This window comes from Paraburkholderia sp. Clong3 (genome assembly GCF_050436485.1).
GTDB classification, from domain to species: domain Bacteria; phylum Pseudomonadota; class Gammaproteobacteria; order Burkholderiales; family Burkholderiaceae; genus Paraburkholderia; species Paraburkholderia tuberum.
This window is the reverse complement of sequence record NZ_JBNDMH010000002.1, coordinates 3,381,683-3,608,008: the sequence shown is the minus strand read 5'-3', so window position 1 is coordinate 3,608,008 and position 226,326 is coordinate 3,381,683. Positions and strand designations below refer to the sequence as shown.

210 protein-coding genes, 9 tRNA genes, 6 rRNA genes, 4 pseudogenes and 1 riboswitch (1 of these 230 running past the window's edge) are annotated in these 226,326 nt (G+C 63.0%); of the genes and pseudogenes, 66 read left to right on the top strand and 163 right to left on the bottom strand.

What is annotated here, in order from left to right; translation table 11 throughout:
• Positions 1 to 115: 115 nt before the first annotated feature.
• The gene (zapD, locus tag OKW30_RS20800) at positions 116 to 871 is read left to right on the top strand and encodes a cell division protein ZapD (protein ID WP_008921182.1); all 756 of its coding nucleotides are present in this window, start codon (positions 116 to 118) and stop codon (positions 869 to 871) included.
• A 123-nt stretch (positions 872 to 994) separates the two neighbouring features.
• Complete coding sequence (yacG, locus tag OKW30_RS20795; protein WP_090801947.1) at positions 995 to 1,198, top strand: DNA gyrase inhibitor YacG; 204 nt, start codon at positions 995 to 997, stop codon at positions 1,196 to 1,198.
• Between the two features lie 87 nt (positions 1,199 to 1,285).
• On the opposite strand, the gene OKW30_RS20790 is transcribed toward yacG, so the two are convergent.
• The 4 genes from OKW30_RS20790 to secA form a co-directional block, all read right to left on the bottom strand.
• Positions 1,286 to 1,732: an NUDIX domain-containing protein gene (locus tag OKW30_RS20790; RefSeq protein WP_184066897.1), complete on the bottom strand. Its 447-nt coding sequence runs from the start codon at positions 1,730 to 1,732 to the stop codon at positions 1,286 to 1,288.
• Positions 1,729 to 2,598 (bottom strand): ATP-binding protein, encoded by an 870-nt coding sequence (locus OKW30_RS20785; protein ID WP_090801949.1) that lies wholly within the window; start codon positions 2,596 to 2,598, stop codon positions 1,729 to 1,731. Before OKW30_RS20785 ends, OKW30_RS20790 begins: the two co-directional genes overlap by 4 nt.
• 37 nt (positions 2,599 to 2,635) lie before the next feature.
• Positions 2,636 to 3,877: a bifunctional glutamate N-acetyltransferase/amino-acid acetyltransferase ArgJ gene (gene argJ, locus OKW30_RS20780; protein WP_429347473.1), complete on the bottom strand. Its 1,242-nt coding sequence runs from the start codon at positions 3,875 to 3,877 to the stop codon at positions 2,636 to 2,638.
• Between the two features lie 153 nt (positions 3,878 to 4,030).
• On the bottom strand, positions 4,031 to 6,847 hold the full coding sequence (gene secA / locus OKW30_RS20775; RefSeq protein WP_429347472.1) for a preprotein translocase subunit SecA: 2,817 nt from the start codon (positions 6,845 to 6,847) through the stop codon (positions 4,031 to 4,033).
• Between the two features lie 285 nt (positions 6,848 to 7,132).
• On the opposite strand from secA, the gene OKW30_RS20770 reads away from it, so the two are divergent.
• Positions 7,133 to 7,615 (top strand): DciA family protein, encoded by a 483-nt coding sequence (locus OKW30_RS20770; RefSeq protein ID WP_090801953.1) that lies wholly within the window; start codon positions 7,133 to 7,135, stop codon positions 7,613 to 7,615.
• 64 nt (positions 7,616 to 7,679) lie between these two features.
• Here the strand turns inward: OKW30_RS20770 and lpxC are convergent, their stop codons facing one another.
• The 18 genes and pseudogenes from lpxC to coq7 form a co-directional block, all read right to left on the bottom strand.
• Complete coding sequence (gene lpxC / locus OKW30_RS20765) at positions 7,680 to 8,597, bottom strand: UDP-3-O-acyl-N-acetylglucosamine deacetylase (RefSeq protein ID WP_090801955.1); 918 nt, start codon at positions 8,595 to 8,597, stop codon at positions 7,680 to 7,682.
• A 286-nt stretch (positions 8,598 to 8,883) separates the two neighbouring features.
• A complete protein-coding gene (locus OKW30_RS20760; RefSeq protein ID WP_429347471.1) occupies positions 8,884 to 9,387 on the bottom strand; it encodes a peroxiredoxin in 504 nt (167 codons plus the stop codon).
• A 281-nt stretch (positions 9,388 to 9,668) separates the two neighbouring features.
• On the bottom strand, positions 9,669 to 10,871 hold the full coding sequence (gene ftsZ, locus OKW30_RS20755) for a cell division protein FtsZ (protein WP_184006597.1): 1,203 nt from the start codon (positions 10,869 to 10,871) through the stop codon (positions 9,669 to 9,671).
• 116 nt (positions 10,872 to 10,987) lie between these two features.
• Positions 10,988 to 12,220: a cell division protein FtsA gene (gene ftsA / locus OKW30_RS20750; protein WP_008921172.1), complete on the bottom strand. Its 1,233-nt coding sequence runs from the start codon at positions 12,218 to 12,220 to the stop codon at positions 10,988 to 10,990.
• A gap of 27 nt (positions 12,221 to 12,247) precedes the next feature.
• The gene (locus OKW30_RS20745) at positions 12,248 to 13,000 is read right to left on the bottom strand and encodes a cell division protein FtsQ/DivIB (RefSeq protein WP_184066903.1); all 753 of its coding nucleotides are present in this window, start codon (positions 12,998 to 13,000) and stop codon (positions 12,248 to 12,250) included.
• A gap of 23 nt (positions 13,001 to 13,023) precedes the next feature.
• Complete coding sequence (locus tag OKW30_RS20740) at positions 13,024 to 13,965, bottom strand: D-alanine--D-alanine ligase (protein ID WP_090801962.1); 942 nt, start codon at positions 13,963 to 13,965, stop codon at positions 13,024 to 13,026.
• Between the two features lies 1 nt (position 13,966).
• On the bottom strand, positions 13,967 to 15,370 hold the full coding sequence (gene murC / locus OKW30_RS20735) for a UDP-N-acetylmuramate--L-alanine ligase (RefSeq protein WP_184066906.1): 1,404 nt from the start codon (positions 15,368 to 15,370) through the stop codon (positions 13,967 to 13,969).
• Positions 15,367 to 16,492 (bottom strand): annotated as a pseudogene (gene murG / locus OKW30_RS20730) (undecaprenyldiphospho-muramoylpentapeptide beta-N-acetylglucosaminyltransferase). Before murG ends, murC begins: the two are co-directional and overlap by 4 nt.
• Positions 16,489 to 17,754 (bottom strand): putative lipid II flippase FtsW, encoded by a 1,266-nt coding sequence (gene ftsW / locus OKW30_RS20725; RefSeq protein WP_184066909.1) that lies wholly within the window; start codon positions 17,752 to 17,754, stop codon positions 16,489 to 16,491. The pseudogene murG and the gene ftsW overlap by 4 nt, the downstream one beginning before the upstream one ends.
• Positions 17,751 to 19,289 carry a UDP-N-acetylmuramoyl-L-alanine--D-glutamate ligase gene (gene murD, locus OKW30_RS20720; RefSeq protein ID WP_429347470.1) on the bottom strand — a complete coding sequence of 513 codons (1,539 nt, stop codon included), beginning with the start codon at positions 19,287 to 19,289 and terminating at the stop codon, positions 17,751 to 17,753. Before murD ends, ftsW begins: the two co-directional genes overlap by 4 nt.
• Before the next feature lie 25 nt (positions 19,290 to 19,314).
• Complete coding sequence (mraY, locus tag OKW30_RS20715; RefSeq protein ID WP_184066915.1) at positions 19,315 to 20,484, bottom strand: phospho-N-acetylmuramoyl-pentapeptide-transferase; 1,170 nt, start codon at positions 20,482 to 20,484, stop codon at positions 19,315 to 19,317.
• Positions 20,485 to 20,501: 17 nt separating this feature from the next.
• Positions 20,502 to 21,914 carry a UDP-N-acetylmuramoyl-tripeptide--D-alanyl-D-alanine ligase gene (locus tag OKW30_RS20710; protein ID WP_184066918.1) on the bottom strand — a complete coding sequence of 471 codons (1,413 nt, stop codon included), beginning with the start codon at positions 21,912 to 21,914 and terminating at the stop codon, positions 20,502 to 20,504.
• Positions 21,911 to 23,473, bottom strand: coding sequence for a UDP-N-acetylmuramoyl-L-alanyl-D-glutamate--2,6-diaminopimelate ligase (locus tag OKW30_RS20705; RefSeq protein ID WP_429347469.1), 1,563 nt, complete (start codon positions 23,471 to 23,473; stop codon positions 21,911 to 21,913). Before OKW30_RS20705 ends, OKW30_RS20710 begins: the two co-directional genes overlap by 4 nt.
• Entirely contained in the window at positions 23,470 to 25,335 is a 1,866-nt protein-coding gene (locus tag OKW30_RS20700; RefSeq protein ID WP_184066924.1) for a peptidoglycan D,D-transpeptidase FtsI family protein, read from the bottom strand. Before OKW30_RS20700 ends, OKW30_RS20705 begins: the two co-directional genes overlap by 4 nt.
• Entirely contained in the window at positions 25,332 to 25,682 is a 351-nt protein-coding gene (gene ftsL, locus OKW30_RS20695; protein WP_090801975.1) for a cell division protein FtsL, read from the bottom strand. The genes OKW30_RS20700 and ftsL overlap by 4 nt, the downstream gene beginning before the upstream one ends.
• The gene (rsmH, locus tag OKW30_RS20690; protein WP_184066927.1) at positions 25,679 to 26,632 is read right to left on the bottom strand and encodes a 16S rRNA (cytosine(1402)-N(4))-methyltransferase RsmH; all 954 of its coding nucleotides are present in this window, start codon (positions 26,630 to 26,632) and stop codon (positions 25,679 to 25,681) included. Before rsmH ends, ftsL begins: the two co-directional genes overlap by 4 nt.
• A gap of 15 nt (positions 26,633 to 26,647) precedes the next feature.
• On the bottom strand, positions 26,648 to 27,076 hold the full coding sequence (gene mraZ, locus OKW30_RS20685) for a division/cell wall cluster transcriptional repressor MraZ (protein WP_013090620.1): 429 nt from the start codon (positions 27,074 to 27,076) through the stop codon (positions 26,648 to 26,650).
• Positions 27,077 to 27,532: 456 nt separating this feature from the next.
• Positions 27,533 to 28,171, bottom strand: coding sequence for a 2-polyprenyl-3-methyl-6-methoxy-1,4-benzoquinone monooxygenase (coq7, locus tag OKW30_RS20680; RefSeq protein ID WP_429347468.1), 639 nt, complete (start codon positions 28,169 to 28,171; stop codon positions 27,533 to 27,535).
• Between the two features lie 304 nt (positions 28,172 to 28,475).
• Here coq7 and OKW30_RS20675 point away from each other — a divergent pair, with 304 nt between their 5' ends.
• A complete protein-coding gene (locus tag OKW30_RS20675; RefSeq protein WP_184066933.1) occupies positions 28,476 to 29,645 on the top strand; it encodes a porin in 1,170 nt (389 codons plus the stop codon).
• A gap of 125 nt (positions 29,646 to 29,770) precedes the next feature.
• Here the strand turns inward: OKW30_RS20675 and OKW30_RS20670 are convergent, their stop codons facing one another.
• Positions 29,771 to 31,444: a long-chain fatty acid--CoA ligase gene (locus OKW30_RS20670; RefSeq protein ID WP_184066936.1), complete on the bottom strand. Its 1,674-nt coding sequence runs from the start codon at positions 31,442 to 31,444 to the stop codon at positions 29,771 to 29,773.
• 147 nt (positions 31,445 to 31,591) lie between these two features.
• Entirely contained in the window at positions 31,592 to 33,670 is a 2,079-nt protein-coding gene (locus OKW30_RS20665) for a molybdopterin-containing oxidoreductase family protein (RefSeq protein WP_429347467.1), read from the bottom strand.
• A gap of 187 nt (positions 33,671 to 33,857) precedes the next feature.
• Between OKW30_RS20665 and OKW30_RS20660 the strand changes: the two genes are divergently transcribed.
• Both OKW30_RS20660 and OKW30_RS20655 read left to right on the top strand, forming a co-directional pair.
• Complete coding sequence (locus OKW30_RS20660) at positions 33,858 to 35,054, top strand: M20 aminoacylase family protein (RefSeq protein WP_429347466.1); 1,197 nt, start codon at positions 33,858 to 33,860, stop codon at positions 35,052 to 35,054.
• Positions 35,055 to 35,156: 102 nt separating this feature from the next.
• Positions 35,157 to 35,715, top strand: a pseudogene (locus OKW30_RS20655) (transposase); the annotation flags it as partial.
• A 120-nt stretch (positions 35,716 to 35,835) separates the two neighbouring features.
• On the opposite strand, the gene rrf (OKW30_RS20650) reads toward OKW30_RS20655, so the two are convergent.
• The 6 genes from rrf (OKW30_RS20650) to OKW30_RS20625 all read right to left on the bottom strand — a co-directional run bounded on the left by rrf (OKW30_RS20650) (position 35,836) and on the right by OKW30_RS20625 (position 42,575).
• A 5S ribosomal RNA gene (gene rrf / locus OKW30_RS20650) occupies positions 35,836 to 35,949 on the bottom strand.
• A 227-nt stretch (positions 35,950 to 36,176) separates the two neighbouring features.
• Positions 36,177 to 39,162 (bottom strand): 23S ribosomal RNA (locus OKW30_RS20645).
• 344 nt (positions 39,163 to 39,506) lie between these two features.
• Positions 39,507 to 39,582: transfer RNA gene (locus OKW30_RS20640), tRNA-Ala, on the bottom strand.
• Between the two features lie 53 nt (positions 39,583 to 39,635).
• Positions 39,636 to 39,712, bottom strand: a tRNA-Ile gene (locus OKW30_RS20635).
• A 75-nt stretch (positions 39,713 to 39,787) separates the two neighbouring features.
• Positions 39,788 to 41,320, bottom strand: a 16S ribosomal RNA gene (locus OKW30_RS20630).
• Together the 16S, 23S and 5S rRNA genes with 2 tRNA genes alongside form the textbook arrangement of a ribosomal RNA operon.
• A gap of 478 nt (positions 41,321 to 41,798) precedes the next feature.
• Positions 41,799 to 42,575 (bottom strand): enoyl-CoA hydratase, encoded by a 777-nt coding sequence (locus tag OKW30_RS20625; RefSeq protein WP_184036005.1) that lies wholly within the window; start codon positions 42,573 to 42,575, stop codon positions 41,799 to 41,801.
• Between the two features lie 135 nt (positions 42,576 to 42,710).
• Between OKW30_RS20625 and paaN the strand changes: the two genes are divergently transcribed.
• The 4 genes from paaN to paaK all read left to right on the top strand — a co-directional run bounded on the left by paaN (position 42,711) and on the right by paaK (position 47,249).
• Complete coding sequence (gene paaN, locus OKW30_RS20620; RefSeq protein ID WP_184070514.1) at positions 42,711 to 44,411, top strand: phenylacetic acid degradation protein PaaN; 1,701 nt, start codon at positions 42,711 to 42,713, stop codon at positions 44,409 to 44,411.
• Between the two features lie 166 nt (positions 44,412 to 44,577).
• Positions 44,578 to 45,369 carry a 2-(1,2-epoxy-1,2-dihydrophenyl)acetyl-CoA isomerase PaaG gene (gene paaG / locus OKW30_RS20615; protein WP_184070516.1) on the top strand — a complete coding sequence of 264 codons (792 nt, stop codon included), beginning with the start codon at positions 44,578 to 44,580 and terminating at the stop codon, positions 45,367 to 45,369.
• Position 45,370: 1 nt separating this feature from the next.
• A complete protein-coding gene (paaI, locus tag OKW30_RS20610; RefSeq protein WP_184070518.1) occupies positions 45,371 to 45,832 on the top strand; it encodes a hydroxyphenylacetyl-CoA thioesterase PaaI in 462 nt (153 codons plus the stop codon).
• Between the two features lie 112 nt (positions 45,833 to 45,944).
• Positions 45,945 to 47,249 carry a phenylacetate--CoA ligase PaaK gene (gene paaK / locus OKW30_RS20605; protein ID WP_429347465.1) on the top strand — a complete coding sequence of 435 codons (1,305 nt, stop codon included), beginning with the start codon at positions 45,945 to 45,947 and terminating at the stop codon, positions 47,247 to 47,249.
• A gap of 188 nt (positions 47,250 to 47,437) precedes the next feature.
• Here paaK and mltA read toward each other — a convergent pair whose 3' ends face one another.
• Entirely contained in the window at positions 47,438 to 48,556 is a 1,119-nt protein-coding gene (mltA, locus tag OKW30_RS20600; RefSeq protein WP_429347464.1) for a murein transglycosylase A, read from the bottom strand.
• Between the two features lie 28 nt (positions 48,557 to 48,584).
• Between mltA and OKW30_RS20595 the strand changes: the two genes are divergently transcribed.
• Positions 48,585 to 48,746, top strand: a complete 162-nt coding sequence (locus OKW30_RS20595) for a hypothetical protein (RefSeq protein ID WP_429347463.1) — start codon at positions 48,585 to 48,587, stop codon at positions 48,744 to 48,746.
• A 145-nt stretch (positions 48,747 to 48,891) separates the two neighbouring features.
• On the opposite strand, the gene apaG is transcribed toward OKW30_RS20595, so the two are convergent.
• Positions 48,892 to 49,266: a Co2+/Mg2+ efflux protein ApaG gene (gene apaG / locus OKW30_RS20590; protein ID WP_184009102.1), complete on the bottom strand. Its 375-nt coding sequence runs from the start codon at positions 49,264 to 49,266 to the stop codon at positions 48,892 to 48,894.
• 328 nt (positions 49,267 to 49,594) lie between these two features.
• Between apaG and rpe the strand changes: the two genes are divergently transcribed.
• The 8 genes from rpe to OKW30_RS20550 all read left to right on the top strand — a co-directional run bounded on the left by rpe (position 49,595) and on the right by OKW30_RS20550 (position 56,954).
• The gene (gene rpe / locus OKW30_RS20585; protein WP_262421717.1) at positions 49,595 to 50,278 is read left to right on the top strand and encodes a ribulose-phosphate 3-epimerase; all 684 of its coding nucleotides are present in this window, start codon (positions 49,595 to 49,597) and stop codon (positions 50,276 to 50,278) included.
• Positions 50,279 to 50,291: 13 nt separating this feature from the next.
• The gene (locus OKW30_RS20580; RefSeq protein WP_184052422.1) at positions 50,292 to 51,008 is read left to right on the top strand and encodes a phosphoglycolate phosphatase; all 717 of its coding nucleotides are present in this window, start codon (positions 50,292 to 50,294) and stop codon (positions 51,006 to 51,008) included.
• A 376-nt stretch (positions 51,009 to 51,384) separates the two neighbouring features.
• On the top strand, positions 51,385 to 52,878 hold the full coding sequence (gene trpE / locus OKW30_RS20575) for an anthranilate synthase component I (protein ID WP_184070522.1): 1,494 nt from the start codon (positions 51,385 to 51,387) through the stop codon (positions 52,876 to 52,878).
• A 13-nt stretch (positions 52,879 to 52,891) separates the two neighbouring features.
• Complete coding sequence (locus tag OKW30_RS20570) at positions 52,892 to 53,509, top strand: aminodeoxychorismate/anthranilate synthase component II (protein WP_184065689.1); 618 nt, start codon at positions 52,892 to 52,894, stop codon at positions 53,507 to 53,509.
• A gap of 19 nt (positions 53,510 to 53,528) precedes the next feature.
• On the top strand, positions 53,529 to 54,560 hold the full coding sequence (gene trpD, locus OKW30_RS20565) for an anthranilate phosphoribosyltransferase (protein WP_184070524.1): 1,032 nt from the start codon (positions 53,529 to 53,531) through the stop codon (positions 54,558 to 54,560).
• Positions 54,561 to 54,578: 18 nt separating this feature from the next.
• Positions 54,579 to 55,364: an indole-3-glycerol phosphate synthase TrpC gene (trpC, locus tag OKW30_RS20560; RefSeq protein ID WP_429347462.1), complete on the top strand. Its 786-nt coding sequence runs from the start codon at positions 54,579 to 54,581 to the stop codon at positions 55,362 to 55,364.
• A gap of 62 nt (positions 55,365 to 55,426) precedes the next feature.
• Positions 55,427 to 56,053, top strand: a complete 627-nt coding sequence (locus OKW30_RS20555; protein WP_090802018.1) for a CYTH domain-containing protein — start codon at positions 55,427 to 55,429, stop codon at positions 56,051 to 56,053.
• Between the two features lie 85 nt (positions 56,054 to 56,138).
• Positions 56,139 to 56,954: a uracil-DNA glycosylase gene (locus OKW30_RS20550; RefSeq protein WP_429347461.1), complete on the top strand. Its 816-nt coding sequence runs from the start codon at positions 56,139 to 56,141 to the stop codon at positions 56,952 to 56,954.
• Between the two features lie 126 nt (positions 56,955 to 57,080).
• Here OKW30_RS20550 and OKW30_RS20545 read toward each other — a convergent pair whose 3' ends face one another.
• The 5 genes from OKW30_RS20545 to OKW30_RS20525 all read right to left on the bottom strand — a co-directional run bounded on the left by OKW30_RS20545 (position 57,081) and on the right by OKW30_RS20525 (position 62,514).
• A complete protein-coding gene (locus OKW30_RS20545) occupies positions 57,081 to 57,677 on the bottom strand; it encodes an FMN-dependent NADH-azoreductase (RefSeq protein ID WP_018420121.1) in 597 nt (198 codons plus the stop codon).
• A gap of 191 nt (positions 57,678 to 57,868) precedes the next feature.
• Positions 57,869 to 59,659 (bottom strand): M61 family metallopeptidase, encoded by a 1,791-nt coding sequence (locus OKW30_RS20540; protein ID WP_429347460.1) that lies wholly within the window; start codon positions 59,657 to 59,659, stop codon positions 57,869 to 57,871.
• Between the two features lie 146 nt (positions 59,660 to 59,805).
• Positions 59,806 to 60,531 (bottom strand): DsbC family protein, encoded by a 726-nt coding sequence (locus OKW30_RS20535; RefSeq protein WP_429347459.1) that lies wholly within the window; start codon positions 60,529 to 60,531, stop codon positions 59,806 to 59,808.
• 205 nt (positions 60,532 to 60,736) lie between these two features.
• Positions 60,737 to 61,909 (bottom strand): UbiH/UbiF family hydroxylase, encoded by a 1,173-nt coding sequence (locus OKW30_RS20530; protein ID WP_429293997.1) that lies wholly within the window; start codon positions 61,907 to 61,909, stop codon positions 60,737 to 60,739.
• Positions 61,910 to 62,145: 236 nt separating this feature from the next.
• Complete coding sequence (locus OKW30_RS20525) at positions 62,146 to 62,514, bottom strand: hypothetical protein (protein WP_260336551.1); 369 nt, start codon at positions 62,512 to 62,514, stop codon at positions 62,146 to 62,148.
• 268 nt (positions 62,515 to 62,782) lie between these two features.
• Here OKW30_RS20525 and ychF point away from each other — a divergent pair, with 268 nt between their 5' ends.
• Entirely contained in the window at positions 62,783 to 63,880 is a 1,098-nt protein-coding gene (ychF, locus tag OKW30_RS20520) for a redox-regulated ATPase YchF (RefSeq protein ID WP_429347458.1), read from the top strand.
• Between the two features lie 351 nt (positions 63,881 to 64,231).
• Here the strand turns inward: ychF and OKW30_RS20515 are convergent, their stop codons facing one another.
• Together OKW30_RS20515 and OKW30_RS20510 are read right to left on the bottom strand one after the other, a co-directional pair.
• Positions 64,232 to 65,002 (bottom strand): hypothetical protein, encoded by a 771-nt coding sequence (locus tag OKW30_RS20515; protein WP_429347457.1) that lies wholly within the window; start codon positions 65,000 to 65,002, stop codon positions 64,232 to 64,234.
• Positions 65,003 to 65,168: 166 nt separating this feature from the next.
• Entirely contained in the window at positions 65,169 to 66,464 is a 1,296-nt protein-coding gene (locus tag OKW30_RS20510) for a hypothetical protein (RefSeq protein WP_429347456.1), read from the bottom strand.
• An 11-nt stretch (positions 66,465 to 66,475) separates the two neighbouring features.
• On the opposite strand from OKW30_RS20510, the gene OKW30_RS20505 reads away from it, so the two are divergent.
• The gene (locus tag OKW30_RS20505; RefSeq protein ID WP_429347455.1) at positions 66,476 to 66,697 is read left to right on the top strand and encodes a hypothetical protein; all 222 of its coding nucleotides are present in this window, start codon (positions 66,476 to 66,478) and stop codon (positions 66,695 to 66,697) included.
• 245 nt (positions 66,698 to 66,942) lie between these two features.
• Here OKW30_RS20505 and OKW30_RS20500 read toward each other — a convergent pair whose 3' ends face one another.
• Entirely contained in the window at positions 66,943 to 67,419 is a 477-nt protein-coding gene (locus OKW30_RS20500; RefSeq protein ID WP_429347454.1) for a hypothetical protein, read from the bottom strand.
• A 414-nt stretch (positions 67,420 to 67,833) separates the two neighbouring features.
• On the opposite strand from OKW30_RS20500, the gene ugpB reads away from it, so the two are divergent.
• From ugpB to OKW30_RS20470, 6 genes are all read left to right on the top strand, one after another.
• A complete protein-coding gene (ugpB, locus tag OKW30_RS20495) occupies positions 67,834 to 69,159 on the top strand; it encodes a sn-glycerol-3-phosphate ABC transporter substrate-binding protein UgpB (protein WP_184070536.1) in 1,326 nt (441 codons plus the stop codon).
• Positions 69,160 to 69,231: 72 nt separating this feature from the next.
• Entirely contained in the window at positions 69,232 to 70,116 is an 885-nt protein-coding gene (ugpA, locus tag OKW30_RS20490) for a sn-glycerol-3-phosphate ABC transporter permease UgpA (protein WP_184070538.1), read from the top strand.
• On the top strand, positions 70,113 to 70,958 hold the full coding sequence (gene ugpE, locus OKW30_RS20485; protein WP_184070540.1) for a sn-glycerol-3-phosphate ABC transporter permease UgpE: 846 nt from the start codon (positions 70,113 to 70,115) through the stop codon (positions 70,956 to 70,958). Before ugpA ends, ugpE begins: the two co-directional genes overlap by 4 nt.
• A gap of 51 nt (positions 70,959 to 71,009) precedes the next feature.
• On the top strand, positions 71,010 to 72,098 hold the full coding sequence (locus OKW30_RS20480) for a sn-glycerol-3-phosphate import ATP-binding protein UgpC (RefSeq protein ID WP_429347453.1): 1,089 nt from the start codon (positions 71,010 to 71,012) through the stop codon (positions 72,096 to 72,098).
• A 215-nt stretch (positions 72,099 to 72,313) separates the two neighbouring features.
• The gene (gene ettA / locus OKW30_RS20475) at positions 72,314 to 73,978 is read left to right on the top strand and encodes an energy-dependent translational throttle protein EttA (RefSeq protein WP_184052399.1); all 1,665 of its coding nucleotides are present in this window, start codon (positions 72,314 to 72,316) and stop codon (positions 73,976 to 73,978) included.
• 156 nt (positions 73,979 to 74,134) lie between these two features.
• Entirely contained in the window at positions 74,135 to 75,259 is a 1,125-nt protein-coding gene (locus tag OKW30_RS20470; protein WP_184070545.1) for a DUF748 domain-containing protein, read from the top strand.
• Between the two features lie 14 nt (positions 75,260 to 75,273).
• Here OKW30_RS20470 and OKW30_RS20465 read toward each other — a convergent pair whose 3' ends face one another.
• From OKW30_RS20465 to OKW30_RS20455, 3 genes are read right to left on the bottom strand one after another with little or no spacing between them, the layout of a single operon-like run.
• Entirely contained in the window at positions 75,274 to 75,897 is a 624-nt protein-coding gene (locus tag OKW30_RS20465) for an HAD family hydrolase (RefSeq protein WP_184070547.1), read from the bottom strand.
• A gap of 35 nt (positions 75,898 to 75,932) precedes the next feature.
• On the bottom strand, positions 75,933 to 77,747 hold the full coding sequence (locus OKW30_RS20460) for an aminopeptidase P family protein (protein WP_429347452.1): 1,815 nt from the start codon (positions 77,745 to 77,747) through the stop codon (positions 75,933 to 75,935).
• A gap of 18 nt (positions 77,748 to 77,765) precedes the next feature.
• The gene (locus tag OKW30_RS20455; RefSeq protein ID WP_184009140.1) at positions 77,766 to 78,044 is read right to left on the bottom strand and encodes a hypothetical protein; all 279 of its coding nucleotides are present in this window, start codon (positions 78,042 to 78,044) and stop codon (positions 77,766 to 77,768) included.
• Positions 78,045 to 78,273: 229 nt separating this feature from the next.
• Here OKW30_RS20455 and OKW30_RS20450 point away from each other — a divergent pair, with 229 nt between their 5' ends.
• The 7 genes from OKW30_RS20450 (at position 78,274) to OKW30_RS20420 (ending at position 84,437) form a co-directional block, all read left to right on the top strand.
• Positions 78,274 to 78,984 carry a response regulator transcription factor gene (locus OKW30_RS20450; protein ID WP_184070551.1) on the top strand — a complete coding sequence of 237 codons (711 nt, stop codon included), beginning with the start codon at positions 78,274 to 78,276 and terminating at the stop codon, positions 78,982 to 78,984.
• Between the two features lie 79 nt (positions 78,985 to 79,063).
• On the top strand, positions 79,064 to 80,350 hold the full coding sequence (hemA, locus tag OKW30_RS20445; RefSeq protein ID WP_184070553.1) for a glutamyl-tRNA reductase: 1,287 nt from the start codon (positions 79,064 to 79,066) through the stop codon (positions 80,348 to 80,350).
• A gap of 120 nt (positions 80,351 to 80,470) precedes the next feature.
• The gene (prfA, locus tag OKW30_RS20440) at positions 80,471 to 81,553 is read left to right on the top strand and encodes a peptide chain release factor 1 (RefSeq protein ID WP_184070555.1); all 1,083 of its coding nucleotides are present in this window, start codon (positions 80,471 to 80,473) and stop codon (positions 81,551 to 81,553) included.
• Between the two features lie 10 nt (positions 81,554 to 81,563).
• Complete coding sequence (prmC, locus tag OKW30_RS20435) at positions 81,564 to 82,451, top strand: peptide chain release factor N(5)-glutamine methyltransferase (protein WP_429347451.1); 888 nt, start codon at positions 81,564 to 81,566, stop codon at positions 82,449 to 82,451.
• Positions 82,452 to 82,563: 112 nt separating this feature from the next.
• On the top strand, positions 82,564 to 82,875 hold the full coding sequence (gene grxD, locus OKW30_RS20430; RefSeq protein ID WP_018420101.1) for a Grx4 family monothiol glutaredoxin: 312 nt from the start codon (positions 82,564 to 82,566) through the stop codon (positions 82,873 to 82,875).
• A 39-nt stretch (positions 82,876 to 82,914) separates the two neighbouring features.
• A complete protein-coding gene (locus OKW30_RS20425; protein WP_184052382.1) occupies positions 82,915 to 83,517 on the top strand; it encodes a UbiX family flavin prenyltransferase in 603 nt (200 codons plus the stop codon).
• A gap of 134 nt (positions 83,518 to 83,651) precedes the next feature.
• Positions 83,652 to 84,437 carry a DODA-type extradiol aromatic ring-opening family dioxygenase gene (locus tag OKW30_RS20420; protein WP_184070559.1) on the top strand — a complete coding sequence of 262 codons (786 nt, stop codon included), beginning with the start codon at positions 83,652 to 83,654 and terminating at the stop codon, positions 84,435 to 84,437.
• Positions 84,438 to 84,554: 117 nt separating this feature from the next.
• Here the strand turns inward: OKW30_RS20420 and OKW30_RS20415 are convergent, their stop codons facing one another.
• Positions 84,555 to 86,150, bottom strand: coding sequence for an APC family permease (locus tag OKW30_RS20415; protein WP_187628784.1), 1,596 nt, complete (start codon positions 86,148 to 86,150; stop codon positions 84,555 to 84,557).
• Between the two features lie 430 nt (positions 86,151 to 86,580).
• Between OKW30_RS20415 and OKW30_RS20410 the strand changes: the two genes are divergently transcribed.
• Entirely contained in the window at positions 86,581 to 86,784 is a 204-nt protein-coding gene (locus tag OKW30_RS20410; protein ID WP_007180251.1) for a cold-shock protein, read from the top strand.
• Positions 86,785 to 86,919: 135 nt separating this feature from the next.
• Here OKW30_RS20410 and OKW30_RS20405 read toward each other — a convergent pair whose 3' ends face one another.
• Complete coding sequence (locus OKW30_RS20405; protein WP_184070563.1) at positions 86,920 to 88,170, bottom strand: Hsp70 family protein; 1,251 nt, start codon at positions 88,168 to 88,170, stop codon at positions 86,920 to 86,922.
• A 188-nt stretch (positions 88,171 to 88,358) separates the two neighbouring features.
• On the opposite strand from OKW30_RS20405, the gene OKW30_RS20400 reads away from it, so the two are divergent.
• Positions 88,359 to 89,852, top strand: coding sequence for an MFS transporter (locus tag OKW30_RS20400; RefSeq protein ID WP_429347450.1), 1,494 nt, complete (start codon positions 88,359 to 88,361; stop codon positions 89,850 to 89,852).
• A 103-nt stretch (positions 89,853 to 89,955) separates the two neighbouring features.
• Here the strand turns inward: OKW30_RS20400 and OKW30_RS20395 are convergent, their stop codons facing one another.
• Together OKW30_RS20395 and OKW30_RS20390 are read right to left on the bottom strand one after the other, a co-directional pair.
• Entirely contained in the window at positions 89,956 to 90,549 is a 594-nt protein-coding gene (locus tag OKW30_RS20395) for a nitroreductase family protein (protein WP_184070567.1), read from the bottom strand.
• 192 nt (positions 90,550 to 90,741) lie between these two features.
• Positions 90,742 to 92,025 carry an MFS transporter gene (locus tag OKW30_RS20390; RefSeq protein WP_429347449.1) on the bottom strand — a complete coding sequence of 428 codons (1,284 nt, stop codon included), beginning with the start codon at positions 92,023 to 92,025 and terminating at the stop codon, positions 90,742 to 90,744.
• 153 nt (positions 92,026 to 92,178) lie between these two features.
• Between OKW30_RS20390 and OKW30_RS20385 the strand changes: the two genes are divergently transcribed.
• Together OKW30_RS20385 and OKW30_RS20380 are read left to right on the top strand one after the other, a co-directional pair.
• The gene (locus tag OKW30_RS20385) at positions 92,179 to 92,826 is read left to right on the top strand and encodes a TetR/AcrR family transcriptional regulator (protein ID WP_184065627.1); all 648 of its coding nucleotides are present in this window, start codon (positions 92,179 to 92,181) and stop codon (positions 92,824 to 92,826) included.
• A gap of 58 nt (positions 92,827 to 92,884) precedes the next feature.
• The gene (locus tag OKW30_RS20380) at positions 92,885 to 93,439 is read left to right on the top strand and encodes a DUF1415 domain-containing protein (RefSeq protein WP_429347448.1); all 555 of its coding nucleotides are present in this window, start codon (positions 92,885 to 92,887) and stop codon (positions 93,437 to 93,439) included.
• A gap of 20 nt (positions 93,440 to 93,459) precedes the next feature.
• Here OKW30_RS20380 and OKW30_RS20375 read toward each other — a convergent pair whose 3' ends face one another.
• Positions 93,460 to 94,302, bottom strand: coding sequence for a class I SAM-dependent methyltransferase (locus tag OKW30_RS20375; protein WP_429347447.1), 843 nt, complete (start codon positions 94,300 to 94,302; stop codon positions 93,460 to 93,462).
• Between the two features lie 388 nt (positions 94,303 to 94,690).
• On the opposite strand from OKW30_RS20375, the gene OKW30_RS20370 reads away from it, so the two are divergent.
• A complete protein-coding gene (locus OKW30_RS20370; RefSeq protein ID WP_090802066.1) occupies positions 94,691 to 95,011 on the top strand; it encodes a DNA-binding protein in 321 nt (106 codons plus the stop codon).
• 135 nt (positions 95,012 to 95,146) lie between these two features.
• Here OKW30_RS20370 and OKW30_RS20365 read toward each other — a convergent pair whose 3' ends face one another.
• Positions 95,147 to 95,356, bottom strand: coding sequence for a DUF1059 domain-containing protein (locus OKW30_RS20365; RefSeq protein WP_090805487.1), 210 nt, complete (start codon positions 95,354 to 95,356; stop codon positions 95,147 to 95,149).
• A gap of 442 nt (positions 95,357 to 95,798) precedes the next feature.
• On the opposite strand from OKW30_RS20365, the gene OKW30_RS20360 reads away from it, so the two are divergent.
• Positions 95,799 to 97,070, top strand: coding sequence for a TIGR03862 family flavoprotein (locus tag OKW30_RS20360; protein ID WP_429347446.1), 1,272 nt, complete (start codon positions 95,799 to 95,801; stop codon positions 97,068 to 97,070).
• A 15-nt stretch (positions 97,071 to 97,085) separates the two neighbouring features.
• Here the strand turns inward: OKW30_RS20360 and OKW30_RS20355 are convergent, their stop codons facing one another.
• From OKW30_RS20355 to OKW30_RS20320, 8 genes are all read right to left on the bottom strand, one after another.
• Positions 97,086 to 98,210, bottom strand: a complete 1,125-nt coding sequence (locus OKW30_RS20355) for a methyltransferase (RefSeq protein ID WP_184070579.1) — start codon at positions 98,208 to 98,210, stop codon at positions 97,086 to 97,088.
• A gap of 429 nt (positions 98,211 to 98,639) precedes the next feature.
• Positions 98,640 to 98,715 (bottom strand) — tRNA-Thr (locus OKW30_RS20350).
• 19 nt (positions 98,716 to 98,734) lie between these two features.
• A complete protein-coding gene (locus OKW30_RS20345; RefSeq protein WP_184070581.1) occupies positions 98,735 to 99,232 on the bottom strand; it encodes a ClpXP protease specificity-enhancing factor in 498 nt (165 codons plus the stop codon).
• A gap of 66 nt (positions 99,233 to 99,298) precedes the next feature.
• Entirely contained in the window at positions 99,299 to 99,910 is a 612-nt protein-coding gene (locus tag OKW30_RS20340; protein ID WP_006052302.1) for a glutathione S-transferase N-terminal domain-containing protein, read from the bottom strand.
• A gap of 95 nt (positions 99,911 to 100,005) precedes the next feature.
• Entirely contained in the window at positions 100,006 to 100,761 is a 756-nt protein-coding gene (locus OKW30_RS20335) for a cytochrome c1 (protein ID WP_184070583.1), read from the bottom strand.
• Between the two features lie 23 nt (positions 100,762 to 100,784).
• Positions 100,785 to 102,164 carry a cytochrome b gene (locus OKW30_RS20330; RefSeq protein WP_184070585.1) on the bottom strand — a complete coding sequence of 460 codons (1,380 nt, stop codon included), beginning with the start codon at positions 102,162 to 102,164 and terminating at the stop codon, positions 100,785 to 100,787.
• On the bottom strand, positions 102,164 to 102,784 hold the full coding sequence (petA, locus tag OKW30_RS20325; protein ID WP_090802072.1) for a ubiquinol-cytochrome c reductase iron-sulfur subunit: 621 nt from the start codon (positions 102,782 to 102,784) through the stop codon (positions 102,164 to 102,166). Before petA ends, OKW30_RS20330 begins: the two co-directional genes overlap by 1 nt.
• A gap of 220 nt (positions 102,785 to 103,004) precedes the next feature.
• On the bottom strand, positions 103,005 to 103,751 hold the full coding sequence (locus OKW30_RS20320) for a Nif3-like dinuclear metal center hexameric protein (RefSeq protein WP_090802074.1): 747 nt from the start codon (positions 103,749 to 103,751) through the stop codon (positions 103,005 to 103,007).
• A 19-nt stretch (positions 103,752 to 103,770) separates the two neighbouring features.
• On the opposite strand from OKW30_RS20320, the gene OKW30_RS20315 reads away from it, so the two are divergent.
• Positions 103,771 to 104,991, top strand: coding sequence for a Do family serine endopeptidase (locus OKW30_RS20315; protein WP_184070588.1), 1,221 nt, complete (start codon positions 103,771 to 103,773; stop codon positions 104,989 to 104,991).
• A 90-nt stretch (positions 104,992 to 105,081) separates the two neighbouring features.
• Here OKW30_RS20315 and tatC read toward each other — a convergent pair whose 3' ends face one another.
• The 28 genes and pseudogenes from tatC to OKW30_RS20175 form a co-directional block, all read right to left on the bottom strand.
• The gene (gene tatC, locus OKW30_RS20310; protein ID WP_184065597.1) at positions 105,082 to 105,867 is read right to left on the bottom strand and encodes a twin-arginine translocase subunit TatC; all 786 of its coding nucleotides are present in this window, start codon (positions 105,865 to 105,867) and stop codon (positions 105,082 to 105,084) included.
• A 34-nt stretch (positions 105,868 to 105,901) separates the two neighbouring features.
• Positions 105,902 to 106,444, bottom strand: a complete 543-nt coding sequence (tatB, locus tag OKW30_RS20305) for a Sec-independent protein translocase protein TatB (RefSeq protein WP_184070590.1) — start codon at positions 106,442 to 106,444, stop codon at positions 105,902 to 105,904.
• A gap of 48 nt (positions 106,445 to 106,492) precedes the next feature.
• Positions 106,493 to 106,738 carry a Sec-independent protein translocase subunit TatA gene (tatA, locus tag OKW30_RS20300; protein WP_018420076.1) on the bottom strand — a complete coding sequence of 82 codons (246 nt, stop codon included), beginning with the start codon at positions 106,736 to 106,738 and terminating at the stop codon, positions 106,493 to 106,495.
• 268 nt (positions 106,739 to 107,006) lie between these two features.
• Positions 107,007 to 107,372, bottom strand: a complete 366-nt coding sequence (locus OKW30_RS20295) for a histidine triad nucleotide-binding protein (RefSeq protein ID WP_429347445.1) — start codon at positions 107,370 to 107,372, stop codon at positions 107,007 to 107,009.
• A gap of 99 nt (positions 107,373 to 107,471) precedes the next feature.
• Complete coding sequence (locus OKW30_RS20290) at positions 107,472 to 107,861, bottom strand: DUF4870 family protein (RefSeq protein WP_429347444.1); 390 nt, start codon at positions 107,859 to 107,861, stop codon at positions 107,472 to 107,474.
• Between the two features lie 90 nt (positions 107,862 to 107,951).
• Positions 107,952 to 108,348 (bottom strand): annotated as a pseudogene (locus OKW30_RS20285) (phosphoribosyl-ATP diphosphatase).
• Positions 108,345 to 108,755, bottom strand: coding sequence for a phosphoribosyl-AMP cyclohydrolase (gene hisI, locus OKW30_RS20280; RefSeq protein WP_090802086.1), 411 nt, complete (start codon positions 108,753 to 108,755; stop codon positions 108,345 to 108,347). The pseudogene OKW30_RS20285 and the gene hisI overlap by 4 nt, the downstream one beginning before the upstream one ends.
• Position 108,756: 1 nt before the next feature.
• Positions 108,757 to 109,530, bottom strand: coding sequence for an imidazole glycerol phosphate synthase subunit HisF (gene hisF, locus OKW30_RS20275; protein WP_429347443.1), 774 nt, complete (start codon positions 109,528 to 109,530; stop codon positions 108,757 to 108,759).
• Positions 109,531 to 109,776: 246 nt separating this feature from the next.
• Positions 109,777 to 110,529 (bottom strand): 1-(5-phosphoribosyl)-5-[(5-phosphoribosylamino)methylideneamino]imidazole-4-carboxamide isomerase, encoded by a 753-nt coding sequence (gene hisA, locus OKW30_RS20270; protein WP_090802089.1) that lies wholly within the window; start codon positions 110,527 to 110,529, stop codon positions 109,777 to 109,779.
• Between the two features lie 181 nt (positions 110,530 to 110,710).
• Positions 110,711 to 111,352 carry an imidazole glycerol phosphate synthase subunit HisH gene (gene hisH, locus OKW30_RS20265; RefSeq protein ID WP_184035773.1) on the bottom strand — a complete coding sequence of 214 codons (642 nt, stop codon included), beginning with the start codon at positions 111,350 to 111,352 and terminating at the stop codon, positions 110,711 to 110,713.
• A gap of 161 nt (positions 111,353 to 111,513) precedes the next feature.
• Positions 111,514 to 112,101, bottom strand: coding sequence for an imidazoleglycerol-phosphate dehydratase HisB (hisB, locus tag OKW30_RS20260; RefSeq protein ID WP_184070599.1), 588 nt, complete (start codon positions 112,099 to 112,101; stop codon positions 111,514 to 111,516).
• Positions 112,102 to 112,216: 115 nt separating this feature from the next.
• Positions 112,217 to 113,287 carry a histidinol-phosphate transaminase gene (hisC, locus tag OKW30_RS20255; RefSeq protein ID WP_429347442.1) on the bottom strand — a complete coding sequence of 357 codons (1,071 nt, stop codon included), beginning with the start codon at positions 113,285 to 113,287 and terminating at the stop codon, positions 112,217 to 112,219.
• Positions 113,288 to 113,530: 243 nt separating this feature from the next.
• On the bottom strand, positions 113,531 to 114,865 hold the full coding sequence (gene hisD / locus OKW30_RS20250; RefSeq protein WP_184070603.1) for a histidinol dehydrogenase: 1,335 nt from the start codon (positions 114,863 to 114,865) through the stop codon (positions 113,531 to 113,533).
• Between the two features lie 58 nt (positions 114,866 to 114,923).
• Positions 114,924 to 115,625 (bottom strand): ATP phosphoribosyltransferase, encoded by a 702-nt coding sequence (hisG, locus tag OKW30_RS20245; RefSeq protein ID WP_184035753.1) that lies wholly within the window; start codon positions 115,623 to 115,625, stop codon positions 114,924 to 114,926.
• Positions 115,622 to 116,884, bottom strand: a complete 1,263-nt coding sequence (gene murA, locus OKW30_RS20240) for a UDP-N-acetylglucosamine 1-carboxyvinyltransferase (RefSeq protein WP_184070605.1) — start codon at positions 116,882 to 116,884, stop codon at positions 115,622 to 115,624. The genes hisG and murA overlap by 4 nt, the downstream gene beginning before the upstream one ends.
• A gap of 111 nt (positions 116,885 to 116,995) precedes the next feature.
• Complete coding sequence (locus OKW30_RS20235) at positions 116,996 to 117,235, bottom strand: BolA family protein (protein WP_008918725.1); 240 nt, start codon at positions 117,233 to 117,235, stop codon at positions 116,996 to 116,998.
• A gap of 15 nt (positions 117,236 to 117,250) precedes the next feature.
• Positions 117,251 to 118,015, bottom strand: coding sequence for an ABC transporter permease (locus OKW30_RS20230; RefSeq protein ID WP_184052306.1), 765 nt, complete (start codon positions 118,013 to 118,015; stop codon positions 117,251 to 117,253).
• On the bottom strand, positions 118,012 to 118,944 hold the full coding sequence (locus OKW30_RS20225; RefSeq protein WP_184070609.1) for an ABC transporter ATP-binding protein: 933 nt from the start codon (positions 118,942 to 118,944) through the stop codon (positions 118,012 to 118,014). Before OKW30_RS20225 ends, OKW30_RS20230 begins: the two co-directional genes overlap by 4 nt.
• Positions 118,945 to 119,135: 191 nt before the next feature.
• On the bottom strand, positions 119,136 to 119,456 hold the full coding sequence (locus OKW30_RS20220; protein WP_184065569.1) for an STAS domain-containing protein: 321 nt from the start codon (positions 119,454 to 119,456) through the stop codon (positions 119,136 to 119,138).
• Positions 119,453 to 120,085, bottom strand: coding sequence for an MlaC/ttg2D family ABC transporter substrate-binding protein (locus OKW30_RS20215; protein WP_184070613.1), 633 nt, complete (start codon positions 120,083 to 120,085; stop codon positions 119,453 to 119,455). Before OKW30_RS20215 ends, OKW30_RS20220 begins: the two co-directional genes overlap by 4 nt.
• Before the next feature lie 115 nt (positions 120,086 to 120,200).
• Positions 120,201 to 121,181: an MlaA family lipoprotein gene (locus OKW30_RS20210; protein WP_184070615.1), complete on the bottom strand. Its 981-nt coding sequence runs from the start codon at positions 121,179 to 121,181 to the stop codon at positions 120,201 to 120,203.
• 19 nt (positions 121,182 to 121,200) lie between these two features.
• Positions 121,201 to 121,731, bottom strand: a complete 531-nt coding sequence (gene mlaD, locus OKW30_RS20205; protein WP_187612918.1) for an outer membrane lipid asymmetry maintenance protein MlaD — start codon at positions 121,729 to 121,731, stop codon at positions 121,201 to 121,203.
• 90 nt (positions 121,732 to 121,821) lie between these two features.
• The gene (gene mlaE / locus OKW30_RS20200; protein WP_018420057.1) at positions 121,822 to 122,589 is read right to left on the bottom strand and encodes a lipid asymmetry maintenance ABC transporter permease subunit MlaE; all 768 of its coding nucleotides are present in this window, start codon (positions 122,587 to 122,589) and stop codon (positions 121,822 to 121,824) included.
• Entirely contained in the window at positions 122,586 to 123,410 is an 825-nt protein-coding gene (locus tag OKW30_RS20195) for an ABC transporter ATP-binding protein (protein ID WP_221307828.1), read from the bottom strand. The genes mlaE and OKW30_RS20195 overlap by 4 nt, the downstream gene beginning before the upstream one ends.
• A gap of 91 nt (positions 123,411 to 123,501) precedes the next feature.
• A complete protein-coding gene (thiE, locus tag OKW30_RS20190) occupies positions 123,502 to 124,605 on the bottom strand; it encodes a thiamine phosphate synthase (protein ID WP_429347441.1) in 1,104 nt (367 codons plus the stop codon).
• Positions 124,602 to 125,417, bottom strand: coding sequence for a thiazole synthase (locus OKW30_RS20185; RefSeq protein WP_429347440.1), 816 nt, complete (start codon positions 125,415 to 125,417; stop codon positions 124,602 to 124,604). Before OKW30_RS20185 ends, thiE begins: the two co-directional genes overlap by 4 nt.
• A 107-nt stretch (positions 125,418 to 125,524) precedes the next feature.
• Positions 125,525 to 125,722: a sulfur carrier protein ThiS gene (thiS, locus tag OKW30_RS20180; RefSeq protein ID WP_026225709.1), complete on the bottom strand. Its 198-nt coding sequence runs from the start codon at positions 125,720 to 125,722 to the stop codon at positions 125,525 to 125,527.
• Between the two features lie 59 nt (positions 125,723 to 125,781).
• Complete coding sequence (locus tag OKW30_RS20175; RefSeq protein ID WP_090802108.1) at positions 125,782 to 126,918, bottom strand: FAD-dependent oxidoreductase; 1,137 nt, start codon at positions 126,916 to 126,918, stop codon at positions 125,782 to 125,784.
• A 221-nt stretch (positions 126,919 to 127,139) separates the two neighbouring features.
• Positions 127,140 to 127,263, bottom strand: a riboswitch (TPP riboswitch).
• A 431-nt stretch (positions 127,264 to 127,694) separates the two neighbouring features.
• Here OKW30_RS20175 and OKW30_RS20170 point away from each other — a divergent pair.
• The 5 genes from OKW30_RS20170 to OKW30_RS20150 all read left to right on the top strand — a co-directional run bounded on the left by OKW30_RS20170 (position 127,695) and on the right by OKW30_RS20150 (position 132,503).
• Entirely contained in the window at positions 127,695 to 129,446 is a 1,752-nt protein-coding gene (locus OKW30_RS20170; RefSeq protein WP_429347439.1) for an ABC transporter ATP-binding protein/permease, read from the top strand.
• The gene (locus tag OKW30_RS20165; protein WP_429347438.1) at positions 129,443 to 130,246 is read left to right on the top strand and encodes an SDR family NAD(P)-dependent oxidoreductase; all 804 of its coding nucleotides are present in this window, start codon (positions 129,443 to 129,445) and stop codon (positions 130,244 to 130,246) included. Before OKW30_RS20170 ends, OKW30_RS20165 begins: the two co-directional genes overlap by 4 nt.
• 205 nt (positions 130,247 to 130,451) lie before the next feature.
• On the top strand, positions 130,452 to 130,925 hold the full coding sequence (locus tag OKW30_RS20160; protein ID WP_184070624.1) for a hypothetical protein: 474 nt from the start codon (positions 130,452 to 130,454) through the stop codon (positions 130,923 to 130,925).
• 64 nt (positions 130,926 to 130,989) lie between these two features.
• On the top strand, positions 130,990 to 131,658 hold the full coding sequence (locus OKW30_RS20155) for a hypothetical protein (protein ID WP_429347437.1): 669 nt from the start codon (positions 130,990 to 130,992) through the stop codon (positions 131,656 to 131,658).
• Between the two features lie 101 nt (positions 131,659 to 131,759).
• Complete coding sequence (locus tag OKW30_RS20150; protein ID WP_429347436.1) at positions 131,760 to 132,503, top strand: response regulator; 744 nt, start codon at positions 131,760 to 131,762, stop codon at positions 132,501 to 132,503.
• Between the two features lie 94 nt (positions 132,504 to 132,597).
• On the opposite strand, the gene OKW30_RS20145 is transcribed toward OKW30_RS20150, so the two are convergent.
• The 4 genes and pseudogenes from OKW30_RS20145 to OKW30_RS20130 form a co-directional block, all read right to left on the bottom strand.
• Positions 132,598 to 133,269, bottom strand: coding sequence for a flagellar basal body L-ring protein FlgH (locus OKW30_RS20145; protein WP_429347435.1), 672 nt, complete (start codon positions 133,267 to 133,269; stop codon positions 132,598 to 132,600).
• Positions 133,270 to 133,390: 121 nt separating this feature from the next.
• Positions 133,391 to 134,066 (bottom strand): annotated as a pseudogene (locus OKW30_RS20140) (hypothetical protein).
• Between the two features lie 3 nt (positions 134,067 to 134,069).
• The gene (locus OKW30_RS20135) at positions 134,070 to 134,228 is read right to left on the bottom strand and encodes a DUF6726 family protein (protein WP_041734448.1); all 159 of its coding nucleotides are present in this window, start codon (positions 134,226 to 134,228) and stop codon (positions 134,070 to 134,072) included.
• 54 nt (positions 134,229 to 134,282) lie between these two features.
• Positions 134,283 to 134,474, bottom strand: a complete 192-nt coding sequence (locus tag OKW30_RS20130; protein WP_429347434.1) for a hypothetical protein — start codon at positions 134,472 to 134,474, stop codon at positions 134,283 to 134,285.
• 392 nt (positions 134,475 to 134,866) lie between these two features.
• Between OKW30_RS20130 and OKW30_RS20125 the strand changes: the two genes are divergently transcribed.
• On the top strand, positions 134,867 to 135,607 hold the full coding sequence (locus OKW30_RS20125; RefSeq protein WP_184035675.1) for a response regulator: 741 nt from the start codon (positions 134,867 to 134,869) through the stop codon (positions 135,605 to 135,607).
• Positions 135,604 to 136,911: an ATP-binding protein gene (locus tag OKW30_RS20120; protein ID WP_429347433.1), complete on the top strand. Its 1,308-nt coding sequence runs from the start codon at positions 135,604 to 135,606 to the stop codon at positions 136,909 to 136,911. The genes OKW30_RS20125 and OKW30_RS20120 overlap by 4 nt, the downstream gene beginning before the upstream one ends.
• Positions 136,912 to 137,103: 192 nt before the next feature.
• On the opposite strand, the gene OKW30_RS20115 is transcribed toward OKW30_RS20120, so the two are convergent.
• Complete coding sequence (locus OKW30_RS20115; RefSeq protein WP_187616827.1) at positions 137,104 to 137,979, bottom strand: tyrosine-protein phosphatase; 876 nt, start codon at positions 137,977 to 137,979, stop codon at positions 137,104 to 137,106.
• A gap of 354 nt (positions 137,980 to 138,333) precedes the next feature.
• Here OKW30_RS20115 and OKW30_RS20110 point away from each other — a divergent pair, with 354 nt between their 5' ends.
• Both OKW30_RS20110 and OKW30_RS20105 read left to right on the top strand, forming a co-directional pair.
• Complete coding sequence (locus OKW30_RS20110) at positions 138,334 to 139,593, top strand: MFS transporter (RefSeq protein ID WP_187628810.1); 1,260 nt, start codon at positions 138,334 to 138,336, stop codon at positions 139,591 to 139,593.
• Positions 139,594 to 139,620: 27 nt separating this feature from the next.
• Positions 139,621 to 140,886, top strand: a complete 1,266-nt coding sequence (locus tag OKW30_RS20105) for a D-amino acid dehydrogenase (protein ID WP_184035667.1) — start codon at positions 139,621 to 139,623, stop codon at positions 140,884 to 140,886.
• 197 nt (positions 140,887 to 141,083) lie between these two features.
• Here the strand turns inward: OKW30_RS20105 and OKW30_RS20100 are convergent, their stop codons facing one another.
• The 3 genes from OKW30_RS20100 to OKW30_RS20090 form a co-directional block, all read right to left on the bottom strand.
• Positions 141,084 to 142,553 (bottom strand): glutamate synthase subunit beta, encoded by a 1,470-nt coding sequence (locus OKW30_RS20100; RefSeq protein ID WP_184035664.1) that lies wholly within the window; start codon positions 142,551 to 142,553, stop codon positions 141,084 to 141,086.
• Between the two features lie 104 nt (positions 142,554 to 142,657).
• On the bottom strand, positions 142,658 to 147,361 hold the full coding sequence (locus tag OKW30_RS20095) for a glutamate synthase-related protein (RefSeq protein WP_429347432.1): 4,704 nt from the start codon (positions 147,359 to 147,361) through the stop codon (positions 142,658 to 142,660).
• Positions 147,362 to 147,713: 352 nt separating this feature from the next.
• Positions 147,714 to 148,421 carry a transposase gene (locus tag OKW30_RS20090; RefSeq protein WP_013090727.1) on the bottom strand — a complete coding sequence of 236 codons (708 nt, stop codon included), beginning with the start codon at positions 148,419 to 148,421 and terminating at the stop codon, positions 147,714 to 147,716.
• A 187-nt stretch (positions 148,422 to 148,608) separates the two neighbouring features.
• Here OKW30_RS20090 and OKW30_RS20085 point away from each other — a divergent pair, with 187 nt between their 5' ends.
• Both OKW30_RS20085 and OKW30_RS20080 read left to right on the top strand, forming a co-directional pair.
• Complete coding sequence (locus OKW30_RS20085) at positions 148,609 to 149,334, top strand: OmpW/AlkL family protein (RefSeq protein WP_187628813.1); 726 nt, start codon at positions 148,609 to 148,611, stop codon at positions 149,332 to 149,334.
• A 367-nt stretch (positions 149,335 to 149,701) separates the two neighbouring features.
• Positions 149,702 to 150,082: a DUF883 family protein gene (locus tag OKW30_RS20080; protein WP_184070650.1), complete on the top strand. Its 381-nt coding sequence runs from the start codon at positions 149,702 to 149,704 to the stop codon at positions 150,080 to 150,082.
• Between the two features lie 103 nt (positions 150,083 to 150,185).
• On the opposite strand, the gene OKW30_RS20075 is transcribed toward OKW30_RS20080, so the two are convergent.
• The 7 genes from OKW30_RS20075 to pilM all read right to left on the bottom strand — a co-directional run bounded on the left by OKW30_RS20075 (position 150,186) and on the right by pilM (position 157,600).
• Positions 150,186 to 151,388 (bottom strand): deoxyguanosinetriphosphate triphosphohydrolase, encoded by a 1,203-nt coding sequence (locus OKW30_RS20075; protein WP_311540332.1) that lies wholly within the window; start codon positions 151,386 to 151,388, stop codon positions 150,186 to 150,188.
• 144 nt (positions 151,389 to 151,532) lie between these two features.
• On the bottom strand, positions 151,533 to 152,609 hold the full coding sequence (aroB, locus tag OKW30_RS20070) for a 3-dehydroquinate synthase (RefSeq protein ID WP_429347431.1): 1,077 nt from the start codon (positions 152,607 to 152,609) through the stop codon (positions 151,533 to 151,535).
• Between the two features lie 8 nt (positions 152,610 to 152,617).
• Positions 152,618 to 153,169 carry a shikimate kinase gene (locus OKW30_RS20065; RefSeq protein ID WP_090802131.1) on the bottom strand — a complete coding sequence of 184 codons (552 nt, stop codon included), beginning with the start codon at positions 153,167 to 153,169 and terminating at the stop codon, positions 152,618 to 152,620.
• A gap of 114 nt (positions 153,170 to 153,283) precedes the next feature.
• Positions 153,284 to 155,002, bottom strand: coding sequence for a type IV pilus secretin PilQ (gene pilQ / locus OKW30_RS20060; protein WP_429347430.1), 1,719 nt, complete (start codon positions 155,000 to 155,002; stop codon positions 153,284 to 153,286).
• A complete protein-coding gene (locus tag OKW30_RS20055; RefSeq protein ID WP_429347429.1) occupies positions 154,999 to 155,931 on the bottom strand; it encodes a hypothetical protein in 933 nt (310 codons plus the stop codon). Before OKW30_RS20055 ends, pilQ begins: the two co-directional genes overlap by 4 nt.
• A complete protein-coding gene (locus OKW30_RS20050) occupies positions 155,928 to 156,614 on the bottom strand; it encodes a fimbrial assembly protein (protein ID WP_429347428.1) in 687 nt (228 codons plus the stop codon). The genes OKW30_RS20055 and OKW30_RS20050 overlap by 4 nt, the downstream gene beginning before the upstream one ends.
• Positions 156,611 to 157,600, bottom strand: coding sequence for a pilus assembly protein PilM (gene pilM / locus OKW30_RS20045; RefSeq protein ID WP_429347427.1), 990 nt, complete (start codon positions 157,598 to 157,600; stop codon positions 156,611 to 156,613). Before pilM ends, OKW30_RS20050 begins: the two co-directional genes overlap by 4 nt.
• Positions 157,601 to 157,870: 270 nt before the next feature.
• On the opposite strand from pilM, the gene OKW30_RS20040 reads away from it, so the two are divergent.
• Complete coding sequence (locus tag OKW30_RS20040; RefSeq protein ID WP_429347426.1) at positions 157,871 to 160,267, top strand: penicillin-binding protein 1A; 2,397 nt, start codon at positions 157,871 to 157,873, stop codon at positions 160,265 to 160,267.
• A gap of 94 nt (positions 160,268 to 160,361) precedes the next feature.
• On the opposite strand, the gene cyaY is transcribed toward OKW30_RS20040, so the two are convergent.
• On the bottom strand, positions 160,362 to 160,682 hold the full coding sequence (gene cyaY, locus OKW30_RS20035; RefSeq protein WP_090802140.1) for an iron donor protein CyaY: 321 nt from the start codon (positions 160,680 to 160,682) through the stop codon (positions 160,362 to 160,364).
• Between the two features lie 35 nt (positions 160,683 to 160,717).
• Between cyaY and lptM the strand changes: the two genes are divergently transcribed.
• Complete coding sequence (lptM, locus tag OKW30_RS20030) at positions 160,718 to 161,062, top strand: LPS translocon maturation chaperone LptM (protein WP_184070668.1); 345 nt, start codon at positions 160,718 to 160,720, stop codon at positions 161,060 to 161,062.
• Between the two features lie 9 nt (positions 161,063 to 161,071).
• The gene (gene lysA / locus OKW30_RS20025) at positions 161,072 to 162,334 is read left to right on the top strand and encodes a diaminopimelate decarboxylase (RefSeq protein WP_429347425.1); all 1,263 of its coding nucleotides are present in this window, start codon (positions 161,072 to 161,074) and stop codon (positions 162,332 to 162,334) included.
• A 111-nt stretch (positions 162,335 to 162,445) separates the two neighbouring features.
• On the opposite strand, the gene msrQ is transcribed toward lysA, so the two are convergent.
• The 5 genes from msrQ to OKW30_RS20000 form a co-directional block, all read right to left on the bottom strand.
• Positions 162,446 to 163,147, bottom strand: coding sequence for a protein-methionine-sulfoxide reductase heme-binding subunit MsrQ (msrQ, locus tag OKW30_RS20020; protein WP_429347424.1), 702 nt, complete (start codon positions 163,145 to 163,147; stop codon positions 162,446 to 162,448).
• 10 nt (positions 163,148 to 163,157) lie between these two features.
• Positions 163,158 to 164,153 (bottom strand): protein-methionine-sulfoxide reductase catalytic subunit MsrP, encoded by a 996-nt coding sequence (msrP, locus tag OKW30_RS20015; protein ID WP_184070675.1) that lies wholly within the window; start codon positions 164,151 to 164,153, stop codon positions 163,158 to 163,160.
• A 206-nt stretch (positions 164,154 to 164,359) separates the two neighbouring features.
• Entirely contained in the window at positions 164,360 to 165,571 is a 1,212-nt protein-coding gene (gene ccsB, locus OKW30_RS20010) for a c-type cytochrome biogenesis protein CcsB (protein WP_090802147.1), read from the bottom strand.
• A gap of 4 nt (positions 165,572 to 165,575) precedes the next feature.
• Entirely contained in the window at positions 165,576 to 167,786 is a 2,211-nt protein-coding gene (locus OKW30_RS20005; protein ID WP_429347423.1) for a cytochrome c biogenesis protein ResB, read from the bottom strand.
• Between the two features lie 118 nt (positions 167,787 to 167,904).
• A complete protein-coding gene (locus OKW30_RS20000) occupies positions 167,905 to 168,558 on the bottom strand; it encodes a c-type cytochrome (RefSeq protein WP_429347422.1) in 654 nt (217 codons plus the stop codon).
• A gap of 220 nt (positions 168,559 to 168,778) precedes the next feature.
• On the opposite strand from OKW30_RS20000, the gene yihA reads away from it, so the two are divergent.
• Both yihA and hemB read left to right on the top strand, forming a co-directional pair.
• Positions 168,779 to 169,441 (top strand): ribosome biogenesis GTP-binding protein YihA/YsxC, encoded by a 663-nt coding sequence (gene yihA, locus OKW30_RS19995; protein ID WP_184070682.1) that lies wholly within the window; start codon positions 168,779 to 168,781, stop codon positions 169,439 to 169,441.
• Positions 169,442 to 169,719: 278 nt separating this feature from the next.
• Positions 169,720 to 170,718, top strand: a complete 999-nt coding sequence (gene hemB / locus OKW30_RS19990; RefSeq protein ID WP_429347421.1) for a porphobilinogen synthase — start codon at positions 169,720 to 169,722, stop codon at positions 170,716 to 170,718.
• Between the two features lie 123 nt (positions 170,719 to 170,841).
• On the opposite strand, the gene dsbD is transcribed toward hemB, so the two are convergent.
• From dsbD to OKW30_RS19710, 56 genes are all read right to left on the bottom strand, one after another.
• Positions 170,842 to 172,722: a protein-disulfide reductase DsbD gene (gene dsbD, locus OKW30_RS19985; protein ID WP_429347420.1), complete on the bottom strand. Its 1,881-nt coding sequence runs from the start codon at positions 172,720 to 172,722 to the stop codon at positions 170,842 to 170,844.
• Positions 172,715 to 173,041: a divalent-cation tolerance protein CutA gene (cutA, locus tag OKW30_RS19980; protein ID WP_184070687.1), complete on the bottom strand. Its 327-nt coding sequence runs from the start codon at positions 173,039 to 173,041 to the stop codon at positions 172,715 to 172,717. The genes dsbD and cutA overlap by 8 nt, the downstream gene beginning before the upstream one ends.
• 189 nt (positions 173,042 to 173,230) lie before the next feature.
• Entirely contained in the window at positions 173,231 to 173,623 is a 393-nt protein-coding gene (gene rplQ, locus OKW30_RS19975) for a 50S ribosomal protein L17 (RefSeq protein ID WP_013090750.1), read from the bottom strand.
• Between the two features lie 195 nt (positions 173,624 to 173,818).
• Positions 173,819 to 174,796: a DNA-directed RNA polymerase subunit alpha gene (locus OKW30_RS19970; protein ID WP_007730697.1), complete on the bottom strand. Its 978-nt coding sequence runs from the start codon at positions 174,794 to 174,796 to the stop codon at positions 173,819 to 173,821.
• 124 nt (positions 174,797 to 174,920) lie between these two features.
• Positions 174,921 to 175,544, bottom strand: a complete 624-nt coding sequence (gene rpsD / locus OKW30_RS19965; protein ID WP_013090752.1) for a 30S ribosomal protein S4 — start codon at positions 175,542 to 175,544, stop codon at positions 174,921 to 174,923.
• Positions 175,545 to 175,691: 147 nt separating this feature from the next.
• Complete coding sequence (gene rpsK, locus OKW30_RS19960) at positions 175,692 to 176,096, bottom strand: 30S ribosomal protein S11 (protein ID WP_006052224.1); 405 nt, start codon at positions 176,094 to 176,096, stop codon at positions 175,692 to 175,694.
• Between the two features lie 28 nt (positions 176,097 to 176,124).
• On the bottom strand, positions 176,125 to 176,490 hold the full coding sequence (gene rpsM / locus OKW30_RS19955) for a 30S ribosomal protein S13 (protein WP_013589830.1): 366 nt from the start codon (positions 176,488 to 176,490) through the stop codon (positions 176,125 to 176,127).
• A gap of 41 nt (positions 176,491 to 176,531) precedes the next feature.
• The gene (rpmJ, locus tag OKW30_RS19950) at positions 176,532 to 176,648 is read right to left on the bottom strand and encodes a 50S ribosomal protein L36 (RefSeq protein WP_004199844.1); all 117 of its coding nucleotides are present in this window, start codon (positions 176,646 to 176,648) and stop codon (positions 176,532 to 176,534) included.
• 20 nt (positions 176,649 to 176,668) lie between these two features.
• The gene (infA, locus tag OKW30_RS19945; protein WP_004521905.1) at positions 176,669 to 176,887 is read right to left on the bottom strand and encodes a translation initiation factor IF-1; all 219 of its coding nucleotides are present in this window, start codon (positions 176,885 to 176,887) and stop codon (positions 176,669 to 176,671) included.
• A gap of 8 nt (positions 176,888 to 176,895) precedes the next feature.
• Entirely contained in the window at positions 176,896 to 178,242 is a 1,347-nt protein-coding gene (secY, locus tag OKW30_RS19940; RefSeq protein WP_013090753.1) for a preprotein translocase subunit SecY, read from the bottom strand.
• Between the two features lie 46 nt (positions 178,243 to 178,288).
• Complete coding sequence (gene rplO / locus OKW30_RS19935; protein WP_018420156.1) at positions 178,289 to 178,723, bottom strand: 50S ribosomal protein L15; 435 nt, start codon at positions 178,721 to 178,723, stop codon at positions 178,289 to 178,291.
• A gap of 29 nt (positions 178,724 to 178,752) precedes the next feature.
• Positions 178,753 to 178,935, bottom strand: coding sequence for a 50S ribosomal protein L30 (gene rpmD / locus OKW30_RS19930; protein WP_008923335.1), 183 nt, complete (start codon positions 178,933 to 178,935; stop codon positions 178,753 to 178,755).
• Between the two features lie 11 nt (positions 178,936 to 178,946).
• Positions 178,947 to 179,465, bottom strand: a complete 519-nt coding sequence (rpsE, locus tag OKW30_RS19925; RefSeq protein ID WP_075303262.1) for a 30S ribosomal protein S5 — start codon at positions 179,463 to 179,465, stop codon at positions 178,947 to 178,949.
• Between the two features lie 14 nt (positions 179,466 to 179,479).
• Positions 179,480 to 179,845, bottom strand: coding sequence for a 50S ribosomal protein L18 (rplR, locus tag OKW30_RS19920; protein ID WP_008923336.1), 366 nt, complete (start codon positions 179,843 to 179,845; stop codon positions 179,480 to 179,482).
• A gap of 12 nt (positions 179,846 to 179,857) precedes the next feature.
• Entirely contained in the window at positions 179,858 to 180,388 is a 531-nt protein-coding gene (rplF, locus tag OKW30_RS19915; protein ID WP_018420154.1) for a 50S ribosomal protein L6, read from the bottom strand.
• Positions 180,389 to 180,406: 18 nt separating this feature from the next.
• On the bottom strand, positions 180,407 to 180,802 hold the full coding sequence (gene rpsH, locus OKW30_RS19910) for a 30S ribosomal protein S8 (RefSeq protein ID WP_006052216.1): 396 nt from the start codon (positions 180,800 to 180,802) through the stop codon (positions 180,407 to 180,409).
• 14 nt (positions 180,803 to 180,816) lie between these two features.
• Positions 180,817 to 181,122, bottom strand: a complete 306-nt coding sequence (gene rpsN, locus OKW30_RS19905; RefSeq protein WP_090802162.1) for a 30S ribosomal protein S14 — start codon at positions 181,120 to 181,122, stop codon at positions 180,817 to 180,819.
• Positions 181,123 to 181,129: 7 nt separating this feature from the next.
• Complete coding sequence (gene rplE / locus OKW30_RS19900; RefSeq protein WP_090802163.1) at positions 181,130 to 181,669, bottom strand: 50S ribosomal protein L5; 540 nt, start codon at positions 181,667 to 181,669, stop codon at positions 181,130 to 181,132.
• Positions 181,670 to 181,685: 16 nt separating this feature from the next.
• Positions 181,686 to 181,994 carry a 50S ribosomal protein L24 gene (rplX, locus tag OKW30_RS19895; protein ID WP_184035555.1) on the bottom strand — a complete coding sequence of 103 codons (309 nt, stop codon included), beginning with the start codon at positions 181,992 to 181,994 and terminating at the stop codon, positions 181,686 to 181,688.
• A 9-nt stretch (positions 181,995 to 182,003) separates the two neighbouring features.
• Positions 182,004 to 182,372 (bottom strand): 50S ribosomal protein L14, encoded by a 369-nt coding sequence (gene rplN, locus OKW30_RS19890; RefSeq protein WP_006998478.1) that lies wholly within the window; start codon positions 182,370 to 182,372, stop codon positions 182,004 to 182,006.
• Between the two features lie 290 nt (positions 182,373 to 182,662).
• The gene (rpsQ, locus tag OKW30_RS19885) at positions 182,663 to 182,935 is read right to left on the bottom strand and encodes a 30S ribosomal protein S17 (protein WP_184052225.1); all 273 of its coding nucleotides are present in this window, start codon (positions 182,933 to 182,935) and stop codon (positions 182,663 to 182,665) included.
• A complete protein-coding gene (rpmC, locus tag OKW30_RS19880; RefSeq protein ID WP_007180130.1) occupies positions 182,932 to 183,126 on the bottom strand; it encodes a 50S ribosomal protein L29 in 195 nt (64 codons plus the stop codon). Before rpmC ends, rpsQ begins: the two co-directional genes overlap by 4 nt.
• A 10-nt stretch (positions 183,127 to 183,136) precedes the next feature.
• On the bottom strand, positions 183,137 to 183,553 hold the full coding sequence (gene rplP / locus OKW30_RS19875) for a 50S ribosomal protein L16 (RefSeq protein WP_008923342.1): 417 nt from the start codon (positions 183,551 to 183,553) through the stop codon (positions 183,137 to 183,139).
• 2 nt (positions 183,554 to 183,555) lie between these two features.
• Positions 183,556 to 184,362 (bottom strand): 30S ribosomal protein S3, encoded by an 807-nt coding sequence (gene rpsC, locus OKW30_RS19870; RefSeq protein ID WP_012434570.1) that lies wholly within the window; start codon positions 184,360 to 184,362, stop codon positions 183,556 to 183,558.
• Positions 184,363 to 184,373: 11 nt separating this feature from the next.
• Positions 184,374 to 184,703, bottom strand: a complete 330-nt coding sequence (gene rplV, locus OKW30_RS19865) for a 50S ribosomal protein L22 (RefSeq protein WP_004199272.1) — start codon at positions 184,701 to 184,703, stop codon at positions 184,374 to 184,376.
• 12 nt (positions 184,704 to 184,715) lie between these two features.
• Complete coding sequence (gene rpsS / locus OKW30_RS19860; protein WP_006998484.1) at positions 184,716 to 184,991, bottom strand: 30S ribosomal protein S19; 276 nt, start codon at positions 184,989 to 184,991, stop codon at positions 184,716 to 184,718.
• Between the two features lie 10 nt (positions 184,992 to 185,001).
• Positions 185,002 to 185,829: a 50S ribosomal protein L2 gene (rplB, locus tag OKW30_RS19855; protein ID WP_018420149.1), complete on the bottom strand. Its 828-nt coding sequence runs from the start codon at positions 185,827 to 185,829 to the stop codon at positions 185,002 to 185,004.
• 2 nt (positions 185,830 to 185,831) lie between these two features.
• Positions 185,832 to 186,146, bottom strand: a complete 315-nt coding sequence (gene rplW, locus OKW30_RS19850) for a 50S ribosomal protein L23 (RefSeq protein WP_008923345.1) — start codon at positions 186,144 to 186,146, stop codon at positions 185,832 to 185,834.
• Positions 186,143 to 186,763 (bottom strand): 50S ribosomal protein L4, encoded by a 621-nt coding sequence (rplD, locus tag OKW30_RS19845; RefSeq protein ID WP_090802165.1) that lies wholly within the window; start codon positions 186,761 to 186,763, stop codon positions 186,143 to 186,145. Before rplD ends, rplW begins: the two co-directional genes overlap by 4 nt.
• A complete protein-coding gene (gene rplC, locus OKW30_RS19840) occupies positions 186,763 to 187,422 on the bottom strand; it encodes a 50S ribosomal protein L3 (protein WP_090805499.1) in 660 nt (219 codons plus the stop codon). The genes rplD and rplC overlap by 1 nt, the downstream gene beginning before the upstream one ends.
• A gap of 201 nt (positions 187,423 to 187,623) precedes the next feature.
• Positions 187,624 to 187,935 (bottom strand): 30S ribosomal protein S10, encoded by a 312-nt coding sequence (gene rpsJ / locus OKW30_RS19835; protein WP_006998489.1) that lies wholly within the window; start codon positions 187,933 to 187,935, stop codon positions 187,624 to 187,626.
• 128 nt (positions 187,936 to 188,063) lie between these two features.
• Entirely contained in the window at positions 188,064 to 189,254 is a 1,191-nt protein-coding gene (gene tuf / locus OKW30_RS19830) for an elongation factor Tu (protein WP_129958904.1), read from the bottom strand.
• A 48-nt stretch (positions 189,255 to 189,302) separates the two neighbouring features.
• Positions 189,303 to 191,405, bottom strand: coding sequence for an elongation factor G (gene fusA, locus OKW30_RS19825; RefSeq protein WP_090802169.1), 2,103 nt, complete (start codon positions 191,403 to 191,405; stop codon positions 189,303 to 189,305).
• 131 nt (positions 191,406 to 191,536) lie between these two features.
• Positions 191,537 to 192,007: a 30S ribosomal protein S7 gene (rpsG, locus tag OKW30_RS19820; protein ID WP_006053291.1), complete on the bottom strand. Its 471-nt coding sequence runs from the start codon at positions 192,005 to 192,007 to the stop codon at positions 191,537 to 191,539.
• A 180-nt stretch (positions 192,008 to 192,187) separates the two neighbouring features.
• Positions 192,188 to 192,568: a 30S ribosomal protein S12 gene (rpsL, locus tag OKW30_RS19815; RefSeq protein ID WP_006053290.1), complete on the bottom strand. Its 381-nt coding sequence runs from the start codon at positions 192,566 to 192,568 to the stop codon at positions 192,188 to 192,190.
• A 217-nt stretch (positions 192,569 to 192,785) separates the two neighbouring features.
• Positions 192,786 to 194,633 (bottom strand): DNA helicase RecQ, encoded by a 1,848-nt coding sequence (recQ, locus tag OKW30_RS19810; RefSeq protein WP_184070691.1) that lies wholly within the window; start codon positions 194,631 to 194,633, stop codon positions 192,786 to 192,788.
• 224 nt (positions 194,634 to 194,857) lie between these two features.
• Positions 194,858 to 199,096: a DNA-directed RNA polymerase subunit beta' gene (gene rpoC, locus OKW30_RS19805; RefSeq protein WP_184070693.1), complete on the bottom strand. Its 4,239-nt coding sequence runs from the start codon at positions 199,094 to 199,096 to the stop codon at positions 194,858 to 194,860.
• 21 nt (positions 199,097 to 199,117) lie between these two features.
• Positions 199,118 to 203,224 carry a DNA-directed RNA polymerase subunit beta gene (gene rpoB / locus OKW30_RS19800; protein WP_184040838.1) on the bottom strand — a complete coding sequence of 1,369 codons (4,107 nt, stop codon included), beginning with the start codon at positions 203,222 to 203,224 and terminating at the stop codon, positions 199,118 to 199,120.
• Between the two features lie 369 nt (positions 203,225 to 203,593).
• Positions 203,594 to 203,971 (bottom strand): 50S ribosomal protein L7/L12, encoded by a 378-nt coding sequence (gene rplL, locus OKW30_RS19795; protein ID WP_018420143.1) that lies wholly within the window; start codon positions 203,969 to 203,971, stop codon positions 203,594 to 203,596.
• A 63-nt stretch (positions 203,972 to 204,034) separates the two neighbouring features.
• Positions 204,035 to 204,538, bottom strand: a complete 504-nt coding sequence (gene rplJ / locus OKW30_RS19790; RefSeq protein WP_062129470.1) for a 50S ribosomal protein L10 — start codon at positions 204,536 to 204,538, stop codon at positions 204,035 to 204,037.
• Between the two features lie 303 nt (positions 204,539 to 204,841).
• Positions 204,842 to 205,540, bottom strand: a complete 699-nt coding sequence (rplA, locus tag OKW30_RS19785) for a 50S ribosomal protein L1 (RefSeq protein WP_184070695.1) — start codon at positions 205,538 to 205,540, stop codon at positions 204,842 to 204,844.
• Entirely contained in the window at positions 205,541 to 205,972 is a 432-nt protein-coding gene (gene rplK / locus OKW30_RS19780; RefSeq protein WP_008922976.1) for a 50S ribosomal protein L11, read from the bottom strand.
• 161 nt (positions 205,973 to 206,133) lie between these two features.
• Positions 206,134 to 206,691: a transcription termination/antitermination protein NusG gene (nusG, locus tag OKW30_RS19775; RefSeq protein WP_013090767.1), complete on the bottom strand. Its 558-nt coding sequence runs from the start codon at positions 206,689 to 206,691 to the stop codon at positions 206,134 to 206,136.
• 1 nt (position 206,692) lies between these two features.
• Positions 206,693 to 207,073, bottom strand: coding sequence for a preprotein translocase subunit SecE (secE, locus tag OKW30_RS19770; protein WP_184040841.1), 381 nt, complete (start codon positions 207,071 to 207,073; stop codon positions 206,693 to 206,695).
• A 34-nt stretch (positions 207,074 to 207,107) separates the two neighbouring features.
• Positions 207,108 to 207,183: transfer RNA gene (locus OKW30_RS19765), tRNA-Trp, on the bottom strand.
• Between the two features lie 64 nt (positions 207,184 to 207,247).
• Positions 207,248 to 208,438, bottom strand: a complete 1,191-nt coding sequence (gene tuf / locus OKW30_RS19760) for an elongation factor Tu (RefSeq protein ID WP_129958904.1) — start codon at positions 208,436 to 208,438, stop codon at positions 207,248 to 207,250.
• A gap of 62 nt (positions 208,439 to 208,500) precedes the next feature.
• Positions 208,501 to 208,575, bottom strand: a tRNA-Thr gene (locus OKW30_RS19755).
• A 16-nt stretch (positions 208,576 to 208,591) separates the two neighbouring features.
• Positions 208,592 to 208,665, bottom strand: a tRNA-Gly gene (locus OKW30_RS19750).
• 40 nt (positions 208,666 to 208,705) lie between these two features.
• A tRNA-Tyr gene (locus OKW30_RS19745) sits at positions 208,706 to 208,791 on the bottom strand.
• A 156-nt stretch (positions 208,792 to 208,947) separates the two neighbouring features.
• Positions 208,948 to 209,061 (bottom strand): 5S ribosomal RNA (gene rrf / locus OKW30_RS19740).
• Positions 209,062 to 209,288: 227 nt separating this feature from the next.
• Positions 209,289 to 212,274: ribosomal RNA gene (locus tag OKW30_RS19735) — 23S ribosomal RNA — on the bottom strand.
• A 344-nt stretch (positions 212,275 to 212,618) separates the two neighbouring features.
• Positions 212,619 to 212,694: transfer RNA gene (locus tag OKW30_RS19730), tRNA-Ala, on the bottom strand.
• A gap of 53 nt (positions 212,695 to 212,747) precedes the next feature.
• A tRNA-Ile gene (locus tag OKW30_RS19725) sits at positions 212,748 to 212,824 on the bottom strand.
• Between the two features lie 76 nt (positions 212,825 to 212,900).
• A 16S ribosomal RNA gene (locus OKW30_RS19720) occupies positions 212,901 to 214,433 on the bottom strand.
• Positions 214,434 to 214,794: 361 nt separating this feature from the next.
• Positions 214,795 to 216,075 carry an SGNH/GDSL hydrolase family protein gene (locus tag OKW30_RS19715; RefSeq protein WP_184073510.1) on the bottom strand — a complete coding sequence of 427 codons (1,281 nt, stop codon included), beginning with the start codon at positions 216,073 to 216,075 and terminating at the stop codon, positions 214,795 to 214,797.
• 113 nt (positions 216,076 to 216,188) lie between these two features.
• Positions 216,189 to 217,811: an NAD(P)/FAD-dependent oxidoreductase gene (locus OKW30_RS19710; protein ID WP_429347419.1), complete on the bottom strand. Its 1,623-nt coding sequence runs from the start codon at positions 217,809 to 217,811 to the stop codon at positions 216,189 to 216,191.
• A 247-nt stretch (positions 217,812 to 218,058) separates the two neighbouring features.
• Between OKW30_RS19710 and paaA the strand changes: the two genes are divergently transcribed.
• The 8 genes from paaA to OKW30_RS19670 all read left to right on the top strand — a co-directional run bounded on the left by paaA (position 218,059) and on the right by OKW30_RS19670 (position 224,451).
• On the top strand, positions 218,059 to 219,060 hold the full coding sequence (gene paaA, locus OKW30_RS19705) for a 1,2-phenylacetyl-CoA epoxidase subunit PaaA (RefSeq protein WP_184056337.1): 1,002 nt from the start codon (positions 218,059 to 218,061) through the stop codon (positions 219,058 to 219,060).
• Between the two features lie 36 nt (positions 219,061 to 219,096).
• Positions 219,097 to 219,381, top strand: coding sequence for a 1,2-phenylacetyl-CoA epoxidase subunit PaaB (gene paaB, locus OKW30_RS19700; protein WP_018418671.1), 285 nt, complete (start codon positions 219,097 to 219,099; stop codon positions 219,379 to 219,381).
• A gap of 8 nt (positions 219,382 to 219,389) precedes the next feature.
• Positions 219,390 to 220,202, top strand: coding sequence for a 1,2-phenylacetyl-CoA epoxidase subunit PaaC (gene paaC / locus OKW30_RS19695; protein WP_429347418.1), 813 nt, complete (start codon positions 219,390 to 219,392; stop codon positions 220,200 to 220,202).
• A 7-nt stretch (positions 220,203 to 220,209) separates the two neighbouring features.
• A complete protein-coding gene (gene paaD, locus OKW30_RS19690) occupies positions 220,210 to 220,794 on the top strand; it encodes a 1,2-phenylacetyl-CoA epoxidase subunit PaaD (protein ID WP_429347417.1) in 585 nt (194 codons plus the stop codon).
• A 1-nt stretch (position 220,795) separates the two neighbouring features.
• Positions 220,796 to 221,884, top strand: a complete 1,089-nt coding sequence (gene paaE / locus OKW30_RS19685; protein WP_184034674.1) for a 1,2-phenylacetyl-CoA epoxidase subunit PaaE — start codon at positions 220,796 to 220,798, stop codon at positions 221,882 to 221,884.
• A gap of 175 nt (positions 221,885 to 222,059) precedes the next feature.
• Positions 222,060 to 222,875, top strand: coding sequence for a DUF1835 domain-containing protein (locus tag OKW30_RS19680; RefSeq protein WP_184073518.1), 816 nt, complete (start codon positions 222,060 to 222,062; stop codon positions 222,873 to 222,875).
• A 17-nt stretch (positions 222,876 to 222,892) separates the two neighbouring features.
• Positions 222,893 to 223,504: a TetR/AcrR family transcriptional regulator gene (locus tag OKW30_RS19675; protein WP_184073520.1), complete on the top strand. Its 612-nt coding sequence runs from the start codon at positions 222,893 to 222,895 to the stop codon at positions 223,502 to 223,504.
• A gap of 278 nt (positions 223,505 to 223,782) precedes the next feature.
• Positions 223,783 to 224,451 (top strand): GNAT family N-acetyltransferase, encoded by a 669-nt coding sequence (locus tag OKW30_RS19670; protein WP_429347416.1) that lies wholly within the window; start codon positions 223,783 to 223,785, stop codon positions 224,449 to 224,451.
• A gap of 99 nt (positions 224,452 to 224,550) precedes the next feature.
• Here OKW30_RS19670 and OKW30_RS19665 read toward each other — a convergent pair whose 3' ends face one another.
• On the bottom strand, positions 224,551 to 225,048 hold the full coding sequence (locus tag OKW30_RS19665) for an Lrp/AsnC family transcriptional regulator (RefSeq protein ID WP_184034682.1): 498 nt from the start codon (positions 225,046 to 225,048) through the stop codon (positions 224,551 to 224,553).
• A 188-nt stretch (positions 225,049 to 225,236) separates the two neighbouring features.
• Here OKW30_RS19665 and hppD point away from each other — a divergent pair, with 188 nt between their 5' ends.
• Positions 225,237 to 226,326: the 5' portion of a 4-hydroxyphenylpyruvate dioxygenase gene (hppD, locus tag OKW30_RS19660; RefSeq protein ID WP_429347415.1), read on the top strand. 8 nt of this gene lie beyond the right edge of the window; the window shows 1,090 of its 1,098 coding nt (coding positions 1–1,090); the start codon lies at positions 225,237 to 225,239; the stop codon falls past the right edge of the window.

The following is a 226,326-nucleotide window of genomic DNA, read 5'->3' as shown; positions in this document are numbered from 1 at the left end:
GAACTCACAAAAAAGTTGCGAAAGCGCGCAGAAAAAGTGCGTGATTGCCTGGGTAGTCCCACGGCATTAGAATGTTTTGCATTCCTGTCACCGACCACGCCCGAGGCGAGCCCGCTTGATCCTTTACGAGTACCCCTTCAATGAGCGAATCCGGACGCTGTTGCGGCTCGAAGATCTGTTCGAGCGCTTCACGTTCTTTCTGACTCAGGAAGACGCGCGGGAACATCACGTCGCACTGACAACGCTGTTCGAAATCTCCGAAGTGGCGGGCCGCGCGGATCTGAAATCGGATCTGATGAAAGAGCTCGAGCGGCAGCGGCAAACGCTCGCGCCATTTCGCGGCAATCCGGGCATCGAGCAGAACGCGCTCGAAGCGGTGCTCGGCGAAATCGAGCAGACGCTTGCGGGGCTCACGCAGATGCAAGGCAAGACCGGCCAGCATCTTGCAGACAACGAGTGGCTCGCGAGCATTCGCAGCCGCGCAATCATCCCCGGTGGTACCTGCAAATTCGACCTGCCCTCGTATTACGCGTGGCAACAGTTGCATCCCGATCAGCGTCGCCAGGACATCGCCAAGTGGGTGACACCGCTTTTGCCGCTGCGCGACGCGGCCACCATCGTGCTGCGGCTCGCGCGTGAGTCGGGCCAGGCGTCGAAGGTGATGGCGATGCAAGGCAGCTATCAGCAAATGCTGTCGGGCCGCTCGTATCAATTGATGCAGGTTCGCGTCGCTCCCGAATTGCGCGTGATTCCCGAAGCGAGCGCCAACAAGTACATGCTGTGGGTGCGCTTTACGGTGCAGGACGGCGATCTGCGGCCGCGCGCGGTCGACGTCGACGTGCCGTTCCAACTCACGCTCTGCAGCCTGTAATCGCCTGTCAATCACCGCCGCATTGAGCAGCGCACACCGGATTTGACCGAACGCGCCTTTGAACCGGCGCGAAATAGCCCTATATTCGTTACTTGTTCCGTTTGCGATTGACCGTCCGACCGTATGCCTACCGTCGTCAAATGTCCTACCTGCGGTAAAGATGTCCGCTGGACCTCCGAGAGCCGCTTCCGTCCGTTCTGCTCCGAGCGCTGCAAACAGATCGATCTGGGCGCATGGGCCGCCGAAAAATACAGGATTGGCGGCAACGAACAGGAAGGATCTTCGTCCGAAGAGGAAACGCCGCGCGGCGACTACAACCCGCACTGAGCGAGTCAGTAAAAAAGCCACGCGAACCGGCGCTGCCGATACAGCGCCCGCTACCGCGTGGCTTTTTCAGTCCTTGCCTTCAATCAATCACTTCTTCTCAGCCGCGAGCCACTCCAGCACCGGGATCGTGGCCGGCAGCAACGGCGAGACATCCGCAGGCAAGCTCTGCCAGACGAAGGCCTGGCCTTCACGCCCGTGCGGCTCGCCCGACCAGTGCGTCACCTTGCAGAAGAAGAGGCGCACATAGGCGTGCGGATAATCGTGTTCGAGCGTATGCCACAGATGGCTCGCCTCGACCTCGATTCCCAGCTCCTCGTGCAGCTCGCGCGCGAGCGCGGCCTCGACCGATTCGCCCGCTTCGAGCTTGCCGCCCGGAAACTCCCAGTAGCCCTCGTACGGCTTGCCCGTCGGACGCTGCGCGAGCAGATACCGCCCATCCGGCTGCACCAGCACGCCGACCGCGACTTCGGTGACCGGACGGCCAGCGCCGTTGGCGCCGACGCTATTGCCGGCGCTTTTGTTAGCGGCGCTCATGCCGGCGTCTTACGGCCGGACCAGTCGCGCGCGAACTGCCATGCGACCCGTCCCGAGCGCGAGCCACGTTCGAGCGCCCACACGAGCGCATCGCCGCGCGCCGATTCGATCTCGGCGTCGTCGCAACCGAAATGGCGCAGCCAGTGCGCGATGATCGTCAGGTAGTCGTCCTGCTTGAACGGATAGAAGCTGACCCACAGCCCGAAACGCTCGGACAGCGAAATCTTCTCTTCGACCAGTTCACCCGGATGAATCTCGCCGTCCGAAGTGTGCTTGTACGTCTCGTTGTCGCTCATGTACTCGGGCAGCAGATGGCGGCGGTTCGACGTCGCATAGATCAGTACGTTGTCGGACTGCGCGGCCACCGAGCCGTCGAGCGCGACCTTCAGCGCCTTGTAGCCCGACTCGCCTTCTTCGAACGACAGGTCGTCGCAGAACACGACGAAGCGCTCCGGCCGCTTCGCGATCAGATCGACGATGTCGCCGAGGTCGTGCAGATCGTCCTTGTCCACTTCGATCAGGCGCAGGCCGTCTTTCGCATACGCGTTCAGGCACGCCTTGATCAGCGACGACTTGCCGGTACCGCGCGCGCCCGTCAGCAGCACGTTGTTGGCCGGCTGACCGCGCACGAACTGGCGCGTGTTCTGTTCGATCAACCCCTTCTGGCGATCGATGTTCTGCAGGTCGTCGAGCGTGATCGGCGAAATGGCATGCACCGGCTGCAAGTAGCCGCGACCCTGGCGCTTGCGCCAGCGGAAAGCGACCGCGGCCGACCAGTCGATGTCCGGCGCGGCGGGCGGAAGCATCGCTTCCAGGCGGCCGAGCACGGCTTCGGCCCGGTTCAGAAACTGTTCGAGTTTGTCCATGGTGAGTAGGCGGCCCGTGGCCGCGCTTTGAAGCTGATTACGAGCGGTAGTCGGCGTTGATGCTCACGTAGTCGTGCGACAGATCGCAGGTCCAGATCGTGGCTTGCGCATTACCGCGGCCGAGCACGACGCGAATGCCGATCTCGCTTTTTTTCATCACGCGCTGGCCGTCTTCTTCGCGGTAGGCCGGGTTGCGGCCGCCGGCAGTCGCGACCAGCACGTCGTCCAGATACAGATCGATCTTGCCGACGTCGAGATCGTCAACGCCGGCATAGCCGATGGCCGCAAGAATACGGCCGAGGTTCGGGTCCGATGCATAGAAGGCCGTCTTGACGAGCGGCGAGTGGCCGATCGCGTAGGCGATCTGGCGGCATTCGCCGACGCTCGAGCCGCCTTCGACATGCACGGTCATGAATTTGGTCGCGCCCTCGCCGTCGCGCACGATCAGTTGCGCGAGGTTCTGCGCGACCTCGGTCACCGCGTCGCGCAGCGCTCCATAAGCGGGCGAATCGGTGGACGTGATCGCGGGCAGGCTCGATTTGCCCGACGCGATCAGGATGAACGAATCGTTGGTCGACGTATCGCCATCGATCGTGATGCAGTTGAACGAGCGATCCGCGACGTGCTTCACGAGCTCGTCGAGGACCGGCTGCGCGACGGCTGCGTCGAACGCGAGGAAGCCGAGCATGGTCGCCATGTTCGGCTTGATCATGCCGGCGCCCTTGCTAATGCCGGTCAGCGTGACGGTATGACCGCCGATCGTGACCTGGCGCGAGCTCGCCTTCGGCAGCGTGTCGGTCGTCATGATCGACTGCGCCGCGTCGTACCAGTTCGCTTCCTTGCGGTTCGCGAGCGCGGCCGGCAAGCCCGCCTTCAGACGATCGACCGGCAGCGGTTCGAGAATCACACCCGTCGAGAACGGCAGCACCTGTTCGGGCGCGATGTCGGCGAGACGCGCGAGTTCCGCGCAGGTTTCGCGCGTCGCCGCGAGGCCCGGCTCACCCGTGCCCGCGTTCGCGTTGCCGGTGTTGATCACCAGCGCGCGAATCGGCTTGCCGCCCGCGCGCACGCGCTGCAGGTTCTCGCGGCAGACCGTGACGGGCGCCGCGCAGAAGCGGTTCTGCGTGAACACGCCGCCTACCGTCGCGCCTTCGTCGACGGAAATGACGAGCACGTCCTTGCGGTTCGGTTTGCGGATATTCGCTTCCGCCCAGCCTAGCGTGACGCCGGCGACGGGGTGGAGTTGAGCGGGATCGATCGAGGGAAAGTTGACAGCCATGGTCGCGACCTGTCGAAGAAAATGCCGGCGGACGCCGGCATCGGGGAAACGGAACTGATGACCCGGGTGTGTTGCCGGGTCACCCGCGAAATCAAAACGGCCAAACGGCGCTTAAAAACGACACGGCGCGCCCGGAAGCGCGCCGCATCGCCATCAGGCGATCTTGCCGTGGCACTGCTTGTACTTCTTGCCGCTGCCGCACGGGCACGGGTCGTTGCGGCCGACCTTCGGCACGTTGTCGGCATTCATGTGCACGGCCGCCTGCGGCGCTGCGCCGTGGCCGTGGCTCATCGCGTCGCCGATCATCGCGGCGGTGGCCGCTTCGGCCGCGACCGGCGCGGCGGCGCCGGCTTCCGCGAACTCGGCATGACGGAACTCGACGTTCTCCAGATGACCGCCCTGCTCTTCCATCTGCTCCGCGGCCGCTTCGAGCTGCTCCGGCGACTGGATCTGCACGTTCATCACGATGCGCGTGACTTCGAGCTTCACGGCGTCGAGCATCGCGGCGAACAGTTCGAACGCCTCGCGCTTGTATTCCTGCTTCGGGTTCTTCTGCGCATAGCCGCGCAGATGGATGCCCTGACGCAGATGATCGAGCGCGGCCAGATGCTCGCGCCACGCGCGGTCGAGCGTCTGCAGCATGATCGAGCGCTCGAACGCGCTGAACGATTCGCGGCCGACCAACTGGACCTTCGCCTCGTACCCTTCGTCCGCGGCGGCCTCGACCGCTTCGAGAATCTCTTCCGCGCTGATCGAGTTCGACTCGTTGATCATTTCCTGAATCGCGAGGTCGAGCTGCCATTCGTTGCGCAGCACTTCCTCGAGCTCGGGCACGTCCCACTGCTCTTCGATGCTGCCCACCGGCACGAACTGATGCACGATGTCGCCGACCACGCCGTGACGCATCGCGCTGATGGTCTCGGTGATGTCGTTCGCTTCGAGCAGTTCGTTGCGCTGCTGGTAGATCACCTTGCGCTGGTCGTTCGATACGTCGTCGTATTCGAGCAATTGCTTACGAATATCGAAGTTGCGCGCCTCGACCTTGCGTTGCGCCGATTCAATCGAGCGCGACACGATGCCCGCTTCGATCGCCTCGCCTTCCGGCATCTTCAGGCGGTCCATGATCGCGCGCACGCGGTCGCCCGCGAAAATGCGCAGCAGCGGATCTTCCAGCGACAGATAGAAGCGCGACGAACCCGGGTCGCCCTGACGACCCGCACGGCCGCGCAGCTGGTTGTCGATCCGGCGCGACTCGTGACGCTCGGTGCCGATGATGTGCAGACCACCCGCGGCCTTCACCTGATCGTGCAGCGTCTGCCATTCGTCGTGCAGCTTCTGGATGCGGCGCCGCTTTTCGTCGGCGGCGAGCGTTTCGTCCTGCTCGATGAACGACGCCTGCTTCTCCGCGTTGCCGCCGAGCACGATGTCCGTACCACGGCCGGCCATGTTGGTCGCGATCGTGATGCGCTGCGGACGGCCCGCTTCGGCGACGATCTCCGCTTCGCGCGCGTGCTGTTTCGCGTTCAGCACTTCGTGCGGCAAGCTGACCTGCTTCAGCAGATGCGACAGCAGCTCCGAGTTCTCGATCGACGTCGTGCCAACCAGCACCGGCTGACCTCGTTCGAAGCACTCGCGAATGTCGCGGATCACCGCGTCGTAGCGTTCCTTCGCGGTCTTGTAGATCTGATCCTGCTTGTCGATCCGCTTCGGCGGACGGTTGGTCGGGATCACGACCGTTTCGAGACCGTAGATCTCGTTGAATTCGTACGCTTCGGTGTCGGCCGTGCCGGTCATGCCGGCCAGCTTCGCGTACATGCGGAAGTAGTTCTGGAACGTGATCGATGCGAGCGTCTGGTTCTCGCTCTGGATCTTCACGTGTTCCTTCGCCTCGACCGCCTGGTGCAGACCGTCAGACCAACGGCGGCCGGCCATCAGACGGCCGGTAAATTCGTCGACGATGATCACTTCGCCGTTCTGCACGACGTAGTGCTGATCCTTGAAGAACAGCGTGTGCGCGCGCAACGCCGCGTACACGTGGTGCATCAGCGTGATGTTCTGCGGCGCGTACAGGCTTTCGCCGTCGCCGATCAGGCCCCACTCGGAGAGCAGGCGCTCGGCCTTTTCGTGGCCCGACTCGGTCAGGAAGACCTGACGGCCTTTTTCGTCCAGCGTGTAGTCGCCCGGCTTCTCGACGCCGGTGCCGTCCGCCTTCTCTTCGCCGATCTGGCGCTCGAGCAGCGGCGGCAGCGCGTTCATGCGCACGTAGAGTTCGGTGTGATCTTCGGCCTGGCCGGAGATGATCAGCGGCGTACGCGCTTCGTCGATCAGGATCGAGTCCACCTCGTCGACGACCGCGAAGTTCAGGCTACGCTGCACGCGCGCGTCGGTCTCGTAGACCATGTTGTCGCGCAGGTAGTCGAAGCCGAATTCGTTGTTGGTGCCGTAGGTGATGTCGGCGGCGTAGGCTTGCTGCTTCGCCGTGTGCTCCATTTGCGACAGGTTGATACCGACCGACAGACCGAGGAAGTTGTAGAGACGCGCCATCCATTCGGCGTCGCGCTGCGCGAGGTAGTCGTTGACCGTGACCACGTGGACGCCGCGGCCCGACAGCGCGTTCAGGTAGACCGGCAGCGTCGCGACGAGCGTCTTGCCCTCGCCGGTGCGCATTTCGCTGATCTTGCCGTAGTGCAGCGCCATACCGCCGATCAGCTGCACGTCGAAGTGGCGCATCTTCAGCACCCGCTTGCTGGCCTCGCGGCAGACCGCGAACGCTTCCGGCAGGATCTTGTCGAGCGATTCGCCGCTCGCGACGCGCTGGCGGAATTCACCCGTTTTGGCGCGCAGTTGGTCATCCGTCAATTGCTCGATCTGCGGCTCGAGCGCATTGATCGCCGCGACGGTCCTTTGATATTGCTTGACTAGCCGCTGATTACGGCTGCCAAAAATCTTCTGTAGAAAACCGGTGGTCATCGGATCGGTGTCTGCGTCGCGGCTTCGGCTGGCTCGCGGTATGCACTATGCGCATACCGCGCCTGGGTCGGAAAATCCTCGGCGGCTTAGTCCAAGAGTGAATTCGAATCGGGCATTTTAGCACGCGCCTCCGGCCGCGCTCGTGTCGCAGGCGTGACGGCGCCGGCCTCCGCCAGCCCCGCCCGGCAACCTCCGGCGCGGCGCGGACCGACTTCGCAAGCTGCCCGCGCGGTACAATCGCGGCGTGAGCGCGCATGGGGCGAGCTCACGTCGTCAATCCCAAACATGAGCCGTTTTTCGTCCTTTTCAAGGCCGCCGAAGCAGTTCGATCGGCGCCGTCCGCAACCGCTTGCCGAGGTACTCGGCCGCACGGACGCGTTCGCTGCGCTGCGCGCAGGCGTCGAGCAGATCGCCGCGCTCGAGAAGGATCTGCGCGAGCTGCTGCCCGATTATCTGGCGACGAGCGTCGAGCCTGGCTTCATCAAGGAGGGTGTGCTGGCCCTGTTCGCCGCGCACAACGCGCTCGCGGCGCGTCTGCGGCATCTGGAGCCGCGGCTGCTGGCGGATTTGCAGCAGCGCGGCTGGCCCGTGCAGGCGCTGAAGATTCGCGTGCGGCCGCAGCCGCTGAAAGAGCCGCCGCCCGTAAAACAGGCGCGCATGACGCCGGCCGGCGCCGCCGCGCTGCAGGCGTTGAGCGAATCGCTCGAGCCTTCGCCGTTGCAGGAGGCGCTCGCGCGCATGGCCGCGCGGCATCGGCGCAATCGCTGAACGCTCGACGAAAAAAAACAGCCCCGAGGGGCCGTTTTTCATTTGCTTGCCTGTTACGCTGGCTTTATGCGAACGCAGTCTGCGTCTCGTACGCGAAGCCGCGCGGGGCCTTCTGCGTGTCGTCGAAAGTGACGATTTCGTACGAGTCTTCGTGCGCGAGCAGCTCACGCAGCAACGCGTTGTTCAGACCGTGGCCCGACTTGTACGCGGTGTACGACGCGAGCAGCGGGTGGCCGACCACGTACAGGTCGCCGATGGCGTCGAGCATTTTGTGCTTGACGAACTCGTCGTCGTAACGCAAGCCGTCGTTGTTCAGGATGCGATATTCGTCGAGCACGATCGCGTTGTCCATGCTGCCGCCGCGCGCGAGGCCGAGCTCACGCATCATTTCCACTTCATGCGCGAAGCCGAACGTGCGGGCACGTGCGATTTCGCGCACGTACGACGTGTTGGCGAAATCCACTTCCAACGCCTGACCGGTTTTGTCCACGGCCGGGTGACGGAAGTCGATCGTGAATTTGAGCTTGAAACCGAAGTACGGATCGAGGCGCGCGAACTTGTCGCCGTCACGGATTTCGACCGGCTTCGTGACCTTGATGAATTTCTTCGGCGCGTTCTGCTCTTCGATACCCGCCGACTGGATCAGGAACACGAACGAACCCGCGCTGCCGTCCATGATCGGGATTTCCTCGGCGGTGACGTCGACGTAAAGATTGTCGATGCCAAGACCGGCGCAGGCGGACATCAGATGCTCGATGGTCGACACGCGCGCGCCGTCTTTCTGCAACACGGAAGCCAGACGCGTATCGCCAATCGCCAGCGCGGACGCGGGAATGTCCACCGGCGTGGGCAAATCCACGCGCGAAAACACGATGCCAGTGCCCGGCGCCGCCGGGCGGAGCGTCAGATTGACTTTACGGCCGGAGTGCAGCCCGATGCCGACAGTCTTGACGATCGATTTAATTGTGCGCTGCTTCAACATGGTGGCATTCTGTTCGATTGAAAATCCTAATCAGGATTTTTTATTCCATAGAGCGAATTATACTCCAATCCCCAGACCAGCGTCTTTGCGGGGAACGTGACAATCTGTTTCGCTGCATTACCCACTGAGCTCAGCGAGGGAAAGCGTGACGGGCCGATGCCCCGGAACGGAGGCGTTTCCGGTCATCGGCCCGCGTAACGGCCTGTCACAAAAGCGTCGTAATCACCGTTGCCGTAACGCCACGCGGCATAAGCGCAGGGTCGCGACGAAGGTGCGACGTCAGCAACTAGCTCAACGTGGCGAGAATACTCGCTGCATCGCTGACTTCGAATTTGCCGGAAGCCTCGACGTTCAGCGTCTTGACCACGCCGTCGTCGATCACCATCGCGTAGCGCAGGGAACGGATCCCCATGCCGCGCGCCGCCAGATCCTGCTCCAGACCAAGCGCCCGTGTGAAAGCCGCACTACCGTCCGCCATCATGCGCACCTTGCCCGAGGTGTGCTGATCGCGTCCCCACGCGCCCATGACGAACGCGTCGTTGACGGACACGCACCAGATTTCGTCGATGCCGGCAGCGCGCAACTGCTCGGCATGCTCGACATAGCCCGGTACATGTTTGGCCGAACAGGTCGGCGTGAACGCGCCGGGCAATCCGAAGATCACCACGCGCTTGCCCGCCGTCTGCTCGTGCACGTCGAAACTGTTCGGTCCGATCGTGCAGCCCGCCCGGTCGTCTTCGACGTACTCGAAGAGCGTCGCGTCGGGCAGCTTTTCACCTTCCTTGATCATGCTCAGTCCTTTGCATCGATGCGAAGCACGCTCGCACGTCCTCGTGTCGCAGTGAATTTCGGTTCGGCCCATTCAGCTTTCGGCCCATTCAGCTATAAGCCAACGCCGTTCGGCGGCAGCCACTTCGTCCGCTTCGCGAATCCGCAGAGGGCAGTTGCCCCTGCCGCGAATCAGACGATAAGCGACCTGCTTGCCGTTCACCCGCCACGCTCGTGCATTCGTCCGCCAGCGCTGCATCTGCGACCTTACTCGCAACGCGGCAACGAAGCCTGCCCGTGCGCTCAGTCCGCCTGCTTGCGCAGGAATGCCGGAATGTCGTACGTATCGACGCCCTTTTCCTGCAGCGCCTGCACGTGCGAGGCCGCCGTGTCGCGCGAGGTGCGCCACACTGCCGGCGTATCGAGCGCGCCGTAGTCGGCCGTGCTGGCGTGGCCTGCCGCCGGTGCGTACGCCGCATGCGCCATCGCGCCGATCGGCTGGTTGTCGGTGCCGGTGCGCAGCAGCGTCATCGGTGCAGATTGCTGCTTCTTCGCCGCGCGGCCGAGGCCCGTCGCAACGACCGTCACGCGCAGCGCGTCGCCCATCGCGTCGTCGTACACGGCGCCGAAGATCACCGTGGCATCTTCCGCGGCATAGCTCTTGATCGTGTTCATCACTTCGCGCGTTTCCGACAGACGCAGCGAGCGGCTCGACGTGATGTTGACCAGCACGCCACGCGCGCCCGACAGATCGACGCCTTCCAGCAGCGGGCTCGCGACGGCCTGTTCGGCCGCAAGACGCGCGCGATCGACGCCGGCAACCGTCGCCGTGCCCATCATCGCCTTGCCCTGCTCGCCCATCACGGTCTTCACGTCTTCGAAGTCGACGTTGACGAGACCGTCGACGTTGATGATTTCCGCAATGCCCGCGACCGCGTTGTTCAGAACGTCGTCAGCGCACTGGAAGCACTTGTCCATCTCGGCGTCGTCGCCCATCACCTCGAACAGCTTGTCGTTTAGCACGACGATCAGCGAGTCGACGTGATCCTCCAGTTGCTGCGAACCGGCTTCCGCCACGCGCATACGCTTGCCGCCTTCGAATTCGAACGGCTTGCTGACGACGCCAACGGTCAAAATACCCATTTCCTTCGCGATCTGCGCGACGACCGGTGCCGCGCCCGTGCCGGTACCGCCACCCATGCCGGCGGTGATGAACACCATGTGCGCGCCGCGCAGTGCGTCGGCGATACGCTCGCGTGCTTCTTCAGCAGCGGCGCGGCCCATTTCCGGCTTGGCGCCCGCGCCCAGACCCGTGTTGCCGAGCTGGATCACCGCGGTGGCACGCGAACGCGACAGCGCCTGCGCGTCCGTGTTCATCACGATGAAGTCGACGCCTTGCACGCCTTTGTTGATCATGTGCTGAACGGCATTGCCGCCAGCGCCACCGACTCCGACGACCTTGATGATCGTGCCGCTCGTTTCGGTTTCCAGCATCTGGAATTCCATGTTGCCTCCGTCAAGATAAAAAGTTACCGCCACTCGGCGTTATCCGGCAGGAGATCGGGCAACCCCCTGTCGCGCGCCGGCCGCCGGCACCAGCGCGAATTTCTCGAAACCCGTAGTCAGAAGTTGCCGAGGAACCAGTCCTTCATGCGCGAGAACACCTGTCCCATCGACCCCGACTGCACCGCAACCTTGCGCCCGCGCATACGCTGCGAGCGTCCTTCGACGAGCAGACCCATCGCCGTCGAATAGCGCGGATTGCGCACGACGTCGGCGAGACCGCCCGCATACTCCGGCACGCCGATGCGCACCGGTTTCAGGAAAATGTCCTCACCGAGCTCGACCATGCCGATCATCATCGACGCGCCGCCCGTCAGCACGACGCCCGAGCTCAGCAGTTCCTCATAACCCGACTCGCGCACCACTTGCTGCACGAGCGAAAACAGTTCTTCGACGCGCGGCTCGATCACGGCCGCCAATGCCTGGCGCGACAGCGTGCGCGGCCCGCGCTCGCCGAGACCCGGCACTTCGATCATCTCGTCCGGATCGGCGAGCGCCTGCTTGGCGATGCCGTAGTCGACCTTGATGTCCTCGGCATCCGGCGTCGGCGTTCGCAGCGCCATCGCGATGTCGCTCGTGATCTGGTCGCCGGCGATCGGAATCACGGCCGTGTGGCGAATCGCGCCTTCGCTGAAGATCGCGATGTCCGTCGTGCCGCCGCCGATATCGACCAGCACCACGCCCAGTTCCTTTTCGTCTTCCGTCAGCACCGCAAGCGACGACGCGAGCGGCTGCAGAATCAGGTCGTTCACTTCGAGGCCGCAGCGACGCACGCACTTGACGATGTTCTGTGCCGCGCTCACGGCACCGGTCACGATATGCACCTTCACTTCGAGGCGGATGCCGCTCATGCCGATCGGCTCGCGCACGTCTTCCTGACCGTCGATGATGAATTCCTGCGTGAGGATATGCAGCACCTGCTGGTCGGTCGGAATGTTGATCGCCTTCGCGGTTTCGATTACGCGCGCGACATCGGCCTGCGTGACTTCCTTCTCCTTGATCGCGACCATGCCGCTCGAATTGAAGCTGCGGATATGGCTGCCGGCGATCCCGGTGAACACGTTCGTGATCTTGCAGTCGGCCATCAGCTCGGCTTCCTCGAGCGCGCGCTGAATCGACTGCACGGTGGCTTCGATATTCACCACCACGCCCTTCTTGAGCCCCTTCGATTCGCTCTGGCCGAGACCGATCACCTCGTAGTGACCCTCGCCCTTCAACTCGGCGACGATGGCCACTACCTTCGACGTTCCGATGTCGAGGGCGACCAGCAGATCTTTATAGTCTTTACTCATAGCGTGCTCAGTGCGTGTGATGTCCGTTTACTTCTTGCCCTTGTCGGGTTCGCTGATGAAGCGCATGCCAGTGGCACGAATCGCGAAACCGTTCGGATAGCGCAAGTCCGCATTCTCGATATCCTTTCCCCAACGTTGCGTCACCGCGCTCCATGCCGCGGTCAGGCGCTTGCTGCGATCGGCCAGCGTGTCCTGATTGCGTTCGCGGCCCAACTCCACCTGCGTGCCGTTCGACAGCTTCACCGTCCACGCGTAGCGCGGCGACAGCGTCACTTCCTCGGGCGTCTCGTGGATCGCCGCGAACCACTTCTGGAAGTCGTGATAACGCGCGACGACTTCCTTCGCCGTACCGTCCGGGCCGTCGAACGCCGGCAGGTCTCCGTCGAGCTCGCCCTGGTTCGCGGTGAACAGTTCGCCGTCGACGCTCACCAGCTGATCGCTGCCCCACGTCCCAAGCGGCTTGTACTCCTCGAGCGTGACAGCCAGTGCATTCGGCCACACGCGCCGTACGCTCGCGTGACGCACCCACGGCATCTGCTCGAACGCCTGCCGTGCGGCGTCGAGATCGACCGTGAAGTAGTTGCCCTTCAGTCGCCCCACCACGCCAGCGCGTACCGTCGGCGAATTGATGTGCTCGGTATCGCCGTCGATCCGGATCTCGCGCAGCGCGAAATTCGGGCGCTGGATCAGCCAGTAAGCGCCCGCCGCCAGCAGCACGAGCACCAGCAACGCGTGCAACGCGTTGGTGGTGAGATTGAGCTGGCGAACGTTGTTCCACATGGTGTCGCTTGCGGTTGCCTTGGTTAATCCTGCAGCGTCAGCGCCAACACGCCGACCACCAGTTCCTGATAGCTGATGCCGACCGCGCGCGCCGCTTTCGGCGGCAGCGAGTGATCGGTCATGCCGGGCGCCGTGTTCACTTCGAGGAAGTACGGCTTGCCTTCGCCGTCGAGCATGAAGTCCGCGCGGCCCCAGTCGGTGCAGCCGAGCACATCGAACGCGCGGCGCGCGAGCACCTTCAGGCGCGCTTCCTCTTCGGCGCCGAGACCGCACGGAATCAGATACTGCGTGTCGTTGGCGACGTACTTCGCGTGGTAGTCGTAGAACTCGCCGGCCGGCACGATGCGGATCACCGGCAGGTCCAGATTGCCGGCGATGCACGCGGTGTACTCGCCGCCGCCTTCGATGCTCTTCTCGACCACGACGATACGGTCGTGCTTCACGGCTTCGATCAACGCGGCCGGCAGCGCGTCCGCGCTCTTCACCTTGATCACGGCGACACTCGAACCTTCGCTCGCCGGCTTCACGAACAGCGGCAGACCGAGCTTCGCGACGATCTCCTTGGCGCGCGCTTCGTAGTCGTCACCGCGCAGCACCGCTTCGAACGGCGGAGTCGGAATGCCGAGCTGCTGCCACACGAGCTTGGTGCGGAACTTGTCGAGACCGAGCGCCGAGCCGAGCACGCCGCTACCGGTGTAACGGATGCCATAGAAATCCAGCGCGCCCTGGATCTGGCCGTTCTCGCCGTAGCCGCCATGCAGCGCGTTGAACGCGCGCACGAAGCCTTCATCCTTCAACGCGGACAGCGGACGCTCGGCCGGATCGAACGGATGCGCGTCGACGCCCGCGTCACGCAGGCCTTGCAACACCAGGCGCCCGGAATTGAGCGACACCTCGCGCTCGGCGGAATTACCGCCGAGCAGCACTGCCACCTTGCCGAATTGTTTAGGGTCGATACTGCTCATCTCACACCTTCTGTTCCTGAGCGAGTCGAACCGGCACACCGCCGATCGAACCCGCGCCCATCGTAATCACCACGTCGCCGTCGCGCACCACCGTGGACAGCGCGTCCGGCACTTCATCCACCGTATCGACAAACACCGGCTCGACCTTGCCCGCGACGCGCAGCGCGCGCGCCAATGCGCGGCCGTCGGCGGCGACGATCGGCGCTTCGCCGGCCGCATAGACTTCGGTCAGCACGAGCGCGTCGACGGTCGACAGCACTTTCACGAAATCCTCGAAGCAATCACGCGTGCGCGTGAAGCGGTGCGGCTGGAACGCCAGCACCAGACGCCGGCCCGGAAATGCGCCGCGCGCCGCCGCCAACGTGGCGGCCATTTCGACCGGGTGGTGACCGTAGTCGTCCACCAGCGTGTAGGAGCCCGCGGCCTGGCCGTCGCTGAGAACCGGCACTTCGCCATAGCGTTGGAAGCGTCGGCCGACGCCGTTGAAATCCGCGAGCGCTCGCTGGATATCGGCATCTTTCACTTCAAGTTCAGTCGCAATTGCAATTGCGGCCAACGCGTTCTGCACGTTGTGCTCGCCCGGCAGGTTCAACGTCACGTCGAGCGGCGCCGCGTCTTCGCGCATCACGGTGAAATGCATGCGGCCTTCGCGAGCTTCGACGTTGACCGCGCGCACCTGCGCATCGGCCGCGAAACCGTAGCGGATGATCGGCTTCGACACGAACGGCAGGATCTCCTTCACGTTCGGATCGTCGACGCACAGCACCGCGATGCCGTAGAACGGCAAACGGTGCGTGAATTCGATGAAGGCCTGCTTCAGACGCGCGAAGTCGTGACCATAGGTGTCCATATGATCGGCATCAATGTTCGTGATGACCTCGATCACCGGGAACAGGTTAAGGAACGACGCGTCCGATTCGTCCGCCTCGGCGACGATGAAGTCGCCGGTGCCGAGGCGCGCATTCGCGCCCGCGCTGATCAGCCGGCCGCCGATCACGAAGGTCGGATCGAGCCCGCCCGCGGCGAGCACGCTCGCGACCAGCGACGTGGTCGTGGTCTTGCCGTGCGTGCCGGCAATCGCGATGCCCTGCTTCAGACGCATCAACTCCGCGAGCATCACCGCGCGCGGCACGATCGGAATGCGGCGATGACGCGCGGCCAGTACTTCCGGGTTGTCGCTGCGCACCGCGGTCGATACCACCACCGCGTTCGCGCCTTCGATGTTCTCCGCCGCGTGCCCGATCGAAATGCGCGCGCCGAGCCCGGCGAGGCGCTCGGTGACCGCGTTGCCCGACAGGTCCGAGCCGCTCACCTGATAGCCGAGATTGACGAGCACTTCGGCGATGCCGCTCATGCCCACGCCGCCGATGCCGACGAAATGAATGTGTTTGACGATGTGTTTCATTGCTTTCCTTCTGGGCTCACGCCCGCCATCGAACCCGCAGCCGCCACCGTCGCGCAGATCTGCGCGACCTGTTCGGTGGCATCCGGTTTCGCGAGCGAGCGCGAACGCTCCGCCATTTCCGCGAGACTTTCCCGCGTCTGGCTGCGCAACCAGTCGGCGAGCTTTTCCGCCGACAGATCGCGTTGTTGCACGACCAGCGCCGCGCCGTTGTCGGCGAGGAACGCTGCATTAGTGGTCTGGTGATCGTCGACCGCGTACGGGAACGGCACGAACAGCGCCGCGACGCCGACCGCCGAGATCTCCGACACGGTCATCGCGCCCGAGCGGCAGATCACCAGATCGGCTGCTTCGTAGGCGCTCGTCATGTCGTCGATGAACGGCACGAGCGAGACATCCGCACCAGCCTGCAAACCAGCCGCCGCGTAGTTCTCGCGCAGAGCGTCGATATGCTTCGCGCCCGCCTGATGCACGATGCGCGGTCTCTCGTTGGAGCCAAGCAGCGCGAGCGCGCGCGGCACGACTTCGTTCAACGCCGCGGCGCCGAGACTGCCGCCCACGACGAGCATGTTCAGCGGACCATTACGCTGCGCGTAGCGTGCTTTGGGTGGATTCGCCCGCGCAAGTTCCTCGCGAATCGGATTACCGGTCCATTCGCTGTGCGGCAGCGCATTCGGAAATGCGACCAGCACGCGCTTCGCGAGCTTCGCGAGCACCTTGTTCGCGAGACCCGCGATCGAATTCTGTTCGTGCAGCACGAGCGGCCGGCCCGCTCAGCGCGGTCATCAGACCGGCCGGGAACGTGATGTAGCCGCCCATGCCGAGCACGACGTCGGGCTTCACGCGACGCAGCACGCTCAAACTCTGCGTGCACGCGCGCAGCAGATTCACCGGCAGCATCAGCTTGGTCTTCAGGCCCTTGCCGCGCACGCCGCCGAAGCGCAGGTACTCCATTGGAATGCCGTGCTTCGGTACCAGCGTCGCTTCCATGCCCGCGGGGTTGCCGAGCCACACGACTTTCCAGCCCCACGCCTGCATCAGATGTGCGACCGCGAGCCCCGGGAACACATGTCCCCCGGTGCCGCCGGCCATCACCATCACCGTGCGTTGTGGCAGAGCCGTCATACCTTGCCCCCGCGCATCAACACCCGGTTCTCATAGTCGACCCGCATCAGCACCGCGATCGCCACGCAGTTCAACAAAATGCCCGAGCCGCCGTAACTGACGAGCGGCAACGTCAGGCCCTTGGTCGGCAGTAGGCCGAGGTTCACGCCCATGTTGATGAAGGTCTGCGCGCCGAACCATATGCCGACGCCCTTCGCGACCAGACCCGCGAACGTGCGATCGAGCGCGAGCGCCTGGCGGCCGATCTCGAACGAACGGCGCACGATCCAGTAGAACATCAGGATCACGACGAGCACGCCGACGAAACCCAGCTCCTCGCCGATCACCGCGAGAATGAAGTCGGTATGCGCTTCCGGCAGATAGTTGAGCTTCTCGACGCTGCCGCCGAGCCCGACGCCGAACCACTCGCCGCGCCCGAACGCGATCAGCGAGTGCGTCAGCTGATACGCCTTGCCCTGCGCGTAGCGATCGTCCCACGGATCGAGGTAGGCGAAGATCCGCTCACGACGCCACGGCGACGCCCACACCAGCAACGTGAACGTGCCCACCGCGGTCGCGACGAGGCCGCCGAACAGCTTGCCGTTCACACCGCCGAGGAACAGCACGCCCATCGCGATCGCCGCGATCACCATGAACGCGCCCATGTCCGGCTCGAGCAGCAGCAGCATGCCGACGAGACCGACCGCGACGGCCATCGGCAGAAAGCCCTTGGCGAAGCTGTGCATGTATTCCTGCTTGCGCACCGTGTAGTTCGCCGCGTAGATCGTCACCGCGAGCTTCATGATTTCCGACGGCTGCATGTTCGTGATGCCGAGCGGAATCCAGCGGCGCGCGCCGTTCACGCCCTTGCCGACGTGCGGGATCAGCACGATCACGAGCGCGACGAGCGAGATCAGGAAGAGCTTCGGTGCGTACTTGTCCCACGTCGAAATCGGAATGCGGAACGACGCGACGCCGACCGCCGCGCCCATCAGCACGAAGATGATCTGGCGCACGAGGAACGCCCAATCGCGATACGACGCGTACTTCGGCGAATCGGGCATCGCGATCGACGCCGAGTACACCATCACGACGCCGAGCCCGAGCAGCGCGACGACGACCCACAGCAGCGAGTGGTCGTAGTCGAGCATGCGCGAGCGCAGCGGCCGCACGCCGTTGACCGCGCTCGCGAGACCGCTGCCGCCCGTGCGGGTGGACGTGCGCGCCGCGGCGCCGTTGCCGCCGGAGGGTTCGCGCGAGCCGAAACGTTCCGACCAGCTCATATCATCGTCCCCCGTTCGGCCGCGATATCTTCGACCGTGCTGCGGAATACCGCCGCGCGGTGTGCGTAACCCTTGAACATGTCGAAGCTCGCGCACGCGGGCGACAGCAGCACCGCGTCGCCGGGCTGCGCGAGCGCGGTGGCCGCGCGCGTCGCGTCTTCAAGAGTCGCGTGATCGGTCATCGCGACGCCGCAATGTTCGAGCGCCACGCGAATCTGCGGCGCATCGCGGCCGATCAGCATCACCGCGCGGCACCAGCGCATCACCGGTGCGGCGAGCGGCTCGAACTCCTGACCCTTGCCGTCGCCGCCGGCGATCAGCACGACGCGCTGCGCGAGACCGTCGAGCGCGGCGACCGTCGCGCCGACGTTGGTGCCCTTGCTGTCGTCCACATAGTCGATGCCGTCGATCGACGCGATCAGTTCCACGCGATGCGGCTCGCCGCGATATTCGCGCAGGCCGTGCAAAAGCGGCGCGCCGGGCAGGCCGATCGCGCGTGCGAGCGCGTACGCGGCCAACGCGTTGGCGGCGTTGTGCAGGCCACGGATGCGCAGTGCGTCGGCGGGCATCAGACGCTTCAACGCGATGTCGGGCGTTGCGGCTGCTTCGTTCTTGCGACGGCGCTTCGGCGTCGGCGCCCCGAAGGAAGTCCCCTTGGGGGACTCGTCGCTCGCGTCGCGATCTTGCGCTTCGACGAGCCACACCATGCCGTTGTCGCGCAGGAGGCCATAGTCACCGTCGTTCTTCGGCTCGGTCACGCCGAACGTGACGACCTCCGCGTCGCCGCTGGCGGGCGCGAGCGCGATTACGCGTGCGTCGTCGCGGTTCAGCACGCGCACCGTCCGTGTACCGAAGATGCGGCCCTTCGCGGCTGCGTACGCATCGAGTCCGCCGTGCCAGTCCAGATGATCCTGCGTGATGTTGAGCACGGCGGCCGCGTCCGGCGTAAACGTATGCGAGGTCTCCAGCTGGAAGCTCGACAGTTCGAGCACCCACACGTCGGGCAGCGCGGTCTGGTCGATCGCTTCGGAGAGTTTGTCGAGCAGCGACGGGCTGATGTTGCCCGCCACCGCGACCTTCTTGCCCGCGCGTTCGCACAGCAGGCCGGCGAGACTCGTCGTCGTGGTCTTGCCGTTCGTGCCGGTGATCGCGATCACCTTCGGCGCGTAGCCGGACTCGCCGAGCGTGCGCAGCGCCTGCGAGAACAGTTCGAGTTCGCCCCACACCGGGATGCCCTGCTCGCGCGCCGCCGTGATCAGCGGCAGCAGATCGGCGGCCAGCGGCGACAGTCCCGGGCTGATCGCGACCAGCTCGACGCCTTCGAGCAGCACCGGCGAAAACGGACCGCCGACGAAATCGGCATCGACGCCATGCGCTTCGAGCGCGGACAGATTCGGCGGCACTTCGCGCGTATCGGCCACGCGCAGCCGACAGCCGTGCCTGGCGCACCAGCGCGCCATCGCGAGACCGGATTCACCCAGTCCCAGCACGAGCACCATCGGCTTTTGCCGATCCCGAAACTTCTCGCCGAACATCGCCTGCTTCCTTAAATACTGCTGCTTAACGCAATTTGAGCGTGGACAAACCGAACAGGCACAACATCAACGTGATGATCCAGAAACGCACGACCACCTGCGTTTCCTTCCAGCCCGACAATTCGAAATGGTGATGCAGCGGTGCCATCTTGAAGAACCGCCGCCCTTCGCCGTAACGGCGCTTCGTATATTTGAACCACGTGACCTGCAGCATCACCGACAGCGTTTCCGCGACGAAAATGCCGCCCATGATGAACAGCACGATTTCCTGACGCACGATCACCGCGACCGTGCCGAGCGCACCGCCGAGCGCGAGCGCGCCGACGTCGCCCATGAACATCTGCGCCGGGTGCGTGTTGAACCAAAGAAACGCAAGACCCGCGCCGCCCATCGCCGAACAGAAGATCAGCAATTCGCCCGCGCCGGGGATGTGTGGGAACAGCAGGTATTTCGAGTAGACCGAGCTGCCCATCACGTACGCGAACACGCCGAGCGACGCGCCGACCAGCACGACCGGCATGATCACGAGGCCGTCGAGGCCGTCGGTCAGATTCACCGCGTTGCTCGCGCCGACGATCACCAGATACGTGAGCACGATGAAGCCCCACACGCCGAGCGGATAGGTCATCGACTTGAAGAACGGCAGCAGCAGGTCGGCGCGCGCGGGCAAGCCCATCGACAGACCGCTGCGCACCCACGCCATGAACAGGTCGAACACGCGCACGTTGCTCGCCTCGGACACGCTGAACGCGAGATAAACCGCCGCGAACAGGCCGATCACCGATTGCCAGAAATACTTCTCGCGCGATGACATGCCGCGCGGGTCCTTGTAGACGACCTTGCGGTAATCGTCGACCCAGCCGATCACGCCGAAGCCGAACGTGACGAGCATCACGATCCAGATGAAGCGGTTGGTCAGATCGGCCCACAGCAGCGTGGCCACGGCAATGCCGAGCAGGATCAGCACGCCGCCCATCGTCGGCGTGCCCGATTTGACGAGGTGAGTTTGGGGGCCGTCCTTGCGAACGGCCTGGCCGACCTTCATCGCGGTCAGCTTGCGAATGACCGCCGGGCCGCAGACGAGCCCGATCAACAACGCGGTGATGGTCGCCATCACCGCGCGAAACGTCAGATAACTGAACACGCGCAAGAAGCTTGCGTCATTCTGCAGCCATTGCGCCAGCGCCAGTAGCATGCCTGGATCCTTCTATTTCAATGTGCAGCGGGCGTCATGCCCGCGGCGTTGGGTTGTGGACTCGTAACGGCGTCCACCACGCGCTCCATCTGCATGAAGCGCGAGCCTTTCACGAGAAGCGTTGCGGCAGCGCCGAAGCCGGCCTGCTGCAGTTGCGCGACCAGCGCGCCGACATCGGCGACGTGGTGCGCACCCGCGCCGTATGCGGTGCAGGCGTCGCGCGAGGCGTCGCCCATCGCATACAGCGCGTCGATACCGCGCTCTTTCGCATACGCGCCGATTTCGCGGTGAAACGCCGGGCCGTTGTCGCCGACTTCGCCCATGTCGCCCATCACGAGCACACGCGGCGATTCACGTGACGCGAGCACGTCGATCGCGGCGCGCATCGAATCGGGATTCGCGTTGTAGGTGTCGTCGATCACGGTTGCGCCCGCGAGCGTGCCGAGCACGGCCTGCTTGACCTGCAGACGGCCCTTCACCGCGCCGAACGATTCGAGGCCGCGCTGGATCGCGTCGAGCGACACACCCGCTGCCAACGCCGCCGAGGCCGCCGCGAGCGCGTTGTGCGCGTTGTGATTGCCGAGCACCTGCAGCGTGACGTCGAGATGGCCTTGCGGCGTGTCGATAGACAGACGCTTGCCGTCGAACCTGCCCTTCACCGCGGCTTCGGTCGTGCGCTCCGCGCTGTTCAACGCGAAATCGATGATGCGACTGCCGGTCGCGGCGACGCGCCAGATGCTCGCGTATGCGTCGTCGGCGGGGAATACCGCCGTGCCTTCCGGCGACAGCGCGTGAATCACGCTCGCGTGTTCGAGCGCGACCGCCTCGACGCTCGCCATGAATTCCTGGTGCTCGCGCTGCGCGTTGTTGACGACGGCAACCGTCGGCTCGGCAAGCTTCGCGAGCTGTTCAGTTTCGCCCGGATGGTTCATGCCGAGTTCGACCACGGCGAGCCGATGCGCGGCATGCAGACGGAAAAGCGTGAGCGGAAGGCCGATGTCGTTGTTGAAATTGCCCGCGGTCGCAAGACGCGCATCCGCGCCGACCGCGGCCGCGAAGATCGAGGCGATCATTTCCTTGACCGTGGTCTTGCCGTTGCTGCCCGTGACCGCGACGAGCGGCAGCTCGAACTGACGACGCCAGCCGCGCGCGAGCGCGCCGAGCGCTTCGCGCGTATCGGCGACGCGGATCGCGGGCACGCTCCAGCTATCCGGCGTGCGCGCGACGAGCACCGCCGCGACGTTGCGCTCGGCCACTTGCGGCAGGAAGTCGTGCGCGTCGAAACGGTCGCCCTTGATCGCGATGAACAGATCGCCGGGGCCAGCGCTGCGGCTGTCGGTCGACACGCGCTCGAAGCGCACGCTGTCGTCGCCGGTGACGCTCGCGCCGGGGATCTGCGCGGCGGCTGCACGTAGCGAGAACATGTTCATTCGCCACCTCCGCGTGTTTGTGTGGCGCGCGCGGCGAGCGCGAGGCGGGCGTGGTCCTGATCGGAGAAAGCGCGTTTCTTGCCCATGATTTCCTGTGTGGCTTCGTGCCCCTTGCCGGCCAGCACGATCACGTCTTCGCGCGCGGCGCCGCGGATCGCCTGCAGGATCGCGCTCGCGCGGTCCTCGATGCGGCGCGCCTTCGACGCTTCCTGCATGCCCGCGGCAATTTGCTCGATGATCGCGAGCGGATCTTCGCTGCGCGGGTTGTCGCTCGTCACGACGACGTTGTCCGCCAGCCGCTCGGCGATCGCGCCCATCAGCGGACGCTTGGTCGCATCGCGGTCGCCGCCGCAGCCGAACATGCAGACGAGTTCGCCGCCGCGCGCGGTCGCGATCGGCCGCAGTGCTTCGAGCGTTTTTTCGAGCGCGTCGGGTGTGTGCGCGTAGTCGATCACGACGAGCGGCTCGTCGTTCTGCAGACGGCCGCCCAGACGCTGCATGCGGCCGTTCACCGGTTCGAGCTTCGCGAGTTCGGCGAGCGCAGCGTCGAACGGCACGTCGGCGGCGAGCAGCACGCCGAGCACCGCGAGCAGATTGCCGACGTTGAAGAGGCCGAGCGTTTGCACTTCGACTTCGGCGTTGCCCCAGTCCGAGGTGCTCAGATGAAACGCGGTGCCGGTCGCGGTGGCACGCACGTTCGATGCAGTGAGCCACGCGTCGGCTTGCGGTGTGCCGTCAGCGTCGGCGTCGCCATGCTCGCCCTCGATGCCATACGCGATCGTGCGCGCGTGACTACGCGTGCTCGCGAGCAAACGCCGGCCGGCGGCATCGTCGCGATTGATCACGGCCGCGCGCAGCTCGGGCCAGGCGAACAGACGCGCCTTGTCGGCTTCATAGGCCTCGAACGTGCCGTGATAGTCGAGATGGTCCTGCGTCAGGTTCGTGAACACCGCGATGTCGAAAGCGGTGCCGTTCACGCGCCCCTGGTGCAGCGCATGCGACGACACTTCCATCGCCACCGCCTGCGCGCCCGCGTCGCGCAATTGCGCGAGGCTGCGTTGCAATTGCGGTGCGTCGGGCGTCGTGAAGCCGGTGTGCACGAGCTGGCCGACGAGCCCAGTGCCAAGCGTGCCGACGATCGCACAGCGCGTGCCGCGCGCGGACAGCGCCGCGGCGACCCACTGGCTGCACGAGGTCTTGCCGTTCGTGCCGGTGATGCCGACCGCGAGCATCGCGTCGCTCGGATCGCGATACCACGCGCTCGCGATCGTGCCGGCGAGTTCGTTCAACGCCGGCACCGCATGTGCGGCGGCCGCGTCGAGCGTGCCGCTGAAACCTTCGGGTTGCACGAGCACGGCGGCCGCACCGCGCTTGATGGCCGCGTCGATGAATGCGCGGTTGTCCGCGCCATCGACCGCGTACGCGAAGAACGCGTCGCCGGCCGCGAGCGAGCGCGTGTCGGCGTGCAGATGCGCGCCTGGCTGCACGTGCGCGTGCAGCCAGGCGAGGGCGTCGGCGATCTGCCGGTGCGCTGGATGTTGCTCGCGCAGCGCGCTCATCGCTCGACTCCTGGATGATTTTTCGGGTTGGCGGAAATGGTCATCTTCTTCACGCCGGGGCTCGTCGACAGCTTCTTCACCACGGGCGGCGTGGCCGGCGCGCCGGGCGCGGGCGGCGCCGAATCGTCGGACACGACCATCTGCTTGACGGGCATGTCGGGCGGCACGTTCAGCGCGCGCAGCGTATCCCCGGCGATGCCCGAAAACACCGGGCCCGACACCTGGCCGCCGAAGTGGCTACCGGCCGTCGGCTCGTCGACCGACACCGCAACGACGATGCGCGGATTCGGCATCGGCGCCATGCCGACGAACGAGGCGCGATATTTGGAGTGGTCGTAGCCGTGCGGACCGTGCTTGTACGCGGTACCGCTCTTGCCGCCGACGCGATAGCCGGGCACCGCCGCATCCGGCGACGTGCCTTGCGGCGACACCACGGTTTCGAGCATCGCGCGCACTTCACGCGCGGTGGTCGGCGAGAAGATCTGCGGACCGGTGGCCGGCGGGTCGCCCGGCGTGTGGAAAATCGTCACCGGCATGATTTCGCCGTCGTGCGCGATCGCGGTGTACGCGCGGCCGAGCTGGAACAGCGACACCGACAGGCCATAGCCGTACGACATCGTCGCCTGCTCGATACGGCGCCAGCTCTTCCACGGACGCAGACGGCCCGCCGCCGCGCCCGGAAAGCCGACCTTCGGTGCCTGGCCGAGACCGATGCTGGTGTACATGTTCCACATCTCTTCGGGCCGCAACTGCATCGCGATTTTGGTCGCGCCGATGTTGCTCGACTTCTGGATCACGCCGCCGACCGTCAGCACGCCGAAGCCGCTGTCGTCGGTAATCGGCGCGCCGTCGAGTACGAAGTGGCCGTTGCCCGTATCTACCAGTGTAGTCGGCGTCACCCGGTGCAGATCGAGCGCGAGCGACACCGTGAACGGCTTCATGATCGAACCCGGCTCGAACGTGTCGGTCAGGATGCGGTTGCGCAGCTGATCGCCGGTCAGGTGCGAGCGGTCGTTCGGGTTGTAGGTCGGGTAATTGACGAGCGCGAGCACTTCGCCGGTGCGCACGTCGATCACCATCGCCGCGCCGGCCTTCGCCTTGAATTTCTCGACGGCCGCTTTCAGGTTCGTATAGGCGATGTACTGGATCTTGCTGTCGATCGACAGATCGACGTCCTTGCCGTTGTGCGGCACGACCTGTTCGTCGACGTCCTCGATGATGTGGCCCATCCGGTCCTTGATCACGCGACGGCTGCCCGACATGCCCGCGAGGAGCTTCTGGTCGCCGAGCTCGACGCCTTCCTGGCCCTCGTCCTCGACGTTCGTGAAGCCGATCAGGTGAGCGGTGATCTCGCCTTCCGGATAGAAGCGCTTGTACTCGTCGCGCGAGTAAATGCCGGGGATCTCGAGCGCCGCGACTTTTTCTGCGACGTCGACCGGCACCTGGCGCTTCACGTAGACGAAGGTCTTGTCTTCCGACAGCTTCGAGCGCAATTCCTTAGTGGTCATGCCGAGCAGTTTGCCGAGCGCGTCGAGCTTGTCGGCGCCGAGGTCGTCGGGCACCGATTCGGGAATCGCCCAGATTGCACGCACCGGCAGACTCGTGGCGAGCACGAGACCGTTGCGGTCGAGAATCTTGCCGCGCGTGGCCGGCATGTCGATGCGGCGCTGATAGCGGATCTCGCCCTGCTTCAGATAGAACGCGTTGCCCGGCCCCTGAATCCAGAACGCGCGCGCGGCGAGCGCGACGAACGCCATGAACAGCAGAAACACGACGAGCTTCGAGCGCCACATCGGCAGGCGCACCGACAGAATCGGATTGGCCGAAAACGCAACGCTCTTGTGGGCCGACGATTTTTTCATCGCGTGGCTCCGCGACGGGTCGCGACCGGCGCCGAGGCCGGCGCGGAAGTCGGAATGGGTGCGTCGATCGCCGTCGCGGCGCCCGGGGCGAGCGTCAGGTACTGGGTGCGGCCCGTGGTGACCGACTGCATCTTCAGCGAGGCGGTGGCGAGCTGCTCGATGCGCGACGTTTTGGACAGCGCGCTCTGCTGATATTGAAGCTGCGAATAGTCCTGCTGCAGCTGACGCTCCTGCGACTGCGCGCGCTGCAGCTGGATAAAGATCTGACGCTGCTGATTGGTCGCGTTGACGACCGACAAGGCACAGCCCATCACGATGATCAGCAGGAAAATATTGAGGCGGTTCATGGCGCGATCCGCTCCGCCACGCGCATCACGGCAGAACGGGCGCGCGGGTTGCCGGCGACTTCAGCGTCGCTCGCGAATACGCGGCCGATGATCTTGAGCGGAGGGCTCGGCAGGTCGACCGCGCGGATCGGCAGACGGCGATCCACCGCCGGCGTGCTCGCGTGCGCCTGCATGAATCGCTTGACGATCCGGTCCTCGAGCGAATGAAAGCTGATGACCACCAGCCGCCCCCCTTGCTCCAACAACGACAACGCTGCTGCTAGAACGACTTGCAGCTCCGCAAGCTCTTGATTGACGTGAATCCGTATAGCCTGAAAGGTGCGGGTTGCCGGGTCCTTGCCCTTCTCACGGGTTTTGACGACGTTAGCCACGATTTGGGCAAGCTCGCCCGTGCTGACGAGAGGCCCAAGACGGTCGGACTCTGCCCGGCGAGCAACAAGCGCCTTTGCAATCTGAAAAGCAAACCGTTCTTCCCCATAATCTCGTATCACCTCCGTCAATTCCTGCACCGTGGCCCGCGCGAGCCAGTCAGCGGCGGACTCGCCGCGCGTCGGGTCCATCCGCATGTCGAGCGGGCCGTCGGCGCGGAAGCTGAAGCCCCGCTCCGGATCGTCGACTTGCGGCGACGACACGCCCAGATCCAGCAACACCCCCGACACACGCCCTACCCCGCGCTCCGCCATCGCGGCGCGCAGTGAAGCAAAACTCTCGTGGACGATGGCAAAGCGCGGATCGGCGATCTTCTGCGCCGTCGCGATCGCGAGCGGATCTTTATCGAACGCGATCAGCCGCCCTGCTTCACCGAGCCGTTCCAGCACGAGGCGGCTATGGCCGCCACGGCCGAACGTGCCGTCCACATACGTGCCGTCGGCGCGCGTGACCAGCGCATCGACCGCTTCGTTCAGCAGCACCGTGCGATGCTGCAATTCGTTTCCCATCGCAGGTGCCATATAAATAAGCCGCGATCAGAACGTGAAATCTTTCAACGCGTCGGGCATGCCCTCGGCGATCGCCGCCTGTTCCTTCGCGGCGTAGATCTGTGCATCCCACAGCTCGAAATGGCGGCCCATGCCGAGCAAGGTCACTTCTTTCTCCAGCGAGCCAGCCGCTCGCAACTCCGGCGACACGAGCACACGGCCTGCGCCGTCCATATCCACATCCATTGCATTGCCGAGAAAAATGCGTTTCCACCAGGCGGCGTTCATGGGCAGCTTGTCGACCTTGTCACGGAAGATTTCCCATTCGGGGCGCGGAAAGAGCAACAGGCAGCCGTCCGGGTGCTTGGTGATCGTCACCCGGCCCTCTGCCTGTGTTTGCAGCGCATCCCGATAACGAGAGGGAATCGACATCCGCCCTTTCGCATCGAGCGTCAGCGCCGACGCCCCTTGGAACACTTCGCTCTCCCCTATTGCGGCGCTGTTTGCGCCGCCCGCCCGGTCCGTGAAAATCTACCCGAAAGTGGTGCCGAGAACACACAAAAATACACTTTCTCACACTGTCTCCCACTTTAGAGGAACGCTAAACACGGGTCAAGGGAGCGGCGCGCTTTTCGAGCGGATTTTGTTTGCTAGAACAAGGACTTAGCGCGACTCTTTCACGTCCAGCATAAAACAGAAAACCGTTATAAATGAAAGGGCTAGTGCAACTTGTGAAGGTGATACGTGAAAAGTGCGAGGAAACAGCGCGAATTGAAAGAGATCGTCAAGGGATTCTGAAAGGGAAGAGGCGGCGTCGCCCGGGCCGACGACGAACGAGGCGCGCGGCGCCGTCTCGCTTGCGGAAATGCGGTCAGCGATGGCTGAGGCGATACGTGCGGTGCTCCGGCTAGCGAAGCGAAGCGGGTGAAACGCTCATATGTAATAGGCGGTGCGCGTCATCACCTTCGACATCGCACGCATCAACGCGCGTGCAGGAAACGGCAACTCGATGCCGCCCGCGTCCATCGCGGCCTTGCCGTGCTGCGCTTCATCGACGCGCATCTGTTCGACGATCGCGCGCGATTCATGGTCCGCGGCGGGGAGCTGATCGAGATGACTGTCGAGATGCTGCTCGACCTGGCGCTCCGTTTCGGCCATGAAGCCAAGACTCACGCGATCGCCGAGACGCCCCGCGGCGAGACCGATCGCGAGCGCGCCGGTGTACCACACCGGATTGAGCAGACTCGGACGCGAGTCGAGCGCCTGGAGGCGTTTGGCGGTCCACGCCAGATGATCCTCTTCTTCCGACGCGGCGTGATCGAACATGGCGCGCAATGAAGGTGAGTTGGTGGCGAGTTTCTGCGCCTGGTAAAGCGCCTGCGCGCACACTTCGCCGACGTGGTTCACACGCATCAAACCCGCCGCATGCGCGCGCTCCGCGGGCGAGAGTTCGGGAGCTTCGGCCGTCGCCGCGGAAGCCTGCGGAAGCGGCAGCGGACGGCTCATCCGCGAGACCCCCGTCAGTGAGCGTAAACCCCGATCAAACTCGCCAATCAACTCGTCCAGCAACATAAAGCGCTCCCTGATTCGATAACCGCCGCATCGTTCCGGAAGGTCCGTGCGACAAGGCTTCGCGACGCGAAACCCGTGGCCCGACAGGCACCAATCCGCATGAAATGGGCGGTTAATTTGCGATTCTAGACCATGTTGCGTAAACGAAACAGCAGCCTTCCGGAGCGACTCCTTTTTCTTTGTTCCATGTATGCCTTTTGTTACATTACGTGGCAACTTCTCGCGAAGTTAGACAGCAAGGCCCTCTGCACTAACTAAATATTTCGCCTTGTACAAAAGATTCGTATTCCTTGGAGATCATTCGATGAAAAAGTCGCTTCTCGCTCTTGCAGCACTGGGCGCATTCGCAGGCGTCGCTCATGCGCAGAGCAGCGTGACCCTGTACGGCATCGTTGACGTTGGTATCAACATGAACACCAACTCGGGCGGTAAGCATCTGTACAACATGTCCAGCGGCGTCCTGCAAGGCTCGCGTTTCGGCCTGCGTGGCACTGAAGATCTGGGCGGCGGTCTGAAGGCCCTGTTCGTGTTGGAAAACGGCTTTGACGTGACCAACGGCAAGCTCGGTCAAGGCGGCCTGATGTTCGGTCGTCAGGCATATGTCGGTCTGTCGAGCCAGTTCGGCACGGTCACGCTGGGTCGTCAGTACGACTCCGTCGTCGACTACGTGGGTCCGTTCGAATCGGGTGATCAGTGGGGCGGCTACATCGCCGCTCACCCGGGCGATATCGACAACTTCAACAACGCGTATCGCACCAACAACACGGTCAAGTACACGAGCACCAACTACAACGGCCTGACGTTTGGCGGCACGTATAGCTTCGGCGGCCAGGCAGGTAACTTCACCGGCAACCAGATCTGGTCGTTGGGTGCTGGCTATAACAATGGTCCGCTGCAATTGGGCGTTGGTTACCTGAACGCGCGTACGCCGTCGGCGACGGGCGGTCTGTTCAACAACGGCGGCACGACGACGGCTGCCGGCGCAGCTGTGACGACCCCGATCTACGCTGGCTTCGCATCGGCTAACACGTACCAGGTCATCGGCGCAGGCGGTGCGTACACGTTCGGCGCGGCAACCATCGGCCTGACGTATTCGAACATCCAGTTCGCTAACCTCGGCAAGACGTTCGCGTCGCCGTTCACTGGCCAGAAGGCAACGTTCAACAACGGCGAAATCAACTTCAAGTATCAGTTGACCCCGGCACTGCTGGTCGGCGCAGCGTATGACTACACGCGCGGCCAGCAGATCGAAGGCAACTCGCGTGCTCAGTACCATCAGGGCGCGCTGGGCGTGGACTACTTCCTGTCCAAGCGTACCGACGTGTACCTGGTCGGCGTGTACCAGCACGCTTTGGGCGACACGGTCAACGCAACGGGTCAGGTGGTCGCAGCAACGGCAGGCATCAACGGCCTGACCGGTTCGTCGAGCAGCAACCAGTTCACGGCTCGTATCGGTATCCGTCACAAGTTCTAATAAGTCGTAAAAAAACGCAGTTTGTCTCAAAGGCGCCTTCGGGCGCCTTTTTTTATGCGCGGATTTTGTACGGGCAACAAAAAGCCCGGGCACTTTCGTGCGCCGGGCTTTTGTTCTTCGCTCGCTTAAGCCCTGCCGTCGCGCAACTCGCGGCGCAGGATCTTGCCGACATTGCTCTTCGGCAACTCGGTGCGGAATTCGACGACCTTCGGCCGCTTGTAGCCGGTCAGTTGCGTTTTGCAGTATGCGAAGATCTGTTCGTCGGTCAGCGACGGATCCTTTTTCACGACGAACAGCTTCACTGCCTCGCCGGAATGCTGATCCGGTACACCCACCGCCGCGACTTCGAACACACCCGGCAGCTTTGCGACGACGTCCTCGACTTCATTCGGATACACGTTGAAGCCGGACACCAGAATCATGTCCTTCTTGCGATCGACGATCTTCACAAAGCCGTCCGCGCCCATGATGCCGACGTCGCCTGATTTAAAGAAGCCGTCCGCCGTCATCACCTTGGCGGTTTCGTCGGGCCTGTTCCAGTAGCCCGCCATCACCTGCGGGCCGCGGATGCAGATCTCGCCGGACTGGCCGGGCGGCACTTCGTTGCCTTCGTCGTCGCGGATGGAGACTTCGGTCGACGGCAGTGGCAGACCGATCGTGCCGTTGTATCCGGTGGCGGTGACGGGATTGCAGGTCACGCACGGCGACGTTTCCGACAGCCCGTAGCCCTCGACGATCGGCGTGCGCGTCAGCTCGAACCAGCGCTTCGCGACCGCCTCCTGCACCGCCATGCCGCCGCCGTTCGCGGTCAGCAGCTTCGAGAAGTCGAGCTTGTGGAAGTCGGGGCTGTTCAACATCGCGTTGTAGAGCGTGTTGACCGCGGGAATCGTCGTGATCGCATACCCCTCGAGCGACTTGATCATGCCGGGGATATCGCGCGGATTCGGAATCAGCACGCCGAGACCGCCGGTGCGGATCGTCAGCAGCCCGCACACGGTCAGCGCGAACACGTGATACAGCGGCAACGCGACGACCGTAACGAACTGATCGATATCCGTGCGGTTCGCGCGCACCGGATTGAGCCAGACCTCCGACTGCAGCACGTTCGCGATCAGGTTCCGGTGCAGCAGCGTCGCGCCCTTGGCCACGCCGGTGGTGCCGCCCGTGTATTGCAGGAACGCGATATCGTCGGGCTCCTGCTGGACCGGCTTGAACGTCAGACGTGCGCCCTCCGAGACCGTGTCGTTGAACTTGACGTGCCCAGCCAGGCTCCACGCCGGCACCATCTTCTTGACCTTGCGCACGACGAAGTTCACGAGCGGGCCTTTGATGCCCATCAGGTCGCCCATCGCCGCGACGACCACATGCTTGACCGGCGTATTGCGCACGATGGCCTGCAAGGTCCCCGCGAAATTCTCGAGCAGAATGATCGCCTCAGTGCCGCTGTCCTTCAGTTGGTGCTCGAGTTCGCGCGGCGTGTACAGCGGATTCACATTCACGACCACATAGCCCGCGCGCAGAATCGCGGCGAGCGCGACTGGATACTGCAGCACGTTCGGCATCATGATCGCGACACGCGAGCCGCGCGTGAGCCCTTTCGACTGCAGCCACGCTGCAAGATTGCGCGAAAGCTCGTCGAGTTCACCGTAGCTGATCTGCTTGCCCATGCACACGAACGCCGGCTTTGCGCGGTGTTCGCGAAAGGCTTCCTCGAGCAACTCGGCCACCGACGAATAGCGTGTCGGGTCGATCTCTGCTGGAACGCCGGGCGGATAAGATTTCAGCCAGATTTTCTCCATGCAGCGTCTCCTGAATTATTTTCGAATGGTCGTGCTAAAAACGCATCGTAGCATGGGCATATTGCGGCCAATGGGCAAAGCGATGAGGTTAGACGGCAGCCTCGAACTTGCGAGGCTGGGCGCCAGCTTCAATGTGCGGCGCGGCTTTCAGGCCCGCTCGACTTCGACGAGACAGTCGTAAAACGTCGCCGAACCGCCGAGATCGGTGAGTGCCTGGCTCGTCAACTGGTTCGCGTTGCGGCCGTCCGGCGCGAGTTTCTTCCACCAGATCGACAACCCGACGACCAGGCCTTCGCGCGCCCGGTCGGTCACGCGGGCACGCGCTCGCATCGAGCCGCGGTCGTTGAAGATGCGCACCTGATCGCCGTCGCCGATGCCGCGCGCGTGCGCGTCGGCAGGGTGGATGTCCAGATGCGGCTCGCCTTCCGTCGCGCGCAGACTCTCGATGTTCACGAAGGTGCTGTTCAGGAAGTTGCGCGCGGGCGGTGAAATCATCGCGAGCGGATAGCGGGCCGCCAGTTCGGGCGCGCCGTCGGCCGATTCGTAGGGTGGCAGGTAGTCCGGCAGCGGGTCGAGGCCCTGTTGCGCAAGGCGCTCGCTGTAGAACTCGCACTTGCCGGATGGCGTGCGAAAACCACCGTCGGCAAATGGCGCGTCAGGCAGATTGAGACGGGCCCAGCCGGCTTGCTTCAGCATCGGCCAGTCGACACCGTCCAGCGTCTTGTCGTCCCAGCGAAATGCGGCTTGCGCGACGGCTTCGTCGCTGTCGAAGAGCGCCGGTTCCGTCATGCCCATGCGGCGCGCGAGGCTGCGGAAGATCTCGGTATTCGGCCGTGCGTCGCCGAACGGCGCGATGGCGGGCAGGTTGACCATCACGTGCGTGTGACCGTACGACTTGTGCACGTCGAGATGCTCGAGCTGCGTCGTGGCAGGCAACAGCAGGTCGGCGTAATCCGCGGTGTCGGTCTGGAAATGCTCGAGCACGATCGTGAACAGATCCTCGCGCCCAAAACCCGCCGCGACGCGTTCGGAGTCCGGTGCGACCGCGACCGGATTCGAGTTGTAGACCACGATCGCCTCGACCTTGGGGCCGAACGTCGCGTCGCCCGGATGCAGCAACGCGTCGCCGATCGCATTCATATTGATCACGCGGCTCGGCTTCGACGGCCAACCGGGCATCAGGTCGGGACGCTGCAACGCGTGCGAGTCGACCGGTGCCCAACCGCTCGACGACAGCAGCGCCCCGCCCGCGCGCTCACGCCATGCGCCGGTCAGCGACGGTAGACACGCGATCGCGCGCACCGCATTGCCGCCGCCACGCACCCGCTGCAGACCGTAGTTCAAGCGGATCGCGGCTTTCCGCGTGCTGGCGTAAAGTCGCGCAAGATCGGCGATTTCCTCTTCTTCGACGCCACAAATTTCACTAACCCGAGACAATGGATAGCTGAGCGCACGCACCTTCAAGTCGGCGAAGCCCAGCGTGTGCGCCGCGATGTACTCGTAGTCGAGCAGATTCCCGGTAATCAGGACGTTCATGATGCCGAGCGCGAGAGCGCCGTCTGTGCCTGGCTTCAGCGCGATGTGTTGATGGCATTTCTCCGCGGTAAGCGAGCGATACGGATCGATTGCGATCAGCCGGGCGCCGCGACGCTTGGCTTCCTGCGCGCGCGTCCAGAAATGCAGATTCGATGCGATCGGATTCGCTCCCCAGATCAGGATCACCTCGCTCTCGGCGAAAAACTCGGTGTGCATACCGATGCCGGCGCCGTACGTGTATTTGAGGCCGGCAGCGCCGGCCGCCGCGCAAATCGCGCGATCCAGCTGCGATGCGCCGAGCTTGTGGAAAAAGCGTTGCGCGATGCTATCGCCCTGCACCAAGCCCATCGTGCCCGCGTAGCTGTAGGGCAGAATCGCTTCCGGCGCGCGACGGACAATCTCGCCGAGGCGGCTTGCGGCAAGGTCGAACGCTTCGTCCCAGTTGATTGGCTCGAAACGGCCCTCGCCCTTGCGGCCGACACGCTTCATGGGCGTCGTCAATCGGTTCGGATGGTATACACGCTCCGCGTAACGACTGACCTTTGTGCACAGCACGCCCTGAGTCGGCGGATGGTCGGGATCGCCGGCGACCTTGATCGCCCGTCCATTGTCGATGGTCACGCGCATCGCGCAGGTGTCTGGGCAATCGTGCGGGCACACGGCGCGCGCGAATTCGATCGGGGCGTTCATCGGCAATGTGTCCTGGCGAGCAGTAAGCGGTCGCGCAAAGTGGAATTTTATTACGTCTATCGGCCGCCGACCTCGGTGGCGCCACCGAAAATGCCTTCGGCGTAGAATGAACTATCCGCAGTGCCCGGGCCGACGTGGTCCGCGGCGATCTCATGCTCGTCAAGCACAAACGCATAATCACTCCATCATGAAACTCATCCCCGAAATTCAGGCCGCTCGCGGCGAAATCCAGACCCTTCGACGAACCATCCATGCCCACCCGGAGCTGCGCTACGAAGAGACGGCGACTGCTGATCTCGTCGCGCGTTCGCTCGAGTCCTGGGGCATCGAGACCCACCGTGGTTTCGGCAAGACGGGCGTGGTCGGCGTATTGAAGCGAGGTAACGGCTCGCGCGCGATTGGCCTGCGAGCCGACATGGACGCGCTGCCGATCCAGGAGCTCAACAGCTTCGATCATCGGTCGACGAACGACGGCAAGATGCACGCGTGCGGGCACGACGGACATACGGCGATGCTGCTCGGTGCCGCGCACTACCTGGCCAAACATGGTGCTTTCGACGGCACGATCGTGTTCATTTTCCAGCCGGCTGAAGAAGGCGGCGCCGGCGCGAAGGCTATGATGAACGACGGCTTGTTCAACAAGTTCCCCGTGGACGCCGTGTTTGGCATTCACAACTGGCCGGGCATGCCGGCGGGCCACTTCGGCGTGACCGAAGGCCCGATCATGGCGTCGAGCAATGAATTTCGCATCGAAATCAAGGGCGTCGGCTCGCATGCAGCGCTACCGCACAATGGCCGTGATCCGGTCTTTGCGGCGGTGCAAATTGCCAACGGGCTGCAAAGCATCATCACGCGAAACAAAAAGCCGCTGGATACTGCGGTATTGTCGATAACGCAGATACATGCGGGCGATGCGGTCAATGTAGTACCGGACGACGCATGGATCGCGGGGACCGTTCGGACCTTCACTACAGAAACGCTCGACCTGATCGAGTCACGCATGCGCAAGATCGCGCACAGTACAGCCGAAGCATACGATTGCTCCGTTCAGATCCAATTCCACCGGAACTATCCCCCGACGATCAACAGCAGCGAGGAAGCGCGTTTTGCGGCGTCGGTCATGAAAGAGATCGTTGGCGCGGAAAATGTCGATGACGCGGTTGAACCGACCATGGGTGCCGAAGATTTTTCGTTCATGCTGCTGGCGAAACCGGGTTGCTATGCGTTTTTGGGCAACGGCGATGGCGGCCACCGCGAGGCGGGCCACGGCGCGGGCCCTTGTATGCTGCACAACGCGAGTTATGACTTTAACGACGAGTTGTTGCCGGTGGGATCGACGTATTGGGTCCGACTGGCGCAGAAGTTTCTGGCGCAAGGGAAGTAGAGAGTTGATGGAGCGGCCCCCTGAATCGCCGGACACAGTTCCCCACTTAAAATAGCGGGTAGGCATACGACTGTGGTTTTGACTAACAACAAACAAGAAGTGATGGAAGTGTTGATGGGACCGGAACGCCGGCGGCGGTGGTGAGAGAGAGTTTCGAGCCGGGCAAGTCGGTCTCGATGGTTGCACGCCAGCACGGCGTGAATCCGAACCAGCCGTTTCACTGGCGCAAGCTGTATCAGGATGGCAGCCTGTCGGCTGTCAGTGCCGGCGAGGAAGTCGTACCAGCGTCGGAGCTGAGCGATGCGCTGAAGCAAATCAGGGAACTCCAGCGACTGCTCGGCAAACTCCAGCGACTGCTCGGCAAAAAGACAATGGAGAACGAGATTCTCCGTGAGGCGGTGGAGGTGGCGAAGTCGCGAAAATGGATTGCGCGCTCACCCTCATTGCCGGGGGACGAGCAGTGAAGCAGGTCTGCGACGTTCTCGGCGTAGCGCGCTCAAACGTGGCGGCAAGGCTTGCACGTCCAGCCGACTGGCAGGATGGACGCAGCGCCAGGAAGACGGACGATGCCGGGCTGGTCGAAGAAATACGGCTGACCGTCACTGACCTGCCGAGCTATGGTTATCGCCGGGTCTGGGGTATATTGCGTCGGCAGCGGGAGAACGAGTTGAAAAGCGTTGAGGCGGGCGGAGGTGTCGCTTGCTTCAATGCTGTTTGTTAATTTTGGCCGCGTAAACGCAGAAACCCCACCGCGGCGGGTGGGGTTTCTGACTGGGGGGGAGCCTGACGATTACCTACTTTCACACGGGCAATCCGCACTATCATCGGCGTGGAGTCGTTTCACGGTCCTGTTCGGGATGGGAAGGGGTGGGACCGACTCGCTATGGTCATCAGGCATGACGGGTTGCTGCGTCGCAGGGTTGGAGTCAACCGGTTGCGCCGCAGCCAATCGGGAAGAAGCGTAAAGGATTCGAGTGTGGGGGGTTGTGTTGTTTCTGGCACAACACTGAATCCCAACCGTGCGTTTCTGTTAGCTCCCGCGGGAGTTCACACCAATCCCCTTCGGGGATCGGACCGGCGTCAGTGCTCAGGCACTAACGCCGGTCGAGACACACCTGTTATAGGATCAAGCCTTACGGGCAATTAGTATCAGTTAGCTCAGTACATTACTGTACGTGCACACCTGACCTATCAACGTCCTGGTCTTGAACGACCCTTCAAGGGGCTCGAAGCCCCGGGGATATCTCATCTTAAGGCGAGTTTCCCGCTTAGATGCTTTCAGCGGTTATCTCTTCCGAACATAGCTACCCGGCGATGCCACTGGCGTGACAACCGGTACACCAGAGGTTCGTCCACTCCGGTCCTCTCGTACTAGGAGCAGCCCCCTTCAAATATCCAGCGCCCACGGCAGATAGGGACCAAACTGTCTCACGACGTTTTAAACCCAGCTCACGTACCTCTTTAAATGGCGAACAGCCATACCCTTGGGACCGGCTACAGCCCCAGGATGAGATGAGCCGACATCGAGGTGCCAAACACCGCCGTCGATATGAACTCTTGGGCGGTATCAGCCTGTTATCCCCAGAGTACCTTTTATCCGTTGAGCGATGGCCCTTCCATACAGAACCACCGGATCACTATGACCTGCTTTCGCACCTGTTCGACTTGTCAGTCTCACAGTCAAGCACGCTTATGCCATTGCACTATCAGCACGATTTCCGACCGTACCTAGCGTACCTTCGTACTCCTCCGTTACACTTTGGGAGGAGACCGCCCCAGTCAAACTGCCTACCATGCACTGTCCCCGACCCGGATCACGGGCCAAGGTTAGAACCTCAAACAGATCAGGGTGGTATTTCAAGGACGGCTCCATTGAGACTGGCGTCCCAACTTCATAGCCTCCCACCTATCCTACACAGACCGGTTCAAAGTCCAATGCAAAGCTACAGTAAAGGTTCATGGGGTCTTTCCGTCTAGCCGCGGGGAGATTGCATCATCACAAACACTTCAACTTCGCTGAGTCTCGGGAGGAGACAGTGTGGCCATCGTTACGCCATTCGTGCAGGTCGGAACTTACCCGACAAGGAATTTCGCTACCTTAGGACCGTTATAGTTACGGCCGCCGTTTACCGGGACTTCAATCAGGAGCTTGCACCCCATCATTTAATCTTCCGGCACCGGGCAGGCGTCACACCCTATACGTCCACTTTCGTGTTTGCAGAGTGCTGTGTTTTTATTAAACAGTCGCAGCCACCAGTTTATTGCAACCCTTTCACCCTTCTGGCGCAGGCCAGTCAGGCTATGAGGGCGTACCTTATCCCGAAGTTACGGTACCAATTTGCCGAGTTCCTTCTCCCGAGTTCTCTCAAGCGCCTTAGAATACTCATCTCGCCCACCTGTGTCGGTTTGCGGTACGGTCACTGTGAAACTGAAGCTTAGAGGCTTTTCCTGGAACCCCTTCCAGTTGCTTCGCCACCGAAGTGGCTCGCCTCGCACCCTTGAATTGCGCGCCCGGATTTGCCAAAGCGCCTTCTCCAATGCAAGGACCGGGACTTCCAACACCCGGACAACCTTCCGCGATCCGTCCCCCCATCGCATTTCACAATGGTGCAGAAATATTAATCTGCTTCCCATCAGCTACGCATTTCTGCCTCGCCTTAGGGGCCGACTCACCCTACGCCGATGAACGTTGCGTAGGAAACCTTGGGCTTACGGCGAGGGGGCCTTTCACCCCCTTTATCGCTACTCATGTCAGCATTCGCACTTCCGATACCTCCAGCACACTTTCCAGTGCACCTTCGCAGGCTTACGGAACGCTCTCCTACCATGCACATTACTGTGCATCCGCAGCTTCGGTATATGGCTTAGCCCCGTTACATCTTCCGCGCAGGACGACTCGATCAGTGAGCTATTACGCTTTCTTTAAAGGGTGGCTGCTTCTAAGCCAACCTCCTGACTGTTTTAGCCTTCCCACTTCGTTTCCCACTTAGCCATATTTGGGGACCTTAGCTGGCGGTCTGGGTTGTTTCCCTCTTGACACCGGACGTTAGCACCCGATGTCTGTCTCCCGTGATTGCACTCTTCGGTATTCGGAGTTTGCTATGGCGTAGTAATCCGCAATGGACCCCACAACCATGACAGTGCTCTACCCCCGAAGGTGAGACACGAGGCACTACCTAAATAGTTTTCGGAGAGAACCAGCTATTTCCAGGTTTGTTTAGCCTTTCACCCCTATCCACAGCTCATCCCCTAACTTTTCAACGTTAGTGGGTTCGGTCCTCCAGCACGTGTTACCGTGCCTTCAACCTGGCCATGGATAGATCACCTGGTTTCGGGTCTACACCCAGCGACTGGACGCCCTGTTCGGACTCGCTTTCGCTACGCCTGCCCTAATCGGTTAAGCTCGCCACTGAATGTAAGTCGCTGACCCATTATACAAAAGGTACGCCGTCACCCCGCTTTAAGCGCTCTCGCGCTTAAATCCACTTCAAGCGCGCAGTGGTCATGTTTCAGACTTGATGTCTTTTGACGCATTCATTTCATGAATGCGCCGAAAGCGCTTAAAGCGGGGCTCCGACTGTTTGTATGCATGCGGTTTCAGGATCTGTTTCACTCCCCTCCCGGGGTTCTTTTCGCCTTTCCCTCACGGTACTGGTTCACTATCGGTCGATCACGAGTATTTAGCCTTGGAGGATGGTCCCCCCATCTTCAGACAGGATTTCACGTGTCCCGCCCTACTTCTCGTACACCCAGTTCTTCCATGCTGTTTTCGTCTACAGGGCTATCACCTGCTATGGCCGCACTTTCCAGAGCGTTCGACTAACAATACGGATAACGTGTACCGGCTGATCCCATTTCGCTCGCCACTACTCTGGGAATCTCGGTTGATTTCTTTTCCTGCGGTTACTTAGATGTTTCAGTTCACCGCGTTCGCTTCACGTAGCCTATGGATTCAGCTACGGATACTCCATTAGGAGTGGGTTTCCCCATTCGGACATCTCCGGATCAATGCTCGTTTGCCAGCTCCCCGGAGCTTTTCGCAGGCTACCGCGTCCTTCATCGCCTGTGATCGCCAAGGCATCCACCACATGCACTTGTTCGCTTGACCCTATAACGGGTGTGTCTCTGTGTCGACCCACGTTAGCGCTTTAGCGCTTACGTGGGTCCCATCCCCGGAGGGGATAGACGCACTCGCTACAGGTTGAGTATTCGTGTTGCGCCGTATTCCAAGGCAATCTTTCGATCACCTTTAAAATACATCGATACAATCACAACCCTGATTCACCTACTCAGCACCCATCTCCAGGTGCCTTTCGTGAATCTCTTTACTACTTCTTCCTGATTGTTAAAGAACGGCAGCCGGTATGAAGCCTGTGCCTCATACCGCTCTGACTGGCTCAATCGCCAATGCGCAACGCTCTGCCTTCAGGCAGAACCCTGCGCATTGAGGATTGGTGGAGGATGACGGGATCGAACCGACGACCCCCTGCTTGCAAAGCAGGTGCTCTCCCAGCTGAGCTAATCCCCCAGTCCCACAGATATTCCAGCGGCCCCAGCCCTTCAGCTCACCAGACAAGACCGTGGTGGGTCTGGATGGATTCGAACCATCGACCCCCGCCTTATCAAGACGGTGCTCTAACCGGCTGAGCTACAGACCCCTGCGTCTGCCTGCGTTTCTTCTAACCACAGCCGATAAGCGTGAGCACTTGAGTGCAATGAATGCACAGCTCTGGAAAGGAGGTGATCCAGCCGCACCTTCCGATACGGCTACCTTGTTACGACTTCACCCCAGTCATGAATCCTACCGTGGTGACCGTCCTCCTTGCGGTTAGACTAGCCACTTCTGGTAAAACCCACTCCCATGGTGTGACGGGCGGTGTGTACAAGACCCGGGAACGTATTCACCGCGGCATGCTGATCCGCGATTACTAGCGATTCCAGCTTCACGCACCCGAGTTGCAGAGTGCGATCCGGACTACGATCGGTTTTCTGGGATTGGCTCCACCTCGCGGCTTGGCAACCCTCTGTTCCGACCATTGTATGACGTGTGAAGCCCTACCCATAAGGGCCATGAGGACTTGACGTCATCCCCACCTTCCTCCGGTTTGTCACCGGCAGTCTCCCTGGAGTGCTCTTGCGTAGCAACTAGGGACAAGGGTTGCGCTCGTTGCGGGACTTAACCCAACATCTCACGACACGAGCTGACGACAGCCATGCAGCACCTGTGTTATGGCTCCCTTTCGGGCACGCCCGCCTCTCGGCAGGATTCCATACATGTCAAGGGTAGGTAAGGTTTTTCGCGTTGCATCGAATTAATCCACATCATCCACCGCTTGTGCGGGTCCCCGTCAATTCCTTTGAGTTTTAATCTTGCGACCGTACTCCCCAGGCGGTCAACTTCACGCGTTAGCTACGTTACCAAGCCAATGAAGGCCCGACAACCAGTTGACATCGTTTAGGGCGTGGACTACCAGGGTATCTAATCCTGTTTGCTCCCCACGCTTTCGTGCATGAGCGTCAGTATTGGCCCAGGGGGCTGCCTTCGCCATCGGTGTTCCTCCACATCTCTACGCATTTCACTGCTACACGTGGAATTCCACCCCCCTCTGCCATACTCCAGCGCTGCAGTCACCAATGCAGTTCCCAGGTTAAGCCCGGGGATTTCACATCGGTCTTACAGCACCGCCTGCGCACGCTTTACGCCCAGTAATTCCGATTAACGCTCGCACCCTACGTATTACCGCGGCTGCTGGCACGTAGTTAGCCGGTGCTTATTCTTCCGGTACCGTCATCCCTCACGGATATTAGCCACGAGGTTTTCTTTCCGGACAAAAGTGCTTTACAACCCGAAGGCCTTCTTCACACACGCGGCATTGCTGGATCAGGCTTGCGCCCATTGTCCAAAATTCCCCACTGCTGCCTCCCGTAGGAGTCTGGGCCGTGTCTCAGTCCCAGTGTGGCTGGTCGTCCTCTCAGACCAGCTACAGATCGTCGGCTTGGTAGGCCTTTACCCCACCAACTACCTAATCTGCCATCGGCCGCCCCTTGAGCGCGAGGTCCCGAAAGATCCCCCGCTTTCCTCTCCCGAGCGTATGCGGTATTAATCCGGCTTTCGCCGGGCTATCCCCCACTCCAGGACACGTTCCGATGTATTACTCACCCGTTCGCCACTCGCCACCAGACCGAAGTCCGTGCTGCCGTTCGACTTGCATGTGTAAGGCATGCCGCCAGCGTTCAATCTGAGCCAGGATCAAACTCTTCAGTTCAAACCTGTTACTGTGTTCGGGCTCTCTCGAACCCGGTCGCTCACTCAACGTACTGACGATGATTGATCCGTCTTGCGACAGACAAACCTTCCTCTAATACTGTGTGAGGCTTCTGATACTTCTGCCTGACAGCAGACTCCGGAGAATCCGCCGCCGCATTCCGCATCAAGCGCCCACACTTATCGACTGTTAGTTTTTAAAGATCGGTCCGCCAAACCCGCCGTGCCTGAACCACCTGAACCACCACTACCCGGCACCGCTTCGTTTGCGTCGCTGCGTCTGCAGCAGAGAAACGAGATTATGGAGAGCTTCCGTCGGATCGTCAACAGGTTTTTATCACTCGCTTAACCTGCCCACGCCGCTGAAGCCCACGCCATCAAAGGCTTCCCGCTTCTCCGCACCCCGGCGTCCGGAGCGCGAAAGAGCGGAATTCTAGTCGCCGACATCGGGACTTGCAAGCGATATTTTGACAAGCGTATTAACGGTGCTTGAAAACCGGTTTGCGCTTCTCCACGAACGCGGCCATGCCCTCTTTCTGGTCTTCGGTGGCGAAGAGCGAATGGAACAGGCGGCGCTCGAAATGCACGCCCTCCGCGAGCGTCGTTTCAAAGGCTCGGTTGACTGACTCCTTGACCATCAGCACCGCCGGCAGCGGGAATTCCGCAATGGTGGCGGCCGCGCCGACCGCTTCGTCAAGCAGCGATGCCGCCGGGATCACGCGCGAAACCAGTCCGGCGCGCTCCGCTTCGGCGGCATCCATGAAACGGGCGGTCAAACAGAGGTCCATCGCCTTCGCTTTTGACACCGCCCGCGGCAAGCGCTGCGTGCCGCCCGCGCCCGGCATGATCCCGAGCTTGATTTCCGGTTGACCGAACTTCGCCGTGTCGGCGGCGAAAATGATGTCGCACATCATCGCCAGTTCGCAGCCGCCGCCGAGCGCGAAGCCCGCCACCGCGGCAATGATCGGCTTACGGATCGAGCGAACCGTTTCCCAATTGCGCGTGATGTAGTCGCCCTTGTAGACATCCATATAGGAGTACGACGCCATCATCCCGATGTCCGCACCGGCCGCGAACGCTTTCTCGCTGCCCGTCACGACGATTGCGCCAATCGACTCGTCGCCGTCGAACTCGCGCAACGCTGCGCCTAGTTCGTCCATCAGCGCGTCGTTCAGTGCATTCAGAGCCTTCGGACGGTTGAGCGTAATCAGTCCGACCCGTCCCCGCGTCTCAACCAGAATGTTTTCGTAAGCCATGCCGCCTCCATAAGGGTTAATCGCACGCGAAAAACGCTTCGCGCATCGTCTGTGGTGATGCTACCATTCCCCAACCAACCGGTCGGTCAATTATTCGACAGGTATTTCCCCAACGTACAGCCGAGCCTCTTTGCCATGACACATCCGCTATTCACCAAGCACGAAGACACGCTGCACAAAGCGCTCGCCGCGCTCGAAACGCGCGGCTACTGGAGCCCGTTCGTCGAGATGCCCAGTCCGAAAGTGTACGGGGAAACAGCCAACGCGGACGGCGAAGCCGCGTTCAAGGCGCTTCTAGACAAAACGTTCGACCTGGACCAACCGTCGACGGGAGAGACCGTCGGCGCAGAGGTTTCGCCGTTCGGCTTCCAGCTCGGCGTGCGTTACCCGAAAGCCGACCCGAGCGCGCTCATCGCCGCATCTGCCGCGGCGCAACGCGATTGGCGCGCCGCCGGCTCGCAGGCATGGATCGGCGTGAGCCTCGAAATCCTCGCGCGCCTGAATCGCGCCAGCTTCGAGCTCGGCTACAGCGTGATGCACACGACCGGTCAGGCGTTCATGATGGCCTTCCAGGCAGGGGGCCCACACGCGCAGGATCGCGCGCTCGAAGCGGTCGCGTATGCCTGGGATCAGCTGCGCCGTATTCCCGCCGACGCGCACTGGGAAAAGCCGCAAGGCAAAAACCCGCCGCTCGCGATGCACAAGCGCTACACCGTCGTGCCGCGCGGCATCGGCCTCGTGCTCGGCTGCTGCACATTCCCGACGTGGAACGGCTATCCGGGCCTGTTCGCCGATCTGGCCACCGGCAACACGGTGATCGTCAAGCCGCATCCGGGCGCGATCCTGCCGCTCGCGCTGACCGTGCGCATCGCGCGTGACGTGTTGCGCGAAGCGGGCTTCGATCCGAACGTCGTCACGCTGCTGGCCACCGCCCCGAACGACGGCGCCCTCGTCCAGCAACTGGCCCAGCGCCCCGAGATCAAACTGATCGACTTCACGGGCAGCACCCAGAACGGCACCTGGCTCGAGCGCAACGCGCACCACGCGCAGGTCTACACCGAAAAAGCTGGCGTCAATCAGATCGTCATTGACTCGGTCGACGACATCAAGGCGGCCGCGCGCAACATCGCGTTCTCGCTGGCGCTCTACTCAGGCCAGATGTGCACCGCGCCGCAAAATATCTACGTACCGCGAGACGGCATTCGCACCGCGGAAGGCACGCTCAGCTTTGACGATGTCTCCCAGGCGCTTGCCGGTGCGGTGCAAAAGCTCGTCGCCGATCCGGCCCGCGCCGTCGAACTGCTCGGCGCGATCCAGAACGAAGGCGTCGTGCAGCGCATCGACGAAGCCGCCGGGCTCGGCCGCGTTCTCGTCGCGAGCCAGACGCTCGACCATCCGTCCTTTCCGGGCGCTCGCGTGCGCACACCGCTCGTATTGCAACTCGACGCCTCGACCGACCGCGCCCAGTTCACGAGAGAATGGTTCGGGCCGATCTCGTTCGTCATCGCGACGGACTCGACCGCGCAGTCACTCGACCTCGCTGGCGACATTGCTGCCGAGCACGGCGCGCTAACGCTGGCGGTCTACAGCACGGACGACGCCGTGCTCGACGCCGCGCACGAAGCGTCGATTCGCGGCGGCGTCGCACTGTCGATCAACCTGACCGGTGGCGTGTTCGTCAACCAGTCCGCGGCTTTTTCGGACTTTCACGGCACCGGCGCCAACCCGGCCGCGAATGCCGCGCTTGCCGATGCCGCTTTCGTCGCCAACCGCTTCCGTGTCGTTCAAAGCCGCGTTCATGTTGAACCGAAAGCGGCGCCCGCGGTAGCTGGCTGAACGGCATAAGAAGGCTTCAGCACAACGCACGACTTCGTCCTATGCCGTTCGGCGGATGGACCGAGTCGTGCGCTCTGACTAACATCAGACATCGGATCGGCATCACGCGCCGACGCTAGTCGAGCGACCGTGCCCATCGGCCAAAGAGAGTTTGAGGAGACACCCCATGTCATATGAAGCGATCCGGCTGGACATCGACTCATCGAGCCACGTCGCCATCATCACGCTGAACCGCCCGGACAAGCTCAACAGCTTCACGCGCGCGATGCATCAGGAACTCGGCGCGGCACTCGACCAGGTCGAAAAGTCCGGCGCCCGTGCGCTCGTGCTCACCGGCGCGGGACGCGGCTTCTGCGCCGGCCAGGATCTCGCCGACCTCGATTTCACGCCCGGCGCGATGACCGACCTCGGCGCCGTGATCGATGAATACTTCAATCCGTTGATCCGCCGTCTGCAAGCGCTACCGTTTCCGGTGATCGCCGCGGTCAACGGCACGGCCGCCGGCGCGGGCGCCAATCTCGCGTTGGCCTGCGACCTGGTGCTCGCAGCTCGCTCCGCGAGTTTCATCCAAGCGTTCGTGAAGATCGGCCTCGTGCCGGATTCGGGCGGGACGTGGTTCCTGCCGCAACGCGTTGGCATGGCACGCGCGCTCGGCCTCGCGATCACCGGCGACAAGCTCAGCGCCGACACAGCCGAAAGCTGGGGCTTGATCTGGCAAGCGCTCGACGACGCCGAACTGGCTCCGGCCGCGGCAAAACTCGCTGCCCAGCTTGCCCAGCAACCGACGCGCGCGATCGCCGCGATCAAGCAGGCGATGCGTGCCGGCACGACGCAAACGCTCGACCAGCAGCTCGATCTCGAGCGTGATCTGCAGCGCCAACTAGGCGCCTCGCACGATTACGCGGAAGGCGTGCAGGCATTTATCGAAAAGCGCGCGCCGCGCTTCGAGGGGCGTTGAGATGTCCACGCAAACCACCCGCCCCGACCAGATGACTGCCGACGAACTCGCCCGCGCGACAGCTGCCGCGATGTACGAAAGCGACGCCTGCAGTCGCGCGCTCGGGCTCGAGATTCTCGAAGTGCGCCCCGGCTATGCGCGGCTGCGCATGGCGGTGCGCGACGACTTCCTGAACGGCCATCAGATCTGCCACGGCGGCCTGATCTTCACGCTCGCCGATTCGACCTTCGCGTTCGCCTGCAACACCTACAACATCAATACGGTTGCCGCCGGCTGCTCGATCGAATACCTCCGGCCGGTCTACGGCGGCGACGTGCTGAGCGCCGAAGCGGTCGAGCAGACATCGAGCGGGCGCACTGGCATCTACGATATTCGCGTCACGAATCGCGCCGGCGAGACCGTCGCGATGTTTCGCGGCAAGTCGGCGCAAATCAAGGGCAACCTGATTCCCGCCGGCGACTAACATTGAGCGGCGGCAAGCCAGAGCCGCCCTCGCGGACAACTGTCTGCGCGGCTCTCTGACGCCAACGCGTTACATATCAGACTCAGATACTGAGGCAGCAAGGAGACATTCGATGAGCACCGCTCTTCCGCTCGATCCGATCGAGACCGCCAGCCGCGACGAGCTCGCCGCGCTCCAACTCGAACGGCTCAAATGGTCACTCACCCATGCGTATGAAAATTCGCCGGTGTACCGGCGCAAGTTCGACGAAGCCGGTGTTCATCCGGGCGATGTCAAGTCGCTCGCGGACCTCGCGCGCTTTCCGTTCACGACGAAGAAGGATTTGCGCGACAACTATCCGTTCGGCATGTTCGCGGTGCCGCAGGAGCAGATCTCGCGAATCCATGCATCGTCTGGGACGACCGGCAAGCCGACCGTCGTCGGCTATACGGCGCGCGACATCGACACGTGGGCGAATCTTGTCGCCCGTTCGATACGCGCCGCCGGCGCGAAGCGCGGCGACAAGGTGCACGTGAGCTACGGCTACGGCCTCTTCACGGGCGGCCTCGGCGCGCATTACGGCGCCGAGCGCGCGGGGCTCACCGTGATTCCGTTCGGCGGTGGCCAGACCGAAAAGCAGGTGCAGTTGATCCAGGACTTCCGGCCGGACATCATCATGGTGACACCGAGCTACATGCTGTCGATCGCCGACGAACTCGAGCGCCAGGGTATCGACCCGGTTAGCTGCTCATTGCGCATCGGCATCTTCGGCGCTGAGCCGTGGACCAACGAAATGCGCGAGGCGATCGAAAAACGCATGGGCATCGACGCGGTCGACATCTACGGTCTCTCCGAAGTGATGGGGCCGGGCGTCGCCTCGGAGTGCGTCGAGACCAAAGACGGCCCGACGATCTGGGAAGACCATTTCTATCCCGAGATCATCGACCCCGAAACGGGCAAGGTGCTGCCCGATGGCGAACTCGGCGAACTCGTGTTCACGTCGCTGACGAAAGAAGCGCTGCCGATCATCCGCTACCGCACGCGCGATCTCACGCGCCTGCTGCCGGGCAGCGCCCGCACGATGCGGCGTATGGAAAAAATCACGGGCCGCTCGGACGACATGATGATCGTCCGTGGCGTCAATGTGTTTCCGACGCAGATCGAAGAGTTGCTGCTCAAGCAGCACGCGCTCGCGCCGCACTATCAGATCGTACTGACGAAGGAAGGGCCGCTCGACGTGTTGACGCTGAACGTCGAACCGTGCCCCGAAAGCGCGCCGGATACTTCCGCGCTAACCACCGCGAAAAACGCGCTGGCGTACGACATCAAGGCGCTGATTGGCGTAAGCGCGGTGGTTAACGTGCTGGCCGTGAATGGAATCGAACGCTCGGTGGGCAAGGCACGGCGGGTGGTCGACAAGCGCAGATCGGGGCTCTAAGTCAGGCAACCGGCAACGACGCGCAGCGTAAGAGCCCAACAAAAAACGGCGTCACGCACGGATCCTGATCCGAACGTGACGCCGATTTCCACGACTTCTATTGACGGCTTCGCGGCAGCCTCCAACCCGCCTCCCGAAAACCGCCGTAACTCAAACGGCAGTCACGCTTCCGCCTGCGCCCCACCGCCTCACGAATTCGGCAGCAGCAACCACATCCGGCCACCCTGCTTCATCTTGCCAGCCAGATCACCGGCATCGTCGCCGAGGCCCCAGAAGTAGTCGGCGCGCACGCCGCCTTTGATCGCGGTGCCCGTGTCCTGCGCGAACACGAGGCGGTTCATCGGCGAGTTCGTCAGCGGCCGTGTGGTCTGCAGGAACACCGGCGTGCCGAGCGGAATCGCGCTCGGGTCGACCGCAATCGAGCGCTCCGGCGTCAGCGGCACGCCGAGCGCGCCGATCGGACCGTCCGCGCCGCCGCTCGGCATACTTTCGGCCGACGGCATCTCGCGAAAAAACACGAAGCGCGGATTGGTGTCGAGCAATCCATCGACGCGCGTCGGATTCGCGCGTGCCCATGCCTTGATGCCCTGCATCGTCGCCTGCGCGGGTGTGACCTCGCCATGATCGAGCAGCCAGCGTCCGATCGACTTGTATGGCTGATCGTTGGTACCGCCAAAGCCGACGCGCATCACACTGCCGTCTTCCATCACGATGCGCCCGGAGCCCTGCACCTGCAAAAAGAATGCTTCGATCGGGTCGTCGACCCACACGAGTTCGTTGCCGCTGAGCGCGCCCGAGCGTTCGAGCTGGGCGCGCGCCGGCAACGGCGCCCCCGCGCGATAGCCGGCGGGCCAGCGGTACAGCGCGGTCTGATATACCCCATGCCGCGTGCGCGAGCCCCGCAGCAGGGGCTCGTAGTAACCGGTGACCAGACCGTCGAGCGTGCCGTCGCTATTCGCGAGCTGGAACGGCGTGAAGTAGGCTTCGAAGAAGGCGCGCGCACCGGTGACGTCGAGATCGTCGATTTGCGCGGCGGCCGCGCATGCACGCGACCAGTTCGGCTGACGCGCGAGCCTCGTGCAGTTTTGCCGCAACGCGGCCGTCGCGCCGATCAGCGAGTCGTCCTGCCAGCCCGGCACCTGCTGCCACGCAACCGCGGTCAAGCGCGACGACGCGATCTGGCCGGGGATGATCGCCGCGCCGCTCGGCGGCGAAGGCCGGAGCGCGCCGCCGCCGCCGCAGGAGGCAAGCAACACCGCAACCGACAATGCACCGACCCACGCGCCGGCTCGGCGGACAAAACGCATACAATGTTCGTTCTTGATGGAAACCGCCATGTCTGATTTGTTCGACGAATACCCGATGCTCATCTTCGCGCTGGAATCGCTGCTCGCGCTGTTCCTGCTCGTCTTTATCGTTGTGTGGACGTCGTCTGGCAAGAAAAAAGCGCGACGTGCCAAGCCGGCGGAACGGTCCCAACAGCAAAAGCGGCAGTGACCCCGGCCGGCGGGTTGCATACAGAACCGGGCAACCCCTCGTGCATCAAGCGCTCGTCTGAGCGCTCATCCAACCACCCACTCAACTGCCCGCTGCGCCGCGCGCCGATACGAACTCATTAAAGACCGCGCAACACCGCGCCGGTTCAATGCAACGTTCGCGGCATGCGCAACACGAACTCCGGCACCGGCGCCTCGAAGCGCTCACCATCCTCCGCCACGCAGAAGTAATCGCCGCGCATCGTGCCGACCGGCGTCGCGATCACTGCCCAACTCGTGTATTCGAAATGCTCGCCCGGCTTGAGCAGCGGCTGATGACCGACCACGCCCAGGCCTTTGACTTCCTGGACGGTGTTTTCGCTGTCGGTGATGATCCAGTGACGCGCGATCAACTGTGCGGGCACCTGGCCGGTGTTACGGATGGTCAGCGTGTAGGCAAAGGCGTACTGGCGACGCTCCGGGTCCGATTCTTCGGGCAGGTAGTGCACCTGCGCCGAGACGCTGAATTCGTACTGGCTCATCCTGATTCCGATCTGATCAAACGGGCTGTGAAAAATCGTGGAAGGCCCGAACGCCAATGGTCTGCGGGTGCAGCGGCGATGCGGCGCTCATGGAATGGCATTCTGCTTGATGCGCGGCATGGCCGCAACCGGATACGCCTTTCGGCCAGCTGTGTCTAAGACGTTGGGACAAGGCTGCTTTGCCGCGCCCAGTCTCCATGTCGTTTTTGCGCCGGCACTTTGCGAAGTTTCATCGCGCGATTCCGCCACGCCAACCGCGGCCAGCGCCCCGGTCTGCACGCGCAAAACCGGTAAAATGGCGCTTTCCCGCTTGCATCGGCCCCCTGTCATGACGCAATTTCGCATCGCCCCCAGCATTCTCTCCGCCGACTTCGCCCGCCTGGGCGAAGAAGTCCGCAACGTCGCCGCCGCCGGCGCCGACTGGATCCACTTCGACGTGATGGACAACCACTACGTGCCGAACCTGACCATCGGCCCGCTCGTATGCGAAGCGATCCGCCCGCACGTGGACGTGCCAATCGACGTGCACCTGATGGTGCATCCCGTCGACCGCATCGTGCCGGACTTCGCGAAAGCCGGCGCGAACCTGATCAGCTTTCACCCGGAAGCGTCGGATCACATCGACCGCACGCTGTCGCTGATCCGCGACCACGGCTGCAAGGCCGGCCTCGTGTTCAATCCGGCGACGTCGCTGAACTATCTCGATCATGTGATGGACAAGGTCGACCTCGTGCTGATCATGTCGGTGAATCCGGGCTTCGGCGGCCAGTCGTTCATCCCCGAGGCGCTCAACAAGCTGCGCGAAGCGCGCAAACGCATCGACGCGTACACCGAGCGCACCGGCCGCGACATCCACCTCGAAGTGGACGGCGGCGTGAAGGTCGACAACATCGCGGAAATCGCGGCGGCCGGCGCGGACACGTTCGTGGCCGGCTCGGCGATCTTTGGCCAGCCCGATCACAAGGTCGTGATCGACAAGATGCGCGCCGCCCTCGCGACCGTCCAGCGTTAAAAACCAGCGCCTCATGACCACTCCGTATCCCGCCCCGACGTTTACCGGCCCGCGCCTCGAAGCCGCGATCATCGACCTCGACGGCACGATGATCGACACGGCCGACGACTTCACCGCCGGCCTGAACGGTATGCTCGCTCAGCTCGACGCGGAGGAAACGACGCGCGAGGAAGTGGTCGGCTACGTCGGCAAGGGTTCGGAGCATCTGATCCGCAGCGTGCTTGCGCCGCGCTTCGAAGCCGAGCACGCGCAAGAGCGCTTCGACGAAGCGCTCGCGATCTACCAGGCCGAGTACGCGAAGATCAACGGCGTGCACACGCGGCTTTATCCAGACGTCGAGGCCGGTCTGCGCGCGCTGCGCGACGCGGGCCTGAAGCTCGCCTGCGTGACCAACAAGCCGCACCGCTTCGCGCTCGAATTGCTGCAGCAGTACCGGCTTGCACCGTATTTCAGCGTCGTGCTCGGCGGCGACAGTCTCGCGAAAAAGAAACCAGACCCGCTTCCGATGCTGACCGCCGCCGCGCAGCTCGGCGTCGAGCCGAGCGCCACGGTGGCGATCGGCGACTCGGAAAACGACGCGCTGGCGGGCCGCGCGGCCGGCATGGCGACGCTGACCGTGCCCTACGGGTACAACCACGGCCAAGCTATACAAACGATAAAATCCGATGGTATAGTTGCCTCGCTGCTCGACGCCGCCAGGGCGATCGCAGCGCATCAATCCACGACTTAACAGTCCTTCATCCTCATGTTTCTGAATAAAAAACGGAGTCTGATTAGCATCGACCGGGGAGCCTGGCCCTGGCGTCGCTGGTCGCGCTAACCTCGCCTGAGGTACGCTGAAGCTCGACTTCGGCAACCGTTTTTTACTTCGCTGCGCTCACGCGCTTTTTCCATCGATCTGTTTTTGCGCAGCTGCATCGGCTGATTGAGCCTGCGCGTACCCGCAAGGTACCGTTGCTCACCCGCACCGCTCGCACGCGCCGATGGAAGACCCGCGCCGGTCGGTATCATTGTGTCGAGAACGTCGACCCACGCCCCGACCGAAGGCGCTTAGCCCCGCTTTGCCCGACGCTTGCTGCCGCCGGACCACCGTACAGGATCGGAACATGACCGAACTCGAATTCCAGTCCCTCGCCAACGAGGGTTTCAACCGCATCCCGCTGATCGCCGAAGCGCTCGCCGACCTCGAGACGCCGCTGTCGCTGTACCTGAAGCTCGCGCAGACCGAGCGCAACGGCGCGAACTCGTTCCTGCTGGAGTCGGTGGTCGGCGGCGAACGCTTCGGGCGTTATTCGTTCATCGGCCTGCCGGCGCGGACTCTCATGCGCACGCGCAACGGCGTGTCGGAAGTGGTCCGCGACGGCAAGGTCGTCGAGACGCACGACGGCGATCCGCTCGCGTTCATCCAGCAATTCCAGGCGCGCTTCAAGGTCGCGCAACGCCCGGGGCTGCCGCGCTTCACGGGCGGTCTCGCCGGCTATTTCGGCTATGACGCCGTGCGCTATATCGAGAAGAAGCTCGCGCACAGCGCGCCGAAAGACGACCTCAATCTGCCCGACATCCAGCTGCTGCTGACCGAGGAAGTCGCCGTCATCGACAACCTCGCCGGCAAGCTCTATCTGGTGGTCTACGCCGACCCGACCCAGGCTGAGGCCTACACGAAAGCGAAGCACCGTCTGCGCGAACTGCGCCAGCGGCTGCGCGTCACCGTCGAGCCGCCTGTCGTGTCGGCCAGCGTACGCACCGAGATCTACCGCGAGTTCGCGAAAGACGATTACCTGGCGGCCGTGCGCAAGGCGAAGGAATACGTCGCCGCCGGCGAACTGATGCAGGTGCAGGTCGGCCAGCGCCTGATCAAGCCGTACCGCGACAACCCGCTGTCGCTGTATCGCGCGCTGCGCTCGCTGAATCCGTCGCCGTACATGTACTACTACAACTTCGGCGACTTCCACGTGGTCGGTGCGTCGCCGGAGATTCTGGTGCGCCAGGAAAAGCGCGGCGAGGACCGTATCGTCACGATCCGCCCGCTGGCCGGCACCCGTCCGCGCGGCAACACGCCCGAGCGCGATGCCGCGCTCGCTACCGAGCTGCTGAACGATCCGAAGGAAATCGCCGAGCATGTGATGCTGATCGACCTCGCGCGCAACGACGTCGGCCGCATCGCGCAGATCGGCTCGGTGGTCGTGACCGACAAGATGGCGATCGAGAAGTACTCGCACGTGCAGCACATCGTCAGCTCGGTCGAAGGCAAGCTCAAGAACGACATGACCAATTTCGACGTGCTGCGCGCCACCTTCCCGGCCGGCACGCTGTCGGGCGCGCCGAAGGTCCGCGCGATGGAACTGATCGACGAGCTCGAGCCCGTCAAGCGTGGCCTGTACGGCGGGGCGGTCGGCTATCTGTCCTTCACCGGCGAGATGGATCTGGCCATCACGATCCGCACCGGCGTGATCGCCAACGGCAATCTGTATGTGCAGGCGGCCGCGGGCGTGGTCGCCGATTCGGTGCCGGAATCCGAATGGCAGGAGACCGAGAACAAGGCACGCGCGGTAATGCGCGCCGCCGAGCAGGTCCAGGACGGCCTCGATAGCGACTTCTGACCGGAGACACACCATGCTGCTCATGATCGACAACTACGACTCGTTCACCTACAACCTGGTGCAGTACTTCGGCGAACTCGGCGAAGACGTGCGCACCTACCGCAACGACGAAATCACGCTCGATGAAATCGCCAGGCTGAACCCCGAGCGCATCTGCCTGTCGCCGGGCCCGAGCAATCCGCAACACGCGGGCATCACGCTCGACGTGCTGCGCGAATTCGCCGGCAAGACGCCGATTCTCGGCGTGTGCCTCGGCCATCAGGCGATCGGCGAGGCGTTCGGCGGCCGCGTCGTGCGCGCGCAGACCATCATGCACGGCAAGGTCAGCACGATCGAAACCGACTGCAAGGGCGTATTCGAAGACCTGCCGAAGCACTTTACGGTAACGCGCTACCACTCGCTCGCGATCGAACGCGAATCGCTGCCCGACTGCCTCGAAGTATCGGCATGGACTGAAGACGGCGAAATCATGGGCGTGCGCCACAAGGAACTGGCCGTGGAAGGCGTGCAGTTCCACCCGGAATCGATCCTGTCCGAACACGGCCACGCGCTGCTCGAAAACTTCGTCAAGCAGTCGAAGCTCGCCGTCGCCGGCAAGGCCTCGCATCACGCGGCGCCGCGCAATGCCTGACACAAGGAGAGACGAGATCATGTCCATTACGCCCCAGGAAGCCTTGCAGCGGACCATCGAGCACCGCGAGATTTTTCACGACGAAATGCTGCACCTGATGCGCCTCATCATGCGCGGCGAACTCTCGCCCGTGATGTCGGCGGCGATCATCACCGGCCTGCGCGTCAAAAAAGAGACCATCGGCGAAATCACCGCGGCCGCCACGGTGATGCGTGAATTTGCGCGGCACGTCGACGTGCAGGACAACTCGAACTTCGTCGATATCGTCGGTACCGGCGGCGACGGCGCGCACACGTTCAACATTTCCACCGCGACGATGTTCGTGTCGGCCGCGGCGGGCGCGAAGGTCGCAAAGCACGGCAATCGCGGCGTATCGAGCAAGTCGGGCAGCGCGGACGTGCTCGAAGCGCTCGGCGTCAACATCGATCTGCAGCCGGAGCAGGTCGCGGCATCGATTGCGGAAACGGGCATGGGCTTCATGTTCGCGCCGAACCATCATCCGGCGATGAAAAACGTCGCGCCGGTACGCCGGGAACTCGGCATCCGCACGATCTTCAATATCCTCGGGCCGCTCACCAATCCGGCCGGCGCGCCGAATCAGCTGATGGGCGTGTTTCACCCCGACCTCGTCGGCATTCAGGTGCGCGTGATGCAGCGCCTCGGCGCCAAACACGTGCTCGTCGTGTACGGGATGGACGGCATGGACGAAGTGTCGCTCGGCGGCGCCACGCTGGTCGGCGAGTTGCGCGACGGCGAGATCCGCGAGTACGAGATCCATCCGGAAGACTTCGGCATGCAGATGGTGTCGAACCGCACGCTCAAAGTCGCCGACGCGGGCGAGTCGAAGGTCATGCTGCTCGACGCGCTCAGCAACAAGCCCGGCGTCGCGCGGGAAATCGTCACGCTGAACGCCGGCGCGGCACTCTATTCGGCGAACGTCGCGGCCACGATCGCGGACGGCATCGAGCTCGCGCGCGAAGCGATCGCGAGCGGCAAGGCACGCGCGAAGGTCGACGAACTGGTGCGCTTCACCCAGCAATTCAAGCAGTAATCACGTAGCGAGACATTTATGAGCGACATCCTCGACCGCATCATCTCGGTCAAACGCGAAGAAGTCCGGGCGGCCGAGCAAAGCGTGCCGCTCGAAGAACTGCGGCTCGAAGCGTCGTCGCGCGATCTCCGCGACTTCGTCGGCGCATTGCGCGCCAAGCACACGGCGGGTCTCGCCGCGGTGATCTCCGAAGTGAAGAAGGCGAGCCCGTCGAAGGGCGTGCTGCGCGAGCACTTCGTGCCGGGCGACATCGCGCGTTCGTATGAGAAGCACGGCGCGGCGTGTCTGTCCGTGCTGACCGACGTGCAGTTCTTCCAGGGCAGCGTCGCCTATCTGCAGCAAGCGCGCGCCGCGTGCCAGTTGCCGGTGATACGCAAGGACTTCATCGTCGATCCGTATCAGGTGGTCGAAGCACGCGCGATGGGGGCCGACGCGATCCTGCTGATCGCCGCCGCGCTCGAAACCGCCGAGATGCAGGACCTCGAAGCGCTCGCGCATTCGCTGGGGCTCGCGGTGCTCGTCGAAGTGCACGACAGCGATGAACTCAAGGAAGCGCTGACGCTGAAGACGCCACTGATCGGCATCAACAACCGCAATCTGCGCACCTTCGAAACCTCGCTCGACACGACGCTCGGCATGCTCGACGCGATTCCCGACGATCGCATCGTCGTGACCGAATCGGGCATCCTGTCGCGCGACGACGTCGAGCGCATGCGCGCGCGGAACGTGCATACCTTCCTTGTCGGCGAAGCGTTCATGCGCGCGGACGAGCCGGGCGTGGAACTCGCGCGGATGTTTTTCTGAGCGTCGTATCGACGTATCGGCGTATCGGGCGCAGAGAAATCCACGCAACAAGGACACCCAGCATGGGCATGGAACGCGAAATCAAGCTGGCGCTGCCGGCTTCGCAGGTGCAGGCGGCGACGCAGTGGTTCGCCGCGCGCGCCGGCAAGAACGGACGCGCGATCAAGCTCGTGAACATTTACTTCGATACGCCGCAGTTGACGCTGGCGTCGTCAAAGAGCGCGCTGCGTCTACGGCAGACCCCGGACGGCTGGCTGCAGACCTTCAAGACGGTCGGCACGGCGACGAACGGCTTGCATAGCCGGCACGAATGGGAATTGCCGGTCGCGGGCGCGAAGCTCGAAATCGAATCGTTGCTGAGCGCTTGCGACGAACCCGCCGCCGCGGATGCACTGAAACAGGCCGCGCCTGCGCTGATCGAGCTGTTCCACACCAATTTCACGCGCACGCTATGGCTGCTCGACTCCGACGGCGCTCAGATCGAGGCGGCGATCGATCAGGGCGACGTGCTTGCCGAAGTCGACGATGAAGCGCGCCGCGCGCCGATCTCGGAGATCGAGCTCGAACTGAAATCGGGCGACGAAGCGGCGCTTCACACGCTCGCCGCCGAACTCGGCAAACGGATTGCCGGCCTCGCGCCGGATGACATCAGCAAGGCGCAGCGCGGGTATCGGTTGCGCGCCAGGTGAGCGCGTTGCCCGAAACCCGCGGCACCTCATGCGCTCGCTTGCCGCAACTTGAGCTAGTCCGCGTTTGCTGCGACACTTCCCCGCCATGACCTCCGCTTCCCGCACCCGCTCCAGTTTGCCGCAGGCATCGCTGTTCGACGATGTCGCCCCCGCCGCAGCCTCCGCCGACCCCAGCGCCGCCCCGCCCACGCTTGAAGCACAATTCGCCGCGCTACCCGCGGCCTGGCGCGCACACCTGAAACCCTTCATCGACAGCGACACCTACGCGCCGCTGTGCCGCTTCGTCGACGGTGAGCGTGCCGCCGGCAAAACGATCTATCCGGCCGACGTGTTCCGCGCGCTCCGCCTGACGAGCCCCGACGAAGTGAAAGTCGTAATCCTCGGCCAGGATCCGTACCACGGCGAAGACCGCGGCACGCCGCAGGCGCACGGTCTCGCGTTTTCGGTCGCGCCGCACGTGCGGCCGCCACCGTCGCTGCGCAACATCTTCAAGGAAATCGCCGCGAGTCTCGGTCACCAGACGCCGCAGCACGGTTGCCTCGACAGCTGGGCCAAACAGGGCGTGCTGCTGCTGAACACGGTGCTGACCGTCGAGCGCGACAGCGCCGCGAGCCACGCGAAACGCGGCTGGGAGAAATGTACCGACACGCTGATCCACGAACTCGCGACGCGGCATCAGAACCTCGTGTTCATGCTGTGGGGCGCGCATGCGCAGGCGAAGCGCGCGCTACTCGGCGGCAAGTCGCACTATGTGCTGGAGGCGCCGCATCCGTCGCCGCTGTCCGCGCATCGCGGCTTTCTCGGTTGCGGGCATTTCGCGAAGGCGAACGAGTATCTGTTGCAGCACGGCCGGGAGCCGATCGACTGGCGTCTACCGGACGACGCGCAAATGCTTGCGTGAGAGCGTCGTCGTCAGAAGATTGCGATACACAACGAAAACGCCACGGAGGATGAACCCATCCGTGGCGTTATTCTTTTCACCGCTCGCGCCGCATCGAAGCTGCGCAATGCGGCAGGACAAACCCGCTTAAACCGCGGCGATCGCTTCGCGTGCCGAGCTCAGCGCGGCGTTCGCGGCGTCCGGGCCCAGGTTCAGGCCTTCGGCGTAGATGAAGTTCACGTCGGTCATGCCGAGGAAGCCGAGGAAGCTCTTCAGATACGGCGTCTGGCTATCGTTCGGCGTGCCGAGATACTTGCCGCCGCGCGCCGACACGACGTGGACCTTCTTGCCCGTCACGAGGCCTTCCGGGCCGTTCGCGGTGTAACGGAACGTGATGCCCGCACGTGCGATGAAGTCGAAGTACGTCTTCAGTTGCGACGAGATGCCGAAGTTGTACATCGGCGCACCGATCACGATGACGTCGGCGGCTTGCAGTTCGGCGATCAGCGCTTCGCTGCGTGCGGCGATCGCGGCCTGTTCCGGGGTGCGCTGGTCGGCCGGCGTGAAGAACGCGCCGAGCACGGCGTCGTCGAGGTGCGGCAGCGGTTCGGCTTGCAGGTTACGGACGACGACTTGCGCGCCCGGATTCGACTGTTGCAGCTTTTCCGTCAGCTCGTTGACGAGAAGCGTCGAGTTCGCGCCTTGCGAACGGGCTGCCGAGTTGATTTGCAGGATCGTGGTCATGGTTGACTCCAGTAGGGGCGCGCAGTGTTGCGCGAGTGAAGTCATTGTGTTTTTTTACCGGCCGGCGAAAAAGCCGTCCGGCGGCGAAGGATTGTTGCATGGATAGAACAATCAACCGTCCTCCTCCACCGATTGACGACGGGACAGGCGACGATCGGTGGACCGCCCGGTGCGGCCCACCACCACGCCGATCACTTCGTCAGCCAGCGCTCAAGGGCTTTGCGCGCGGCGGGACGGTGATCGCTGACCGTGAGCTTGTAGCGGGCCACTTCGGGGCCGTCGAGCTTCACCTGCGTGACGCGCAGCTCGTCGCGACGGAACGCGTGCACCTCGACCTTCGCACCCGGCTGATAGCGCGTCAGCAGAGCATCGATATTCCCGCCGGTCACGCGCAGACCATCGATCGCGATCAGCACGTCGCCAGCGGAGAGGCCCGCCTTCTGCGCGGCGCTGCCCTCGTGCACGGTCGCGAGCGCGCAATCCGCGCCGCCGCGTAGCCGCACGCCGAGCGACGGCTTGCCGTTTTTGTCGACGTCCGGCGCGAGCGCCACGCCGAACGGCGCGAGCAGCGCGTCGAGCGGCAGATCGCGCGTGCCGCGCACGCCCTCGGCGAACAGTTCGGCCAGTTGCGCGCCGCTCGCTTCCGCGAAAATCGCCTCGATCTCGCTTTCGTCGACGCCGACCGGCTTGCCTCGATAAAAGTCACGGCCGAAGCGCTTCCACAGCAGACGCATCACGTCGTCGAGCGATTTCTGGTTGCCGGTCTGCGCGCGGATCGTCAGGTCGAAGGCGAGCGCGATCAGCGAGCCCTTCGTGTAATAGCTGACGATCGCGTTCGGCGCGTTCTCGTCCTGCCGGTAGTACTTGACCCACGCATCGAACGAGCTTTCGGCGACGCTCTGCTTGAGGCGCCCGCTGCCGCGCTGCACCCCGCCGATCACCTTGCCGAGCAGGCCGAAATAGTCGTCCTGCGAGATCACACCGCTGCGTACGAGAATCAGGTCGTCGTAATACGACGTGAAGCCCTCGAACAGCCACAGCATCGACGTGTAGTTTTCGACGCCGAGGTCATACGGCGCGAACACGGCCGGCTTGATCCGCTTCACATTCCACGTGTGGAAATACTCGTGGCTGCACAGACCGAGATAGGTCCGGTAGCCCTCGCTCATCGGCTCGCGGCCCTGCACCGGCAGATCGGTGCGATTGCAGATCAGCGCGGTCGATGCGCGATGCTCGAGCCCGCCGTAACCGTCGGTGACAGCCTGCGTCATGAACACGTAGCGCTCGACCGGCGCCTTCTTCGACTTCGGTTCGAACATCGCGATCTGCGCTTCGCAGATGCGCTTCAGGTCCTTGCACAGACGCTCCATGTCGAGCCCGATCACGCGACCGCCGATCACGACGTCGTGCGGCACGCCGTGCGCCTTGAACGTCGCGAGCGCGAATTCCCCGAGCGTCACAGGATGGTCGATCAGTTCGTCGTAGTTCTGCGCGCGGTATTCGCCGAAGCCGTAGCGCTTCGTGCCGCGCGCTTCCGGCAGCGCGGTCGCGACGCGCCAGCCGCGATACGCGGCGCCCTGCGGCTTCTGGATATCGACCACGCACTGCGCGTCCTCATGGCCGAGCGGCGACAGGAACACGCTGGTGCCGTTGAAAAAGCCGATCGTGTCGTCCAGATGCGCGGCGCGCACCGACAGGTCCCATGCGTACACCTCGTAGCGCAGCGTCAAGGCTCCCTTGACCGGCGCGGCCTGCCACGTGTGCTTGTCGATCTTCTCGACGCGCACCTTGCGGCCCGCGTCGTTCACCGCGCGCAGCGTGACGATGTTGCGCGCGAACTCGCGCACCATGTAGCTGCCCGGAATCCACACCGGCAGCATGAAACGCTGGCCGGCCGGATCGGGATCGGCGACGGTCACGGTGACTTCGAACAGGTGGGCGGCGGGGTTACCCGGAACGATGGTGTAGCGGATCGGCTTCATCGGCGGTGCTTGGGAGTGTCAGGAGAGTGAGGCGGAGAAGTTCGGGGCTCGATGCGAAAGGAGGCGCTGCGTGCGCCTCCTTCAGTTTGAACGTTGCATCTGTTGCGCGCCCGGGGCGGGCGTGGCGCTGTGGCGCTGCGCGCTGTTCAGTGCACGGCCGACAGTTCCTTGTCGAGCCGATCTGCCGGCACCGCGCCGGGCAGGCGGCGACCGTCGGCGAGAAACACCGTCGGCGTGCCTTCGACGTTCATCGCACGGCCGAGCGCGAGGTTCTTGTCGATCGCGGCGGTGTCGCAGGTGGCGGCGGCGGTCGGCGCCTGACGGTCCTGCATCCACGATTCCCACGCCTTCGCGCGATCGGCCGAGCACCAGATCGACTTCGACTTGGCCGTCGAATCGGGCGACAGCACCGGGTACAGGAACGTGTAGACCGTCACGTTGTCGATCGACAGCAGCGTTTTTTCGAGCTGCTTGCAGTACGGGCAGTTCGGATCGGAGAACACCGCGATCTTGCGCGCGCCGTTGCCGCGCACGACCTTCACCGCGTTGCCGAACGGCAGGCTCGCGAAGTCGATGCGGTTGGTTTCCGACAGGCGTGCCTCGGTCAGATTCTTGCGCGTCTTCGAGTCGACCATATCGCCGAGCATCAGGTAGTCGCCGCTCGCATCGCTGTAGACGATCTGCGTGCCAAGATTCACTTCGTACAGGCCCGCGATCGGCGTCTTCGACACGCTTTTGATCGTCACGTCGGAAAGACGGGTTTGCAAGGTGGCCTTGAGCTTGTCGGTGGTCTGGTCGGCCTGCGCCGAGCAGCCGAGCACAGCGGCACCGATCGCGAGCGCGGCGGCGGCGATGCGGAAGGTCTTGTTCATGCTGGAGTCCTGGAGTCAGTCGCGCACCTGCGCGTTTTTTACGTTACGGCCGCGAGTTTCGGCCGCCTATCTGTTCAATCAGGCTCGATCAGGTTCGATCGGGGGTCGGATAAGGGGCGGATCGCAGCGCTTCGATCCGGTCATGATACCTGTCCCGGGCGCCGGCGACCGGCCATCGGCTATCCGCCCGACGCCTCGTTGCGGTTTACCCCAGCGCGGCCGACACGAGCCAGCGCTTGATGAATGGCTGCGCGCCGACGAACGCCATGCCGGTATTGCGCACGGCGCGCGCGAGCGGACCGGGCACCGAGAACAGTTTCTGCAGACCGTCGGTGGCGATCATCAGCGCGCGAATGTCTTCGCGGCGCGCACGTTCGTAGCGACGCAGCAGCACCATGTCGCCGAGATCGCGGAACGACTCCTTGCCGCCGATCGTGCTCGCGAGCGCGGCGACGTCGCGCAAGCCGAGGTTCATGCCCTGTCCTGCCAACGGATGGATCAGATGCGCGGCATCGCCGACCAGCGCGACCCGCGGGGCGACGAGCCGGTCCACGGTCTGCAACGCGAGCGGGAAGCCCTGCGCGGGCGTCACGCAGTCGAGCGCACCGAACTGTTCACCGCTCACGTGCTCGACTTCGGCGGCGAGCCGCTCGGGATCGAGCGCGAGCAACTGCTCGGCGTGTTCGGTGCGCGCCGACCAGACCAGCGACACGTGGCCGTCCGGCATCGGCAGCAACGCGATGATCTCGCCGTCGCGGAACCACTGATACGCGGTTTCGCCGTGCGGCTTCGCAGCCTTGAAATTGGCGACCACACCGATCTGTCTGTAGTCGCGGCGCACCATCTTGGAGCCGATCTGCGCGCGCACCCACGAGTGCGCGCCGTCCGCGCCGACTACCAGATCCGCTTCGAGCACGCTGCCGTTCGCGAGGCCGACGCTCGCGTTGTCGACGGAGAAATCGAGCGCCTGCGCGCGCGCGTCGAACCACGTGAGATTCGGCTGGAAGCGCAGCGCGGCATCGAGCGCGCGCTCGATCACCGACGACTCGACGATCCACGCAAGCTGCGGTACCGATGCCTGAAACGCCGAGAAATGCAGCTCGGCGTGCGCGTCGCCGTAGACGCGCATATCGTAGACGGGACCGAGCCGTGTGTGATCGAGCGCCTGCCAGACCCGCAGCCGCTCGAGCAAGGCCTGCGAACTCGACGACAACGCATAGACGCGCGAGTCGAAGACAGCACCGGCGGGCAGCACCGCGCAAGGCTGCGCGAGCAGTGCGACGCGCAGTCCGGCTTGCGTGAGCGCGAGCGCCGCGGTCTTGCCGACGAGCCCGCCGCCGATCACGGCGGCATCAAAGGTCTGGTGGTGTGCGTTCATGCGCGCATTATAGCCGCGGGGGTTGCGGGGGACGGATCGACGGGCGCGGCCGTTGAGCGCTGTGCGCGGGGCCTCGCGGGCTCGTGCCGGACATGGTGTCTGGGGGCAGAGCCTGAGGTTGTCGGCGGGACTGTGCGAGTCTGATGCCGACCGCTCGCGCAACCCGCACTTCATGCGTTGGCGGCCACGCGCATTTGAGTCCCGGGCCGGTGGCCGCGCGGCCTCGATGCGTCGTGCTAATGCGTCGCGGCGCTTGCCGCGAGCGCCGCGTTCGCCTCGCGCATGCGCAAGAAGTCGCGATTGGACGAGAGGTTGCGCCACGCGGCCGCCTCGAGTTCCGCCTTGCGATCGCGCTGATCGCTGCGTACCGCGCAGTCGGGGAACACGCGGTCGAACACGCGCCATAGCGAGTCGTAGTCGTTCTTATCGGCGAACCGCGCGATGTCGGCGTGATCTTCGTGCGACAGGTGGGTCGTCAAACAATCGATGGTCTGCCGGTCCGTGGTGGCCTGCGCTTCGTCGAAATTCGGCGCGACCCATGTCGCGACCGAGCCCACCACGACCGCGGCGACCACGCCGATCCCAACCCATCTGATGATTCCCACGCTGCTCCCCCGGAAATTGAGCTCTGCGGGCTCTGAACTGACGATTCTACAGTGGCTTCGCGCCAATGCGCCGGCGGGTCCGCGCGGGCGAACGGGTTACAATTGCGCTTTCCGTGAAAACTCGCACTCAATCGTCGAGCCAACGCCCCGATTCGGTGTCTTGTCCGCTCCGCTGAGCCTGCCGCGCCCCACCTTGCGCGAAGGCTTTCCGAATCCGCGCGCAGCGTCGAGCGCATCACGCAACCTACTGATTCACTGAAGGATTTCCATGAGCCTCAAATGCGGCATCGTCGGCCTGCCCAACGTCGGCAAGTCCACCCTGTTCAACGCGCTGACCAAGGCGGGAATCGCCGCCGAAAACTATCCGTTCTGCACGATCGAGCCGAACGTCGGCATCGTCGAGGTGCCGGACGCGCGGCTGAAGGCGCTCGCCGAAATCGTCAAGCCGGAGCGCATCCTGCCGGCCGTGGTCGAGTTCGTCGACATCGCCGGTCTGGTGGCCGGCGCGAGCAAGGGCGAAGGCCTCGGCAACCAGTTCCTCGCGAACATCCGCGAAACCGACGCGATCACGCACGTCGTACGCTGCTTCGAAGACGACAACGTGATTCACGTCGCGAACAAGATCGATCCGTTGTCGGACATCGAGGTGATCAACACCGAGCTCGCGCTTGCCGACCTCGCCACCGTCGAGAAGGCGCTCGCGCGCTATTCCAAGGCGGCCAAGTCGGGTAACGACAAGGAAGCCGCGAAGAACGCGGCGGTGCTGGAGAAGGTTCGCGCGCAGCTCGACCAGGCGAAGCCGGTCCGCGCGCTCGATCTGACCGATGAAGAAAAGGCCACGCTCAAGCCGTTCTGCCTGATCACCGCCAAGCCCACGATGTACGTCGCCAACGTGAAGGAACACGGCTTCGAGAACAACCCGCACCTCGACGCGATCACGAAGTTCGCGGCTGCTGAAGGCGCGCCGGTCGTGGCCGTGTGCGCGGCGGTCGAAGCGGAAATCGCCGACCTCGACGAAGCCGACATGGAAGTCTTCCTCGCCGACATGGGCATGCATGAGCCGGGCTTGAACCGCGTGATCCGCGCGGGCTTCAAGCTGCTCGGCCTGCAGACCTACTTCACGGCCGGCGTGAAGGAAGTGCGCGCGTGGACGATCCACGTCGGCGATACGGCGCCGAAGGCGGCCGGCGCAATCCACACCGACTTCGAGCGCGGCTTCATTCGCGCGCAGACGATCAGCTTCGACGACTACATCACCTACAAGGGTGAACAAGGCGCGAAGGAAGCCGGCAAGATGCGCGCGGAAGGCAAGGAGTACGTCGTGCATGATGGCGACGTGATGAACTTTTTGTTCACCCCGAAGTAGAGAATATGGACATGCCACCCCGACGTTGCAGGTCCTATGGACATGCTTCGACGAATAAGAAGCAGTTTTGACGCGCAGCGCCTTGCCCTCACATACCTCTCGGTTGATTCGAAGAGGTCGGCGTTAGGTGCTTTTTGTCTTCCGGTTTTAAGCCGCCGCAGGCGGCGCCCCCCATCTTGAAGCTGGGCCTCAGGCAACCCATACGCTGAAAGCAAAACCGCCAAATCACGCAGTCGAAACGTGCTATCTGCTAGGTCGATGACAGTGGAATGAGAAAGGCGGTTTGCCCGAATATTTGCGGAGGCGGCGTAGGAGGAGCCGACACGCTCGCCCCCTTAGTGCCGCAGTTCACTACGCGCGACAAAAATCGCTTAGTTCAATCACTTCGACCGGAACTCCAAGGAGGCTATATATGGCCTTGGCTTTCTTTACGAGCTTCTTGTCGGCGGATACGAAAACATCACAATACGCACCGTATATGATGTGCGAAACATCATGGAGGCGCGCTCTGTATTTATCTTCCTTCTCTCGATAGTAACCAAGCTTCTCGAGGATGTTTGCAGAAAGATTTACATATGCCTCGAAGACGCTGAATCTGCCTTTCAAATCCGCGAAGGTCCATCTTAAGCTCCCAACCTCCTCGCTCTCGTCGATGTACCCTTTGGACGACAGACGCAAAGCGATTAGCTCCCGATAGACGATTGGAGTAAGAATGTCTTCCGGCGCTATATTATTCATTTCCCGTGGGGCGCCGGCTGGATTGCGATTGGCATCAGCGACGACCGCACTCTCGATTTCCTCGGCATCGTCGTTTTTCCCGTACTGGTCGATGACGCGCGCGTAGCAATCTTGCGGAGCTTCGTCATATAGGACAACATCGTCTCGGGTCACGGGGCGGAGAGCATGCCGCTTTGCAATCTTATGGAGAAATTCGATTTCCTCATCAATCATCTTCGCATCCGTATTGTCGCGCATCGCGGATGCAGCAATATCTTCCAAATGGGCCGGACTGAAAACGACTATGTCGTTGGAAGAAAACTGCGCAAATCGTGCGTTAAGTTCGAGATTCGACCCGCTCCTTAGGTAACTTAAAACGTTTGTGTCGAAGTAAATTTTTTTCATATTGAATTTATCTATGGGTTAAACGCTGTAGGTAGAAGCATAACCAGACAACCTGGGGCCCATAAGTTGAGAAAATTTATGGGTCTTTTTATTGATAGCGGGGGTCATGGATAACTTGTCGACGCGTTGGTGTCTCGAGGCCTTGACGATAAACGCCTCGCGCAGGCTATCGCGGAAACGGTGACGTATCGTTGGATTCATCGCCTTGTATGATGCGAGCGATTGTGTAGAGGGTGCCGACAAACGCGTCAAGAATTTGAAATCCCTGTTTAACGGTCGGCGCCCCTGTATCTACGCCTGCCCGGGAAAAGGCGCTGCTGAGGTCACTCGTTGCGAGGTGGGCATCGGCTAAGCGCAAGTCGTAGATTCCGAAGAGCGGAGCCATCACGTCGTGAGCTTCCTCGTCACCGACGGAGAGCGAGACAATTGCTTCCAGCGACTTTAACGATTTCAGCATCTGCTTCTCATCTCTCTTCAGGACAGTTTGCAGATTTCTCGCATCTATACTGTCAGCGCTCAATCGCGCAAGGTCCTTAGCCAGAGAGAGAATACCTTGTGGTTGAATGGCGCGGAATCGATGACAACTCGCGATAATCCGAGTTACATCCGCGTGTTCGCGAAAGACCGTCGTACCGTACCGTGATTGCGTTGTACGGTTAACCAAATCGAGCCCCGACCGAACGAACTTCTCAGGCGCTTGGGTGTCGGCCGGTACCGCGTACATCTGCGCTTTCCATAGTTCAGCAGATACGCGACCATCGGGAGCGACGTTGTGGGCGGCCCAGACCCTCTGTTGCCAATCGTCGAGCTGACCGATATCTTTCGCATAGACGTTCATCAGGCCGATATCGTTGAGGCCAAAATGAACTGTAGAGCGTTCGTCGAAACCAGCGCTACCCGTGGTACGCGTGTGCCAAGACAGCCGTCCATCGCGATATTGGAGCAGCGCATTTACTACGTCTGGCTTGAACCATAGCCATTGCCCCTTTTGGCCTAGCGTTAGGTAGCTTTCTGTTTTGCCGGAGCCATCGGTGATGAAAAAGGCGGTGGGGCGTACCTGGTCGCCGCGCACACGAGGACTATTGTCACCGGGAGGAATCCATTCGTTGCGCCAAAGCTCGCCAATCACGCGATAAAGTTTGTCGCCAGTAGCCTGCACCGACCATGTCTGGCTAGTTGCACCCAAAGCTGGCAGGTCAAACTTCGGGACGTCCTCCGCATGGTCAACGCCCTCATTCGAGACGTGAAATACGCTTGTACTGCTACCAAACGGCTCACCGCCACCTCGATGAATAGGCAAGATTCTTCCTTCCCAAGAGCCTGACGGTGTTTCGTCTTCGCGGTTTCCTTCCCAGTTGATGTGCGCAGCATCCGCAAGGATTGCGTCCCGCTCGAAGAAGCTCGCCGTCTGCAGCCCCATGTCGCGCGCAGCGAGATAATCCTTCAGATGCTCGGTGCGCACGAGCAGTTCAATTGGATGAGGCGACGGCCAAAAGCCTTGACCAGCAATGCAGTCAGGCCATCGAATGGTGGCGCACGCTTACCGAATCGGGTGGAGAGGGAATGGTGGTCAAGCCGCTTGAATTCATCGCACGCGGAAAGAAGGGACTACTGCAGCCCGCCATCAAATGCCGTGGTCCCGAGTATCTCCGCGAATTGAATCTGGCGCGGCTAAGGTCAATGAACACTCCATGATGGGCCTCCATTTCTGTTCTCGAGATGGACGCCGGTTCCTCGACATCGTGTGCAGTTGAGCGGAAGCGTTGGTGAGAATGCTCTTCCCAGGTCGAAAGCCGTGGGATGCTTTATTTGTTCTGTTGGTAAGCTTTTCGATATCAGAAATGCATTCTTCCAGTGCGGTCGCCAGCTTCCGCTGCAGTGACTTCAATTCCGAGATGGGGGCAAAAATATCGCGGCTTGCGGGCTTTTTTGTTTGCGCGCTACGACTTCCGCAACGCGTCGAGACAACGGGCCTTGATGTGCGGATTTGCAGTCGTGACCGCCGAAACAGCGCGCAACGCTTTGGCCTTGTCGTTTTTCGGCGCATCGTCAATAAACGGAATGCCGCACACACGCGATACCGCGAGAATGTGACTGTCGCCTTCGACAGGGTCTACGACCTTCAGCACAGCTGCAGGATTTCTCGGCAACGCATAGGCAAGAGCGATTCCCAAACCTTCCGCGTTCGCGCCGTCGGCCCCTATGGCCAGTTTGGGCGCAAGTGCAACCCAATCTGCGCGGCCTGTCCCGATCCGCTCGAAACGCCTATCGACAACTGCTTCGTCCAGCGACCTGAAAAACGCGCTTGCCCCTTGCCGGCGGATCGCCGCCGATACCTCAGCAGGCGTGTTGCCAGGCACGGCCCCCACTGCTTCTGACGCGCACACCAAGATCAGCGGCGCAAGGAATTTTTTCATCGTTCCACCCGAAGCACCATTGCCCGAGTATCCGCGAGCGACCAGGTTGCCGTCTCGGGACAGGTTTCCCGAAGTCTGGCGATACCTCCAGCTCATGTTGGACACCTCAATATCAGGTCGCTCGATCGAGCGATCGAGCGATCGAGCGATCGAGCTTACGGTATCGCCAGATGGGCGAACGTCAAAAGTGGTAATGGTCGCGGAAGCACATCGATGCGACACCTCGCCATGACCTGCATCACCCGCAATCTTCCCGATTCGCCTCCCGTTTATTTCTTTTCCCTGACAGCCAATGCTAAATTTCGGCTTCCGGCGCGCCGCCACCCTTGGTCCGCGCCGCCGCCGGAATGTCATCGAACACAACTAGAATCGCGCGATTCGCGTCCGCGCCCCTTCCGAACCGGAGACAAATCGATGAATTACAAGCCGCTGTTCCGTTCACTTTCCGTCGCCGCTGTATTGAGCATCGGCGTCAGCCAGGCGGCTCACGCCGCGACCGAAATTCAGTTCTGGCACGCCATGGAAGCCGCACTGGGTGAACGTCTGAACGACATCGCGAACGACTTCAACAAATCGCAAAACGACTACAAGATCGTACCCGTGTTCAAGGGCACCTACGACCAGACCCTCGCCGCCGGCATCGCCGCCTATCGCAGCGGCAATGCGCCGGCCATCCTGCAGGTCTACGAGGTCGGCACCGCGACGATGATGCAGGCGAAGAAAGCCATCGTCCCGGTCACGCAGGTATTCAAGGACGCGGGCCTGCCGCTCGATCAGAAAGCCTTCGTGCCGACCATCGCGAGCTATTACAGCGACTCGAAAACCGGCGAACTGATCTCGATGCCGTTCAACAGCTCGACGCCGGTGCTGTACTACAACAAGGATGCGTTCAAGAAGGCTGGCCTCGATCCCAACCAGCCGCCGAAGACCTGGGCCGAGTTGCACGCCGATGCGCAGAAGCTGAAGGCCTCGGGCATGTCGTGCGGCTACTCGTCGGGCTGGCAAAGCTGGATTCAGCTCGAGAACTACAGCGCGTGGCATGCGGCGCCGTTCGCGTCGCGTAACAACGGCTTCGACGGCATGGACGCGCAGCTCGAATTCAACAAGCCGCTGCAGGTCGCGCACATACAGTTCCTGCAGAACATGGCGAAGGACGGCACGTTCACTTACGTCGGCCGCAAGGACGAACCGGTGTCGAAGTTCTATAGCGGCGACTGCGGCATCGTCACGAACTCGTCAGGCTCGCTCGCGACGATCAAGAAATACGCGAAGTTCAACTTCGGCACCGGCATGATGCCGTACGACGACAGCGTGAAGGGCGCGCCGCAGAACGCGATCATCGGCGGGGCGAGCCTGTGGGTGCTGTCGGGCAAGGACCCGGCCGTCTACAAGGGCGTCGCGAAGTTCCTCGCCTATCTGGCCACGGCGCCAGTCGCCGCGAAGTGGCATCAGGACACCGGCTATCTGCCGATCACGACCGCCGCGTATGACCTGACGCGCCAGCAGGGCTTCTACGACAAGAACCCCGGCAGCGACACCGCGATCCGCCAGATGCTGAACAAGCCGCCGCTGCCGTTCACGAAGGGCCTGCGTCTGGGCAACATGCCGCAGATCCGCACCGTGATCGACGAAGAACTCGAACAGGTGTGGGCGGACAGGAAGACGCCGCAACAGGCGCTCGACTCGTCCGTCGCGCGCGGCGACGACCTGCTGCGCCGCTTCGAAAAGGCCGGCAACTAAGCATCGCCTGCAGGCAGGGTTCCGGCGCTCCCGCGCGGGAACCCGTCGTTGCAGCACACTCTGGACATTCCGATGGAAAAGCGCTCCTACTTCGGCACCAGCGCGCTGCCCTACCTGCTCGTCGCGCCGCAGCTGCTCATCACGCTCGTGTTCTTCCTGTGGCCGGCGGGCGTCGCGCTCTGGCAATCGACGCAAACCCAGGACGCGTTCGGTACGTCGAGCGAGTTCGTCGGACTCGCGAACTTCAAACAGCTGTTCGCCGACCCGCTGTATCTGGCGTCGTTCAACACGACGATCGTGTTCTGCACGCTCGTCACCGTGTCGGGCCTCGTGGTCTCGCTGCTGCTCGCGGTCTGCGCGGACCGCGTGACGCGCGGCGCGAAGGCCTATCAAACGCTGCTGATCTGGCCGTACGCGGTCGCGCCCGCGATCGCCGCGGTGCTGTGGTCGTTCCTGTTCAACCCGAGCATCGGCCTCGTCACGTATGCGCTCGCGAAACACGGCATCGTGTGGAATCACGCGCTGAACCCCGGTCAGGCGATGTTCCTCGTCGTGCTCGCGTCAGTCTGGCAGCAGATCAGCTATAACTTCCTGTTCTTCTATGCGGGCCTGCAGGCGATTCCGCGCTCGCTGATCGAAGCGGCCGCGATCGACGGCGCCGGTCCGGTGCGCCGCTTCTTCGGCATCGCCCTGCCGCTGCTGTCGCCGACCACGTTCTTTCTGCTGGTGATCAACATCACCTACGCGTTCTTCGACACCTTTCCCGTGATCGACGCGGCGACCGGCGGCGGCCCAGGCCAGGCCACCCGCACGCTGATCTACAAGATTTTCGCCGAAGGCTTCCAGGGGCTCGACATCGGCAGTTCGGGCGCGCAGTCGGTCGTCCTGATGATCATCGTCGTGGCACTGACCGTCGTGCAATTCCGCTTCATCGAACGCAGGGTTCAATACTCATGATCGAGAACCGACGCGGTTTCGACCTGTTCTGTCACGCGGTGCTGATCATCGGCGTCGCGCTGGTGGTGTTTCCGGTGTACGTCGCGTTCTGCGCGGCGACGATGAGCGAGCACGAGGTGTTCACGGTGCCGCTGTCGCTCGTGCCGAGCACGCATCTGTTCGAGAACATCGTCACGATCTGGACGCAGGGCACCGGCAACGCCGCGGCGCCGTTCAATCGCATGCTGTTCAACAGCCTCGTGATGGCGCTCGTCATCGCGATCGGCAAGATCGCCGTGTCAATGATCTCCGCGTACGCGATCGTCTACTTCCGCTTTCCGTTTCGCACGCTCGCGTTCTGGCTGATCTTCATCACGCTGATGCTGCCGGTCGAAGTGCGGATTTTCCCGACCGTGCAGGTGGTGTCGTCGATGCATCTGAGCAATACGTACACCGGTCTGACGCTGCCGCTGATCGCGTCGGCGACCGCGACGTTCCTGTTCCGCCAGTTCTTCAAGACGCTGCCGGACGAGCTGATGGAAGCCGCGCGCATCGACGGCGCGGGCGCGCTGCGCTTCTTCTGGGACGTCGTGCTGCCGCTGTCGCGGACCACGATGGCGGCACTCTTCGTGATCACGTTCATCTACGGCTGGAACCAGTATCTGTGGCCGATCCTGATCACCAGCCAGCAGTCGCTGATCACCGCGGTGATCGGCATCAAGGGAATGATCGCCTCGGGCGATACCGCGACCGAATGGCATCTGGTGATGACGGCCACGCTGCTCGCGATGCTGCCGCCGCTCGCCGTCGTGCTGACGATGCAGCGCTGGTTCGTGCGCGGCCTCGTGGATTCGGAAAAATGATCCGGTATGGCGGACAGCGACAAGCACTCAAAAACAAAAGGCTAGAACGGCATGGCTGCACTGACTCTGCAAAGCGTTAAGAAAACCTACGACGGCAAACAGTTCGTGTTGCACGGCATCGACGTCGACGTCGCCGACGGCGAATTCGTCGTCATGGTCGGCCCGTCCGGCTGCGGCAAATCGACCTTGCTGCGGATGGTCGCCGGGCTCGAGCGCATCTCCGACGGCAGCATTTCGATCGCCGGCAAGGTCGTCAACGAGCTGGAGCCGAAGGATCGCAACATCGCGATGGTGTTCCAGAACTACGCGCTGTATCCGCATATGAGCGTGGCCGAGAACATGGGTTACGCGCTGAAGATCGCGGGCGTCGATCGTGCGCAGATCGCGAAACGCGTCGAAGCCGCCGCGCAGATTCTCGAGCTCGGCGCGCTGCTGCAGCGCAAGCCGCGCGAGTTGTCGGGCGGACAGCGGCAGCGCGTCGCGATGGGCCGCGCGATCGTGCGCGAGCCGGCGGTGTTTCTGTTCGACGAGCCGCTGTCGAATCTCGACGCGCGTCTGCGCGTGCAAATGCGCCTCGAAATCCAGCGTCTGCATGCGCGCCTCAAGACCACGAGTCTGTACGTCACGCACGATCAGATCGAAGCGATGACGCTGGCGCAGCGCGTGATCGTGATGAACCAGGGCCACGCCGAGCAGATCGGCGCGCCGACCGAAGTCTACGAGCGGCCGGCCACGCTGTTCGTCGCGAGTTTCATCGGCTCGCCGGGGATGAACCTGCTCGAAGGCCGTGTCGCGGACGACGGCTCGACCTTCGACGTCGCCGGCAACGGCCCGAAGCTGCCGCTCGCGGGCGTGCCGTCGATCGGCCGCGAAGTCGCGACAGGCCGCGAGTGGATGCTCGGCATTCGCCCCGAGCATCTGAGCCCGGGCACGGCCAAAGCACCGTTCGCGACACTGAGCGTCGATTCTTGCGAAATTCTCGGCGCGGACAATCTCGCGCACGGCCGCTGGGGCAAGCACGATGTGACCGCGCGGCTGCCTCACGCGCATCGTCCCGCGGCCGGCGAGGCGCTGCAGGTCGTGCTGCCCGCGCAGCATCTGCACTTCTTCGATCCGGCGACTGGACGGCGCGCGAACTGAGACGCCCGCGGAGCGCCGCGACGGCGGCCCGCCGCCGGACTCCCCTGCCGCCCGGCCCTCGCCGCGAAGTACAATGCCACCTGAACCACATGCCGCGCGCGGCAGCGTGCGCCGGCCGGCGCCGGGTGTTCCGCCCGGCCCTCACACCGATTACCCATTCACCCCCGACTGCCCGCCCGCACGCGGCCGGCGTCGTCAACGTCCACTGCAAGCAAATGGCCCAATACGTTTTCACCATGAACCGGGTCGGCAAAATCGTGCCGCCCAAGCGCCAGATCCTGAAAGACATTTCGCTATCGTTCTTCCCCGGCGCGAAGATCGGCCTGCTCGGCCTGAACGGCTCGGGCAAGTCGACCCTGATCCGCATCATGGCCGGTGTGGACACGGAGATCGAAGGCGAAGCGACACCGATGCCGAACCTGAACATCGGCTATCTGCCGCAGGAGCCGCAACTCGATCCGCAGAAAACCGTGCGTGAAGCGGTCGAGGAAGGCCTCGGCGACGTGTTCAACGCGCAGAAGAAGCTCGACGAAGTCTACGCGGCCTACGCGGAGCCGGACGCCGACTTCGACGCGCTGGCCGCCGAGCAGGCGAAGTACGAAGCGATCCTCGCAACGACCGACGGCAGCGCCGAGCAGCAGATCGAAATCGCCGCCGACGCACTGCGCCTGCCGGCATGGGACGCGAAGATCGAGCATCTGTCGGGGGGCGAAAAGCGCCGCGTCGCGCTGTGCAAGCTGCTGCTGCAAAAGCCCGACATGCTGCTGCTCGACGAGCCGACCAACCACCTCGACGCGGAATCGGTCGAATGGCTCGAGCAGTTCCTGACGCGCTTCCCGGGCACCGTGGTCGCCGTCACGCACGATCGCTACTTCCTCGACAACGCCGCCGAGTGGATTCTCGAACTCGACCGCGGTCACGGCATTCCGTGGAAGGGCAACTACAGCAGCTGGCTCGATCAGAAGGAAGAGCGTCTGAAGCAGGAAGAAGCGTCGGAGTCCGCGCGCCAGAAGGCGATCAAGAAGGAACTCGAGTGGGTGCGCCAGAACCCGAAGGGCCGCCAGGCGAAGTCGAAGGCGCGTATCGCGCGCTTCGAGGAACTGAACAGCCAGGACTACCAGAAGCGCAACGAAACGCAGGAAATCTTCATTCCGGTCGGCGACCGCCTCGGCAATGAAGTGATCGAGTTCAAGAACGTCAGCAAGTCGTACGGCGACCGGCTGCTGCTCGATAACGTCAGCTTCAAGATCCCGGCCGGCGCGATCGTCGGCATCATCGGTCCGAACGGCGCCGGCAAATCGACGCTGTTCCGTATGCTGACCGGCCGCGAGCAACCCGATTCGGGCGAAATCGTGCAGGGTCCGACCGTCAAGCTCGCGTACGTGGACCAGAGCCGCGAAGCGCTCGCAGGCACCAAGACCGTGTTCGAGGAAATCTCCGGCGGCGCGGACGTGCTGACGGTCGGCAAGTACGAAACGCCGTCGCGCGCGTATATCGGCCGCTTCAATTTCAAGGGCGGCGACCAGCAGAAGATCGTCGGCAATCTGTCCGGCGGCGAGCGCGGTCGTCTGCATCTGGCGAAGACGCTGATCGCGGGCGGCAACGTACTGCTGCTCGACGAACCGTCGAACGACCTCGACGTCGAAACGCTGCGCGCGCTCGAAGACGCGCTGCTCGAATTCGCGGGCTCGGTGCTCGTGATTTCGCACGATCGCTGGTTCCTCGATCGCATCGCGACGCATATCCTCGCGTTCGAAGGCGACTCGCAAGTCACGTTCTTCGACGGCAACTACCAGGAATACGAAGCGGACAAGCGCGCGCGTCTCGGCGAGGAAGGCGCGCGGCCGAAGCGCCTGCGCTACAAGCCGATCTCGCGTTAGGAAGCGGGCGGACGACGGCCCGTCCGGCGCGATGCCGGACGGGCCGCGGGGCATGCGCGTTGCTAACCATCGCTAGATGGAGGCGCGCGTGAAAGTCTCGCGCACGCGACAGACGGTCAACACAGCGCCGCGCGACGCGGCGACGAGGAGACAGGCATGGCGATGTCGAAGGGCAGGCGCTGGATCGTCATCGTGGGGGCAACGCTTTTGGCGTTGGTTCTGATCGCGATCGGCGCGATGCGATTCGCGCAACAGGAAGTCAAGAATCGCGTCAGCGCGGCGCTCGGGCCGCTCGGCAGCGCCGACAGTATCGACGTCGGCCTCACCTCGGTACGCCTCACCCACGTCGTGCTAAAAGCGCCGCCTGGCTGGCCAGCGGGTGAACCGCTACGCGCCGACGAAATCACGATCACCCCCGACGTGCGCGATCTGATCGCGCGGCGCATGCATATCCGCGAGGTCGTCGTGCGCGGCTTCGACATGGCCGTGTTACGCACGAAGGACGGCTCGCTGAATCTGCTGCCGAACCTGCGCGAATCGCTGAACCGCGGCGATCAGCCGGGCAACGCCGGCACGGCGCCGCCGATCCCGCGCGAAAAGCTGGTCGACCATGTCCGCTTCGAACACGGCAACTTCCATTTCTACGACATGACTGTCGGGCCGCCGCCGTTCAAGGTCACGGTCAGCGACGCGAACGCGAGCGTCGACCATCTGCATCTGCCGGCGCTTACCGAACCGACCCATGTCAGCGTTCGCGGCTCGATGAAGGGGCCGGCGCATACGGGCACCGTGACGTTCGACGGCTGGATCAAAATCGCCAGCCGCGATTCGCAGACGACGAGCACGCTGCACGGCGTCGATATTGCGATGCTCGATCAGTATCTGCTGAAGAAGGCCGGCACGCGCGCACAGGTGACGGGCGGCACCGTCGATCTGACGATCGAATCGACGGTGCGGAACTATCATCTCCATGCGCCCGGCACGATGACAGTCCACAATCTGCAGCTCGCCGAATCCGACAATCCGCTCGAGACGTTCATGTCGATTCCGACCCGCGCCGCCGTCGCGGCGCTGAAGACGCATAACGGCAATATCACGCTGCATTTCGTGCTCGACGGCGATCTGCGCGATCCGAAGTTCTCGGTGCGCGAAGGGATCCTCACGCGCATCGGCGCCGGGTTTGCGCAGGCGCTCGGGGTCAGCGTCGAGGGCGTCGCGAAGGGTGCGGGCGAGACCGTCAAGGGTCTCGGCAATGCGCTGAAGAATCTGCTGGGGCAGTAGCGGCGGCGGTCAGCTCAAACCGGCAAGCCCAACTCGCGCAGCTCGGCTTCCGTTTGCGCGGCGCTCGTGTGATGCACGCCGTGCCAGCCGAGCGCCGTCGCGGCTTCGGCGTTCTTCGCGTTGTCGTCGATGAAGACGAGTTCGGCCGGCTCGACACCGGGCATTTGCAGTTCGATGCGCCGACGCATCTCCGCGAAGATCGCCGGGTCGGGCTTCACGAGTTTCACGCGCCCCGACACGACGACGTCGCGAAACCGCCGCAGCACCGGATAGTGCTCCCACGCGTACGGAAACGTCTCGGCTGACCAGTTGGTCAGCCCGAAGAGCGGCACCTCGGCCGCTTCGAGCTTTTCCATCAGCGCGATGCCGTCGTCGAGCACACCCGCCACCATCTGGTGCCAGCGCTCATAGAACGCGCGGATCAGCGGTTCGTGATCGGGAAACCGCGCGATCAGCTCGTCGGTGGCTTCGACGATCGGCTGACCGCCATCCTGGCGGATCACCCAGTCCATCGAGCAGACGTGCGTGAGGAACCAGCGGCGCTCGACTTCGTCGGGAATCAGCTCGCGGTACAGGTACTCGGGACTCCAGTCGATCAGCACACCGCCGAAATCGAACACCACTGCCTTGATCGCCATGCACCACGCTCCTTTGGAAGGTCGTCGCTATGCTCTCAGATGGGTTGCGTGCGCAGTTCCAGCCACGCTTTCGCGTCGCCCGATACATGCGGCGCGAGGCGCGCGCGCACCGTCTCGTGATACGCGTTGAGCCACGCGCGCTCGTCGTCGCGCAGCAGCGACAGCTCGATGCAGCGCGCGTCGATCGGGCACAGCGTCAGCGTTTCGAACTTCAGGAAGTCGCCGAATTCAGTTTTTTCCGCCGCCACGTTCAGCACGAGGTTTTCGATTCGCACGCCCCACTTGCCCGGCCGATACAGACCCGGCTCGTTCGACGTGATCATGCCCTCCTCCATCGCGGTCCACGGTTCGGCCGGCGCGTAGTGCGAGATCACCTGCGGGCCTTCGTGCACGTTCAGGAAGTAGCCGACCCCGTGACCGGTGCCGTGGCCATAGTCGGCGCCGGCCTGCCAGATCGGCGCGCGCGCGATCGCGTCGAGCATCGGCGAGCGGATGCCGCGCGGGAATTGCGCGCGTGACAGCGCGATCATGCCTTTCAGCACGACGGTGAAATCGCGGCGCTGTTCGCTGCCCGGCGTGCCGACCGGGACGACGCGTGTGATGTCGGTCGTGCCGCTCAGATACTGGCCGCCCGAATCGATCAGCAGCAGGCCGTTGCCTTCGATCACCGCATGCGACTCCTCGGTCGCGCGATAGTGCGGCATCGCGCCGTTCGCATTGAAGCCCGCGATCGTCGCGAAGCTCAGCGACACGAATCCGGGACGGCGCGCGCGAGCTGCCGTCAGACGCTCGTCGATCGTCAGCTCGGTGATGCGCTCGCGGCCGAGCGCGCTTTCGAACCACGCGAAGAATTCGGCGAGCGCGGCGCCGTCCTGCTCCATCGTCTCACGCACGTGCGCGGCATCGGCGGCGGTCTTGCACGACTTCAGGAAAGTGGAGGGATTGACCGCCTCGACCACCTTGACCGACGACGGCACCGCCTGCAGCGAGCCGTACGTGATGCGGCGCGGATCGATCAGCAGCATGCTGCCGGCTGGCAGCGCGGCAAGCGCGTCGGCGGTTTTCGCGTACGGCTCGACGCCGATGCCGTCGCGCGCGAGCACTTCGGCGAGCGCCGGCGACACCTTGCCGTCGGCGATAAATAGCGACACCCGATCCACGCCGATCAGCGCGTGCGCGACGAACACCGGGTTGTAGCTGACGTCGGCGCCGCGCAGATTCAGCAGCCAGGCGAGGTCGTCGAGCGTCGAGATGAAGTGCCACTGCGCGCCTTTCTCGACCATCGCGCGACGCACCTGCGCAAGCTTGTCCGCCCGTGTGACGCCCGCTTGCGGCGCGGCGTGCTCGAAGACGGCGTCGGCGGGCAGCGCCGGGCGCTGCGCCCAGATCGCGTCGAACAGGTCGAGGTCGGTGCGCAATTGCACGCCGCGCGCGTTCAGTGCGGCGCTCAACGCGCGCGCGGCCGCGACACCCAGCACCGCGCCGTCCACACCGACCGTGCCGCCGCTCGCGACGTTCTGCGCGAGCCATTCGAAATGCGGCGTCGTGAGCTGGCCGCCGGTCATCTTCATCAGCTCGACACCGCTGCCGGCGAGCTGCGCACTCGCCTGCTCCCAGTAGCGGCTGTCGGTCCAGACGCCGGCGAAATCGGCGGTGACGATCAGCGTGCCGGCCGAGCCGGTGAAGCCCGACAGCCACTGGCGGCCTTGCCAGCGCCCTGGCAGATACTCGGACAGATGCGGATCCGCCGACGGCACGAGGTAAGCGGCAATGCCTTCGCGCGCCATCGCGGCGCGCAGGCTCGCGAGGCGCTCGGGAATGGAGGAGGTTTCGGGAAGTCGGGCGTTCATGGAGTTACCTGCAAGGATTCATCGACGGATTGACCGGCGCGTTGATTGACGCGACAAAAGGCCGACCGTCACGGCGACGGCGATGAGCGCGACGGCGGTGCATACCGGCCATTCGAGCATGTCGCCGTCATGGAAGAGACTTGTCACATTGCCGGCCATCCGCGCGACGCTCGTGCCGAGCACACCGGCCAACAGGGCGGCCCACCAGCGGGCGCGGCTCGCGCGGCGCTGCGGATGCAACCACCAGCCCGCGAGGCCGATCACCGCGCCGAGTACGAGAATGCCTGGCCAACCCATCAGGCGTCGACTCCAGACTGGGCGCTCAAACACGGCAAGATCAATTTCGGATTCGTCTCATAGGCGAAAGGAGCCGCCAACGCTAGCATTTTTGCCTCCTCAACTATACAAGTTCAGCACGGCGCTTTCCGCATAGCGGTTGAGTTTAGGGATCGGGGTGTGCTTAGGCAAGTTGTAAGTCTGACGAAAACCCCTCATGCTTCGCCCGTTGCCAGGCTGACGCAGCGCCATGCGCATCGCCCTTATCGAACCCGACGTGCAACACGCCAAACTGGTTGACCGGCTCATTTTCGCCGGCGGCCACGCGTGCCAGCACTTCACCACTAGCGCCACGTTCCTGCAGCGCGCTACCGACGAATTTTTCGACCTGTTGATCACCGAAAGTTGGGCCGGCGACCATTGCGCCGAAGACGTGATCCCGCGCGCGCGCTCCATTCTGCCGGGCCTGCCCATCATGATGCTGCTGAGCGCACCGCGCGAATGCCAGATCGTCGCCGCGCTGCATGCCGGCGCCGACGACTGTCTCAGCAAGCCAGTGCGCGGCCCCGAAATGCTCGCGCGTGTCGAGGCGCTGCAGCGCCGTGCGGGCCTGCGGCGGCCGCCCAACCGTCGACGCGACGTGATCGGCGGCTATACGTTCGACGCGGCGAATTTGGCCGTGACATTCCGCGACCTGACCGTGATCCTGACGCCGAAGGAATTCCGCCTCGCGCTGGTGCTGTTCAACAATCTCGCGCGGCCGGTGTCGCGCGCGCATATTCTCGAAACCGTGTGGGCCCGCCGTCGCGACGTAAAGTCGCGCACCATCGACACCCACGCGTCGCGCGTGCGCAGCAAGTTGCAACTGCGCCCGGAGCTTGGCTACACGCTGACGCCGGTCTATGGTTACGGTTACCAGCTCGACGCGATCCCGCCGGAGAGCCTGACAGGCGCGAACTGACGCATGCGGGATATATGGCGGGCAGAATGTGAGTATCGTGGAAACGCTATAATATATGGCTGAACGATAGCTTCCCCAAATGCAGCTTCTAACGATCGGAATCAACCATCACACTGCGCCTGTCGCCTTGCGCGAACGCGTGGCGTTTCCGCTCGAACAGATAAAGCCCGCTCTGGATACGTTCAAAGGCATCTGGCTGGGCCACATGGCCCCCAACGCGCCCGAGGCGGCAATTCTGTCCACCTGCAACCGCACCGAACTCTACTGCGCGACCGACGACCTCGCCGCGCGCGAAGCCTCGGTGCAGTGGCTGTCGAAGTACCACAACCTCCCGATCGATCAACTCGCGCCGCACGTCTATGCGCTGCCGCAGTCCGAAGCCGTGCGCCATGCGTTCCGCGTCGCGTCGGGGCTCGATTCGATGGTGCTCGGCGAAACGCAGATCGTCGGACAAATGAAGGACGCGGTGCGCACCGCCTCCGAAGCCGGCGCCCTCGGCACCTACCTGAATCAGCTATTCCAGCGCACCTTCGCCGTCGCGAAGGAAGTGCGCAGCACCACCGAGATCGGCGCGCAGTCGGTGTCGATGGCCGCCGCCGCGGTACGCCTCGCCCAACGCATTTTCGACAAGATCGCGAACCAGCGCGTGCTGTTCATCGGTGCTGGCGAAATGATCGAGCTTTGCGCGACGCACTTCGCGGCGCAGCATCCGCGGGAACTCGTCGTCGCGAACCGAACCGCCGAGCGCGGCATGCGGCTCGCCGAGCGCTTCAACGGCCGCGCCATTCCGCTCTCCGAGCTCCCCGCGCGGATGCACGAATTCGACATCATCGTGTCGTGCACGGCGTCCACGTTGCCGATCATCGGTCTTGGCGCGGTCGAGCGCGCGGTCAAGGCGCGCCGTCACCGGCCGATTTTCATGGTCGACCTCGCGGTGCCGCGTGACATCGAACCCGAAGCCGGCCAGCTCGAAGACGTGTTCCTGTACACCGTCGACGACCTCGGTGCGATCGTCCGCGAAGGCAATGCGTCGCGCCAGGCCGCGGTCGCGCAGGCCGAAGCGATCATCGAAACGCGCGTACAGACCTTCATGCAGTGGCTTGATGCGCGCAGCATCGTGCCGGTGATCCGCCACATGCACACACAGGCCGACACGCTGCGCCGCGCAGAGGTCGAACGCGCGCAGAAAATGCTCGCGCGCGGCGACGATCCGGCCGCAGTCCTCGAGGCACTGTCGCAATCGCTCACCAACAAGCTGATCCATGGTCCTACGCACGCGCTGAATCGCGCGAGCAGCGACAACCGCGACAAGCTGATCGAGCTGATGAGCGGCTTCTACAAACACCCCGGCTCGACCGAGCGTTAGCGGCGCAGTGCTCGCCGCACCCCGCGCGCCACCGCCGTGGCTCGCAAAGTGCTTCCGCCCCGGGCATTCGCCCATTCCCCTGGCCGCATCCATTCCGGAGTCCGCTCCGCTACCCGCCCGATGAAAACGAGCATGCAACGCAAGCTCGACCAGCTGACCACCCGGCTGGCCGAACTGAACGACCTGTTGAGCCGCGAGGACATCACCGCCAACCTCGACCAGTACCGCAAGCTGACGCGCGAACACGCGGAGCTCGGCCCGGTCGTCGAGCATTATGGGCTGTGGCGCCAGGCGCAGAACGACGCCGCCACCGCGCAGGAACTGCTCGCCGACGCGTCGATGCGCGATTTCGCCGAAGAGGAAATCCGCGCAGCACGCGATCGTATGGAGACGCTCGGCGTCGAACTGCAGAAAATGCTGCTGCCGAAAGACCCGAACGACGAGCGCAACATTTTCCTCGAAATCCGCGCGGGCACCGGCGGCGACGAATCCGCACTGTTCGCGGGCGATCTGCTGCGCATGTATCTGCGCTATGCCGAGCGCAACCGCTGGCAGGTCGAGATGATGTCGGCGAGCGAATCGGACCTCGGGGGCTATCGCGAAGTGATCGTGCGAATTGCCGGCGATGCCGCGTATTCGAAGCTGAAGTTCGAGTCGGGCGGGCATCGCGTGCAGCGCGTGCCGGCCACCGAAACGCAGGGCCGCATCCATACCTCGGCGTGCACGGTCGCGGTGATGCCGGAAGCGGACGAGATCGGCGAAGTCGAGATCAATCCGGCCGATCTGCGTATCGACACGTTTCGCGCGTCGGGCGCGGGCGGCCAGCACATCAACAAGACCGACTCGGCGGTGCGCGTGACGCACTTGCCGACGGGCATCGTCGTCGAATGTCAGGACGACCGCTCGCAGCACAAGAACAAGGATCGCGCGCTGAAGGTGCTCGCCGCGCGCATCAAGGACAAGCAGGCGCACGAGCAGCAGGCGAAGGAAGCGGCGACGCGCAAGAACCTGATCGGCTCGGGCGACCGTTCGGAGCGCATCCGCACGTACAACTTCCCGCAGGGGCGCCTCACCGATCACCGCATCAACCTGACGCTGTATCGCCTCGACGCGATCATGGACGGCGATCTCGAAGAACTGATCGCGGCGCTCGTCAGCGAGCATCAGGCCGAACTGCTGGCTTCGCTCGGCGACGCGGACTAACGCCCCGACAATGACCGACGCCTCCCCGGCTCCGCTCGACCCCACCGGTCTGCCCCCCACGGCCGAGGCGCTATTGCGCGCATCGCCGCTGCCGCCGCTCGAAGCGCGGATTCTGCTCACGCATGTGCTCGGTTGGCGGCGCACGCAGCTGATCACGCGCGGCGAGGAGCCGCTCGAACGCGCAAGCGTCGAGCGTTATCGCACGTTCGAGGCGCGGCGCATGGCCGGCGAGCCGGTCGCGCAGCTCGTCGGTGCGCGCGAGTTCTTCGGGCTCGAATTCGAAGTGACGCCGCACGTGCTGATTCCGCGTCCTGAGACCGAGCTGCTGGTGGAGACCGCGCTCGCGGCGATCGAACCTCGGCCGCGCCCACGTGTGCTCGATCTCGGCACCGGGACCGGCGCAATCGCGGTGGCAATCGCGTCGATGCGGCCCGACGCGCAGGTCTGGGCGCTCGACCGCTCGGCCGACGCGCTCGCCGTCGCCGCGCGCAACGGCGCGCGCCTGCTCGACGTGAATCGCCCGGGGGGCGCCGTCGTTTTCCTGCCCAGCGACTGGTACGGCTCGCTCGACGCCGCGTTGCGCTTCGATGCGATCGTCAGCAATCCACCGTATATCGCGAGCGGCGACCCGCATCTGCGTGAGGGCGATCTGCGCTTCGAGCCGCGCGGCGCGCTCACCGACGAGGCCGACGGCCTCAGCGCGATCCGCGCGATCGTTGCCGGCGCCCCCGAGCGTCTCGCTGCCGACGGCACGCTTTGGATCGAACATGGCTACGACCAGGCCGAAGCCGTGCGCGCATTGTTGAGCGAACGCGGTTTCGCCGAGGTCCGCTCGGCGCGCGATCTCGCCGGCATCGAGCGGATCAGCGGCGGCGTGCTGCGCGCCGCTGCGGCCTGAGCGCGGTCGCCGAGGCTAAAACCCCAGGCGCGACGTGGCTGCGGCCGCCCGTAGCGAAATCCGCTATCATTTCAGCCTATTCCCATCCTTTATCGGAACCGCAAGGTCAGTCATGGATACGCAACAACGCATCAAGCAAATCGTCGACGGCAACAACGTCGTTCTCTTCATGAAGGGCACGGCCCAGTTCCCGATGTGCGGTTTTTCCGGCCGCGCCATCCAGATCCTGAAGGCGTGCGGTGCCGGTGAAATCAAGACCGTCAACGTGCTCGAAGACGACGAAATCCGTCAGGGCATCAAGGTGTTCTCGAACTGGCCGACCATTCCGCAGCTGTACGTGAAGGGCGAATTCATCGGCGGCTCGGACATCATGATGGAGATGTACGAATCGGGCGAACTGCAGCAGCTGTTCGCCGCGGCCTGAGCGTTCTACGCTTCGTTCGCTTCATCAGGCGCCGCAGCCATGCAGCAAGCACGCACCGCGGTGCCTCGCCGGCTGATCGTCGCGATCACCGGCGCCACCGGCGCCATCTACGGCATCCGGCTGCTCGAGACGCTGCGGCGGCTCGGCGGCGTCGAGAGCCACCTGCTGATTTCGAGCGCGGGTTGGCTCAACATCCAGCATGAACTCGAGTTGGGCAAGGAAGACGTGCATCCGCTCGCGGATGTCGTCCATTCGGTGCGCGATGTCGGCGCGAGCATCGCGTCCGGCTCGTTCGCGACCGACGGCATGATCGTCGCGCCCTGCTCGATGAAAACACTCGCGAGCATCGCGCACGGTTTCGCCGACAACCTGATCACCCGCGCCGCCGACGTCACACTGAAGGAGCGTCGCCGTCTCGTGCTGCTGGTGCGCGAAACGCCGTTCAATCTCGCGCATCTGCGCAACATGACGGCCGTCACCGAAATGGGCGGAGTGATCTTCCCGCCGCTGCCCGCGTTCTATAACCGGCCTGCTTCGATCGACGAGATGGTCGACCACACTGTCGCACGCGTGCTCGATCTGTTTGCGCTGGGGCCGGCGTTGTCGCCGGCGTGGGAAGGATTGCGGGGCGCGCAGGATTAACCGCGACAACGCGGATTAACAACGGCCGCGACGCAATCAATTCCCGCCGAACCCATTTATCAAGCCGGCGTGCGGGCCTATATTGGTAGCAACCCAATTTCTCCGTGCCGTGCTTACACGGCCGTGTTGCTGTCATGAACCGCTTACCTTCGCTTTTCCTGTCTCACGGCGCACCCACGTTGCCGATCGATCCGTCGATGCCGTCCGCCGAGTTCGGCGCGCTCGGCACGCAATTGCCGCGTCCCGAGGCAATCCTGATGTTGTCGGCGCACTGGGGCACCGCACAGCCACTCGCGAGCATCGCGACGGCGCCTGAAACCATCCACGATTTTTATGGTTTTCCGCGCCAGCTCTATGAAATCCAATATCCGGCGCCGGGCGCGCCCGACATCGCACGTAGCGCCGCCGCGCTGCTCGGCGCGAGCGGCATCGTCGCGGACGTGCAGCCGCACGGACTCGACCACGGCGCATGGGTGCCGATGCTGCTGATGTTTCCGCGAGCGGACGTGCCAATCGCGCAACTGTCGATCCAACCGCACAAGGACGCCGCGCATCATTTCCGCGTCGGCCGCGCGCTGCGCGCGCTAAAAGACGAAGGCGTGATGGTGATCGGCTCCGGCCAGATCACCCATAACCTGCGCGCCGCCGATTTCTCCGCGCGCCCGGAAGACGCCGATCCGCGTGTGGCCGAATTCACCGACTGGTTCGAGGACAAGCTCGTCGCGCGCGATATCGACGCGCTGCTCGACTATCGCCGCCAGGCGCCGCACGCGGTGTTGATGCATCCGACCGACGAGCATCTGCTGCCGGTATTCGCCGCGCTCGGTGCCGCCGACGACGACTATTCACTCGCGATCCAGTCGCTCGGCACCTACCAACGCTCGCTCGCGATGACGAACTACGTGTTCGGGACCGCCTGATCCGGCGCGGGGTCGCGCACAAAGGTCAACAAAAAGCCCGCCTGATCATTGATCGGGCGGGCTTTTTATCGGCCCCGAAAGACCCGCGTCGAGCGGATCTTCGGTTTCGACCGGTGCTCAATGCGCGCCGATAACTTCGAGCACTTCGTCGTGCACGAGCCGCTCGTCCAGATACTCCGAACGATAGCCGCTGTTCACGCCCCAGAAGTAGAACACCAACGAGAAGGCGATCACGACGAGCATGTCCCAGCCGTACGGCAGAATGCCGAAGCCGCCAAACTCCTTGCTGCCGATCAGCGACAGGATCGCCATGATCGGCAGATACGCGACCAGCCACCAGGCAGCCTTCAGGTCACGGCCCCAGCCCTCGAAGCCCGACTTCGCCTGGAAGTAGAAATACACCGGCAGCGCGACGACCATCAGCAGAATGATTTCGCCGGTCAGCGGCCACCTCGCCCAGTACAGGATCAGCGACGCGCAGACGAACGCGAACGGCGCGATCACCTTCATGCCGGCGATGTGCAGCGGGCGCTCGAGATCGGTTGCCGCGCGGCGCAGTGCCATCAGGCTGATCGGGCCGGTCAGGTACGAGATCACGGTCGCGACCGAAATCACCGCCGCGAGCGAACTCCAGCCGCGGAAGAAGAACAGGAAGATGAACGAGACGAGCAGGTTGAACCACATCGCGTTGCGCGGAACGCCATAGAACGGGTGCACGTTACCGAACATCTTCGGCATCGTGTTGTTGCGCTCCATCGCGTAGATCATGCGCGAGGTGGTTGCCATGTAGGTCGTACCGGTGCCGCTCGGGCTCACGAACGCGTCGACGTACAGCAGGATCGCCAGCCAGTTCAGGTTCAGCGCAATCGCCAGTTCCGCGAACGGCGAAGCAAAGCTGAAGTGGCTCCAGCCCTTCATCACGTCGGCCGGATTCACGGCGCCGATGTATGCGATCTGCAGCAACACGTAGATCACGAGCGCGAGCAGGATCGAGCCGATCACCGCGAACGGCACGCTCCTGGCCGGATTTCGCGCTTCACCGGCCAGGTTGATCGGGCTCTGGAAACCGTTGAATGCGAACACGATGCCGCTCGTCGCGACCGCGGTCAGCACCGCCGACCAGCCGTACGGCGCGAACGTGGTCGTCTGACCAAAGTTCTCGGTGTGGACGCCTGTCATCATCAGGCCGACGATCGTTGCGCCCGGGATCAGGAACTTGAAGATAGTGATCGCCGAGTTGGCGCGCGCGAACAGCTTGACGCCCCAGTAGTTGAGCAGGAAATAGATGATGACGAGCCCGGCGGACAACAGCAGGCCGTTGGTCGACAACGACCCGTCGACGAACAGCGCATGCGCCCAGGGATAGGGCCAGGTACTCATATATTGGATCGATGCTTCGGCCTCGATCGGGATCACCGACACGATCGCGATCCAGTTGGCCCACGCGCTGATGAAACCGACCAGCGCGCCGTGCGAGTAGCGCGCATAGCGCACCATCCCGCCAGATTCCGGAAACATCGCGCCAAGTTCCGCGTAGGTCAGCGCAATCGCGAGAATCACGACCGCACCGATGATCCATGCGCAAATCGCAGCCGGACCGGCAATTTTTGCAGCCTTCCACGCGCCGAACAGCCAACCCGAACCGATGATCGAGCCCAGACCGGTCAGCATCAGCGCAAATGGCCCGATGTTCCGTTGTATAGAACTTTTCAAGTCTTCTCCTAAATCAGAACCATGTCGGCACCGCGTGACATCGCTTGTGGCGGTGGGGACGGGGTGACGCGCATGTAAGCGCGTCCAGATGCGGAATAGGTGCAACCGACGCGCGGCGCGTAGTTTAACGGTTGCACCGTGTTACTGCAGCGAAACCGCAGCCGAACCAAGGGTTCTCCCTAGCAAAAAGTTGTCCTCCTGCGCAAGCTTTGTAAGAAAATTTCGGATCAGTCCGGCAAAGTTTCGTCTAGGCTGTTGACCTTCGTCCGAATTCGCCGTATAACGTTCGGGCAGGATTTCAAGTGGCGAGTGAAGTGGTTCTTTCGTAGTTCGCCCATCAACGGTACTCCGGTTGGTCCCATTACCCCCTTCCTTGATTTTCATGCACCCCGGGCTACGGCCTTATTCACCATCTTTAGGAAAAAGTAATATGGAAACCGGTACCGTCAAGTGGTTCAACGACGCTAAGGGCTTTGGCTTCATCACTCCGGACGGCGGCGGTGAAGATCTGTTCGCGCATTTCTCGGAAATTCGCACTGAAGGCTTCAAGACGCTGCAAGAAAACCAGAAGGTCACGTTTGAAGTGAAGACGGGCCCGAAGGGCAAGCAAGCGGCTAACATCAAGCCGGTGTAAGCTCCGCGCTTCCTTCCGGACGCAAAAAAACCCCGCCTCGGCGGGGTTTTTTATTATCGGCGGCCAATCTGAATGCGCCGATTAACTTCGCATGACTTCGCAATTGGCGGCGGATTATTTGCTGATTATCCGGGATTATCCGAATACCCGCCGCGCATGAATACCGAGGCCAGTCGCCACGCTCGCGAGACGATCGCCGAACACCGCTTGCGCGTCTGGAAACGCCGCGGCCAACGCGCCCGACAGAAACGCGAGGCCGGTCGACCCGCCGGTGAAATAGATCGCGTCGACATCGCGCGGCGCGACGCCCGCCGCCTGCACCGTATCGCGCGCGGCCTGCACGATGCGTCGCGTTTCTTCCTCGCCTGCTTTGACGAGCTGCGCTTCGTCGAACGCAAGACGCAGATCCTCTTCCACCTGCTCGAGATCGATCACGGTTTCGCCGCCCGCCGCCACGCCGATCTTCGCCTCTTCCGCGTGGGCGGCGAGCGCGTGCCCAAAACGCTGCTCGACCACGCGCATCAGCCGGTCGTGGTGCTTCGTCTCCGTGAAAAGGTGCCGCATCAGCGCGAGTTCGCTGACGCGCTTCGGCGTGTAGACGGTGTTGATCAGGTGCCAGGTCGCGAGATCGAAATAAATCCGGTTCGGAATTTCGCGCCCTTGCGGATCGAGCGACTGGTAGCCGAGTTCGCGCAGTATCGTGGCGAGTTCGACGCGGCGGTCGAAGTCCGTACCCGCGACGTGCACGCCGTGATGCGCGAGCACATCGTCCTTGCGCTCGACGCGCTTCATCCGTTCCGGCCCCACTCGCACGAGCGAAAAGTCCGACGTGCCGCCGCCGATGTCCGCCACAAGCACGAGCCCCTCGGCGCTCAGGTGCGATTCGTAGTCGAACGCAGCTGCGATCGGTTCATACTGAAAGTGGATGTCGCGCAAGCCGGCCGTGCGCGCAGCGGCTTCGAGCTGTTGCTGCGCCATCTGGTCGGCGCGCGGGTCGTCGTCGACGAAGAACACCGGGCGGCCCAGCACCGCGCGGTCGATCGCGCGGCCGGCGCTCGCCTCGGCCGCGCGCTTCAGGTGAGTCAGGAACGTCGCGATCACGTCGGTGTACTTGATCGCACTGCCGTCGCCGAGATCGGTCGTATTCTCGGCGAGCGGCGAGCCGAGAATGCTTTTCATCGAGCGCATCAGCCGGCCGTCGAAACCGTCGATGTAAGCAGCGAGCGCCGCGCGCCCGAATTCGCTGGTGTGTTCGTCGGTATTGAAGAAGACCGCGGTGGGTAGCGTCGTGTACGCGCCTTCGACCGGCGCCAGCTTCAGCTGCGGGCCGATCGGAACCGCGACGGCCGAATTGGAAGTACCGAAGTCAATCGCGCAATAGTTCATGGCAGGAATGGCCGCTCACGGCTGGCGCGCAAAGAAAGGGGAGCGGCTTTGTATCACGAAAACTCCGGCAGCATCAACTGAAGCTGCCGGGACGGCCGCAAGATCGTTTGAAATCATGGCGCGGAATGGATCTTGCTGCGCCCGACCGGATATGCCGCCCCATTTCGCCATCGAGGAGACTTCGCGTCATGAGCGGGCCGCCCACCGCCGCCGTCGATGAACGTCACGCCACGCTGATCGAAACCGATCTGCCGTCGCGACTGGACCGCCTGCCCTGGGGCCGCTTTCATACGCTAATCGTAGTCGCGCTCGGCGTGACGTGGCTGCTCGACGGGCTCGAGGTGACGCTTGCCGGCGCCGTCGCGAGCGCGCTGAAAACGAGCCCGGCGCTGCGCTTTTCGAATGCCGACGTCGGCCTCGCAGGCAGCGCGTACATTGCCGGCGCGGTGCTCGGCGCGCTCGGCTTCGGCTGGCTGACCGACCGTCTCGGCCGCCGCAAGCTGTTTTTCATCACGCTGACGCTGTATCTGGCCGCGACCGCGGCGACTGCGCTGTCGTGGAATCTGATGAGCTTCATGCTGTTCCGCTTCCTGACCGGCGCGGGTATCGGCGGCGAATACACGGCGATCAACTCGACGATCCAGGAATTCACGCCGGCACGCGTGCGCGGCTGGACCGACCTCGGCATCAACGGCACGTTCTGGGTTGGCGCGGGGCTCGGCGCAGCGGGCTCGCTGGTGCTGCTCGATCCGCACCTGCTGCCTTCCGACTGGGGCTGGCGCGCGTGTTTTTTCATCGGTGCGGTGCTCGCGCTGGCGATCCTGCCGATGCGCATCTGGATACCCGAAAGCCCGCGCTGGCTACTCACGCACGGCGACGAGCGCGACGCCCGCACGATCGTCGAGGGCATCGAGACGCGTTTTCGCGACGCCGGTCACACGCTTGCCGACGACGCCCTCACGCGGCTGCGCCTGCGCGCGCGCGACCATACGCCGTTGCGCGAGGTGTTCCACACACTGTTCAACGTGCACCGGCGCCGCGCGCTGGTCGGTCTCACGTTGATGACCGCGCAGGCATTCTTCTACAACGCGATCTTTTTCACCTACGCGCTCGTCCTCACCGACTTCTATCACGTGCCGGGCGACGACATCGGCTGGTATCTGCTGCCTTTCGCGCTCGGCAATTTCCTGGGGCCGCTCGTCCTCGGGCGGCTGTTCGACGTGATCGGCCGACGCAAGATGATCGCCGCGACCTACGCGATGTCGGCGATCCTGCTGACACTGTCCGGCTATCTGTTCGAGCAGCAACTGCTGAGCGTCGTCACGCAGACGGTCGCCTGGATGGTCATTTTCTTCTTTGCGTCGGCAGCCGCGAGTTCCGCGTATCTGACCGTGAGCGAATCGTTTCCGCTCGAAATCCGCGCGCTCGCGATCGCGGTTTTCTATGCGTTCGGCACCGCGCTCGGCGGCATCATCGGGCCGGCGTTTTTCGGTCGGCTGATCGATACGCATCAGCGCAGCGAGGTGTTTTCGGGCTATCTGGTCGGCTCGGCGTTGATGCTCGCGGCGGCGCTCGTCGCGGCGATCTGGGGTGTCGACGCGGAGCGCAAGTCGCTCGAACATGTGGCCGCGCCGCTGTCCAGCGTGATGGATGGTGAGAACGGCATGGACGGCGCTGCATGAAAAACGCGCGGACCGTGCCGCGCGTGCCTGACCGCTTAGTTGCTCATCGACCGCTTTCTTCGCTTTACCCGAAATCGCGCCGCAAGCGCGGCGAATCCGTCCCTCAGAACGCCTTCTTCCAGGCGCCGGCGTACACGATCTCCGCGAGCGCCGCGCGTTGACGCGGCGCCTTCTCGCGTTCGCGCAGGACCGGGTCCAGTTTGTCGACGTCGCCGTAATGGCCAAGCGAGATCATCGCGATCGGCTCGACGTCCTTTGGTAGTTCGAAGGCGGTACGGAACGCGTTCACGTCGAAGCCGCTCATCTGGTGCGCGGCGAGGCCGAGCGCGTGCGCCTGCAGCACCAGCGACATCGCCGCCGCGCCGGCGTCGTAGAACGCGCAGCGGTTTACGTCGCCCTTGTTGGTCATGGTGTGCGCGGTCACCGCGATCAGCACCGGCGCGAGCGCATTCCAGCCCTGGTTGAACGGCACCAGCGTGGCGAAAGCCTTCTTGAACGCGACTTCGTCGACGCTGCGATCGAATACCACAAAACGCCAGGGCTGCGCGTTATATGAAGACGGCGCCCAGCGCGCCGCTTCGAGCACGGCTCGCAACTGATCGCGACTCACCTGCTCGCTCGAATACGCGCGAGGGCTCCAGCGGCCTGCAATCAGCTCGTGAATGGCAACTTCGGTTGAGGCGGGTTTGGTGGCCATGCGCTTCTCTCGGTAGAAATCATGATCGTCGGGCGGCTGCCCGAGGCCACATAGCATAACGGGCTTTCGGTGCGCGCTCCAAGTTGCGGCGCGGCGCTATGCGTGCTGGCTGAGAAAACGCGCACGGCCCCGTTATGGGGCCATGCGTCGTTGCTTCGCTGACGGTGAATCCGCGCGGCGCGCGAGGGCGCCTCAGATTGCCTGCGGCGTCGCCACCTTGGCCGGGCGGTTGATGCGCAGCACGATCACCGCGGCGATCAGACACAAGCCGCCGGAAATCATCGATGCGACCGTGTAGGTGCCAAGACTCGCGCGCAGCATGCCCGCGCCGAGCGCCGCGAACGCCGCGCCGAGCTGGTGGCCCGCGACCACCCAGCCGAACACGATCGGCGCCGATTCCTTGCCGTAGACGTCGGTCGCAAGACGCACGGTCGGCGGCACGGTGGCGATCCAGTCGAGACCGTAGAACACCGCGAACAGCGGCAGTCCGAAAAAGTCGATGCCGAACGCGTGCGGCAGATACATCAGCGACAGCCCCCGCAGCCCGTAATACCAGAACAGCAGCACGCGGCTATTGAAGCGGTCCGACAGCCAGCCCGACATCGTCGTGCCGAACAGGTCGAACACGCCCATCGCCGCGAGCAACGACGCGCCCTGCACTTCGGTCATCCCGTAGTCGCCGCACATCGCGATCAGATGGGTGCCGACATAGCCATTGGTGCTCGCGCCGCAAATGAAGAAGCTGAAGAACAGCAGCCAGAAGTCGCGCGTTTTGCTCGCCGACGCGAGCGTGCCGAATGCGATCGCGAGCGGATTCTGCCTGGTGACGGTCGTCGTGATGGGCGCGTCATGCGGTTCGCCGTACGGGCGCAGCTGCATGCTGGCCGGATGCTCGGGCAGCAGGAACGCGACGAGCGGAATCACGACGCCCGCCGCGAGCGCGACGACCCACACGACCTGACGCCAGCCGTAATGCTCGGCGATGGCCGCGAGCAGCGGCAGAAACACCAGCTGGCCGGTCGCCGAGCTGGCGGTCAGGATACCCATCACGAGACCGCGGCGCGTCGTGAACCAGCGCGTCACGACCGTCGCCGACAGCGACAGCGCCGCTACCCCCGTCGAGCCGCCGACCATCACGCCCCAGATCAGCACCATTTGCCACGGATGCGTCATCAGCGACGACAGCGCGACACCCGCGGCCATCGTGCCGAGCGCGCTCAGCAGCGTGGGGCGCACACCGAAGCGCTGCATCGCGGCGGCCGCGAAAGGCCCCATCAACCCGTACAGCGCGATGTTCACCGAGATCGCGAGCGAAATCGTCGCGCGGCTCCAGCCGAATTGGTGCTCGAGCGGCACCATCATCACGCTCGGTGTCGCTCGCGTACCCGCAGCCGCGAGCAACACCAGGAACACCACGGCGACGGTCAACCAGCCGTAGTGGAAACGCCCGCCTATCAGTCGCGCAGCCCAGTTCATCGGTTCTCCCATCGACGCGGCCCGGGTGGCGGCGTCGTTCGTATTATTACGGCCTCGGTGAATGACTTGTGACAGATCGGTCACAATAGTGTTGCGATCTTAGTTACTGGTCGGTAACATGTCAAGGCGTCAATCTCATTCGGGTGACTTGCCATGTCCGACAGCGAAACCCCCAAGCCCGCCCCTACTCGTGCGCGGCGCGCGCGCGGCGCACAGACCGCCGGGCCGCAGGCGCAGCTGCATCTGCTGCGCGCGGCCAGCGAGTTGTTCTATCGCGAGGGCGTGCGCACGGTCGGCGTCGATGCGGTGGTCGAGCGCGCGGGCGTGAACAAGATGAGTCTGTACCGGCAGTTTTCGTCGAAGGACGAGCTCGTGATGGCGTATCTGGAGCAGAAGGACGAGCAGTTCTTCCGCTACGTCGAGAAGAGCTTCGCGAAGCATCCGGGCGAGCCGGCGAAGCAGCTTCAGCAGTACTTCGACGACCTCGCGGTGCGCGCCTCGGTCGACGATTACCGCGGCTGCCCGTTCGTGAACGTGTCGGTGGAGTTTTCGGATACCGCGCATCCGGCGCGGCAGTTCGTGTTCCGCAACAAGCAGCGCTTGATGGCGCGCCTCGTCGAACTGTCGACAGCGGCCGGCGCCGGCGATCCGCAAGCGCTGGCCGATGGGCTCGGTCTGCTGATCGAGGGCGTGTACGCGGCGAGCCAGACTTACGGGCCGGGCTGCGGGCCGATCCTCGCCGCGCCGAAAGTCGCCGCGCAGTTGATAGCGGCCGCTTGCGCGGAGAAGCCGGTTCGCTGAGCCAGTCCGTCAGCCGGGTCCTTTAGAATTGCGCGTTTTCCCGTCACGTCCGTCCGCCATGCCGTTGCCCGCCGAATCCCACGATGCCGTTATCGCCGCGACCCGTCATTGGCTGACGGAGGCCGTGATCGGCCTGAACCTGTGTCCGTTCGCGAAGGCCGTGCATGTGAAGGGGCAGATTCGCTATGCGGTCAGCGAAGCGGACACGCTCGAAGCGGTGCTGACCGACCTGGAAGCCGAGCTGCAGACCCTCGTCGCCGCCGACCCCGCCGCCATCGACACGACGTTGCTGATCCTGCCGCGCGCGTTCGAGGACTTTCCCGGCTTCAACGACTGCCTGTTCTTCGCCGACCGGCTCGTCCAGCAGCTACGGCTCGAAGGCGTCATCCAGATCGCGAGCTTTCATCCGCATTACCAGTTCGAAGGCAGCGAGCCCGACGATATCGAAAACTACACGAACCGGGCGCCCTATCCGATCCTGCATCTGCTGCGCGAGGACAGCATCGAGCGGGCCGTGCAGGCCTTTCCCGACGCGGAAGAGATCTACGAGCGCAATCAGGAAACGCTGCGGCGAATTGGCCTCGCGGGCTGGGATGCGTTGATGAAGCGCTAAATGAAGCGCCAGGCCGCGCCTCAGGCCGGCACGAAAAATCGCTCCTTCAGCGCATCGAGCCCGAGCGCGTCCAGCACTTCGCCGAGCCGCTCAGCGGGCCGGCGCCGCGGCAGGTCCTTGTACTGCGCGATGATCAACTCGTTTTTCATCGAGTGTTCCCAGCCGACCAGCTCGGTCACGCTGACCTGATAGCCATGCGCTTCGAGCTGCAGGCAGCGCAGCACGTTCGTGATCTGGCTGCCGAATTCGCGCGTGTGCAGCGGATGCCGCCAGATTTCCGTCAGCGCGGTCTTCAGATCCTTGCCCTTGTTCTGCCGCAGCACGCCGGCCACCTCGGCCTGGCAGCACGGCACGACGACGATGTACTTCGCGTGCTTTTCGAGCGCGAAACGGATCGCGTCGTCGGTGGCGGTATTGCACGCGTGCAGCGCGGTCACGATGTCGATTTCGGCGGGCAGCCGAGTCGACGTGATCGACTCCGCCACCGACAGATTCAGAAACGACATCCCCTTGAAGCCGAGCCGCGCCGCCAGCTCTTCGGACTTCGTCACCAGCTCTTCGCGCGTTTCAATGCCGTAAATGTGCGAAGCCCCACCAGCGACGTCCTGAAACTCCTTGAAAAACAGGTCGTACAGGATAAAACCGAGGTATGACTTGCCCGCGCCGTGATCGACGAGCGTCAGCGCCCCCTGCTGGTCCTTCAGGTCCTTGAGTAGCGGCTCGATGAACTGGAACAGATGGTAGACCTGCTTCAGCTTGCGACGGCTGTCCTGATTCATCTTGCCGTCGCGCGTGAGGATGTGGAGCTCTTTGAGCAGTTCGACGGACTGGTTGGGACGGATTTCGTGGGTTTTGCCGGACATCGTATGGGCCGCCATCAATTGCAGTGCGAACGTGCGACAGATGACGGAAAAAGAGAAAAGTTGCTGCCAGTTTACCCAAAGTGCGGCAATCCCAGCGAGTACGCCGTCCGGATCACGCGAGACAGCCGGTCCGCTGGGAACACTTCCTGCTCGCAAGGCGCTGCGCGGAAGTGTCTCGAGAATGGCCGAAAACAGCTTGAGCGCCGGCTGAGCCTGCGGGTGCAAGCCGCGTCGCCGAAAACAGGAAGCTGTCCGGCCGTGCAACCGGACACGCGAACCGGATGCATGTGGGAAGAGCGGTCCCGCAACAAGGGGCGAACGTTACGTAACCAGCAGCGGCCGGCTTTGCAACGGGTCGCGCGCTCGGATGATCACAGAAGAGGCGGCAATGGATACGGTACCCAACGGAAATGTCGAACAGAAGTTTCAGGAAATGATGGCGAAGCTCACCGCCGCGCCGGCATGGTCGGAGAAACAGCAACTCGAACTGGAAATGGCGCGCGACATCTCCACGGAAATGCTGCGGCTCGCCGAGGTCATGCGTGACGGCAACGTCGACCTCGAGACCTGCCTGACGATGCTCAAGTACGCCAAGGTGCTTGACTTCGTGATGACGACGCTCGCGTCGCGACGCGACATCAAGCCGCAGACGTTGCGGGTGATCTTCAAGCTCGCCGGGCTGAAGGTCGATGAGGCGTATCCGGGTTAGCGCGTCGGCATCCTGGTTAGATTGGCTTGGTATCGCGTTTCTCGTGTCACCACAAGACTGCTGCAACACGCCCGCACGCGGGCGGCTGGATGCCGCTCGCGACGCGGGCTTCCACACTCCCCTTCCACGGGTGTCTCAAGCGTGCCGCGCCTCGACGGGCGGCGTTCCCTCATGAAATAGCGTCTTCAACTGCTCGCGCAGCTCCGGCGAATCCGCGTGCTTGTGAACGCTGACGGCATGCTGGACCGCGGCTTCGAGCAGTTCGCCGTCGCTGTCGGCGGATAGCGCGACAGTGCAGTTCGTTTCGCTCGGAAACTCGCGACAGTCGATATATTTGCGGGTCATGGCAATCTCCTTGAACCAGACGATCGACTCTTCCACCGAATTAACAGGTGATTCGCGTCGGCTGCCGGCGCGCGGCAGTGAGGCGCGCCGCAGCGGCTGCGACGCAAGCGACGTGATTGGGGATTGACGCGAGGAACGACCCGAACGGCGTCCGATGGAAGATGTTTGAAAAGTATAGGTCGCGTGCGGCGCGGGCCAAGCGGTGAACGCGATGCGCAACGGCCGGGAGAAAGACTGAATCCAGTATTTTTCGGTCTGGGGCGATCGAGCCCGGTCGCCTGGCCGAATAGCCGCCTGTTTGCCAGTACCGGGCACAGTTCGACAGAGTTTGTCGGCGTTTGCCGCGCGCCGCGCGCGGTGTGACAATAGCGCCCTTCGCGCCGCATATCCGTTCGGTCACCGCGGCGCACCGCCTTTTCTCCCCGTTGATCCGCTGAACCGCATGTCAATCTCGCTCGATTCCGCCCGCGTCGCCGTGATCGGCGGCGGCCCCGCCGGCCTGATGGCCGCGGAGACGCTTGCCGGGCGCGGCGTGCAAGTCCACGTATATGACGCGATGCCGTCGGTCGGCCGCAAATTCCTGATGGCGGGCAAAGGCGGCATGAACATCACGCATTCGGAAGCCCTCGCGCCGTTTCTCGACCGCTACGGCTCGTGCCGCGAGCGCATCGCGCCGTTACTCGACGCGTTCGGTCCCGACGCGCTGCGCACATGGTTGCGCGAGTTGGGCGTCGAGACGTTCGTCGGCAGTTCGGGGCGCGTATTTCCGTCCGACATGAAGGCCGCGCCGATGCTGCGCGCGTGGCTGCATCGGCTGCGCGAAGCGGGTGTGCAGTTTCATATGCGTCACAAGTGGAGCGGCTGGGCGTCAACATCCGAAGACGGTGCCGCCCACGCGTTGCGCTTCGACACGCCCAACGGTGAGCAGACGATCAACTGCGACGCGGTCGTGTTCGCGCTCGGCGGCGCCAGTTGGCCGCGTCTCGGCTCCGACGCCGCGTGGGTGCCGCTGATGACGTCGCGCGACGTGCCGGTGACGCCGCTGCGTCCCGCGAACTGCGGCTTCGACGCGGACTGGAGCCCGTATCTGCGCGAGCGTTTCGCGGGTCAGCCGATCAAGACGGTCGCGATTTCCGTCACCGATGTAGACGGAAAAGTCCACAATCGACAAGGTGAAATACTTTTGACTGAAACGGGCCTCGAAGGGAGCCTGATTTACGCGTTGTCGGCGCCGATCCGCGAGCGGATTCTCGCCGGCGGCGAGGTCACGATCGCGCTGGATCTCGCGCCAGGCTTGCCGCTCGAGCGAGTCGTGGAGGAGGTGACGCGGCCGCGCGGCTCACGCTCGACCGCGAGTCATCTGCACGGGCGAATCGGAATCGGCGGGGTCAAGCTGGCGTTGTTGCATGAGATTCTGTCGAAAGAAGCCTTCGCCGATGCGCGCGGCCTCGCCCACGCGATCAAGGCGCTGCCGATGCGACTGCTGCGCGCGCGACCGATCGAGGAAGCGATCAGTACGGCGGGCGGAATCCCGTTCGAGGCGTTGGACGCGCATCTGATGATCGACCGGATGCCCGGCGCATTCTGCGCGGGCGAAATGCTCGATTGGGAGGCGCCGACCGGTGGTTATCTGCTGACCGCCTGCTTTGCCAGCGGGCTGGTCGCTGGCCGGGGCGCGTGCGCGTATCTGGAAGCGCACGGCACGTCGGCGTGACGCGCGCAGTCGCCGTCACCGCGCCTTGAGCCGCCACAACGACGTGACCTCGGCCGCTCGCGCAACATACAACGGATCGTTCTGATCGCTGGCCTTCGGATGCCGTGGACGAATGTCCTCGCGCCCCACGACACTGAGCCCCGCGTGCTCGATCGCCGCGAGCAGCCACTCGCGCGTACGCAGCCCAAGGTGCTCGGCGAAATCCGAAATGATCAGCCAGCCCTCGCCGCCCGGCGTCAGATGATCGGCGAGGCCGTTCAGGAAACCGACCAGCATGCGGCTGTCCGGATCGTAGACCGCGTATTCGAGCGGCGACGCGGGCCGCGCCGGCACCCACGGCGGATTGCAGACGACAAGCGGTGCCCGACCGTCCGGAAACAGATCGGCCTGCACAATCTCGACCTGCTCGGCGTAACCAAGACGCGCGAGATTTTCACGAGCACACGCAAGCGCGCGCGCATCCTGGTCCGTCGCGACGATCTTGCGCACGCCGCGTTTGGCCAGCAGCGCGGCCAGCACGCCAGTGCCGGTGCCGATATCGAACGCGAGGTCCAGCGACGGCAGCGGCGTGCGCGCGACCAGATCGACGTACTCGCCGCGCACCGGTGAGAACACACCGTAGTGCGGATGGATGCGCTCGCCGAGCGCCGTAATCTCGACGCCCTTCTTGCGCCATTCGTGCGCGCCGATCAAACCGAGCAACTCGCGCAACGACACGACCGACGCGTCGCCGCTCGCCGGTCCATAAGCTTCGATGCAGGCCTGCCGCACGTCGGGCGCGCGACGCAGCGGAATGGCGTAGTCGGCATCGAGCGGAATCAGGATCATGCCGAGCGTGCGCGCGCGCTGCGACTGCGCCTGCCGATGCTGGTTGAACGCGTCGAGCGGTGTGGCTCCCTGCTTGCGCGGCTTGCGTTCGAGCCGGCGCGTGACGGCCTGCAGCAGTTGGCGTGCGTTCTGGAAGTCGCCGCGCCACAGCAGCGCGGTGCCTTCGCAGGCGAGGCGGTAGGCCGAATCGGCGGTGGTGCGGTCGTCGGCGACGACGACGCGCTTCGGCGGCGGCACGGCCGCTTCGGAACGCCAGCGTGCGGTGCACGGGCCGTCGGCTTCTGGCCAGGTGAGAGTTGCGGGGCTGGTCATGGTGCAATGGAGTCGATGTGACGTCGCCGGCGGCATGGACCGCGACAGCGGACCGGACGTCCGGCGGCTGCCCGCCATCCCGGGCGACGCCCGAATAGTACCGTACCGCCGCCGTGCGGATTCGCGGCGCGGCATGAATTGGTGACGGTGATGAGGTGAGTCTAGACGCACCGAAAGTAGACAATAATGTCTACAATCGACAAGGTGAAAGAGATATCGTGGTTTTTGAGCCATCGCGCGGCTCACCTCACGCTGCCTTCGCACGTTTTGACGTGCGTGAAACCCTCGTCGCAAACAAGCCGGGCCAAGGCTTCGGTGATCGGCATCAGCAACGATCCGGGCAATTTCCACCGAAAAAGAAAAACCCCGCCAAAGCGTGTGCTTCGACGGGGTTTTCTAGCATTTCCAGTTACTGCTGATAAAGCAATCTGGTGCCGGCTGCAGGACTCGAACCCGCCACCTCATGATTACAAGTCAAGCGCTCTACCTGATGAGCTAAGCCGGCATGAGGCCGTGATTCTACTTCATTTCACGATCTTAAGGCGAGCCCTTCCGCCGCCTTTCGAGCCATCGTCGTCGGGCTGCGGTTTGTCGTCGGCGTCGGCGGCCTCGGCAGGGTCGGCGGGGGCGGTTTCGACGGCGCGCGGAGCCGCCGGCGTGTCAGCTTCGTCCGCGGCATCCGCGCCCGAATCCTGAGCCTCGCCGCCCGCCGATTCGACCGGGAACGCCATACCCTGGCCGTTCTCGCGCGCGTAGATCGCAAGAATATTGGCGACCGGCACTTCGATCTTGTGGGACTTGCCGGAGAAGCGCGCGTTGAACTCGATCCACTCGTTGCCCATCTGCAGCTGGCTGGTCGCCTCGAAGCTGATGTTCAACACGATCTCGTTGTCGCGCACGAACTGACGTGGCACGCGCGTCTGATTGTCGACGCGGACCGCGATATGCGGTGTGTAGCCGTTATCCGTGCACCACTCGTAGAGCGCGCGCAACAGATAAGGTTTCGTGGAAATCTCTTGCATCAACAGTCCTCTTGCGGGCGCGGGCGCGCATCGAAGCGATGCGACGTCCGCGCTCCAAAGCCAAACTCAACGACGCATCACCTTTTCCGACGGCGTCAGCGCTTCGATATAAGCCGGGCGGCTGAAAATGCGCTCGGCGTACTTCATCAGCGGCGCGGCGTTCTTCGACAGCTCGATACCGTAGTGGTCAAGGCGCCAAAGCAGCGGTGCGATCGCGACGTCGAGCATCGAGAACTCTTCGCCGAGCATGTACTTGTTCTTCAGGAAGATCGGCGCGAGCTGCGTCAGGCGATCGCGGATCGCGAGGCGCGCCTTCTCGTGATTCTTCTCCGCCGCCTTGCCCTTCTCGTTTTCGAGCGTGCCGACGTGGACGAACAGCTCTTTCTCGAAGTTGAGCAGGAACAGGCGGGCACGCGCGCGCTGGACCGGATCGGCCGGCATCAGCTGCGGGTGCGGGAAGCGCTCGTCGATGTACTCGTTGATGATGTTCGATTCGTACAGAATCAGGTCCCGTTCGACGAGAATCGGCACCTGACCATACGGATTCATCACGGCGATGTCTTCCGGCTTGTTGAACAGGTCGACGTCGCGGATCTCGAAGTCCATGCCCTTTTCGAACAACACCAGCCGGCAACGCTGGGAGAACGGGCAAGTAGTGCCGGAATACAGAACCATCATGTTTACGTTTCCTCAAAAAGCTGAAGGGCCAGCGCGCGGAAAAACCGTTCAGCAGGTTTTTCCTGGCGCCGGCCCCACGCCATGTAGCGGCGTGATTATTTGATATGTTTCCAGTACGCGGCGTTCAGTCGCCAGGCGAAAAAGCTCAGGATACCGAGGAACAACAGCACCCACACGCCAAGTTGCTTGCGGGTTTGCTGCGTCGGTTCGGACATCCATGACAGGTACGACACGAGGTCGGCCACAGCAGAATCATAATCTACCGGCGACATCGTCCCCGGAGTCAGTTGCTGGAAGCCGAGGAATTTGTGTACTTTTTCGCCGGTTTTTTCGTCGGTTTCGTCGCCGAATTTCGCCGCACGCTGCCCCTGAAGCTGCCACAGGACGTGAGGCATGCTCACGTTTTGGTACACCAGATTGTTCCAGCCGGTCGGCCGCGTATCGTCGCGGTAAAAACTCCGCAGATACGTGTAAAGCCAGTCCGTGCCGCGCGCCCGCGCCTCCACCGACAGATCCGGCGGCGTCGCCCCAAACCACGCTTTCGCGTCCTCCGGGCGCATCGCCACGGTCATCGTGTTGCCCACCTTGTCGGTGGTGAACAGCAGGTTCGCCTGGATTTCGTTCGGCGTGATGCCGAGATCGGTCAGGCGGTTGTAGCGCATCAGGTTCGCGCTGTGGCAATTCAGGCAGTAGTTTACAAACAATTGCGCGCCGCGCTGCAAAGAAGCGAAATTGTTCGTGTTGTCCGGCGCGCGATCGAGCGGGAAATTCTCGTCCGCGTGAACCGGAGCGGCCAGCAGCACAAGCATGGTCGCGCCGACCAGCGCGCACATCGAAAGCAGTTTTTTCATCTTCATGTTCTCCTGGCTCGCGATTAGTGAGGCTTGAACCGCACCCGCTCGGGCGGCTGCTTGAACTTGCCAAGCCGGGTCCAGAAGGGCATGCCGAGGAAAAACGCGAAGTAGATCAGCGCACAGATCTGGGCGATCAGCGTCGCGGCCGGCGATGGCGGTCGCGTGCCGAGGAAGCCGAGCGTCAGGAACGCAATCACGAAGATCCCGAAGAAAACCTTGTGGAAGAACGGCCGGTAGCGAATAGACCTGACCGGCGACCGGTCGAGCCACGGCAGGAAGAACAGCGAAATCACCGCGCTGCCCATCACCACGACGCCCCAGAACTTCGATTCGGTGAACACCATCGCGACGATCACCAGCACCGCAAGCACCGGCAGACCGAGCTTCCACTTGCCGCGCGCGCGCACGAGCGCCAGCAACCCGAGTAGCGCGATGACGATCATCAGCACGATCTTGAATGGATCGGTAGTGGCGCGCAGCATCGCATAAAAGGCGGTGAAGTACCACACAGGCGCAATTTCCGGCGGCGTCTGCAGCGGATTCGCGGGGATGAAGTTGTTGGCTTCAAGGAAGTACCCACCCATTTCCGGCGCGAAGAAGATGATCGCCGCGAAGATCAGCAGGAAGATCGTTACGCCCATGAAGTCGTGCACCGAGTAGTACGGGTGGAACGGAATGCCGTCGAGCGGCACGCCATCCGGGCCCTTCTTGGCCTTGATCTCAATGCCGTCCGGGTTGTTCGAGCCGACTTCGTGCAGCGCGACGAGGTGCGCGATCACGAGGCCGATCAGCACCAGCGGAATCGCGATCACGTGAAACGCGAAGAAGCGGTTCAGCGTGACGTCGGAGACCACGTAGTCGCCGCGAATCCACAGCGACAGATCCGGACCGATGAACGGAATCGCCGAGAACAGGTTCACGATCACCTGCGCGCCCCAGAACGACATCTGGCCCCACGGCAGCAGGTAGCCGAAGAACGCCTCGGCCATCAGGCTCAGGAAAATCAGGCAGCCGAAAATCCACACGAGTTCGCGCGGCTTGCGGTACGAGCCGTACAGGAGCCCGCGGAACATGTGCAGATACACGACGACGAAAAACATCGACGCACCCGTCGAGTGCATGTAGCGGATCAGCCAGCCCCACGGCACCTCGCGCATGATGTACTCGACCGACGAGAACGCGAGCGTCGCGTCGGGCTTGTAGTTCATCGTCAGGAAAATGCCGGTGACGATCTGGTTGACCAGCACCAGCAACGCAAGCGAACCGAAGAAGTACCAGAAGTTGAAGTTCTTCGGCGCGTAGTACTCGGAAACGTGCTTCTTCCACGTGGCAGTCATCGGGAAGCGCTGGTCGATCCAACCAGCCAGCCCGGTCGTCTCTACTTCGTGTTCGCTCGCCATTACGCTTCTCCTTTTTCGTCCTTCCCGATCACAAGGGCCGTCGCCGACGTGAACATGAAGCGCGGGATGTCGAGGTTCTGCGGAGCGGGTTTGTTCTTGAAGACGCGGCCGGCCATGTCGTAGGTCGAGCCGTGGCACGGGCACAGGAAGCCGCCGGGCCAGTCGTCGGGGAGATTCGGCTGCGGGCCTTCCTGGAAGCGCGGCGTCGGCGTGCAGCCCAGATGCGTGCAAACGGCGACGGCAACCAGCAGATGCTTGTTCTCGGCGCGTGAACGGAATTCGTTGTTGCAGTAGTCCGGCAGCGGCATCGAAAACGGATTCAGCGAGTGGGGGTCCGCTACCTGGCTGTCGGCTTTTTGAACATCGGCGAGCATGCGGTCCGTGCGGTTGATGATCCACACCGGCTTGCCACGCCAGGCGACCGTCATCATGTCGCCGGGCTTCAGACCACTGATATCGACTTCGACCGGGGCACCTGCGGCCTTGGCCTTTTCGGATGGTGCAAAGGAACTAACAAAGGGTACGACAACGGCAACACCTCCTATGCCGCCTGCTACGGTCGTCGCTACCAGCCAGTTACGGCGGCTGCCATCGACGCGTTCCTCTTCTTTGTCTCGCATCACACGCCCCACTTCTGAGTTGGATTTTTCCTTCACGTCGCTTCTACCGCCGCTAGTTTGCTCGAATGGAGTCGCCATTTACAAGGGCCGATTGCCAAAAACCGTGCGAAGCCCTTGATAACTCAGGGTTTGTCCGTACCGATCGCAAACTTTTTCGCACCTCCTTTTAAGTGCCTTCTGCGGTATTCCTGCCTTGTTCTTCGTTAATACAATTCGCAATTCAAACGGGATTGGGGATATCGATAAACAGATGTTCGATATCGAACGATTCGGACAGATGCTTGCCCACCGCCTGCACGCCGAAGCGCTCGGTCGCGTGGTGGCCAGCTGCCAGAAACGCGACGCCGCTTTCCGCTGCCGTATGCATCACCGACTCCGATACCTCGCCGGTCACGTAGACGTCGACACCCGCGTTGATCGCCGCGTCGAACATGCCTTGCGCGGCGCCCGTGCACCAGCCGACGCGGCGCAGCTCCATATCCGGATCGCCGAACACGAGCGGCGTGCGGCCCAGTGTCTGCGCGATCTCCGCGGTGAGGTGCGACAGCGTGATCGGCATCGGCAGCGTGGCGAGCCAGCCGAGATCGTTGTCGCCGAAACGCGCGTCGCTGATCCAGCCCATCTTCTCGCCGATCTGCGCGTTGTTGCCGAACTCGGGATGATCGTCGAGCGGCAGATGGTAGGCGAACAGGTTCAGGTCGTTGGCGAGCAGCAGCTTCAAACGAGCATGTTTGCGGCCGGTGATCTGCGGTGCCTCGTTGCGCCAGAAGTAGCCGTGATGGACCAGCACGGCGTCCGCGCCCCAGTCGAGCGCGGCCTCCAGGAAGGCCACCGACGCGGTAACGCCGGTCGCGAGTTTGTTGATCCGGCGGCGTCCTTCGACCTGCAATCCGTTCGGGCAATAGTCCTTGAAGCGCGCGGTTTCAAGGAGATTGTTCAAGTACAATTCAAGTTCAATCCGATCCATATAGACCTCTAGTCTTCAGATGCTTAGACGCTTCTGGCTGTTATTTGCCCAAGCGGTGACGGTGCTGTTGGCGCTGATGTTCATCATTGCGACCCTCAAACCGCAGTGGCTGCAGCGTCAAGGACAATTCGGCAGACAACTCGCCGAACCGATCGTCGCGCTACGGGAAGTGGCGCCGGGCATCGGCACTGGCCATGCCGAAACGTCCTATGCCGAAGCGGCGCAAAAGGCCATGCCCGCGGTCGTCAACGTGTTCTCCAGCAAGGATGGCTCGCTGCCTCCCGACCCGCGCGCCAAAGACCCGCTGTTCCGCTACTTCTTCGGCGACAGGAACAATCGCAAGCAGCAGGAGCAGCCTGCCTCGAATCTCGGCTCAGGCGTGATAGTGAGTTCGGAAGGTTACATTCTAACGAACCAGCACGTCGTCGACGGCGCCGATCAGATCGAAATCGCGCTCGCCGATGGCCGCACCGCCAGCGCGAAGGTCATCGGCATCGACCCCGAAACCGATCTGGCCGTGCTAAAGGTCAATATGACCAATCTGCCCACCATCACGCTCGGCCGGATGGACCAGACCCGCGTCGGCGACGTCGTGCTCGCGATCGGCAATCCGTTCGGCGTCGGGCAGACCGTAACGATGGGCATCGTCAGCGCGCTCGGCCGCAACCATCTCGGCATCAATACGTTCGAAAACTTCATCCAGACCGACGCCCCGATCAACCCCGGCAACTCGGGCGGTGCGCTCGTCGACGTGAACGGCAACCTGCTCGGCATCAACACCGCCATCTACTCGCGCTCGGGCGGCTCGCTCGGCATCGGCTTCGCGATTCCGGTGTCGACCGCGCGCAGCGTGCTCGAGAGCATCATTACGACCGGCACGGTCACGCGCGGCTGGATCGGCGTCGAACCGCAGGACGTCACGCCGGAAATCGCGGAGTCGTTCGGGCTCGATCAGAAGTCGGGCGCTATTGTCGCAGGCGTGCTGAAAAGCGGCCCGGCCGACCGTGCGGGCATCAAGCCCGGCGACATCCTGACGAGCGTAAACGGCCAGGTGATCACCGATACCACGCGTCTGTTGAACGTGATCGCGCAGATCAAGCCCGGTACGGCGGCGAAAGTGCATCTGGTGCGCAAAGGTCATCAGATCGATCTCGACGTGAAGATCGGCAAACGCCCGCCGCCGCCGAAACAGACGGAAGACGACAACGGCGGCGATCAGCCGGATGACGAAGGCGGTTGAAGCTAATGCCGCGATTCCACGCAATAAAAAAGGGCAGTCCGCAATGAACTGCCCTTTTTCATTTGACACCCGGCACTGACTCGCGACACCTCAACTAGACGGCGGCGGACTCGCATCCTCCACGACCACCGGCTGCTTGCCGACGATCAACCGCGCCGCGACGATGCCAGCTTCGTACAGCAGAATCAGCGGAACCGCGAGGATCAGCTGCGAAAACACGTCCGGCGGCGTTACGACGGCCGACACCACGAACGCGCCGACGATCACATACGGCCGGATCTCCTTCAGCTTCTTCAGCGTCACCACGTTCATCCGCACCAGCAGCACGACGACGATCGGTACCTCGAACGTGACGCCGAACGCGATGAACATCGTCAGCACGAAGCTCAGGTAATTGTTGATATCGGTTGTCATCTCCGCGCCAAGCGGCGCATTGTAGTGCGCCATCACGCGGAAGATGGTCGGAAACACGACGAAGTACGCGAACGCCATGCCGCACAGGAACAGCGTGTAGCTGCTCGCGACGAGCGGCGCGACGAGCTTCTTCTCGTGCTGATAGAGCCCAGGCGCGACGAACGCCCAGATCTGGTACAGCACGACCGGCAGCGCGATCACGAAGGCGACCAGCATCGTCACCTTCATCGGCACGAAGAACGAGCCGGTGACGTCGGTGACGATCATCTTGCCGTCCTTCGGCAGATTCATCATCAGCGGACGGGCGAGCAGTTTGAAGATGTCCGGCGCCCAGTAAACGAGCCCGACGAACACGACGACGACTGCGAGCCCCGCACGGATGATGCGGTCACGCAGTTCGACGAGGTGGGAAATGAAGGTCTCTTCAGTGCCTTCGTTCTGGGATTGCTGGGGGTCGCTCACACCGGCCCTCGGTTGGGGATTGTCGATCTGAACATCAGAAAAACCGCGTCGGACGACGCAGGTTGGCAGGTGTGTGCCGCGCAACGCGCGCGGCGCCCGACTGCACGCGCGTGCGCCGCAGGCTCGCTCGCTTGTACCAGGTGGGCGTGGCGCTCTGCTGGACGCGCCAGGTCTTGCGTTTGGGCGCGGCGGCCGGCGTACTGACGGGCCACGAGGTGGCACCCGCGCTGCCGCTGGCCCCGCTGCCGGCGTCTTCGAGCGCGCCGCCGGCGATGCTCGGCGATACCGACGTACCGCTATTCCATGCTTCGTTCAGTTCATTCTCGTGCTTGCGCACATTGTCCTGAACCGCCGTTTGGACATTGCTCGCAGCCTTCTCGAACTCGGTCTTCATGCGCCGCAATTCGTCGAGCTCGATTTCGCGCGTGACTTCGGCCTTAACGTCGTTGATGTACCGCTGTGCGCGGCCGAACAGCGCGCCGGCCGTGCGAGCGACACGCGGCAGGCGCTCAGGCCCGAGGACGACCAGCGCGACGACGCCGATCAGCGCCATCTTGGTTAGACCGAGGTCCAGCATGAAATGGAATGTCCGTCAGAAACGCGGGAACGGCGCGAAGGCCGCGGCTTAGCGGTAATCGCTCGATTGCTGCGTCTTTTCCTTCGCTTCGACGTCCACCGCGCCGTTGCGCGGCAGCTCGCGCTGCTGCTGTTGCGCGTCGGCCGACGACGAATCGGCTTCCTTCACGCCTTCCTTGAAGCCCTTCACGGCGCCGCCCAGATCGCTGCCGATGTTGCGTAGCTTCTTCGTGCCGAACACGAGCGCGACGATCAACAGAACGATCAACCAATGCCAAATACTCAACGAACCCATGACTACTCTCCTTAACCCCGGCGCCGCATCTTGATGCGGCCAATTTGCATAACCTGAAGCGCGTGCGCTTCGTCTCGATATATCTCTACGTTACCTCAGGCTGCACCGCCTCGCTCGCAATGCGGCCATCTTCGCCTGTCATTGTGGCCACACGATCGCGTCGACGTTATTACACAGCGGTAAAAACAACGGCGGCGCTATTGTCCTCGACCAAAACTCGCGACGCTGCGCACTTGCCACGCAGCGCGCCTGACGCGCGAACCGGCGCTCAGCCCATGCGTTGCCAGGGACGCGGTCCCGCGAGAATGTGCGCGTGCAGGTGATACACCTCCTGACCACCGCCCGGACCGGTATTGATTACCGTGCGAAAGCCCGTTTCGCCGCCGTTATAGGCGACCCCCAATTGTTCGGCCAGTCGCGCGGCCAGGACAAGCATTCTACCAAGCAGAGGCGCGTCGCTTTCCGTGCAGTTCGACAGCGTTGCAATGTGCTTGCGAGGAATCACCAGCACATGCGTTTCGGCCGCCGGACGGATGTCGCGGAAGGCGACGAACTCTTCGTCTTCGTGGACCCTGGTCGACGGGATTTCGCCAGCGGCAATCTTGCAGAAAAGGCAGTTCGGATCGTGACTCATCGTATTCCTGACGCGGTATGACTTGGGCGAGCGAAGCCGCCCGCGCCGAGGTTCGATCCGAAAGCCGGCCCGCCCATACGGACCGGCTAGCGTTCAGACCTAACTGGCCGGATTCGCGAACGGCTTGTTATCGTACAGATACAGCCAGCCTTTGATAATACGGTACAACATCCATATGCTGACTGCCCACAGCACCGGAATGCCGATCACGACGAGCAGCAGCAACGCGCCGATCGCGTAACCGACGAGGCCCAGCCAGAACGTGCGGATCTGCCATTCGAAGTGCGCTTCGTACGGCGTGCCGGCCACGTCCGACCGTTTGACGTAGTTGATGATGATCGCGACCAGAATGGTGAGCCCGCCGGTCAGCCAGTGGACCGCATACAGCGCGTACAGCACGTGCGTGAGCGTGCGCAGGCTGCGCTCGCGCTCAGGCTCCATCGCGTGGCGGTAGACCGGCGGCGGATAGCTTCCTTGCGGCTGTTCCATGCTTGCGTCCTCCCGGAGGTGCGGTTACCGCTATATTGGCGCCGGCGCGCGCGACTTCAAGCGGAAACGCCAGATTTCCGCTCCGGCTGCTCAGTCGCCGTTTTCCTCGCGCTCGCGGCTCTCTGCGCAGCGCCTTTTCCTCGATGCCCGACAGGCCTTCGCGACGCTCGAGTTCGGCGATCACGTCGGCGGGGCTCAGATCGAAATGCGACAGCATCACGAGGCAGTGGAACCACAGGTCCGCAACCTCGCCGACCAGCGCCTTCGGTGCGCCGCCCTGGCGCACGTCCTTCGCGGCCAGCACGACTTCGGTGGCTTCTTCGCCGATCTTTTTCAGCACCGCGTCGTCGCCCTTGTGGAACAGGCGCGATACATACGAGATGTCCGGATCGCCGCCCTTGCGGCTGTCGATCACCGCCGCGAGGCGCAGCAGCGTGTCGAGCGTGGAAGCCGTGGCGGGCGACGGGTTTTGCGTGGATTGCGTCATTTGTAGATGTGTTCGGGGTCTTTCAGCACGGGATCGACGGCCTGCCAGTCGCCATCGTCCACCGAGCCTTCGAATTTCTGGAAAAAGCACGAGTGGCGGCCGGTATGGCACGCGATGCCCGATACCTGCTCGACTTTCAGCAGCACGACGTCTTCGTCGCAATCGAGTCGCACTTCATGCACATGCTGCACGTGGCCCGACTCCTCACCCTTGAACCACAGGCGCTGGCGCGAGCGCGAGAAATACACCGCGCGGCCGGTCTCGACGGTCTTCGCGAGGGCCTCGCGGTTCATCCACGCGAACATCAGCACGTCGTTCGTCGACGCTTCCTGCGCAATCACCGGCACGAGGCCGTTCGCATCCCACTTGACCTTGTCGAGCCAGTTCACCGCCGAAGGATTCGTCACGTCACAACCTCACCGAAATGCCCTGATCGGCCATGAAGCGCTTGGCCTCGCCGACCGTGTGTTCGCCATAGTGGAAGATGCTCGCGGCGAGCACCGCGTCCGCGTGACCGCTCTTGATGCCATCGGCGAGATGCTGCAGATTGCCGACGCCGCCCGACGCGATCACCGGCACCGGCACCGCGTCCGACACCGCGCGAGTCAGCGCGAGGTCGAAGCCGCTCCTGGTGCCGTCGCGATCCATGCTGGTCAGCAGGATTTCGCCCGCGCCCAACTCGGCCATCTTGCGCGCCCATTCGACCGCATCGAGACCGGTGGCCTTGCGGCCGCCGTGCGTGAACACTTCCCAGCGCGGCGTTTCGCCGTCGGCCGATACGCGCTTCGCGTCGATCGCGACGACGATGCACTGCGAGCCGTATTTGTCGGTCGCGTCCTTCACGAGTTGCGGATTCGCTACCGCCGACGAATTCATGCTGATCTTGTCGGCGCCCGCGTTCAGCAGGCGCCGCACGTCTTCGACCGCGCGCACGCCGCCGCCGACCGTCAGCGGAATGAACACCTGCGAAGCGACCGCCTCGATGATCGGCAGAATCAGGTCGCGCTGATCCGAGGTCGCGGTGATGTCGAGGAACGTCAGTTCGTCGGCGCCCTGCTCGTCGTAACGGCGCGCGATTTCGACCGGGTCGCCCGCGTCGCGCAGTTCGACGAAGTTGACGCCCTTGACCACGCGGCCCGCGGTGACGTCGAGACAGGGGATGATGCGTTTAGCTAGAGCCATGATCGTGCAATTCTGCCAATACCGCTGATGAGGCCGCTCGCTTGCGGGCAAGCGGCACGGTGCCGGCGCGAGCGGTTGCGTCGCGCCGCGAGTGAGGTGCCGGCCGGAAGCTGGCGAGGTTCCGGGCGCTTGATCGTGCGACGCGCGTTACAGGCAAGCCATCGTTCGAACGAGCGCCGCAAGTCGACACGAGCGCAACGCCGGCGGCCCGCACAACCTGCCCGGCACGCGCAGCCGACGCCGTGCTTAAGCGTCGTCCGCTTCGCGCAGCTTGTCCGCGAGCGTCTGCGCGGCCGCGAAGTCGAGGTCGCCCGAATAGATCGCGCGGCCGCAGATTACGCCCTCGATGCCCTCGCCTTCGACTTCGCACAGCGATTCGATGTCCGCGAGGTTCGACAGACCGCCGCTCGCGATCACCGGAATCTTGACCGCGCGCGCAAGGCGCACCGTCGCTTCGATGTTGATGCCTTGCAGCATGCCGTCACGGCCGATGTCGGTGTAGATGATCGACTCGCAGCCGTAGTCCTCGAACTTGCGCGCGAGGTCGGCCACTTCGTGACCGGTCAGCTTGCTCCAGCCGTCGGTGGCGACCTTGCCGTCTTTCGCGTCGAGGCCGACGATGATGTGACCGCCGAACGCGGTGCACGCGTCCTGCAGAAAGCCGGGGTTCTTCACCGCGGCCGTGCCGATGATCACGTACGACAAACCGTCGTCCAGATAGCGCTCGATCGTGTTCAGGTCGCGGATGCCACCGCCCAGCTGAACCGGAATCGCGCCGCCCACTTCATCGATGATCGCCCGGATTGCATCGCCGTTCTTCGGCTTGCCGGCGAACGCGCCATTCAGATCGACGAGATGCAGACGACGCGCGCCGCGGTCGACCCAATGTCGGGCCATTGCCGCCGGTTCCTCGGAGAAAATCGTCGCCTGGTCCATATCGCCCTGTTTGAGGCGTACACACTGACCGTCTTTCAGGTCGATGGCGGGAATCAGCAGCATAGCAATCGGGTGTTATCTGGGAGTGGATTGAAGGTCGGCGGCAGCGGCTGGCGAGTCAGCCCGCCGCAATACCGTCTCGCTAGTTTAGTACAACTCGTTCGGCGCTCCAGTGGGGCGCCGGTCGGATGCGGGACCGCGGCACCGCGCGACGCGCGCGCGGCAACGGGATGAAAAAAGGCGTTCACGGGTTCCAGTGCACGAAGTTGCGATACACGCGCAAACCCGCCTCGGCGCTCTTTTCAGGGTGGAATTGGGTGGCAAAGATGTTATCCCGCGCTACCGCCGAGGTAAAGGGCACGCCGTAGACCGTTTCGCCCGACGTATGCGCCGGGTTGTCCGGAACCACGTAGTAGCTGTGCACGAAGTAGAAGAACGCGTTGTCGGCGACACCGTCCCACAGCGGATGCGGCTGCGCCTGACGCACGCGGTTCCAGCCCATCTGCGGGACCTTGAAGCGCGAGCCGTCGTCCTGCACCTGGCCTTCGAGCTCGAAGCGCACCGCCTTGCCGGGCAACAGACCCAGACCCGGCGTGTCGCCCTCGGCGCTCCAGTCGAACAGCATCTGCTCGCCGACGCACACGCCCATCAGCGGCTTGCTGCGCGACGCCTCGACGACCGCTTCCTGCAAACCGGACGCGCCGAGACTGCGCATGCAGTCGGGCATCGCACCCTGGCCCGGCAGCACCACGCGGTCGGCCGAGCGGATCGCTTCCGGACGATCGACGATCGCCACGTCCGCTTCCGGCGCCGCTTTACGCAGTGCCTGGGCAACCGAGCGCAGGTTGCCCATTCCGTAATCCACAATCGCTATCGAAGTTTTCATTTCAAGTTTGGCCGCTCTGCCCTCGATCCATCGATGCCGCGGCGCGGCGTCAAACGACGTGCCGGCAAATGCGGTCCTGCCCGATGAATCGCTTGAAGGTGAGTGGCCTGAAGACGTTGGAGGCGGTGAAACCCGTGTTAAAGCCTGCTACGGCCGTTACGTTAGAGGCTGCCCTTGGTCGATGGAATCTGTCCGGCCGCGCGCTCGTCGAGTTCGACGGCCATGCGCAGCGCACGCCCGAATGCCTTGAACACCGTTTCGAGCTGATGGTGCGCGTTGATGCCACGCAGGTTGTCGATGTGCAGCGTCACGCCGGCATGGTTCACGAAGCCGCGGAAGAATTCGATCGACAGGTCGACGTCGAACGTGCCGATGCGCGCGCGCGTGAACGGCACGTGAAATTCGAGGCCCGGACGGCCGGAAAAATCGATCACGACGCGCGACAGCGCTTCGTCGAGCGGCACGTAGGAATGGCCGTAGCGGCGGATGCCCTTGCGATCGCCGATCGCCTTCGCGACGGCCTGGCCGAGCGTGATGCCGGTGTCCTCGACCGTGTGATGATCGTCGATATGCAGGTCGCCATGCGCTTCGATCTCGAGGTCGAACAACCCGTGGCGGGCGATCTGGTCGAGCATGTGGTCCAGGAATGGCACACCGGTGGCCAGCTTCTGCTGGCCGGTGCCGTCCAGGTTGATCTTCACACGGATCTGCGTTTCGCTGGTGTGGCGAACGACTTCCGCAAGGCGCATGGCAATTCCTCGAATCTGGCTTAAAAGCGCTAGTAATGTGGGATGGACAAACTGGCGGGCTGCTCAGTGCAGCCGTTCAACGCAGCGGCTCAGTGCCGCCGCTCGATGCGGCGGGTTACCGCAACACGAGTTTCAGGCCGGCGACCAACTGGGCGTTCTCGTTCGGCGAACCGACGGTCAAACGCACGCAATTGGCCAGCAATGGATGCATTTTACTCACGTTTTTGATCAGAATCCGCGCCGTTAGCAGGGTTTCGAACAATACCGACGCATCGGGCACCCGCACGAGCAGGAAGTTGCCCGCACTAGTGAACACTTCGGCGCCCGGCAGCGCGGCCACCGCCTGCGCGAGTTTCTCGCGTTCGTCGCGCAATTGCGCGGCCTGCGCATCGAGCACGCCGATGTGGTCGAGCAGGAAATCAGCGGCGGCCTGCGTCAGCACGTTGGTGTTGTACGGCGGGCGGACCTTGTCGAACTCGGTCAGCCACGCGGGCTTGCCGACCAGGTAACCGAGGCGAATGCCGGCGAGGCCCAGCTTCGACACCGTGCGCATCACGACGACGTTGTCGAACTGGTCGGCGCGCGGCAGCCAGCTCTTCTGCGCGAACGGCTGATACGCCTCGTCGATCACGACGAGGCTCCTGCCCGCCGCGGCGACGATGCGCTCGATTTCGGCGTCATCGAACAGCGTGCCGGTCGGGTTGTTCGGATACGCGAGATAGATGATCGCCGGTTCATGCTCGGCGATCGCCGCGAGCATCGCGTCGGTATCGAGCGTGAAGTCGGCTTTGAGCGGCACGCCGACGAATTCGAGATTCGCCAGCTTCGCCGACATCTGATACATGACGAAGCCCGGCACCGGCGCGAGCACCTTCGCGCCCGGCTTCGCGCACGCGACCGACATGATGCTGATGATTTCATCCGAGCCGTTGCCGAGCAGCACGTCGCACCCCGCCGGCACGCCCATCACGTGACGAATGCGCTCGATCAACTGGTCGGGGCGCGGCGCCGGATAACGGTTCAACGCGACGCCGGCCAGACGCTCGCCGAGATGCGCGGCAAGTTCCGGCGGCAGCGGAAACGGGTTTTCCATTGCGTCGAGCTTGATGAAGCCGGTGGCGTCGGGAACCGGATAGCTCGTCATTGCGAGCACGTCGCTGCGGATGATGTCTTGAGGTGTCGTCATAGGTTCGGGGGCCGGGCCCTGCGAAAGACGCCGGGTCGGCGTCGTCGGCATGGGGCGCTCGGGTTGGTCTCTGTCGTCGTTATTGAACGGGGCGGGTGGGCTCGAGCCGTCGCTCGAGCGGGTGGAAGCCGGAAAACATGGAAGCCGGTCGATGCGGCGGCGGTTGCCGCCCTCGCCGCTTCGCCTGCTCCCGCTTACGCCTGCTTGAGTTCCGCCGCGCGCCAGCGCGCTCAGCGCTCCGCCTCAGCCGCGTTCGTTGTTGTTCTGCCGCATCCGGTATTCGGCGCTGCGTGCGTGCGCTTGCAGACCTTCGCCGTATGCCAGTTCCGCGGCAATCTCGCCGAGCGTCTGCGCACCTTCCGCGCTGACCTCGATCAGGCTCGAACGCTTGAAGAAATCATAGACGCCGAGCGGCGACGAAAACCGTGCGGTACGCGACGTCGGCAGCACATGATTCGGGCCCGCGCAGTAGTCGCCGAGGCTCTCGCTCGTGTAACGGCCAAGGAAGATCGCGCCTGCGTGACGGATCTGCTGCGCCCACTGATGCGGCTCCAGCGCCGAAATTTCAAGGTGCTCCGGCGCGATGTCGTTGGCGATCGCGCAGGCCTCGGCCATGTCGCGCACCTTGATCAGCGCGCCGCGGTTTTCGAGCGACGTGCGGATCACTTCGCGGCGCGGCAGGGTGGGCAGCAGTTCGTCGATCGCTTCCTGCACGCGCGCGATGAACGCGTCGTCGGGGCACAGCAGGATCGATTGCGCGAGCTCGTCGTGCTCGGCTTGCGAAAACAGGTCCATCGCGACCCAGCGCGGGTCGGTCGTGCCGTCGCACAACACGAGGATTTCCGACGGCCCGGCGATCATGTCGATGCCGACCGTGCCGAACACGCGACGCTTCGCCGACGCGACGTACGCGTTGCCGGGGCCGCAGATCTTGTCGACCGCGGGCACGGTCGGCGTGCCGTACGCGAGTGCAGCTACCGCCTGCGCGCCGCCGATCGTGAACACGCGATCGACGCCACCCAGCAGAGCCGCCGCGAGCACGAGCGGATTCTTCACGCCTTCCGGCGTCGGCACGACCATCACGATTTCGCGCACGCCGGCCACCCGCGCCGGTATCGCGTTCATCAGCACCGACGACGGATACGCGGCCTTGCCACCCGGCACGTAGATCCCCGCGCGATCGAGCGGCGTGACCTTCTGGCCGAGCACGGTGCCGTCCGCTTCGGTGTACTGCCAGCTATGGCTGCCGCACTCGATCTTCTGCTTCTCGTGATAGCCGCGCACGCGTGCCGCCGCCGCTTCAAGCGACGCGCGCCGCTTCGGCTCGAGACTTTCGAGCGCCGCCTCGAGCTCGGCCATCGGCAGTTCGAGCTCGGCCACGCTTTTCGCATCGACGCGATCGAAGCGATTCGTATACTCGAGCACCGCCTCGTCGCCGCGCGCCTTCACGTCGTTCAGAATCTGCGCGACCGCGCGCTCGATGGCTTCGTCTTCGCTCGCCTCGAACGCGAGCACCGCATGCAGCGACTTGTGGAAGTCGCGAGCGGTGGAATCGAGTTTGCGAATCTTGGTAGACATACAGGTATCCGTTTCGGTAAGGCGCGCTATCAGTGCAACGTCACATTGCCATCGTCAGTCAGGGCGCCGGGGCGGCGGTTTTCGACGAAGCATTGGCAAACGCGTCGAGAATCGGCCGCAACGCGGCGCGTTTGAGCTTCAGCGCTGCCTGGTTCACGACGAGACGCGACGAAATCTGCATGATCTCCTCCACCTCGACCAGATTGTTCGCGCGCAGCGTATTGCCCGAGCTGACCAGGTCGACGATCGCGTCGGCGAGTCCAACCAGCGGAGCGAGTTCCATCGAACCGTACAGCTTGATCAGATCGACGTGAACGCCCTTGGCGGCAAAATGCTCACGAGCGGTTTCAACATACTTGGTAGCGACCCGCAGACGCGCGCCCTGGCGCACCGCGTTCGCATAATCGAAACCGGCCGCGACCGCGACCGACATGCGGCAACGCGCAATGTCCAGATCCACCGGCTGATACAGGCCGCTGCCGCCATGCTCGAGCAGCACGTCCTTGCCGGCCACGCCGAAGTCGGCCGCGCCGTACTCGACATAGGTCGGCACGTCGGTCGCGCGCACGACGATCACGCGCAGGTTCGGGTCGGTGGTCGGCAGAATCAGCTTGCGCGAGCTCTCCGGATCTTCCGCTACCTCGATGCCGGCCGCCGCGAGCAGCGGCAGCGTTTCCTCGAAGATACGCCCTTTCGACAACGCGAGCGTGAGCGGCGCGCTGACCGCCGGCGACGACGACGTCTGCGGCATCGAACTCATGCCCCGCTCCCGGAAACCCGGCGCACCATCGCGCCGATCGCATTGAGCTTCGCTTCCATGCGGTCGTAGCCGCGATCGAGGTGATAGATGCGGTCGATCAGCGTCTCGCCCTCGGCGCGCAGCGCGGCGATCACAAGACTCGCGGACGCGCGCAGATCGGTGGCCATCACCTTCGCGCCGGACAGTTTTTCGACGCCGGTGACGAGCGCGGTGTTGCCGTCGATCGTGATGCTCGCGCCGAGACGGTTCAGTTCCTGGACGTGCATGAAACGGTTTTCGAAGATCGTCTCCACGACTTGCGACGTACCGTCCGCGATCGTGTTGAGCGCCATGAACTGCGCCTGCATGTCGGTCGGAAACGCCGGGTATTCGGAGGTGCGGAACGTGACCGCGCTCGGGCGCTTGTCCATGCGCACGCGCATCCAGTCGTCGCCTTCCTCGACCGTGACGCCCGCTTCGCGCAGCTTTTCGGTGACGGCTTCGAGCAGCAGCGGACGCATCTTGCGCAGCATGACGTCGCCGCCGGCCGTTGCGACCGCGCACAGGAAAGTGCCCGCTTCGATGCGGTCCGGAATCACCGTGTGCTTCGCACCGTGCAGCTTGTCGACGCCATGGATCACCAGACGGTCGGTGCCGATGCCTTCGATCTTCGCGCCCATCGCGACGAGCAGACGCGCGAGGTCGACCACTTCGGGTTCGCGCGCGGCGTTCTCGATGACCGTCTCGCCTTCGGCGAGCACCGCCGCCATCAGCAGGTTCTCGGTACCGGTCACGGTGATCATGTCGGTGACGATGCGCGCGCCCTTCAGACGCTTCGCGCGCGCTTCGATGAAGCCGTGCTCGATCGTGATCTCGGCGCCCATCGCCTGCAGACCCTTGATGTGCTGATCGACCGGACGCGCGCCGATCGCGCAGCCGCCCGGCAGCGACACGCGCGCATGACCGAAGCGCGCGACGAGCGGACCGAGCACGAGAATCGACGCGCGCATCGTCTTCACCATTTCGTACGGCGCGACGAGGTTGTCGACCTTCGACGCGTCGAGCGCCACGCGCCCTTCGCCGGCTTCGATACGCACGCCCATCTGGCCGAGCAGCTTGAGCATCGTGCGCACGTCCTGCAGATCGGGCACGTTCTCCAGATGCACCGGATCGGCGCTCAGCAGACCCGCGCACAGGATCGGCAATGCCGCGTTTTTCGCACCCGAGACGACAACTTCACCGGAGAGCGGGTAGCCACCTTCAATGATGAGTTTATCCATGCCTGTCGGTTCCTGATCGGCCCGGTTCGCGTCCGGACCTGCTTTGTCTGTGTTCGGCGCGCCGCTAGCGGTGTCGCGCCCTTCCTGAGTAATTCGCACAAAATTTCCAGATTACGCGTTCTGCCATTCGGCGGGCGTCAGCGTCTTCATGCTGAGCGCGTGGATTTCTTCGCGCATGCGGTCGCCGAGCGCCGCATACACGAGTTGGTGACGCTGGATCAGGCGCTTGCCTTCGAAGTTCGGCGAGACGATCGTCGCAAAGAAATGCTGACCGTCGCCTTCGACTTCGAGATGCTCGCACGCGAGTCCAGCTGCAATGTACTGTTTGACCTGTTCGGGAGTCGGCAACATGAGAGAAGCTCCTCGTCAGTGGCGCAGCTTGTAGCCGGTAGCGAGCATGCGCATCGCCACGGCGGCCAGCACCACGAAGAAACCGGCGACGATCGCGAGGCTCACCAGCGGGTCGATATCCGACACGCCGAAAAAACCATAGCGAAAGCCGTCGATCATGTAGAAAAACGGATTGAGCCGCGATACTTCGCGCCATACGGGCGGCAGCGTATGCGTCGAGTAGAACACGCCCGACAGGAACGTGAGCGGCATGATCAGAAAGTTCTGGAACGCGGCGAGCTGGTCGAACTTCTCGGCCCAAATGCCGGCGATCAGACCCAGCGTGCCGAGAATCGCCGAGCCGAACATCGCGAACACGATGATGTAGAGCGGCGCGGTGAAGGCGAGCGGCACGAACCAGATCGTCACGATGAACACGCCGAAGCCGACACACAGCCCGCGCGCCACGGCCGCGAGCACGTAGGCCGCGAACATCTCGTGGTGCGACAGCGGCGGCAGCAGCACAAACACGAGGTTGCCGGTGATCTTCGATTGAATCAGCGACGAAGAACTATTCGCGAACGCGTTCTGCAGCACGCTCATCATCACGAGGCCCGGAATCAGGAAGCTCGTGTATTCGACGCCCGGATAGACTTGCACGTGGCCGCGCAGCGCGTGGCCGAAGATGGTCAGGTAAAGCAGCGCGGTGATGACCGGCGCGAGCACGGTCTGGAACGACACCTTCCAGAAGCGCAGCAGTTCTTTGTAAAACAGCGTGCTAAATCCACTGTACCCGCTCATGCAAGCCCCTCGATCACTTCTGGACCGTTCATCACCTGAACGAATACGTCTTCGAGGTCGGCCTTGCGGACCTCGATTTCTTCGAATGTACAACCGGCCGCGCGGCATTGCGCGAGGATGCGCTCGACGTCGTCGTAGCTCGTCAGGCGCAGCAGATGCTGGCGGCCATTGCCGTTGCCGGCGCCGCCTTCCGCCTCGAGCGGACGCAGCTCGGCGGGCAGCACGCCCTGCGCGAAGCGAACGAACAGTTGCATGCCGGCGAAACGCTGCAGCAGTGTGCTGGTGCGATCGAGCGCAACGACCTCGCCACGGCGCAGCATCGCGATGCGGTCGCACAACGATTCGGCTTCTTCCAGATAGTGCGTGGTCAGCACGATCGTGTGGCCTTCGCGATTCAGGCGCGAGATGAACTTCCACAGCGTCTGGCGCAACTCGACGTCGACACCCGCGGTCGGCTCGTCGAGCACGATCACCGGCGGGCGGTGCACGAGCGCCTGCGCGACCAGCACGCGGCGCTTCATGCCGCCCGACAGCGCGCGCATGTTGGCATCGGCCTTTTCGGTGAGATCGAGATTGGCCATGATCTCGTCGATCCACGCGTCGTTGTTGCGCAGCCCGTAGTAGCCGGACTGGATGCGCAAGGTTTCGCGCACCGTGAAGAACGGATCGAACACGAGCTCCTGCGGCACCACGCCGAGCGCGCGGCGCGCGTTGCGGAAATCGTCGACGACGTCGTGACCGCGCACCGCGATGCTGCCTTCGTCGGCACGCGCGAGACCCGCGAGTATGCTGATGAGCGTCGTCTTGCCCGCGCCGTTCGGACCGAGCAGTCCGAAGAACTCGCCTTCTTCGACCGTGAGGCTGACGCCCTTGAGCGCCTGCAAGTCCTTGTAGCGCTTCTTGACGTTACGAATTTCTATGGCTGACATGACTATGGGCTGCGTGCGTCGCGGCGCCTGAAGTAGCCCCGATGGAGCTTGGGGACGCGCAAATGCTGGAAGAAACGGGAACCGGGGCCGATTAGGGGGCCAGTTCGACGCCCCAAAAAAACGTTTGATTATAGGGCAAAAACTGACACCCCCGGCCTGGCCGGAAGGGAGGGGACGACGCTAGAGGAGCGTCAATGTCGCGCTGACGCAACCATGCTGGAGGCGCCAGAAGAGAGAAGTGTATCGACGCCGTAGGCCTGCGCGAGACTGGCGAGCCCAGCCGGCAGATTGACGATTTCGAACTTGCCGCCGCGCGCCGCCGCGGCCCGCACCCACGCGAGCAGGACGGCGAGCGCCGACGAATCGAATTGCGTGAGCGGCGCGCAATCGACGCCGCCCGCACCCGCCGCGATGCGTTGCAGACCTGCCGCGAGCGCGGCCTTCGCGCTCTCGTGGGTCAGCGTCGTGCCGCTGTCGAAGCGGTTCGCAACCGGGTTCAGCACGTCGCTCACGACTGCTTGCCCGCGGCGAGTTGCTGATTGCGCTGCGTGAGGAACTGGATCAGTCCGTCCACGCCCTTCTGCTGGATCTGCTCGTTGAACTGCTGCTGATACGCCTGGATCAGCCACGCGCCGAGCACGTTGATGTCATACACGCGCCAGCCCTGCGCCGTCTTGTACAGGCGGTAGTCGAGTTCGATCGGCTGGCCGTTGTTCATCACGACCGAGCGCACCACCGTGTCGGTGTCGTCCGGGTTCATGCGGAACGGCTTGTACTGGATCTGCTGGTCGCGCACCTGCGCGAGCGCGCCCGCGTACGTGCGGATCAGCAGCATCTTGAACTGCTCGACCACCTGGTTCTGCTGTTCGGGCGTCGCGGTGCGCCAGTTGCGGCCCATCGCGAGCTGGGTGGTGCGGCGGAAATCGGTGTACGGCAGGATCTTTTCGTTGACGAGCGCCGTGATGCGCTTGATGTCGCCCTGCTGGATCGACTTGTCGCCGCGAATCGCGTCCATCACCTGCTGGGTGACGGTCTTGATCAGCGCGTCGGGCGAGCTGGTGTCGACGGTTTGCGCCGATGCGCCCGCGCTGATGAACGAAAACAACGCGGCAAACAACGGAATCAGGAAGAATTTTTTCATATCGAGCTTTGCCTCAAAAATAATGCAACAGTTTGAACCGACCTTATCACGCGAGTTCGACGGCAATCCATGCGCAAACTGCGAGAGATCGTATCGATCTGTTACGGCTGCACGTTCAACGCAATCTGAAGGACGGGAAGTTGAAGCGCGTGGGCGGCACCAACTGACCGGCCGGAATTTGCGTTTCCGGGCCGCCTTTCAGGTCGAGAGGCGGTGTTTCGGCGCCCGACGCGGCCTCCGGTGCCGACGCGCCTTGCGGCGTGCCCACGGCCGCGCCGGATGCGGGAGCCGGCTTGGCCGGCGCACCTGCCGCGCCCGTCTCGCCTTCGTCGTACTTCGGCAGCGGCGCCTCCTCGTCGTAGCTCGGCAGTTCCTGCGGACGCCGGCGGTTATCCGACAACAGATACTGCCGGCGCTGCAGATACGCGTTACGCACGAACGAGTATTTGTCGAGCGCCGCGCCTTCCAGCAGGTTGCTCGCTCCGAGCAGGTTCGCGCGCGTGTTGACGATGTTCAGGCCATACAGCGCCCAGCTCAGGCCCGGCGGGTCGACGTAGCTGATCGGGTTCACGTAGTAGTTGCCGAGCGAGCCGATCGCATCGCGCACCGTGCTCGGCCCGAACAGCGGCAGCACCAGATAGGGGCCCGCCGGCACGCCGTAGTGGCCGAGCGTCAGACCGAGGTCGTTGTCGTGCTTCGGGAGCTTCGCGAGCGTCGCGACGTCGAACAGGCCGCCGACGCCGAACAACGTGTTGATCACGATCCGCATGATGTCGGACACGCCGTCGGCGATGCGCAGCTGCAGCAGGTTGTTCGCCGCGATATAGACGTCGCCGATGTTCGAGAAAAAGTTCGTCACGCTGTCGCGAACCGGCTGCGGCGTGACCCAAACGTAGCCCTGCGCAACCGGCTTCAGCGCGTACTGGTCGATCTTGTCGTTGACGGTGAAGATCGTACGGTTCAGCCCTTCGAACGGGTCGCCCTTGGTAGGCGTCTGCACGGTCGTGCAACCGGCGAGCAGCGCAGTCGCCACGGCGACCTTGCCGAACTGTAGGACGCGCGCGCCGCTGCGCGCGGTCTGCAGTGTCGTTTGCATCTAATTCTCCTTGTTGGCCTTACTGGCCGGCAGCGCCGGAGGCCGGCGCGCCCGGCGCCGGTGCAGGGGCGGATGCGGCGGGCTTCGCCGCGCCGGAATCCGCGGCCTTGCTATACAGGAACTGGCCGATCAGGTTTTCCAGCACGATCGCCGATTGCGTCATCGAGATCGTATCGCCGGCCTTCAGCATTTCCGAGTCGCCCCCCGGCTCGAGCCCGATGTACTGCTCGCCGAGCAGACCCGAGGTCAGGATCTTCGCCGAAGTGTCCCTCGGAAACTGGTATTGCTTGTCGATATCGATCGTGACGAGCGCCTGGTAGGTGTTGCTGTCGAAGCCGATCGACGCGACCCGGCCGACCGTCACGCCGGCGCTCTTCACCGGCGCGCGTGGCTTCAGCCCGCCGATGTTGTCGAACTTCAGCTTGACCGGGTAGGTTGCCTGGAACGACAACGAGCTCATATTGCCGGCCTTCAGCGCAAGAAACAGCAACGCCACGAAACCCAGCACCACGAACAGGCCGACCCAGAAGTCGAGAACATTCTTTTTCATCGTCATCCCAAAGTGAATCCGCCGCGCCGCCGCCACCTCCCGCCGTGCGCGGCGCACATGCACCGCCGGCAGCCGGCATGCTGCGCGGTCTTAGCTGAACATTAGTGCGGTCAGCAGGAAATCGAGCCCGAGCACCGCGAGCGACGCGTACACGACCGTGCGGGTCGTCGCGCGCGACACGCCCTCCGGCGTCGGCTTCGCCTCGTAGCCCTGAAACAGCGCGACGAAGGTCACCGCGAGGCCGAACACCACACTCTTGACGACCCCGGCGCCGACATCGCGCCACACGTCGACGCCGCTTTGCATCTGTGACCAGAACGCGCCGGCATCGACGCCGATCAGCAGCACGCCCACCACGTAACCGCCCAGAACGCCGACCGCGCTGAAGATCGCGGCGAGGATCGGCATCGACACGATGCCGGCCCACAGGCGCGGCGCGATCACGACCTTGACCGGATCGACGGCCATCATTTCCATCGCGGTGAGCTGCTCGCCCGCCTTCATCAGGCCGATTTCGGCGGTCAGCGACGTGCCCGCGCGCCCGGCGAACAGCAGCGCGGTCACGACCGGCCCGAGCTCGCGCACGAGCGACAGCGCGACCAGCAACCCGAGCGCCTGCTCGGAGCCATAACGGTTCAGCGTGTAATAGCCCTGCAGCCCGAGCACGAAGCCGACGAACAGCCCCGACACCGCGATGATCACGAGCGAATAATTACCGACGAAGTGGATCTGCTTCGTGACAAGACGCGGGCGACGCAGCAGCGGGAAAAATTCGAGCACGAGCCGCAGGAAGAAGCGCGTCGCGTAGCCGGCGGTGCCTAGCCCGGTGATGACCGAGCGCCCGATCGTACTGATCATGACTGGCCTCCGCCCATGCCGAAGTCCGCCTCGAGCGGCGTCTGCGCCGGATAGTGGAATCTGAACGGGCCGTCCGGCGCGCCGTCGATGAACTGCCGCACGGTCGGATCGGTCGACGCGCGCAGTTCGTCGGGCGTGCCCTCGGCAAGCGCACCGCCGTTGGACAGGAAGTACACGTAGTCGGCGATCGCGAATGATTCCGGCACGTCGTGCGTGACGAGAATCGACGTGGCGCCGAGCGCCCGGTTCAGCGTGCGGATCAGGTTCGCGGTGATGCCGAGCGAGATCGGGTCGAGACCGGCGAACGGCTCGTCGTACATCATCAGTTCGGGGTCGAGCGCGATTGCGCGCGCGAGCGCCACGCGCCGCGCCATGCCGCCGGAAATCTCGGACGGCAGCAGGTCGCGCGCGCCGCGCAGGCCGACCGCGTTGAGCTTCATCAGCACGAGGTCGCGCAGCAGTTCTTCGGGGAGATCGGTGTGCTCGCGCAGCGAGAAGGCGACGTTTTCGAACACCGACATGTCGGTGAACAGCGCGCCGAACTGGAACAGCATGCCCATCTTGCGGCGCAGCGCGTAAAGGCCTTCGCGCGTCTGCTCGCCGATGTCCTCGCCATGGAACAGCACCTGGCCGCGCTGGGCGCGCACGAGGCCGCCGATCAGCCGCAGCACCGTGGTCTTGCCGCAACCCGAGCCGCCCATGACCGCGACGACCTGACCGCGACGAAAGCGCAGATTCAGATTCGACAGGACGAGCCGGTCGCCGTAACCGAAGTCGACGTCGCGCAGCTCGAGTAAGGTCTCGGGATAGGAAGGCACCAAACTGACGATCCTTTTACAGGGAAGGCCGAATTATAGGGCCATCATGCAAAAGCTGCCGTGAGGTGCCCCGTTCCGTGACTATGCCTGACGATTATTGCGTAAACTTGTGTTGCAGCGCAGACAAGGCGGCGGCCGGGTCGGGCGCTTCCGTCACCGCGCGCACCACGGCCGCGCAGCCGACACCGGTCGCGAGCACGTCCGGCAGCACCTGCAGATCGATCCCGCCGATCGCGACGAGCGGCACCACGCCGTCGAGCAGCCGCACATAGCGTGCGAGGCGCCGCAAACCCTGCGGCGCGGTCGGCATGACCTTGGTCGTGGTCGGGAACACGGCGCCCAATGCAATGTAGCTCGGCCGGAAATGCAGCGCCTTCAGCATCTCGTAGAAGCCGTGAGTGGACAGGCCCAGGCGGATGCCCGCGTCAGCCAGCGCGGACAGATCCGCGGTATGCACGTCTTCCTGGCCGAGGTGCACGCCGTACGCGCCCGCCTCGAGCGCCGCCTGCCAGTGATCGTTGATGAACACCTGCGCGTCGTGCGCGCGGCCGGCCGCCACGCAGCGCGCGATTTCGCGCTTCAGCTCGTCGGCGGGTTCGGCCGACTTGCGGCGCAACTGCACCGTCTTCACGCCGAAGCCGACCACCCGTTCGACCCAGTCCGCGGTCGGCAACACCGGATACAGGCCGAGCCTTGCCGGGCAGCGCGGGAACGCCTTGGCGGGTGCCGCCGGCAGGTCGGTAAGGCGCGGAAAGCGAGCGAGGTCGGCCGGGAAAGCATCGTCGGCGCGGGTCTCGTCGCCATCGCGCCACGCGAGCGCGAGCACCAGCGCGTCGTGCGGATCGAAACCGCAGTCGAGGAACGCGGCAAGCGCGGGAATCCAGTCTTCCGCCAGATGGCCTTCGAGGCCGTACTTCTCGCCGCCCAGATGCAGCGTCGCGTGGTTTTCCGCGGCGACGATCACGCCCGCACCCCGCGTCAGCCAGCGCGCGATTTGCTCGCCGTGCTGCTGTGCGTCGGCGGCCACGATCAGGTCGCCACCGTTCGGTTCGTCGGGTGCGATCAGGCAGATGCGCCACGGCGCGTGCGTCGGCGGCCAGTCGCCGAGACGGGCGCGGATGCGCTCGGCGGCTTCGATGAGTTCGTCGGCCGTCGGCCAGAACAGATCGCGGTCCTTCAGCGTCAACGACTGAGTCATGCGGCACCTCCATCCTGATGCCAGAACGGCATGCCGACCACCGGCGTGCTCGCGTGCGCGCTCTCGCGCTCGGCCATCGGGCCCGCGAGATACGCTTGCCGACCCGCCTCGACGCCCAGCGCGAACGCGCGCGCCATCGCGTCGGGGTGCGTCGCCTGCGACACGGCCGTGTTCAGCAGCACGCCGTCGAAGCCCCACTCCATCACCTGGGCCGCATGCGACGGCACGCCGAGCCCGGCGTCGACGATCAGCGGCACGTCCGGCAGCCGCTCGCGCAACACGCGCAGCCCGTATGGATTGATCACGCCCTTGCCGGTGCCGATCGGCGCGCCCCACGGCATCAGCGCCTCGCAGCCGGCGTCGAGCAGACGGCGGCCGATCACCAGATCTTCGGTGCAGTACGGCAGCACCTTGAAGCCATCCTTGACGAGCCGCGCGGCGGCTTCGATCAGGCCGACCGGGTCGGGCTGCAGTGTGTAGTCGTCGCCGATCAGTTCGAGCTTGATCCACTCGGTCTCGAAGATTTCGCGCGCCATGTGCGCGGTCGTCACCGCTTCACCGACGCTCAGGCAACCCGCCGTGTTCGGCAAGAGCGGTACGCCATGGCGCTTGAGCAGATCGAAGAAGCCGGCTTCGGCGTGGCCCTCGTTCATCTGACGGCGCAGCGCGACCGTCACCATGCCGGGGCGCGCGGCGTCGATCGAATCGGACAGCGATTGCAGCGACGGATAGCGCGATGTGCCGAGCAGCACGCGGCTTGCAAAAGTTTGATCGTATAGCGTCAGCGCGTCGGCGGTCTCGTGAGAAGTCATTTGCATCATCCTGGTTTGCCCTCGCGGCTAGAACCGACCGCGTTGCGGCAATGGGTTTTCGGCGACGGTTGTTGCGTTCGGTAAGCGACAGGCTGGCGCGGTCGCGCTCAGCCGCCCGCGACCGGCTGCACGACGTCGAGCCGGTCGCCCGTTTGCAACGCGCGCGCCGCATGCTGCGCACGCGCGACGAAATCGCCGTTGAGCGCGACCGCGAACGGCGGACGCGCGCCAAAGGCAGCGAGCGCATCGGCGACAGTCGCGCCCTCGGGCAACGACAACGGCTTCTGATTGATATGAATGTCCATGGTGTTCGAATACGGTTCAATCGATGGCGCAAGCGGCATCGCGCGCGGCACGTTGGCCGCTACGCTCGGGCCGGCTCGCGCGCGAAATGCTGCTGGAACAGCTCGCTCCAGCGTGAGTCGCGCCGCCAGCCGGCGAATGCGTCGGCATCACCGACGCGGCCGTCGAGCAGCGCGCTCGCGAAGCGCACGGCTTCGTCGGCGACTTCGGGCGCGATCATGTAGCCGTGCCGGTACAGGCCGTTCACGCGCAGCGTGCGCGCGCCGTCCCACAGCAGCGCGGGACGATGATCGGGCAAGGTCGGCCGGCACTGCGAATTCAGCTCGAGAATGCGCGCCTCGCCGAAGCCCGGGTGCACCGAAAACGCCGCGCTCAGCAACTCGAGCGCCGAACGCACGCTGACGGGCGACATGTCCTCGCCCTCCACCTCGGTCGCGCCGATCACGTAGAGGCCGTTCTGCTTCGGCGCGATATACAGCGGGTAACGCGGATGCAGTAGCCGCACCGGGCGCGTCAGCTGCAGGTGAGGCGCATGCACGCGCGCAACTTCGCCGCGGATGCCGCGCAGCGTCGGCAGCACCGGCTTCGCGCCGAGCCCGCGGCAATCGATGGTGATGCCGGCCTCGGGCAGCGATGCGTCGTCGATCGGCGTGTTCCAGTGCGTGTCGACGCCGCGCTCGGCAAGCCCGGCCGCAAGCGCGGACAGCACCTGGCGGTTGTCGAGCTGGCCTTCTCGCGGCAGCAGCCAGCCTTGGCTGAAGCGGCCGGCCAACGCGGGTTCGGCGGCGCCGAGCTGCGCGCCCGCCAACGCGACGAAGCCGCCGTCGAGCAACTCGGCCGGCGCGTTCGCACGCACGCGCCGCTCGAATAGCGGCGCCTCGGTGCGATCCGCGTGATGCCAGACGACGAGCGTGCCGTTGCGCTGGAAAAACACCGGCTCCGGCAGTTCGGCAAGCACGCGCGGCCAGCTTTCGAGCGAACTCGCGCCAAGCCGCGTGATCAGCAGCTCGGCGCTCGCGGCCTCTGCCAGCGGCGCGAGCATCGCGGCGGCGACCCACGCGGCAGCCTGCGAACCGGTGGCATCGCCGCGCTCGTAGAGCGCCACGCGATGCCCGTCGCCAGCGAGGCGCCACGCGACCAGGCGGCCGCACAGGCCGCCGCCGAGCACGGCGAAATCGGGTCGGGCGGGACGGTTCATCGCGCGCGCTCCGTTCGACTGCGGTGGGCAAAACCAAAACGGCACGGCTCGCCCGAGGCGGCGTGACGAAGGGAAAAATGCATGTCTGAAGAATAGGCGGTCATCGAGTCCTTTCCGTACGGCCAAAAACGCACGTACCCAGGACGAAACCGGCGGGTGAAGCCGGCCGGTCACGACGTGCACATGTGAGCTGCGCTCGCCGCCCGGCGGGGAATGGAAGACGGTTGCTTCCGGAAACTTCCCGCGCCGGTATTACCCGGATCGGGTGCAAAGGGTCTCTCTCAGCCTCGCCGCCCCGGCATGAAAGTCATGCCGCCTGTGGGCGAAGCACCCCTGTTTCGTCGCAGGTCATTAGACCATAAAAGGCGCGGCGCCCGCAAACCAGCGCTCCGCAGTCGCCACCCCAATTTTGATCTGGCACCGTCTATCGAGATGCCGGTGCGAAGCGGCCCGGCGCTCTGGCACAATGCCGTGACCGGTGCCGCAAAAACGCGGCGCGCGCGACGCTCGTGGCCGCATGCGTGGCGGCGGCAGCGCAGCGGATGCCGGCCCCGAAAATTAATTTTCGCTTAAGGGCGTCACGCCAGAATCGGGCGCCAGTCCGGACTCGCGTTCATCGAGCGTGATGGCGCGATGCCCGGCCAGGTATCGCAGACCCGCGGCAGCCACGCCCTCGCAAAGGGGCCCGCAGTTCGCGGGATCGCCCGACATGGGTCAACCAGATCGGACCCGTACGCCGGAATGGCACTTCGGGTCAGCACTTCATCAGGACGCTCATGACATCACATACTTCCGCCAGCCCCGCGCTGCCGCCCGACGAAAAGGTCTCCGCGTGGACCCTGATCAAGCCCTACTGGGTTTCCGAGGAACGAGGCATCGCGTGGGGGCTGCTCGTCACGATCATCGTGATGAACCTGCTCGTCGTCTGGATCAACGTGCGCCTGAATAGCTGGAGCAGGGACTTCTACAACGCGCTGCAGGCGAAGAACGTCCACGACTTCCCGCACCTGCTGATGATCTTTACCGGACTCGCGTTCGGTTTCATCATCCTCGCCGTGTATGGACGCTATCTGCGCCAGATGCTCGGCTTCCGCTGGCGCCAGTGGCTGACCACCCGCTACCTGAACGAGTGGCTCGACGACAGCGCGTTCTACCGCATCGAGCGCGACCGCCTCGCCGACAACCCCGACCAGCGGATCAGCGACGACCTGCAGTCGTTCGCGACCACCACGCTGTCGCTGACGCTCGATCTGCTGTCGACCGTCGTCACGCTCGTGTCGTTCATCACGATCCTGTGGTCGCTCGCGGGCGCGTTGAGCATCTCGCTCGGCGGCATGCCGCTGCAGATCCCCGGCTACATGGTGTGGGCCGCCGCGCTGTATGCGGTGGTCGGCTCGCTCATCACGCAGAAGGTCGGCCATCCGCTCGTGTCGATCAACTATCAGGCGCAGAAAGTCGAGGCCGATTTCCGTTTCGGCTTGATCCGGCTGCGTGAGAACGCCGAGCAGATCGCGTTCTACAACGGCATGGAAACCGAGAAGACGAACGCGCGCACGCTGTTCGGCCGCATCCGCGACAACTGGTGGCAGGTGATGAAGTACACGAAGCGCCTGACCTTCGTGCTGAGCTTCTACGGTCAGATCGCGATCATTTTCCCGATCGTCGTCGCCTCGCCGCGCTACTTCGCGGGCGCGTTCACGTTCGGCGTGCTGATGCAGATTTCGAGCGCGTTCGGCACGGTCAGCGATTCGTTCTCGTGGTTCATCAACAGTTATACGAGCCTCGTCGAATGGCGCGCGACCGTGAACCGGTTGCGCGAATTCAAGCGCGTCGTGCATTCGCCGCGTCTGAAGGAATCGGTGTCGCCGGCCACGGAACATGGCGGCATCAATCTGCATTTCGTCGACAGCAACACGCTTACCACCGACAGCCTCCAGCTCGCGCTGCCCAATGGCAACCCACTGTCGCGCATCCGCGATATCGCGATCCGGCCGGGCTCGCGCTGGCTCGTGCGCGGTCCGTCGGGCGCCGGCAAGAGCACGCTGATGCGCGCGCTCGCGGGCCTGTGGCCGTTCGGCGACGGCTCGATCGACGCACCGGTCAACGCGCGCATGATGTTCATCCCGCAGGTCAGCTACATGCCGATCGGCACGCTGAAGGCGGCGCTCGCGTATCCGTCGGCGGCGGACACATATAGCGACGACGAATGTCGCGACGCGCTCATCACCTGCCATCTGTCGGAATACGCGGACCGTCTGCAGGAAGCGGCGCACTGGACTCGCGTGCTGTCGCCGGGTGAGCAGCAGCGCTTCGCCGCCGCGCGCGTGCTGCTGCACAAGCCGGACTACCTGTTCCTCGACGAAGCGACCAGCGCGCTCGACGCGGAAAACGAGTCGCGGCTCTATCGGCTGTTCACCGAGCGGTTGCCGAAGGCTGCGATCGTCAGCGTCGCGCATCGCGAATCGCTCGCAGCGTTCCATGACGAAACGCTCGACGTCGAGCGTTCTGTCGAAGCGGTAGCGGCGTGAGCGACGCGAGCGGCGCTCACGTCAGCGAAGCGCACGGCACCGCCGCTCGCGTCGTGCTGATCACCGGCGCCGGTTCCGGCATCGGCGCGGCGCTCGCACGGCGCCTCGCGGCGCCGCATACGTCGTTGATGCTGCACGCGCGCGGCGCAGACGACGCCTCCCGTCGACGGCTCGTGCAGGTTGCCGCCGACTGCACGGCAAGCGGCGCACGCTGCGCGACCGTGTTCGGCGACCTCGCCGAGCGCGGCGCGGCGGAGCACGTGATCCATCAGACGCTCGCGAGCTTCGGCGCGCTCGATCAACTGGTCGCGAACGCCGGCCATGCGCAGCGCCAAACGCTGGCCGCGCTCGATCCCGACACCTTCGGCGCCGCCTTCGCCGCGATGCCAGCCGCCTTCGCCGCGCTCGTGCGGCGCGCGATGCCCGCGCTCGAAACATCGAAGCGCGGTCGCGTGGTCGCCTTGAGTTCGTTCGTCGCGCATCGCTATCGCGCGGATGCGCCATTCGCCGCGACGGCGGCCACGAAAGCGGCACTCGAAGCGCTTGCGAAAACGGCGGCCGCGGAGCTCGCGCCGCTCGGCGTGACCGTCAATTGCGTGGCGCCGGGCTACACGCGCAAGGATCGCGGCCCAAGCGCCGACAACGCGGCCGTGTGGGCGCACGCCGCCGAAGCCACGCCGCTCGGTCATGTTGCCGAACCGGACGACGTCGCCGCGCTGATCGCATTCCTGCTGTCCGACGCGGCACGCCATATCACCGGCCAGGTGATTCACATCGATGGCGGCTTGACGCTCGGTTAAGCCTCGCCTGCGCGCCGGCACCTCCGGGCGCAACATCCGGAAAGACACGAGAAGAGTTCGAAAGCATTTGCGGAGCGTGCAAGCTGTTCCGCGCTTTGCAAATGCCTGCGAGCAGCGACGATAGTCGTACGGGCCGCGCCATGCGCCGGCCTTCGTTGATGTCAGTCACGTCTTTCATCGCAACCGCTCTCCGGACTCCTCGCCCATGTCATTCGCTCGCCGTGTTTCACCTTTGCTCCCGTCTTTGCTCCCGCGCATCGCGCTCGCCTGCGGCGCGGCGCTGCTGCTCACGAACGCCGTCGATGCCGCGCAAACGACCGGGCCGAACCAACCCGCCGATATCTGCGCGGCGCTCACGCACATCGTCGATGCGAGCGATTTCCGGCGACTGCCAAACGAGACCGCCGCGCAACTGCCGGGCGTCTCCAATACGGACGATTGCCGCGCCAGCACGCACGCGTACGACTGCCACTGGCGCGCGCACTGGCAAGCCGACGGCGTCATCAACGATCCGCTCGAAGAACTCGGCGCCGACATCGCCGCCTGCTTTCCGCGCGTCGTGCACGACGTCAACACACCCGTGCGCCAGCATTTCGTCGTGACCACCGACGCCCGTCGCGTGAACGTCACCGCAAGCGTGCAAGGTCAGAACGAACTGCGACTGCGCGTGACGCGCTGAGCGCGCGGCCGTCGCTGCTTTTGATGCTCCATCGCATTTCGTGACCGGGATCGGGCGCTGCCTCATGACCTCGTCGCCGACCGTGCGCGCGCCAGCGGCAACCAGGCATTCGCGCCTGTGTCTGGTCGCCTCGCTGATATGCCGGCGCCGTTGCGCCCTCGCCGCCTTCGCCGCGACGCTGACGCTCGCGCTCGACGGCTGCGCCTGGACGCTGATCCAGGCCGCCGACGCCACCGGCTCCGTCATCCAGGCCGGCTACGCGATCGCGTCGAACTACTCGTCGCCGACCTTCGTCAACGGCCGGCCCGCGGATTTGCAGCACGTCTGCATCGAAGTGAACCCGACAGTGTCGGTCGGCGATTTCGTGCCGGCGCTGCAGCTCGCGCTCGAGCGGCGCGGTATTCGTTCGGACGTCTACAATCCGGGCACCTCGCCGGCCGGCTGCGAAGCGCGGCTCGTCTACAACGCCGCGATCGACTATGGCCGCCGCTCGTTCAGCGACGAATCGATCCAGTACCTGTCGATCATCGATCTGACGCTGATCCAGAGTGGCCGCATTCTGGTCACCGCGCGCTATCAGACCGGCGGCCTGAACGCCGACCGTTTTTCTTCGGCCTCGGTCAAGCTCGGCGGACTGATCGAGCGGATGGTGGTCGATCGGACCGATTTCCCGCGTCAAGCGCAGCAACAGCAGACCCTGCAAACCTCGCAGGCCTTCCCGCCGCCCCACTGAGTGCCCGCGGCCTTGCTTTCGCTTGCAGCGCCTTACACGGGAAAGGATTGGAAAGCGGTATACGCTTTGCGCGGCCCGTGCGCATCACTAAGATGACCTGAATGAACCAGACCATCCTGATCGTCGATGACGATCCCGTCGTACGCGAGCTCGTCAGCGAATATCTGCACGGCCGCGGCTTCAAGGCCGCCGCGCTGGAAAATGGCTTGGCGTTGCAGCGCAGATTGCAGCAGGAGCGTCCCGCGCTCGTCGTGCTCGACATCATGATGCCGGAGCTCGACGGCATCAGCGCGCTGCGCGCCTTGCGTGTCGCCGGCGACGACATTCCCGTGATCCTGCTGACCGCGCGCGCCGATCCGATCGATCGCGTGATCGGCCTCGAACTCGGCGCCGACGACTATCTCGGCAAGCCTTTCGAACCGAGCGAGCTCGTCGCGCGGATTCGCACCGTGCTGCGGCGTCGCGGCTCGATCGCGCCGGGCGCGCCGGAACAGCGCGCGCCCTATCATTTCGGCCGCTTCGAAGTGAACTTCCCCGCGCGCGAACTGCGCCGCGACGGCGAACGCATCACGCTGCGTTCGAGCGAATTCGCGATGCTGAAGGTGTTCGTCACGCATGCGATGACCGTGCTCACGCGTGCGCAGCTGCTCGAAAAACTGCACGGCAATAGCGAAGCGCATCGCAACCGCAGTCTCGACGTTTCGATCTGGCGCTTGCGTCGATTGATCGAAGTGGACCCGTCGGAACCGCGCTACGTGCAGACGGTGTGGGGACGCGGCTACGTGTTCGTGCCGGACGGCGAGATCGGCGCGGCCGAACGCGGGCTTGCGCCGCCGCTCGGTTAGCGGCGCCTGATGGTCGAAGCCGGTTGATGCGGCCCACGCGTCGCACGTAACGCGCAGCGCGGTGTCGCGCGCACCGCGCTGACCCGGCTGACGGTCAAAACGTCAGCACACTCAGAAACATCCTCTGCAGCCAGCCCATCGTCGTCGCATCGTTGACCATGCCGAGGCCCGCCTGCTCGATGCGCGCATTTGCGACCTTGCTCGACGCGACGTAATTGCCTGCTTCGATGTCCTTGGGATTGACGATGCCCGAGAGTCGAAGACGGTCGCGGGTCCCGCCCATCGCGATCACCTTCTCGCCTGACACGACGAGATTGCCGCCCGACACCGTGCCGATCACGGTCACGGCTAGCGTGCCCGTCATGTCGCTGATGTCGCTCAGATTGCCTTGCCCTTTGTAGTCGGTGCTGGCAGAGCCGATGTTGAACAGTTTGGCGAGTCGCGCGGCGGCATTCGTCGATTGATCCGCGGCAGTCGCGGTGATGCTGCTCGTGCGGTTCGCCGACGCGCTGGCGCTGTTGTTGCCGCTATACGATTCCGACAGCCGGATCGTCAGCACGTCGCCGACGTGCTGCGCGCGCGGCGTCTCATACAGCAGCAGCGGCGCGCCGGCCTGATAGATCGCGCCTTGCGTGTTGACGTTCAACGGCGCGGACGCGAGCGGCGGCGCCATCGGCGTTTCGACGATCGACCTGGTCTGCGCGCTCGAACAGGCCGAGAGACAGCTCGCGGCGCCGAGCACGAGGGTGAGACGTAGCGCGGTCATGCTGGCTCCGTGGCGGAAAGGATGAAAGGAGTCGAAGTGAGGCGGCCTATCCGGACACCGCCCGGTTTCGGCGTTGGGATCGCACCGGTAATCAGGGTTGCCTGGCAATCGTCAGCCCACGTCAGCCCGCATCGGCGCCGCTCGCCTGCCATTGCCGCACGAGCGCTTTCATCCACGCATCCGAGCCCTTCAGCAGATACGTGAGCGTGCCGTTGCGGCTGCCGGGCAGAAAGCACAGCGTGATCGAACTCACCGCGTTTTCCCATACGTACATCGGCATCGCGCCCGGCGCCGCCGCGTTGCGCGTCGCGCAGATCCTCCGCGGTCAGCTCGTCGATCACGAACGACATCTCGTAGAGACGCAGCGCGCCCTGCCCGTCGATGCGCGCGAAGCGCATCACGTGTTCGAGCGCCGGCGCACCATCGACCACGGCCTGCGACACCGCCCAGCGTTCATCATCGCGATGCCCCCAGCGGCACGCGACGCTCAGGCTATCGTGCGACTTCAGCCGCATGCCGAGCGCTCCGGCCTGCACGTCCGTCTCGCAGATCGGCACGCTGCCGACCGGCGTCGCGCGCACGGTCGAGCCCGCGCGGAATTCGTCGATCGTGATGCCGAGCGCGACGCCGCGAAACGAAAACGGCGCGTCCGGCGAGCGCCGCCGCGTGTCGGTGACGACGCTATTCGATGCCGCGCTGGCCGCCTTCGCACTGCGCGCGACGAGCTGTGCATGCGCGGCGCACGACAGCACGCCGCCGAGCAGCATCAGTGCACCAACCACCCGGGTAAGCGTCATGATTCAATCGATCGCGGAAGCGCACATGTCGAACGGCGTCGCCGCCGCATGGCCGACCACCGGCAGCACTTTCAGTGTCGCCGCCGTGACCCGGCACGGCAGCGCCGCGGCGCCGCAGCCGCCGAGCGGCAACAGCAGCGCGCCGGCAACGAGCCACGCCACGGCGCGCCGCCGCTGCTCAGTAGTTCTGGATAACGGCACGCGGACCTCGCCGATTCACGCAGTCGTGTTGACCAGATGGCCGATGAGCCCCGTGCCCGGCGCAGGCAGTGCAGGCTGCCCGAGCCCAGCGCTCTGCTGCGATTTCGCCGCTGCGCCCGTGGAGCTTGAACTGGCGGACTTCTCCGTGGCCGGCTTATTTGCCAGCGAGGAGAAAGGCGTGGAACCGAGCGTATTTTGGATCGTCATGATGGACCTCGCGAAGGCGCGCATTGCGCACCGGTATCGGTTGAACGCCGCGCGCCGTCGTCCGAGGCAGCGGGCCTCGTTCGGCGTGCGGCGCGACTTGCTGCGGAACGAATCATCGCGCCGCGCGGGTGCCGACGATGGGCGAAGCAAAGCACGCTTTCGCGCTGTTGTTACGATCCGTTCCGTGGGCTTGCGAGAGCTTTCGAGTGCTTGCCAACTGTTGTCATCGCGTGCCTGTCGTCGCGCAGAGCCGGATCAGGCAGTGCTAAAGTAAGCGCTGCACCTTCGCTGATCCGCCCCGGCGCGAGCCCGCCAGCACCGAGCGGCGCACAGTAAGCGTTGGTAAGGAAATGCCCGGTCGCGCGTCGGGCGGGCCAGTCTAGAATTTCGCCATGAATCCACAGGTCCTTATCGTCGACGACGATCCGGTCGTACGCGATCTGCTTTGCAAGTTTCTGCAGTCGAACGGCTTCGATGCGTCCGTGCTGCATGACGGCACCCATTTGCAGCGTCGTCTCGAGCGTGAGCGGCCGTCGGTCGTCGTGCTCGACATCATGATGCCGAACACCGACGGCCTGCGCGCGCTCACCGCGTTGCGCGCCGCCGGCGACGACATCCCGGTGATCTTCGTGACCGCGCGCGGCACGGTGGCCGACCGCATCGTCGGCCTGTCGCTCGGCGCGGACGACTATCTGACCAAGCCGTTCGATCCGCGCGAACTGCTCGTGCGGATCCAGACCGTGTTGCGCCGGCGCGGGCCGTCCACCACGAGCGCGCCCGAAGCACGCAAGCGCTATCGCTTCGGTCCATTCGAACTGGACTTCGCCACGCGCTCGCTGACCCGCGACGATGCCAAGCTGCCGCTGCGCGACAGCGAATTCGCGCTGCTGAAGATCTTCGTCAACAATCCGTACAAGGTGCTGTCGCGCGTGCTGATTCACGATCTCGTGCATCGCGACAACCTCGCGTTCCGCGACCGTAGCCTCGACGTACCGATCTGGCGCCTGCGCCGCGTGATCGAAGACGACCCGTCGAACCCGTGCTACGTGCAAACGGTGCGCGGCAGGGGCTACGTGTTCGTGCCCGACGCCAACGGCACACCCTTCGAGGACGGGGCCGCCCCGAGCGCATGAGAAATCCGCTGAACACGCTGTTCGGCAGAATGGCGTTGCTGTCGGCGGCGGTGCTGTTCGCGATTCAGGCGAGCTGGTTCGTGCTGGTGACGATGCAGCCGCCGCGCCACGAAATCGACGGCTTCGCGCGCGGCATTCTGCTCGTGCTGCAGGCGATCAACGGCGAGCCGATCAAGGGCGCCGCGCTCGCGCCGGCGATGCGCGTGCATCTGGTGCCCACCTGGAACATGCCGACCAGCGTGCATCTGCGCGAGCCGCACGAGCATATGGTGGTCGAACTGAGCCGGCACCTGCGTGAGAACCTGCCGGCCGGCACGCAGATCGCCGTCGACGATCTGCGTCCGCCGCAACTGTGGGTGCTGGTCCCGGGCAAGTCGAACTGGGTCGTCGTGCCGGTCGACCTGCCGCCGCCGCCGCGCTTTCTGATCGAATCGGTGTCGATGCTGGTCGCCGGGCTGATCCTGTCGTTGTTCGCGGTGTGGCAGATGCAACGGCCGTTGTCGCGCGTGGCCGATGCGTCGCGCGCATTCGGCTCGGGCGGCCGGCCCCAACCCGTGCCGGTGCAGGGCCCGCGCGAGCTGCGTGAGCTGATCGGCTCATTCAACGACATGATGCGGCGCCTGAACGAAGCCGGCGACGACCAGGCGGTGATGCTCGCCGGCGTCGCGCACGATCTGAAGGCGCCGCTCACGCGCCTGAAGCTGCGCGCAAGCGTGCTGGTCGACGAAAACGAGCGCGCGGGCCTGATCCGCGACGTCGATTCCCTGACCAACATCGTCCAGCAGTTCCTCGAATTCGCGGGCCAATCGGCGGACGCCGGACCGCCCGTCGAAGTCGACGAGTTCTTGCGCGAGCAGTTTTCCTCGGGCGATTACGCGGAGGCCGCTGAAACCGCCGAAGCGGCGGACCCCGCCGAAACCCCGCTGTTCGCGCTCGATCTGCGCGCCGGCCCCTCGTTCACGCTGCCGCGCACGCTGCTCGACCGGCTCGTGACGAACCTCGTCGACAACGCGCTCGAACACGGCATGCCGCCGGTGGAAATCTCGACCGCGTACAGCGACCGTCATTGGACGATCAGCGTGCGCGACCACGGCGCCGGCATTCCCGACGACCGCATTGCCGCGGCGATGAAGCCGTTCGTGCGGCTCGACGCCGCGCGCGGCGGCGAAGGCCATTGCGGGCTCGGTCTCGCGATCGTCGCGCGGCTCGCGCACGATCGCGGTGGACGCTGCCTCGTGCGCAATCACGCGCAGGGTGGGCTCGAAGTACGGATCGAATTGCCGTTGGACCCGGCGCTGTCGTAAGGATGATCGCAGGCAAACGCGGCGCGGACCGGACACTTACCTGCCCTTACCGCATCGACTGTTGCGCGGGGTGCGGCCTTATAGTCACCCCCGGCAACCTCGATGCAGCCCTTCCCGGTCCGCCCGCACCTCTGCGGCGGACTTTTTTTTTGCGCTGTAAGGAAGGCCACCAAAGCGCGCCGGCGAAGCGCGTCAATGCACGAGCCGATTGCGCAGCGCGTCGACCGTCGCCGTGGAAAGACCGAGGCCTTGCGTCAGGTAGCTCGCCATCGTGCCGTAGCTCGCCTGCACCTGGTCGAAGCCCGCCTGCAGATAGTTCTCGTCGACGTCGAGCAACGGGGCTCTCGCCGTCGCGATGGCCGCGCCTTCCTGCGCGCGCAGCGTGGTGGTTTGCGCGGCGATCGATGGCGCGAGATAGACGTTGCTGAGCAGGTAGTCCTGCATGATCACGTCGAGCGGAACGTTGGCGATGCTGAGCAGCAGCGCCGCGACCCAGCCCGCGCGATCCTTGCCCGCGTTCGAGTGGAATAGCTGCGCGCCCGTGCCGTCGGCGAGCGCGCCGAGCAGCGCGCCATAGGCGGCTCGCTGCGGGCCGCCCGTCACATACGCGCGCGCCTGCGCCTGCATGAACGCGACGGCGTCGACGGGAGAATCGACCGGGGGCGCGACGAAGTCGTTCGTGCCGAGCACGTTCAGCGTCGAGGATGTCGCGCCGCTCGGCAGCACGTCGGCGGTGCGTGCGATTTCGGCGGGCGTGCGCAGGTCGTAGACCGACACGATACCGAGCTTGTCGAGCGTTGCCGTATCGGTGCCGCTCAGCGTCAGCGCGTTCGCGCGATAGAACACGCCGCGCCGCATCTGTTTGCCGTCGACGGTCAGATAGCCGGCACCCGCGCCGCCGACATCGCGGAAGTTGCTGACCGACACGAGCCGCGGCGTAGCCGGCTGATCGGCTTCGAGACTACCGCCGCAGGCGGACAGCAGCGTGCTGCCGAAACCCGCGGCCAGCATCGCACCGGCCGAGCCCCTCAGAAAGCGTCGCCGCGCCGCCGACGCTTCGCCGGGCATGCCGCGCTCCACGGGCACGGTCGTGCTCGCAAAGGCGCGGAAAGGCGAACGGTTTTTCGCGGTAACGGACATCGGGGGCGACAGGTGTATAGGAGGATTGCGTGGGGCAGCCGGGGCTGCAGACGCAGTTTAACGTTGACCAGGAAGTTTTGCGTTACATCGTAGGGGTTAGTAAGAAAAAAGAGGGACGGTTGGCCCACTGATTTCCGTTCCCTTGCGGTGCCTTATCGGCCGTTACCTCGCGCACGCCCTTTTTGACCCCAACTGGCCTCACGACGCCGCATCCCCGTAGAATACGGACACCCTCCCATCCGGCCCCCGCAGGCACAAGAAACCTGGAGACCACAACAAAACATGTCTTCTCTCCAATGGTTCACCGAGCTGACCCCGCGCGAGCGTCGCACGCTATTCGCCGGTTTCGGCGGATACGCGATCGACGCGTTCGACTTCATGATCTACTCGTTCCTCATTCCGACGCTGATCGCGACGTGGGGCATGAGCAAAAGCGAAGCAGGCATGATCGCCACCAGCTCGCTGATTTCGTCGGCGATCGGCGGCTGGCTCGCCGGCATTCTTGCCGATCGCCACGGCCGCATCCGTGTATTGCAATGGACGATCGCCACCTTCGCGATCTTCACGTTCCTGTCCGGCTTCACGCAGTCGTTCTGGCAGTTGCTCGCCACGCGTACGCTGCAGGGCATCGGCTTCGGCGGTGAGTGGTCGGTCGTGACGATCATGATGGCCGAGACGATCCGCTCGCCACAGCATCGCGCAAAGGCGGTCGGCACCGTGCAGAGCAGCTGGTCGTTCGGCTGGGCGGCCGCGGCGATCGTCTACTGGGCGGCGTTCGCGCTGCTGCCGGAACAGTACGCGTGGCGCGCGTGCTTCTGGGTTGGCCTGCTGCCCGCCGCATGGATCATCTATATCCGCCGCAACGTCAGCGACCCCGACATCTTTCTCGCGACGCGTCGCGCGCGCGAAAGCGGCATCAACACGTCGCACTTCATGCAGATCTTCTCAGCCGCGCATCTGAAGACAACTGTGCTCGGCAGCGCGCTGTGCACCGGCATGCTCGGCGGCTACTACGCGATCACGACGTGGCTGCCCACCTATCTGAAGACGGAGCGCCATCTGTCGGTGTTCAATACGAGCGGCTATCTGATCGTGCTGATCGTCGGTTCGTTCGCCGGCTATATCGTCGGCGCGATTCTGTGCGACAGGATCGGCCGGCGCGCGTCGTTCGTGCTGTTCGCGGTCGGCTCGTTCGTGCTCGGCATGGTCTACACGATGCTGCCGATCACCGACACGATGATGCTCGCGCTCGGCTTCCCGCTCGGCATCGTCGTGCAGGGGATTTTCGCGGGCATCGGCGCGTATCTGTCGGAGCTGTATCCGAACGAAATCCGCGGCTCGGGGCAAGGCTTCTGCTACAACCTCGGGCGCGGGCTCGGCTCGTTCTTTCCGATACTCGTCGGCACCTTCGCACAGACGCTGACGCTCGTGAAGGCGATGGGCATCGTCGCGGGCTCGGGGTATCTGCTCGTGATCGTCGCCGCGTTGTGCCTGCCGGAAACGAAGGGCAAGGTGCTAGGGGCGGCCGGCTCCGCCGCTTGAGATCGTCTGACACCGCAGTTCCCAATCATGAAAACGATCGTACTCGGCGGCGGCGTCATCGGCGTCGCCACTGCTTTTTATCTGTGCCAGCAAGGCTGCGACGTGACGGTGATCGAGCGCGAACCGGACGTCGCCCTGTCCACGAGTTTCGGCAACGCCGGCGTGATCGCGCCGGGCTACGTGACGCCATGGGCCGCGCCCGGCATGCCGGCGAAAATCCTCAAGTACCTGTTCAAGCCGGCCTCGCCGCTGATCTTCCGGCCGACGCTCGATCCGGCCCAATGGCGCTGGATCGCGCGCTGGCTGCGCGAGTGCGACCTCGACCGCTTTCGCGTGAACAAGCAGCGTATGCAGCGCATCGCGTACTACAGCCGCGCTTGCCTGCACGAATTCCGCGGCCGTCATCCGTTCGACTACGGCCGCAGCCAGGGCTATCTGCAACTGTTTCGCAGCGAGTACGACGTCGAACTCGCGCAGCCGGCGCTCGCGGTGCTGCGCGATGCGGGCATCGTGCATCGGGAGGTCAGCGCCGCGCAGTGCGCGGAGATCGAGCCGGGTCTGCACTGGGCGCGTCAGGCGCCGTTCTCGGGCCTCTATCTGCCCGACGACGAGGCCGGCGACTGCGCGCGCTTCACCCGCGAACTGCGCGCGATCTGCGAACGCAATGGCGTGAGCTTTCGCTTCGACACGCGCGTCACGTCGCTCGATGTCGAGGGAGCGACGGTGCGCGGCGTGCATATTCAAAGCGAGCGGGGCGCGCAGACGCTGCCGGCCGACGCGGTGGTCGTCGCGCTCGGCGTCGATAGCGCGGCGTTGCTCGCGCCGCTCGGCGTGAAGGTGCCGCTCTATCCGGTGAAGGGCTATTCGGCCACGCTGCCTGTGACCGACGAGGAAAAAGCGCCACGGGCGGCACTGATGGACGAATCGCTGAAGACGGCGATCACGCGCTTCGGCAACAACCTGCGCATCGCGGGTACGGCGGAGCTCGGCAATCGCCAGACGACGTTGCGCGAGCAGGCGCTGCAAACGCTGCTCACGGTGCTGCGCGACTGGTTTCCGCACGCGGCCAATCCGACTTCCGCGCACTTCTGGGTCGGCCGCCGGCCGATGACGCCAGATGGCGCGCCACTGCTCGGCCCGTGCAACATCGACAACTTATGGCTGAACCTCGGGCACGGCTCGACGGGCTGGGCGATGTCGATGGGCTCGGCGCGCGTGGTCGCGGATCTGATCGCGCAGCGCAAACCGGAGATCGATCTCGACGGTCTGACGCTCGCGCGCTATCGCCAATGAGGCGGACATAACGCACCGCGACGAGGCAAAAGAAAACCGGGCTCCCCCTTTCAGGCGAGCCCGGCTTCTTTTTTACTGCATTGCTTTCCCGCTACAGGTGCCCTTCATGGGGCGCCTTGTCGTCTCCACGTCTTCCTGCAAATCGTGGCCGGCGCGCGCGGCATGGAACTCCAGGCACGCACACCGGCCGAAGACGCTCAACGCGGCAGTTCCGAATGCCCCATCAGGAACGCATCGACCGAACGTGCGCACTGACGGCCTTCGCGAATCGCCCACACCACGAGCGACTGGCCACGGCGCATGTCGCCTGCCGTGAACACCTTGTTCACCGACGTGTAGTACGCCTTGTCGCCCTCGGTCGTGGCGCGCACGTTGCCGCGCGCATCCTTGTCGACGCCGAACGCTTCGAGCACCGGCGACACCGGCTGCGTGAAGCCCATCGCGAGCAGCACGAGGTCGGCCTTCATTTCGAATTCGGAGTTCGGCACTTCGACCATCTTGCCGTCCTTCCATTCGACGCGCGCGGCGATCAGCTTCTCGACCTTGCCGTTCTTGCCTTCGAGACGCTTGGTCGCGACCGCCCAGTCGCGCTCGCAGCCTTCCTCATGCGACGACGACGTGCGCAGCTTGATCGGCCAGTACGGCCATACGAGCGGCTTGTTCTCTTCTTCCGGCGGTTGCGGCAGCAGTTCGAACTGCGTGACGCTCTTCGCGCCGTGACGGTTCGACGTGCCCACGCAGTCGGAACCGGTATCGCCGCCGCCGATCACGACGACGTGCTTGCCCTTCGCGACGAGCTGGTTCGGCACTTTGTCGCCGGCGTTGACCTTGTTCTGCTGCGGCAGGAATTCCATCGCGTAATACACGCCTTCGAGCTCGCGGCCCGGCACCGGCAGATCGCGCGGCGTTTCGGAACCACCGGCGATCACGACCGCGTCGAACTGTTCGTTCAGTTCGGCCGGCGTGATGGTTTCCTTCGCCGTGTTGCCGATGTGCGCCGGCAGCGAGTCCGGCTTGCCGATGAACACGTTGGTGCGGAACGTCACGCCTTCGCCTTCCATCTGGCGCATGCGGCGGTCGATCTGCCACTTCTCCAGTTTGAAGTCGGGGATGCCATAACGCAGCAGGCCGCCGATCCGGTCGTTCTTCTCGAACACGGTCACGTCATGACCGGCGCGCGCGAGCTGCTGCGCGGCCGCGAGACCCGCGGGGCCCGAGCCGACCACGGCGACCTTCTTGCCGGTCTTGTGCTTCGGCGTTTGCGGCGCGACCCAGCCTTCGGTCCAGGCTTTGTCGATGATCGCGTGCTCGATCGACTTGATGCCGACCGGGTCGTCGTTGATGCCGAGCGTGCACGCAGCTTCGCACGGTGCCGGGCAGATGCGGCCCGTGAACTCGGGGAAGTTGTTGGTCGAATGCAGCACTTCGATCGCGTTCTTCCAGTCCTGACGGAACACCAGGTCGTTGAAGTCCGGGATGATGTTGTTGACCGGGCAGCCGCTGTTGCAGAACGGAATGCCGCAGTCCATGCAACGCGCGCCTTGAATCTTCGCTTCGTCGTCGGTCAGTGCCGCGACGAATTCCTTGTAGTGCTTCACACGCGTGAGCGGAGCCTCGTACGTCTCGTGGCGACGTTCGAACTCGAGAAAACCGGTTGCCTTGCCCATGTGGTTCTCTTCTCTATCTGTATCTAGGGGTAATCTGGACCCGCCGCGCGTCGATTGGTCGGAACGCGGCGGGTACGTCTAAAGTTGACTTCCGTGAAGGCAGCTCAGGCGGCGAGCACTTCGCTGTTCGCCTTCTTCGCGGCGAGTTCGCCGAGCGCGCGCTTGTATTCGGTCGGGAACACCTTCACGAACTGACGGCGTGCCGCGTCCCAGTTTTCGAGCAGCGCCTTCGCGCGCGGAGAGCCCGTGAACTGGAAGTGACGCTCGATGAGCCCCTTGAGCAGCGCTTCGTCGGTCGTGCCGCGATGCCACACGCCTTGATCGACCGTGCGCTCCTGTTCGGCCTGTTGCAGCACCGGCTCGAGCGCGACCATCGACTTGTTGCACTTGCTCGCGAACATGCCGTCCGGATCGAACACGTACGCGATGCCGCCCGACATACCGGCCGCGAAGTTACGGCCCGTCTCGCCGAGCACGACGACCGTGCCGCCCGTCATGTATTCGCAACCGTGGTCGCCCGTGCCTTCGACGACCGCCGTCGCGCCCGAGTTACGCACGCAGAATCGCTCGCCGGCCACGCCGCGGAAGAAGGCTTCGCCTTCGATCGCGCCGTACATCACCGTGTTGCCGCAGATGATGTTCTCTTCCGACTTGCCGCGGAAATCGTTGGTCGGACGGATGATGATGCGGCCGCCCGACAGGCCCTTGCCCACGTAGTCGTTGCCGTCGCCGACCAGATCCAGCGTGATGCCCTTCGCGAGGAACGCGCCGAAGCTCTGACCCGCGGTGCCCTTCAACTGGATGTGGATCGCGTCGTCCGCGAGTCCTTCGTGGCCGTACTTCTTCGCGATCGTGCCCGACAGCATCGCGCCGACCGTGCGGTTCACGTTGCGCACCGGCTGGATGAACGACACGTGCTCGCCTTTCTCGATCGCGGCCTTCGCCTTCTCGATCAGCGTGTGGTCGAGCGCGCGGTCGAGGCCGTGATCCTGCACGTCGACGTGCTTGCGCGCGACTTCCGCAGGCACTTGCGGCTGGTAGAACACACGCGAGAAGTCGAGGCCTTTCGCCTTCCAGTGCTCGATACCCTTCTTCGTGTCGAGCAGTTCCGCGCGACCGATCAGGTCGTCGAACTTGCGGATACCGAGTTGCGCCATGATTTCGCGCGCCTCTTCCGCAATGAAGAAGAAGAAGTTCACGACGTGTTCCGGCTGGCCCTGGAACTTCGCGCGCAGCACCGGATCTTGCGTCGCGACGCCGACCGGGCACGTGTTCAGATGGCACTTGCGCATCATGATGCAGCCTTCGACGACGAGCGGCGCCGTCGCGAAGCCGAACTCGTCAGCGCCGAGCAGCGCGCCGATCACGACGTCGCGGCCGGTCTTCATCTGACCGTCGGCCTGCACGCGGATACGGCCGCGCAGCCGGTTCAGCACCAGCGTCTGCTGCGTTTCGGCGAGACCCAGTTCCCACGGCGTGCCCGCATGCTTGATCGACGACAGCGGCGATGCCCCCGTGCCGCCGTCATGACCGGCGATCACGACGTGGTCGGCCTTCGCCTTCGCGACACCCGCGGCAACCGTACCGACGCCCGACTCCGACACGAGCTTCACCGAGATGCTCGACGACGCGTTCACGTTCTTCAGATCGTGAATCAGCTGCGCCAGATCTTCGATCGAGTAGATGTCGTGGTGCGGCGGCGGCGAAATCAGGCCGACGCCCGGCACCGAGTACCGCAGCTTGCCGATGTAGTCCGACACCTTGTGACCCGGCAGCTGACCGCCTTCGCCCGGCTTCGCGCCCTGCGCCATCTTGATCTGGATCTGGTCGGCCGACGCGAGGTACTCCGCCGTCACGCCGAAGCGGCCCGACGCGACCTGCTTGATGCGCGAGCGCAGCGAATCGCCTTCCTTCAACGGAATGTCGACGACCACTTCGTCGCCGATCACGGACTTCATCGTGTCGCCGTTCTTGATCGGAATGCCGCGCAGTTCGTTGCGGTAACGGTTCGCGTCTTCACCGCCTTCACCGGTGTTCGACTTGCCGCCGATGCGGTTCATCGCGACGGCGAGCGTGGCGTGCGCTTCGGTGCTGATCGAGCCCATCGACATTGCGCCGGTCGCGAAACGCTTGACGATTTCCTTCGCCGGTTCGACTTCGTCGAGCGGGATCGCCTTGGTCGGATCGAACTTGAACTCGAACAGGCCGCGGAAGGTCATGTGGCGCTTGGTCTGATCGTTGATCAGATGCGCGTATTCCTTGTACGTCTGGTACGAGTTGCTGCGCGCCGAGTGCTGCAGCTTGGCGATCGCATCCGGCGTCCACATGTGTTCTTCGCCGCGCACGCGGTATGCGTACTCGCCGCCCGCGTCGAGCATGTTCGCGAGGACCGGGTTGTCGCCGAATGCTTCGCGATGCAGTCGGATCGCTTCTTCCGCGACGTCGAACAGACCAATGCCGCCGACTTTCGACGACGTGCCGTGGAAGTACTTCGACACCAGATCCGCGGCAAGACCGACCGCCTCGAAAATCTGCGCGCCGGTGTACGACATGTAGGTCGAAATACCCATCTTCGACATGACCTTCTGCAGACCCTTGCCGACTGCCTTCGTGAAGTTGTAGACCGCCTTCTCCGCCGACAGGTCGCCCTTCAGGCCGGCCGCGAGCTGGCTCAGCGTTTCCATCGCGAGGTACGGGTGCACGGCTTCCGCGCCATAGCCCGCGAGCAGCGCGAAGTGGTGCGTTTCACGCGCCGAACCGGTTTCGACGACGAGACCCGTGCTCGTGCGCAGACCCTGCTGCACGAGGTGCGTGTGGATCGCGGCCGTAGCGAGCAGCGCCGGAATCGCGACGTTGTCGCGGTCGGTCTTGCGGTCCGACACGATCAGCATGTTGTAGCCGGACTTGACCGCATCGACGGCTTCCGCGCACAGCGACGCAAGGCGTGCCTCGATGCCTTCCTTGCCCCAGGCGACCGGATAGCAGATGTTCAGTTCGTACGAGCTGAACTTGCCGCCCGTGTACTGATCGATCGCGCGGATCTTCGCGATGTCCTTGAAGTCGAGCACCGGCTGCGACACTTCGAGACGCATCGGCGGGTTGATATTGTTCGTGTCGAGCAGGTTCGGCTTCGGGCCGATGAACGACACGAGCGACATCACCATGTTTTCACGGATCGGGTCGATCGGCGGGTTCGTGACCTGCGCGAACAGCTGCTTGAAGTAGTGATAGAGCGTCTTGTTCTTGTTGGACATGACCGCGAGCGGCGAGTCGTTGCCCATCGAGCCGACGGCTTCCTCGCCCGCTTGCGCCATCGGCGCCATCAGGAACTTCAGGTCTTCCTGGGTGTAGCCGAACGCCTGCTGGCGATCCAGCAGCGCAGCAGCTTCGCGGCGTTCCGTCACGACGTCTTCGGCCTTCGCCTCGATCTCGTCGAGCTTGATGCGCACGGCGTCGATCCAGCTCTTGTACGGCTTGGCGTTCGCGAGGTTGTCCTTCAGTTCCTTGTCGTCGATGATGCGGCCGTGCTCCATGTCGATCAGGAACATCTTGCCCGGCTGCAGACGCCACTTCTTGACGATTTTCGACTCGGAAATAGGCAACGTGCCGGCTTCCGACGCCATGATGACGAGGTCGTCGTCGGTGACGATGTAGCGCGCCGGGCGCAGACCGTTACGGTCGAGCGTCGCGCCGATCTGGCGGCCGTCGGTGAACGCGATGGCGGCGGGGCCGTCCCACGGCTCCATCATGGCGGCGTGGTATTCGTAGAACGCGCGGCGATTTTCGTCCATCAGCGTGTGCTGTTCCCAGGCTTCCGGAATCATCATCATCATCGCGTGGACGAGCGGATAGCCGGCCATCACCAGCAGTTCGAGACAGTTGTCGAACGATGCCGTATCCGATTGGCCCGGATAGATCAGCGGCCACAGCTTCGGCAGATCGTCGCCGAGTACGTGCGAGGCGATCGCGCCGGTACGCGCGTTCAGCCAGTTGACGTTGCCCTTCACCGTGTTGATTTCGCCGTTGTGGGCGATCATGCGGTACGGGTGAGCCAGTTCCCACGCCGGGAACGTGTTGGTCGAGAAGCGCTGGTGCACGAGTGCGAGCGCCGAGATGGTGCGGTCGTCCTGCAGGTCGCGGTAGTACACGCCGACCTGGCCCGCCAGCAGCAGACCCTTGTAGACGACCGTGCGCGCCGACATCGACGGCACGAAGTATTCCTTGCCGTGCTTGAGCTTCAGCGCCTGGATGCGATGGCTCGCGGTCTTGCGGATGATGTACAGCTTCCGCTCGAGCGCGTCGGTCACCATGATGTCCTTGCCGCGGCCGATAAAGATCTGGCGGATCAGCGGCTCGCTCGCCTTCACGGTCGGCGAGATCGGCATGGTGTGGTCGACCGGCACGTCGCGCCAGCCGAGCACGACCTGACCTTCGGCCTTCACCGTGCGCTCGAGCTCCTGTTCGCAGGCGATGCGCGACGCGTGCTCCTTCGGCAGGAAAATCATGCCGACGCCGTATTCGCCAGCCGGCGGCAGCGTCACGCCCTGCCGGGCCATCTCTTCGCGATAGAAGCCGTCCGGAATCTGGATCAGGATGCCCGCGCCGTCGCCCATCAGCGGATCGGCGCCGACGGCGCCCCGGTGATCGAGGTTCTCGAGAATCTTCAGGCCCTGCTGGATGATTTCGTGACTCTTGTGGCCCTTGATATGGGCGACGAAGCCGACGCCGCAGGCATCATGCTCGTTTTGCGGGTCGTACAGACCTTGGGCGGCGGGAACCGGGTGAATCGGTTGCTGGTGATCGTTCATGGGGACACCGTCTGTGAGGAGGCCGGACAGGCCGTTAAACCATTGTGCTTTTGCCGCAGTGCGCTTCGCGACCACGACGGCGCTCTTCTCGCAGCAAGACTGCGCAGGACGAAAAGCGTCGGAAATCGGAATATACGCGACGAATCAAGGAAATAGCAAATAAAACCTAATGATCAGCCCCCGATTATCAAATTGGTGCAGTGCGGTTATTTTTTATTGGTGCCACATCAACTTGAGGCAAAAGAAAACGGCATCCGACGTGCCGTCTTCATGCAGTCCCTTGATGCAAAACACTTTAATCGGATTTAAAGCGGCTCTATCGGCGCCGCCGGGGTATCGCCCTGCCGCCGCCTCACTGCGTATGCGGCGTCTCGCGCACCTTGCGTGGCCGGCCACGCGGTAGGGGTGACACACGTCGGTTGGCGGCGCGCGCCGCCCATTCGCGGTACGTGTCGCTGCCGAGCACCCAGCCCTTCAACGTGGCTTGCTGGAGCTGGCTTGCCTCGCGCTCGTCGAGCGGCTGCTCGCACAGTTCGCGATAAGCACGCTGTCGCTCGAACGGCGTATTGCCGAGCGACCAGTAAAGGGGGTGATCCGTGATCAGACTGTCGAGGGTGAGGCCGATGTGATGACGGTAGCTCGACCAGCGATAATCCTCGGCCGCGTTGACCAGCTGCAAGCGCACCGGACACATTTCCACGACCCGGCTCGCAAGCAGGAAGTAGCGCTCACCCTCGATCACGGTGGCCCGGTAACGGCCTTCCCACAAGGTGCCGCGACGCGCATAACGCCGGTTGAAGTGCGCGACATAGCGCCGCCCGACGGCCTGCATCGCCTTGGGCAGGCTCGACTCCTCGGTGGGCGTGACGAGCAGTTGCACGGCGCCCGGCATCAAGGCGTAAGCGTGGATCGAAAGGTGATGGTCCCGGGAGGCCGCCTTCAGACAGTCGATGAAAAGCTCGTAGTCCTGGTCGTCGACGAAGGCGGGCTGCTGGTCGAGCCCGCGGAGGATGACGTGCTGCGGCTGGTCGGGGACATAAAGACGTGCAAGCCGTGCCATGCTGGAGTGTCCAATAGTCGCGTTGGTATATACCCGAAGGTCCGAAGAGCCGCATGGGCGCAAGGTTCGGCGTCATGCGGCCAAGCCAGAAACCACGTGGTGCTTAGGGAGAAAACTCTAACCGCCGCGTATGGTTTGTTTCAAACGTTGTAGTCATAATGAGCGGGCCTTTTTTGGAGGAGCACATATGAAATTAAAACAGGCCGTAACGGGGATGGCAGTGCTAGCCGGCATGAGCACGGCAGCGCACGCACAATCGGCCGGCACCATTTACTTCTCGACGGGCTGGTTCCATCTTGCGCCCCAATCGAGCAGCGACCCACTGACCGTGACCAGCATTGGCGGTAGCCCAACCAACATCACCGAAGCCAACACCGGCGCCTCGCTGAGTTCGGCCGATACCATCGGTTTCACCGCCGGCTACTTCGTCACCGACCATATCGCAACCGAATTCGTCATTGGCGTCCCCCCTACTTTCGATCTGTTCGGCACGGGCAGCTTCGCGCAGTTCGGCAAGCTCGGGCAGGCCAAACAGTGGAGCCCGACGCTGCTGTTCAAGTACTACTTCAACGCGCCGACTGCTTCGTTCCGCCCGTATCTCGGTCTCGGTGTGAGCCGCATCTGGTTCACCGACGAACACATTTCCAACAGCGCATTCGAAGCCAACGTTCTGCATGGTCCGACCAGTGTGTCGACGGATAGTTCGTGGGAACCTGTGTTTAATGCGGGCTTCACGTACGCCTTCAATCAGCATTGGTTCGCCGGCGTGTCGATCTCGTACCTGCCGCTCAGCACGACCGCAAAGCTCACTTCGGCATCGGCCACGCCGGTCGGCACGCTGACCGTGCAATCGCAAACCAAGATCAAGCTGAACCCGATCGTCACTTACGTCAACGTCGGTTACCGTTTCTAACGCTTCGCTAGAGCGGGTAGCTTGAATTAGGGTAGTCGAATTTTCGCGACCTGGGGAACGCCGTCATCGAACCGATCACGGCGTTTGCATTTGGCGTCTCTGTTGCATCGGGATGGCAGCGTCATCCGGCATCAGCGTTTGTAAATTTGACGCGAATTCGGCGCGTCCATGTGCAAAATCCGGCGACGATACGGGCACGCCCCATCCTGTCGCGAGCCGCACGCGTGCAGCGGTGCCGGCAATGCAGCGCTTGGCATCGAAGTTGCGTTTAGATGGCGTTTCCTATGCGACGACGTGATACTGCGTCTGCGCATTGCGTGTCCGCGCGACGATGCGCGGGGCCTTTCAACTCATCGACGGAGCGACCATGACAGCACTTCCAAATACGCGAGACGCCCTCGGCGAATCCTGGACCAGCGCGAGTCGCCGCGCGCGGCGCATCGCTCGCCACAGCCGCCACGCGGCCGAAGATATCGCGGTCGAGTTGCGCACCCTGCTGTCGGAACTCGAATCGACCTTGGCCGACGGCACGCAGGCCGACGCCGTGGCCTTGCGCGGCAGGCTGCGCAAACAGTTGGACGCCGCGCGCGAGCGGCTGAACGACACGCGCGACGCGATGCGCGATCGTGCGGGCGTGGCGATCTCGGACGCCGATCACTACGTGCGTGAAAATCCGTGGCAGACGATTGCGATCGTCGGCGGGCTTGCGCTGGTGGCGGGGGCGCTGTTCGCGTCCCGTTCGCGATGAAGCTGGCTTGCGCGGTTTGACGGTGCTGGCAAGGGGGCGCGACGGCCGCTCCGATGCGGCAACGCTGAACGTTACGCCCCTTGCCGCGTCCAGCCGCCAGCGGCTAGTTATCGTCGATCACGAACAGCCGCCGATACTCCTTCAGCGCGTAACGATCGGTCATCCCCGCGATGTAATGCGCGATCAAACGCGGCTGACGCGTCGCATCGGCCGACTGATAGTCCGGCGGCAGCAGCCGCGGGTCGTCGGTGAACGCGTCGAACAGGCCGACCACGACGCGGCGTGCCTTGTTGGCCATGCGCATCACGCGATAGTGACGGTACATGTTTCTGAACAGGAAGCGCTTGAGCGCCGCGGCCTGCGCGGCGATCGCATCACTGTGCGCGACGAGCGGGGGCGCCGCGCGCACGTCGTCGAGTGACGCCGGCGCGTAGCGCGCGAGATTGGCCCGCGTCGTTTCGATCAGATCGACGATCAGCGTATTGATCACGCGCCGCACCGTCTCGTGAATCAGCCGACGCCCCTCGATCTGCGGATAGTCGCCGCGCGCCGCCTCGCAGTGCGTCTGCCAGAGTTCCACTTCGGCGAGCTGCTCGAGCGACAGCAGACCGGAGCGCAGCCCGTCGTCGACGTCGTGATTGTTGTACGCGATTTCGTCGGCGAGGTTGGCGATCTGCGCTTCGAGCGACGGTTGCCGCCCTTCGAGAAAGCGCTCGCCCAATGTCCCGAGCCGGCGCGCGTTGTCGCGCGAGCAGTGCTTGAGAATGCCCTCGCGCGTCTCGAAGCACAGGTTCAACCCATTGAACGCTCCGTAGTGCTCTTCAAGTTCGTCGACGACGGTGAGGCTCTGCAGGTTGTGCTCGAAGCCGCCATGCTCGCGCATGCATTCGTTCAACGCATCCTGGCCGGCATGGCCGAACGGCGTATGGCCGAGATCGTGCGCCAGCGAAATCGCTTCGACGAGATCTTCATTGACGCGCAGATTGCGCGCAACCGAGCGCGCGATCTGCGCAACTTCGAGGCTATGGGTGAGGCGCGTGCGAAACAGGTCGCCCTCGTGGTTGACGAATACCTGAGTCTTGTATTCGAGCCGCCGGAATGCGGTCGAGTGGACGATGCGGTCGCGGTCGCGCTGAAACTCGGTACGCGCGCTCGGCGCGGTTTCCGCATAGCGACGCCCACGCGACTGGCTCGAATGCGCCGCGTACGGCGCGAGATGCGCTTCGAGCGCCTGCTGGGTCGGCGCGGGGACGGCGGGTGTGGCAACCGCGGCAGCGGCATCCGCGGTGCTGACCGTGGCCGCGATGACGCCGTTCCCGGCGCCTGCGCGCGCGCTCGTCGTGTCATGCTGGATATCGTCGCTGCGCCTGTCAGTCACCGGGTCCTCCGAAACATGGGCGGCGCCTCGTGACGCGGGTGCGTGAAGCGTGGCTGCAGGGCCGTGTTGAATCTAGACGGCGGCGGCCAGCGTCGCATGCACGTCGGCGTCGGGCGCGCGGGTGATCAGTGTCTCACCGAAACGCTTCAGCAGAATGAACTTGATCGCGCCGGCTTCCGCCTTCTTGTCGATCTGCATCAGCTCGATGTAACGATCCGCGCCGAGCGCGGGAGCACGCGTGGGCAGATGCGCGGCAAGCACGACGTCGACGAGCCGCTTGCGCGACGCTTCATCGAGATGGCCGAGCCTCACCGACAGATCCGCCGCCATCACCATTCCGCAGCCGACCGCCTCGCCGTGCAGCCACTCGCCATAGCCGAGTCCGGCTTCGATCGCGTGGCCGAACGTGTGACCGAAGTTGAGGATCGCGCGCAGACCACTTTCGCGCTCGTCCTGCGCCACCACCGACGCCTTGATCTCGCACGAGCGTTTGACTGCCTCGGTCAACGCCTCCGGTTCGCAGCGGTTCAAAGCCTCGATATTGGCCTCGATCCAGCTGAAGAATCCGGCGTCGGCGATTGCGCCGGTCTTGATGACCTCGGCGATGCCCGCCGCGAGTTCGCGTTCGGGCAACGTACGCAATGCGCCGATGTCAGCGATCACCGCCCGAGGCTGGTAGAACGCGCCGATCATATTCTTGCCCAGCGGATGATTGATGCCGGTCTTGCCGCCGACCGACGAATCCACCTGCGACAGCAACGTGGTCGGCACCTGGATGAAAGGCACGCCGCGCATGTAGCAGGCGGCGGCAAACCCGGTCATGTCGCCGATCACACCGCCACCGAGCGCGATCAGCGTGGTCTTGCGGTCGGCGCGCGAGCCGAGCAGCGCGTCGAAGATCAGGTTCAGCGTCTGCAGATTCTTGTGTGCTTCGCCGTCCGGCAAAACCACCGTGGACACCTGCTTGTTCAGCGGCGCAAGCGCTGCGCGCAGCTTGTCGCCGTAGAGCGGATCGACGGTGCTATTGGTGACGATCGTGACCGAGTTGCCGGCGATATGCGGCGCGAACAGCGCGGTCTGGCCGATCAGGCCGGCACCGATATGGATGGGGTAGGCGCGCTCGCCCAGTTCGACGTTGACGGTAATCATACGGTCCATTATGACGCAGGATGTTTGGCGACGCCGGCCATCTCGAGCTGCATCAGAACCATGTTGACGAGTCCGTTGACCGAGGGCCGGCCGGTTTCGATCACGAAGTGCGCGCATTCGCGGTACAGCGGGTCGCGCACTTCATAGAGCGCTTCGAGGCGCGCCTTGGGGTCTTCCGTTTGCAGCAGCGGGCGATTCTTGTCGCGCCGCGTGCGCAGCCACAGGTCATGCGGATTGGCGCGCAGATAGATCACGAGGCCACGGCTTTTCAACGCTTCGCGGTTTTCCGGCCGCAGGACTGCACCGCCGCCGGTCGCGAGCACGATATTGTCGCGCCCGGTCAGCTCGGAGATCACGCTCGCTTCGCGATCGCGAAAGCCCGCTTCGCCCTCGAGCTCGAAGATCACGGGAATGCGCGCGCCCGTGCGCGCCTCGATTTCATGGTCGGAATCGAAGAACGGGCGCTCGAGACGGCGCGCAACCGCCCGACCCACAGTGGTTTTTCCTGCCCCCATGAGCCCTACGAAAAAAACATTGGCGTGTGCGTCCCGCGCTTGCAACGGTGTCCTCTGGCTAATCCGGTGTAGTTCGTGCCGCAGCTTACTGGCAAAGCGGCTGCCTTGTCGAGCCTGCGCGCCGCCGGCGGACGGCGGTGCATGCGTGCCCTATATGCCCTAATTTTCCCGCACCACGCGCGGCGTGATGAAAACCGCCAGTTCGCTACGCGTGTCGCGATGAGTCCGATGGCGGAACAATGCGCCCAGAACCGGTATTTTGCCGAGGAGGGGCACCCGCTCGACGTCGTCACGGTCGTCGGTCTCGTAAATTCCGCCGATCGACACCGTACCACCATCCTCGACCTCGACGCGCGTTTGCACGTGCTTGGTGTTGATCGCGGGCCCGGCGTCGGTCTGCTCGCCGACGCTGTCCTTCGCGACGTCGAGATCGAGCACCACGCGGCCATCCGGCATGATCTGCGGCTCGACCTCCAGTTTGAGCGTCGCCCGGCGAAACTGCACGCCCGATACGCCCTGGCCGACCTTCGCCTGATACGGCAGCTCGGTGCCCTGCTCGACGATCGCCTTCATCCGGTCCGCGGTGACGACCCGTGGGCTCGACACGATTTTCCCATGCCCTTCGGACTCGAGCGCCGAGAGTTCGATATTCAGCAGCCGGGTCGCGTGAGCCGCGAACAGCGTGAGGCCGGCGGTCGCGGCATCGAATCCGGAGATCGGTCGGGCCGACAGATCGTACACGGAGCCGTCCGTCCCACCCGTCAGCCCTCTCGACGTACCGTCCGCGCTGGTGCCGGCGAGCGACAGCCGCACCCCGAGATTGCGCGAAAAACCCTGGTCGCCTTCGACGATCTGAGCCTCGATCAGCACCTGGCGAGTCGGCCGGTCGACGGAAGCGATCAGCGCCGCGATCTGCTCAAGCCGCCCCGCGAGATCGGTGACGAACAGCAGGTTGGTGCGCGGATCAGCGGTGACGGCGCCACGTTTGGACAGCACGCGCTGGGTGCCGGAACCGGTCAGCAGGCGACGCACGTCCTCGGCATGCGCGTAGTGCAGCTCGAAGGTGCGGCTCGCGAGCGGCTCGAGGTCCGCGGCGCGCGCGTGGGCTTCGAAGCGCTGACGTTCGCGCGCGGCGAGCTCGGCGGCAGGCGCGACCCAGATTACGTTGCCGTGGCGCTCCATCGCCAGATTGTTGACGTCGAGCAAGGTGTCGAACGCGGTGCGCCACGGCACCTTGTCGAGACGTATCGACACGGCGCCGCGCACTTTGTCGCTGGCAACGATGTTCAGGCCGGTGAACTCGGCGAACGCTTTCAGAACCGCGCCAAGTTGCGCACGCTGAAAGTTCAGCGAGATCGGCTCGTTGCCCGCGGGAAGGCCCGAGTCCGCACTCGCCGATGCGTCGGCGAGGCGCGGCCGCGGCGGCAGCGGGACCGGCGGGCCTTCGAGACCAGGCGTGCCGGCACTGTCGTCGCGAGCCGGGGTGGCGGGTTGTCCTGGCGAAGGCGGCGGCATCGGGCCGTTGGCGACGTCGTCCGGGGAGGCGTCGGGCGCTATCGCGGAACGCGCGGCCGGCTGGAGCGTGTCCGGCTCCTGGGCCGCGCCTGGCGTGGAAACGTCGCCGAACGGATTCGCCGCCTGGCCGATGCCGCCGCTCGGCAGTGGCGCCGTCTCGTAGGCGGTGTTGGCCGATCCGGCCGGGTCGTCGAGCGCCGCGTAAGTCGGCAACGGCGGCAGCAGCAGTGGCGTCGCTGCCTGTGCGACGCCGGCACCCAGCGTCGCGGCGACGTAGAGCCCGAAACACCGTCCGCAGACGACGCGGACCTCGCGTCCGACACCCAGCGTCGCGACGCTCCATCGCTTGAGCGTGCGCATCATGACGCCTCCGTCAGCGTCAGCGTGCGCGTCGCGCCGCCGTTCGCGAGCGTAATGCCAAGCGCGTCGAGCTGTGTGACCCGCTCGACGCCCAGTCGTTGCCCGGCCGCGACCGTCGTCGTGCCGTCTGGCGTGTCGAGCAGCGCGAGCCCGCGGGTACGATCGCGCAGCAAACCGACAAGGCGCAACTCAGAAGCATCACCCAGCTCGCCGCTCGCGGAGATCTGCGACTTCGCAAACGGATCGAAGAACACGAGGCCTTCGTCGTCATCGTCGCCAGCCTCGTCGGCGTCAGGGCTCGCCTCGGCGCCCGCAGCCGGGGTGTCGGGCACCGGTCGCAGCGCGGCGTACACCTGCAGCGTCGCGGCCACCGCGAGCCCTTTGCCGTCCTGCTTGACGGTCACGTCGACGGGAACGATCAGCACCGGCAGTTGCGCGAGCCCGTGGAAAAACGCCATCAGGTGAACGAAGTCGGTGCGCGCGGTGAGCTGCAGCACGCGCATCCGCTCGACGCCCTCGCCGCTCGCCGCGCCCGGTTCCACCGCAAGCAGCGCGACGCCGCTTTGCGTGGCCAGCTCGGAGACGATGCGCACGTCGTCGGCGGAGTTCCACGACACGGCGCTCGACGCCGTGGCCGGCATCGCCGCGGCTGCACGGCGCAGCGATGGCAGCTGTGCGAGCGTGTGCCGCGCGTCCGCGAGACGCTGCGTGCTGAGCGCGAGCGCCGCGCGGCTCGCTTCCAGTCCGGCGAGATCAGCCGCGTTCCAGCCGTACGCGCCGACACCGAACACGAGCGCGGCAAGCGTCGCCGCGACGAGCCAGCGACGGCGCCGGCTCCACGCCTCGAGCGGCATACGCGCCCGCTTGACCCAGCGCGAAAAACCCGCGGACCCATGCGCCGCACCACCCGCCTCGAAAAAGGTCGTGCTCATCGCGCACCTCCCGTTGGTGCGGCCTTCAGGGCGCGCGTCGCTTTGTGCGGCGGATCGCCCCAGCGCAGGCGCGCATCGAACTCCACGGGTCCGCCTATCGCCTGTTCCGTCGACGCGCCGCCCTTCCCCGTCGGCCGATGCAGATCGCGCATCTCCGCGCCCTGCACGCCGTGGATCGCGCCGAGCCGCTTGAGCCACTCAGCCGACGCGATATGGCCACTCGAAGTCGCCAGCAATTCAGTCTCGTACTCGCGCTGGCGCAACTGCCGCAACACGACGCGATCGCCGGGTTCGAAGCTCAGCGCGTCGAGCAGGTCGCGCAGATGTGCGAGCGGCCTCGCGAGACTCGCGGCGCGCGCCGCGGCTTCGCGCTCGTCCTGTTCGGCCCGCGACAGCTTCGCGTGCTCCGCGAGCGGCACGGCGAGCGGAGTCAGCGCCTGCCCGGCCGCCGCGCGCCGCGCATCGAGCCGCGCTGCGGCGAAGCTCTGCCAACCGGCGACGAGCAACACACCCGCGGCACCGACACAAGCGGCCACAGCCCAGTCGCGCATACAGCGGCGCCGCGCGAGTCGCGCGTTGCGTTGGCGATACGGCAGCAGATTGAAGCCGCCCAGCCACGGTACGGCGGCGCGCTGATCGGCACTCGCGGCGACGCCAGACGAAAACGACAGAACGGCCTTCATTCCAGCACCCCGCGCAACGCGAGCCCAAACGCGACCGCGCCAGCCGGCTCGTGCAGCAAGGCGTCGTCGAGCGGCCGCGCGTGACTGCCGAGCAGCGCGCATTCGAACGGCAGCGCCGAGCAGCCGAGCACGTCGCCAATATCGGCGAGTGAAAAGCCGACGCCGTCGAGCAGATCGATTTCGCCGCCAATCAGCGCGCAGTCGAACTCCGGCCCGTGCGTGAGATCGCGCAACGCGTCGGCGAGATCGGCATGCTCGGGCGCCGGGTAGCGCATCTCGCCGACGCTCGCGCCATCGACGACGCTCCAGCCGTACACGCCGTCCGTACCGACCCACACCGCCGCGTACGGCTCGTTCGGGTCGAGCTCGCGACTGGCCGCGTGGCGCAGCGCGCGCAATGCCGCGTGCGGTTCGCCATCGATCGCGGACAGCGAAATCCCTGCGGTCGCGGCGCATTCGATCCGCGCTTCGAGATGCTGACGCGCGGTCGCGGCGATCTTCACCGAGCGCACCGGCGACGGCGTCTCGTCGACGTACCAGTCGACCGCGAGCGCATGACGCTCGAGGCCGGCGATGCGCTCCGCCTCTCCCATCACCGCGGGCGCAAGTCCGGCGAGCGCAACGCCGCCGTCCTCCGCCTCGCAGTCGCTCTGAGCGGCGAGCCGCGCGAGCGGCACTGTCGTCGTCAGCGTGGCCGACGAAGGCACGGCCATCGCGCAGCGCAGCGCGTGCGTCGCGCATACGCGCGGCAAACCGGCGAACGCATCGCGCAACGCCCGCGCGACGGCCTGCCGATCGACGATCTCGGCGCCCGCCATGGCGCCGGCCGCGAGCGGCACCGTGCTCATATGTTCGAGATGCAGCGCGCCCCGGGCGCGTTGACTCACCACGACGAGACGCACGTTTTGCGAACCGACATCGATGCCGGCGGCGAAACGCTGCCGGCCCTCCCGCACCGCCTGAAGCCACGAATTTGTATAGGCCATACCGCCCTCCCTCTGACTCACGCGACGAACCATTCGAACGCGAGTAACGAGGGATCATTGTCGGCAGACGCACGTCCTAACGACATTCAGCCGAATGGCTAACGCGGATGCGAAGCCGCCCCGAGCGACATCAAAGCGACTACAGTTGGGACTACGGCGAAGTCATTCCCGCGCCGCCTGGCGTGTGCCGATTGCGCGTTATTCGTAAGCTTGTCGAAAGCAGAAAAACCCTGGCGGCTATAATCGCGGGACTGTTTTTCCGGTACTCCTATGCAAGCCACGTCTCCTGCGTCCCCACCGCCCGCGCCGAAACAGCGCAAACGTCCGTTATGGCTGAAGCTGATCCTTGGCTTTGTCGGGTTGATCGTGGCGGGCATCGTCTGCGTGGCGCTGGTGCTCGGCTATGCGCTCGTCGTCGCGACGCCGAACCTGCCGTCACTCGATGCATTGACTGACTATCAGCCCAAAGTGCCGCTGCGAATCTATACGGCCGATCACGTGCTGATCGGCGAATTCGGCGCGGAGCGGCGCGACATCGTGCACATCCAGGACGTGCCCGACAGCCTGAAGAAAGCGATCCTCGCGATCGAGGACGCTCGCTTCTATGAGCACGGTGGCGTCGACCTCACCGGCATCGCGCGAGCCGGCTTCGTCGCGCTGACCAACGGTCATGCGACCCAAGGCGCGAGCACGATCACGATGCAGGTCGCGCGCAACTTCTTTCTGTCCAGCGAGAAGACGTACACGCGCAAGATCTACGAGATGCTGCTCGCGTACAAGATCGAGTCGAAGCTGAGCAAGGATCAGATTCTCGAGGTGTACATGAATCAGATCTATCTCGGTCAGCGCGCGTACGGTTTCGCGAGTGCCGCGCGCGTGTACTTCGGCAAGGATCTGAAGGACCTGACGCTCGCCGAATCGGCGATGCTCGCCGGTCTGCCGAAGGCGCCCTCCGCGTATAACCCGGTCGTCAATCCGAAGCGTGCGAAGGTGCGCCAGGAGTACATCCTGCAGCGCATGTACGAATTGCACTACATCACTCAGGAACAGTACGACGAGGCGAGCCGGCAGCGGCTCGTCGTGAAGGGCATGGGCAAGGAGTACAGCGTACACGCGGAATACGTCGCGGAAATGGTGCGGCAGATGATGTACGCGCAGTATCGCGAGGAAGCCTACACGCGCGGCCTGAACGTCGTGACCACGATCGACTCGGCCGATCAGGACGTCGCCTACCACGCGGTGCGCAAAGGCTTGATGGACTACGAGCGCCGTCACGGCTATCGCGGCCCGGAGGCGTTCATCGATCTGCCGGCCGACGCCGACGAGCGCGAGCAGGCCATCGACGACGCGCTGCTCGAACATCCCGACAATGGCGAAATCATCGCGGCCGTCGTCACGGCGGCGAGCCCGAAGCAGGTCCAGGCGGCGTTCATCGACGGCAATGTCGCGACCATTCAGGGCGACGGCCTGCGCTATGCGCAGTTCGCGCTCGGCCCGCGCGCGCAGCCGAATCAGCGCATCCGGCCCGGCGCGATCGTGCGGCTCGTGAAGAACGACGAGGGCGACTGGTCGATCACGCAATTGCCCCAGGTGGAAGGCGCGTTCATCTCGCTGGTGCCGCAGGACGGTGCGATCCGCTCGCTGGTCGGCGGCTTCGACTTCAACAAGAACAAGTTCAATCACGTGACGCAGGCGTGGCGTCAGCCGGGCTCCAGCTTCAAGCCGTTCATCTATTCGGCGTCGCTCGAAAAGGGCCTCGGGCCCGCCACGATCATCAACGACGCGCCGCTCTTCTTCAGCGCCGCCGAAACCGGCGGCCAGGCGTGGGAGCCGAAAAACTACGGCGGCGGCTTCGACGGTCCGATGACGATGCGCACCGCGCTGCAGAAGTCGAAGAACCTCGTGTCGATCCGCATCCTGAACCAGATCGGCCCGAAGTACGCGCAGCAATACATCACACGGTTTGGCTTCGACGCGGACCGCCATCCCGCCTATCTGCCGATGGCGCTCGGCGCGGGTCTCGTGACGCCGCTACAAATGGCCGGCGCGTTCTCGGTGTTCGCCAACGGCGGCTACCGGATCAATCCGTATCTGATCGCGGAGGTCACCGATCAGCGCGGCGTCGTCGTCGCGCACGCGCAGCCGCTCGTGGCCGGGCAAAGCGCGCCGTTCGCGATCCAACCGCGCAACGCCTACGTGATGAACAGCCTGCTGCAAAGCGTCGCGCAGCACGGCACCGGGGCGAAGAGCAACGTGCTCAAGCGCACCGATCTCGCCGGCAAGACCGGCACGACCAACGATTCCCGTGACGCGTGGTTCGCCGGCTATCAGCACACGCTCACCGCGATCGCGTGGATCGGCTACGACAACCCGCGCAGCCTCGGCGACAAGGAAACCGGCGGCGGCCTGGCGCTGCCGGTGTGGATCGAGTACATGGGACGCGCGCTGAAGGGGGTGCCCGAGTACAAGATGCCACGCCCCGACGACGTCAGCGAAATCGGCTCGGAGCTTTATTTCGACGAGTTCACGCCGGGCCACGGTTTCATCGCGACGGTCGGCGTCAGTCAGGCGACGCTCGATGCGGAGGCGAGCGCGGCAGCCGCCGCTCCGGAACAGGTCGGCGAACAGGAAAAGCAGGACATCATGAATCTGTTCCGCGGGCACTGAGGCTGCGTCGATGTCCCGCTAGAAATGAAAAAACCGCCGCGTTCGTTACGCGGCGGTTTTGTTTTGAGAGCGTCTCGCGCTCATTACACCGCGCTCATAGCGCGGCGATCCGCACCGGCTCGCCAGCCTGCTGCGTCGCATACTGCGACAGCGCCGCGAAAAACTCCGCGCCGCTGCGCGTGTCGCGCCATTCACCGTCGACGAAACGGAAGTGGAAACCGCCGGCCTTCGCCGCGATCCAGATCTCGCTCATCGGCGGCTGAAGGTTGACGATGATCTTCGTGCGGTTCTCGAATTCGAGCGTCAAAACGTTGCCGCTGCGCTCGAGCTCGATGTCGGCGTCGATGTCGTCGAGCGCGCTCTCGATGGCGGCCAGCACGGCTTCCGCACGGGTCAGGTAATCACTATCGGACATGCTAAACTCCATCGATTATTCATTCAGGGACAGTCATGCGAGTCGTAACTCGGATGCGCGCGGCAGCGCCCGGCCGCGCGATTGTAGCGGTTTTAGTCATTCTCGCAGGTTGTGCGCTTACCGGCTGCGGCCAACGCGGCTCACTCTATCTGCCGACCGTACCGCCGATGCCTGCCCCGCCGGCTCACCGCACGCAAACGCCATCGACCGATCGAACGCAACCGGCTAGCGGCAGCGCGGCCGACACGGGTTCGATCCCGGACACCTCGGGCACGCCGCTCACGCTCGCCCCCGAAGACCAGCTCGCGGCGCCGCCCGCTTCGGCGGCATCGGCTCCCCCAGTGCCGCTGCCCGCCTCTGCCGTCCCTTCCGTTCAATAAGACTTTCGCATGACTCGATCCGCATTTGACTACGTCGACGGCGTATTGCACGCCGAAGGCGTGTCCGCCGTTTCTCTCGCCGAGCAGTTCGGCACGCCGCTCTACGTCTATTCGCGCGCCGCGCTCACCGCTGCCTGGAACGCCTATGCGGGCGCCTGCGCGGGGCGTCGCGCGAGCGTGCACGTGGCCGTCAAGGCCAACAGCAATCTCGCGGTGCTGAACGTGTTCGCGCGCCTCGGCGCGGGCTTCGACATCGTGTCGGGCGGCGAGCTCGCGCGCGTGCTCGCGGCCGGCGGCAAAGCGCAAAACACCGTGTTTTCGGGCGTTGGCAAGCAGGCAAGCGAAATGCGCGACGCGCTCGCGGCGGGCGTCAAATGCTTCAACGTCGAATCGATTCCCGAACTCGCCCGCCTCAACGCGGTGGCGGGCGAGATGGGCAAGAAAGCGCCGGTGTCGCTGCGCGTGAATCCCGATGTCGATGCGAAAACGCATCCGTACATTTCCACCGGACTCAAGACCAACAAGTTCGGCGTCGCGTTCGAAGATGCGCGTGCCACCTACCGGGCGGCCGCGGCGATGTCGAATCTCGAGGTGATCGGCATCGACTGCCATATTGGCTCGCAGATCACCGAAGTCGCGCCCTATCTCGACGCGATCGACAAGGTGCTGGAACTCGTCGAGCAGATCGAGCAGGACGGCGTGTCGATTCGCCATATCGACGTCGGCGGCGGTCTGGGCATCACCTACGACGACGAAACGCCGCCGGAAATCGGTGAGTTCGTGCGCACGGTGCTCGATCGCATCGAAGCGCGCGGCCACGCTCACCGCGAAGTCTATTTCGAGCCGGGCCGCTCGCTGGTCGGCAATGCGGGCGTGCTGCTCACACGTCTCGAGTTTCTGAAGCCGGGCGAGGACAAGAACTTCGCGATCGTCGACGCGGCGATGACCGATCTCGCGCGCCCCGCGATGTACGACGCCTATCATGCCATCGAGCCGGTCGTGAAGCGCGACGTCCCCGCGCATGTGTACGACGTGGTCGGCCCGGTCTGCGAAAGCGGCGACTGGCTCGGCCGCGAGCGGCTGCTCGCGGTCGAACCCGGCGATCTGCTCGCGATCCGCTCGGCCGGCGCGTACGGCTTCGTGATGAGCTCGAACTACAACACCCGTGCGCGCGCCGCCGAGGTGATGGTGGATGGTACACAGGCGCATGTAGTTCGCGCGCGCGAAGAGGTCAAGCAGCTGTTTGCGGATGAAACGATACTGCCGGCGTAAACGTCAGTACCTGCGACAGAGCGCGAAGGTCGAGCGCAGCAACGAAAATGGCGATGCCACGGTGGCATCGCCATTTTTATTTGAAACAGCGTGACGCCAATAAACTCGCCATCATCGTCGGCGCGTTCCCATCCTCCGCTCACGTATCCACACCACCAGCCGCCATCCCAGCAACGCGATCATCACCGCGCCGTAGATCTTCGGCAGCAGCAGGTCGTGCTTGCCCGCCTTCATCCACCAGAAATGCAGGATCGCGAGCACGCCGATCGCATAGATCGCGCGATGCAGCGTCTGCCAGCGACGTCCGAGCTTGCGCACCATCGCGCGCGGCGACGTGACCGCGAGCGCGATCAGCAGCACGAACGCGGTGAAGCCCACCGTGATGAACGGCCGCTTGCCGATGTCCTTCAGAATCTCCGCAACATCGAACCACTTGTCGAACCACAGGTACGTGGTGAAATGCAGCGTCGCGTAGAAGAACGTGTAGAGCCCGAGCATGCGGCGGAAACGCACGAACGCGGCGACGCCGGTCAGACGGCGTAGCGGCGTCACCGCGAGCGTGATGCACAGGAACACGAGCGTCCACAGGCCGGTCGAGCGCGTGATGAATTCAATCGGATTCGCGCCGAGCCGGTCGGTCAGGCCGAACAGCACGAGGCGCGCGAGAGGATAGAGCGCCGCGATGAAGACTGCGACTTTGGTGGGCACGACCCAGCGCGCGCCGCCGGTGGAACGCGGCTTCACCGCCGACGCCGACGACGTCCGCCGCGTCGCAGGATCGGTGCGGGTGACAGTTTGCGTATCGGAAACCATCGCGCTCGCCCTAGAAGTTCTTCTTCAGGTCCATGCCCTGATAGAGCGACGCGACCTGATCGCCGTAACCGTTGAACATCAGCGTCTTGCGTTTCGGCGTGAAAAAGCCGTCTTCGCCGATGCGCCGTTCAGTGGCTTGACTCCAGCGCGGATGATCGACATTCGGATTCACGTTCGAATAAAACCCATATTCGTTCGACGCGTACGTGTTCCAGCTCGTCGGCGGCTGCTTCTCGACGAAGCGGATTTTCACGAGCGACTTCGCGCTCTTGAAGCCGTACTTCCACGGCACCACGACGCGCACCGGCGCGCCGTTCTGATTCGGCAGTACCTGGCCATAGAGGCCCATCGTCAGTAGCGTCAGCGGATGCATCGCCTCGTCCATCCGCAGGCCTTCGGAGTACGGCCAATCGAGTATGGGTGCCGACAACCCTGGCATCTGCGACGGATCGGCGAGCGTGATGAACTGCACATACTTTGCATTGCCGCTCGGTTCGACGCGTTTGATCAGCTCCGACAGCGAGACGCCGATCCACGGCACCACGATCGACCAACCTTCGACGCAGCGATGCCGGTACACACGCTCCTCGAGCGGCGCGAGCTTCAGCAGATCGTCGATGTCGTACACCTTCGGATTCTTGATCTCGCCCTCGACGCTCACCTTCCACGGATGCGGCCGCAACGTGCCCGCGCGCTGCGAGGGGTCGGATTTATCGGTGCCGAACTCGTAGAAATTGTTGTAGGTTGTGATGTCCTTGTACGGCGTGATCTTGTCGAGCGCGACGAACCTGGTGTTGGTTTTCGCCGCGAGCTTCTGCGCCTTCGGATCGGGCGACGAGTAGGTCGCGAGCGCCTCGCCGCTCACGCCGATCAGGCTGCCGAGCGCCATCGCGCCCGCCGCCTGCAGGATGCGTCGCCGGTTTTCGAACACGTGCCGCGGCGCGATTTCGCTGCGCGCGATGTCATCGCCGGTCAGTTGAATTCTGTCGCTTCGCTTGATCCACATCGTGCTGCTCCTTGCCGGCCCGCCGCGTCGCGCGCGTTGCGGAGCCTTATTGATGATCGCCCCTTTGGGGGCGTCTGTCATCCATGGGTAGTTGCTCAGGTGCTCGACTGGCGAACACCGGGGAGCAACGAATATTCCATCGGCCATAAAAAAACCGCCGGTGCGAAAGCACGCGGCGGTTCTTAGTCGGTTCAGCGCGGCGGATCTTACAGCTTGCCGTAGCTATGCAAGCCCGACAGGAACATGTTCACGCCGAGGAACGCGAAGCTCGTGACCAGCAGCCCGGTCAGCGCCCACCACGCGGCGAGCGCGCCGCGCAGGCCCTTCATCATACGCATGTGCAGCCAGGCCGCGTAGTTCAGCCACACGATCAGCGCCCACGTCTCCTTCGGGTCCCAGCTCCAGTAGCCGCCCCAGGCTTGGGCGGCCCACAGCGCGCCGAGAATCGTCGCGATCGTGAAGAACGCGAAGCCGACCGCGATCGACTTGTACATCACGTCGTCGAGCACGTCGAGCGCCGGCAGACGATCCGCGAGCACGCCGCGTTCCTTCGCCAGATATGCGACGCCGACCATCGCCGACAGCGCGAAGCTGCCATAGCCGATGAAGTTCGCCGGCACGTGAATCTTCATCCACCAGCTTTGCAGCGCCGGCACGAGCGGCTGGATCTGCTGCGCGTCGCGCGCGACCGAGTACCACATCAGGAAGCCGACGGCTGCGCTGATCACGAGCAACACGAACGCGCCGAGCGCGCGCGTGTTGTAGTGCTGCTCGTAGTACAGATAGAACAGCGCGGTGATCAGGCTGAACAGCACGAACACTTCATAGAGGTTCGAAATCGGAATATGGCCGACGTCCGCGCCGATCAGATACGACTCGTACCAGCGCACCATCATGCCGACGAAGCCCATCAGCACCGCCGCCCACGTCATCTTCGAGCCGATCGCGGCGCCGGTCGGCGAGCGCGACAGCAGCGCGATCCAGTAGAACCCGGTCGCGAATACGAAGAGCGCGCTCATCCACAGGATCGCGGACTGGCTCGACAGGAAATACTTGAGGAAGAAAGCGTTGTCGGCGCGGCTCAGATCGCCGTGGTAGATCTGGATTGCGAGCAGCGACAGCGCGGCGATTCCCACCATCAGCGGACGCACCGGCTTCCAGCGCCAGCCGAGCACGACGAAAACCGGCACCGAGCACATCAGCACCAGTTTGTCGTAGTAGTTCATGAACGGGTAATAGCGCGACAGCGCGAACCCGGCGCCCCCGACGAGCGCGAGCGCGAACAGCCAGTCGACGATACCCAGGCGTTTCAGGAACGGCCGTTCGTCGAAGTTCGGGAGTTCGGGCGTGCTGCTCGCAAACGCCTTGTCGGCGCGTGAAGCAGAAGAAGATGAGGAGGAAACCTGAGTCAAGTCCATGATCTTACCGGGTCGAATCCTGTGAGCTTGCCGACGCAGCGGCGGCCTGACCGGCCGGGCTGGCATCGGCTGCTTCGATGAGTTTCGCGCCCAGTGCGGCGCTCACGGCGGCCCGCGTCTGGACGAACTCTTTCTCGAAGTCTAGCGTCTTACGCGCGCTCGACATCGCCATTACGACGCTCGTGCCGTGGTCCGTGTCCTTGAGCCAGAACCACAGACGCCGTTCGCGAACGTAGAACATCGAGAAGATGCCCAATACGAGAAGCAGGCTGCCAAGATACACGACTTTTTTGCCCGGCGCGCGCGTCAACTGAAATACCGAAGCTTGCACCTGCTTGAATGAGTCAAGCTGCAAATAGACCGGCGATCCATACAGAAAGCTGTCGGAAATCGCATTAAGCGAGCTCTGGATGAAGCGGCTCGTGTCCGCATCGGCCGGCGCGGCGGGCTCGCCGAGCCGCTGGCGCGACAGTTGCCACAAGTCCCACGTCACGCCTTCGAGCATGCGAAGCAGCAGGCCCGCGGCCTTTTCCTGCTCGCCCTTCGGTACCGAGCGGTCGATAAACCCAGCGACCGCCTGGAAGCCGCCGAGCGTTTCGCCACTCGGCATCTTCATGCTGCTGTCGGCGCCCGCAAAAAGGGTCAGGACGCGCAAGGCGCTTTCCTCCAGATGTTGCTGCAACTCCGCATTTGAAACCGGCACCGAACGCTGCGCGAATTGATGAGCGGCGATGGCCCGTTGGTTCGGGTCTTCCAGCGTGGCGCGCAGATTCATCCATTCCTTGAGCGTTCCGCCGCTATCGGCGGGAATTCGCAGATAGCGGAACGGGTCGTCGGGATTCAAGCGCATGCCGGCGAGGAACATTTTCTCGCCGTTCACGTCGACGGGCAGCATGTAGTTGTTGTATTCGCGCGCCTGGCCATCCTTGCCGCGAATCTTGTACTGCACCGACGGGCCGACGTTGTGCAGATCGAGCGGCTTCGACGTTTTCGCGCCGGAGCCGAGGCGCTCGTCGAACGCTTCCTTCAGCGAGTGCTGCGCGACAACCCCGCGCGCATCGTTCTGCCCGTTGCCGTTCGAGATGTTTTCGACGTTGATCGCGCGGAAGTCGGTGAATTCGACGCTCTGGCCATCGGCCAGCGGCGTGGCCGAGCTCAACGGCGCGCTGCCGCCGATCGTGCCGCCAAACGGCGCGGGCTTAGCACTCGGGCCGGACATCGGGAAGGCAGTCATCTGCATCTGCGAGCCGCCGTCCTGGAAGCTCGATTGATAAATCGACACGCCGTCGTATTCGAACGGCTTGTTGACCTCGACGCGCGCCGGCACGCGCGCGCCGGTCTTGTGATCGATCACGACGATGTCGCTCGCGAACAGCTTCGGCATGCCGGTCGAGTAGTAATCGACGATGAACTTGTTGAGCTCGATCGAAAACGGCAGGTCCTGGATCAGCGAACCATTGGGCTGATTCAGGATCGCGGTCGACACGTGCTGCCCTTCGGGTACCCACGCGTAGCCGCGGAACGTCGGGTTCGATTGCGACAGCCGATGCTCGGGCGAAATCTCGTTGATCACCGTGTTCGAGTTGATCGGCGACTTGTCGAGCAGCCACATTTGCAGCTTGATCGGCAGATTGCTGTCGAGCAGGCCGCCCAGGCAGATCACGACGATTGCGAGGTGCGCGAAGATGTAGCCGAACTTCGTCAGCGCGCCACGCTTCGCGGCGATCAACGTCGCGCCGTCCGACTCGCGCGTGACGAACTTGTAGCCGAGCTTCGCCGACAACCTTGCGAGCACCGCTGCCGACTGCGCGCGCGTGCCGTGCACCACGAACTCACCCTTGTGATGGAACGCGCGCAGGCTGCCTTCTCGAACCTTGTCCTTCCAGCTCTTCACGTCGGCGACCATCTTCGGCGCATTTCGGATCACGCAGAGCGACACAGACACCATCAGGAAGCCGAGAATCAGCATGAACCACCACGAGCTGTACACCGTGTAGAGGCTCAGCGCGCGGAAGATGTCCGCCCAGAACGGACCGAACTGGTTGACGTAGTTGGGATACGGATCGTCCTGCGTGAGGACGGTACCGATGATGCTGGCGATCGACAGAATGACAAGCAGCGCAATGGCGAAACGCATCGAGCTCAGGAGCTCGATGGCGCTGCGCATGACGCGATTGCCCGACTTCGACTGCAGACCCGACGTGGTGACGCTCATTCAAACTCCGACTGAACAGCAAAAAAGGGTGACGGGCTGTCGTAGCGACGACACCCTCACCCTTTTCTTGTTTTTCACCGGCCTCGCCGGGCCGGTTGGATTTGCGCGGACGAAGCGCTTAATGCAGGCCCGCGATGTAGTCGGCAACCGCTTTGATTTCGTTGTCCGACAGACGCGATGCTATCGCATGCATCGCGTCGTTGTTATTACGAGCGCCCGGACCTTGCGTGAACGCGGTCAATTGCGTCACCGAGTACTCGGCCCACTGCCCCGACAGGCGTGGATACTGGATCGGAATGCCCTGCCCCGTGGGCCCGTGACAGGCCGCGCAGGCCGGCACCCCGCGGTCGGCAATCCCACCGCGATAGATCTGCTGCCCCACCGCGACGGTCTTCTTGTTGTGCGCATAGCCTGGCTTGGGCGCCTGCGTCGAGAAGTAAGCCGCGACGTTGATCATGTCCTGATCGGAAAGCGCGGCGGCCATGCCCGCCATGATCGCATTGTTGCGCGCGGCCTGTTTGGCGCCCGGCTGCACCTTGAAATCTCTGAGCTGCTTGACGAGGTACTCAGGATGCTGGCCCGCCAGTTTCGGGTATGCGCCGCCGGCACTGTTGCCGTCTGCGCCGTGACATGACGCGCATACCTGTACCGCGATTGCCTGCCCCCGATTGATGTCCGGCTTTGCCGGATCTGCTGCTCGTGCCTGAATTGCCAAACCTGAAAGACCTGCCGTTACATGAAGCACCATCAGAGTCTTGCACAGTCGATTCATTCGCACACCCTGTCTCGTCTTGTGGGATTTTAGATGTTCTGCAAAGTACGACGACGGCGACCGAGTGACCGCCAGGAGCCGCCAAGGCACGTGGGGCGGCCTCCTAAGGTTTTCAGTAAACCATCGTATTGTACAATAACTCGCTAATCGCTTAGACGCCAGTCGGGCTTGACCCCGTTCCCGCTGCGGGCTCCGCAGCTTCTCCAATCTGGCTTCCACCATGCCCTTCCTGCTCCACGAATCCCGCTTCTATACCACCGTCAATCATCTGCGCGACCTGCCGGCCACCGCGCAGCCCGAGATCGCTTTCGCGGGACGCTCGAACGCGGGCAAATCGACCGCGATCAACGTGCTCTGCAATCAGAAGCGACTTGCATTCGCAAGTAAGACGCCTGGCCGCACGCAGCACATCAATTATTTTTCGGTTGGCAAGGCGGATGAGCCGACCGCCTATCTGGTCGACCTGCCGGGTTACGGTTATGCGGAAGTGCCGGCTGCGGCGAAGGCGCACTGGGAAGCGCTGCTGTCCACGTATCTGCAATCGCGCTCGCAACTGCGCGGCATGATCCTCATGATGGATTCGCGCCGCCCTCTGACGGATCTCGATCGGCGCATGATCGAGTGGTTCGCGCCGACCGGCAAGCCGATCCACACGCTGCTCACCAAATGCGACAAATTGACGCGCCAGGAAAGCACGAACGCGTTGCGCACCGCGCAGAAGGGACTGGCCGAATATCGGGCTGCGGGCTATCGCGGCGAACTCACCGCGCAACTGTTTTCGGCGCTCAAGCGAACGGGGCTCGATGAAGCGCATGAGCTGATCGAGAGCTGGCTGATCCCGGAGGCAGCGGGCGAAACAGGCGAAACGCCGGCCGCGGGCTGAACGCATATCAATGCAGGAATCCCGCGGCACGCGTGATATGCCTGTAAAACCGGCGTCAGAGCGCGTTTGCGGCCGCGCATAAAAAAACCCGCCGCTTGAACGGCGGGTCAAACAGCCTAATCGAAAAACGACAGGCACCCGCTCAGGGAGGAGAAGCGGGGAGGTCAGCGCTAGGCGCCTTGCTCGATCGGTATGATATACCATTGTCTCGAAAAGTTTCCGGGAGTGGAGCCAGGTGCTATTTGTCCACTCCACCTATCCACGATCTTCGATTCGATATGAGCTTCTACCCTCGCTACCGTCCGCGCCGCATGCGCCGTGACGACTTCTCGCGTCGCATGATGCGCGAAAACATCCTCACGACCAACGATCTGATTTACCCCGTGTTCATCGTCGAGGGAACCAACGTGCGGCAAGCCGTGCCGTCGATGCCGGGCGTCGAGCGTGTGTCGGTCGATCTGCTGATGGGCGTCGCCGGGCAGTGCGTCGAACTGGGCGTGCCGGTGTTGTCTCTGTTTCCCGCGATCGAGCCCTCGCTGAAAACACCCGAAGGCCGTGAAGCGGCCAACCCGGCGGGCCTGATCCCGCGCGCGGTGCGTGAGTTGAAGAAGAATTTTCCGGAGCTCGGCGTGCTCACCGACGTGGCGCTCGATCCGTATACGAGCCATGGTCAGGACGGCGTGCTCGACGAAGCCGGCTACGTGATCAACGACGAAACCGTCGAGATCCTCGTCGAGCAGGCTCGTGCGCAGGCGGAAGCCGGCGTCGACATCGTCGCGCCGTCGGACATGATGGATGGACGCATTGGTGCGATCCGCGAAATGCTCGAGAGCGAGGACCACATCCACACGCGCATCATGGCGTACGCGGCGAAGTACGCTTCGGCGTTCTACGGCCCGTTCCGCGATGCCGTCGGTTCCGCGACGAACCTCGGCAAGAGCAACAAGATGACCTACCAGATGGACCCGGCAAATTCCAACGAGGCGCTGCGCGAAGTGCAGGCCGACATCAACGAAGGCGCGGACATGGTGATGGTCAAGCCGGGCATGCCGTATCTGGACATCGTGCGTCGCGTGAAGGACGAGTTCCAGTTCCCCACCTACGTGTACCAGGTAAGCGGCGAATACGCCATGCTGAAGGCCGCCGCGCAGAATGGCTGGCTCGATCACGACAAGGTGATGATGGAATCGCTGCTCGCGTTCAAGCGTGCAGGCGCGGACGGCGTGCTGACGTATTTCGCGCTGGATGCCGCGAAGATCCTGCGTTCGCAGAAGTAAGCCAGGCGCGGTTTAGCGCGCGGCCGTCGAGAAAAAAACGGAGGCGAACCTTAGGGTTTCGCCTCCGTTTTTTTGTGCTGCCGTTTGCGAAGCGGCGGTCTTGCAACGCCCCGCGGCCTTCGATTACACCCCCGATGCACTCGCCCGATCCAGTGTGCGCAGGAATTTATCCGCCGATTCGTAGCCGACCACCCGCAACACTTCCTTGCCACCCTGATCGAAAAAAATAATCCCCGGCGGCCCGAACAGATTGAAGCGCTTGAGCAGCGCCTGGTCGTCGGTATTGTTCGCAGTGACGTCGGCGCGCAGCAGATTCATCTGCTTCAGCTTCGCCTGAACGCGCGGGTCGCTGAAGGTGAATTTCTCCATCTCCTTGCAGCTCACGCACCAGTCCGCGTAAAAATCGAGCATGGCTGGCTGCGCCGCCGTTTTGACGGCCTGGTCGAGCTGATCCGATGAACGTACCGGCGCGAACGTCAAATCGCTTTGCGGCGCCGGCGCGGCCGCGCTGGAGCCATCCTTCGCGATGCTCGCCTGATTGCCGACGCGAGCCGCGAGCACCGCCAGCGGTCGCAGCGGATCCAACGATCCCGCCGCGAGGCCAACTAGAAGCGCGGCTGCCCAAACCGCCATCACGACGCCGACCGCCCGCCCAAGCCGGTGCCATATCGAGGCGCCCGCAACCGACTTGGAAAACAGGCCGAGCGCAACCGCGGCGATCAGCAGCCAGAGGGCGCTCAACAGCATCGACGCCGCCCCGCCGAGCACCGGCCAAACAATCCACAGCGCCGCGGCCAGCAGAACGACGCCAAAGAACACTTTTACGCTGTCCATCCACTTGCCCGCGCGTGGCAGCAGTGTACCCGCGCCGAGGCCAATGATCAGCAGCGGCAGCCCGAGCCCGATGCCCATCGAGAACAGTGCCGCGCCACCGAGCACGGCGTTGCCGGTATGCGCGATGAACGCGAGCACCGCAAAAAGCGGCGCGGTCATGCAGGCGCCGACCACCAGCGCCGACAGCGCGCCCATTACGGCGACCGCGGTAAATTTGCCACCCGAGCGTCCCGCTGACGCGCTCGACATGCGATCGCGCCAGCGCGGCGGCAGTTCGAGATCCACACCGGCGATCAGCAGCAGCGCGAAAATCGTCAGAAGGCCGCCGAACGCGCCGAGCACCCACGGGTTCTGCAGCCATGCGCCGAGACTCTGCCCGACGAGTGCCGCCACGACACCCAGCACCGTGTACACGAGCGCCATCCCGACTACATACGCGAGCGACAGCGCGAAGCCACGCCTGCGCGTGACGCGCGCTCCCTCACCGACGATGATCGCCGACAGAATCGGAATCATCGGATACGAGCACGGCAGCAAGCTCAGAATGGCGCCGGCAACGAAATAAAGCCCGACGATCGCAAAAAAACCGCCACGCTGCAGCAGCGACTGCGCGTAATCGGCGCTGGTGGCGCGTTCGTACCAAGGTTCGTCGTCAGTGGCGGCGGATTGTTGCGCGGTTGGGGTCGCCGCCCCGCTGCCAGCCAGCTGCAGCGCCTCGCTGCTCACGTGGTACACGCGCTCCATCGGGGGGTAGCAGATGCCCGCGTCGGCACAGCCTTGCGACGTCACCGCAAGATCGAACGGTCCGGCAGCCTGCTTGACCGGAATACGAATCGTCAGCTCGTTGCGATACGTCTCGACATTCTTGTTGAATGTCTGATCGAACTTCACATGACCGCCTGGCAGTTCAGGCTCGCCAAGCGTCGCCGTGCCGTTGCGGGTCGCGAACGCGAAGCGCTCGCGGTACATGTAGTAGCCGTCCGCAATCTTGTAGGTGACGACGACTTGGCCGGGGGCCTCGGTCGCGCTGAACCGGAACGCGACGGACGGGTCGAGGAAGTCGTCCGCGGCGCGCGCGAGCGTGGCGACTTGCGCGAGGAACACGCAGCCGAGCAGAAAGAATGCGGTGCGCAGCGCAGCGCGCGCGCGCCGGTCGAGACCGTTAAACATGAACAGGGCGTTGGGTTTCAGCAGTGATCCACTGGCCGTAGGCGGCGGAGGCCATCGCTTGCCATGAGAGGATTTCCGGCGTGCCGTAGGGATGGTGAGCCTGAATGTATTGCTCCAGTTCGAGCGCGCGAGCGGCGCTGGTCTTGAACAGCAGCTGGATTTCCTGCGCGGTTTCGATCGCGCCCTGCCAGTGATAGCTCGACTGCACGCTGCCTAGCTGGGTGACGCACGCGCAAAGGCGAGCGGCGAGCGCGTCGGCTGCGAGCTTTTGAGCGCCGGCCGCATCCGGCACCGTTGTCAGCACCAAGGTCACATTCACACCAAGCTCCGGCGGCGCAGGATTTCGATCCCGATATCGTATCACCTGGCCCTGTCGCCCTGCAGGGCGCCACGCGGTGCGGCCGCGACATTTGGTCACTGCGAAGCGGCTTTCGCTATCAATGAAAAATCCGCCGCAGAAAACAAAAAAGCCAGGCGATGCGCCTGGCTTTTTGTCGAAGCAGAAAGCTTACTCAGCTTCTTGCACTTCCGTTTCTTCAACTTCCGGACGGTCGAGCAGTTCGACCAGTGCCATCGGCGCATTGTCACCAACGCGGAAGCCGAACTTCAGCACGCGCAGGTAGCCGCCCGGACGGTTTGCGTAGCGCGGGCCGAGCACGTCGAACAGCTTCGTGACCGAGTCACGATCGCGCAGGCGGTTGAACGCCAGACGACGGTTTGCGAGCGACGGCTTCTTGCCGAGCGTGATCAGCGGCTCGACGACTTTACGAAGTTCCTTGGCCTTCGGCAGCGTGGTCTTGATGACTTCGTGCTCGATCAGCGAGTTGGACATGTTACGGAGCATTGCCAAACGGTGGCTGCTCGTGCGGTTCAGTTTCCGCAGACCATGACGGTGACGCATGTTAATTCCTTCAGTTCAAAGTTTTGGTCCAGCTCTTCTATCGCACTCGTTCTGCAGCATCGACTACAAACAGTGAGCGCACGGGCCGGTAGTGACAAAAGACAAGACGCGGATTTTAAAGGAAAATCCGCGCCTTTGCCAGTACAGTACAGTACAGCGGTGCAATTCGCGGTCACACCCGACCGAGTTGTCCGCTTACTTGTCGAGACCAGCCGGCGGCCAGTTTTCGAGCTTCATGCCGAGCGTCAGCCCACGCGATGCCAGAACTTCCTTGATCTCGTTCAGCGACTTGCGACCCAGATTCGGAGTCTTGAGCAGTTCGTTCTCGGTACGCTGGATCAGGTCGCCGATGTAGTAGATGTTCTCGGCCTTCAGGCAGTTCGCGGAACGAACCGTCAGTTCGAGATCATCGACCGGACGCAACAGGATCGGATCGATCTGCGGTGCGCGCGACGGCGCTTCCGCCGCTGCTTCGGTACCTTCCAGCGCCGCGAACACCGACAACTGATCGACCAGAATGCGCGCCGATTGTCGGATCGCTTCTTCCGGCGAAATCACACCGTTGGTCTCGATGTTCATCACGAGCTTGTCGAGGTCGGTGCGCTGCTCGACGCGAGCGCTTTCGACCGCGTAGCTCACGCGACGAACCGGCGAAAACGAGGCGTCCAGCACGATCCGGCCGATGATCTTGGCCGACTCTTCACCGTAACGACGCACATTGCCCGGCACATAGCCGCGGCCCTTTTCGACCTTGATCTGCACGTCGAGCTTGCCGCCCTTCGACAGATGCGCAATCACGTGATCGGGATTGATGACTTCGCAATCGTGTGCGAGTTCGATATCGCCGGCCGTGACCACGCCTTCGCCTTCCTTCCGCAGCGTAACCGTCACTTCGTCACGATTATGCAGCTTGAAGACGACGCCCTTCAGGTTCAACAACAGGTTGACCACATCCTCTTGCACACCGTCGAGCGTCGAATACTCGTGCACGACGCCTGCAATCGTCACCTCGGTCGGGGCATAGCCCACCATCGACGACAACAGCACGCGCCGAAGCGCGTTGCCCAAGGTGTGGCCATAACCGCGTTCAAACGGCTCCATGACCACTTTCGCGTGGCTTTCGCCAAGCGATTCAACTGCAATAATCTTGGGCTTCAACAAACTGGTTTGCATAGGTTTTCCTTTTCAATACCCTCGGCTCGTTACACCGATAAGGCTGACCGGTAACAACCTGAAAATAAACAGCCGAGACGCCCCCTTGCGCAACGCAATCAGGGCGCCCCGGCCGTCAATCCGATTACCGCGAATACAATTCGACGATCAGGCTTTCGTTGATGTCGCCAGCGATGTCGCTGCGTTCCGGCTTCTGCTTGAAGGTACCTTCGAACTTCTTCGCGTCGACCGCGACCCAGCTCGGCATGCCGCCTTGCTCAGCGAGCGACAGCGCCTCAATGATGCGAGCCTGCTTGCGCTTCTGTTCGCGCACGGCGACGACGTCCCCCGCCTTCACTTGCATCGACGGGATGTTCGTCACGACGCCGTTCACCGTGATTGCCTTGTGGCCAACGAGCTGACGTGCTTCAGCACGCGTCGAGCCAAAGCCCATGCGATACACGACGTTGTCCAGACGCGATTCGAGCAGTTGCAGCAGGTTCTCACCCGTGTTGCCCTTCAGGCGGTCTGCTTCAGCGAAGTAGCGACGGAACTGGCGCTCGAGGACACCGTAGATACGCTTTACTTTTTGCTTCTCGCGCAGCTGAGTGCCATAGTCGGACGTACGTGCGCCCGAGGTACGGCCGTGCTGGCCGGGCTTGCTGTCAAGCTTGCACTTGTCAGCGAGCGAACGGCGCGCGCTCTTCAGGAAGAGGTCAGTGCCTTCACGGCGAGACAGCTTGGCCTTGGGGCCGATATAACGTGCCACGTTGATTCCTTCTGTGATTTGTCACGCGAATGCTTCCACTCGCGCTAGTCCGAACCCTTTGAGTCGAACGGTGGGCTTAGTCAATTCAATAACGCGCGCAGCCCGCCACCGCGCAAGGCGGCAACAGGCGCTCGAAATACCAGCGTCTTAGATACGACGACGCTTCGGCGGACGGCAGCCGTTGTGCGGGACCGGCGTCACGTCGGAGATCGCGGTGATCTTGATGCCAAGACCATGCAGCGCGCGCACCGCCGATTCCCGGCCAGGACCGGGGCCCTTGATCCGCACTTCGAGGTTCTTCACGCCGTATTCCATCGCCACGCGGCCAGCTGATTCAGCTGCGACCTGAGCTGCAAACGGAGTCGACTTACGCGAACCCTTGAAGCCCTGACCGCCCGACGTTGCCCAGGCAAGCGCGTTGCCTTGACGGTCGGTGATCGTGATGATGGTGTTGTTGAACGACGCGTGAACGTGAACCACGCCCTCGGCGACGTTCTTCTTGACCTTCTTGCGAACGCGTTGCGCCGCGGAGTTGTTCGAAGCCTTAGCCATTACGTTTTCCTGTAACTGTCAGTTCCGCTTACTTCTTCAGCGATTGCGCTGCACGACGCGGACCCTTGCGCGTACGGGCATTCGTACGCGTACGCTGGCCGCGCAGGGGCAGACCCTTACGATGCCGCACGCCACGATAGCAGCCGAGATCCATCAGGCGCTTGATGTTCATCGTCGTTTCACGGCGCAGATCGCCTTCAACGATGAACTTGCCGACTTCTTCACGCAGCTTTTCGAGGTCTGCGTCAGTCAGGTCTTTGACCTTCTTCGAAAATGCCACACCAGCAGCGACGCAAATGTCGCGCGAGCGCGTGCGACCGACACCGTAAATAGCCGTCAGGCCGATTTCAGTATGCTGGTGATTCGGGATGTTAACCCCTGCGATACGAGCCATTGTTTTTCCTCAAACAAAAAGCGCAAGCAAAAGCGCGGCGTTCAGCCTTGACGCTGTTTGTGGCGCGGATCAGAACTGCAAATCACGCGCACAACGCCTTTGCGCTTGATGATCTTGCAATTGCGGCAAATGCGCTTAACCGATGCCATCACTTTCATGATATTACCCTTTTTTCAAATCACTTCGCCCGGAACACGATCCGCGCACGCGACAGATCGTAAGGCGTCAATTCAACCGTCACCTTGTCGCCCGGCAAGATCCGGATGTAGTGCATCCGCATTTTGCCGGATATGTGTCCCAACACGACATGGCCGTTTTCCAGCTTCACCCTGAAGGTAGCATTAGGCAGGTTCTCGATTACTTCGCCCTGCATCTGGATAACATCGTCTTTGGCCATAAGTCCTTTCAACGCATCGGGACGCCGCCGCCTTTGAAATTAGCTTTCTTCAGCAGCGATTCATACTGTTGCGACATAACGTACGACTGCACCTGCGCCATGAAATCCATTGTGACGACGACAATGATCAGCAGCGACGTTCCACCAAAATAAAACGGCACGTTCCAGCGTAGCACCAGAAATTCAGGCAGCAGGCAAACGAACACGATGTAGATCGCACCGGCAAGCGTCAAACGCGTGAGGATGCGGTCGATATATCGCGCCGTCTGATCGCCCGGGCGGATACCTGGGACGAAAGCGCCGCTCTTTTTCAGGTTGTCGGCCGTTTCCCTGCTGTTAAACACCAGTGCAGTGTAGAAGAAGCAGAAGAAGACGATCGCCAACGCGTACAGCAACACGTACACCGGTTGACCGGGCTTCAGGGCCTCGGCAACGTTGTGCAACGTGTCTGCGAACCAGCTGGTACGCGAACCCGAACTGAACCAGTTCAGGATAGTTGCCGGGAAGAGAATGATCGACGATGCGAAGATCGGCGGAATCACGCCCGACATATTCAGCTTCAGCGGCAAATGCGAAGACTGGCCGCCGTAAATCTTGTTGCCCACCTGCCGCTTCGCATAATTCACAAGTATCTTGCGCTGGCCGCGTTCGATGAACACCACCAGATAGGTCACAGCAGCAATCAGCGCGACGACGATAATCGCCGAGATGATGCTCATCGAGCCGGTTCGCACCAGTTCAAAGAGACCACCGATTGCGTTCGGGAAACCCGCCGCAATACCGCCGAATATGATGATCGAGATACCGTTGCCAAGCCCGCGCTCCGTGATCTGCTCACCCAGCCACATCAGGAACATCGTGCCGGTCACCAGCGTCACGACCGTCGTCAAGCGGAAAACCATCCCCGGATCGATCACGAGGCCCGGCTGATTTTCCAGAGCGACGGCAATACCGAACGCCTGGAACGTCGCCAGCACAACCGTGAAGATCCGCGTGTACTGCGTAATCTTTCGCTGACCTGCCTGCCCTTCCTTTTTCAGCGCTTCGAGCTGCGGCGAAACAATCGCCAGCAACTGCATGATGATCGACGCCGAAATGTACGGCATGATCCCCAGCGCGAAAATCGTGAACCGCGAAAGTGCGCCACCCGAGAACATGTTAAACATGCCAAGGATGCCGCCCGACTGGCTTTGGAACAGTTTCGCCAGTTGGTCCGGGTCGATACCCGGCACCGGAATATGCGCGCCGATACGGTAGACGACTAGCGCCAGCAGCAGGAACACTGCTCGCCGGCGCAGATCGCCAAACTTCGCCGCGCTGCGACCGGGTTTTGCGAGACTCGGGCTGTTAGCCAAGTACCTTCTCCGATGCAAGTGCTAGTGACGGCAATTAACTTGCGCGTTACTCGGCAAAAGAGCCACCGGCTGCCTCGATAGCAGCACGTGCGCTCTTCGTCGCACCCAGACCCTTCACAACGACCTTGCGCTTGAGCTCGCCCGTTGCAATGATCTTGGCGCTACGGATCAGCTCGCCGACGAGGCCGGCTTGCTTGAGAGCCAGCAGATCGATTTCGTCGACCGGCAGCTTCTCCAGATCCGAGAGACGTACTTCACCGACGAATTCCTTCGTCAGCGAGGTGAAGCCACGCTTCGGCAGGCGACGTTGCAGCGGCATTTGACCGCCCTCAAAGCCAACCTTGTGAAAGCCGCCCGAACGCGACTTCTGACCCTTGTGACCACGGCCAGCGGTCTTGCCGAGGCCGGAGCCGATGCCGCGACCAACGCGGCGCTTTGCGTGCTTCGCGCCTTCGGCCGGCTTCAGGTTATTCAATTCCATTATCAACTCCTTGAGTCCTGGTCAGCCGCTTAGCTGATGACCTTAACGAGGTACGAAACCTTGTTGATCATGCCGCGCACAGCCGGCGTATCCTGCAACTCGCTAACCGAGTTGAGTCGGCGCAGGCCCAGGCCACGCACCGTTGCACGGTGCGATTCACGGGTGCCGATCAGGCTCTTGACGAGCTGGACCTTGACAGTTTTATCAGACATGGTGTCCACCTTTAGCCCAGAATTTCTTCGACGGACTTGCCACGCTTCGCAGCGATGTCGGCCGGCGTGGACTGCTTGCGCAGGCCATCGAGCGTCGCACGAACGAGGTTGTACGGGTTCGTCGAGCCGTGGCTCTTGGCCACAACGTTCTGCACGCCCATCACGTCGAACACGGCGCGCATCGGGCCGCCCGCGATCACGCCGGTACCGTCCTTCGCCGGAGCGAGGAGGACCGTCGATGCGCCGTGCTTACCGTGCACTTCGTGTTGCAAGGTACCGTTCTTCAAAGGCACCTTGAACATGTTGCGGCGAGCCTGTTCCATCGCCTTCTGGACAGCGACCGGCACTTCCTTCGCCTTGCCCTTGCCCATACCGACGCGGCCATCACCGTCGCCAACCACGGTCAGTGCAGCGAAGCCGAGAATACGGCCCCCCTTCACGACCTTGGTCACGCGGTTAACCGCGATCATTTTTTCACGAAGGCCGTCGTCGCGTTCGTCAGCCTGAACTTTAGCTTGCATCTTTGCCATGACGAATTCTTCCCTTAGAACTTGAGTCCGGCTTCGCGCGCCGCGTCAGCCAGCGCTTTCACGCGGCCGTGGTAACGGAAACCCGAACGGTCGAAGGCGACGGATTCGATGCCGGCAGCCTTAGCCTTTTCTGCAATGCGCTTGCCGATCAGGGTGGCAGCAGCAACGTTGCCGCCCTTTCCCGATTGATCGGCCAGTTGCGCACGCACTTCGGCTTCGAGCGTCGACGCGCTAGCGAGCACCTTGGTGCCGCACGGCGAGAACACTTGCGCATAGATGTGCGTGTTCGTGCGATGCACGGCGAGACGCGCGACCTGCAGCTCCGCGATCTTGATACGCGTCTGACGAGCGCGGCGCAGGCGAGATTGAGTCTTATCCATGATTGCGCACCCTTACTTCTTCTTCGTTTCTTTGAGGATCACAACCTCATCGGCGTAACGCACGCCCTTGCCCTTGTAGGGCTCCGGCGGACGGTAGCCGCGCACTTCTGCAGCGACTTGACCGACTTGTTGCTTGTTGATCCCCTTGATCACGATTTCGGTTTGCGACGGGGTTTCTGCCTTGACGCCAGCCGGCATCTGGTGCACCACCGGGTGCGAGAAACCCAGCGACAGGTTCAGCTTGTCGCCTTGCGCTTGTGCGCGGTAACCGACGCCAACCAGCGTCAGCTTGCGCTCGAAACCCTTCGTCACGCCGTGCACCATGTTCGCAACCAGCGCGCGCATCGTGCCCGACATCGCATTCGCCTCGCGGCTTTCATCGACCGGCTCGAACTTCAGCGTGCCGCTGTCGTTCACTACCTTCACGAGGCTGTTGGCAGCCTGCGAAATCGTACCCAGCGGACCCTTGACAGTAATGCTGTCGGCGCTCAGGGCCACTTCCGCGCCTTGCAGCGCGATTGGGCTCTTACCTACTCGAGACATGTTTCTCTCCTTTCGGCCTTAAGCGACATAGCAGATGACTTCGCCGCCAACGCCCGTTGCACGTGCCTTGCGGTCCGTCATCACGCCCTTCGGCGTCGACACGATTGCCACGCCCAGGCCATTCATGACCACGGGGATGTCGTTACGGCCGCGGTACACACGCAGACCAGGCTTCGAGACGCGTTCAATGCGCTCGATGACCGGACGGCCAGCGTAATACTTCAACACGATGTTCAATTCCGACTTCGCACCTTCGGACTTCACTGCGAAATCGTCGATATAACCTTCGTCCTTCAGGACCTGCGCAATCGCAACCTTGACTTTCGACGAGGGCATAGTCACCGAAACCTTCTCGACCATCTGCGCATTGCGGATGCGAGTCAGCATATCGGCGATAGGATCACTCATGCTCATTTATGTTTCTCCTATTACCAGCTCGCCTTGGTCAGGCCAGGGATCTCGCCGCGGAACGCGATTTCGCGAATCTTATTACGCGCCAGCCCGAATTTACGGAACGTGCCGCGCGGACGACCGGTAATTGCGCAACGGTTGCGCTTACGGGTCGGGTTAGAGTTTCGCGGCAGTTGCTGCAGTTCCAGGCGTGCTGCGTAATGCTCTTCTTCCGACTTGCTCGTATCGCCAATGATTGCCTTCAATGCTGCACGCTTGGGAGCGTACTTGGCGGCGAGGCGAGCACGCTTCTTTTCACGTTCGATCAGTGCCAGTTTAGCCACGGTAACCTCAGTTTCTGAACGGGAACTTGAAGCTGGCGAGCAGAGCCTTTGCTTCGTCGTCAGTCTTCGCAGTCGTCGTGATGCTGATGTTCAGCCCACGCAGTGCGTCGATCTTGTCGTAGTCGATTTCGGGGAAAATGATCTGCTCTTTCACACCGACGTTGTAGTTGCCGCGACCATCGAACGCCTTGCCCGACACGCCACGGAAGTCGCGCACACGGGGGAGCGCAACCGTCACGAAACGGTCCAGGAATTCGTACATTGCCTGGCCACGCAGCGTGACCATTGCACCGATCGGATAGCCCTGACGGATCTTGAAGCCAGCGATTGCCTTGCGTGCCTTCGTGATCACCGGCTTCTGGCCCGCGATCTTCGTCAGATCGCCAACGGCGTTTTCGATGATCTTCTTGTCAGCGACGGCTTCGCCAAGGCCCATGTTCAGGGTGATCTTGGTGATGCGCGGCACTTCCATCACGGACTTGTAACCGAACTTCTCGATGAGGCCGGGTACAACCTTCTCTTTGTAAAACTCTTGCAAACGAGCCATTTTTTACTCCGCAGCGTCAGGCGCTCAGTACGGCACCGGTCGTCTTCAGGAAACGGACCTTCTTGCCCCCTTCGACCTTGATGCCTACACGCGATGGCTTGCCATTCGCGTCCACCAATGCGACGTTCGAAATTTGCAGCGGCATCGTCTTGGCTTCCACGCCGCCCGTCGTACCCTTCATCGGGTTCGGCTTGACGTGCTTCTTGACGAGGTTGATGCCCTCGACAGTGACGGTCTCGCCGTGAACGGCCAGCACCACGCCACGCTTGCCCTTATCTTTGCCGGTGATGACGATAACTTCGTCACTCTTGCGAATCTTGTTCATCGCGACTCCTTACAGCACTTCAGGCGCCAGCGAAACGATCTTCATGAATCGTTCGCTACGCAACTCGCGCGTGACAGGCCCAAAAATACGGGTACCGATCGGTTCGAGCTTGGTGTTGAGCAACACAGCCGCGTTGCCGTCGAACTTAATCAGCGAGCCGTCCTGACGACGCACGCCCTTGGCGGTGCGAACCACCACGGCGTTGTAGATTTCGCCTTTCTTCACGCGCCCGCGCGGCGTTGCCTCTTTGACAGTCACCTTGATGATGTCGCCAATGCTGGCATAACGACGCTTCGAGCCGCCGAGCACCTTGATGCACATGACTTCACGTGCACCCGTGTTGTCGGCCACTTCAAGCCGAGTTTCGGTCTGGATCATGGTTTATCTTTCCCAACTTAATCCGGTCACACCACCATGGCGCTTCCCGGTCAGTCTTGGTCCCGTCAGCCGATCGGCTGCTTGGGTTAGAACAGCAGCGACGGCAAACGAAACCCGCCATCGCAATCCGGTGAATCCTTCGGTCTAGGCTGGCGCCCGAACCGCTTCCCCCACCAACTTCGCCCGCGACGGGGCTCCCACAAAGAGGGAAGACCGAGAGTATATCAAATAATCTCGGTCTTGCAAGCGAAACTTACTGCGATTTCAACTACTTCTACAGCTTTGCGACATTAGATGACGCGAGCAGCCTCGACCAGGCGAGCCACAACCCAAGCCTTCGTCTTCGAAATCGGACGAGTTTCCTGGATTTCAACGAGGTCGCCCTCGTTGTACGTGTTCGCGTCGTCATGCGCGTGGTACTTCTTCGACCGCACGACGTACTTGCCGTAGATCGGGTGCTTCACGCGGTGCTCGACCAGCACGGTAACCGTCTTGTCCATCTTGTTGCTGACGACCTTGCCGACCAGCGTCCGCTTGAGCGAGTTTTTTACGCTATCGTTCATTTCTGGTTCGCCTTCTCAGTCAGGACGGTCCGCACACGCGCGATGTCGCGACGGACCTTCTTCAGCTGGCTCGTGTTCGTGAGCTGCTGGGTCGCGAGTTGCATGCGCAGGCCAAATTGCGCCTTCAACAGGTCCGACAGCTCCTTGTTGAGCGCGGCCTGATCTTTCTGGTGAAGTTCGGAAGCCTTCATCATTTGCTCCTTAGGCGCCGAGCTGACGCACGATAAACGTCGTCTTCAGCGGCAGCTTCGCTGCAGCCAGACGGAACGCTTCGCGCGCCAGTTCTTCGGTTACGCCGTCCATTTCGTACAGCATCTTGCCCGGTTGAATCTCAGCGACGTAGTACTCCGGGTTACCCTTACCGTTACCCATACGCACTTCCGCCGGCTTGGTCGAGATCGGCTTGTCCGGGAAAATCCGGATCCAGATGCGGCCACCGCGCTTGATGTGACGCGTCATTGCACGACGCGCCGCTTCAATCTGGCGCGCGGTCAGACGGCCACGACCGACAGCCTTCAGGCCGAACTCACCGAACGACACCGCGTTGCCGCGGGTAGCAACGCCGGTGTTACGACCTTTCTGCTCTTTGCGATACTTTCTGCGTTTCGGTTGCAGCATCGTTATTCTCCAGTCTTCCCGTCGCCGCCGGCACCGCCAGCACGTCGGGGAGCGCCACGGCGTGCACCTGCCGGGCCACCACCTTCACCATCACGACGCGGACGGCGATCGCCACCCGGACGTGCGTTGCGGCGCGGACGCTTTTCTTCGGCGACTTCTTCGACCACCGGTGCGTCGTTGCGGCCGAGCGTGTCGCCCTTGTAGACCCACACCTTCACACCGATGATGCCGTACGTCGTCTTTGCTTCCGACGTTGCGTAGTCGATATCCGCACGCAGCGTATGAAGCGGCACGCGACCTTCGCGATACCATTCCGTACGGGCGATTTCGATACCGTTCAGACGGCCAGCGCTCATGATCTTGATGCCTTGAGCACCCAGACGCATCGCGTTCTGCATCGCACGCTTCATCGCGCGGCGGAACATGATCCGGCGCTCGAGCTGTTGCGTGATCGAATCAGCGATCAGTTGCGCGTCCGTTTCCGGCTTGCGGATTTCTTCGATGTTGACGTGAACCGGAACGCCCATGCGCTTTTGCAGCTCGGACTTCAGCAGTTCGATGTCTTCACCCTTCTTGCCGATCACGACACCCGGACGCGAGCTGAAAATCGTGATACGCGCGTTCTTTGCAGGACGCTCGATCACAACGCGGCCGACGGACGCGTTCTTCAGCTTCTTCTTCAGGTATTCCCGAACACCGATGTCTTCCTGCAACATCGCCGCAAAATTGTTGTTGTTCGCGTACCAACGCGAAGCCCAATTGCGGCTGACGGCCAAACGGAAGCCAGTCGGATGAATTTTCTGTCCCATCGTATGGCCCCTTAATTCCCGACCGTCACAGTGATGTGACAGGATTGCTTCTCGATGCGGTTACCGCGGCCTTTAGCGCGCGCGGTGAAACGCTTCAGCGATGCTGCCTTGTCGACGTAGATGCTCTTGATCTTGAGCTCGTCGATATCGGCGCCTTCGTTGTGCTCCGCATTCGCGATCGCCGACAGCACGACCTTTTTCACGATCCCCGCAGCCTTCTTCGGCGAGAATGTCAGAACGTTCAGCGCCTTGTCGACCGGCAAACCGCGGATCTGGTCAGCCACAAGGCGCGTTTTCTGCGCCGAGATGCGGGCACCGCGATGAATTGCTTTCACTTCCATCTTGATTGCCCCTTATTTCTTGGCCTTCTTGTCGGCCGCGTGTCCCTTGAACGTACGGGTCAGTGCGAACTCGCCAAGCTTGTGGCCGACCATGTTTTCCGTGACATACACCGGAACGTGTTGACGGCCGTTGTGAACGGCGATCGTCAGGCCGATGAAGTCCGGCAGGATCGTCGAGCGACGCGACCAGGTCTTGATCGGTTTCTTGTCACGCGATGCTGCAGCCGCCTCAACCTTCTTCAGCAAATGGGCGTCGCAGAACGGACCTTTCTTAATAGAACGTGCCATTGCCTACTCCTTAACGCTTGTGACGGCGCTGGACGATCATGCTCGTCGTGCGCTTGTTGCTGCGGGTGCGATAGCCCTTCGTCGGCGTGCCCCACGGGCTCACCGGATCGCGGCCTGCCGCAGTCTTGCCCTCGCCACCACCGTGCGGGTGGTCGACCGGGTTCATTGCAACGCCACGCACCGTCGGGCGGATACCGCGCCAGCGGTTCGCACCAGCCTTACCGATTTGACGGAGGCTATGCTCTTCGTTGCCTACTTCACCGATCGTTGCGCGGCATTCAACGTGAACGCGGCGGATTTCGCCCGAACGCAGACGAACCTGCGCGTAGATGCCTTCGCGAGCCAGCAGCATCGCCGACGTACCCGCCGAACGCGCCATTTGCGCGCCCTTGCCCGGCAGCATTTCGATGCAGTGAATCGTCGTACCGACCGGGATGTTGCGGATCGGCAGCGTGTTACCTGCGCGGATCGGCGCCTCCGAACCCGACATCAGCTGTTGACCGACGGTAATACCCTTCGGAGCGATGATGTAGCGGCGCTCGCCGTCTGCGTACAGAACCAGCGCGATGTTCGCGCTACGGTTCGGGTCGTACTCGAGACGCTCGACCTTTGCGGGAATACCATCCTTCGTGCGACGGAAGTCGACGACACGATAGTGATGCTTGTGACCACCACCCTTGTGACGCGTGGTGATGTGACCGTTGTTGTTACGGCCGGCGGTCGACGACTGCGTGTCGAGCAGCGCTGCGAACGGCTTGCCCTTGTGCAGTTCCTTGTTGACCACCTTGACCATCGCGCGGCGACCCGGCGAAGTCGGCTTAACTTTCACGATTGCCATGATTACTTGGCCTCCGCTTCAAAGTTGATTTCCTGGCCGGGCTTCAGGCAGACGTACGCCTTCTTCACGTCCTTGCGCTTGCCCATGAAGCGACCAAAGCGCTTGGCTTTGCCCTTCGCGACCAGCACGTTGACGGAATCGACTTCCACCTTGAACAGCAGCTCGACTGCAGCTTTCACTTCCTGCTTCGTGGCATCCGGCGCGACTTCGAACACAACCTGTTCGTTCTTGTCGGCCACCAGCGTCGCCTTTTCGGAGACCACCGGCGCGAGCAGGACCTGCATCAAACGATGATCGTTCTTGCGAATCTCGCTCATGACAGCAACTCCTCGATCTGGGCGACCGCAGCCTTCGTGATCAGGATCTTCTTGAAGTAGATCAGCGACAGCGGGTCGGCGTAACGCGGCTCCACAACCGCCACGTGGGCGAGGTTGCGCGACGCGAGGTACAGGTTTTCGTCAACCGTGTCGGTAATCACCAGCACGGAATCGAGACCCATCGCCTTGAATTTTTCGGCCAGCAGCTTCGTCTTCGGCGCTTCGAGCGTCAACTCGTCGACCACCGAGATGCGGCCTTCGCGGGCCAACTGCGAGAAGATCGAGCAGAGACCTGCACGATGCATCTTCTTGTTGACCTTGTGCGAAAAGTTTTCTTCCGGCGAATTCGGGAAAATACGGCCACCGCCGCGCCACAGCGGGCTCGACGACATACCGGCACGGGCGCGGCCCGTACCCTTCTGGCGCCACGGCTTCTTGGTCGTGTGTTTGACCTGCTCACGATCCTTCTGCGCGCGGTTGCCGCTACGGGCATTCGCCTGGTACGCAACCACCACCTGGTGAATCAGGGCTTCGTTGTAGTCGCGGCCGAACACGACGTCCGACGCGCTAACGCCTGCACTTTCCTGACCATTGGCATTCAGGAGCTTAAGTTCCATTATTTCGCTCCTTTCACGGCACGCGTCTTCACGGCCGGCGTAACGAATACCTTGCCACCCTTCGCACCCGGAACGGCGCCCTTGACCAGCAGCAGCTTGCGGTCAGCATCGATACGAGCGATTTCGAGGTTTTGCACCGTTACCTTCTCATCACCCATGTGACCGGTCATGCGCTTACCCGGGAAAACACGACCCGGATCCTGCGCCATACCGATCGAGCCCGGCACGTTGTGCGAGCGCGAGTTACCGTGGGATGCACGGCCAGACGAGAAGTTATAACGCTTGATGGTACCGGCGTAGCCTTTACCGATCGACACGCCTTGCACGTCGACCTTCTGGCCCACTTCGAACAGCTCGGGACCAACCACGGCGCCGCTCGACAGTTCGGCAGCCTTAGCGGCATCGATCTGGAATTCTTTGAGGATTTCACCGGCTTGAACACCGGCTTTGGCGAGATGACCTGCCAACGGCTTCGTCACGCGGGATGCACGGCGCGTACCGAAGGCAACCTGCACGGCCGTGTAGCCGTCGGTTTCAACAGTCTTGATCTGCGTCACGCGGTTGTCGGACACGTCCAGCACGGTGACGGGAATTGAATCCCCTTCAGCCGTGAAGATACGGGTCATGCCAACCTTGCGACCTACGAGTCCAAGGCTCATCGTTTTCTCCATTCCCGACTGCGATTGGTCGGGGCTAATTTACAAAATGCCGGCACCGCTTCGGGCATGAAACCATGCTGCAGGACGCCGACTTTTTTACGCAAATGCGCGAAAAGCTCAACAGTATAGCGAGCCTTTTCGTTTTCCGCAAGCAATCAATGACTTAGCGTTGCCCGGGTGGCCGGGCAAGGGCTGGAAGCCTTACTGCAGCTTGATTTCAACGTCCACGCCAGCCGGGAGATCCAGCTTCATGAGCGCGTCGACGGTCTTGTCCGTCGGGTCAACGATGTCCATCAGACGCTGGTGGGTGCGGATTTCGAGCTGGTCACGCGACGTCTTGTTGACGTGCGGCGAACGCAGGATGTCGAAGCGTTGAATGCGGGTCGGCAGGGGTACGGGACCACGAACAATCGCGCCAGTCCGCTTTGCCGTATCGACGATTTCAGCTGCCGATTGGTCGATCAGGCGATAGTCGAAAGCCTTCAGGCGAATGCGGATTTTCTGGTTCTGCATGACAAATTCCTTGAAAAGAGCGAGGCGATATTGCACCGCCGATTAGAAAAAAGAACGTAGGCTCGGACGCTCGCGCAGAGCGAGTGCCCGAGCCCGGGCGCTACAGACTGCTACAGCAATCGTCGATTTTACTCGATGATCTTGGCGACGACACCAGCGCCGACCGTACGGCCACCCTCGCGAATTGCGAAGCGCAGACCTTCTTCCATCGCGATCGGGTTGATCAGTTTCACCGTGATCGACACGTTGTCGCCCGGCATCACCATTTCCTTGTCCTTCGGCAGCTCGATCGAGCCGGTCACGTCCGTCGTACGGAAGTAGAACTGCGGACGGTAGTTGTTGAAGAACGGCGTGTGACGGCCGCCTTCGTCCTTGCTCAGCACGTACACTTCAGCCGTGAAGTGCGTGTGCGGGTTGATCGAACCCGGCTTGGCCAGAACCTGACCACGCTCCACGTCTTCACGCTTCGTGCCGCGCAGCAGGATACCAACGTTGTCGCCTGCCTGACCCTGGTCGAGCAGCTTGCGGAACATTTCCACGCCCGTGCAGGTCGTCTTGGCCGTTGCGCGGATACCGACGATCTCGATTTCCTCGCCAACCTTGATCACGCCGCGCTCGACGCGACCCGTCACCACCGTGCCGCGACCCGAGATCGAGAACACGTCTTCCACCGGCATCAGGAACGCACCGTCAACCGCGCGCTCCGGCGTCGGGATGTACGTGTCCAGCGCATCGGCCAGGTTCATGATCGCTACCTCACCCAACTCGCCCTTGTCGCCTTCCAGCGCCAGCTTGGCCGAACCCTTGATGATCGGCGTGTCGTCGCCCGGGAAGTCGTACTTCGACAGAAGTTCGCGAACTTCCATCTCGACGAGTTCCAGCAGCTCGGCGTCGTCCACCATGTCGCACTTGTTCAGGAACACGATGATGTACGGAACGCCAACCTGACGCGCCAGCAGGATGTGCTCACGCGTTTGCGGCATCGGGCCGTCGGCAGCCGAGCACACCAGGATTGCGCCGTCCATCTGCGCCGCGCCCGTGATCATGTTCTTCACGTAGTCTGCGTGGCCCGGGCAGTCGACGTGTGCGTAGTGGCGGTTAGCCGTTTCGTACTCGACGTGCGCGGTGTTGATGGTAATGCCACGCGCCTTTTCTTCCGGCGCCGCGTCGATCTGGTCGTACGCCTTCGCTTCGCCGCCAAACTTCTGCGTCAGGACCGTCGTGATCGCTGCCGTCAACGTGGTCTTGCCGTGGTCAACGTGACCGATCGTGCCCACGTTCACGTGCGGCTTGGTCCGCTCGAATTTACCTTTAGCCATGTTTCTCTTCTTTCAGAAAGTTAATCGTTGAATGACTTTGCCGCGCGATTACTTCGACTTCGCGTTGATGATCGCTTCCGACACGTTACGCGGAGCTTCAGCGTAGTGCTTGAACTCCATCGTGTACGTTGCACGGCCTTGCGTCAGCGAACGCAGAGACGTCGAGTAGCCGAACATTTCCGACAGCGGCACTTCGGCGCGAACGATCTTGCCGCCGCCAACCATGTCATCCATGCCCTGAACAATACCGCGACGGCCAGAGAGGTCGCCCATCACGTTGCCCATGTAGTCTTCCGGCGTTTCGACTTCGACAGCCATCATCGGTTCGAGGATGACCGGCTGTGCCTTGCGCATCGCTTCCTTGAACGCCATCGAACCGGCCATGCGGAACGCGTTTTCGTTCGAGTCGACATCGTGGTAGGAACCGAACGTCAGGTGAACCTTCACGTCCACGACCGGGAAGCCCGCCAGCACGCCGGCCTTCAGCGTTTCCTGGATACCCTTGTCGACTGCCGGGATGTATTCACGCGGAATCACACCGCCCTTGATCTCGTCCAGGAACTCGTAGCCCTTGCCTTGCTCGTTCGGCTCGAGCGTGATGACCGCGTGACCGTACTGGCCGCGACCACCCGACTGCTTGACGAACTTGCCGTCAACGTCTTCCGCCTTGCCGCGAATCGTTTCGCGGTAAGCCACCTGCGGCTTGCCAACCGTTGCTTCAACGCCGAACTCACGCTTCATCCGGTCGACCAGAATTTCCAAGTGGAGCTCGCCCATGCCCGAAATAATGGTTTGACCCGATTCTTCGTCCGTTTGAACGCGGAACGACGGATCTTCCTGCGCCAGACGGTTCAGGGCCAGACCCATCTTTTCCTGGTCCGGCTTCGTCTTCGGCTCAACAGCCTGCGAAATCACGGGTTCCGGGAAAACCATGCGCTCGAGCACGATCGGGCTCGTCGGATCGCACAGCGTGTCGCCCGTGGTCGCGTCCTTCAGGCCGACCGCAGCGGCGATGTCGCCTGCGCGCACTTCCTTGATTTCTTCGCGCTGGTTCGCGTGCATCTGCAGAATACGGCCCAGACGTTCCTTCTTGTCCTTGGTCGCGTTCAGCAGGGTGTCGCCCGAATTCACAACGCCAGAGTACACACGGAAGAAGATCAGTTGGCCGACGAACGGGTCGGTCATGATCTTGAACGCCAGTGCCGAGAACTTTTCGTCGTCAGCAGCGCGGCGCTCACCCTTTTCACCGTTTTCCAGCTCGCCGGTAACCGGCGGGATGTCGATCGGCGACGGCAGGAAGTCGAGCACGGCGTCCAGCATGCGCTGCACACCCTTGTTCTTGAACGCGGTGCCGCACAGCATCGGCTGGATTTCGCAAGCGATCGTACGGTCGCGCAGACCCTTGATGATTTCCTCTTCGGTCAGCTCACCCGACTCGAGGTACTTGTTCATCATGTCTTCGTTCGCTTCCGCCGCGGCTTCGACCATCTTTTCACGCCATTCGTTGCATGTGTCGACGAGCTCTGCCGGGATGTCTTCGTACGAGAACTTGGTGCCTTGCGACGCGTCGTCCCAAATGATCGCCTTCATCTTCATCAGATCGACGACGCCCGTGAAGTTCTCTTCCGCGCCGATAGGCACGACGACCGGAACCGGGTTCGCCTTCAGACGCAGCTTGAGCTGGTCGTAGACCTTGAAGAAGTTCGCGCCGGTACGGTCCATCTTGTTGATGAACGCGAGACGGGGAACCTTGTACTTGTTAGCCTGACGCCACACGGTTTCCGACTGGGGCTGCACGCCGCCTACAGCGCAGTACACCATGCACGCGCCGTCGAGCACGCGCATCGAGCGCTCGACTTCAATCGTGAAGTCGACGTGACCCGGGGTGTCGATGATGTTGATGCGGTGTTCGGCGCGGTCGCCCGCCATGCCCTTCCAGAATGCCGTGGTAGCAGCGGAAGTAATCGTGATGCCGCGCTCCTGTTCCTGCTCCATCCAGTCCATGGTGGCAGCGCCGTCGTGAACTTCACCAATCTTGTGGTTCACGCCCGTGTAGAACAGAATGCGCTCGGTCGTCGTCGTTTTGCCGGCGTCGATGTGAGCGCTAATACCGATGTTACGGTAGCGCTCGATAGGAGTCTTGCGAGCCACTTTGATCCTCTATTGGGATGACGCGATGCGAGAGATGTCCATCGCGCTGTAACACAAACGGGCGAGGCGCCTTTGAAGCGCACCCGCCCGGAATTTCTTTCCGTTTTCCGCTAAACCCGGGGTGGGGAAGCTTAGAAACGGAAGTGCGAGAACGCCTTGTTGGCTTCTGCCATCCGGTGAACTTCGTCGCGCTTCTTCATCGCGCCGCCACGGCCTTCGGCCGCTTCGGAGAGCTCACCTGCCAGACGCAGGGCCATCGACTTCTCGCTGCGCTTCTTCGCGGCTTCACGCAGCCAACGCATCGCCAATGCCATACGACGCGACGGGCGCACTTCGACCGGAACCTGATAGTTCGCACCACCAACGCGGCGGCTCTTCACTTCTACCACCGGCTTGACGTTGTTGAGCGCCACCGTGAACACTTCCAGCGGGTCCTTGCCACCCTTGGTCTGGATCTGTTCGAAAGCGCCGTACACGATACGCTCGGCAACCGACTTCTTGCCGGAGAGCATCAGCACGTTCATGAATTTTGCTACATCAACGTTGCCAAACTTCGGATCCGGCAACACTTCCCGCTTGGGGACTTCGCGACGACGCGGCATGTTTCTTCCTTTACTTTTCAGTTGGAGCTGCTTACAGCCCCGCGGCCACCAACTAACCCGATTCATCCGTAAGACTAACCAGCCTGGTCGGGTGACCACTTACTCGATAGCACCGGCGATTCCGGCACCATCGCTATTACCGCCTTTGCAGGCGACCTGAAACTACGATCGACCGGCTAATTACTTGCCAGCCTTGGCACGCTTTGCACCGTACTTCGAGCGAGCCTGCTTACGATCCTTGACGCCCTGGGTATCCAGCGAGCCGCGAACCATGTGGTAACGCACACCCGGCAAGTCCTTCACACGGCCGCCGCGAATCAGCACGACCGAGTGTTCCTGCAGGTTGTGGCCTTCGCCACCAATGTACGAAATGACTTCGAAGCCGTTCGTCAGACGAACCTTGGCGACCTTACGGAGTGCCGAGTTCGGCTTCTTCGGCGTCGTGGTGTACACACGGGTGCACACGCCGCGACGCTGGGGGCAGTCCTGCAAAGCCGGGCTCTTGCTCTTCGTCGTTTCCGACGTGCGGCCTTTGCGAACCAGTTGATTGATGGTTGGCATTGATTATTCCTGAAATTGAACAAAATCGACGCATCGGTTTCCGGGCAAAGCGGAAACGCCCGCGCATCGAACTTCCGGCTGGCCCGCTCACGCACGAACTGAAGTTGCGCGTAGCATTCCAAGAACCGGAACCTAGCATAATATTCCGAAAATACTAAGGGAGTCAACAGGTTGCGGTGTTTCGCCCCTGTCAATCCGGCTAAACAGCCAGACGACGTCAGTCTGCCGCTACGACGTGCAGCAATTCGTAGCCGAAACGGTCCAGTTTACGCGCCCCCATGCCCGGAATCCCGCGCAGATCGTCGATCGAATCGGGGCCGAGACGGGCGATTTCCGCGAGCGTCGCGTCATGGAAAATCACATAAGCCGGCACTCCGTCGCTCTTCGCGGTTTCTGTGCGCCACATGCGTAGACGCTCCCAGCGGGCCCGCTCGCGAGGGCCCATGCCAATGGTCGGATCGGCGCGCTCGCTCGTACGACCCGACGATTGACGCGTGCGTGTCGGCTTGACGTAGCGACGCATCGTCACCTTCTGCTCGCCCTTGAGCACCGGCTTGCTCGCCTCCGTCAGCACGAGCGAACCGAAGCCCTCGTGGTCGACCGTCAGGTAACCGAACGCGACGAGTTGGCGAAAGATCGCACGCCACTCCGGCTCACCGAGCGCCGCGCCGATACCGAACGTGGTCAGCTTCTCGTGGCCACGCTGCAGGATTTTTTCGCTGCGGTTGCCACGCAAAATATCTATCAGGTGTCCGGCTCCGAAATGAAAGCCGCTCGCACGCTGCGCGCGAAACACGCACGACAGCGCCATCTGAGCCTCGCGCGTTGCATCCCAGGTCGGCGGCGGCTCGAGGCAGTTGTCGCAGTTGCCGCACGGCTGGCTCGTTTCGCCGAAGTACGCGAGCAGGCGCACCCGCCGGCAAGTCGCCGTTTCGCACAAACCGAGCAGCGCGTCGAGCTTGCCGGTCTGGACCCGCTTGTGCGCGTCGTCTGCTTCGGATTCGTCGATCATCTTGCGCTGCTGCACGACGTCGCCGAGCCCGTAGGCCATCCACGCGTTCGACGGCAGTCCGTCGCGGCCCGCGCGGCCGGTCTCCTGGTAGTACCCTTCCACGCTCTTGGGCAAATCCAGATGCGCGACGAACCGCACGTCGGGTTTGTCGATGCCCATGCCGAACGCAATCGTCGCGCACATCACGATGCCTTCCTCGCGCTGGAACATCTCCTGATGTTTCTGGCGCACCTCGAACTCCATGCCGGCGTGGTATGGCAGCGCGCGCATGCCCTTTTCCTTCAGCCACTCCGCGGTTTCCTCGACCTTGCGGCGCGACAGGCAATAAACGACGCCCGCGTCGGTCGTACCGTCGGCTTTCGTATGCTCGGCGCGGATGAAGTCGAGCAGTTGCGTGCGCGCGTTGTCTTTTTCGGCGATGCGATAGCGGATGTTCGGCCGATCGAAACTCGACACGAACACGCGCGCATCTTCGAGCGCGAGACGGTGGATGATTTCGTCGCGCGTGATCGCGTCGGCGGTCGCCGTCAGCGCGATGCGCGGGACATTCGGAAAGCGCTCGTGCAGCACCGACAGCTGAATATACTCGGGCCGGAAATCGTGTCCCCATTGCGACACGCAGTGCGCTTCGTCGATCGCGAAAAGACCGATGCGCGTGCGTTCGAGCAGTTCCTGGAAGCGCGGCGTCATCAGCCGCTCCGGTGCGACGTAGAGCAGATCGATGTCGCCGTCGCGGAGCGCCCGCTCGGTGGCCACCGCCTCCGCGCTCGACAACGTTGAGTTCAGGTACGCGGCCCGCACGCCGACTTCGGTCAGCGCGGCCACCTGATCCTGCATCAGCGCGATCAGTGGCGACACCACGATGCCGGCGCCAAAGCCGCATTCGCGCCGCACCAGCGACGGGATCTGATAGCACAGCGATTTGCCGCCGCCCGTCGGCATCAGCACAAGGCAATCGCCACCGTCGGCGACGTGCTCGACAATTTCGCCCTGCTGCCCTCTGAACGCGGGATAACCAAAGACTTCATTGAGGATTTCGAGCGGTCGGGACATGTATTTGAGAGAGACGGCGAAAGGAACGGCACGCAGGCGGTGAGACGAATTTTACCAACCCATTCGTGCCGCGCCCGCGCTTTGCGACAACGTTAGCCATCGGGCCTAGGACTGCTCCGGCACGTGGCACCCATGCACGCGCAAAAAGAGCAAAAAAAAACCGCTCAGTCGAAACTGAGCGGCCTTCGTGGCTCGTGAGGCATGGCGGCTTGCGCCGCCAGCACTTACTCGCCCGAGTGTTGCTGTTCGGCAGCCGGCGTTTCCGGCGTACCGAATTCGAACGACTCTTCCGCTGCGATCTGATCGAAACGCTCGCGGTCGGCCAGTTCCTTGCTCTTGCGCGCCTTGTGGAACGCGAGACCCGTACCGGCCGGAATCAGGCGGCCGACGATCACGTTTTCCTTCAGGCCACGCAGGTCGTCGCGCTTGCCCATGATCGCCGCTTCGGTCAGCACGCGGGTCGTTTCCTGGAACGACGCCGCGGAGATGAACGAATCGGTCGACAGCGACGCCTTCGTGATACCGAGCAGCACGTTTTCGTACGTTGCCGGACGCTTGTCTTCCGCGATCATACGGTCGTTCTCGTCGAGCATGTCCGACCGCTCGACCTGTTCGCCCGGGATGAAACGCGTGTCGCCGTTGTCCGAAATCTGCACGCGGCGCAACATCTGACGCACGATCACTTCGATGTGCTTGTCGTTGATCTTCACGCCTTGCAGACGGTACACGTCCTGCACTTCGTCCACGATGTAGCGCGACAGCGCCTCGACGCCCTGCAGACGCAGGATGTCGTGCGGATCCGCCGGTCCGTCGACGATCATTTCGCCCTTGTTGACGACCTGACCATCGTGCACCAGAACCTGCTTTTCCTTCGCGATCAGGAACTCGTGCTGGTTGCCCTCGAGGTCCGTGATAACGAGACGCTGCTTGCCCTTCGTGTCCTTACCGAACGACGTCGTACCCGTGACTTCCGCCAGGATACCCGCGTCCTTCGGCGAACGTGCTTCGAACAGTTCCGCCACACGCGGCAGACCACCGGTAATGTCACGCGTCTTCTGCGATTCGGTCGGGATACGTGCGAGCACTTCGCCGACCTGCACCTGCTGACCGTCCTTCACGGTGATCAGCGCGCCGACCTGGAAGCCGATCTGCACCGAGTGCTCGGTGTTCGGGATCTTCACTTCCTCGCCATTCGCATCGAGCAGCTTGACCTGCGGACGCACCGTCTTCGACGCCTGCGAACCACGACGCTTCACGTCGATCACGACGAGCGTGGACAGACCCGTCACGTCGTCGATCTGTTTCGCGACCGTCACGCCTTCCTCGACGTTCTCGAACTTCACCGTACCACCATACTCGGTGATGATCGGACGCGTCATCGGATCCCACGTGGCCAGTTGCGTGCCAGCCTTGATCTGCGCACCGTCGAGCTGCAGCAGCGTGGCGCCGTACGGCACCTTGTGACGCTCGCGCTCGCGGCCGTGATCGTCGGTGATCATCGCTTCACCCGAACGCGAGATGACGATCTGCTCGCCCTTCGCATTCGTGACGTAACGCATCGTCGACGTGAAACGCACCGTACCGTTCGACTTCGCTTCGACCGACGATGCCACCGCCGCACGCGACGCCGCGCCACCGATGTGGAACGTACGCATCGTGAGCTGCGTGCCCGGTTCACCGATTGACTGCGCCGCGATCACGCCGACCGCTTCGCCGACGTTCACCAGCGAGCCGCGGCCGAGGTCGCGACCGTAGCAGGCCGCGCACAGACCGTAGCGCGTTTCGCAGGTCAGCGGCGTGCGCACGCGCACTTCGTCGATGCCGAGGCGTTCGATGTCTTCGACCGCGTCTTCGTCGAGCAGTGTGCCCGCTTCGAACAGCGTTTCCTGCGATTCCGGGTTGACGATGTCAGCCACGGCCACGCGACCCAGGATACGGTCACGCAGCGCTTCGACCACTTCACCGCCTTCCACGAGCGCCTTCATCGCCACGCCGTTCGACGTGCCGCAATCCTCCTCGACGACGACCAGATCCTGCGTCACGTCGACGAGACGACGCGTCAGGTAACCCGAGTTCGCGGTCTTCAGTGCCGTATCAGCCAGACCCTTACGTGCACCGTGGGTCGAGATGAAGTACTGCAACACGTTCAGACCTTCGCGGAAGTTCGCCGTAATCGGCGTCTCGATGATCGAGCCGTCCGGCTTCGCCATCAGACCGCGCATACCGGCCAGCTGACGGATCTGAACCGCGGAACCACGAGCGCCTGAGTCCGCCATCATGTAGATGGAGTTGAACGACTCCTGACGCGTCTGGTTGCCGTCGCGGTCCGTGACCGGTTCCGTCGACAGCTGCTCCATCATTGCCTTGCCGACCGCTTCCGACGTCGCCGACCAGATGTCGACCACGTTGTTGTAGCGCTCCTGCGCAGTGACGAGACCCGACATGTACTGACGGTCGTATTCCTTCACCTTCTTCGCGGCGTCGCCAACGATGGTTTCCTTCTGCGGCGGTACGAGCATGTCGTCGACGCAAATCGAAATACCAGCACGCGTTGCCAGACGGAAGCCCGACTGCATCAGTTGGTCGGCGAAAATCACCGTCTCACGCAGACCGCACTTGCGGAACGCGGTGTTGATCAGACGCGAGATTTCCTTCTTCTTCAGCGGCTTGTTCAGCACCGAGAACGGCAGACCCGGCGGCAGGATTTCCGACAGGATCGAGCGGCCAACCGTGGTCGCATACAGCGTGATCTTCGGTACGAACGCCGGCCCGCCTTCCGACTTGTCTTCGTTGTGGACCATTTCGGTGATCCGCACGTTGACGCGCGAGGCCAGTTCGACTTCCTTGTTCTCGTACGCGCGCAGCACTTCCGACACGCCCGTGAATGTCAGGCCTTCGCCCTTGCCGTTCACCGCTTCACGCGTCGCGTAGTACAGGCCGAGCACGATATCCTGCGACGGCACGATCGACGGATCGCCGTTGGCCGGGAACAGTACGTTGTTCGACGCGAGCATCAGCGTGCGCGCTTCCATCTGCGCTTCGAGCGACAGCGGCACGTGAACGGCCATCTGGTCACCGTCGAAGTCGGCGTTGAACGCCGCGCAAACGAGCGGGTGCAGCTGGATTGCCTTACCTTCGATCAGCACCGGCTCGAAAGCCTGGATGCCGAGACGGTGCAGCGTCGGCGCACGGTTCAGCATGACCGGATGTTCGCGGATCACCTCTTCGAGGATGTCCCACACCACCGGTGTCTGGTTCTCGACCTCCTTCTTCGCAGCCTTGATGGTGGTAGCGACACCCATCACTTCGAGCTTGTTGAAGATGAACGGCTTGAACAGTTCGAGCGCCATCAGCTTCGGCAGACCGCACTGATGCAGCTTCAGCGTCGGGCCGACCACGATCACCGAACGGCCCGAGTAGTCGACACGCTTACCGAGCAGGTTCTGACGGAAGCGACCGCCCTTACCCTTGATCATGTCCGCGAGCGACTTCAGCGGACGCTTGTTCGCACCGGTCATCGCCTTGCCGCGACGGCCGTTGTCGAGCAGCGAGTCGACGGCTTCCTGCAGCATCCGCTTTTCGTTGCGGACGATGATTTCAGGCGCCTTCAGCTCGAGCAAACGCTTCAACCGGTTGTTACGGTTGATCACGCGGCGATACAGGTCGTTCAGGTCCGACGTCGCGAAACGGCCGCCGTCGAGCGGGACGAGCGGACGCAGTTCCGGCGGCAGCACCGGCAGCACTTCGAGGACCATCCAGTCCGGCTTGATGCCCGAACGCTGGAACGCCTCGAGCACTTTCAGGCGCTTCGCGTACTTCTTGATCTTCGCTTCCGAGCCGGTGTTCTTGAGCTCCGTGCGCAGCAGCTCGACCTGCTCGTCGATGTTGATCGCGCGCAGCAGTTCGCGAATACCTTCCGCGCCCATCTCGGCACGGAATTCGTCGCCGTATTCCTCGACCTTGTTGTAGTAATCCTCTTCGGTCATGATCTGCCGCGCTTTGAGCGGCGTCATGCCCGGATCGATCACCACGTATGCTTCGAAGTACAGCACGCGCTCGATGTCGCGCAGCGTCATGTCGAGCACCATGCCCAGACGCGACGGCAGCGACTTCAGGAACCAGATGTGCGCGACCGGCGAGGCCAGCTCAATGTGGCCCATTCGCTCACGACGCACCTTCGCGAGCGTCACTTCGACGCCGCACTTCTCGCAGATCACGCCGCGGTGCTTCAGGCGCTTGTACTTGCCGCAAAGGCATTCGTAGTCCTTGATCGGACCGAAAATCTTCGCGCAGAACAGACCATCGCGCTCCGGCTTGAACGTGCGGTAGTTGATGGTTTCCGGCTTCTTGACTTCACCGAACGACCACGAACGGATCTTGTCCGGCGAGGCCAGACCGATCTTGATCGCGTCGAAAACTTCAGGTTGTTGGACTTGCTTGAATAGATCGAGCAAAGCTTTCATCGCTTCTCTCCAGTAGTCCGATTAGTTCCGGTCCAGGTCGATGTCGATACCCAGCGACCGGATTTCCTTCACCAACACGTTGAACGACTCAGGCATGCCGGCATCGATCACGTGATCGCCCTTGACCAGGTTCTCGTAAACCTTGGTCCGGCCCGTCACGTCGTCCGACTTCACCGTCAGCATTTCCTGCAGCACGTACGATGCGCCGTACGCTTCGAGCGCCCACACTTCCATTTCACCGAAACGCTGGCCACCGAACTGCGCCTTACCGCCCAACGGCTGCTGCGTGACGAGCGAGTACGGGCCCGTGGAACGCGCGTGCATCTTGTCGTCGACCAGGTGGTGCAGCTTCAGGTAGTGCATGTAGCCGACCGTCACCGTACGTTCGAACATCTCGCCCGTGCGACCGTCGAACAGACGCACCTGGTTCTTCGACGGCGTCATGCCGAGGTTTTCAGCGATGTCGTCCGGGAACGCCAGATCGAGCGCGCGGGACATTTCTTCTTCCGTCGCACCGTCGAACACCGGCGTTGCGAACGGCACGCCTTCGCGCAGGTTCTTCGCCAGTTCGAGGATTTCGTCGTCGCTGAAGCTGTCCAGCTCTTCGGCGCGGCCCGATTCGTTGTAGATCTTGATCAGGAATTCGCGCAGTTCAGCGATCTTCGCCTGACGCTGCAGCATTTCGCCGATACGCCAGCCGAGACCCTTCGCGGCCCAACCCAGATGCACTTCGAGAACCTGACCCACGTTCATCCGCGACGGCACGCCGAGCGGGTTCAGAACGACGTCAGCCGGACGGCCGTCGGCCATGTAGGGCATGTCTTCGATCGGCACGATCTTCGACACGACACCCTTGTTACCGTGACGGCCTGCCATCTTGTCGCCAGGCTGCAGACGGCGCTTCACCGCCAGATACACCTTGACCATCTTCAGCACGCCCGGCGGCAGTTCGTCGCCTTGCGTGAGCTTCTTGCGCTTCTCTTCGAACGCGAGGTCGAACTGGTGACGCTTCTCTTCGATCGAGTTCTTGATCGCTTCGAGCTGGGCCGCTGCTTCTTCATCCGCGAGGCGGATGTCGAACCAGTGATAGTGGTCCAGATCTTCGAGGTAAGCGCGCTCGATCTTCGTGCCCTTCGCGAGCTTCTTCGGACCGCCATTCGCGACCTTGCCTTCGAGCATGCGCGCGAGACGCTGGAACGCATCACCTTCCACGATACGCAGCTGGTCGTTCAGGTCGAGACGATAGCGCTTCAGTTCATCGTCGATGATCTGTTGCGCGCGCTTGTCGCGCTGGATGCCTTCACGCGTGAATACCTGCACGTCGATCACGGTGCCGCTCATGCCCGACGGCACGCGCAGCGACGTGTCTTTCACGTCCGACGCCTTCTCACCGAAGATCGCGCGCAGCAGCTTTTCTTCCGGCGTCAGCTGCGTTTCGCCCTTCGGCGTGACCTTGCCGACCAGCACGTCGCCCGCTTCGACTTCCGCGCCGATGTACACGATGCCCGACTCGTCGAGACGGCCAAGCTGCACTTCGGCGAGATTCGAGATGTCGCGCGTGATTTCTTCCGGTCCGAGCTTCGTGTCGCGTGCAACGACGTTCAGTTCTTCGATGTGAATCGACGTGTAACGGTCGTCCGCAACGACCTTCTCCGAAATCAGGATGGAGTCTTCGAAGTTGTAGCCGTTCCATGGCATGAACGCGATCAGCATGTTCTGGCCGAGCGCGAGCTCGCCCAGATCGGTCGATGCGCCGTCAGCCAGCACGTCGCCGCGCGCAACCTTGTCGCCCATCTTCACGATCGGACGCTGGTTGATGTTCGTGTTCTGGTTCGAACGCGTGTACTTGATCAGATTGTAGATGTCGACGCCGACTTCACCCGCGACCGCTTCGTCGTCGTTCACGCGAATCACGATACGGCCCGCGTCGACGTAATCGACCACACCGCCACGCAGTGCCTGAACCGTCGTGCCCGAGTCGACCGCCACGGTGCGTTCGATGCCCGTACCGACGACCGGCTTTTCCGGACGCAGACACGGGACGGCCTGACGCTGCATGTTCGAGCCCATCAATGCGCGGTTCGCGTCGTCGTGCTCGAGGAACGGAATCAGCGAAGCTGCGACCGACACGATCTGCGACGGCGCCACGTCCATGTACTGAATGCGGTCCGGCGTGACCATCAGCGTTTCGCCCGCTTCACGCGACGACACGAGTTCATCGGTCAGCGTGCGGTCGTCAGCCACCGCCGCGTTCGCCTGAGCGATCACGTAACGGCCTTCTTCGATCGCCGACAGATAGTCAATCTGGTCGGTCACCTTGCCGTCCGCCACCTTGCGATACGGCGTTTCGAGGAAGCCGTATTCGTTCAGGTGCGCGTACAGAGCGAGCGAGTTGATCAGACCGATGTTCGGACCTTCCGGCGTTTCAATCGGGCACACACGGCCGTAGTGAGTTGGGTGCACGTCGCGGACTTCGAAGCCTGCGCGCTCACGAGTCAGACCGCCCGGGCCTAGTGCAGAAACACGACGCTTGTGCGTGATTTCCGACAGCGGATTGGTCTGGTCCATGAACTGCGACAGTTGCGACGACCCGAAGAACTCGCGAATCGCCGACGAGATCGGCTTCGAGTTGATCAGGTCGTGCGGCATCAAGTTTTCGCTTTCGGCCTGGCCGAGGCGTTCCTTCACAGCACGTTCGACACGCACGAGGCCCGCGCGGAACTGGTTCTCAGCGAGTTCGCCGACGCAGCGCACACGACGGTTGCCGAGGTGGTCGATGTCGTCCACTTCGCCCTTGCCGTTGCGCAGCTCGACGAGGATCTTGATCGTCGCGAGAATGTCGTCGTCCTGCAGCGTCATCGGACCGACGATTTCATCACGGCCGACGCGCCGGTTGAACTTCATACGACCCACCTTCGACAGGTCGTACGCTTCTTCGCTGTAGAACAGACGGTTGAACAGTGCCTCGACCGCTTCTTCGGTCGGCGGCTCGCCCGGACGCATCATGCGGTAGATCGCGATACGTGCGGCCATCTTGTCGGCCGTTTCGTCGATACGCAGCGTCGACGAGATGTACGGACCCTGGTCCAGATCGTTCGTGTAGAGCGTCTGGATGTCCTTGATCTTCGCTTCGCGTAGCTTCTCGAGCACGGATTCGGTAATTTCGTCGTTGGCGTTCGCGATGACTTCACCCGTATCGCCGTCGATCACGTTCTTCGCGAGCACACGGCCGAGCAGATAATCTTCCGGCACCGAGATGAACTTGGTCTTCGCGTTATCGAGGTCGCGAATGTGCTTGGCGTTGATCCGCTTGTCCTTCTGGACGATCACGTTGCCATCGCGGTCCGTGATATCGAAGCGCGCGACTTCACCGCGCAAACGCTCCGGCACGAATTCCATCTGCGCGCCTTCCGGCATCAGCGTGAAATTGTCGAACACGAAGAAGTTTGCGAGGATCTGTTCCGGCGTCAGGCCGATTGCCTTTAGCAGGATCGTAACCGGCATCTTACGACGACGGTCGACGCGGAAGTACAGCACGTCCTTCGGGTCGAATTCGAAGTCGAGCCACGAGCCACGGTAGGGAATGATACGTGCCGAAAACAGCAGCTTGCCCGAGCTGTGCGTCTTGCCCTTGTCGTGTTCGAAGAAAACACCCGGCGAACGGTGCAGCTGCGAAACGATCACACGTTCGGTGCCGTTGATGACGAACGAACCGGTCGGCGTCATGAGCGGGATTTCGCCCATGTACACTTCCTGTTCCTTCACTTCTTTGACGACCGGCTTGCTCGGTGATTCTTTGTCGAGCAGCACCAGACGCACCTTGGCGCGCAGCGCCGAGCAGTACGTCAGACCGCGCTGCTGGCATTCCTTGATGTTGAATGCCGGCGGCGACAGCATGTAGCTGACGAACTCAAGACGCGCGAAGCCGTTGTGCGAAACGATCGGAAAAACGGAAGTAAACGCGGCCTGCAAGCCTTCCGGCTTGCGTTGCGTAGATGACGTATCTGCTTGCAGAAACGTGCTGAATGATTCAAGCTGGGTAGCCAGCAGGAAAGGTACTTGGTGAACGATGGGGCGCTTCGCAAAACTCTTGCGAATACGCTTCTTCTCGGTGAAGGAATATTGCATACGATCTCCGAATCACGGCGGGCATAGTTGTCGAGGCAGGATACCTTGATGAGACAACCCGAGTGTTCACCGACTGAGACCCGATGGCCGTCCGATGGCTTGAACGAGCCTAGAAGCTTGGTGGTTGGCCGCTACCAACCGCTGGCTGACGGCAGCGGATGCCTGTGTTGCCCGCTACCCGACCAAACTTGCCTTCTGCAGTCGCTTCAGAAGACAAAGAAAAATGCCGGTCAAAATTACCGTGGGCGTTTTTCTTTGGCTTCTCGGAATCACATTCCTGCCGGCATACGCCCGCAAAAACGCGTCCTCCACAAAGCACAAAAAGGCCGGCGGTGAAAAACCGCCAGCCTTCGCACAGCGCGTTGAAGCTTACTTGATTTCAACCTTCGCGCCGGCTTCTTCCAGCTTCTTCTTGGCTTCTTCAGCAGCAGCCTTGGGCACCGCTTCCTTAACGGGCTTCGGTGCACCGTCGACCAGATCCTTCGCTTCCTTCAGGCCGAGACCCGTCAATTCGCGAACAGCCTTAATGACCGAAACCTTGTTTGCACCGGTTTCTGCCAAGATGACCGTGAATTCGGTCTGCTCTTCAGCAGCAGCAGCGCCGCCGGCTGCACCTGCCGGGCCAGCCACTGCAACAGCAGCTGCCGAGACGCCAAACTTTTCTTCGAACGCCTTGACCAGCTCGTTCAGTTCCAGAACCGACATCGAGCCTACGGCTTCGAGGATGTCTTCTTTTGCGATTGCCATTTGAAATACTCCTAAATTGAATTCGGATACAGCCAGCGATCAATCACGCTCGACTGAAGTGCATTACGCAGCGGCTTCTTCGCCTTGTTTCTTTTCTGCCAGCGCGGCCAGAGCGCGCGCGAAGCCAGAAACAGGTGCCTGCATAACGTACAACAGCTTGGAGAGCAGTTCTTCGCGGCTCGGGATGCTTGCCAGCGCTTGCACGCCAGCCTTGTCCATCACCTTGCCTTCGTAGGAACCAGCCTTGATGACCAACTTGTCATTGCTCTTGCTGAAGTCATTGACGACCTTAGCAGCAGCAATCGCATCTTCCGAGATGCCGTAGATCAGGGGGCCAGTCATCTGCTCTGCCAGCGGAGCAAACGGGGTACCCTCGACGGCGCGACGCGCCAGCGTGTTCTTCAACACGCGAAGGTAAACCTGTTGCTCACGCGCTTTCGCGCGCAGCTTGGTCAGATCGCCAACCGCGATTCCACGATACTCAGCCAGAACCACGGTCTGAGCTTTCGCGACTTGCGCGGCAACCTCAGCGACGACGGCCTGCTTGCTTTCTTTGTTTAGTGGCACGGTTAACCTCCAGATTCGATACACGCAGCGTGCGCCTTGTGTACCGCATTCAATAACGGCGTCCGACCAGTCAGGAGTATTTCGACCGTCAAAAATCCGTATCGCTACAGACATCCAACGGCTTCATCACTACAAAACCTTTTCGGGTTCGCCATCTGCGTTGGCTTTACATTAAGGACCCGCCTACTTGCTGCGTGCCCACCAACGGTCTTTGACAACCGGTCGCGCGATGCAGACTGCCACCTCGCAACCGCCCAAAGCCCTTAAAAGCCGCCCCAACTCGCGCCGGAGCGGCGAAATTCATTACTGGGCAGCGATCGACGTCTGGTCGACACGAACACCAACACCCATCGTGCTCGACAAAGCGACCTTGCGCAGATACACGCCCTTGCTCGTTGCCGGCTTCGCCTTCTGCAGCGCTTCGATCAGCGCATTCAGGTTGTTGCGCAGTGCTGCCGGTTCAAACGAAGCGCGGCCGATCGTTGCGTGGATAATGCCGGCCTTGTCGACACGGAATTGCACCTGACCAGCCTTGGCGTTCTTGACCGCGGTCGCGACGTCCGGCGTGACCGTGCCAACCTTCGGGTTCGGCATCAGGCCACGCGGGCCGAGAATCTGCCCGAGCGTACCGACGATACGCATCGTGTCCGGCGAAGCGATCACGATGTCGAAGTTCAGGTTCCCGGCCTTGACCTGTTCGGCCAGGTCTTCCATACCGACGACGTCAGCACCAGCGGCACGAGCCTGCTCAGCCTTTTCGCCCTGCGCGAACACAGCGACGCGGACCGACTTACCGGTACCAGCGGGCAGCACGACCGAGCCGCGAACCACTTGATCCGACTTCTTTGCGTCAATGCCGAGTTGCACGGCGACGTCGATCGACTCGTCGAACTTCGCGCTTGCGCATTCCTTCACGAGCGATAGAGCGTCTTCGATCCGGTACAGCTTCTGACGATCCACTTTGGCTGCAAATGCTTGCAGACGCTTCGAAAGCTTAGCCATTTACACGCCCTCCACGGTGATGCCCATCGAGCGGGCGCTACCAGCGATCGTACGAACCGCTGCGTCCAGATCAGCAGCCGTCAGATCGGGCATCTTGGTCTTGGCGATATCTTCAGCTTGAGCGCGGGTGATCTTGCCGACCTTGTCGGTATGCGGCTTGCTCGAACCCTTGTCGAGCTTCGCTGCCTTCTTGATCAGAACCGTAGCCGGCGGCGTCTTCAGAACGAACGTGAAGCTCTTGTCCGCGAATGCCGTGATCACGACAGGAATCGGCAGACCCGGTTCCATCGCTTGAGTCTGCGCGTTGAACGCCTTGCAGAACTCCATGATGTTCAGGCCGCGCTGACCCAGTGCCGGACCAACCGGCGGCGACGGGTTGGCTTTACCTGCAGGAATCTGCAGCTTGATAAAGCCGATAATTTTCTTTGCCATTTCGAGAACCTCTGTGGAACGCCGCCTTACGGGCGGACGCTCAGTGAGTAGTAGCGCGTGTTCGCCGACAAACTGACTAGTTACGCTCCTCAACGGCCATTACGCGGACCGTAAGCGCGAAATACGGAACGCACCTAGCGGTGCGTTCCGTAAAATCTAGACTACAACTTTTCGACTTGGCCGAATTCCAACTCGACCGGCGTTGCGCGGCCGAAGATTGTAACGGAAACACGGACTCGCGACTTTTCGTAGTTCACTTCTTCGACGCTCCCGTTGAAATCTGTGAACGGGCCTTCTTTCACGCGCACCATCTCGCCTACCTCAAACAGGGTCTTCGGACGCGGCTTCTCCACGCCCTCCTGCATCTGCGACATGATCTTTTCAACTTCCCGAGGGGAGATCGGGCTCGGCCGATTACGCGCCCCGCCGACGAAGCCGGTCACCTTCGCCGTATTTTTCACGAGGTGCCACGTTTCGTCTGTCATTTCCATTTCGACTAAAACATAGCCCGGGAAGAAACGACGTTCGGTTACTGATTTGTGACCGCCCTTTACCTCAACAACCTCTTCCGTTGGAACGAGGATCTGGCCGAACTGTTCCTGCATACCAGCCCGCTCGATGCGCTCCTGAAGCGCTCGTTGCACGCTCTTCTCCATACCGGAATATGCGTGCACTACGTACCAACGTTTGCCGCTCGGGGATGCCGGAGTATCACTCATATCATTTCCAACCCAGAATCGCCGAGAAAATCGCCCACTCAATGGATTTATCACAAACCCAGAGGAAGATAGCCATCACGACTACGAAGCCGAAGACCACGAGTGTTGTTTGGGTCGCCTCTTTGCGACTCGGCCAAACTACCTTGCGGACCTCTTTGTATGAGTCATTGGCGAAAGCGATGAAACCCTTGCCAGGCGCCGAGAGAAGACCGACTGCGACACCCGCGATCGCACCAACAGCCAAGGCGGCTCCGCGGATGTACCATTCCTGGCCATTAAGCCAGAAGAACCCCACGAACCCGGCCAAGACCAGCAACACACCTGCGATCAACATCAACTTGTCGCCGGATGTATTTACAGTTTCGACGGAAGGATTCGCCATAACACCTTAACAAGCGCCACTACGGCGCGATAGTTGGCAGGGGCAGAGGGAATCGAACCCCCAACCTTCGGTTTTGGAGACCGACGCTCTGCCAGTTGAGCTATACCCCTAAACCATTTGGGGTTGACGACACCGCCAACCCCGATACAACCGATTATCGAGAACTCTCTGGCGTTACTCGATGATCTTGGCGACGACACCAGCGCCGACCGTACGGCCACCCTCGCGAATTGCGAAGCGCAGACCTTCTTCCATCGCGATCGGGTTGATCAGTTTCACCGTGATCGACACGTTGTCGCCCGGCATCACCATTTCCTTGTCCTTCGGCAGCTCGATCGAGCCGGTCACGTCCGTCGTACGGAAGTAGAACTGCGGACGGTAGTTGTTGAAGAACGGCGTGTGACGGCCGCCTTCGTCCTTGCTCAGCACGTACACTTCAGCCGTGAAGTGCGTGTGCGGGTTGATCGAACCCGGCTTGGCCAGAACCTGACCACGCTCCACGTCTTCACGCTTCGTGCCGCGCAGCAGGATACCAACGTTGTCGCCTGCCTGACCCTGGTCGAGCAGCTTGCGGAACATTTCCACGCCCGTGCAGGTCGTCTTGGCCGTTGCGCGGATACCGACGATCTCGATTTCCTCGCCAACCTTGATCACGCCGCGCTCGACGCGACCCGTCACCACCGTGCCGCGACCCGAGATCGAGAACACGTCTTCCACCGGCATCAGGAACGCACCGTCAACCGCGCGCTCCGGCGTCGGGATGTACGTGTCCAGCGCATCGGCCAGGTTCATGATCGCTACCTCACCCAACTCGCCCTTGTCGCCTTCCAGCGCCAGCTTGGCCGAACCCTTGATGATCGGCGTGTCGTCGCCCGGGAAGTCGTACTTCGACAGAAGTTCGCGAACTTCCATCTCGACGAGTTCCAGCAGCTCGGCGTCGTCCACCATGTCGCACTTGTTCAGGAACACGATGATGTACGGAACGCCAACCTGACGCGCCAGCAGGATGTGCTCACGCGTTTGCGGCATCGGGCCGTCGGCAGCCGAGCACACCAGGATTGCGCCGTCCATCTGCGCCGCGCCCGTGATCATGTTCTTCACGTAGTCTGCGTGGCCCGGGCAGTCGACGTGTGCGTAGTGGCGGTTAGCCGTTTCGTACTCGACGTGCGCGGTGTTGATGGTAATGCCACGCGCCTTTTCTTCCGGCGCCGCGTCGATCTGGTCGTACGCCTTCGCTTCGCCGCCAAACTTCTGCGTCAGGACCGTCGTGATCGCTGCCGTCAACGTGGTCTTGCCGTGGTCAACGTGACCGATCGTGCCCACGTTCACGTGCGGCTTGGTCCGCTCAAACTTACCCTTGGCCATTTTCGACTCCTAAGAGGATTTTCCGTACGTTGCGCCGGGCGCAAACAATCACCGATTACTTCTGGTGCCCATGGGCAGGATCGAACTGCCGACCTCTCCCTTACCAAGGGAGTGCTCTACCACTGAGCCACATGGGCGCTACCTCTGTGTTGCTGGAGCGGGTGAAGGGAATCGAACCCTCGTCGTAAGCTTGGAAGGCTTCTGCTCTACCATTGAGCTACACCCGCAAGGATCATGGATTCCCAACAACTGCCACATCTTGCATTCTGGTGGAGGAGGTTGGATTCGAACCAACGTAGGCGTAAGCCAACAGATTTACAGTCTGCCCCCTTTAGCCACTCGGGCACCCCTCCGCAGAGAACTGACGATTATGGGGGAACAATGTCTCTTTGTCAAGGGCTGCTTGACCGTTCCGATCCCAACGCTCTCACTTATATAGTGATTGGGTGTTAGCCGTCCGTAAACGCAAAAACCCCACCGCGGCGGGTGGGGTTTCTGACTGGGGGGGAGCCTGACGATTACCTACTTTCACACGGGCAATCCGCACTATCATCGGCGTGGAGTCGTTTCACGGTCCTGTTCGGGATGGGAAGGGGTGGGACCGACTCGCTATGGTCATCAGGCATGACGGGTTGCTGCGTCGCAGGGTTGGAGTCAACCGCTTGCGCCACAGCCAATCGGGAAGAAGCGTAAAGGATTCGGGTGTGGGGGGTTGTGTTGTTTCTGGCACAACACTGAATCCCAACCGTGCGTTTCTGCTGGCTCCCGCGGGAGTTCACACCAATCCCCTTCGGGGATCGGACCGGCGTCAGTGCTCAAGCACTAACGCGGGTCGAGACACACCTGTTATAGGATCAAGCCTTACGGGCAATTAGTATCAGTTAGCTCAGTACATTACTGTACGTGCACACCTGACCTATCAACGTCCTGGTCTTGAACGACCCTTCAAGGGGCTCGAAGCCCCGGGGATATCTCATCTTAAGGCGAGTTTCCCGCTTAGATGCTTTCAGCGGTTATCTCTTCCGAACATAGCTACCCGGCGATGCCACTGGCGTGACAACCGGTACACCAGAGGTTCGTCCACTCCGGTCCTCTCGTACTAGGAGCAGCCCCCTTCAAATATCCAGCGCCCACGGCAGATAGGGACCAAACTGTCTCACGACGTTTTAAACCCAGCTCACGTACCTCTTTAAATGGCGAACAGCCATACCCTTGGGACCGACTACAGCCCCAGGATGAGATGAGCCGACATCGAGGTGCCAAACACCGCCGTCGATATGAACTCTTGGGCGGTATCAGCCTGTTATCCCCAGAGTACCTTTTATCCGTTGAGCGATGGCCCTTCCATACAGAACCACCGGATCACTATGACCTGCTTTCGCACCTGTTCGACTTGTCAGTCTCACAGTCAAGCACGCTTATGCCATTGCACTATCAGCACGATTTCCGACCGTACCTAGCGTACCTTCGTACTCCTCCGTTACACTTTGGGAGGAGACCGCCCCAGTCAAACTGCCTACCATGCACTGTCCCCGACCCGGATCACGGGCCAAGGTTAGAACCTCAAACAGATCAGGGTGGTATTTCAAGGACGGCTCCATTGAGACTGGCGTCCCAACTTCATAGCCTCCCACCTATCCTACACAGACCGGTTCAAAGTCCAATGCAAAGCTACAGTAAAGGTTCATGGGGTCTTTCCGTCTAGCCGCGGGGAGATTGCATCATCACAAACACTTCAACTTCGCTGAGTCTCGGGAGGAGACAGTGTGGCCATCGTTACGCCATTCGTGCAGGTCGGAACTTACCCGACAAGGAATTTCGCTACCTTAGGACCGTTATAGTTACGGCCGCCGTTTACCGGGACTTCAATCAGGAGCTTGCACCCCATCATTTAATCTTCCGGCACCGGGCAGGCGTCACACCCTATACGTCCACTTTCGTGTTTGCAGAGTGCTGTGTTTTTATTAAACAGTCGCAGCCACCAGTTTATTGCAACCCTTTCACCCTTCTGGCGCAGGCCAGTCAGGCTATGAGGGCGTACCTTATCCCGAAGTTACGGTACCAATTTGCCGAGTTCCTTCTCCCGAGTTCTCTCAAGCGCCTTAGAATACTCATCTCGCCCACCTGTGTCGGTTTGCGGTACGGTCACTGTGAAACTGAAGCTTAGAGGCTTTTCCTGGAACCCCTTCCAGTTGCTTCGCCACCGAAGTGGCTCGCCTCGCACCCTTGAATTGCGCGCCCGGATTTGCCAAAGCGCCTTCTCCAATGCAAGGACCGGGACTTCCAACACCCGGACAACCTTCCGCGATCCGTCCCCCCATCGCATTTCACAATGGTGCAGAAATATTAATCTGCTTCCCATCAGCTACGCATTTCTGCCTCGCCTTAGGGGCCGACTCACCCTACGCCGATGAACGTTGCGTAGGAAACCTTGGGCTTACGGCGAGGGGGCCTTTCACCCCCTTTATCGCTACTCATGTCAGCATTCGCACTTCCGATACCTCCAGCACACTTTCCAGTGCACCTTCGCAGGCTTACGGAACGCTCTCCTACCATGCACATTACTGTGCATCCGCAGCTTCGGTATATGACTTAGCCCCGTTACATCTTCCGCGCAGGACGACTCGATCAGTGAGCTATTACGCTTTCTTTAAAGGGTGGCTGCTTCTAAGCCAACCTCCTGACTGTTTTAGCCTTCCCACTTCGTTTCCCACTTAGCCATATTTGGGGACCTTAGCTGGCGGTCTGGGTTGTTTCCCTCTTGACACCGGACGTTAGCACCCGATGTCTGTCTCCCGTGATTGCACTCTTCGGTATTCGGAGTTTGCTATGGCGTAGTAATCCGCAATGGACCCCACAACCATGACAGTGCTCTACCCCCGAAGGTGACACACGAGGCACTACCTAAATAGTTTTCGGAGAGAACCAGCTATTTCCAGGTTTGTTTAGCCTTTCACCCCTATCCACAGCTCATCCCCTAACTTTTCAACGTTAGTGGGTTCGGTCCTCCAGCACGTGTTACCGTGCCTTCAACCTGGCCATGGATAGATCACCTGGTTTCGGGTCTACACCCAGCGACTGGACGCCCTGTTCGGACTCGCTTTCGCTACGCCTGCCCTAATCGGTTAAGCTCGCCACTGAATGTAAGTCGCTGACCCATTATACAAAAGGTACGCCGTCACCCCGCTTTAAGCGCTCTCGCGCTTAAATCCACTTCAAGCGCGCAGTGGTCATGTTTCAGACTTGATGTCTTTTGACGCATTCATTTCATGAATGCGTCGAAAGCGCTTAAAGCGGGGCTCCGACTGTTTGTATGCATGCGGTTTCAGGATCTGTTTCACTCCCCTCCCGGGGTTCTTTTCGCCTTTCCCTCACGGTACTGGTTCACTATCGGTCGATCACGAGTATTTAGCCTTGGAGGATGGTCCCCCCATCTTCAGACAGGATTTCACGTGTCCCGCCCTACTTCTCGTACACCCAGTTCTTCCATGCTGTTTTCGTCTACAGGGCTATCACCTGCTATGGCCGCACTTTCCAGAGCGTTCGACTAACAATACAGATAACGTGTACCGGCTGATCCCATTTCGCTCGCCACTACTCTGGGAATCTCGGTTGATTTCTTTTCCTGCGGTTACTTAGATGTTTCAGTTCACCGCGTTCGCTTCACGTAGCCTATGGATTCAGCTACGGATACTCCATTAGGAGTGGGTTTCCCCATTCGGACATCTCCGGATCAATGCTCGTTTGCCAGCTCCCCGGAGCTTTTCGCAGGCTACCGCGTCCTTCATCGCCTGTGATCGCCAAGGCATCCACCACATGCACTTGTTCGCTTGACCCTATAACGGGTGTGTCTCTGTGTCGACCCACGTTAGCGCTTTAGCGCTTACGTGGGTCCCATCCCCGGAGGGGATAGACGCACTCGCTACAGGTTGAGTATTCGTGTTGCGCCGTATTCCAAGGCAATCTTTCGATCACCTTTAAAATACATCGATACAATCACAACCCTGATTCACCTACTCGGCACCCATCTCCAGGTGCCTTTCGTGAATCTCTTTACTACTTCTTCCTGATTGTTAAAGAACGGCAGCCGGTATGAAGCCTGTGCCTCATACCGCTCTGACTGGCTCAATCGCCAATGCGCAACGCTCTGCCTTCAGGCAGAACCCTGCGCATTGAGGATTGGTGGAGGATGACGGGATCGAACCGACGACCCCCTGCTTGCAAAGCAGGTGCTCTCCCAGCTGAGCTAATCCCCCAGTCCCACAGATATTCCAGCGGCCCCGGCCCTTCAGCTCACCAGACAAGACCGTGGTGGGTCTGGATGGATTCGAACCATCGACCCCCGCCTTATCAAGACGGTGCTCTAACCGGCTGAGCTACAGACCCCTGAAGTCTGTCTGCGTTTCTTCTAACCACAGCCGATAAGCGTGAGCACTTGAGTGCAATGAATGCACAGCTCTGGAAAGGAGGTGATCCAGCCGCACCTTCCGATACGGCTACCTTGTTACGACTTCACCCCAGTCATGAATCCTACCGTGGTGACCGTCCTCCTTGCGGTTAGACTAGCCACTTCTGGTAAAACCCACTCCCATGGTGTGACGGGCGGTGTGTACAAGACCCGGGAACGTATTCACCGCGGCATGCTGATCCGCGATTACTAGCGATTCCAGCTTCACGCACCCGAGTTGCAGAGTGCGATCCGGACTACGATCGGTTTTCTGGGATTGGCTCCACCTCGCGGCTTGGCAACCCTCTGTTCCGACCATTGTATGACGTGTGAAGCCCTACCCATAAGGGCCATGAGGACTTGACGTCATCCCCACCTTCCTCCGGTTTGTCACCGGCAGTCTCCCTGGAGTGCTCTTGCGTAGCAACTAGGGACAAGGGTTGCGCTCGTTGCGGGACTTAACCCAACATCTCACGACACGAGCTGACGACAGCCATGCAGCACCTGTGTTATGGCTCCCTTTCGGGCACGCCCGCCTCTCGGCAGGATTCCATACATGTCAAGGGTAGGTAAGGTTTTTCGCGTTGCATCGAATTAATCCACATCATCCACCGCTTGTGCGGGTCCCCGTCAATTCCTTTGAGTTTTAATCTTGCGACCGTACTCCCCAGGCGGTCAACTTCACGCGTTAGCTACGTTACCAAGCCAATGAAGGCCCGACAACCAGTTGACATCGTTTAGGGCGTGGACTACCAGGGTATCTAATCCTGTTTGCTCCCCACGCTTTCGTGCATGAGCGTCAGTATTGGCCCAGGGGGCTGCCTTCGCCATCGGTGTTCCTCCACATCTCTACGCATTTCACTGCTACACGTGGAATTCCACCCCCCTCTGCCATACTCCAGCGCTGCAGTCACCAATGCAGTTCCCAGGTTAAGCCCGGGGATTTCACATCGGTCTTACAGCACCGCCTGCGCACGCTTTACGCCCAGTAATTCCGATTAACGCTCGCACCCTACGTATTACCGCGGCTGCTGGCACGTAGTTAGCCGGTGCTTATTCTTCCGGTACCGTCATCCCTCACGGATATTAGCCACGAGGTTTTCTTTCCGGACAAAAGTGCTTTACAACCCGAAGGCCTTCTTCACACACGCGGCATTGCTGGATCAGGCTTGCGCCCATTGTCCAAAATTCCCCACTGCTGCCTCCCGTAGGAGTCTGGGCCGTGTCTCAGTCCCAGTGTGGCTGGTCGTCCTCTCAGACCAGCTACAGATCGTCGGCTTGGTAGGCCTTTACCCCACCAACTACCTAATCTGCCATCGGCCGCCCCTTGAGCGCGAGGTCCCGAAAGATCCCCCGCTTTCCTCTCCCGAGCGTATGCGGTATTAATCCGGCTTTCGCCGGGCTATCCCCCACTCCAGGACACGTTCCGATGTATTACTCACCCGTTCGCCACTCGCCACCAGACCGAAGTCCGTGCTGCCGTTCGACTTGCATGTGTAAGGCATGCCGCCAGCGTTCAATCTGAGCCAGGATCAAACTCTTCAGTTCAAACCTGTTACTGTGTTCGGGCTCTCTCGAACCCGGTCGCTCACTCAACGTACTGACGATGATTGATCCGTCTTTCGACAGACAAACCTTCCTCTAATACTGTGTGAGGCTTCTGATACTTCTGCCTGACAGCAGACTCCGGAGAATCCGCCGCCGCATTCCGCATCAAGCGCCCACACTTATCGACTGTTAGTTTTTAAAGATCGGTCCGCCAAACCCGCCGTGCCTGAACCACCTGAACCACCACCACCCGGCACCGCTTCGTTTGCGTCGCTGCGTCTGCAGCAGAGAAGCGAAATTATGGAGACTCTTTCGCGTCTCGTCAATACCCGTTTTTGCTTTCGCTTAAAAAAGTTGCCGCTCACTTCCGGGTCGCATCCACCACGACCTCGACAGGAACTGCAGCGGCCATAGCCGCGTAGCCCGCGTCGCTTGGATGGATGTGATCGCCGCTATCGAAAGCGCGCTGCAGACGCTCCGGCTGCGCCCGATCGCGCAACGCCGCGTCGAAGTCGACGACGCCATCGAAAGCACGACTAGTTCGGATCCACTGATTAACCGCGAGTCGGATGTTTTCCCGCTCCGGTGGCAGCGACGCCGGCGTCAGCGTCGCGCCGAACATCTTGACACCGTTGCGCCGCGCGGCCGCGATCACTCGCTGGTAACCGGCGATCAGATCGGCAGCCGTGACCGACGTATGAGGAAAATCGCAGTCGAGGCCGCCATGAGGCGGCATTGCCGCAAAGTTGATGTCGTTGATGCCAATCAGCAGGATCGCCGCTTTGACGCCTGGACGTCGCAAAACGTCGCGCTCGAAGCGGCTCGCAAGCGCGTCGCCATAGCAAGGCGAGTCGCTCAGGAGCCGGTTGCCGCTGATGCCGAGATTCACGATCGCGGTCGACTGCGCGCCGCTCGCCGCCAGCCGCCGAGCCAGCGCATCCGGCCAGCGACGGTTCTGGTTGAGGGTGGAGCGCATGCCGTCGGTGATCGAGTCGCCGATCGCGGCCACGGCAAGCGACGGTGCCGCCGCCTCCACCGACAAACCCGTGACCCACACATATTGCGTGAAGCGGCCGGGAAACGCCGTGGCGGACGCGTCGGTGGTGTGATTGCCGGGCCAGGACACATAATTCACCTGATTCGACACTCGGTGCCATGCGACGATCCGCTGCTCCGGTCCCACGAACGCACTGATCGCATATGGCGCGCCCTCGACGACATCGATCGCGACCGGATCGCTGTCCAGCTCGCCGCCAGGCGGGACGCTGACCGCGCCCTTACCGCCAAACGTCACCCGACTGCCGGCGCCCTCGACTGCTGCAGCGCCACCGGCCGAGCGCGCGATGCGCAGTTCGTCGATGACGAGAGGCGTCTTGCCGTACGCATTACTCAGATGAATTCGCGCCACCCTCCCCGACAACGTCGGATACACGATTTGCCGAACGGTGCGCCCGGCGACTTCCGGCGCGCGATACAGCGGTGGCAACTCGGCCCGCTGTGGAATCGGTTGCAGCGCGGTCGCCCAAACGACGACCCAATGCTCGGACGCTTCGGCAGCGAACGCACTCGAGGAAACGACAAACGGGGCAAATTGGGCGAGCAGCGCCGCGCCGCATGCGACAGCCAGGGTGCGAATGGTCATTCGGAGGATCGGTTCGAGGCGAAACGCGCATTGTGCCCGAACGACGCGGCAATCGCCGGCAATCGCAGGCAGGTCCGCTTACCCCGGCGCCCGGCGGCTGTGCCGGCTCGGACTCACGCCGTTTGCTGACTCATGATCTTCAGCGCGACCGCTTCGGCGACCTCGATTCCGTCGATTGCCGCCGAGTAGATCCCGCCCGCATACCCCGCACCCTCGCCCGCCGGATACAGCCCGTTGACGTTGACACTCTGGTAGTCGTCGCCTCGACGCACGCGTACCGGCGACGAAGTTCGCGTTTCAACGCCGGTCAGCACCGCATCATGCATCGCGAAACCGGCGATTTTCTTCTCCATCTGTGGCAGCGCTTCGCGAATCGCTTCGATCGCGTAGTCGGGCAGCGCGGTGCTGAGATCGGTTGGCCGCACGCCCGGCTTGTACGACGGAACGACCGAGCCGAGTGAAGTGGACGGCCGCCCCGCGATGAAGTCGCCGACCAACTGCCCTGGAGCCATATAGTTACCGCCACCGAGCTCGAACGCCCGCTCCTCCCACTTGCGCTGGAACGCGATGCCGGCGAGCGGCCCGCCCGGGTAGTCGTCTGGCGTAATGCCGACCACGATGCCCGCGTTCGCGTTGCGCTCCGCGCGCGAGTACTGGCTCATGCCGTTCGTGACGACGCGCCCCAGCTCGGACGTGGCCGCCACCACGGTGCCGCCGGGACACATGCAGAAGCTATAAACCGCTCGCCCGTTGCTGCAGTGGTGCACCACCTTGTAGTCGGCTGCGCCGAGCTGTTTGTGACCGGCAAATTTCCCAAAACGGCTCCGATCGATGATCCCTTGCGGATGCTCGATCCGAAAACCGAGCGAAAACGGCTTCGCCTCGACGTGGACGCCGCGGTCGTACAGCATCTGGAAGGTATCGCGTGCGCTATGGCCGACCGCCAGCACAACGTGGTCGCAGCGCAGCGTCTCGCCGGTCGACAGCTTCAGCCCGCGCACCTGGCCGTTGTCGATGTCGATGTCCTCGACACGCGTTTCGAAGCGCACTTCGCCGCCCAACTCGTGGATGCTCGCGCGCATCTTCTCGACCATGCTGACGAGACGAAACGTGCCGATATGCGGCCGGCTCAGGTACAGGATGTCCTCCGGCGCACCGGCCCGCACGAATTCGTCGAGCACCTTGCGGCCGTAGTGTTTGGGGTCCTTGATCTGGCTGTAGAGCTTGCCGTCCGAAAAGGTGCCCGCGCCACCTTCGCCGAACTGCACGTTCGACTCGGGATTCAGCACCGATTTGCGCCACAGGCCAAACGTGTCCTTGGTGCGCTCACGTACGGCCTTGCCGCGCTCGAGGATGATCGGCCGGAAGCCCATCTGCGCGAGGATCAGACCCGCGAACAGTCCGCACGGCCCCATGCCGATGACGACCGGACGCGGCGTGCTCACTTGGGCGGGCGCTGCGGCGACGAACTTGTAGCGCATATCAGGCGTCACGCCGCAATGCGGCACGTCGGCGAGCCGTTTCAGCGCGGCCCCTTCATCCTTGACCTCGACATCGACGATGTAGGTGAGCTTGATGTCGGCGCGCTTGCGCGCGTCGTGCGCGCGGCGAAACACGGTGTATCGGATGAGCCCGTCCCGCGCCACGCCGAGTTCCGTGAGGCACGCACGGATGGCGGCTTCGAGGGCGCTTTCGGGATGATCGAGCGGGAGTTTGATTTCGCTTAGACGTAACATGAGTACCGGAGATGCAAGTGGGCCGCAAATCGCGGCCAATTCGCAATTTTACCGGTAAGTGTCGGCGCGGGGTGACGGCCGGTCATGAAGCGCCGGCCCGTCGAAACCGGGCAAACCAGCATGCATGCTTCGACGCCCTCAATGAGCTATCAGCCCCAACGTCTCTGCACAAAAAATTTATTAACCGACCGGTCGGTTGGTTTATACTACGCCGACACAGACCACTCCTCCAGAGAGAGCGTCCCTCATGTACACCCAATCCCTCGATATCCCCGGCAACGTCGCCCCGCTGGACGCGGACGCGAATTCGCCCGAACAACAGGCTCGCTTCGACGCGGTCATGAGCGCCGACGGCAAGATCGAGCCGCAGGACTGGATGCCCGACGCGTACCGCAAAACGCTGGTGCGGCAGATCTCGCAGCATGCGCACTCGGAGATCGTCGGCATGCTGCCCGAGGGCAACTGGATCACGCGCGCGCCGAGCCTCAAGCGCAAGGCGATCCTGATCGCCAAGGTGCAGGACGAAGCCGGCCACGGCCTCTATCTGTATAGCGCCGCCGAAACGCTCGGTGTCTCGCGCGAGCAGCTGATCGACGCGCTGCACGCGGGCAAGGCCAAGTATTCGAGCATCTTCAACTACCCGACACCCACCTGGGCCGACGTCGGCGTGATCGGCTGGCTCGTCGACGGCGCGGCGATCATGAACCAGATCCCGCTATGCCGCTGCACGTACGGCCCGTACGCCCGCGCGATGATCCGCATCTGCAAGGAAGAGTCGTTCCATCAGCGCCAGGGCTTCGACGCGCTGCTCGCGATGATGGCGGGCACCGAGGCGCAGCGCGAGCTGGTCCAGCAGGCGGTGAACCGCTGGTGGTGGCCGGTGCTGATGATGTTCGGCCCGAGCGACAAGGATTCGGTCCACAGCAACCAGTCGGCCAGATGGGGCATCAAGCGCATCACCAACGACGACCTGCGCCAGAAATTCGTCGATGCGACCGTCGAGCAGGCGAAGGTGCTCGGCGTCACGCTGCCCGACGCGGACCTCAAATGGAACGAGGCGCGCGGTCACTACGACTACGGCGACATCGACTGGGAAGAGTTCTGGCGCGTCGTCAATGGCGACGGCCCGTGCAACCGCGAGCGCCTCGCGACCCGCGTGAAGGCCCATGAAGACGGCGCCTGGGTACGCGAAGCCGCGCTCGCCCACGCGGAAAAGCAGCGCCAGCGCGCGCAACAGCACGCCGCCTGAGTGGCACCGCACATCAAAGGAATCAGGAGATCAGCAATGAACAAGGAATGGCCGATTTGGGAAGTGTTCGTGCGCAGCAAGCAGGGACTCGACCATAAACACTGCGGCAGTCTGCATGCCGCCGACGCGCCGATGGCGCTGCGCATGGCGCGCGACGTCTACACGCGCCGCCAGGAAGGCGTGAGCATCTGGGTGGTGCCGTCCTCGGCGATCACGGCCTCGGCGCCGCACGAGAAGGCCGAGCTGTTCGAACCGGCGGGCGACAAGATCTATCGCCACCCGACGTTCTACACGCTCCCCGACGAAGTCAACCACATGTAAGCGCGGCCATGACCACTACGTCCACTACGCCCGAACATCTCCAGTACGTGCTGCGCCTCGCGGATACCGCGCTGATCCTCGGTCAGCGCAACACCGAGTGGTGCGGCCACGGCCCGATCCTCGAAGAGGACATCGCGCTGTCGAACATGAGCCTCGACCTGATCGGCCAGGCGCGCCTGCTGTACACGCACGCGGCCGCGCTCGAAGCGCCGCTCACCGGCCGTCAGCGCAGCGAAGACGACTACGCGTACTTCCGCGCCGAGCGCGAATTCGCGAACTACACGCTCGCCGAGCTGCCGCATTACGGGCCGCTCGCCGGCACCGCGCAGGCCGGGAAGGATTACGCGGTCACGATCGTGCGCAACTTCCTGTACGCGACGCTGATGATGCACCTGTGGGGTGCGCTGACGGGCTCCAGCGACGGGCAGCTCGCCGCGATCGCCGCGAAGTCGATCAAGGAAACGCAGTACCACGTGCATCACGCGAGCGAGTGGCTGATCCGTTTCGGCGACGGCACCGACGAATCGCACCGTCGCGCGCAGGCCGCGCTCGACTATCTGATGCCGTACACGTACGAGTTCTTCAGCGCGGACGCGGTGGAAGACGCAGTCGCCGCGGCCGGCATCGGCCCGCGCACCTCGGCGCTGGAAGCCGCGTGGCTCGACGACGTGCGCGCCACGCTCGACCAGGCCACGCTGACGCTGCCCGCGGCGCTGCGGCACGTGAGCACGGGCAAGCACGGCGAGCATTCGGAGCACATGGGTTTCGTGCTCGCCCAAATGCAGAGCCTCGCGCGCCAGCATCCGGGCGCCAGCTGGTGAGTACGCGATGACGACCTCGACCGCCCCGCAGCCCGCGAACGCCGCCGCTGCCACGACCGCCACGCCCGATCCCGCGCTCACCCGCGCATGGACCGTGCTCGAAGCGGTACCCGACCCGGAGATCCCGGTGGTGTCGATCCGCGACCTCGGCATCCTGCGCGACGTGCGACGCGCCGCCGACGGCGCGCTCGAAGTCGTGATTACGCCGACCTACTCGGGCTGCCCGGCGATGTCGCAGATTGCCGAAGACGTCGGCCGTGCGCTCGAGGCCGCGCAGCTCACGCCATACCGCGTCGCCACCGTGCTCGCGCCGGCGTGGACCACCGACTGGATCACCGCCGAAGCCCGCGAAAAACTGCGCGTCTACGGCATCGCGCCGCCGACGGGCAACTGCGGCGCGGCCGCCCACGCGCAAGCGGCGCCGCAGGAGAAAGTCCTGCGCTTCGTGCCGCGCGCGCTGCCGGCCCCAGGCTGCCCACGCTGCGGCTCGGCGCACACCGAGCGGCTCGCGCAATTCGGCTCGACCGCCTGCAAGGCCCTGTATCGCTGCCTCGACTGCCGCGAACCCTTCGACTACTTCAAACCGTACTGATATGGCGACCCCGCAATTCCATCCGCTGCGTATCCGCGAAGTGCGCCCCGAAACCGCCGATGCGGTCTCGGTCGCCTTCGAAGTCCCGCCCGAACTGCGCGACCACTATCGCTTCACGCAGGGCCAGTTCGTCACGCTGAAGACGCATATCGACGGTGAGGAAACGCGCCGTTCGTATTCGATCTGCGTGGGCGTCACCGACTACGATCGCGACGGCGAGTTGCGCATCGGCATCAAGCGCGTGCGCGGTGGGCGTTTCTCGAACTTCGCGTTCGACACGCTGCAGCCGGGCCACACGATCGACGTGATGACGCCCGACGGCCGTTTCTTCACGCACCTGAACGCGGAACAGGGGCAGCAGTACCTCGCGTTCTCGGGCGGCTCGGGCATCACGCCGGTGCTCGCGATCATCAAGACGACGCTCGAAGTCGAGCCGCGCAGCACCTTCACGCTCGTCTACGGCAACCGCAGCGTCGACCAGATCATGTTCGCCGAGGAGCTCGAGGATCTGAAGAACCGCTTCATGAACCGCTTCGTGCTGTATCACGTGCTGTCGGACGACCTGCAGGACGTCGAGCTGTTTAACGGCGTGCTCGACCAGGAAAAATGCGCGGCGTTCATCGAGCAGCTGCTGCCGGCCGACGCGATCGACGAAGCGTTCATCTGCGGCCCCGCGCCGATGATGGATGCGGCCGAGGCCGCGCTCAAGGCAGCCGGCGTGCCGCCCGCGAAGGTGCACGTCGAGCGCTTCGGCACGCCGCTGCCGCAGGCGGGCGTGCCGCCCGTCGAGATCACCGCGGACACCCCCGCGGCCGAGCTCGAAATCGTGCTCGACGGCAAGCGCCGCAAGCTGCGCCTGCCGTATCAGGGCACGAGCGTGCTCGACGTCGGGCTGCGCGCCGGTCTCGCGCTGCCGTATGCGTGCAAGGGCGGCGTGTGCTGCACCTGTCGCGCGAAGGTGCTCGAGGGCGAAGTGAAGATGGAAAAGAACTACACGCTCGAAGAACACGAGGTCCGCGACGGGTTCGTGCTGACGTGTCAGTGTCATCCGGTTAGCGACAAGGTCGTCGTCAGTTACGACGAACGTTGAGTCGAGTGCTTTCGTGGCCTAGGTACGGACTGCCCTCCTGTGACGTCCGCCACCGCTTTCGGCCGTTTCGCGATCCGCTTAAACTAGGGGCCGCTCATCGATCGGGACATCGGGTTCCAGTCGGCGAGCGGCCTCTTTTTGTTACAGCTGCTGACGTCACTGCAAGCCCTTGCCCATGAGCACGATTCACCTCACCAACGGCGATGTCGCCGCCGAGTCGCTGCGTACCGCGCTGGACCAGGCGGGCCGCGACGATCGCGTGCAGCCGCTGCGGGACGATCTGGCGGTCGGCCCGTTACGCGGCGTCGACGACGCTCCGCACGTGCGCGCCGACTTCTGGGAACGCGTCAGCGCGGACACGCAACGCGACTTTGTGCGCGAGTTCCGCGAACAGGCCGCGGTGCTCGACGGCCTCGCCAGCAGCACCGCGAATCTCGTGGTGTGGCACGCCGAAAGCGCGTCCGATCAACTGATGCTGCGCCGCGTCTGCTACCTGGTGCGCAACAGCCCGCAGCGTTTGAACGAAGTGCGTCTGTCGATCGCCGACCTCACCGATCCGCAAGCGTGGGCGCATACCCGCAAGGATCGCGCGACATCGGTCGGCATGTTTGCGCCGGACGTATTGCAGACACACCTGCCGGACGCCGCGCCGATTTCCGTGCTGCGCATCAGCCGGCTCGCGCTCGAATGGCAGGAGGTCAAACAGGCGAACGGCGAGACGCGGCGCTGGCGTGACAACACCTTCACGAGCGGCAGTGTTGCCGAAATCGACGCGCTGATCCTCGACCGCGCAACCGACGACTGGCAGCCCGCCGCGCGCGTCGCCGCCTATGTGATGACCGCCGGGTTGTGGTTCCTCGTCAGCGACAGCATCGTGCTGTGGCGCATGCGCGAACTCGCGGCGCTGCGGCGCATCCGCCTGCGCGGCGATGCGAACGTATGGCGCTCGCTCGAACTGCGCGCGGCATCCGCCCCCTGCTCACCCCAATAAGATAAGAACAGACGAATATGGCCCGCACCCGAGCCCCCGACCACGAAACCCAACGCGAGCAGATTCTCGAACTGGCCGCCGCGAAGTTCGCGCAGACCAGCTATCCAAGCACCTCGATGGCCGATCTTGCCGCGGCGAGCGGCACCTCGAAAGCGCGCCTCTATCACTATTACGAGAGCAAGGAAGCAATCCTGTTCGATCTGCTCGATCGCTACACGAAGCGCCTGATGCTGATCATCGCCGAGGTGGAAGGATCGAGCCAGCGGCGCGAACTGAGCGAGCGAGAAACCTTCGCGGAGCTGATCCGCGCGTTCCTGTCCGAGTATGAGACGTCGCACAGCCGGCACGTCGCGCTGCTGAACGATGTCAAGTATCTGGTCGATTCGCAGCGCGAGATCATCCTGAACCGTCAGCGCGACGTAGTCGCCGCCTTCGCGCGGCAGCTCGTGCGCGCCTATCCCGAACGCGCGACACGCGACAACCAGACCGCGCTGACGATGATGGTGTTCGGCATGATCAACTGGACCTTCACGTGGCTCAAGCCGGACGGCCGGATGGGCTATCGCGAGTTCGCCGAGCAGGTGGTCGGCATGGTCGAGCATGGTCTCGGCAGCGCGCCGGCCAAGTAGACGATGGTCTGAACAGATCGCAACCCGCGCACTGGATGTTGCAAAGCAACAACATGCAGACCAAATAAATCAGCGCAGGGAATCCATGCAGCATCGCGTCACGAACGTACGATCACTTTTAACTTCTGTTTAAAATCAAATAATTAAATTTAGGGTTCCAGCGCTCCAGGTATTCACCTCGACTTTTGATACGGGTTTTCCCTAGTGAATGGCTTAGGTTTCCGTTAAAATCGGTTTTGCGGTGCACAACGCCGCCTGATTAAAAGGAGAACCCGACCATGAACATGCTGACCCATCGCAACACCGAGCCGATCGCGCCGAACGATCGCGCGTCGCTGCCTGCTGAACGCGCGCACGTTCTGGTCCGTGAACTCACCGCCGCCGATCGCGAACGCCTGCTTGCTCACTTCCTCGCGCTCGACGAAGAAGACCGTCTGCTGCGCTTCGGCCAGCTCGTGCCGAACCATGTGATCGAAAACTACGTGCGCGCGATCGACTTTACGCGTGACACCGTGTTCGGCGTGTTCAACAGCAAGCTGGAACTGAGCGGCGTCGGCCATCTGGCCTACCTGCCGGCCGAAGGCAACAAGCGCACCGCCGAATTCGGCGTCTCCGTGCTCGAAAGCGCACGCGGCATCGGTATCGGCTCGAGGCTATTCGAGCGCGCCGCGATCCGCAGCCGCAACACGCATGTGACGACGCTGTACATCCACTGCCTGGCGCGCAATTCGACCATGATGCACATCGCCAGGAAGGCCGGCATGAAGATCGAGTACGCGTACGGCGAGGCCGACGCCTATCTGACGCTGTCGCCCGCCGATCAGTCGAGCATCCTCGCGGAAATGCTGCAGGAGCAGGCCGCCGTGTTCGATTACGCGCTCAAGCGCCACGCACGCCAGGCATCGCGACTGTTCGAGTCGTTCATGCCGGTGGCTGTCGCTGCCTGAACAGTCGCTACGGGGAAATGAGATTGGGGCGGCCGCAAGGTCGCCCTCTTTTCTATCTGTACCCAATCAACGCCATGCGTAGGACCATGCGCGTGAAGCCTACAAAATGGGCAGCGCTGTCGTTTCCTTGATCTTTTCTAGCGAAAAGCTCGATTTCACATCGATCACCGATGGATGCCGCAGCAATTGATCCTGCACGAAGCGCGAAAAGTGCGCCATGTCCTCCACCTGGACGCGCAGCAGGTAATCCATCTCACCCGTCATCGCGTGACATGCGACAACTTCGGGCCACGTCTGCACGGCCGCGCCGAACAGATCGGCGTGCGTGGCCTCGCCATGCGGACTGAACGCGCGACCGCCACCCTTCTCCAGCCGCACGCTGACATACGCGAGCAGGTCAAGCCCGAGACGCTGCGCGTCGAGCAGCGCGACATAGCCGCGAATCACGCCGCTTTCCTCGAGCCGGCGAATCCGCCGCAGGCACGGACTCGGCGACAGATTGATCCGTTCCGCAATCTCCTGATTCGACAGCCGGCCATTCTCCTGAAGGATCGCCAGAATGCGTCGATCGATCGCGTCTATCTCGCCAATAGCCATGTTCTGCCACGTGTCGTTCGAATAGAGCCATAAACTGGCTCAAGCGTAGCGACGCGCGATTAAGTTCGCAAGTTTTTGCCTTCATCGCGGTTCTACACTTCCCCATCCGGTTGCGCTCAGCCGACCGTCCCGCGCGCTCACCGCCAGCGCGCCTCGGCAACCCTCTTGCATGGAATTGGAGACAGACGATGCAGGTTTCAACTTGGGAAAATCCTGTCGGCACCGACGGCTTCGAATTCATCGAATACACGGCGCCGGACCCGAAAGCGCTCGGCAAGCTGTTCGAACGGATGGGCTTCACGGCCGTCGCGCGGCATCGTCATAAGGACGTGATGCTGTATCGTCAGGGCGACATCAACTTCATCGTCAACGCGGAGAAGCATTCGTTTGCGCAGCGCTTCGCGCGCTTGCATGGCCCGTCGATCTGCGCGATTGCGTTTCGCGTACAGGACGCCGCGAAGGCCTACGCCCAAGCGCTCGAAAAAGGCGCATGGGGTTTCGACAACAGGACCGGCCCGATGGAGCTGAACATCCCGGCGATCAAGGGCATTGGCGATTCGCTGATCTATTTCGTCGACCGCTGGCGCGGCAAGAACGGCGCGACGCCGAACAGCATCGGTGACATCGACATTTACGACGTCGACTTCGAGCCGATTCCGGGCGCGAACCCGAACCCGGTCGGCCACGGCCTGACGTATATCGATCACCTGACGCACAACGTGCATCGCGGCCGCATGCAGGAATGGGCGGAGTTCTACGAGCGCCTGTTCAACTTCCGCGAGGTGCGCTACTTCGACATCGAGGGCAAGGTGACGGGCGTCAAGTCGAAAGCGATGACCTCGCCGTGCGGCAAGATTCGCATTCCGATCAACGAGGAAGGCTCGGACACCGCCGGTCAGATCCAGGAATACCTGGACGCGTACCACGGCGAAGGCATCCAGCACATCGCGCTCGGCACCAGCGACATCTACCGCACCGTCGACGGCCTGCGCGCATCGGACATTTCACTGCTCGACACGATCGACACGTACTACGAACTCGTCGACCGACGCGTGCCGAATCATGGCGAGCCGCTCGAGGAACTGCGCAAGCGCAAGATCCTGATCGACGGCGCACCGGACGATCTGCTGCTGCAGATCTTCACCGAAAACCAGATCGGCCCGATCTTCTTCGAGATCATTCAGCGCAAGGGCAACCAAGGCTTCGGCGAAGGCAACTTCAAGGCGCTGTTCGAATCGATCGAGCTCGATCAGATTCGCCGCGGCGTCGTGCAGGACA

Excerpts from the sequence above, each read along its gene's own strand:
- OKW30_RS20385 (WP_184065627.1), top strand. The coding sequence starts at position 92,179 with ATGTCCGACAGCGAAACCCCCAAGCCCGCCCCTACTCGTGCGCGGCGC.
- tuf (WP_129958904.1), bottom strand. The coding sequence starts at position 208,438 with ATGGCCAAGGGTAAGTTTGAGCGGACCAAGCCGCACGTGAACGTGGGC.
- hemA (WP_184070553.1), top strand. The coding sequence starts at position 79,064 with ATGCAGCTTCTAACGATCGGAATCAACCATCACACTGCGCCTGTCGCC.
- paaK (WP_429347465.1), top strand. The coding sequence starts at position 45,945 with ATGAGCACCGCTCTTCCGCTCGATCCGATCGAGACCGCCAGCCGCGAC.
- dsbD (WP_429347420.1), bottom strand. The coding sequence starts at position 172,722 with ATGTTTAACGGTCTCGACCGGCGCGCGCGCGCTGCGCTGCGCACCGCA.
- OKW30_RS20005 (WP_429347423.1), bottom strand. The coding sequence starts at position 167,786 with ATGAGCGTCACCACGTCGGGTCTGCAGTCGAAGTCGGGCAATCGCGTC.
- OKW30_RS20225 (WP_184070609.1), bottom strand. The coding sequence starts at position 118,944 with ATGTCAGCCATAGAAATTCGTAACGTCAAGAAGCGCTACAAGGACTTG.
- trpD (WP_184070524.1), top strand. The coding sequence starts at position 53,529 with ATGTCCATTACGCCCCAGGAAGCCTTGCAGCGGACCATCGAGCACCGC.
- rplQ (WP_013090750.1), bottom strand. The coding sequence starts at position 173,623 with ATGCGTCACCGTCATGGTCTGCGGAAACTGAACCGCACGAGCAGCCAC.
- OKW30_RS19970 (WP_007730697.1), bottom strand. The coding sequence starts at position 174,796 with ATGCAAACCAGTTTGTTGAAGCCCAAGATTATTGCAGTTGAATCGCTT.
- rpsJ (WP_006998489.1), bottom strand. The coding sequence starts at position 187,935 with ATGCAGAACCAGAAAATCCGCATTCGCCTGAAGGCTTTCGACTATCGC.
- OKW30_RS20215 (WP_184070613.1), bottom strand. The coding sequence starts at position 120,085 with ATGAAAAAATTCTTCCTGATTCCGTTGTTTGCCGCGTTGTTTTCGTTC.
- OKW30_RS20550 (WP_429347461.1), top strand. The coding sequence starts at position 56,139 with ATGACCTCCGCTTCCCGCACCCGCTCCAGTTTGCCGCAGGCATCGCTG.
- infA (WP_004521905.1), bottom strand. The coding sequence starts at position 176,887 with ATGGCCAAAGACGATGTTATCCAGATGCAGGGCGAAGTAATCGAGAAC.
- OKW30_RS20295 (WP_429347445.1), bottom strand. The coding sequence starts at position 107,372 with ATGAGTCACGATCCGAACTGCCTTTTCTGCAAGATTGCCGCTGGCGAA.
- cyaY (WP_090802140.1), bottom strand. The coding sequence starts at position 160,682 with ATGTCCGATAGTGATTACCTGACCCGTGCGGAAGCCGTGCTGGCCGCC.
- ftsA (WP_008921172.1), bottom strand. The coding sequence starts at position 12,220 with ATGAGTAAAGACTATAAAGATCTGCTGGTCGCCCTCGACATCGGAACG.
- paaI (WP_184070518.1), top strand. The coding sequence starts at position 45,371 with ATGTCCACGCAAACCACCCGCCCCGACCAGATGACTGCCGACGAACTC.
- OKW30_RS20740 (WP_090801962.1), bottom strand. The coding sequence starts at position 13,965 with ATGAGCAGTATCGACCCTAAACAATTCGGCAAGGTGGCAGTGCTGCTC.
- rpmC (WP_007180130.1), bottom strand. The coding sequence starts at position 183,126 with ATGAAGGCTTCCGAACTTCACCAGAAAGATCAGGCCGCGCTCAACAAG.
- OKW30_RS20340 (WP_006052302.1), bottom strand. The coding sequence starts at position 99,910 with ATGATGGTTCTGTATTCCGGCACTACTTGCCCGTTCTCCCAGCGTTGC.
- OKW30_RS20570 (WP_184065689.1), top strand. The coding sequence starts at position 52,892 with ATGCTGCTCATGATCGACAACTACGACTCGTTCACCTACAACCTGGTG.
- prmC (WP_429347451.1), top strand. The coding sequence starts at position 81,564 with ATGACCGACGCCTCCCCGGCTCCGCTCGACCCCACCGGTCTGCCCCCC.
- OKW30_RS20625 (WP_184036005.1), bottom strand. The coding sequence starts at position 42,575 with ATGGCTTACGAAAACATTCTGGTTGAGACGCGGGGACGGGTCGGACTG.
- OKW30_RS20110 (WP_187628810.1), top strand. The coding sequence starts at position 138,334 with ATGTCTTCTCTCCAATGGTTCACCGAGCTGACCCCGCGCGAGCGTCGC.
- hisC (WP_429347442.1), bottom strand. The coding sequence starts at position 113,287 with ATGACGACACCTCAAGACATCATCCGCAGCGACGTGCTCGCAATGACG.
- OKW30_RS20160 (WP_184070624.1), top strand. The coding sequence starts at position 130,452 with ATGTCATTCGCTCGCCGTGTTTCACCTTTGCTCCCGTCTTTGCTCCCG.
- ugpA (WP_184070538.1), top strand. The coding sequence starts at position 69,232 with ATGGAAAAGCGCTCCTACTTCGGCACCAGCGCGCTGCCCTACCTGCTC.
- OKW30_RS20670 (WP_184066936.1), bottom strand. The coding sequence starts at position 31,444 with ATGGAGAAAATCTGGCTGAAATCTTATCCGCCCGGCGTTCCAGCAGAG.
- OKW30_RS20460 (WP_429347452.1), bottom strand. The coding sequence starts at position 77,747 with ATGAACGCCCGACTTCCCGAAACCTCCTCCATTCCCGAGCGCCTCGCG.
- OKW30_RS20465 (WP_184070547.1), bottom strand. The coding sequence starts at position 75,897 with ATGGCGATCAAGGCAGTGGTGTTCGATTTCGGCGGTGTGCTGATCGAC.
- pilM (WP_429347427.1), bottom strand. The coding sequence starts at position 157,600 with ATGGCCTATACAAATTCGTGGCTTCAGGCGGTGCGGGAGGGCCGGCAG.
- OKW30_RS19710 (WP_429347419.1), bottom strand. The coding sequence starts at position 217,811 with ATGTTACGTCTAAGCGAAATCAAACTCCCGCTCGATCATCCCGAAAGC.
- OKW30_RS19715 (WP_184073510.1), bottom strand. The coding sequence starts at position 216,075 with ATGACCATTCGCACCCTGGCTGTCGCATGCGGCGCGGCGCTGCTCGCC.
- OKW30_RS20380 (WP_429347448.1), top strand. The coding sequence starts at position 92,885 with ATGCCGTTGCCCGCCGAATCCCACGATGCCGTTATCGCCGCGACCCGT.
- prfA (WP_184070555.1), top strand. The coding sequence starts at position 80,471 with ATGAAAACGAGCATGCAACGCAAGCTCGACCAGCTGACCACCCGGCTG.
- hisH (WP_184035773.1), bottom strand. The coding sequence starts at position 111,352 with ATGAAAACTTCGATAGCGATTGTGGATTACGGAATGGGCAACCTGCGC.
- rpsH (WP_006052216.1), bottom strand. The coding sequence starts at position 180,802 with ATGAGCATGAGTGATCCTATCGCCGATATGCTGACTCGCATCCGCAAT.
- OKW30_RS20315 (WP_184070588.1), top strand. The coding sequence starts at position 103,771 with ATGCTTAGACGCTTCTGGCTGTTATTTGCCCAAGCGGTGACGGTGCTG.
- OKW30_RS20405 (WP_184070563.1), bottom strand. The coding sequence starts at position 88,170 with ATGAACTATTGCGCGATTGACTTCGGTACTTCCAATTCGGCCGTCGCG.
- rplX (WP_184035555.1), bottom strand. The coding sequence starts at position 181,994 with ATGAACAAGATTCGCAAGAGTGACGAAGTTATCGTCATCACCGGCAAA.
- trpC (WP_429347462.1), top strand. The coding sequence starts at position 54,579 with ATGAGCGACATCCTCGACCGCATCATCTCGGTCAAACGCGAAGAAGTC.
- lptM (WP_184070668.1), top strand. The coding sequence starts at position 160,718 with ATGCGAGTCGTAACTCGGATGCGCGCGGCAGCGCCCGGCCGCGCGATT.
- hisA (WP_090802089.1), bottom strand. The coding sequence starts at position 110,529 with ATGCTGCTGATTCCCGCCATCGACCTGAAAGACGGTCAGTGTGTACGC.
- ugpE (WP_184070540.1), top strand. The coding sequence starts at position 70,113 with ATGATCGAGAACCGACGCGGTTTCGACCTGTTCTGTCACGCGGTGCTG.
- OKW30_RS20085 (WP_187628813.1), top strand. The coding sequence starts at position 148,609 with ATGAAATTAAAACAGGCCGTAACGGGGATGGCAGTGCTAGCCGGCATG.
- mlaD (WP_187612918.1), bottom strand. The coding sequence starts at position 121,731 with ATGAAAAAGAATGTTCTCGACTTCTGGGTCGGCCTGTTCGTGGTGCTG.
- rpoB (WP_184040838.1), bottom strand. The coding sequence starts at position 203,224 with ATGCAATATTCCTTCACCGAGAAGAAGCGTATTCGCAAGAGTTTTGCG.
- OKW30_RS20770 (WP_090801953.1), top strand. The coding sequence starts at position 7,133 with ATGAGCCGTTTTTCGTCCTTTTCAAGGCCGCCGAAGCAGTTCGATCGG.
- OKW30_RS20335 (WP_184070583.1), bottom strand. The coding sequence starts at position 100,761 with ATGAAAAAACTGCTTTCGATGTGCGCGCTGGTCGGCGCGACCATGCTT.
- recQ (WP_184070691.1), bottom strand. The coding sequence starts at position 194,633 with ATGTCCCGACCGCTCGAAATCCTCAATGAAGTCTTTGGTTATCCCGCG.
- OKW30_RS20500 (WP_429347454.1), bottom strand. The coding sequence starts at position 67,419 with ATGAAAAAATTCCTTGCGCCGCTGATCTTGGTGTGCGCGTCAGAAGCA.
- OKW30_RS20540 (WP_429347460.1), bottom strand. The coding sequence starts at position 59,659 with ATGAAGCCGATCCGCTACACCATCGTTCCGGGTAACCCCGCCGCCCAC.
- OKW30_RS20115 (WP_187616827.1), bottom strand. The coding sequence starts at position 137,979 with ATGCCCGGCGAAGCGTCGGCGGCGCGGCGACGCTTTCTGAGGGGCTCG.
- OKW30_RS20745 (WP_184066903.1), bottom strand. The coding sequence starts at position 13,000 with ATGTGGAACAACGTTCGCCAGCTCAATCTCACCACCAACGCGTTGCAC.
- OKW30_RS20450 (WP_184070551.1), top strand. The coding sequence starts at position 78,274 with ATGCGCATCGCCCTTATCGAACCCGACGTGCAACACGCCAAACTGGTT.
- hisF (WP_429347443.1), bottom strand. The coding sequence starts at position 109,530 with ATGGCTCTAGCTAAACGCATCATCCCCTGTCTCGACGTCACCGCGGGC.
- rplP (WP_008923342.1), bottom strand. The coding sequence starts at position 183,553 with ATGCTGCAACCGAAACGCAGAAAGTATCGCAAAGAGCAGAAAGGTCGT.
- murD (WP_429347470.1), bottom strand. The coding sequence starts at position 19,289 with ATGTTCGGCGAGAAGTTTCGGGATCGGCAAAAGCCGATGGTGCTCGTG.
- OKW30_RS20090 (WP_013090727.1), bottom strand. The coding sequence starts at position 148,421 with ATGGCACGGCTTGCACGTCTTTATGTCCCCGACCAGCCGCAGCACGTC.
- trpE (WP_184070522.1), top strand. The coding sequence starts at position 51,385 with ATGACCGAACTCGAATTCCAGTCCCTCGCCAACGAGGGTTTCAACCGC.
- OKW30_RS20080 (WP_184070650.1), top strand. The coding sequence starts at position 149,702 with ATGACAGCACTTCCAAATACGCGAGACGCCCTCGGCGAATCCTGGACC.
- rplL (WP_018420143.1), bottom strand. The coding sequence starts at position 203,971 with ATGGCAATCGCAAAAGAAGACATCCTCGAAGCCGTAGGCTCGATGTCG.
- OKW30_RS20095 (WP_429347432.1), bottom strand. The coding sequence starts at position 147,361 with ATGAACGATCACCAGCAACCGATTCACCCGGTTCCCGCCGCCCAAGGT.
- OKW30_RS20050 (WP_429347428.1), bottom strand. The coding sequence starts at position 156,614 with ATGAAGGCCGTTCTGTCGTTTTCGTCTGGCGTCGCCGCGAGTGCCGAT.
- paaC (WP_429347418.1), top strand. The coding sequence starts at position 219,390 with ATGACCACTACGTCCACTACGCCCGAACATCTCCAGTACGTGCTGCGC.
- OKW30_RS20710 (WP_184066918.1), bottom strand. The coding sequence starts at position 21,914 with ATGAACATGTTCTCGCTACGTGCAGCCGCCGCGCAGATCCCCGGCGCG.
- OKW30_RS20290 (WP_429347444.1), bottom strand. The coding sequence starts at position 107,861 with ATGGAACAGCCGCAAGGAAGCTATCCGCCGCCGGTCTACCGCCACGCG.
- rplA (WP_184070695.1), bottom strand. The coding sequence starts at position 205,540 with ATGGCTAAGCTTTCGAAGCGTCTGCAAGCATTTGCAGCCAAAGTGGAT.
- OKW30_RS20790 (WP_184066897.1), bottom strand. The coding sequence starts at position 1,732 with ATGAGCGCCGCTAACAAAAGCGCCGGCAATAGCGTCGGCGCCAACGGC.
- hemB (WP_429347421.1), top strand. The coding sequence starts at position 169,720 with ATGAGCTTCTACCCTCGCTACCGTCCGCGCCGCATGCGCCGTGACGAC.
- OKW30_RS20040 (WP_429347426.1), top strand. The coding sequence starts at position 157,871 with ATGCAAGCCACGTCTCCTGCGTCCCCACCGCCCGCGCCGAAACAGCGC.
- OKW30_RS20365 (WP_090805487.1), bottom strand. The coding sequence starts at position 95,356 with ATGACCCGCAAATATATCGACTGTCGCGAGTTTCCGAGCGAAACGAAC.
- mltA (WP_429347464.1), bottom strand. The coding sequence starts at position 48,556 with ATGCGTTTTGTCCGCCGAGCCGGCGCGTGGGTCGGTGCATTGTCGGTT.
- OKW30_RS20125 (WP_184035675.1), top strand. The coding sequence starts at position 134,867 with ATGAATCCACAGGTCCTTATCGTCGACGACGATCCGGTCGTACGCGAT.
- rplE (WP_090802163.1), bottom strand. The coding sequence starts at position 181,669 with ATGGCTCGTTTGCAAGAGTTTTACAAAGAGAAGGTTGTACCCGGCCTC.
- tatA (WP_018420076.1), bottom strand. The coding sequence starts at position 106,738 with ATGGGTTCGTTGAGTATTTGGCATTGGTTGATCGTTCTGTTGATCGTC.
- OKW30_RS20000 (WP_429347422.1), bottom strand. The coding sequence starts at position 168,558 with ATGAATCGACTGTGCAAGACTCTGATGGTGCTTCATGTAACGGCAGGT.
- thiE (WP_429347441.1), bottom strand. The coding sequence starts at position 124,605 with ATGACTCAGTCGTTGACGCTGAAGGACCGCGATCTGTTCTGGCCGACG.
- OKW30_RS20130 (WP_429347434.1), bottom strand. The coding sequence starts at position 134,474 with ATGACGATCCAAAATACGCTCGGTTCCACGCCTTTCTCCTCGCTGGCA.
- rpmD (WP_008923335.1), bottom strand. The coding sequence starts at position 178,935 with ATGTCTGATAAAACTGTCAAGGTCCAGCTCGTCAAGAGCCTGATCGGC.
- coq7 (WP_429347468.1), bottom strand. The coding sequence starts at position 28,171 with ATGTTGCTGGACGAGTTGATTGGCGAGTTTGATCGGGGTTTACGCTCA.
- rpoC (WP_184070693.1), bottom strand. The coding sequence starts at position 199,096 with ATGAAAGCTTTGCTCGATCTATTCAAGCAAGTCCAACAACCTGAAGTT.
- ugpB (WP_184070536.1), top strand. The coding sequence starts at position 67,834 with ATGAATTACAAGCCGCTGTTCCGTTCACTTTCCGTCGCCGCTGTATTG.
- OKW30_RS20145 (WP_429347435.1), bottom strand. The coding sequence starts at position 133,269 with ATGACCGCGCTACGTCTCACCCTCGTGCTCGGCGCCGCGAGCTGTCTC.
- OKW30_RS20705 (WP_429347469.1), bottom strand. The coding sequence starts at position 23,473 with ATGAGCGCGCTGCGCGAGCAACATCCAGCGCACCGGCAGATCGCCGAC.
- OKW30_RS20105 (WP_184035667.1), top strand. The coding sequence starts at position 139,621 with ATGAAAACGATCGTACTCGGCGGCGGCGTCATCGGCGTCGCCACTGCT.
- OKW30_RS20120 (WP_429347433.1), top strand. The coding sequence starts at position 135,604 with ATGAGAAATCCGCTGAACACGCTGTTCGGCAGAATGGCGTTGCTGTCG.
- OKW30_RS20665 (WP_429347467.1), bottom strand. The coding sequence starts at position 33,670 with ATGAACGCCCCGATCGAATTCGCGCGCGCCGTGTGCCCGCACGATTGC.
- hisG (WP_184035753.1), bottom strand. The coding sequence starts at position 115,625 with ATGAGTTCGATGCCGCAGACGTCGTCGTCGCCGGCGGTCAGCGCGCCG.
- OKW30_RS20675 (WP_184066933.1), top strand. The coding sequence starts at position 28,476 with ATGAAAAAGTCGCTTCTCGCTCTTGCAGCACTGGGCGCATTCGCAGGC.
- OKW30_RS20515 (WP_429347457.1), bottom strand. The coding sequence starts at position 65,002 with ATGAAAAAAATTTACTTCGACACAAACGTTTTAAGTTACCTAAGGAGC.
- OKW30_RS20410 (WP_007180251.1), top strand. The coding sequence starts at position 86,581 with ATGGAAACCGGTACCGTCAAGTGGTTCAACGACGCTAAGGGCTTTGGC.
- ccsB (WP_090802147.1), bottom strand. The coding sequence starts at position 165,571 with ATGGACTTGACTCAGGTTTCCTCCTCATCTTCTTCTGCTTCACGCGCC.
- OKW30_RS20455 (WP_184009140.1), bottom strand. The coding sequence starts at position 78,044 with ATGGGTTGGCCAGGCATTCTCGTACTCGGCGCGGTGATCGGCCTCGCG.
- OKW30_RS20185 (WP_429347440.1), bottom strand. The coding sequence starts at position 125,417 with ATGACTTCTCACGAGACCGCCGACGCGCTGACGCTATACGATCAAACT.
- thiS (WP_026225709.1), bottom strand. The coding sequence starts at position 125,722 with ATGGACATTCATATCAATCAGAAGCCGTTGTCGTTGCCCGAGGGCGCG.
- pilQ (WP_429347430.1), bottom strand. The coding sequence starts at position 155,002 with ATGATGCGCACGCTCAAGCGATGGAGCGTCGCGACGCTGGGTGTCGGA.
- OKW30_RS20660 (WP_429347466.1), top strand. The coding sequence starts at position 33,858 with ATGAAACTCATCCCCGAAATTCAGGCCGCTCGCGGCGAAATCCAGACC.
- murC (WP_184066906.1), bottom strand. The coding sequence starts at position 15,370 with ATGAAACACATCGTCAAACACATTCATTTCGTCGGCATCGGCGGCGTG.
- rpsS (WP_006998484.1), bottom strand. The coding sequence starts at position 184,991 with ATGGCACGTTCTATTAAGAAAGGTCCGTTCTGCGACGCCCATTTGCTG.
- OKW30_RS20425 (WP_184052382.1), top strand. The coding sequence starts at position 82,915 with ATGCAGCAAGCACGCACCGCGGTGCCTCGCCGGCTGATCGTCGCGATC.
- OKW30_RS20100 (WP_184035664.1), bottom strand. The coding sequence starts at position 142,553 with ATGGGCAAGGCAACCGGTTTTCTCGAGTTCGAACGTCGCCACGAGACG.
- petA (WP_090802072.1), bottom strand. The coding sequence starts at position 102,784 with ATGCGAGACAAAGAAGAGGAACGCGTCGATGGCAGCCGCCGTAACTGG.
- secE (WP_184040841.1), bottom strand. The coding sequence starts at position 207,073 with ATGGCGAATCCTTCCGTCGAAACTGTAAATACATCCGGCGACAAGTTG.
- msrP (WP_184070675.1), bottom strand. The coding sequence starts at position 164,153 with ATGTGGATCAAGCGAAGCGACAGAATTCAACTGACCGGCGATGACATC.
- rpsL (WP_006053290.1), bottom strand. The coding sequence starts at position 192,568 with ATGCCAACCATCAATCAACTGGTTCGCAAAGGCCGCACGTCGGAAACG.
- rplC (WP_090805499.1), bottom strand. The coding sequence starts at position 187,422 with ATGAGCCTTGGACTCGTAGGTCGCAAGGTTGGCATGACCCGTATCTTC.
- rplK (WP_008922976.1), bottom strand. The coding sequence starts at position 205,972 with ATGGCAAAGAAAATTATCGGCTTTATCAAGCTGCAGATTCCTGCAGGT.
- OKW30_RS20470 (WP_184070545.1), top strand. The coding sequence starts at position 74,135 with ATGGCGATGTCGAAGGGCAGGCGCTGGATCGTCATCGTGGGGGCAACG.
- tatB (WP_184070590.1), bottom strand. The coding sequence starts at position 106,444 with ATGCTGGACCTCGGTCTAACCAAGATGGCGCTGATCGGCGTCGTCGCG.
- lpxC (WP_090801955.1), bottom strand. The coding sequence starts at position 8,597 with ATGTTGAAGCAGCGCACAATTAAATCGATCGTCAAGACTGTCGGCATC.
- OKW30_RS20370 (WP_090802066.1), top strand. The coding sequence starts at position 94,691 with ATGGATACGGTACCCAACGGAAATGTCGAACAGAAGTTTCAGGAAATG.
- OKW30_RS20170 (WP_429347439.1), top strand. The coding sequence starts at position 127,695 with ATGACATCACATACTTCCGCCAGCCCCGCGCTGCCGCCCGACGAAAAG.
- OKW30_RS20395 (WP_184070567.1), bottom strand. The coding sequence starts at position 90,549 with ATGGCCACCAAACCCGCCTCAACCGAAGTTGCCATTCACGAGCTGATT.
- rpsQ (WP_184052225.1), bottom strand. The coding sequence starts at position 182,935 with ATGAACGATAGCGTAAAAAACTCGCTCAAGCGGACGCTGGTCGGCAAG.
- OKW30_RS20400 (WP_429347450.1), top strand. The coding sequence starts at position 88,359 with ATGAGCGGGCCGCCCACCGCCGCCGTCGATGAACGTCACGCCACGCTG.
- OKW30_RS20330 (WP_184070585.1), bottom strand. The coding sequence starts at position 102,164 with ATGGCGAGCGAACACGAAGTAGAGACGACCGGGCTGGCTGGTTGGATC.
- nusG (WP_013090767.1), bottom strand. The coding sequence starts at position 206,691 with ATGAGTGATACTCCGGCATCCCCGAGCGGCAAACGTTGGTACGTAGTG.
- argJ (WP_429347473.1), bottom strand. The coding sequence starts at position 3,877 with ATGGCTGTCAACTTTCCCTCGATCGATCCCGCTCAACTCCACCCCGTC.
- OKW30_RS20420 (WP_184070559.1), top strand. The coding sequence starts at position 83,652 with ATGAACCGCTTACCTTCGCTTTTCCTGTCTCACGGCGCACCCACGTTG.
- paaN (WP_184070514.1), top strand. The coding sequence starts at position 42,711 with ATGACACATCCGCTATTCACCAAGCACGAAGACACGCTGCACAAAGCG.
- OKW30_RS20480 (WP_429347453.1), top strand. The coding sequence starts at position 71,010 with ATGGCTGCACTGACTCTGCAAAGCGTTAAGAAAACCTACGACGGCAAA.
- paaE (WP_184034674.1), top strand. The coding sequence starts at position 220,796 with ATGGCGACCCCGCAATTCCATCCGCTGCGTATCCGCGAAGTGCGCCCC.
- OKW30_RS20555 (WP_090802018.1), top strand. The coding sequence starts at position 55,427 with ATGGGCATGGAACGCGAAATCAAGCTGGCGCTGCCGGCTTCGCAGGTG.
- OKW30_RS20360 (WP_429347446.1), top strand. The coding sequence starts at position 95,799 with ATGTCAATCTCGCTCGATTCCGCCCGCGTCGCCGTGATCGGCGGCGGC.
- rpsE (WP_075303262.1), bottom strand. The coding sequence starts at position 179,465 with ATGGCAAAGATGCAAGCTAAAGTTCAGGCTGACGAACGCGACGACGGC.
- OKW30_RS20235 (WP_008918725.1), bottom strand. The coding sequence starts at position 117,235 with ATGTTGCCGACTCCCGAACAGGTCAAACAGTACATTGCAGCTGGACTC.
- OKW30_RS20320 (WP_090802074.1), bottom strand. The coding sequence starts at position 103,751 with ATGGATCGGATTGAACTTGAATTGTACTTGAACAATCTCCTTGAAACC.
- rplB (WP_018420149.1), bottom strand. The coding sequence starts at position 185,829 with ATGGCAATCGTGAAAGTTAAGCCGACTTCGCCGGGTCGCCGCGCGATG.
- rpsG (WP_006053291.1), bottom strand. The coding sequence starts at position 192,007 with ATGCCGCGTCGTCGCGAAGTCCCCAAGCGGGAAGTGTTGCCGGATCCG.
- tuf (WP_129958904.1), bottom strand. The coding sequence starts at position 189,254 with ATGGCTAAAGGTAAATTCGAGCGGACCAAGCCGCACGTGAACGTGGGC.
- OKW30_RS20390 (WP_429347449.1), bottom strand. The coding sequence starts at position 92,025 with ATGAACTGGGCTGCGCGACTGATAGGCGGGCGTTTCCACTACGGCTGG.
- murA (WP_184070605.1), bottom strand. The coding sequence starts at position 116,884 with ATGGATAAACTCATCATTGAAGGTGGCTACCCGCTCTCCGGTGAAGTT.
- ettA (WP_184052399.1), top strand. The coding sequence starts at position 72,314 with ATGGCCCAATACGTTTTCACCATGAACCGGGTCGGCAAAATCGTGCCG.
- OKW30_RS20545 (WP_018420121.1), bottom strand. The coding sequence starts at position 57,677 with ATGACCACGATCCTGCAAATCAACTCGGCAGCCCGTTCGCAAGGCGCG.
- yacG (WP_090801947.1), top strand. The coding sequence starts at position 995 with ATGCCTACCGTCGTCAAATGTCCTACCTGCGGTAAAGATGTCCGCTGG.
- secA (WP_429347472.1), bottom strand. The coding sequence starts at position 6,847 with ATGACCACCGGTTTTCTACAGAAGATTTTTGGCAGCCGTAATCAGCGG.
- grxD (WP_018420101.1), top strand. The coding sequence starts at position 82,564 with ATGGATACGCAACAACGCATCAAGCAAATCGTCGACGGCAACAACGTC.
- msrQ (WP_429347424.1), bottom strand. The coding sequence starts at position 163,147 with ATGGTTTCCGATACGCAAACTGTCACCCGCACCGATCCTGCGACGCGG.
- OKW30_RS20535 (WP_429347459.1), bottom strand. The coding sequence starts at position 60,531 with ATGAACAAGACCTTCCGCATCGCCGCCGCCGCGCTCGCGATCGGTGCC.
- paaD (WP_429347417.1), top strand. The coding sequence starts at position 220,210 with ATGACGACCTCGACCGCCCCGCAGCCCGCGAACGCCGCCGCTGCCACG.
- hisB (WP_184070599.1), bottom strand. The coding sequence starts at position 112,101 with ATGCGCCTTGCGGAAGTCGTTCGCCACACCAGCGAAACGCAGATCCGT.
- paaG (WP_184070516.1), top strand. The coding sequence starts at position 44,578 with ATGTCATATGAAGCGATCCGGCTGGACATCGACTCATCGAGCCACGTC.
- OKW30_RS20530 (WP_429293997.1), bottom strand. The coding sequence starts at position 61,909 with ATGAACGCACACCACCAGACCTTTGATGCCGCCGTGATCGGCGGCGGG.
- lysA (WP_429347425.1), top strand. The coding sequence starts at position 161,072 with ATGACTCGATCCGCATTTGACTACGTCGACGGCGTATTGCACGCCGAA.
- rpsC (WP_012434570.1), bottom strand. The coding sequence starts at position 184,362 with ATGGGACAGAAAATTCATCCGACTGGCTTCCGTTTGGCCGTCAGCCGC.
- ychF (WP_429347458.1), top strand. The coding sequence starts at position 62,783 with ATGAGCCTCAAATGCGGCATCGTCGGCCTGCCCAACGTCGGCAAGTCC.
- OKW30_RS20055 (WP_429347429.1), bottom strand. The coding sequence starts at position 155,931 with ATGAGCACGACCTTTTTCGAGGCGGGTGGTGCGGCGCATGGGTCCGCG.
- mraY (WP_184066915.1), bottom strand. The coding sequence starts at position 20,484 with ATGCTACTGGCGCTGGCGCAATGGCTGCAGAATGACGCAAGCTTCTTG.
- rpmJ (WP_004199844.1), bottom strand. The coding sequence starts at position 176,648 with ATGAAAGTGATGGCATCGGTTAAGCGCATTTGCCGCAATTGCAAGATC.
- rplN (WP_006998478.1), bottom strand. The coding sequence starts at position 182,372 with ATGATCCAGACCGAAACTCGGCTTGAAGTGGCCGACAACACGGGTGCA.
- OKW30_RS19675 (WP_184073520.1), top strand. The coding sequence starts at position 222,893 with ATGGCCCGCACCCGAGCCCCCGACCACGAAACCCAACGCGAGCAGATT.
- ftsL (WP_090801975.1), bottom strand. The coding sequence starts at position 25,682 with ATGAACCGCCTCAATATTTTCCTGCTGATCATCGTGATGGGCTGTGCC.
- aroB (WP_429347431.1), bottom strand. The coding sequence starts at position 152,609 with ATGATTACCGTCAACGTCGAACTGGGCGAGCGCGCCTACCCCATCCAT.
- OKW30_RS20155 (WP_429347437.1), top strand. The coding sequence starts at position 130,990 with ATGACCTCGTCGCCGACCGTGCGCGCGCCAGCGGCAACCAGGCATTCG.
- OKW30_RS20785 (WP_090801949.1), bottom strand. The coding sequence starts at position 2,598 with ATGGACAAACTCGAACAGTTTCTGAACCGGGCCGAAGCCGTGCTCGGC.
- OKW30_RS19680 (WP_184073518.1), top strand. The coding sequence starts at position 222,060 with ATGAGCACGATTCACCTCACCAACGGCGATGTCGCCGCCGAGTCGCTG.
- OKW30_RS20580 (WP_184052422.1), top strand. The coding sequence starts at position 50,292 with ATGACCACTCCGTATCCCGCCCCGACGTTTACCGGCCCGCGCCTCGAA.
- rplR (WP_008923336.1), bottom strand. The coding sequence starts at position 179,845 with ATGGATAAGACTCAATCTCGCCTGCGCCGCGCTCGTCAGACGCGTATC.
- hisD (WP_184070603.1), bottom strand. The coding sequence starts at position 114,865 with ATGTCTACCAAGATTCGCAAACTCGATTCCACCGCTCGCGACTTCCAC.
- OKW30_RS19670 (WP_429347416.1), top strand. The coding sequence starts at position 223,783 with ATGAACATGCTGACCCATCGCAACACCGAGCCGATCGCGCCGAACGAT.
- OKW30_RS20355 (WP_184070579.1), bottom strand. The coding sequence starts at position 98,210 with ATGACCAGCCCCGCAACTCTCACCTGGCCAGAAGCCGACGGCCCGTGC.
- OKW30_RS20345 (WP_184070581.1), bottom strand. The coding sequence starts at position 99,232 with ATGCAAGAGATTTCCACGAAACCTTATCTGTTGCGCGCGCTCTACGAG.
- rplW (WP_008923345.1), bottom strand. The coding sequence starts at position 186,146 with ATGAGCGAGATTCGCAAGAACGATCATCGTTTGATGCAGGTCCTGCTC.
- yihA (WP_184070682.1), top strand. The coding sequence starts at position 168,779 with ATGCCCTTCCTGCTCCACGAATCCCGCTTCTATACCACCGTCAATCAT.
- rpe (WP_262421717.1), top strand. The coding sequence starts at position 49,595 with ATGACGCAATTTCGCATCGCCCCCAGCATTCTCTCCGCCGACTTCGCC.
- OKW30_RS20375 (WP_429347447.1), bottom strand. The coding sequence starts at position 94,302 with ATGTCCGGCAAAACCCACGAAATCCGTCCCAACCAGTCCGTCGAACTG.
- paaA (WP_184056337.1), top strand. The coding sequence starts at position 218,059 with ATGTACACCCAATCCCTCGATATCCCCGGCAACGTCGCCCCGCTGGAC.
- paaB (WP_018418671.1), top strand. The coding sequence starts at position 219,097 with ATGAACAAGGAATGGCCGATTTGGGAAGTGTTCGTGCGCAGCAAGCAG.
- OKW30_RS20210 (WP_184070615.1), bottom strand. The coding sequence starts at position 121,181 with ATGCAAACGACACTGCAGACCGCGCGCAGCGGCGCGCGCGTCCTACAG.
- OKW30_RS20230 (WP_184052306.1), bottom strand. The coding sequence starts at position 118,015 with ATGAGCGGGTACAGTGGATTTAGCACGCTGTTTTACAAAGAACTGCTG.
- mlaE (WP_018420057.1), bottom strand. The coding sequence starts at position 122,589 with ATGATCAGTACGATCGGGCGCTCGGTCATCACCGGGCTAGGCACCGCC.
- rplF (WP_018420154.1), bottom strand. The coding sequence starts at position 180,388 with ATGTCTCGAGTAGGTAAGAGCCCAATCGCGCTGCAAGGCGCGGAAGTG.
- OKW30_RS19665 (WP_184034682.1), bottom strand. The coding sequence starts at position 225,048 with ATGGCTATTGGCGAGATAGACGCGATCGATCGACGCATTCTGGCGATC.
- ftsW (WP_184066909.1), bottom strand. The coding sequence starts at position 17,754 with ATGAGCTGGTCGGAACGTTTCGGCTCGCGCGAACCCTCCGGCGGCAAC.
- rpsM (WP_013589830.1), bottom strand. The coding sequence starts at position 176,490 with ATGGCTCGTATCGCAGGGGTTAACATCCCGAATCACCAGCATACTGAA.
- OKW30_RS20760 (WP_429347471.1), bottom strand. The coding sequence starts at position 9,387 with ATGATCAAGGAAGGTGAAAAGCTGCCCGACGCGACGCTCTTCGAGTAC.
- ftsZ (WP_184006597.1), bottom strand. The coding sequence starts at position 10,871 with ATGGAATTCCAGATGCTGGAAACCGAAACGAGCGGCACGATCATCAAG.
- rpsK (WP_006052224.1), bottom strand. The coding sequence starts at position 176,096 with ATGGCTAAGGCTTCGAACAACTCCGCGGCGCAACGCGTTCGCAAGAAG.
- rplO (WP_018420156.1), bottom strand. The coding sequence starts at position 178,723 with ATGGAATTGAATAACCTGAAGCCGGCCGAAGGCGCGAAGCACGCAAAG.
- OKW30_RS20595 (WP_429347463.1), top strand. The coding sequence starts at position 48,585 with ATGTCTGATTTGTTCGACGAATACCCGATGCTCATCTTCGCGCTGGAA.
- rsmH (WP_184066927.1), bottom strand. The coding sequence starts at position 26,632 with ATGGCACCTGCGATGGGAAACGAATTGCAGCATCGCACGGTGCTGCTG.
- OKW30_RS20150 (WP_429347436.1), top strand. The coding sequence starts at position 131,760 with ATGAACCAGACCATCCTGATCGTCGATGACGATCCCGTCGTACGCGAG.
- apaG (WP_184009102.1), bottom strand. The coding sequence starts at position 49,266 with ATGAGCCAGTACGAATTCAGCGTCTCGGCGCAGGTGCACTACCTGCCC.
- OKW30_RS20700 (WP_184066924.1), bottom strand. The coding sequence starts at position 25,335 with ATGAAAAAATCGTCGGCCCACAAGAGCGTTGCGTTTTCGGCCAATCCG.
- OKW30_RS20175 (WP_090802108.1), bottom strand. The coding sequence starts at position 126,918 with ATGAACCGTCCCGCCCGACCCGATTTCGCCGTGCTCGGCGGCGGCCTG.
- rplV (WP_004199272.1), bottom strand. The coding sequence starts at position 184,703 with ATGGAAGTGAAAGCAATTCATCGCGGTGCCCGCATCTCGGCGCAGAAA.
- rplD (WP_090802165.1), bottom strand. The coding sequence starts at position 186,763 with ATGGAACTTAAGCTCCTGAATGCCAATGGTCAGGAAAGTGCAGGCGTT.